Origin of the sequence: Cellulomonas sp. Root485, from assembly GCF_001426705.1 — a bacterium.
Lineage (GTDB): Bacteria > Actinomycetota > Actinomycetes > Actinomycetales > Cellulomonadaceae > Cellulomonas.
On sequence record NZ_LMFC01000002.1, the window covers coordinates 980,418 to 1,148,283 of the forward strand.

General features: G+C 72.4%; 135 protein-coding genes, 1 tRNA gene and 1 pseudogene (1 of these 137 running past the window's edge). 82 read left to right on the forward strand and 55 right to left on the reverse strand.

Annotation, left to right across the window (positions count from 1 at the left end):
• A protein-coding gene (locus ASD16_RS13090; protein WP_082570825.1) for an adenosine deaminase crosses the window boundary here: on the forward strand, positions 1-887 show its 3' portion. Its footprint begins 280 nt before the window's first position; only the last 887 of its 1,167 coding nucleotides appear in the window; its start codon lies beyond the left edge, outside the window; its stop codon occupies positions 885-887.
• Between the two features lie 88 nt (positions 888-975).
• Here the strand turns inward: ASD16_RS13090 and ASD16_RS13095 are convergent, their stop codons facing one another.
• Genes ASD16_RS13095 through ASD16_RS13110 form a run of 4 tightly spaced genes read right to left on the reverse strand, consistent with a single transcriptional unit; the run spans position 976 to position 5,313 of the window.
• A complete protein-coding gene (locus ASD16_RS13095; RefSeq protein ID WP_055917835.1) occupies positions 976-1,836 on the reverse strand; it encodes an aldehyde dehydrogenase family protein in 861 nt (286 codons plus the stop codon).
• The gene (locus ASD16_RS13100) at positions 1,833-3,332 is read right to left on the reverse strand and encodes an aldehyde dehydrogenase family protein (protein ID WP_055917838.1); all 1,500 of its coding nucleotides are present in this window, start codon (positions 3,330-3,332) and stop codon (positions 1,833-1,835) included. Before ASD16_RS13100 ends, ASD16_RS13095 begins: the two co-directional genes overlap by 4 nt.
• An 11-nt stretch (positions 3,333-3,343) precedes the next feature.
• Positions 3,344-4,348: a deoxyribose-phosphate aldolase gene (gene deoC, locus ASD16_RS13105; RefSeq protein WP_055917841.1), complete on the reverse strand. Its 1,005-nt coding sequence runs from the start codon at positions 4,346-4,348 to the stop codon at positions 3,344-3,346.
• The gene (locus tag ASD16_RS13110; protein ID WP_055917844.1) at positions 4,345-5,313 is read right to left on the reverse strand and encodes a sugar-binding transcriptional regulator; all 969 of its coding nucleotides are present in this window, start codon (positions 5,311-5,313) and stop codon (positions 4,345-4,347) included. The genes deoC and ASD16_RS13110 overlap by 4 nt, the downstream gene beginning before the upstream one ends.
• A gap of 224 nt (positions 5,314-5,537) precedes the next feature.
• On the opposite strand from ASD16_RS13110, the gene ASD16_RS13115 reads away from it, so the two are divergent.
• Complete coding sequence (locus ASD16_RS13115) at positions 5,538-7,853, forward strand: DUF6055 domain-containing protein (RefSeq protein ID WP_055917847.1); 2,316 nt, start codon at positions 5,538-5,540, stop codon at positions 7,851-7,853.
• Here ASD16_RS13115 and ASD16_RS13120 read toward each other — a convergent pair.
• The 5 genes from ASD16_RS13120 to ASD16_RS13140 all read right to left on the reverse strand — a co-directional run bounded on the left by ASD16_RS13120 (position 7,850) and on the right by ASD16_RS13140 (position 16,055).
• A complete protein-coding gene (locus ASD16_RS13120; protein ID WP_055917850.1) occupies positions 7,850-9,691 on the reverse strand; it encodes a phospho-sugar mutase in 1,842 nt (613 codons plus the stop codon). The genes ASD16_RS13115 and ASD16_RS13120 overlap by 4 nt on opposite strands.
• A 13-nt stretch (positions 9,692-9,704) precedes the next feature.
• Positions 9,705-10,058 (reverse strand): Rieske 2Fe-2S domain-containing protein, encoded by a 354-nt coding sequence (locus tag ASD16_RS13125; protein WP_055917852.1) that lies wholly within the window; start codon positions 10,056-10,058, stop codon positions 9,705-9,707.
• On the reverse strand, positions 10,055-12,559 hold the full coding sequence (gene nirB / locus ASD16_RS13130; RefSeq protein WP_082570826.1) for a nitrite reductase large subunit NirB: 2,505 nt from the start codon (positions 12,557-12,559) through the stop codon (positions 10,055-10,057). The genes ASD16_RS13125 and nirB overlap by 4 nt, the downstream gene beginning before the upstream one ends.
• Before the next feature lies 1 nt (position 12,560).
• Positions 12,561-15,149 (reverse strand): molybdopterin oxidoreductase family protein, encoded by a 2,589-nt coding sequence (locus ASD16_RS13135; protein ID WP_055917855.1) that lies wholly within the window; start codon positions 15,147-15,149, stop codon positions 12,561-12,563.
• Positions 15,150-15,215: 66 nt separating this feature from the next.
• On the reverse strand, positions 15,216-16,055 hold the full coding sequence (locus ASD16_RS13140) for a purine-nucleoside phosphorylase (protein ID WP_055917858.1): 840 nt from the start codon (positions 16,053-16,055) through the stop codon (positions 15,216-15,218).
• Between the two features lie 64 nt (positions 16,056-16,119).
• Between ASD16_RS13140 and ASD16_RS13145 the strand changes: the two genes are divergently transcribed.
• The gene (locus tag ASD16_RS13145; RefSeq protein WP_055917861.1) at positions 16,120-17,571 is read left to right on the forward strand and encodes an NAD(P)H-quinone dehydrogenase; all 1,452 of its coding nucleotides are present in this window, start codon (positions 16,120-16,122) and stop codon (positions 17,569-17,571) included.
• Positions 17,572-17,683: 112 nt separating this feature from the next.
• On the opposite strand, the gene ASD16_RS13150 is transcribed toward ASD16_RS13145, so the two are convergent.
• From ASD16_RS13150 to ASD16_RS13190, 9 genes are all read right to left on the reverse strand, one after another.
• Positions 17,684-20,020 carry a glycoside hydrolase family 31 protein gene (locus ASD16_RS13150; protein ID WP_055917863.1) on the reverse strand — a complete coding sequence of 779 codons (2,337 nt, stop codon included), beginning with the start codon at positions 20,018-20,020 and terminating at the stop codon, positions 17,684-17,686.
• A 41-nt stretch (positions 20,021-20,061) separates the two neighbouring features.
• The gene (locus ASD16_RS13155; protein ID WP_157453927.1) at positions 20,062-22,020 is read right to left on the reverse strand and encodes an endonuclease/exonuclease/phosphatase family protein; all 1,959 of its coding nucleotides are present in this window, start codon (positions 22,018-22,020) and stop codon (positions 20,062-20,064) included.
• A gap of 23 nt (positions 22,021-22,043) precedes the next feature.
• A complete protein-coding gene (gene efeB, locus ASD16_RS13160; RefSeq protein WP_055917870.1) occupies positions 22,044-23,381 on the reverse strand; it encodes an iron uptake transporter deferrochelatase/peroxidase subunit in 1,338 nt (445 codons plus the stop codon).
• A gap of 14 nt (positions 23,382-23,395) precedes the next feature.
• Positions 23,396-24,598 carry an iron uptake system protein EfeO gene (gene efeO, locus ASD16_RS13165; protein WP_055917871.1) on the reverse strand — a complete coding sequence of 401 codons (1,203 nt, stop codon included), beginning with the start codon at positions 24,596-24,598 and terminating at the stop codon, positions 23,396-23,398.
• 31 nt (positions 24,599-24,629) lie between these two features.
• Positions 24,630-25,511: an iron uptake transporter permease EfeU gene (gene efeU / locus ASD16_RS13170; RefSeq protein WP_055917874.1), complete on the reverse strand. Its 882-nt coding sequence runs from the start codon at positions 25,509-25,511 to the stop codon at positions 24,630-24,632.
• 113 nt (positions 25,512-25,624) lie between these two features.
• Positions 25,625-26,131 (reverse strand): NUDIX domain-containing protein, encoded by a 507-nt coding sequence (locus ASD16_RS13175; RefSeq protein ID WP_055917876.1) that lies wholly within the window; start codon positions 26,129-26,131, stop codon positions 25,625-25,627.
• A 7-nt stretch (positions 26,132-26,138) separates the two neighbouring features.
• Positions 26,139-27,938 carry a biotin carboxylase N-terminal domain-containing protein gene (locus tag ASD16_RS13180; RefSeq protein WP_200942943.1) on the reverse strand — a complete coding sequence of 600 codons (1,800 nt, stop codon included), beginning with the start codon at positions 27,936-27,938 and terminating at the stop codon, positions 26,139-26,141.
• A 209-nt stretch (positions 27,939-28,147) separates the two neighbouring features.
• On the reverse strand, positions 28,148-28,627 hold the full coding sequence (locus ASD16_RS13185) for a hypothetical protein (RefSeq protein ID WP_055917878.1): 480 nt from the start codon (positions 28,625-28,627) through the stop codon (positions 28,148-28,150).
• Between the two features lie 116 nt (positions 28,628-28,743).
• On the reverse strand, positions 28,744-29,385 hold the full coding sequence (locus ASD16_RS13190; protein ID WP_055917882.1) for a nucleoside triphosphate pyrophosphatase: 642 nt from the start codon (positions 29,383-29,385) through the stop codon (positions 28,744-28,746).
• Positions 29,386-29,581: 196 nt separating this feature from the next.
• Here ASD16_RS13190 and ASD16_RS13195 point away from each other — a divergent pair, with 196 nt between their 5' ends.
• Complete coding sequence (locus tag ASD16_RS13195; protein WP_235523274.1) at positions 29,582-30,286, forward strand: vitamin K epoxide reductase family protein; 705 nt, start codon at positions 29,582-29,584, stop codon at positions 30,284-30,286.
• 57 nt (positions 30,287-30,343) lie between these two features.
• Here ASD16_RS13195 and ASD16_RS13200 read toward each other — a convergent pair whose 3' ends face one another.
• The 4 genes from ASD16_RS13200 to ASD16_RS13215 all read right to left on the reverse strand — a co-directional run bounded on the left by ASD16_RS13200 (position 30,344) and on the right by ASD16_RS13215 (position 34,566).
• A complete protein-coding gene (locus ASD16_RS13200; protein WP_055918436.1) occupies positions 30,344-31,996 on the reverse strand; it encodes a DUF885 domain-containing protein in 1,653 nt (550 codons plus the stop codon).
• Between the two features lie 130 nt (positions 31,997-32,126).
• Positions 32,127-32,357: an acyl-CoA carboxylase subunit epsilon gene (locus ASD16_RS13205; protein WP_055917885.1), complete on the reverse strand. Its 231-nt coding sequence runs from the start codon at positions 32,355-32,357 to the stop codon at positions 32,127-32,129.
• Entirely contained in the window at positions 32,354-32,947 is a 594-nt protein-coding gene (locus tag ASD16_RS13210; RefSeq protein ID WP_055917888.1) for a hypothetical protein, read from the reverse strand. Before ASD16_RS13210 ends, ASD16_RS13205 begins: the two co-directional genes overlap by 4 nt.
• Positions 32,944-34,566, reverse strand: a complete 1,623-nt coding sequence (locus ASD16_RS13215; RefSeq protein ID WP_369817977.1) for an acyl-CoA carboxylase subunit beta — start codon at positions 34,564-34,566, stop codon at positions 32,944-32,946. Before ASD16_RS13215 ends, ASD16_RS13210 begins: the two co-directional genes overlap by 4 nt.
• 105 nt (positions 34,567-34,671) lie before the next feature.
• On the opposite strand from ASD16_RS13215, the gene ASD16_RS13220 reads away from it, so the two are divergent.
• Together ASD16_RS13220 and ASD16_RS13225 are read left to right on the forward strand one after the other, a co-directional pair.
• Entirely contained in the window at positions 34,672-35,523 is an 852-nt protein-coding gene (locus tag ASD16_RS13220) for a biotin--[acetyl-CoA-carboxylase] ligase (RefSeq protein WP_235523275.1), read from the forward strand.
• 14 nt (positions 35,524-35,537) lie between these two features.
• The gene (locus ASD16_RS13225; protein WP_235523276.1) at positions 35,538-36,614 is read left to right on the forward strand and encodes an adenylate/guanylate cyclase domain-containing protein; all 1,077 of its coding nucleotides are present in this window, start codon (positions 35,538-35,540) and stop codon (positions 36,612-36,614) included.
• A gap of 84 nt (positions 36,615-36,698) precedes the next feature.
• Here the strand turns inward: ASD16_RS13225 and ASD16_RS13230 are convergent, their stop codons facing one another.
• Positions 36,699-37,448, reverse strand: coding sequence for an SOS response-associated peptidase (locus ASD16_RS13230; protein ID WP_055917897.1), 750 nt, complete (start codon positions 37,446-37,448; stop codon positions 36,699-36,701).
• Positions 37,449-37,529: 81 nt separating this feature from the next.
• On the opposite strand from ASD16_RS13230, the gene ASD16_RS13235 reads away from it, so the two are divergent.
• A complete protein-coding gene (locus tag ASD16_RS13235; protein WP_055917899.1) occupies positions 37,530-38,837 on the forward strand; it encodes a multidrug effflux MFS transporter in 1,308 nt (435 codons plus the stop codon).
• Positions 38,838-39,031: 194 nt separating this feature from the next.
• Positions 39,032-41,533: an Ig-like domain-containing protein gene (locus ASD16_RS13240; protein ID WP_055917902.1), complete on the forward strand. Its 2,502-nt coding sequence runs from the start codon at positions 39,032-39,034 to the stop codon at positions 41,531-41,533.
• 7 nt (positions 41,534-41,540) lie between these two features.
• On the opposite strand, the gene ASD16_RS13245 is transcribed toward ASD16_RS13240, so the two are convergent.
• The 6 genes from ASD16_RS13245 to ASD16_RS13270 all read right to left on the reverse strand — a co-directional run bounded on the left by ASD16_RS13245 (position 41,541) and on the right by ASD16_RS13270 (position 51,021).
• Positions 41,541-42,764 (reverse strand): pyridoxal phosphate-dependent aminotransferase, encoded by a 1,224-nt coding sequence (locus tag ASD16_RS13245; RefSeq protein WP_055917906.1) that lies wholly within the window; start codon positions 42,762-42,764, stop codon positions 41,541-41,543.
• Positions 42,765-42,826: 62 nt separating this feature from the next.
• Positions 42,827-42,955 carry a hypothetical protein gene (locus tag ASD16_RS13250; RefSeq protein ID WP_055917908.1) on the reverse strand — a complete coding sequence of 43 codons (129 nt, stop codon included), beginning with the start codon at positions 42,953-42,955 and terminating at the stop codon, positions 42,827-42,829.
• Positions 42,956-43,087: 132 nt separating this feature from the next.
• Complete coding sequence (locus ASD16_RS13255; RefSeq protein ID WP_235523277.1) at positions 43,088-43,615, reverse strand: hypothetical protein; 528 nt, start codon at positions 43,613-43,615, stop codon at positions 43,088-43,090.
• Between the two features lie 184 nt (positions 43,616-43,799).
• Positions 43,800-46,466: a bifunctional acetaldehyde-CoA/alcohol dehydrogenase gene (adhE, locus tag ASD16_RS13260; RefSeq protein WP_055918445.1), complete on the reverse strand. Its 2,667-nt coding sequence runs from the start codon at positions 46,464-46,466 to the stop codon at positions 43,800-43,802.
• A 208-nt stretch (positions 46,467-46,674) separates the two neighbouring features.
• A complete protein-coding gene (locus ASD16_RS13265) occupies positions 46,675-49,089 on the reverse strand; it encodes a non-reducing end alpha-L-arabinofuranosidase family hydrolase (RefSeq protein WP_055917911.1) in 2,415 nt (804 codons plus the stop codon).
• Positions 49,090-49,302: 213 nt separating this feature from the next.
• Positions 49,303-51,021: a sodium:proton antiporter gene (locus ASD16_RS13270; RefSeq protein ID WP_055917914.1), complete on the reverse strand. Its 1,719-nt coding sequence runs from the start codon at positions 51,019-51,021 to the stop codon at positions 49,303-49,305.
• Positions 51,022-51,108: 87 nt separating this feature from the next.
• On the opposite strand from ASD16_RS13270, the gene ASD16_RS13275 reads away from it, so the two are divergent.
• On the forward strand, positions 51,109-51,423 hold the full coding sequence (locus ASD16_RS13275; protein WP_235523278.1) for a DUF4242 domain-containing protein: 315 nt from the start codon (positions 51,109-51,111) through the stop codon (positions 51,421-51,423).
• A gap of 1 nt (position 51,424) precedes the next feature.
• On the opposite strand, the gene ASD16_RS22380 is transcribed toward ASD16_RS13275, so the two are convergent.
• Positions 51,425-54,346, reverse strand: a complete 2,922-nt coding sequence (locus ASD16_RS22380; protein WP_055917917.1) for an AAA family ATPase — start codon at positions 54,344-54,346, stop codon at positions 51,425-51,427.
• Positions 54,347-54,492: 146 nt separating this feature from the next.
• On the opposite strand from ASD16_RS22380, the gene ASD16_RS13285 reads away from it, so the two are divergent.
• Complete coding sequence (locus ASD16_RS13285) at positions 54,493-55,893, forward strand: vanadium-dependent haloperoxidase (protein WP_055917919.1); 1,401 nt, start codon at positions 54,493-54,495, stop codon at positions 55,891-55,893.
• Positions 55,894-55,949: 56 nt separating this feature from the next.
• On the opposite strand, the gene ASD16_RS13290 is transcribed toward ASD16_RS13285, so the two are convergent.
• The 3 genes from ASD16_RS13290 to ASD16_RS13300 form a co-directional block, all read right to left on the reverse strand.
• Entirely contained in the window at positions 55,950-58,958 is a 3,009-nt protein-coding gene (locus ASD16_RS13290) for a hypothetical protein (RefSeq protein WP_082570829.1), read from the reverse strand.
• Between the two features lie 86 nt (positions 58,959-59,044).
• Positions 59,045-59,617 (reverse strand): GNAT family N-acetyltransferase, encoded by a 573-nt coding sequence (locus tag ASD16_RS13295; RefSeq protein ID WP_055917922.1) that lies wholly within the window; start codon positions 59,615-59,617, stop codon positions 59,045-59,047.
• A gap of 90 nt (positions 59,618-59,707) precedes the next feature.
• Entirely contained in the window at positions 59,708-60,634 is a 927-nt protein-coding gene (locus ASD16_RS13300; protein WP_055917925.1) for a Ppx/GppA phosphatase family protein, read from the reverse strand.
• A 110-nt stretch (positions 60,635-60,744) separates the two neighbouring features.
• On the opposite strand from ASD16_RS13300, the gene ASD16_RS13305 reads away from it, so the two are divergent.
• The gene (locus ASD16_RS13305) at positions 60,745-62,982 is read left to right on the forward strand and encodes an esterase-like activity of phytase family protein (RefSeq protein ID WP_055917928.1); all 2,238 of its coding nucleotides are present in this window, start codon (positions 60,745-60,747) and stop codon (positions 62,980-62,982) included.
• A 52-nt stretch (positions 62,983-63,034) separates the two neighbouring features.
• On the opposite strand, the gene ASD16_RS13310 is transcribed toward ASD16_RS13305, so the two are convergent.
• Both ASD16_RS13310 and ASD16_RS13315 read right to left on the reverse strand, forming a co-directional pair.
• Positions 63,035-63,406: a hypothetical protein gene (locus ASD16_RS13310; RefSeq protein ID WP_055917931.1), complete on the reverse strand. Its 372-nt coding sequence runs from the start codon at positions 63,404-63,406 to the stop codon at positions 63,035-63,037.
• A 102-nt stretch (positions 63,407-63,508) separates the two neighbouring features.
• Complete coding sequence (locus ASD16_RS13315; protein ID WP_055917934.1) at positions 63,509-65,593, reverse strand: PhoX family phosphatase; 2,085 nt, start codon at positions 65,591-65,593, stop codon at positions 63,509-63,511.
• Between the two features lie 186 nt (positions 65,594-65,779).
• Between ASD16_RS13315 and ASD16_RS13320 the strand changes: the two genes are divergently transcribed.
• From ASD16_RS13320 to ASD16_RS13330, 3 genes are all read left to right on the forward strand, one after another.
• Complete coding sequence (locus tag ASD16_RS13320) at positions 65,780-66,049, forward strand: hypothetical protein (protein ID WP_157453928.1); 270 nt, start codon at positions 65,780-65,782, stop codon at positions 66,047-66,049.
• Between the two features lie 98 nt (positions 66,050-66,147).
• On the forward strand, positions 66,148-69,033 hold the full coding sequence (locus tag ASD16_RS13325; RefSeq protein ID WP_055917940.1) for a hypothetical protein: 2,886 nt from the start codon (positions 66,148-66,150) through the stop codon (positions 69,031-69,033).
• Between the two features lie 79 nt (positions 69,034-69,112).
• Complete coding sequence (locus ASD16_RS13330) at positions 69,113-69,574, forward strand: hypothetical protein (protein WP_055917943.1); 462 nt, start codon at positions 69,113-69,115, stop codon at positions 69,572-69,574.
• An 87-nt stretch (positions 69,575-69,661) separates the two neighbouring features.
• On the opposite strand, the gene ASD16_RS21460 is transcribed toward ASD16_RS13330, so the two are convergent.
• On the reverse strand, positions 69,662-70,954 hold the full coding sequence (locus ASD16_RS21460) for an RICIN domain-containing protein (RefSeq protein WP_082570830.1): 1,293 nt from the start codon (positions 70,952-70,954) through the stop codon (positions 69,662-69,664).
• Between the two features lie 143 nt (positions 70,955-71,097).
• On the opposite strand from ASD16_RS21460, the gene ASD16_RS13340 reads away from it, so the two are divergent.
• Entirely contained in the window at positions 71,098-72,690 is a 1,593-nt protein-coding gene (locus tag ASD16_RS13340) for an MFS transporter (RefSeq protein WP_055917946.1), read from the forward strand.
• Here ASD16_RS13340 and ASD16_RS13345 read toward each other — a convergent pair.
• Positions 72,687-74,105, reverse strand: a complete 1,419-nt coding sequence (locus tag ASD16_RS13345) for a PLP-dependent aminotransferase family protein (RefSeq protein ID WP_055917949.1) — start codon at positions 74,103-74,105, stop codon at positions 72,687-72,689. The two genes, ASD16_RS13340 and ASD16_RS13345, sit on opposite strands and share 4 nt — an antisense overlap.
• A 74-nt stretch (positions 74,106-74,179) precedes the next feature.
• Here ASD16_RS13345 and ASD16_RS13350 point away from each other — a divergent pair, with 74 nt between their 5' ends.
• Complete coding sequence (locus ASD16_RS13350; RefSeq protein ID WP_055917952.1) at positions 74,180-75,166, forward strand: aldo/keto reductase; 987 nt, start codon at positions 74,180-74,182, stop codon at positions 75,164-75,166.
• A 12-nt stretch (positions 75,167-75,178) separates the two neighbouring features.
• Here ASD16_RS13350 and ASD16_RS13355 read toward each other — a convergent pair whose 3' ends face one another.
• Both ASD16_RS13355 and ASD16_RS13360 read right to left on the reverse strand, forming a co-directional pair.
• Positions 75,179-75,688 (reverse strand): GNAT family N-acetyltransferase, encoded by a 510-nt coding sequence (locus ASD16_RS13355; protein WP_055917955.1) that lies wholly within the window; start codon positions 75,686-75,688, stop codon positions 75,179-75,181.
• Positions 75,685-76,050 (reverse strand): metalloregulator ArsR/SmtB family transcription factor, encoded by a 366-nt coding sequence (locus tag ASD16_RS13360; protein ID WP_055917958.1) that lies wholly within the window; start codon positions 76,048-76,050, stop codon positions 75,685-75,687. Before ASD16_RS13360 ends, ASD16_RS13355 begins: the two co-directional genes overlap by 4 nt.
• A gap of 110 nt (positions 76,051-76,160) precedes the next feature.
• On the opposite strand from ASD16_RS13360, the gene arsM reads away from it, so the two are divergent.
• From arsM to ASD16_RS13400, 8 genes are all read left to right on the forward strand, one after another.
• Positions 76,161-76,901 (forward strand): arsenite methyltransferase, encoded by a 741-nt coding sequence (arsM, locus tag ASD16_RS13365; protein WP_055917960.1) that lies wholly within the window; start codon positions 76,161-76,163, stop codon positions 76,899-76,901.
• Positions 76,901-77,101, forward strand: a complete 201-nt coding sequence (locus ASD16_RS13370; RefSeq protein WP_055917963.1) for a hypothetical protein — start codon at positions 76,901-76,903, stop codon at positions 77,099-77,101. Before arsM ends, ASD16_RS13370 begins: the two co-directional genes overlap by 1 nt.
• Positions 77,102-77,126: 25 nt before the next feature.
• On the forward strand, positions 77,127-78,527 hold the full coding sequence (locus tag ASD16_RS13375) for an FAD-dependent oxidoreductase (RefSeq protein ID WP_055917966.1): 1,401 nt from the start codon (positions 77,127-77,129) through the stop codon (positions 78,525-78,527).
• Complete coding sequence (locus ASD16_RS13380; protein ID WP_055917975.1) at positions 78,524-78,937, forward strand: low molecular weight phosphatase family protein; 414 nt, start codon at positions 78,524-78,526, stop codon at positions 78,935-78,937. Before ASD16_RS13375 ends, ASD16_RS13380 begins: the two co-directional genes overlap by 4 nt.
• A 154-nt stretch (positions 78,938-79,091) precedes the next feature.
• The gene (locus ASD16_RS13385; RefSeq protein ID WP_055917978.1) at positions 79,092-80,015 is read left to right on the forward strand and encodes a PfkB family carbohydrate kinase; all 924 of its coding nucleotides are present in this window, start codon (positions 79,092-79,094) and stop codon (positions 80,013-80,015) included.
• Between the two features lie 69 nt (positions 80,016-80,084).
• The gene (locus ASD16_RS13390; RefSeq protein ID WP_055918453.1) at positions 80,085-80,657 is read left to right on the forward strand and encodes a TetR/AcrR family transcriptional regulator; all 573 of its coding nucleotides are present in this window, start codon (positions 80,085-80,087) and stop codon (positions 80,655-80,657) included.
• Positions 80,654-81,373, forward strand: coding sequence for an ABC transporter ATP-binding protein (locus ASD16_RS13395; RefSeq protein ID WP_055917981.1), 720 nt, complete (start codon positions 80,654-80,656; stop codon positions 81,371-81,373). The genes ASD16_RS13390 and ASD16_RS13395 overlap by 4 nt, the downstream gene beginning before the upstream one ends.
• Positions 81,370-82,146: an ABC transporter permease gene (locus tag ASD16_RS13400; RefSeq protein WP_055917984.1), complete on the forward strand. Its 777-nt coding sequence runs from the start codon at positions 81,370-81,372 to the stop codon at positions 82,144-82,146. Before ASD16_RS13395 ends, ASD16_RS13400 begins: the two co-directional genes overlap by 4 nt.
• Positions 82,147-82,220: 74 nt before the next feature.
• On the opposite strand, the gene ASD16_RS13405 is transcribed toward ASD16_RS13400, so the two are convergent.
• From ASD16_RS13405 to ASD16_RS13415, 3 genes are read right to left on the reverse strand one after another with little or no spacing between them, the layout of a single operon-like run.
• Positions 82,221-83,870 (reverse strand): ABC transporter permease, encoded by a 1,650-nt coding sequence (locus tag ASD16_RS13405; RefSeq protein ID WP_055917988.1) that lies wholly within the window; start codon positions 83,868-83,870, stop codon positions 82,221-82,223.
• Positions 83,867-84,790 carry an ABC transporter ATP-binding protein gene (locus ASD16_RS13410; protein WP_055917991.1) on the reverse strand — a complete coding sequence of 308 codons (924 nt, stop codon included), beginning with the start codon at positions 84,788-84,790 and terminating at the stop codon, positions 83,867-83,869. Before ASD16_RS13410 ends, ASD16_RS13405 begins: the two co-directional genes overlap by 4 nt.
• A 58-nt stretch (positions 84,791-84,848) precedes the next feature.
• Positions 84,849-85,499 (reverse strand): TetR/AcrR family transcriptional regulator, encoded by a 651-nt coding sequence (locus tag ASD16_RS13415; RefSeq protein ID WP_055917994.1) that lies wholly within the window; start codon positions 85,497-85,499, stop codon positions 84,849-84,851.
• Between the two features lie 299 nt (positions 85,500-85,798).
• On the opposite strand from ASD16_RS13415, the gene ASD16_RS22455 reads away from it, so the two are divergent.
• The 7 genes from ASD16_RS22455 to ASD16_RS13445 all read left to right on the forward strand — a co-directional run bounded on the left by ASD16_RS22455 (position 85,799) and on the right by ASD16_RS13445 (position 94,627).
• On the forward strand, positions 85,799-85,891 hold the full coding sequence (locus tag ASD16_RS22455; protein WP_157453929.1) for a potassium-transporting ATPase subunit F: 93 nt from the start codon (positions 85,799-85,801) through the stop codon (positions 85,889-85,891).
• Positions 85,888-87,552: a potassium-transporting ATPase subunit KdpA gene (kdpA, locus tag ASD16_RS13420; RefSeq protein WP_055917997.1), complete on the forward strand. Its 1,665-nt coding sequence runs from the start codon at positions 85,888-85,890 to the stop codon at positions 87,550-87,552. The genes ASD16_RS22455 and kdpA overlap by 4 nt, the downstream gene beginning before the upstream one ends.
• Positions 87,549-89,642 (forward strand): potassium-transporting ATPase subunit KdpB, encoded by a 2,094-nt coding sequence (kdpB, locus tag ASD16_RS13425; protein WP_055917999.1) that lies wholly within the window; start codon positions 87,549-87,551, stop codon positions 89,640-89,642. The genes kdpA and kdpB overlap by 4 nt, the downstream gene beginning before the upstream one ends.
• Positions 89,642-90,283 (forward strand): potassium-transporting ATPase subunit KdpC, encoded by a 642-nt coding sequence (kdpC, locus tag ASD16_RS13430; RefSeq protein WP_055918002.1) that lies wholly within the window; start codon positions 89,642-89,644, stop codon positions 90,281-90,283. The genes kdpB and kdpC overlap by 1 nt, the downstream gene beginning before the upstream one ends.
• Positions 90,280-92,793 carry a DUF4118 domain-containing protein gene (locus ASD16_RS13435; RefSeq protein WP_055918005.1) on the forward strand — a complete coding sequence of 838 codons (2,514 nt, stop codon included), beginning with the start codon at positions 90,280-90,282 and terminating at the stop codon, positions 92,791-92,793. The genes kdpC and ASD16_RS13435 overlap by 4 nt, the downstream gene beginning before the upstream one ends.
• Positions 92,793-93,479, forward strand: coding sequence for a response regulator (locus ASD16_RS13440; RefSeq protein WP_055918456.1), 687 nt, complete (start codon positions 92,793-92,795; stop codon positions 93,477-93,479). The genes ASD16_RS13435 and ASD16_RS13440 overlap by 1 nt, the downstream gene beginning before the upstream one ends.
• Before the next feature lie 83 nt (positions 93,480-93,562).
• Positions 93,563-94,627, forward strand: a complete 1,065-nt coding sequence (locus ASD16_RS13445; protein ID WP_082570832.1) for an alpha/beta fold hydrolase — start codon at positions 93,563-93,565, stop codon at positions 94,625-94,627.
• A gap of 15 nt (positions 94,628-94,642) precedes the next feature.
• Here the strand turns inward: ASD16_RS13445 and ASD16_RS13450 are convergent, their stop codons facing one another.
• Entirely contained in the window at positions 94,643-95,857 is a 1,215-nt protein-coding gene (locus ASD16_RS13450) for an MFS transporter (protein ID WP_082570833.1), read from the reverse strand.
• A gap of 24 nt (positions 95,858-95,881) precedes the next feature.
• A complete protein-coding gene (locus ASD16_RS13455) occupies positions 95,882-97,102 on the reverse strand; it encodes an MFS transporter (RefSeq protein WP_235523279.1) in 1,221 nt (406 codons plus the stop codon).
• Between ASD16_RS13455 and ASD16_RS13460 the strand changes: the two genes are divergently transcribed.
• The 8 genes from ASD16_RS13460 (at position 97,101) to ASD16_RS13495 (ending at position 106,818) form a co-directional block, all read left to right on the forward strand.
• Positions 97,101-97,550 (forward strand): MerR family transcriptional regulator, encoded by a 450-nt coding sequence (locus ASD16_RS13460; RefSeq protein ID WP_369817980.1) that lies wholly within the window; start codon positions 97,101-97,103, stop codon positions 97,548-97,550. The genes ASD16_RS13455 and ASD16_RS13460 overlap by 2 nt on opposite strands.
• 53 nt (positions 97,551-97,603) lie before the next feature.
• The gene (locus ASD16_RS13465; RefSeq protein WP_055918011.1) at positions 97,604-98,185 is read left to right on the forward strand and encodes a dihydrofolate reductase family protein; all 582 of its coding nucleotides are present in this window, start codon (positions 97,604-97,606) and stop codon (positions 98,183-98,185) included.
• A gap of 220 nt (positions 98,186-98,405) precedes the next feature.
• Positions 98,406-99,500, forward strand: a complete 1,095-nt coding sequence (locus tag ASD16_RS13470; RefSeq protein ID WP_055918014.1) for a site-specific integrase — start codon at positions 98,406-98,408, stop codon at positions 99,498-99,500.
• A 499-nt stretch (positions 99,501-99,999) separates the two neighbouring features.
• Positions 100,000-101,421 carry an ATP-binding protein gene (locus ASD16_RS13475; protein WP_055918468.1) on the forward strand — a complete coding sequence of 474 codons (1,422 nt, stop codon included), beginning with the start codon at positions 100,000-100,002 and terminating at the stop codon, positions 101,419-101,421.
• 493 nt (positions 101,422-101,914) lie between these two features.
• A complete protein-coding gene (locus tag ASD16_RS13480; RefSeq protein ID WP_162250307.1) occupies positions 101,915-102,595 on the forward strand; it encodes a hypothetical protein in 681 nt (226 codons plus the stop codon).
• A 196-nt stretch (positions 102,596-102,791) separates the two neighbouring features.
• On the forward strand, positions 102,792-103,352 hold the full coding sequence (locus ASD16_RS21760; RefSeq protein WP_055918023.1) for a hypothetical protein: 561 nt from the start codon (positions 102,792-102,794) through the stop codon (positions 103,350-103,352).
• Positions 103,353-103,673: 321 nt separating this feature from the next.
• Positions 103,674-106,550, forward strand: a complete 2,877-nt coding sequence (gene mobF, locus ASD16_RS13490; protein WP_235523308.1) for a MobF family relaxase — start codon at positions 103,674-103,676, stop codon at positions 106,548-106,550.
• 52 nt (positions 106,551-106,602) lie between these two features.
• Positions 106,603-106,818 carry an excisionase family DNA-binding protein gene (locus ASD16_RS13495; protein WP_055918029.1) on the forward strand — a complete coding sequence of 72 codons (216 nt, stop codon included), beginning with the start codon at positions 106,603-106,605 and terminating at the stop codon, positions 106,816-106,818.
• Positions 106,819-106,893: 75 nt separating this feature from the next.
• On the opposite strand, the gene ASD16_RS13500 is transcribed toward ASD16_RS13495, so the two are convergent.
• The 3 genes from ASD16_RS13500 to ASD16_RS13510 all read right to left on the reverse strand — a co-directional run bounded on the left by ASD16_RS13500 (position 106,894) and on the right by ASD16_RS13510 (position 110,160).
• A tRNA-Arg gene (locus ASD16_RS13500) sits at positions 106,894-106,966 on the reverse strand.
• Between the two features lie 82 nt (positions 106,967-107,048).
• Entirely contained in the window at positions 107,049-109,064 is a 2,016-nt protein-coding gene (locus tag ASD16_RS13505) for a GH32 C-terminal domain-containing protein (RefSeq protein WP_055918031.1), read from the reverse strand.
• A gap of 208 nt (positions 109,065-109,272) precedes the next feature.
• Positions 109,273-110,160: a choice-of-anchor L domain-containing protein gene (locus tag ASD16_RS13510; protein WP_157453930.1), complete on the reverse strand. Its 888-nt coding sequence runs from the start codon at positions 110,158-110,160 to the stop codon at positions 109,273-109,275.
• Between the two features lie 583 nt (positions 110,161-110,743).
• Between ASD16_RS13510 and ASD16_RS13515 the strand changes: the two genes are divergently transcribed.
• Positions 110,744-112,522, forward strand: coding sequence for a glycoside hydrolase family 68 protein (locus tag ASD16_RS13515; RefSeq protein WP_055918036.1), 1,779 nt, complete (start codon positions 110,744-110,746; stop codon positions 112,520-112,522).
• A 20-nt stretch (positions 112,523-112,542) separates the two neighbouring features.
• On the forward strand, positions 112,543-114,096 hold the full coding sequence (locus ASD16_RS13520) for a glycoside hydrolase family 32 protein (protein ID WP_235523281.1): 1,554 nt from the start codon (positions 112,543-112,545) through the stop codon (positions 114,094-114,096).
• 24 nt (positions 114,097-114,120) lie between these two features.
• Here the strand turns inward: ASD16_RS13520 and ASD16_RS13525 are convergent, their stop codons facing one another.
• Positions 114,121-114,771, reverse strand: coding sequence for a FadR/GntR family transcriptional regulator (locus tag ASD16_RS13525; protein ID WP_082570835.1), 651 nt, complete (start codon positions 114,769-114,771; stop codon positions 114,121-114,123).
• Positions 114,772-114,888: 117 nt separating this feature from the next.
• On the opposite strand from ASD16_RS13525, the gene ASD16_RS13530 reads away from it, so the two are divergent.
• The 7 genes from ASD16_RS13530 to rho all read left to right on the forward strand — a co-directional run bounded on the left by ASD16_RS13530 (position 114,889) and on the right by rho (position 124,957).
• Positions 114,889-116,145, forward strand: coding sequence for an MFS transporter (locus ASD16_RS13530; protein ID WP_235523283.1), 1,257 nt, complete (start codon positions 114,889-114,891; stop codon positions 116,143-116,145).
• 30 nt (positions 116,146-116,175) lie between these two features.
• Positions 116,176-117,855, forward strand: a complete 1,680-nt coding sequence (argS, locus tag ASD16_RS13535) for an arginine--tRNA ligase (RefSeq protein ID WP_055918039.1) — start codon at positions 116,176-116,178, stop codon at positions 117,853-117,855.
• Positions 117,852-119,213, forward strand: a complete 1,362-nt coding sequence (lysA, locus tag ASD16_RS13540) for a diaminopimelate decarboxylase (RefSeq protein ID WP_055918042.1) — start codon at positions 117,852-117,854, stop codon at positions 119,211-119,213. Before argS ends, lysA begins: the two co-directional genes overlap by 4 nt.
• A 90-nt stretch (positions 119,214-119,303) precedes the next feature.
• On the forward strand, positions 119,304-120,626 hold the full coding sequence (locus ASD16_RS13545; protein ID WP_235523284.1) for a homoserine dehydrogenase: 1,323 nt from the start codon (positions 119,304-119,306) through the stop codon (positions 120,624-120,626).
• Positions 120,626-121,717, forward strand: a complete 1,092-nt coding sequence (gene thrC, locus ASD16_RS13550; protein ID WP_055918048.1) for a threonine synthase — start codon at positions 120,626-120,628, stop codon at positions 121,715-121,717. The genes ASD16_RS13545 and thrC overlap by 1 nt, the downstream gene beginning before the upstream one ends.
• 8 nt (positions 121,718-121,725) lie before the next feature.
• Entirely contained in the window at positions 121,726-122,658 is a 933-nt protein-coding gene (gene thrB / locus ASD16_RS13555; protein ID WP_055918051.1) for a homoserine kinase, read from the forward strand.
• Positions 122,659-122,938: 280 nt separating this feature from the next.
• Positions 122,939-124,957 (forward strand): transcription termination factor Rho, encoded by a 2,019-nt coding sequence (gene rho, locus ASD16_RS13560; protein ID WP_055918054.1) that lies wholly within the window; start codon positions 122,939-122,941, stop codon positions 124,955-124,957.
• A gap of 57 nt (positions 124,958-125,014) precedes the next feature.
• Here the strand turns inward: rho and ASD16_RS13565 are convergent, their stop codons facing one another.
• Entirely contained in the window at positions 125,015-125,506 is a 492-nt protein-coding gene (locus tag ASD16_RS13565; RefSeq protein WP_055918057.1) for a DUF6326 family protein, read from the reverse strand.
• Between the two features lie 276 nt (positions 125,507-125,782).
• Between ASD16_RS13565 and ASD16_RS13570 the strand changes: the two genes are divergently transcribed.
• The 7 genes from ASD16_RS13570 (at position 125,783) to ASD16_RS13600 (ending at position 131,264) form a co-directional block, all read left to right on the forward strand.
• Positions 125,783-126,637: a polyphosphate kinase 2 family protein gene (locus ASD16_RS13570; RefSeq protein ID WP_055918060.1), complete on the forward strand. Its 855-nt coding sequence runs from the start codon at positions 125,783-125,785 to the stop codon at positions 126,635-126,637.
• Positions 126,638-126,760: 123 nt separating this feature from the next.
• Positions 126,761-126,976, forward strand: a complete 216-nt coding sequence (rpmE, locus tag ASD16_RS13575) for a 50S ribosomal protein L31 (protein WP_055918063.1) — start codon at positions 126,761-126,763, stop codon at positions 126,974-126,976.
• A 116-nt stretch (positions 126,977-127,092) separates the two neighbouring features.
• Positions 127,093-128,181, forward strand: coding sequence for a peptide chain release factor 1 (prfA, locus tag ASD16_RS13580; protein ID WP_055918066.1), 1,089 nt, complete (start codon positions 127,093-127,095; stop codon positions 128,179-128,181).
• Positions 128,178-129,065 carry a peptide chain release factor N(5)-glutamine methyltransferase gene (gene prmC / locus ASD16_RS13585; protein WP_055918069.1) on the forward strand — a complete coding sequence of 296 codons (888 nt, stop codon included), beginning with the start codon at positions 128,178-128,180 and terminating at the stop codon, positions 129,063-129,065. The genes prfA and prmC overlap by 4 nt, the downstream gene beginning before the upstream one ends.
• A complete protein-coding gene (locus tag ASD16_RS13590) occupies positions 129,062-129,712 on the forward strand; it encodes an L-threonylcarbamoyladenylate synthase (protein ID WP_055918072.1) in 651 nt (216 codons plus the stop codon). Before prmC ends, ASD16_RS13590 begins: the two co-directional genes overlap by 4 nt.
• On the forward strand, positions 129,709-130,833 hold the full coding sequence (locus ASD16_RS13595) for a glycosyltransferase family 4 protein (RefSeq protein WP_055918084.1): 1,125 nt from the start codon (positions 129,709-129,711) through the stop codon (positions 130,831-130,833). The genes ASD16_RS13590 and ASD16_RS13595 overlap by 4 nt, the downstream gene beginning before the upstream one ends.
• The gene (locus ASD16_RS13600; protein ID WP_055918087.1) at positions 130,830-131,264 is read left to right on the forward strand and encodes a hypothetical protein; all 435 of its coding nucleotides are present in this window, start codon (positions 130,830-130,832) and stop codon (positions 131,262-131,264) included. The genes ASD16_RS13595 and ASD16_RS13600 overlap by 4 nt, the downstream gene beginning before the upstream one ends.
• A 59-nt stretch (positions 131,265-131,323) precedes the next feature.
• Here ASD16_RS13600 and ASD16_RS22250 read toward each other — a convergent pair whose 3' ends face one another.
• Entirely contained in the window at positions 131,324-131,593 is a 270-nt protein-coding gene (locus tag ASD16_RS22250; RefSeq protein ID WP_157453931.1) for a hypothetical protein, read from the reverse strand.
• Between ASD16_RS22250 and atpB the strand changes: the two genes are divergently transcribed.
• The 14 genes from atpB to ASD16_RS13670 all read left to right on the forward strand — a co-directional run bounded on the left by atpB (position 131,568) and on the right by ASD16_RS13670 (position 143,314).
• Complete coding sequence (gene atpB / locus ASD16_RS13605) at positions 131,568-132,230, forward strand: F0F1 ATP synthase subunit A (protein ID WP_369817982.1); 663 nt, start codon at positions 131,568-131,570, stop codon at positions 132,228-132,230. The genes ASD16_RS22250 and atpB overlap by 26 nt on opposite strands.
• 88 nt (positions 132,231-132,318) lie before the next feature.
• Positions 132,319-132,525 carry an ATP synthase F0 subunit C gene (gene atpE / locus ASD16_RS13610; RefSeq protein WP_055918092.1) on the forward strand — a complete coding sequence of 69 codons (207 nt, stop codon included), beginning with the start codon at positions 132,319-132,321 and terminating at the stop codon, positions 132,523-132,525.
• 38 nt (positions 132,526-132,563) lie between these two features.
• Complete coding sequence (locus ASD16_RS13615) at positions 132,564-133,115, forward strand: F0F1 ATP synthase subunit B (RefSeq protein ID WP_235523286.1); 552 nt, start codon at positions 132,564-132,566, stop codon at positions 133,113-133,115.
• Positions 133,115-133,927 (forward strand): F0F1 ATP synthase subunit delta, encoded by an 813-nt coding sequence (locus tag ASD16_RS13620; protein WP_055918097.1) that lies wholly within the window; start codon positions 133,115-133,117, stop codon positions 133,925-133,927. Before ASD16_RS13615 ends, ASD16_RS13620 begins: the two co-directional genes overlap by 1 nt.
• Positions 133,928-134,008: 81 nt before the next feature.
• The gene (gene atpA, locus ASD16_RS13625; protein ID WP_055918099.1) at positions 134,009-135,637 is read left to right on the forward strand and encodes a F0F1 ATP synthase subunit alpha; all 1,629 of its coding nucleotides are present in this window, start codon (positions 134,009-134,011) and stop codon (positions 135,635-135,637) included.
• 1 nt (position 135,638) lies between these two features.
• On the forward strand, positions 135,639-136,532 hold the full coding sequence (locus tag ASD16_RS13630; protein WP_055918102.1) for a F0F1 ATP synthase subunit gamma: 894 nt from the start codon (positions 135,639-135,641) through the stop codon (positions 136,530-136,532).
• A gap of 35 nt (positions 136,533-136,567) precedes the next feature.
• Positions 136,568-138,055, forward strand: coding sequence for a F0F1 ATP synthase subunit beta (gene atpD, locus ASD16_RS13635; protein WP_055918105.1), 1,488 nt, complete (start codon positions 136,568-136,570; stop codon positions 138,053-138,055).
• Between the two features lie 80 nt (positions 138,056-138,135).
• Positions 138,136-138,429 (forward strand): F0F1 ATP synthase subunit epsilon, encoded by a 294-nt coding sequence (locus ASD16_RS13640; RefSeq protein ID WP_055918108.1) that lies wholly within the window; start codon positions 138,136-138,138, stop codon positions 138,427-138,429.
• A 13-nt stretch (positions 138,430-138,442) separates the two neighbouring features.
• On the forward strand, positions 138,443-138,850 hold the full coding sequence (locus ASD16_RS13645; protein WP_055918111.1) for a DUF2550 family protein: 408 nt from the start codon (positions 138,443-138,445) through the stop codon (positions 138,848-138,850).
• A gap of 19 nt (positions 138,851-138,869) precedes the next feature.
• On the forward strand, positions 138,870-139,565 hold the full coding sequence (gene nucS / locus ASD16_RS13650; RefSeq protein ID WP_055918114.1) for an endonuclease NucS: 696 nt from the start codon (positions 138,870-138,872) through the stop codon (positions 139,563-139,565).
• A gap of 60 nt (positions 139,566-139,625) precedes the next feature.
• A complete protein-coding gene (locus tag ASD16_RS13655) occupies positions 139,626-140,273 on the forward strand; it encodes a TetR/AcrR family transcriptional regulator (RefSeq protein WP_055918117.1) in 648 nt (215 codons plus the stop codon).
• Positions 140,274-140,316: 43 nt separating this feature from the next.
• Positions 140,317-141,651 (forward strand): YndJ family transporter, encoded by a 1,335-nt coding sequence (locus ASD16_RS22050; protein WP_200942945.1) that lies wholly within the window; start codon positions 140,317-140,319, stop codon positions 141,649-141,651.
• Positions 141,648-142,133 (forward strand): hypothetical protein, encoded by a 486-nt coding sequence (locus ASD16_RS13665; protein ID WP_157453933.1) that lies wholly within the window; start codon positions 141,648-141,650, stop codon positions 142,131-142,133. Before ASD16_RS22050 ends, ASD16_RS13665 begins: the two co-directional genes overlap by 4 nt.
• Positions 142,130-143,314 (forward strand): N-acetylglucosamine-6-phosphate deacetylase, encoded by a 1,185-nt coding sequence (locus tag ASD16_RS13670; protein WP_235523288.1) that lies wholly within the window; start codon positions 142,130-142,132, stop codon positions 143,312-143,314. The genes ASD16_RS13665 and ASD16_RS13670 overlap by 4 nt, the downstream gene beginning before the upstream one ends.
• Here ASD16_RS13670 and ASD16_RS13675 read toward each other — a convergent pair.
• Both ASD16_RS13675 and ASD16_RS13680 read right to left on the reverse strand, forming a co-directional pair.
• The gene (locus ASD16_RS13675; RefSeq protein ID WP_055918124.1) at positions 143,311-143,766 is read right to left on the reverse strand and encodes a nitroreductase/quinone reductase family protein; all 456 of its coding nucleotides are present in this window, start codon (positions 143,764-143,766) and stop codon (positions 143,311-143,313) included. The genes ASD16_RS13670 and ASD16_RS13675 overlap by 4 nt on opposite strands.
• Positions 143,767-143,785: 19 nt before the next feature.
• A complete protein-coding gene (locus ASD16_RS13680; protein ID WP_055918127.1) occupies positions 143,786-146,578 on the reverse strand; it encodes a glycoside hydrolase family 3 C-terminal domain-containing protein in 2,793 nt (930 codons plus the stop codon).
• Positions 146,579-146,826: 248 nt separating this feature from the next.
• Here ASD16_RS13680 and ASD16_RS13685 point away from each other — a divergent pair, with 248 nt between their 5' ends.
• The 4 genes and pseudogenes from ASD16_RS13685 to ASD16_RS13700 all read left to right on the forward strand — a co-directional run.
• Positions 146,827-148,485, forward strand: a complete 1,659-nt coding sequence (locus ASD16_RS13685; protein WP_055918130.1) for a hypothetical protein — start codon at positions 146,827-146,829, stop codon at positions 148,483-148,485.
• Entirely contained in the window at positions 148,485-149,483 is a 999-nt protein-coding gene (locus tag ASD16_RS13690; RefSeq protein WP_055918133.1) for a sugar ABC transporter permease, read from the forward strand. Before ASD16_RS13685 ends, ASD16_RS13690 begins: the two co-directional genes overlap by 1 nt.
• Positions 149,480-150,430, forward strand: coding sequence for a carbohydrate ABC transporter permease (locus tag ASD16_RS13695; protein ID WP_055918136.1), 951 nt, complete (start codon positions 149,480-149,482; stop codon positions 150,428-150,430). Before ASD16_RS13690 ends, ASD16_RS13695 begins: the two co-directional genes overlap by 4 nt.
• Positions 150,427-152,376: pseudogene (locus tag ASD16_RS13700) on the forward strand (beta-galactosidase); the annotation flags it as partial. The gene ASD16_RS13695 and the pseudogene ASD16_RS13700, both read left to right, overlap by 4 nt.
• Before the next feature lie 9 nt (positions 152,377-152,385).
• Here the strand turns inward: ASD16_RS13700 and ASD16_RS21475 are convergent.
• The gene (locus ASD16_RS21475; RefSeq protein WP_082570878.1) at positions 152,386-153,390 is read right to left on the reverse strand and encodes a LacI family DNA-binding transcriptional regulator; all 1,005 of its coding nucleotides are present in this window, start codon (positions 153,388-153,390) and stop codon (positions 152,386-152,388) included.
• A 179-nt stretch (positions 153,391-153,569) separates the two neighbouring features.
• Between ASD16_RS21475 and yicI the strand changes: the two genes are divergently transcribed.
• The 6 genes from yicI to ASD16_RS13730 all read left to right on the forward strand — a co-directional run bounded on the left by yicI (position 153,570) and on the right by ASD16_RS13730 (position 160,399).
• Positions 153,570-155,837: an alpha-xylosidase gene (gene yicI / locus ASD16_RS13705; RefSeq protein WP_055918138.1), complete on the forward strand. Its 2,268-nt coding sequence runs from the start codon at positions 153,570-153,572 to the stop codon at positions 155,835-155,837.
• A gap of 178 nt (positions 155,838-156,015) precedes the next feature.
• A complete protein-coding gene (locus ASD16_RS13710) occupies positions 156,016-157,458 on the forward strand; it encodes a GH1 family beta-glucosidase (RefSeq protein ID WP_055918142.1) in 1,443 nt (480 codons plus the stop codon).
• A 250-nt stretch (positions 157,459-157,708) separates the two neighbouring features.
• Positions 157,709-158,008 (forward strand): hypothetical protein, encoded by a 300-nt coding sequence (locus ASD16_RS13715; RefSeq protein WP_055918147.1) that lies wholly within the window; start codon positions 157,709-157,711, stop codon positions 158,006-158,008.
• Complete coding sequence (locus tag ASD16_RS13720; RefSeq protein ID WP_055918482.1) at positions 158,005-158,853, forward strand: HAD family hydrolase; 849 nt, start codon at positions 158,005-158,007, stop codon at positions 158,851-158,853. Before ASD16_RS13715 ends, ASD16_RS13720 begins: the two co-directional genes overlap by 4 nt.
• Positions 158,850-159,623, forward strand: a complete 774-nt coding sequence (locus tag ASD16_RS13725; protein WP_055918150.1) for an alpha/beta hydrolase — start codon at positions 158,850-158,852, stop codon at positions 159,621-159,623. The genes ASD16_RS13720 and ASD16_RS13725 overlap by 4 nt, the downstream gene beginning before the upstream one ends.
• Positions 159,620-160,399 (forward strand): alpha/beta fold hydrolase, encoded by a 780-nt coding sequence (locus ASD16_RS13730; RefSeq protein ID WP_055918153.1) that lies wholly within the window; start codon positions 159,620-159,622, stop codon positions 160,397-160,399. Before ASD16_RS13725 ends, ASD16_RS13730 begins: the two co-directional genes overlap by 4 nt.
• Positions 160,400-160,508: 109 nt before the next feature.
• On the opposite strand, the gene ASD16_RS13735 is transcribed toward ASD16_RS13730, so the two are convergent.
• Positions 160,509-160,928 (reverse strand): hypothetical protein, encoded by a 420-nt coding sequence (locus tag ASD16_RS13735; protein WP_055918156.1) that lies wholly within the window; start codon positions 160,926-160,928, stop codon positions 160,509-160,511.
• Between the two features lie 31 nt (positions 160,929-160,959).
• The gene (locus ASD16_RS13740) at positions 160,960-163,218 is read right to left on the reverse strand and encodes a hypothetical protein (RefSeq protein WP_235523290.1); all 2,259 of its coding nucleotides are present in this window, start codon (positions 163,216-163,218) and stop codon (positions 160,960-160,962) included.
• A gap of 218 nt (positions 163,219-163,436) precedes the next feature.
• On the opposite strand from ASD16_RS13740, the gene ASD16_RS13745 reads away from it, so the two are divergent.
• Genes ASD16_RS13745 through ASD16_RS13755 form a run of 3 tightly spaced genes read left to right on the forward strand, consistent with a single transcriptional unit; the run spans position 163,437 to position 167,218 of the window.
• Entirely contained in the window at positions 163,437-165,221 is a 1,785-nt protein-coding gene (locus ASD16_RS13745; RefSeq protein ID WP_055918159.1) for a hypothetical protein, read from the forward strand.
• Positions 165,218-166,225, forward strand: coding sequence for a hypothetical protein (locus tag ASD16_RS13750; protein WP_055918162.1), 1,008 nt, complete (start codon positions 165,218-165,220; stop codon positions 166,223-166,225). The genes ASD16_RS13745 and ASD16_RS13750 overlap by 4 nt, the downstream gene beginning before the upstream one ends.
• Positions 166,226-166,279: 54 nt before the next feature.
• Positions 166,280-167,218 (forward strand): tetratricopeptide repeat protein, encoded by a 939-nt coding sequence (locus ASD16_RS13755; RefSeq protein WP_055918165.1) that lies wholly within the window; start codon positions 166,280-166,282, stop codon positions 167,216-167,218.
• Positions 167,219-167,866 lie beyond the last annotated feature (648 nt).

Sequence of the window (167,866 nt, forward strand, 5' to 3'; positions counted from 1 at the left end):
ACCACACGGTCGCCGTGATGCAGACCGAGGACGGGCTGCGCCGGGTCGCCCGCGAGTCGGCGATCGACCTGGCCGCCGACGGCGTCGTGTACGCCGAGCAGCGGTACGCGCCCGAGCAGCACCTGGCCCAGGGGCTGACGCTCCAGCAGGTGGTCGACGCCGTGCAGGCCGGGTTCGCCGAGGGGATCGCCGAGGCCGCGGCGGCGGGTCACTCGATCCGGATCGGCACCCTCATCACCGCGATGCGCCACGCCGACCGTGGCGACGAGATCGCCGCGCTCGCCCTGGAGAACCGGGACAACGGCGTGGTCGGCTTCGACATCGCCGGCGCCGAGGACGGGTTCCCGCCGTCGCGGCACGCCTCGGCGTTCACCACGCTCGCGGAGGCCGACTTCCCGGCCACCGTGCACGCGGGCGAGGCGGCCGGCGTCGAGTCGATCGCGGAGGCCGTGCACGTGGCGCACGCCTGCCGGATCGGGCACGGCGTGCGGCTCATCGAGGACGTCACCACCGACGAGCTCGGCGACCGGCTGGGCACGCTCGCCCACTGGGTCCGCGACCGTCGCATCCCGCTCGAGCTGTGCCCGTCGTCCAACGTGCAGACGGGCGCCGCCGAGTCGGTGGCCACCCACCCCGTCACGCGGCTGCGCAACCTCGGCTTCGCCGTCACTGTGAACACCGACAACCGGCTGCAGTCCGGGACGTCCATGACCCGCGAGCTGACGCTGCTGGTCGAGGAGGCCGGTTGGGACCTCGTCGACCTGCGCGACGTGGCGGTCACGGCGGCGGCGCACTCGTTCCTGCACCACGACGAGCGGTCCGCCCTGATCGACCAGGTCATCCGCCCGGCGTACGCGTCGGCCCGGGGCGGCCGCCACCGCGCCTGACCCGAGGCGACCCGCGGACGTGCCGCGGCGAGAACGCCATGGGACGCGCCACCGCACCGGATGACGCGCCCCATGGCGTTCTCGTCGGCTAGATCAGGCCCTTCGTGTGCCAGACGGTCTTCGTCTCCACGAACGCCGTGATGCGGTCGAGCGACGGGGCCGCCGCGTCCGGACCGTTCTCGGGCGGCAGGACGCGCTTGAGCGTGTCGGCCGCCGCGATCTGCAGGTCGATCCACTCCAGGTCGCCGGCGCCCACGAGGTCGAGGGCGTTGACGTCCTGGTGGCTGGCCAGCCACGGCGCGATCTCCGCGGGGGAGCCCGTGAGCACGTTGACCACGCCCTTGGGCACGTCGCTCGTCGCGAGGACCTCCGCCAGGCTGATCGCGGACAGCGGCAGCCTCTCGCTGGCCACCACGACGACCGTGTTGCCGGCGACCAGCGCGGGAGCGACCGCGGACACCAGCCCGAGCAGCGACGAGTCCTGCGGCGCGATGATCGCGACGACACCCGTCGGCTCCGGCACGGAGATGTTGAAGTACGGCCCGGACACCGGGTTGGCGTTGCCGGCCACCTGCGCGTACTTGTCGGTCCAGCCCGCGTACCAGACCCAGCGGTCGATCGCGGTGTCCACCTGCGCGGACGCGACGGCCGTGGTCACGCCCTCGGCGTCGACGATCTCGGCGACGAACTGCGCCCGCCGGCCCTCGAGGAGCTCGGCGATCCGGTAGAGCACCTGGCCGCGGTTGTACGCGGTCGCCCCCGACCAGCCGCCGACGGCAGCGCGGGCGGCGACCACCGCGTCGCGGGCGTCCTTGCGCGACGCCTTGGCAGCGTTGGCGAGGAACGCGCCCTTCGCGCTGACGATCTCGTAGGTGCGGCCCGACTCGCTGCGCGGGAACGCCCCGCCGATGTACAGCTTGTAGGTCTTCGGGACGGCGAGGCGGGTCACTTGGTGGCTCCCTTGCTGACGGTCTTGCGCGCGGTCGCGGAGGGCAGGGCGACGGTGGGTGCCGAGGTCTTCAGGTACGCGGCGATGCCGTGGCGGCCACCCTCGCGGCCGTAGCCGGACTCCTTGTAGCCGCCGAACGGGCTCGACGGGTCGAACCGGTTGAACGTGTTGGCCCAGACGACGCCCGCGCGGAGCTTGTCGGCGACGGCCAGGATGCGGCTGCCCTTGTCGGTCCAGATGCCCGCGGACAGGCCGTACGGGGTGTTGTTGGCCTTGGCGACGGCCTCCGCGGGGGTGCGGAACGTGAGCACGCTGAGCACCGGCCCGAAGATCTCCTCGCGGGCGATCCGGTGGCTGGTGGACACGTTGGTGAAGATCGTCGGTGCGAACCAGAACCCGTTCTCCGGGATGGTGCACGCGGCGGTCCACCGCTCGGCACCCTCGGCCTCGCCGACGTCGCTCAGCTCCCGGATCCGCTCCAGCTGCTCGGCGCTGTTGATGGCGCCGATGTCGGTGTTCTTGTCGAGCGGGTCGCCCAGGCGCAAGGTCGACAGGCGCGTCTTGAGGCGGTCGATGACCTCGTCGTGGATCGACTCCTGGACCAGCAGGCGGCTGCCAGCGCAGCAGACGTGGCCCTGGTTGAAGAAGATGCCGTTGACGATGCCCTCGATGGCCTGGTCGATGGGGGCGTCGTCGAACACGATGTTCGCTGCCTTGCCACCCAGCTCCAGGGTCAGCTTCTTGTTCGTCCCCGCGACGGACCGCGCGATCGCGCGACCGACCGACGTCGACCCGGTGAACGCGACCTTGTCGACGTCGCCGTGGCCGACGAGCGCTGCCCCGGTCTCGCCCGCACCGGTGATGATGTTGACGACGCCGGGCGGCAGGTCGGCCTGCTGCACGATCTCCGCGAACAGCAGCGCCGTCAGCGACGTGGTCTCGGCGGGCTTCAGCACGACCGTGTTCCCGGCGGCGAGGGCGGGCGCGATCTTCCACGCCAGCATGAGCAGCGGGAAGTTCCACGGGATCACCTGCGCGGCGACCCCGAGCGGTGCGGGGGCGGCGCCGAGGCCGACGTGGTCCAGCTTGTCGGCCCAGCCGGCGTAGTAGAAGAACCAGGCGGCCACGAGCGGGACGTCGACGTCGCGGCTCTCCTTGATGGGCTTGCCGTTGTCGAGGCTCTCCGCCACGGCGAGCTCGCGGCTGCGCTCCTGGACGAGGCGAGCGATCCGGAACAGGTACTTGCCGCGGTCCGCACCCGACATGCGCGACCAGGTGCGGTCGTAGGCGCGACGGGCGGCGGCCACGGCGGCGTCGACGTCGGACGCGTCGGCGTGCGCGATGGTCGCGAGGTGCTTCTCGGTGGCCGGCGAGATGGAGGCGAACGGCGTGCCGTGGCCCTCCCGGAACTCGCCGTCGATGAACAGGCCGTAGGAGTCGCGCAGGTTCAGGATCGCCTGCGACTCGGGCGCAGGGGCGTACTCGAGGAATGACATCTGTGGGCCCTTCAGTCGATCGTCACGTAGTCGGGGCCGGAGTAGTGCCCGGTCGTCATCTTCTGGCGCTGCAGCAGCACGTCGTTGAGCAGGCTCGACGCGCCGAACCGGAACAGGTGCGGGGTCAGCCACTCCTCCCCGACCGTCTCCGCGACCGTCACCAGGTACTTGATCGCGTCCTTCGAGGCGCGGATGCCACCGGCGGGCTTGACGCCGACCTTCTCGCCGCTGAGCCGGTGCCAGTCGCGCACGACCTCCAGCATGAGCAGCGTGACCGGCAGCGTCGCGGCGGGCGCGACCTTGCCGGTGGACGTCTTGATGAAGTCGCCGCCCGCCAGGATGCCCAGCCACGAGGCGCGGCGGACGTTGTCGTAGGTGTTCAGCTCACCGGTCTCGAGGATCACCTTGAGGTGCGCGTAGGTGCCGTCCGCGCGGCGGCAGGCCTCCTTGACGGCCACGATCTCGTCGTAGACCTGGCCGTACCGGCCCGACAGGAACGCCCCGCGGTCGATGACCATGTCGATCTCGTCGGCACCCGCGGCGACCGCGTCGGCGGTGTCCTCGAGCTTGATCGACCGCGAGGAGCGGCCGCTCGGGAACGCGGTGGCCACGGCGGCGACGGCGATCTTGCCCTGGTCCGGGTCGCCGTGCGCGGTGCCCAGCGCCTGGACCGCGTGCGGGACCATGTCGCCGTACACGCAGACCGCGGCGACCCGCGGGCACGTCGGGTCGGACGCGTCGGGCGTGACCGCCTTGGCGACGAGCGAGCGCACCTTGCCGGGGGTGTCCGCGCCCTCGAGCGTGGTCAGGTCGATGAGCCCGATGATGCGGTCCAGCGCCCAGGCTTTCGACGTGGTCTTGATCGAGCGCGTCCCGAGGCCGGCCGCCCGCTGCTCCAGCCCGACGGCGTCGACGCCGGGGATGCCGTGCAGGTAGCGACGCAGGTTGGCGTCGTTCGCCTCGCCGCCGAGGAGCGCGATGGCGCGTTCCCCGGGGACGATCTGGGTGCCTGTCATGAAGGGTCCTCGCTGTTCGTGTGCTTCTCGATGAGGTGCGTGGCGGTCTCCTCGTCGGTGACCAGCACCGTGCAGAGGCCGCTGGAGACGACTGCGTCGGCGACCGCGTGCTTCGCTGCGCCGGCGATGACCGCGATGCTGAGCCCCGCCGCGCGCAGGCTCTCCAGCGGGAGGCCGATGGTCCGCTCGTCGAGCCGTTCGTCCACGATCGCACCGGCGGCGTCGACGTACCGACCGACGACGTCACCGACCGCGCCCCGCCGGACGAGCCCTGCGACGTCGTCGGGGGTCAGGTAGCCGCTGTCGACGAGCACGGAGCTCGCGTCGGCGGCCCCGGCGCTGAACAGGTAGGCGTCTGCGCTCGACGCCAGGTCGAGCACGGCGGCGACGGCGCGGTCGGACTCGATGGCGCGCTTGGTCTCCAGCCGTTCGAGGATCGCGGGGCTCGGCAGCAGGGTGGCGTGGCCGCCGGCCTTCTGGGCGATGGCGACGGCGGTGGAGGCTGCGGTTCCGGCCCGGCGGTTCAGGCTGACGCCGCCGTTGATCTGCACCACGTCGACGCCGGTCGCCCAGCCGTCCTCGAGGTGCCGGGAGATGTCGTCCAGCGTGCGCCCCCAGCTGATCCCGAGGGTGCGCGGGACGGGACGCAGCGTGGCGAGGTAGTCGGCGGCGGCCTGCGCGGTGCGCGACTGGAGCTCGTCCTGGTCCTCGACGCCCGAGGTGGACACGACGATCGCGTCGGCGAGGCCGCAGGTCTCGCGCAGCCGGCGCTCGACGGGCAGCCGGCGCGCGCGCGGGTGGACGATCTCGATCCGGATGAAGCCGGAGGCCTTCGCCTGCGCCAGCAGGCGCCCGACCTTCCAGCGGGTGAGCGCCAGGATCGACCCGATCTCGTCCTGGGTCTTGTCCTCCTCGTAGTACAGCTCGGCGGCGCGGATGGACAGCAGCTCGTCCGACTCGATCATGCGGTTCCTCTCACGTCGTTCCACAGTAGGCACCGCTCGCGCGCATCGCAACACTCGTAGCGATCTTTGCTCATATGAGCACGGTCATCCTCCGGGGGACGAATCACCCGATCGGTGGTTGCGCCCGCGATTGACTCACCCGGACCGGTCAGCGACAGTGGGGCAGCCTTCCGGCCGGTGCCGGAGCGGGCACCATGCGAGGGGCAGGCGAGGGGACAGCACGGATGGGACGGTGGGGACGCGGCGGGGTCGCCGCAGTCGTCGTCCTCGGGTTCCTCGCCGCCGGGCTCGGCGTGGGCGCGGCCGTGCGGAACCTCCAGGCCGGCAAGACCGTGGTGGTGCCCGCCGAGTGGCAGTCGGCCTGGAAGGAAGCCCACGTGCGCGAGGGGCAGGACGTGATCCTGGCCTGGGGCGACCTCGCCGGCGCCGACCCGACGCGGGCGGCCGCCGAGGTGCGGTTCGACGCGGCACGGGCGGTCGCCCAGCTCGACGCCCTGTACGCGCTCGACGTGCACGACCTCGACGTGGTCGCCGAGGACGGCGCGATCGCCCAGCACAAGATCGTCGTCGTCGTCGACGGCACCTGGTCAACCGGTCCCGGAGCGCCCGCGAGCTCCGTGGTCGTGCCGGAGAGCGGCGGGCTGGCGCAGACCGAGCGCGGCGCCACCGGCTCCGTCATCGACGGGGTCGGGCTGCTGCGCGTGGACGTCCCGTCGCTGACCGCCCGCGGCCACGAGTCCGCGACCGCCCCGGTGACGGGGGAGCCCACGGTCGTCGGCGGCTCCGAGTTCGACCCGTCCTGGGAGCTGGCCCGCGGGTTCGCGGAGGTCGTGCAGGGCTTCGCCGTCCTCGACACCCCCGGGGGCTTCGCCTCGAACGACGCCGCGACGTTCTGGGCCGCCAGCTCGGCCTACCTGGCCACCGTGGCCGCGCCCGGGGGCATCGGCAACCCCGCGGACCTGATCCGCAGCCCGCAGCTGCACTGGGCGAGCCCCCGGCTCGGCGACGGCAGCTGGCTCCTGCTGCAGTACCTGGCCGAGCGCGACGGCGAGCAGCTGCTCGGGACGATGTGGCGCGAGGCGGAGGCCGGCGAGGACCCGCTCACCACCTACAAGCGTCTGACCGGGCTCAGCCAGGCCGACCTGAACCGCCGCGTCGCGGAGTACGCCATGCGCACCGTGACCTGGGACTTCCTGGACCGCAGCGCGATCGCCGCCGGGGTGGACCGGCTCGACCCGGTCCTGCTCGCCGACCGGACCACCCCCGTCGAGGCCGTCGAGGGCGACCCCGGCCACTACCGGGTGCTCGACGCGTTCGCCCCGTCCGACTACGGCTTCACGATCGTGCGGCTGAAGCCCGACGCCGGGGTGCGGGACATCCGGGTGCGGGTCCGGGGCCACGACGACGCCGCCGACGCGGGTCTGAGCTTCGGTTTCGTCGCGATGCGCGCAGGAGTGCCCCGGTACAGCCCCGTGACCGAGAGCCTCGACGAGCAGATCCAGCTCCGGCTCCGCACGGGCGAGCACGAGGCGTACCTGGTGGTCGTCGGCACCCCGACGGTGAACCACGGGCACAGCGGGGGCGACGCGTACGGCGAGGTCGCCCGCTACGCGTACGAGTTCCGGGTGTCGGGTGCGACGGTGGCCGACGACCTCCCCGACCCGGCCACCCTCGGTGGTCACCGGCACGTCAACGGCGGTGGCTTCGTGGACGACACCGCGACGGTCGACCCGACCGCCTACGTCGGTCCCGACGCCGTGGTCCGCGGAGACGCGCAGGTCCTCGGCGGTGCGCGCATCGAGGGCCGGGCGTGGGTCGAGGAGGGCGCGGTCGTCGAGGGTGCGGCGGTCGTGCGGGACGTGGCCATCGTCCGGTCCGGCGCGCACCTGAGCGGGACGACGGTCGTGGCCGGGGACGCCGTCGTCGACTTCACGTGCGCGTCGGGGGGCTACGCGACGTTCGACCCGGCGCGCTGGTGCGACGGGCGCGAGGCGTCGCCCGACCTGCTCGGCGCCCCCACCCCGTTCGCGGCGACCGACCTGCTGCTCACCGACGTGCCGGCGCCCACCGTGACGCCGACGCCGGAGCCGTCGGCCCCGACCGAGTCCCCGACGCCGACCCCGGCACCGACCCCCACGGCCCCGCCCAAGCCGCAGCCGACCACGCCCGTCCAGACGCCCACGGCAGGCGGTGTGGAGCCCCCCGAGCCTGTCCCGGCGAGCGCGTGCTCCGCGACGTACACGGTGGTCAACCACTGGACCTCGGACGGCCAGAACTGGTTCCAGGCGGAGGTGGTCGTCACCGGCAGCGGCGCCGGGGTCGACGGGTGGGCCGTCTCCTGGCCGCTCCCGCAAGGGGTCCAGATCGCGGCCGTCTGGAACGCGCGGCTCGGCACCAGCGGCTCGACCGCGACGGCCGAGAACATGAGCTACAACGGCACCCTGCGCGACGGATCCACGACGACGTTCGGCTTCCAGGGGACCGGGCCCGGTGATGCCGGCCTGCAGGTCCCGCAGGTCAGCTGCACCAAGACGCGCTAGATCCCCAGCGCTGACCGCACGTCCCCGGCGACCGCGTCGAGGCGGGTGCGTGCGGCGTGCCGCGCCCGGCCGACGGCCGAGTGGTCCGCGTCCGGGTCGATCGGGACGACGACCTCCAGGTAGCACTTCACCTTGGGCTCGGTCCCGCTGGGTCGCACGATGACCCGGGTGCCGTCCGTGGTGAGCAGGCGCAGGCCCTCGGTGGGCGGCAGCCCGTCGCGGTCGTCCTCGGAGCCCGCGGCCAGGTCGACGACCTCGGTCACGCGGGACCCGGCCAGCGAGGTCGGCGGCCGGCTCCGGATCCGGTGGACGGTCTCGCCGATCTGCGCGAGGTCGGCGAACCGTGCGGAGACCTGGTCGGTCAGGTGCAGGCCGTGCTCGCGGGCGAGGTCGTCGAGCGCGTCGATGACGGTCCGTCCCTCCGCCTTGAGGCGCGCCGCCAGGCCGGCGACGAGCAGCGCCGCGGAGATGCCGTCCTTGTCGCGCACGTGCGCGGGGTCGACGCAGTAGCCGAGCGCCTCCTCGTACCCGAACACGAGACCGTCGACGCGCGAGATCCACTTGAACCCCGTGAGGGTCTGCGCGTGGCGGTAGCCCGCGGCGGTGGCGATCTTGCCGAGCAGGCGCGACGAGACGATCGAGCTGGCGAACGCGGCCCCGTTCTGCGGCGTCGTGCCCGTCAGGCTCTTGCCGAGCAGCGAGCCGGTCTCGTCCCCGTGCAGGATGCGCCAGCCCTCCGCCTCGGCGGTGTCGGGTCCCCGGAAGGAACGGTGGCGCAGGTCCTGGATCCCGACCCCGCAGCGGTCCGCGTCGGGGTCGAGCGCGATCACCAGGTCGGCGCCCTCGTCGCTGGCCAGCCCGATCGCCAGGTCGATCGCGCCGGGCTCCTCGGGGTTGGGGAACGCGACGCTCGGGAAGTCGCCGTCCGGCTCCGCCTGCTCCGGCACCACCACCACGTCGGTGAACCCGGCCTCGGCGAGCACCCGCTGGGCGACCTTGCCGCCGACGCCGTGCAGGGGGGTCAGGACGATGCGCAGGCGCTTGGCGGCGGCCCGGGTGGCGTCGTCGCTGGGGGCCAGCGCGACGACCGACGCCACGTACGCATCGAGCACCTCGGGTCCGAGCACCGTCCAGCCGCTCGCGGCGCGCGGCACGGACGCGACGGACGGGACGTGCGCAATCTCGGCGGCGATCGCCGCGTCGGCCGGCGGCACGATCTGGGCGCCCTGGCCGGAGTCGGTGACCACCCGACCGCCCAGGTAGACCTTGTAGCCGTTGTCCTGCGGGGGGTTGTGCGACGCGGTGACCATGATCCCGGCGTCGGCGTGCAGGTGGCGGACCGCGAAGGCGAGCACGGGGGTGGGCAGCGCCGACGGCAGGACCAGCACCTCGATGCCCACCGCTGTCAGGACGGCCGCCGAGTCGCGCGCGAAGTCGACGGACTTGTGCCGGGCGTCGTACCCGATGACCACGCGCGGGCGGGGGCTGACCCCGTCGAGCTCGCCCAGCAGGTAGTCCGCCAGCCCCGACGCGGCACGGATGACGACCGCACGGTTCATCCGGTGCGGACCGCCGCCCAGCCGGCCGCGCAGGCCCGCGGTGCCGAACTGCAGGAGACCCGAGAACCGGTCGGCCAGCTCCTCGCGCGCGACGGTGCGGGCGTCGATGGCCTGGCGCTGCGTCGGGTCGGGCTCGCGCCCGGGCGCGACCGTCGGCGGCGCGGCGCGGGCCACGTCGAGCAGGCCGCGGAGCTCGTCCGCCGTCTGCGGGTCGGGGTCGTCCTCGATCCACGACTGCACCCGCGCCTCGAGGCCTGCCCATGCGTCGTCGCCGGTCATGGGGCCAACGTACTCAGCCGGTCCGGTCGGCGCTCCCCGACGTGCCCGGCAGGACCACGACCACCTGGCCGTCCTCGACGCTCACCGCATAGGAAGCCACGTCGCTCTGCCCGGAGCGGCACGCGCCGGTGCTCAGGTCGAAGACGTGGGCGTGCAGCGGGCAGACGACGACGTCGGCGTCCGTCTGCCCGTCGGCGAGGGGACCGCCACGGTGCGGGCACACGGCGTCGAGCGCCCGGACGGAGCCGTCGCGGAGCCGGAAGACGGCCACCTGGCGGCCCGCGACCGCGTACGCGCGGCCCTCACCCACCGGGATCTCCGACAGCGCCCCCAGCACGTGGGCCACGCCCAGCTCGACCGCGCTCATCGGACCGGCACCTGCGGCAGCACGGTCAGGGGCAGCGCGGTGCGGAACTGGCCGGGCTCGGCCGGGTCGTCGCGCTCCTTCCACGGGTCCCGGTACGCGTCGACGGAGGCCTGCACGGCGGCGTCGAGCGTCGCGGCGATGCCCTCGGCGTCGTCGACGACGACCGCCCGGACGTGGTCGATCCCGAGCCGGGGCACCCACGCGTAGGTCCGCTCGAGCCAGTTCGCCGTCTCGCGGTAGTACTGGATGAACCGGCCCGTCAGCGTGACGACCTCCTCGGGGGAGTCGACGGTGGTGAGCAGGTCGCCCTTGCGGATGTGCGCCCCGGCGGCGCCGCCGACGTAGATCTCCCAGCGGCCGCCGTCGACCGCGACGACCCCGAGGTCCTTGACGTAGGCCTCGGCGCAGTTGCGGGGGCAGCCCGTCACCGCGAGCTTGAGCTTCGCCGGGCTCTCCAGGCCCTGGTACCGGGTCTCGAGGGCGATGCCCAGCGCGGTGGAGTCGCCCAGGCCGAACCGGCAGAAGTCGGTGCCGACGCACGTCTTGACCGTCCGGAAGGACTTGCCGTACGCGTACCCGGACGGCATGTCGAGGTCCGCCCACACGGTCGGCAGGTCCTCCTTGCGCACGCCGAGCAGGTCGATGCGCTGCCCGCCCGTGAGCTTGATCATCGGGATGCGGTGCTTGTCCGCGACGTCGGCGATGCGGCGCAGCTGGTCCGCCGACGTGACGCCGCCCTTCATCTGCGGCACCACGGAGAACGTCCCGTCGCGCTGGATGTTGGCGTGCACGCGGTCGTTGATGAAGCGTCCGTCGCGCTCGTCGACCACGTCGGCGCCCCAGATCGTGCGCAGCAGCGAGGTCAGCCCCATCTTCGAGCGGGCGTCCTCGACCCCACCGGGCGCGAGGGCGGCGAACACCGCCGACACCGAGCGCAGGTCCTGCTCGCGGACGAGCGCCACGAGCTCGGCCTTGGCGTACGGGACACCGGGCACGTACCAGGACGCCGACTCGTCGACCTCCAGGTCACCGTCGGCGGCCCACTCGACCACCTGCGCGACGAGCGTCTTGCACGAGCCGCAGCCCTTGCCGGCGCGCGTCGCATCCATGACGCCCGCCACGGAGGCGACGCCGCCGCGCACGCACGCCGCGATCGTCCCCTTGCTGACGCCGTTGCAGTTGCAGACGGTCGTCTCGTCGGGCAGCTCCGCCACGCCCACCGCGGCGGGTGCGGTCCCGAGGTCGAACAGCAGCGCGATGCGGTCCTCGGGCAGCGGCGAGCCGCGGTCGAACGCCTGGATGAGGGGCGCGACCTTCTCGAGGTCGCCCACGAGCGTCGCCCCGATGAGCCGGTCGTCGCGGACCACCACGCTCTTGTACAGCCCGCGCCGCGGCTCGGAGACGATGATGTGGTCGTCGTCGGGACGCTCGGGGGCCGTGACGCCCATCGACGCCACGTCGATGCCCGCGACCTTGAGCTTCGTCGCGGTGCGCGAGCCGTGGTACTGCGCCGACGGGTCGGTGCCCGTGAGCACGTCGGCGAGCACCCTGGCCTGCTCCCACAGCGGCGCGACCAGCCCGTAGACCTGGTCGCGGTGCTGTACGCACTCGCCGACGGCGAACACCGCCGGGTCCGGCGTGCCCTGGTCGTCGAGCGCGTGCATCTGGTCGTCGACGACGATGCCCCGCTCGACGAGGAACCCGCTCGTGGCCGCCACCGACGAGTTCGCCCGGATGCCCGCGGCCACGACGACCATGTCGCACGGCAGCACGCGCCCGTCGGCGAGCTGCACGCCCGTGATCTCCGCGTCGCCGAGCACGCCGACGGTGCGCGCGGACGTCACGACCGCGATGCCGAGCGTCTCGACGCCGCGCCGCAGCACGTACCCGCCCGCGGCGTCGAGCTGCTGGTTCATGAGGTGCCCCGGACCGTGCACGACGGTGACGTCGACGCCGTGGGTCTGCAGACCGCGCGCCGCCTCCAGCCCCAGCAGGCCGCCGCCGATGACCACGGCCCGCTTGTGGGTGCGGGCGTACCGGATCATCGCGCGCGTGTCGTCGAGGGTGCGGAACCGGAACACGCCCTGGTGGAAGCCGCGCCCGACCGTGCGCATCCCCGGGATGTCGGGGACGAACGCGCTGCTGCCGGTCGCGATCACCAGCGCGTCGTACGGCGTGCGGCTGCCGTCGGTGGCGCGCACGGTCCGCGCGTGCCGGTCGATGCGGCCCACCCGCACCCCCGCGTGCAGCGTGATCGCGTTCTCCCGGTACCAGGCCATCGAGTTGAGGAAGATGGCCTCCTCGCTCTCCAGCCCGGCCAGGACGTTGGACAGCATGATCCGGTTGTAGTTGCCGTAGGGCTCCTCGCCGAACATCGTGATCCGGAAGCGTTCGGCGCCCCCACGCTCCAGGATCTCCTCGACCGTGCGCGCACCCGCCATGCCGTTGCCGACGACGACGAGGTCGCGGCGCCCGTCGTCGTCGCGTGCGCGCCGGGCCACGTCACACCTCCACGAGACCGAGGTCGATCACCAGGACGCCCGAGACGCCCGCCGCACCGGCCGCGTGCACCTCGAGGGTGGTGCCCGGCTCCAGGTCCTCGACGACGCGCAGCGGCACGTGCACGTCACCCTTCGCGCCGATGGGGAAGTACCGCATCGGCACCCCGTCGCGGACCAGCACCACGACGACGAGCTCGTCGGTGCTGTTGCCGCCACGGAAGTACACCGTCTGCGCCACCGAGCCGTCGGGCACCGTGTAGCTCAGGCCCGGGTCGAGCAGCTCGGGGGCGGCCAGGCCCTTGCCGGTCAGCGCGTAGACGCCCTGCAGGAAGGTCGGGTGACTGTCCAAGGCAAGTCCCTTCGGTCGGGCCGGCGGCCACGGCGCACGGGTGCGCTCCGTGGTGGTGCCGGCCGGTGGCGTGCTGGGTGTGCGGATCGGGTCGACGGCCACGGCGCACGCCTTGAACGCGGGCATGCGGGAGACCGGGTCGAGGGCGTCGTGCGTGAGGGTGTTCGCGCGGGACTCGCCCGACCAGTGGAACGGGACGAACACCGTGTCGGTCCGGATTCCGGTGGTCAGCCGCGCCCGGAACACCGCGACGCCCCGGCGGGTGCGCAGCTGCACGGGCTCGCCGTCGACGACGCCGCAGCGGCGGGCCAGGTCGGGGTGCAGCTCGGCGTGCGGCAGGACCGTCCCGTCGGGCCCCACCTCGTCGCCCGCGAGCGCCGCCACCCGCCGGGTCTGCGTGCCGCTCTGGTACTGCCGCATCAGCCGTCCGGTGGTCAGGACGTACGGGAACTCCTGGTCGGTGCGCTCCGCCGGCTCCCGGTACTCGGCCCGGGTGAACCGTGCGAGCCCGTCGGGGTGGGCGAACCGGTCGGCGAACAGTCGCGGCGTGCCCGGGTCGGTGGCGTCGGTGCACGGCCAGAACACCCCCTGCTCGTCCTCGATGCGGTCGTAGGTGATGCCGCCGTAGTCGGCCACGCCGCCCGCGCTGGCCCGGCCGAGCTCGTCGAACGCGGCCCCCGCGTCGGTCGTCATGAGGTGTCCCTGCCCGAGCCGCTCGGCGACTCCGGCCAGGACGTCGAGGTCGGTCCGCACGCCCACGGGTGGGTCGAGCGCGCGGCGACGGCGCAGCACCCGTCCCTCCAGGTTCGTCATCGTGCCCTCCTCCTCGGCCCACATCGCCACCGGGAGCACGACGTCCGCGCGGGCGGCCGACTCGGACAGGAACAGGTCGGCGACCATGAGGAAGTCGAGGGCGTCGACCCGCTCGGTCACGGTGCTCGCGTCCGGCGCGGAGACGGTGACGTTCGACGCGAGCAGCAGCAGCGTCCGCACGCCGCCGGGGGTGCCCAGCGCGCGCAGCATCTCCGTGGCGGACACGCCCGGGCCGGGCAGCCTCGTCGGGTCCACGCCCCACACGCCCGCGACGTGCGCGCGGTCCCCGAGGTCGGTGATCTTGCGGTAGCCGGGCAGCTGGTCGGCCTTCTGCCCGTGCTCCCGGCCCCCCTGACCGTTGCCCTGGCCCGTGAGCGTCCCGTAGCCCGAACCCGGCCGGCCGGGCAGCCCGAGCGCGAGCGCCAGGTTGATGAACGCCTGCGCCGTGGCCGTGCCCGACGCGTGCTGCTCGGCGCCCCGGGCCGTGATGACCATCGCCGTCGACGCCGTGCCCAGCAGCTCCGCGACGGCCTCCAGGTCCGCGGCGGGCACCCCGGTGATCCGCTCCACGCGGTCCGGCCAGTAGCCCGTCACCGACTCCCGGACCGCCTCGAACTCCACCGTCCGGGTCGCGACATACTCCTCGTCCACCCACCCGCGGCGCACCACCAGGTGCAGCAGGCCGTTCGCGAGCGCCGCGTCGGTCCCCGGCCGCGGCTGCAGGTGCACGTGCGCCGTGCGGGCGGTCGCCGTGGCGCGCGGGTCGACGACGACGTGGTGCGCGCCGCGCTCGCGGCCGGCCTCCAGGTGCTGCATGAGCGGGGGCATCGTCTCGGCCGGGTTGGCGCCGACCAGCAGCAGCACGTCCGCGAGCGCCAGGTCCGCGACGGGGAACGGCAGCCCGCGGTCGATCCCGAACGAGCGCGTCGACGCGGCGGCCGCCGACGACATGCACCAGCGGCCGTTGTAGTCGATCGACCGCGTGCGCAGGACCGTCCGGGCGAACTTCCCCAGCAGGTACGCCTTCTCGTTGGTCAGACCGCCCCCGCCGAAGCAGCCCACCGCGTCCCGCCCGTACCGGCGCTGCGTCGCACGGACGGCCTCGGCCACCGCGTCGAGCGCCTCGTCCCACGTCGCGGGCCGCAGCGGCGACGACCGGTCACCGGGGACCGTCCGCACCAGCGGGGAGGTGAGCCGGTCGGGGTGGCTGAGCAGGTCGGCCGCCGACCAGCCCTTCGCGCACAGCCCGCCCCGGTTCGTCGGGAAGTCCGTCGGGGCCAGGCGCACGTCGGGCCGCTCCTGCCCCGGACGCGGAGTGACGGACAGCTCCATGCCGCACTGCAGCGCGCAGTACGGGCAGTGCGTCGCGACGGTCCGGGCAGCGTCGGGAGCCCGTCCGGCGGTCGGCGACGCGAGCTCCTGCCTCATCGCTCGATCGTGCGGTGCGCCCGTTACGCGCAGCCTGCCGCCCGGTTACCGCAGGGTTTCCCCTCGCTACAGCCGGCGCACGATCTGCGCGAGCAGCGCGCTGATCCGCGGTCCCGCCGCGCGACCCGCCTCGAGGACCTCCTCGTGCGACAGCGGCTCCGGGCTGATGCCCGCGGCGAGGTTGGTGACCAGCGAGATGCCGAGCACCTCGAGCTTCGCCTGCCGCGCCGCGATCGCCTCCAGCGTGGTGGACATGCCGACGAGGTCGCCGCCCAGCGTGCCCGCCATCCGGACCTCGGCGGGCGTCTCGTAGTGCGGGCCGCGGAACTGCACGTAGACGCCCTCGTCGAGCGTCGGGTCGACCTCGCGCGCGACCGCGCGCAGGCGGCTGGAGTACAGGTCGGTCAGGTCGACGAACGTCGCGCCCTCCAGCGGGGAGGTCGCCGTGAGGTTGAGGTGGTCGTTGATCAGCACCGGCGTGCCCGGACCCCACGCCGGGTTGAGGCCGCCGCAGCCGTTGGTCAGGACGATGGTCGACGCACCCGTCGCAGCCGCCGTCCGGACGCCGTGCACCACGCGGCGCACCCCGCGGCCCTCGTACAGGTGGGTGCGCGAGCCGAGGACGAGCGCGTGCCGGTCGGTCCCCTCGATCCGGATGGACCGGATGGTGCCGACGTGCCCGACGACGGCCGGTGCGGCGAACCCCGGGACGTCGTGGCTGGGCAGCTCCGCGACCGTCTCGCCCAGCAGCTCCGCGGCTCCGCCCCAGCCCGAGCCGAGCACCAGGGCCACGTGGTGGCGCTCCACACCCGTGGCCCGCGCGATGTACGCGGCAGCCGCTCGGGCGACGTCGAACGGGTCGGTCGCGGGGTCGTCGAGGTCAGGGGCCGGTGTGACGTCGCTCATGGACCGAGGCTAACGCGCCCCGTCCGTCTGGCCGTGCGCCCGCAGACCGGCAGAATGGGTTGTCGTGAGCACCCCCGCGCAGGACACCCACGCCGCCCGCGTCGTCATCGTCGGCGGCGGACCCGGAGGCTACGAGGCGGCCCTCGTCGGCCGTCGGCTCGGCGCGGACGTCACCGTGGTCGAGGGCGCCGGGCTGGGCGGCGCCGCGGTGCTGACCGACGTGGTGCCCTCCAAGACGCTCATCGCCACCGCCGAGTGGATGACGATCGCGGACCGCGCCCCCGAGCTCGGCATCCGGCTCGACGGGACGCCGCTGTCCGCCGCCGTCGGCGGCACGCTCGAGCAGCTGCGGCACCGCATCGACCTCGCGGCCGTGAACACGCGCGTCAAGGCGCTCGCGGCCGCGCAGTCCGCGGACATCCGCGCACGCCTGGAGCGTGAGGGCGTGAAGATCGTGATCGGGCGCGGGCGGCTCGACGGCCCGTCGCGCGTGGTCGTGACCCGGCAGGACGGCGTCGAGGACCTCACGCTCGAGGCGGACGCGGTCCTGATCTCTACGGGCGCGACCCCTCGGACGCTCGACACGGCACGTCCGGACGGCGAGCGGATCCTCACCTGGACCCAGCTCTACGACCTCGACGAGCTCCCGAAGCGGCTGATCGTCGTCGGCTCCGGCGTGACCGGTGCCGAGTTCGCCGGTGCGTACACCTCGCTCGGCGCCGACGTCGTCCTCGTCTCCAGCCGTGACCGCGTGCTGCCGGGGGAGGACGCCGACGCCGCCCAGCTGCTGGAGGACGTGTTCAAGACCCGCGGCATGACGGTCATGTCCCAGTCGCGTGCCGCCGGCGCCCGGCGGACCGCCGACGGCGTCGAGGTCACCCTCGCCGACGGGCGCGTCATCGAGGGGTCCCACGTCCTGTTCGCGGTCGGCTCGATCCCGACCACCGCGGGCCTCGGCCTGGAGGAGGCCGGCGTCCGGCTCACCCCGTCGGGCCACATCGAGGTCGACAAGGTGTCCCGCACCAACGTCCGCGGGATCTACGCCGCCGGTGACGTGACCGGGGTGCTGCCCCTGGCGTCCGTCGCGGCCATGCAGGGCCGGCTCGCGATGGCCCACGCGCTGGGCGACGCCGTGAAGCCGCTGTCGCTGCGCGGCGTGTCCGCGAACATCTTCACGTCGCCCGAGATCGCGACGGTCGGCTCGTCCGAGGCGCGCCTGGTCGAGCAGGGCGTGAAGTACTCCGTGAGCATGCTCCCGCTGGCCCGCAACCCCCGCGCCAAGATGCTCGGCGTGCGCGACGGGTTCATCAAGATCTTCGCCCACGCCGGCACCGGGACCGTGCTCGGTGCCGTGGTCGTCGGCCCGCGCGCGAGCGAGTCGATCTACCCGCTGACGCTCGCCATCACGCACCGCCTCACCACCGACCAGCTCGCCGAGACGGCGACGGTCTACCCGTCGATGTCGGGCACGATCGCCGAGGTGGCCCGCATCCTCCACCACCGCATCGACGACTGACCCGCCGAACCCGACCCTGGGTGCTGGACGGCACTCAGGTCGGGTTCGGCGGTCGACCAAGCCATGGGTGGCGCATCCGGGTGCGGTGACGGCATCCAGGGCTTGGTCGGCGTCAGGTGCGGGCGAGGAGGAGCTCGCCTACCGCTGTGGCCAGCGGAGGGTCCAGAGCGAGGGACTGCAGGTGGGACGCGCGGACCGACAAGGGGGCGTCCGACGTGGCGATCTGGTGGATGCGGGTCTTCAGGTCGTAGCTGATCTGGGCGCGGTCGAGCAGGGTGAACAGGCGGCCGGCCACGTCGTTCGCGGTGAGCTGCGGGTCCGGGCCCAGCTCGACCGTGAGCGTGGCGTGAACCGGGACGTCGTCGACGGTCACCGAGACGCGGCCGTCGTGACGCTCGGTGCGGCTGGCGAACCCGGGGACGACCGGCGTGCCGTCGAACGCGAGGAACGTGACCGTCCACGTGCGGGTGGCGGGCAGGCAGTCCACCGAGCCGGTCGGGGGCGCGACCGTCAGAGTCCCCTGGGAGTAGGTGAGCGTCGTGCGGGCGATCCCGTCGGCGCCGTCGTCCTCGACCAGCGTGAACGACCCGTCGGCGCCCACCACGACCAGGACCTCCAACGCCGAAGGGTTCACCGGGTCGTTGGCGGGGACGGGCGCACCGTCGAGGGGGACGATCGCGCCCGCTGCCGCCAGCACGGGGATGCTCGTCAGGTCGCGGTGCAGCAGCAGCTCGCGACCCCCGTCGTAGACCACGCCGGTGAACAGGTCGACCCACGTGCCCGCGGGCAGCCAGGCCCGCACGGAGGCGAGGCGCGTGCGCGGGTCGGCGGGCGTCGTCAGTGGTGCGACGACGAGCTCGCTGCCGAACAGGAACTGGTTGGGCTGGTCGTACGCCTCGTCCGCCGACGGCCACCGGTGATAGAGCGGCTCGACCAGGGGACGCCCCTCGGACGCGGCGCGGTGGTTCATGGTGTGCAGGTAGGGGAGCAGCCGGTGGCGCAGGCGCAGGTGCTCCGTCATCACCGAACGAGCCGCGGGCTCGAACGTCCACGGCTCCTTCGCGGTGAACGGGTTGGCGCCCGAGTGCAGGCGCAGGATCGGCGAGAACACCCCGAGCTGCACCCAGCGGGTGGCGAGCTCGTCGTCCTTGCCGCCGAACATGTGGCCGCCGATGTCGTGGCTCCACCAGCCGTACCCGATGTTGGACGCGGTCGCGGTGAAGTAGGGCTGGAACGCCAGGGACGCCCACGAGATGACGGTGTCGCCGCTGAACCCGACGGGGTAGCGGTGGCTGCCCGGCCCGGCGTAGCGGGAGAACGTCAGGGGCCGACGGCCGTCGCGCGCGCTGTCGAGGAAGTGGAAGTGGTTGAGCATCCACAGGGGGTCGATGCCGGCGACGCGCGAGTGCGGTCCGGACTGCCAGTCGAGCCACCAGAAGTCGACACCGTCGTCCTCCAGGCCGCGGTGCAGCACGTCGAAGTAGGCGTCGAGGAACGCGCGGTCGGTGACGTCGAACGGGATCGCGTCGTCGGTGCTGCGGCCGAGCGCCGCGGCCATCGCCGGGAAGGCGTCCTCGTGCGGGCGGACCCCGTCGGCGGGGTGCACGTTGAGCGTCACGCGCAGGCCGCGGTCGTGCACGGACGCCAGGAACGCCGCGGGGTCGGGGAACAGCGACCGGTTCCACGTGTAGCCGGTCCAGCCGCTGCCGAGGGTCGGGTCCACGTCGGTGACGTGCCAGTCCATGTCGATCACGGCGACGGAGAAGGGCAGGCCCTCGGCGTCGAACCGGTCCAGGAGCGCCGCGTAGGAGTCCGCCGTGTAGCGGTGGAACCGGCTCCACCAGTTGCCGAGCGCGAACCGGGGGAGCAGGGGCGTCGGGCCGGAGACCGCGTAGAACGCCTGGATCGCGGCGGGGTAGTCGTGGCCGTAGGCGAAGACGTACAGGTCGGTGCGGGACCCGTCGCGGGGAGACACCCAGCCCTCGTCGTCGAAGACCATCGAGCGGGAGTCGTCGAGGACCGCGAAGCCCTGCCGGGACACGACGCCGGGCTCCAGCGGGATCGCGCCGTCGGCCAGGTCGAGGGTGCGCGCGGTCCCGCCCAGCCCGGACGGCTCCTCGCCGTACCGCCACACCGAGTGGTACGAGCTGATGCCGCCCAGCACCGACAGGCTCAGGCCGCTCGTGCTGAACGGGCGACGGTCGTAGACGAGGTGGAACCGGTCCGTGACCACCTCGACGTGCGTCTCGGACTCGATGACCCGGAAGTCGGGCACCGGCAGGTCGCGGTTCAGCGCGAACGTCGACGCGCGGTCCTCGAAGTCGCCGTCGGCGGAGTGCTCGAGCCGGACCAGCCCGTCGGTCAGGACCGTGAGGCGGTAGGTGGGTCCCTGGACGACCGCGCGGGGGTCGGCGACCGGACGTGAGGGCAGCGGCGCACGGGACGTCATGAGTCGAGTGTGCCCCGGGGTGGGGCTCGCGTCGTCCGGGGTCAGTCGTCCACGGAGAACTCGGCGACGAGCGCCAGGTGGTCGGACAAGGCGGTGAACGAGCGGCTGACCTGGTGGAAGGTCACACCCTGCCCGAACACCCAGTCGATCTTGTAGGCGGGGTCGATGGCCGGCGACGTGAGCATCTCGTCGTCCGCGGGGACCCAGCCCGTGGCCTCCAGCAGCTCGATCTCCGGCCAGCCCGGCTCGGCGTTCACGTCGCCGGCGAGGATCGCGGGGGGTTCGACGGGCTCTGCCGCGGCCAGGGCCCCCAGCTGCTCCAGCCTGGTGGGCGTGTTCGACTCGCGGTGCTGCGTGTGGATCGACGTCACGCGCAGCGGCGTACCGTCGGCCGTCGTCAGGGTGGTCGACAGGGCCGACCGGCTCTGCGGACCGGCGCCGTAGGGGAGCGGATGGACGACGACGTCCGTCAGCTCCGAGCGCGCCAGGACCGCGTTCCCGAACTGGTGGTCCGCCGCGGGTGCGAAGTGGATGGTCATGTCCAGCCGGTGCGCGAGCCAGGTCGCCATGTCGGAGCCGCCGCCGAACACCCAGCCGCGCTGGACCTCCTGCAGCGTGACGACGTCGGGGTCCTCCGCCTCGATGGTCGCCGCGATGCCCTCCAGGTCCACCGCGGTCAGCGGCGAGACCCCGTAGTGGAGGTTCCAGTCCATCAGCGTCAGGGGCTCGTCGGCCGCGCGCGGGGGGACGTCGGACCCGGTCGTGCTCGTGGTCGACGGCACCAGCCCGAGCACCGCCAGGACGACCGCGGGCAGGATCAGCAGCCGCACGGAGCTGGTCCGGGCGGGCAGCCGGTCGGGGCTGGTGAGCGCCGGGACTGCTCCGGGGGTGCGTCGGCGCAGGCCGGACAGCGCGAGGCCCAGGGCCGCCAGGACGATCACCCAGACGTTGTCGACGGGCAGCGGCACGTCGTAGTCGAGCATGTACAGCAGCAGCGGACCGATGGCGCCGAGCCCGACCACCAGCGTCGCGGCCCCCGTGCGCGCGATCCCGCGCGGGGCCGGCCGGTGGGCGCTGAACGCCGCGGACAGCACGATGCCGAGCGTCAGCTGGAGCACCACCACGGCCACCAGGGCGGCGATCCCGGTGAGCCACAGCGCGCACGCGACGCCCGCGACGAGCAGCACTGCGGCACCCACGCGCACGCCGCCGGGCCACGGGTCGGGCCGCAGCAGCGTCCAGGCGCCGAGCGCGTTCGCGACGACGACCACGAGTCCCGCCCACCCGAGCGCGACCCCGGACTGCGACGCCACGAACGCGGGGTTCGCGACGATCATCGCGGCGAGCGCCAGGAACAGCCCGAGCACCCACAGGCGTCGCGGGCGGCCGGTCGCCTCCGACGCCGACGCGGCGGTGAACGCGACGAGCCCCCGGGCGGTCACGACGACGCCGACCGCGAGGACCACGGCGACCACCCAGCCGGTCCACCCGTCGCGCCACACCGCGTCCCACGTCCCCAGCACGAGCTGGAGCCCGACGGACAGCCCGCACCCGATCATCAGCCCGATCGCCGCCTGACGGCCCCCGGCGGGGCGGCCCGCGACGAACGCGACCGCCAGGGTGAGCACCCCGACGGCGACCGCGACGGTGACCAGGCCGACGACGAACAGCGCGCCGCCGTCGAGGGCCTGGATGACGACGCGCAGGACGCCGAGGACGCTCGCGCCGACCAGCAGGGTCCGGGCGTCCGGGGTCCCCGACGTCCGACGCACCGCCAGCAGCAGGAGCGCCGCGACCAGGCCCGCGCTCGCGTAGGTGCCCAGTGCGGTCAGCGCGGCCTGCACCACACCGGCGGCGAACGCCCGGTCCAGCAGCGGACCGCTCAGGCGGATCATCTCGACGCACAGCACGGTCAGCAGGGCGACCAGCCAGACCCGGGTCGGGGTGCCGGCGTCGGGGGGCGTCCGGACGGAGGGGTCGGCGGGCGGCGTGGACGTCACGCGCGCGAGATTACCCCGCGGGGTCAGGCGAACAGCTGCTGCCCCACGAACGGGCTGTCGTCGGTGGTCACGGGGGTGCCGTCGGGCCCGGTGACCAGCGACCCGTCCGGCACGCCGGGAGGCACCGCGAACAGTCCCGAGCCGGTGTGCGTGAGGTACTCCATGAGGACGTCGTCGCGTGACAGCATCGCCTGCACGGGGATGTAGTGGGTGCGCGGGTCGCGCACGAACGCGAGGAAGAACAGCCCGGCGTCGAGCCGGCCGAGGGAGTCGTTGCCGTCGGTGAAGTTGTAGCCGCGGCGCAGCATCCGGGCGCCGTCGTGGGTCGACGGGTGTGCGAGGCGCACGTGCGAGTCGACCGCGATGAGCGGAGCACCGTCGCGGCCCTCCTTCGCGAAGTCCGGCTCGGTGAACTCGGTGCCGCCGGACAGCGGCGCGCCCTCGCCCTTGGTGCGGCCGACGAGGTTCTCCTGCTCGCGCAGGGACGTGCGGTCCCAGGTCTCGATCCGCATCCGGATCCGGCGGGCGACCATGTAGGAGCCGCCGGCGAGCCAGCCCTCGGAGGTGGGCACCCACACGTGCTCCTCGAGCGCGTCCGTCTCCTCGGCCTTGACGTTGGCCGTGCCGTCCTTGAACCCGAACAGGTTGCGCGGTGTCTTCTGCGCCGTGCTCGTGGACGACGTGCGACCGTAGCCGAGCTGCGTCCACCGGATCGTCGCCGAGCCGAAGGCGGCCCGGGACAGGTTGCGGATCGCGTGCACCGCGACCTGCGGGTCGTCCGCGCACGCCTGGACCACGAGGTCGCCGTCGCTGCGGGCGGGATCGAGGTCGTCGGCCGCGAAGTGCGGCAGTGCCACGAGCCCGTCGGGCAGCCGGTCCGCGAGCCCGAACCGGTCCTCGCCCGGGGTCCCGTCGGGACCGGGGGTGCCGACGAACATCGACCGACCGAAGCCGAACGTGATCGTGAGGCCCGCCGGGGGCAGGTCCGCGGCCTCGCCGGTGTCGTCCGGGGGTGCGTCGTACGGTCCCGAGGCCGGACCGAACGGCCCGGCGGAGAGCCCCTGGGTGAGCCGCGCCGCGATCGTGGTCCACCGCCGGAGCAGCTCGACCAGCTCGTCGCGGGACGTCGTCGTCAGGTCGAACGCCGCGAGGTAGAGGCGGTCCTGCGCGGGCGTGACGATGCCCGCCTGGTGCGCGCCGGTGAACGGGTACGTCCCGGCGGCCGTGCTCGCGACGGCGGGCTCGGGTGCGGTCGCGCGACCGACGCCGAAGCCGGCGACGACCCCGGCGGCCGCGAGGCCGCCACCGAGGCCGAGGACGGCGCGCCGCGAGAGTCGCGGCCCGTCGGTCTCGTCGTGCACGTGCGCTCCTTCGATCAGGCGCCCGTCACCGTCGTGGTGAGGCGGGACAGGGGCTCGGACAGGGCGTCGACCGCGGCGGCGAGGTCCTTGACCTGCGCCTCGGTGAGCTCGTCGTAGTAGGTGAAGCCGGTCTCGAGCGACCCCTGCTCCGCGAGCAGCGCGTCGATCTCCTCGAACCGGGTGGCCAGTGTGGCAGCCAGCTCGGGGTCCGCGGCCTCGACCACGTCCGCGAGCACCTCGTAGCCGACGCGCGCGCCGTCGACGTTGGCCTGGAAGTCCCACAGGTCGGTGTGCGACCAGATCTCCTCCTCGCCGGTGACCTTGCCGGTGGCGACCTCGTCGAGCAGCTCCTTGGCGCCGTTGGCGATCTGGAAGGCCTCGAACGTGAAGTCGGGGGAGTTGACCTCGTCGACCAGCTGCTGGGTGTACGTCACCAGGTCGGCCGCGGCGGACTCGCGCTGCTCCGGCGTCAGCGGCACGTAGGCGATCCCGCCGTTGGCCTCGGGCGACGGCTGCCACAGGTCCTTCTCGATGAGGTGCCAGCCGCTCCAGGTGGCGCCCTCCTCGACGTCCGCCTCGCGCAGGTCGAGCAGCGGGTCCAGGTCGCCGAACGACTCCGCGACGGGCTCGACCCGCTCCCAGTGCGCACGGGTGTCGGCGTACAGGGACTTCGCGGTCTCGTCGTCACCCGCCGTGTACGCGGCGGCGAACTGCTCCGTTCCGGCGATGAGCGAACCCACCTGGTCCTTGACGTACGCCACGTACGACGCCTCGGCGGCCGCGAGCTGGTCCGCGGTGTCTCCGGTGGGTCCGACCTCGACTCCGCTGTCGTTCACGATGAACTCCGCGCGGATCCCGTCGCCGACCATGCCGGGCTTGCACGCCGTGTAGTACGTGCCGGGCTTGACCTGCACGACGAGCTCCCGCGTGATGCCGGGACCGACGTTCTCGACCTCGGAGACCACGCGCAGACCGTCGTCGCCGAGCAGGTAGAACTCGGTGACGTCGTCGCCCTCGTTGGTCACCGCGAACCGCACCGTGCCGGAGTCGGCCTCGGCCGCGGACACGTCGCACGCGTCGGCCGTGGACGTCACGGTCAGCACCCCCGCGCCGCCGGACGCGCCGGCCTGTGCGGGGTCGTTGGGGACGCAGGCGGCGGCGAGCGGCAGGACCAGCGTCGCCAGGGCAGCGGCGACGACGGTGGAGCGGCGGGACATGGTTCTCCTCGGAGAAGGCGCTGAAAGGGGGTCAGGCGGCGGAGGCGCGGACGGCGGGCTGGACGGCGGGGGCCGTCGGGCGAGCGGGTGCGGAGCCCCACGTGGTGCGGATGAAGAAGTACATCGTCGGCACGAGGTAGGCCGTCCAGGCGAACAGCTGGAGCCAGGTCGTGGCCGGTGAGAAGTTGAAGACGCCCTTGAGCACGGTGCCGTACCAGCTGCTCGGGGGGATGGTCGCGGAGACGTCGAACGCGAGGGTGTTCAGGCCGGGCAGGATGCCGGCCTCCTGGAGGTCGTGGACCCCGTACGCCAGCACGCCCGCGGCGATGACCACGAGGAACAGGCCGGTCCAGGCGAAGAACACGCGCATGTTGAGACGCAGCGCACCCCGGTAGATGAGCCAGCCGAACAGCACCGCGGTGCCGAGGCCGAGGGCTGCTCCGATCAGCGGGGCGAGGTTCGGGCTCGCGTCCACGGCCGTGCCGCTGGTGGCCTGCGCGCTCGCCCACAGGAACAGCGCGGTCTCCAGGCCCTCGCGACCGACGGCGAGCATCGCGACGACGACGACGGCCTTCTTGCCGGCACTGAGCGCGTCGTCCAGCTTGTGGTGCAGGTCGGACTTCATGTGCCGCGCCGTGCGGGCCATCCAGAAGATCATCCAGGTGACCAGCCCGACCGCGACGATCGACAACGTCCCGCCGATGGCCTCCTGCGCCTCGAACGACAGCCCCGACGGGCCGAAGGTGAGCAGCGCGCCGAACCCGAGCGAGACCGCGATCGCGATGCCGATGCCCGCCCACAGCGCGGGCAGGTGGTCGCGACGGTCGGTCTTGACCAGGTAGGCGACGAGGATGCTGACGACCAGCGCGGCCTCGAGGCCTTCGCGCAGGCCGATCAGGTAGTTGGCGAGCATGGAGCGGCTTTCGGCTGGGGAGTGATGAGGCGAGCCTTACCTCACCTGCCGGAGACTACCCCCCGGAACAAGTCGGGCGCGACGTCATCCCAGGGGTGAGCCTGTGACGCGGGTCACCGGCCCCCGAGAGCCACGAGACGGTCGAGCAGGTGCGGCCACGCCGCGGCGAACGCGGGCAGGAGCGGGAGGTCGGCCACCTCGTCGACCGGCACCCAGCGCAGCTCGACGCTCTCGGCGTCGGTGACGGTCGGGTGGACCGGGCTGACCTCGTCGGCGATCACGGTCGTGTAGGACCAGTCCTCGTGCTGCAGCACCCGCGACTCGCGCAGCCGGACGGCGACGCGGTCTATCCCGGCCTCCTCCTCGGCCTCGCGCAGCGCCGCGTCCTCGGGGGACTCGCCCGGCATCCGCGCGCCGCCGGGCACACCCCACGTCCCGCCCTGGTCGCTCCACAGCGCGCGGTGCTGCAGGACGACGGCGACCGGCCCTCCGTCGGCGGCCCTGCGGACCAGGAGCAGCCCAGCGGCGCCGTACAGGCCCCAGTGCCGACGTCCGCACGCGCACTCGACCCAGCCGTCGCCGGGCTGGCGCTGGCGGTGGGTGGGTGGCGCGTCGCTCACGCCCGGGTCAGCCGACGATCTCGCAGATGGCCGTGCCCGCGCTCACGCTGGAGCCGACGCCCGCGGACAGCGCGGTGACCGTCCCGGCGCGGTGCGCCACGAGCGGCTGCTCCATCTTCATGGCCTCGAGCACCACGACGAGGTCGCCCTCGGCCACGGTGGCGCCCTCGGCCACGGCGACCTTGACGATCGTGCCCTGCATCGGCGAGCTCAGCGTCGTGCCGTTGCCGCTGCTCGCCGCACGCGCCACGCGGCGCACAGGTCGGCGTGCGGACGGGCCGGACGAGCCGCGACCGGCGCTGGCAGGTCCGCGGCCCAGGGCCAGCGCGGCCGGCAGGACGACCTCGAGCCGCTTGCCGCCGACCTCGACGACCACGCGCTCGAGCGCGGCCGGCTCGTCGTCCTCGTCCTGCGCGGACTCGGGCGCGGCGCTGAGCGCGGCGACGGTCTCGGCGAACTCCGTCTCGATCCAGCGCGTGTGCACCGAGAACGGCTGCGCGGGGTCGGCCGGGGCGTACGCCTCGGCGTCGAGCACCGCGCGGTGGAACGGGACGACCGTCGGGATGCCGACGACCTCGAGCTCGGCCAGCGCGCGACGGGCCCGCGCGAGCGCCTGCGGGCGGTCCGCGCCGGTGACGATGACCTTGGCGATCATCGAGTCGAAGAGGCCGGAGACGCTGTCGCCCTCGACCACGCCGGAGTCGACACGCACCCCGGGGCCCGACGGGAACCGCAGCTTGCTGATCCGGCCGGGGGCCGGCAGGAAGCCCTTGCCCGGGTCCTCGCCGTTGATGCGGAACTCGATCGAGTGCCCGCGGGACTCCACGTGGTCGTAGCCGAGGGGTTCGCCCGACGCGATGCGCAGCTGCTCACGGACCAGGTCGACGCCGCTGATCTCCTCGGTGACCGGGTGCTCGACCTGCAGACGCGTGTTGACCTCGAGGAACGAGATGACGCCGTCGGCGGAGACCAGGAACTCGCACGTCCCGGCGCCGACGTAGCCGGCCTCGCGCAGGATCGCCTTCGACGACTCCACCAGCTGGGTGTTCTGCGCGTCGGTGAGGAACGGTGCGGGCGCCTCCTCGACCAGCTTCTGGTGGCGACGCTGCAACGAGCAGTCGCGGGTGGAGACGACGACGACCGTGCCGTGCTGGTCCGCCAGGCACTGCGTCTCGACGTGCCGCGGACGGTCGAGGTACCGCTCGACGAAGCACTCGCCGCGCCCGAACGCCGCCACGGCCTCGCGCGTGGCCGACTCGAACATCTCGTCGATCTCGCTCGACTCACGGGCCACCTTCAGGCCGCGGCCGCCACCGCCGAACGCCGCCTTGATGGCGACGGGCAGGCCGTGCTCCGCGACGAACGCGTGGATCTCGGCGACGCTCTGCACCGGGTCCGGCGTGCCGGCGACCAGGGGGGCACCGGCCCTCTGCGCGATGTGGCGTGCGCTGACCTTGTCCCCGAGGGCGTCGATGGCCGCGGGCGGGGGACCGATCCAGATCAGGCCGGCGTCGAGGACGGCCTGGGCGAAGCCGGCGTTCTCGGCGAGGAAGCCGTAGCCGGGGTGCACGGCGTCGGCCCCGGAGCGCCGCGCGACGTCGAGCAGCTTGGGGATGTCGAGGTACGTCTCGGCCGCGCGGGCACCGTTGAGTGCGAACGCCTCGTCGGCGACGCGCACGTGCAGCGCCTCCCGGTCGGTGTCGGCGTAGACGGCGACGGAGGCGATCCGGGCGTCGCGACAGGCACGGGCGATGCGGACGGCGATCTCACCGCGGTTGGCGATGAGGACCTTGGAGATAGCGGGCACGGCTCACCGTAACGCCCTCGACGATCCGCACCGACGCGCGCGCGGCGTGCCCGGTCAAGACTGTCGATCCGGCCAAGGTCACCGGGGGCTCCTTGTAGGGATCCTCAGGCGCCGGGCTCGTGACGACGTCTGTGCGGTGACCCGGTTGTCCGGTCACCACAAGAACAGCGAGCCCGGCCCCGTGCGGGGCCGGGCTCGCCGAGCCTGCGTCAGACGCTGGCGAGACGGTTCTCGTCGACCGCCTCGGGGGCGGTCGTCGCCGTCGGCGCGAGGCGCCGCAGGGCGAAGCCGATGAGCCCGAAGACCACGCCGACGCCCACGACCAGGGCGGCGACACCGAACGCGACCACCGACGTGAACAGCGACGCCCGCAGGAAGGAGCCGTTCATCGCCACGGCGCGCAGCGGGTCCTCCTTGCCGAGCTCCGCGTACGTCTTGCCACCGGTCGCCTCGAGGGCGTGGTGGTTGATGATCTCGGCCTGTGCGTACGCCTCCCACGGCGTGTCGACGGTCTGGCCCGCGAAGGCGGCGGCGTCGTCGGCGACCGTGATGTTCTCGGCGGCGAGGTGGGTCGAGACAGCGCCCCACGTGACGCCTCCCGCGATGATGAACACGGCGCCGGCGATGATCGCCAGGAGGCCGGAGATGCGGACGAAGCGGTTGGTCGGTGCTACAGGGTTGGTCGACATGAGGTGTCCTTGGGCGCCCGTCGCGGACCCGGCCTACCCGGGCTCCGATGGGCCTCTCGGGCTGGCCCACGAGACGATCGTTCCGTGCCGGTGGCCTGCCCCGTTAGGGACCTAGGTCATGCCTTGCGCCACAGGTCCGGGATGCTGACGCCGACCTCGCCGAGCAGCTCGCGCAGCAGGGGCAGGCTCAGGCCGACGACGCCGTGGTGGTCGCCCTCGATCCGCTCCACGAACGGGCCGCCGAGGCCGTCGATCGTGAACGCGCCGGCCACCGCCAGCGGCTCACCCGTGGCGACGTAGGCGTCGACCTCCTCGTCGGACAGGTCCGCGAACCGCACCGTGGTCGACGACGTGGCCCCGAGCATCGCCGGCACGTCGCGCTCGTCCATCAGCCAGTGCCCCGTGTGCAGCACGCCCGAGCGGCCGCGCATCGTGCGCCACCGGGCCGTCGCGTCGGCAGCATCCAGAGGCTTTCCGAAGATCTGGCCGTCCAGCTCCAGCATCGAGTCGCAGCCCAGCAGGAGCAGGTCGTCCGCGTCGTCGAGCTCCTCGGGCAGGTTCCGGGCGACGTCCTCCACCTTCGCCTGCGCCAGCAGGAGCACCGCGTCCGCCGGGTCCAGCGCCCCGAACCGGTCGTGGGCGGCGGCCAGGACCGCGTCCTCGTCGACGCCCGACACGGCGACGAGCGGCTCGATCCCGGCGGCGAGCAGGGTGGCGCGGCGGGCGGGCGAGGCGGAGGCGAGCAGCAGACGGGTCACGGTGGGCGAGCCTAGTTCGTGGGCTCCCTGCGTGAGATCGGCGGCTTCCGACGAGGACGTGGGTCGCGACTTGCCGACGTCGGGACCTCGGACCCGTGCGCCCGGCACAGCGCATCAGGGCACAATGGGCGCGCTGTGGTCGGGTGCGACGGGCGGAACCGCCGGTCCGAGGTCACGAGGGACGCGAGGAGACGCCGTGGGTGACGCGACGAGGTCGTCGGCAACGGGTGCGGACGAGGACGTCGACGACTTCGACGAGCTCGACGAGGTCGACGAGGTCGATCCCGACCCGGACCTGCTGGAGCCGCCGTCGCACGCGTGGCGGACCCGGACCGCGCTCGAGATGGTCGTCTCCGGCATCGTCGGCCTCCTCGCGTCGTTCGTGCTCTCGATCGAGGCCCTCACGCTCGCGCTGGACCCGACGGCGTCGCTGGGCTGCGACCTCAACTCGGTGATCAGCTGCAGCATCGTCGCGCAGAGCTGGCAGGCGTCGCTGTTCGGGTTCCCCAACGCCTACCTCGGCATCGCCGCCGAGGCCGTGGTCATCACGGTGGCCGTGGCCATCCTCGGACGCGTGGTGTTCCCGCGCTGGTTCATGCTCGGCGCGCAGACGATCTACACGCTCGGCTTCCTGTTCGCCTGGTGGCTCTTCTACGAGGCGTACGTCGTCATCGGGGCGCTGTGCCCGTGGTGCCTGCTCATCACCGTCACGACGACGCTCGTGTGGGCGGGGCTGACCCGGCTGAACGTCCGCGAGGGCGTCATCAGGTTCCCCGGGCGCTGGGGTCCGGCCGCCCGGCGGTTCGTCGACCACGGCAACGACTGGTTCGTCACCATCGCGCTCATCGTGCTGCTGGCGGTCGCGATCCTGCTGAAGTACGGCTCGATCATCCTCGCCTGACCGCGGACGCACGAAGGGCCGGTGGCATGTACCACCGGCCCGTCGTCCATGCCGTGCTCAGCCCGCGAACGCCGTCTTCAGGACGTCCAGCGGCAGGGCGCCCATGCTCAGTGCGCGGGCGTGGAAGGCGCGACGGTCGAACTCCTCGCCCTGCGCCTCCGCCTCCGCGGCAGCCGCGTCGCGCGTCTGCTCCCAGAGCCGCTGGCCGATCTTGTAGGACGGTGCCTGGCCCGGCCAGCCCAGGTACCGGTTCCACTCGAACCGGATGAACGCCTCGGGCATGTTCACGTTGGCCTTGAGGAACTCCCAGCCCTTGTCGGCGTCCCACGTCCCGCCGCCCCACTCCTCCGGCGCCTCGAGCCCGAGGTGGACGCCCAGGTCGAACACGACGCGGGCGGCGCGCATCCGCTGTCCGTCGAGCATGCCCAGCCGGTCACCCGGGTCGTCGAGGAAGCCGAGGTCGGCCATGAGGCGCTCGGCGTACAGGGCCCAGCCCTCGCCGTAGCCCGACGTCCAGCACGCCAGCCGGCGCCACGTGTTCAGCGTCGCTCGCTGGAACACCGCCTGACCGATCTGCAGGTGATGGCCCGGGACGCCCTCGTGGTAGACGGTCGTCTTCTCCCGCCAGGTGTTGAACGTGGTGACCTCGGGCGGCACCGACCACCACATGCGGCCCGGGCGGCTGAAGTCGTCGCTGGGGCCCGTGTAGTAGATGCCGCCGTTCTGCGTCGGCGCGATGCGGCACTCGAGCGTGAGCACGGGGACCGGGATGGCGAAGTGCGTGCCGTCCAGGGCCGCGATCGCGGCGTCCGACGTCTCCTGCATCCACGCCTGGAGCGCGGCCGTGCCGTGCAGGGTGCGGGCGGGGTCCTCGTCGAGCTTGGCGACGGCGTCCGCGACCGTGGCACCCGGTCCGGCGATCTGCTCGGCGACGGCCTCCTGCTCGGCGACGACCCGGGCGAGCTCCTCGAGCCCCCACTGGTACGTCTCCTCCAGGTCGACGGTCGCGCCGAGGAACGCGCGCGACCACAGGGCGTAACGCTCGCGGCCGGCCGCGTCCTCCTGCGGGGCCTGCGGCGACAGCTCGTCGCGCAGGAACGCCGCGAGGGTCGCGTACGCGCCACGCGCCGCGGTGGCGCCGTGCTCGAGCTCGGAGCGGACCAGGGAGCACGCCGCGGACTCGTCCAGGACCGCGTCCACGTCGGCGCCGGTGATGAAGGTCGTGAAGAACGACGTCTCCGGGTCGGCCAGCTCCTCGGCCTGGCGGGCGGCCTCGTCGACCTGGCGGACCGCGGCCACCGCACCGGTGCTCGCGGCCAGCCGCAGCGACTCGATGTAGCCGTCGACCGCGAACGGCAGGGCGTTCAGCCGGGCCGCGATGTTCGACCACGCCTCGACGTCGTCGGTGGGCATGATGTCGAACACGTCGCGCAGGTTCTGCACCGGGGACGCGATGTTGTTCAGGTACCGCAGGAACTCGCCCGACTCGTGCAGCTCGAGCTCGAGGCCGAGCCGCTCGCGCATCGCGGCGAGCGTGATCTGGTCGATCTCGTCCGTCGGGGAGGCACCGTCCAGGGCCTGCAGGGTGCTCCTGGTGAGCTCCGCACGGGCCTCGAGCCCGGCCGGGGAGTGGTCGGTCATCTCGTGGTCGTGCCCTGCGATCCCCATGCTGGTCGCCGCCAGGGGGTCGAGGGTCGCGTACTGGGTCATGTACGCCTCCGCGATCGTGTCGATCGGGGAGGGTGCGCGCTCGGTGAGCGCGTCCAGGCGGGAAGGCGGGGGGGTGGGCGTCGTCGTCACCCGCTCGACCCTACTCGCGGGTTCCGACGATCCCGAGCCCTCAGGCGCGCAGGCTCCAGCGCCATGCGTCCGGGCCGGGACGGAGCCCGACGCGGCTGCCGCGCATCGTCCGGCGCCGGTCGGCCCACGGCGCGGCGACCGCGTGGTCCCGCTCCTCGGCCAGCCGGGCACGCTCGGACGCCGCGGCCATCAGGCCCGCCACCAGGGCGGCCAGCTCCAGGTCGTCCGGGGTGCCCCGGACCACCTGCACGTCGGCGTCGCGCGCGCTCATGCGGTCCCCGTCACGTCGTCGTCGTCCTCGTCCGTGTCGTCGTCGTCCTCCTCGAACGCGACCGCAGCCCCGCGCGACGCACCCCACTCGCCGACCTCGAAGCCGGCGTCGACCAGCCGCTGCGCGAGGTCCGCCCCGCCCTGCTCGACGACGTCCAGCACGGACTCCAGCGACAGGTCCGAGGTCCCGTGCGGCGGTCCGACGACGAACCCGAGGTGAAACGTGTCGATCTCGGCGTCGCTGCGTGGCGCGTCCGCGTCGCCGTGCTCGTCGTCGCCCCACGACATGCCCGTAAGGTCGGCGTGCAGGCCCAGGCGCTCGTGCAGCAGGTCGTACAGCTGCGCGTTGAGACCGCCGATCTCCGACTCCAGCACCAGGATGCGTGGGTCCTCGTCGGCCTCCCGCGACCCGAACTCGGCGCGGACACCGACCGCCGCGTCGACGTACCCGTGCAGCGCGGCGGCCAGGGCGGCGACGGCCGCGTGCAGGTCCGTCGCGTCGACGCCGACCAGCGGCTCCGGGCCGTGGGCGGGGTCGTCGTGACCGCCGTGCTCGTCGTGCTCGTCGTGCTCGTGCTCGTGCTCGCTCACAGCGGGATGTTCCCGTGCTTCTTGGGGGGCAGGCTCGCGCGCTTGGTGCGTAGCAGGCGCAGGGCCTTGGTGATCTCCGTGCGGGTCTGCGACGGGGGGATCACCGCGTCCACGTACCCACGGTCGGCTGCGTCCCACGGGTTCACGATCGCCTCCTCGTACTCGGCCGTCAGGCGCCGGCGTTCGGCCTCGGCGTCGCCGCCCGCGTCCGCGACGGACTTCAGGGCGCCGCGCTGCAGGATGTTCACCGCGCCGCCGGCACCCATGACGGCGATCTGCGCGGTGGGCCAGGCCAGGTTCACGTCGGCACCGAGCTGCTTGGAGCCCATGACGATGTACGCGCCACCGTACGCCTTGCGGGTGATGACGGTGACGAGCGGGACGGTCGCCTCGGCGTACGCGTAGATGAGCTTGGCGCCGCGCCGGATGATGCCGTTCCACTCCTGGTCGGTGCCCGGCAGGAAGCCCGGGACGTCGACGAACGTCAGCACCGGGATGTTGAACGCGTCGCACGTCCGCACGAACCGCGCGGCCTTCTCGGCGGCGTTGATGTCGAGCGTGCCGGCCATCGCCAGGGGCTGGTTGGCCACGATGCCGACCGGGTGGCCCTCGACGTGCCCGAAGCCGATCAGCACGTTCTTGGCGTACAGCGGCTGGACCTCCAGCAGGACCCCGTCGTCCAACACGTGCTCCAGGACGGTGCGCATGTCGTACGGCTGGTTGTCCGAGTCGGGCAGGAGCGTGTCGAGCTCCTCGTCGGTCTCGCTGACCTCCAGGTCGGCCTCGTGGTCGAACGTCAGCGGGTCCGTGAGGTTGTTCTGCGGCAGGTAGATGAGCAGCGAGCGCACGTAGTCGAGCGCGTCGTCCTCGTCGGAGGCCATGTAGTGCGCGACGCCGGAGCGCGTGTTGTGGGTGGTCGCGCCGCCCAGCTCCTCGAAGCCGACGTCCTCGCCCGTGACCGCGCGGATGACGTCGGGACCGGTGATGAACATGTTGGACGTGCCGTCGGCCATGACGATGAAGTCCGTCAGCGCGGGGGAGTACACCGCACCGCCCGCCGACGGGCCCAGAATGAGGCTGATCTGCGGGATCACCCCGGAGGCGGCGACGTTGCGACGGAAGATCTCCGCGAACTGCGTCAGGCCCGCGACGCCCTCCTGGATCCGCGCGCCGCCGCCGTCGCTGATCCCGATCAGCGGGACACCCGTGCGCAGCGCCAGGTCCATCACCTTCGTGATCTTCTGGCCGTGCACCTCGCCCAGGCTGCCGCCGAAGACCGTGAAGTCCTGCGAGTAGATGCACACCGGGCGGCCGTCGACCGTGCCGTGCCCGACGACGACGCCGTCCCCGGGGATGCGCTTCTTGTCGAGGCCGAAGTTGGTCGAGCGGTGCCGGACGAACGCGTCGAGCTCGGTGAACGAGCCCGGGTCCAGGAGCTGTTCGATGCGCTCGCGGGCGGACCGCTTGCCGCGCGCGTGCTGCTTGTCGACCGCCGTCTGCTCGGCGGCCTCGGCGGCCTCGTAGCGGTCGGCGAGGTCGGCCAGCTTGGCGGCCGTGGTGCGCGGGGCCGTCTCGACGGGCTGCTGGGGGCGAATGCCGTGATGGTCCGTGTCAGTCACCCGACCGAGGCTAGTTGTCGGAGCCCGACATGCACGTGCAGGCGGATCACGGTGTTGGTCGCGTCGGGGTGTCGGGTTCCCACAACGCGCGACATCATGTTCGTCGTGTCCCTCCTACGCATCGCCGAGCTCCGCGACCTCCTGCTCGCCCCCGCCGGCCCGCTGACCCGGGTCGAGGTGGTGGACGTCACCGGCTCCACCAACACCGACCTCGCCGACGCCCTGCGCGCCGACCCGGACTCCTGGCCGGACGCCAGCGTGCTCGTCGCGGAGCACCAGACGGGCGGCCGCGGCCGCGCCGGACGCACCTGGGAGACGCCGCCCGGGACCGCGTTGACCTGCAGCTTCGTGGTCCATCCGCCCGTCCCCGCCGCATCCTTCGGCTGGATCTCGCTGCTCGCCGGGCTCGGCGCCGTCAACGCGCTGCGGGCCACCGCGGGCGTCGCCGCCACGCTGAAGTGGCCCAACGACCTGCTCGTGCCCGCCGGCAGCGAGGTCGAGGGCTGGGGTGCCGCGCGCAAGGTCGGCGGGATCCTCACGGAGGTCGTGGCTCTCCCGGCGGGGCAGCCGCCCGCGGTCGTCATCGGGATCGGCATCAACGTCCTGCAGGGGGCCGACGAGCTGCCCGTCGACAGTGCGACGTCCCTCGCGCTCGCGGGCGCGCAGCACGTGGACCGCGAGGGGATGCTGGTCGCGCTGGTCGCCGCACAGCTCGAGGTCGCCGAGCGGTGGCGCGAGTCCGGGGGCGACGCCGTCGCGTCCGGCCTGGCCGACGAGGTCGCGGCCGTGTGCAGCACGCTCGGGACACGGGTGCGCGTGGAGCTGCCGGGGGGCGGGTCCGTGAGCGGCCTCGCGGCACGGCTCGACGACGACGGAGCCCTGGTGGTCGTCGACGACGAGGGCGTGACCCACCGCGTGCTCGCGGGTGACGTACGCCACGTCCGCTCGGCCCGGTGAACTACCCTCGTCCCGTGCCGGACGATCGATCGCAGGACCTCGACTTCCTCGAGTCGACGGTCGGGGAGCTCGACGCCGAGCTGCTCGGCGGCCCCCGCACCCTCAGCGCGCACGACCTCGCCGCGCGCGCCGGCATCGACATCGACGTCGTGCGCGGCTTCTGGACCACGATGGGCCTGCCCCACGCCGACCCGGACGAGCCGGTCTACACCGAGCGCGACGCCGAGGCGATCGACCGCGCGGCCGCCCTGGTCCGCGACCACGGGCTGGACCTGCGCACGGTGATCACCGTGACCCGCGCGCTCGGGCACACCTCCGACCGGCTCGCCCTGTGGCAGGTCGAGGCCCTCGTGGAGGACATGGCCGGCCGGTACGAGCTCGACGACACCTCCGCGCGGCTGCTCGTCCTCGACCGGCTCGCGTCCCTCGCGCCCGTCCTCGAGGCCCAGCTGGTCCACTCCTACCGCCGTCAGCTCGCCGCGATCGCCGGCCGCTACGCCGGGGAGTTCGGCCAGCTCCGCGCCCCTGGACCCGACCGGACCGCGCTCCCCCTGGCGCGCGCCGTCGGGTTCGCCGACATGGTCTCCTTCACCCGCCGCACCGCAGGGCTCGGCTCCACCGACCTCTCCCAGTTCGTCCAGCGCTTCGAGGCCGCAGCGCGCGACATCGTCTCCGCCAACGGCGGCCGCGTCGTGAAGACGATCGGTGACGCGATCCTCTTCGTCGCCGACAGCGCCGCGACCGGCGCCCTCATCGCGCTCGACCTCGCGGACACCCTGGGCAAGGAGCTCGACGTCGACCGCGAGACGACGACCGGCGGGCTCTTCGAGGGCGCCCGTGGCGTCACCCCCGTGCGGGTCGGGCTCGTGTGGGGGCGGGTGCTGTCGCGGTTCGGCGACGTCTTCGGGCCCGACGTGAACCTGGCCGCGCGGCTCACCGACATCGCGGACCCCAGCACCGTGCTGGTGGATGCCGGCACCGCCGAGGTCCTGTCCGCCGATGCGCGGTTCGTGCTCGAGCCCCGGCCGGCGCGACGGCTCGCGGGGATCGGCTCGGTCTCGCCGGTCCGGCTGCGGGCGGCCGGCGCCTGAGCACTGCCGAGATCGTGGGTCCGGCGCGAGCGCGTGGGTTCGCACCGACGCTCTCAGGTCGGACCCACGATCTCGCGCGCCGGCCTACACCGGTCCTGCCTCGGGGTCGACCTCGTCGACCAGGGACGGGCCGTTGTTGGCGACCGTGTTGACGGCGGTGGAGACCGGGGTGGCGACGATGTCCGGCCCCGGGGTCTCCAGGAGCTCGCGGGCTCCGGCGGCGCCGACGGCGGGGTCCAGCCAGGCCGACCAGGCGTCCGACCGCAGCATCAGGGGCTGGCGGTCGTGGATGTGCGCGAGCTCGTCGGAAGCCGGTCGGGTGATGACGGTGGCGCTGACCACCCAGCGTGCGGGGTCGTCGTCGGCCTTGGTGGGGTCCTTCCAGAACTCGTACAGGCCCGCGAGCGCGACGACGTCGCCGTCGGCGGGGTGCAGGTAGAAGGGCTGCTTGCGCTTGCCTGCGGGCCCGGGCCCGCCGGGTGCAGCCTTCTTCCACTCGTAGTAGCCGTCGGCGGGCAGCAGTGCGCGGCGGACGGCGAACGGGCGCGCGAACGCCGACTTCTCCTCGAGCGACTCCACCCGGGCGTTGATCATGCGGCTGCCGACGGAGATGTCCTTCGCCCACGACGGCACCAGGCCCCAGCGGGCCACCCGCAGCTGCCGGGTGATCTCCCCGGTCTCCTTGTCCGCGCGCTCCACGACCATGCGGACGCCGTCGGTGGGGGCGACGTTCCAGGACGGGCCCAGCAGGCGGACGTCGTCGGCGACGGTCGCGATGGCGAACTCGTCGGCCAGCGCCTGGTCCTCGCGGAAGGAGGCATATCGACCACACATGGGGACCAGCCTGCCAGGTGCCGCCGACATCACATCCCGCTCGGATCGAATCGATTCGTCTTCTGTGGGAGAATCGGTTCAATGAGCTTGCGCACCACCACCTCTCCTTCCGCTGCGACCGGCCACGAGCCCGTCGCGGCTGTCGTGCCCTCCGGGGTCGGTCCGGCCGTCGACCCCGCGGCCACCGCGCAGTTCCGTCCCAACGCCAAGTACGTGCTGATGCTGGGGCTGATGTGCGCCCTGCCGGCCGTGTCCACCGACATGTACCTGCCGTCGCTGCCGGACGTGGCGCGTGACCTGAACACGTCGGCCACCGCGGCGCAGCTCACGATGACGGCGATGCTCATCGGCGGCGCCGTCGGGCAGCTGGTCATCGGGCCGCTGTCGGACCGGTTCGGTCGGCGCAAGCCGGTGCTGATCGGTGTCGTCCTGCACGTCATCACGTCGCTGCTGTGCGCGATCGCGCCTGCCATCGTGCCGCTGATCGGGCTGCGCACCGTCCAGGGCTTCTTCAACGCGTCGGCGACCGTCGTGGCGATGGCGATCATCCGCGACCGGTTCGTGGGTGCCGACGCCTCGCGGCTGATGTCCCGGCTCATGCTCGTCATCGGGGTCGCACCGCTGTTCGCCCCGTCGCTCGGAGGCGTCATCGCCGGGCAGTGGGGCTGGCGGTCGGTGTTCGTCGCGCTCGCCGGGTTCGGCGTCGTGCTGTGGGTCGTCGTCTGGCGTCGGCTCCCGGAGACGCTGCCGCCCGAGCGGCGCCGGCAGGGGGGCCTGCGCACCGCGGTGTCCGGCTACCGCTCGCTGCTCCGGGACCGGCACTTCGTCGCGCTGGCGATCCTGCCCGGGCTCGGCATGGCCGTGCTGATGAGCTACGTGGTCGCGTCGCCGTTCGTGCTCCGCGAGGGCTACGGGCTGTCGGCGACCGAGTTCTCGCTGCTCTTCGCGGTCAACGGCATCGGTCTGGTGCTGGGCGCCCAGGTGAACGCTTCCCTGGTGCGGCGGGTCGCCCCGATCCGGATCGTGCGCGTGGTGCTGCCGGTCTCGCTCGGGCTCACCGGCGTCCTGCTCGCGCTCGCGCTCACCGGCTGGGGAGGCCTGATCGCGCTGCTCGTGGTGCTGTGGCTGATCCTGGCGCTCGTCAACTTCGTCCCGCCGAACGCGTCGGCGCTGGCCCTCACCCGGCACGGGGAGATCGCGGGGACCGCCGCCGCGGTCATCGGGTCCATGCAGGCCGGTGTCGCAGGGCTCGTGAGCCCGCTGTCGGGCCTGCTGGGCGGCGACGCGGTCGCGATGGCGTCCGTGATGGTCGGTGCGTCGGTGGCGGCTCTGCTGGTGCTCGCGCTGGCCACCCCGGCGTACCGCCGCGACGGCGCCTGGGCCGTCTGAGGGACCCGCGCGCGCACGGCCCGCGCCGCACCGACCCGTACGGGTGACGCTCTGACCAGGCTTTTCGCCCGCGGTCGGACAAAGCGCGCGGTGGACACGTCCGGCCCTGCCGCGCCAGTCCCGTCGGCCTTAACGTGCCCGTCGCGCGTCTCGGGCCCCGGGGTTGCGCACGGCCCTGGAAGGACCGACCCGCGATGCTGCGCCGCCTCCTGCTCTGCCTCCTCGTCGGCGCGCTCGCGCTCGGCGGCGCAGCGGTGCCCGCCGTCGCGTCGGGGAGCTCCGACCTGTTCCCGCAGGTGGCGGGAGTGGACGGCCCGTGCGACGCCACCCACCCGTGCCGTGCGGCGCTGGAGTGGCGGACCAACGCGTACGGGCCGGCGGGGGACACCCAGATCCAGCGGCGGACGCTGTTCACCGTTTACGCGGACGCGGGCGACCAGATCCTCACGGGGTCGTCGTCGATGGGGACCGGCAGCGCGGACATCGCCGTCTGGAACCCCGGCGTGGTGACGGACACGGAGGCGGCGACGCTTCCGACCGTCGTGGACGGCGTCAACGGGTTCAGCTGTGCGGCACACCGACCCGTCTCGACGAGCCTGGTGGGGCAGCTCACGACGCGCACCCAGGAGCTCGCCGGCCCGCGGTCCGTCGACGGTACGCAGAACCTGTCGGGCTACGTGCCCTGCGTCTACACAGCACCTTCCAACGGCCTGTACCGCGTGGCGTTCTACGGCGCCGCGGGGACCGGCAACGCCGCCGACGGCAGCCCGGACCGGGACCTCGACCCGGGCACGTTCCGCGCCGCGGCGGGATCGTCGATCAACGCCTGGGACATCACCGTCCGCGACGGCGACGACCGGGCGTCGGTCGTCGACCTGCCCGGGCGGGCGTTCACGTACGTGCTGGCGGGCTTCACGGGCGGCAACCCGCGGCCGGTCACGATGCGGCTCTTCCTGAACACCCTCGACGGCTACCGCTACTCCGTCGACACCCACGGCTTCGACCCCAACGGCTTCGTCTTCTACGGCAACCGCGCGGGCTTCCTCGACGCCGACGGGACGACGCCGCTCAACCACGACGTCGTCGGGACGGGCACCAACCCGCAGACGCTCCCGTCGCTGGCCGGCGGGGTGCACCTGGCGCCGCCGGAGTACCCGTTGTCGTTCGAGCCGCTCGCGCCTCAGACCCTGGCGGCGCTGGGCATCCCCGCGACGCCGGTGCCGCCGACGCTGAGCGCCGTCGACTTCACCGGTCGCGCCACGGCCCACGGCAGCTTCGTCGGCCAGGGTGGGACGTTCACGCTCGACGCCGGGTCGGGCGGCACCTACGAGGTCGTCATCTCGCGCGACGGCGTCGACTTCGACCCGGGGCTGCCGGGCAACCGCGCGCTGCGCGGGCTGGTGCCCGCGGGCACGTTCACCGTGACGTGGGACGGCAACGACAACACCGGCACGGCGCTCCCCGTGAAGGACGGGTACGCAGTGCGTGCGGTGCTGCGTGCCGGCGAGTACCACGCACCGATGCTCGACGTGGAGAGCTCGACGCAGGGCGGCCCGAGCATCACGCTGCTCAACCCGCCGAACGGCGTCTGCCCGTTCACGGGCGCGACGAGCACCGGCAGCAACTGCACCCGCGTGTTCTTCGACGACCGCACCTACGTCTCGAGCACCGGGACGCGGGTCGGCGACCTCACGTCGGGCACCCTGTGCCCCGCGTTCGCGGGGGCGATGCCCGGCCGGCTGTTCGCCGACCCCGCGGCCGGCGCCGACAGCACGGGCGCCGCCCGCGCGTTCGGCGACGGTGGAGGCCTCAACGCGAACCAGCACTGCCCCGCGACGGGCGGCACGCTCGGGGACGCCAAGGGCCTCGACCTGTGGACCTACTTCCCGTCCCAGCAGACCTCGACGTCGCTCGACGTGCTCCCGGACGTGGTCGCGACGGACGACGTCCACACCACCCCGGTCGGCACCCCGCTCGTGGTGGCCGCGCCCGGTGTCCTGGCCAACGACGTGGGCACCGGCTTGTCCGTGGTGAGCTCCACCGCCCCGGCGCACGGCACGGTGACGACGAACCCGGACGGTTCCTTCACGTACACGCCGACGGCCGGCTACACGGGCCCGGACCAGTTCGACTACACGATCACCGACGACCAGGGCCGGACCGACGTCGCCACGGTGCACCTCACCGTGACCCCGCTCGCCGTCGACGACACGTGGACCACCCCGGCCGGCACACCGCTCACGGTCCCGGCCCCGGGCGTCCTGGGCAACGACCTGGGTACCGGCCTGACCGCGGGCGCGCCGTCGGACCCGCCGCACGGCTCGGTGACGCTGGACCCGTCCGGCGCGCTGGTCTACACACCCGACCCCGGCTTCTCGGGCACGGACACGTTCACCTACACGGTGACCGACTCGGCGGGTCAGACGGCCGGCGCCACCGTGACCATCCACGTGACGCCGCCGGTGCAGCCGTCGGTGGCGACCCCGCCGAGCCTGCAGGTGGTCGTCCCGCCGCCGGCTGCGCCCCCTGCCGTGCGGGCACCCAGCCTGACGGTGACCGTCACCGTCCGTACCGGTGGGTCAGCGGGCCTCGCGACCACCGGCGCCGACCCCGTGTCGGCCCTCCTTCTCGCGTTCTCGCTGGTGGGCGCGGGTGTGGCGCTGTCCGTCGGGCGCCGCCGGCTCCGTCGGGACTGAACCGCAGTCAGCCCCGGTGGAGCCGGCGCAGGCCGGCCACGGCCTGTGTCAGCACCTCGTCGCGCTTGACGAACGTGAACCGCACCCACGACCGCAGCGCGCGGTCGACGTCGGACCCGGCGTGCGTGAAGGCGGTGACGGGGACGCCGACCACGCCGGCCAGCCCGGGCAGGTCCCGGCACAGGGCGCCGCCGTCGGCGTACCCGAGGGGCGCGGCGTCGGCGAGCACGAAGTAGGTGCCCTGGGGCCGGACGACCGTGAAGCCCGCGTCCTCGAGGCCCGCGCAGAGCAGGTCCCGGCGCCGGGACAGCGAGTGCGCCAGCTCGACCACCCACGCGGCCACGTCGGGGTCGCGCAGGGCGAACGCGACGGCCGGCTGGAACGGGGCACCGTTGACGTAGGTGAGGAACTGCTTGACGGTGCGGACGGCGGTGACCAGCGGCTCCGGCCCGGTGACCCAGCCGATCTTCCAGCCGGTGAACGAGAACGTCTTGCCGGCCGAGGAGATCGTCAGGGTCCGGTCGGCCATGCCGGGCAGGGTGGCGATCGGCGTGTGCACCGCCCCCGACCCGTCGAGCACCAGGTGCTCGTACACCTCGTCGGTGACGACGAGGGCGTCGTGCTCGACCGCGAGCCGGGCGATCGCGGCGAGCTCGGCGCGGGTCAGGACCGTCCCCGTGGGGTTGTGCGGGGTGTTCACCAGGACCAGCCGGGTCCGGGCCGTGAACGCGGCCGCGAGGGCGTCGAGGTCGAGGCGGAAGCCGTCGGCGGTCGCGACCAGCGGCGCGGTCGTGTGCGTGGCACCCGCGAGCGCGATGACGGCGGCGTAGGAGTCGTAGAACGGTTCGAGCGTGAGCACCTCGTCGCCCGGTCCGGCGAGCGCGAGCACTGTGGCCGCCAGGGCCTCCGTCGCACCGGCGGTGACCAGGACCTCGCGGTCGGGGTCCCAGCGCAGGCCGTAGTGCGACGCCTGGTGCTCGGCGACCGCCGACCGCAGCTCGGGGATCCCCGGTCCGGGCGGGTACTGGTTGGCACCGGCTGCGATCGCGTCCGCGGCGGCCTGCGCGACCGAGGCGGGGCCGTCGACGTCGGGGAAGCCCTGCCCCAGGTTCACCGCACCGGTGCGCGCGGCGAGGGCCGACATCTCGGCGAACACCGTGGCTCGGGGGACACCGTCGTCGCCCATCAGCCCGGTCGCGCGGGCGACGTCCTGCCAGCGGGGTGGGGTCATGCGAGGAGGTTACGGGGTGCCGAGGGCGACCCGTCGGCGACGGGTCGGGAGCGCTGGTGCGCTCAGACCACCAGTCCGGCCGCGGCGGTCAGGCCCGCGACCACGACGAGTGCCAGGGACGCCCAGGCTCCGACGATCCACCACTCCACGTGGTGTCGCCGCAGAACCCGCTGCGCCTGTCGTTCGGCCATACCGTCAAGATCGGCACGGGACCGCTCTGGTACAACATCCCGCGCCGATGAGCGTGGAATTCACCCGAACACCACGCAACGGATCGCCGTCCGGGCACAGACGGACGGCGATCCCGGTCATGCGGGTGGGGGTCAGCTGTTCGCAGCCGTCTCGAGCTTGTCGCCCAGCGTGGTCAGCTGCTGGGCGAGCTGGTCGAGGGAGTCGGCGGCCTCGCCGGCGGCGTTCGCCTTCGCGGCGTCGAGCTCGGCCTTGGCGTCGGCAACCTGGGCCTCGGCGTCGGCCAGCGCCTGCTTCGAGGCGGCGTCGCCCTTGGCCTCGGCCTCGTCCAGGGCGGCCTGCGCATCGGCCACGGCGGTCTGCGCGTCGGCGACGGCCTGGTCGGCCTGCGCCTTGGCGGCGTCGTCGAGCGAGCCGAGCTGAGCCTTGACGTCCTCGATCTTCTGCTGGGCGGCGTCGGCCTCGGCCTTGGCGTCGTCGACCTGCGCCTTGAGGTCGTCGATCGCGCTACGTGCCTCGCTCGCGGCGTCCTTCGCCTGCTGCGCGGCGTCGTCGATGTCCGCGTCGGAGCACGCGGCGAGTCCGACGGCGAGCAGCGCGGCGACGACGGGAGCGCCGAGACGGGCGAGTCGCGGGCGGTTCGGGCTCATCGGGGCGGGCATGAAGTCCTCCGGTGGGTCGTCGGGGTGCGGGGTGGTCCCACAGTCTGCCCGCGCAGCGGCCGACGCGCCCAGCGGAGACTCCCCGACATCCCGCCGGAGGTGCTGTGCGGGACATCGGGGGCCCGGTGGAGAACGGCCGACGCCCCGCCGGCTGGTGCACGGCGGGGCGTCGGGGGGCGAGCGGCTAGGACGCGGGGGAGGGGACCCGGTCGGTCGCGAGCTGCTCGCTGCGGCGGCTACGGACGTCAGTCAGCGACGTGCCGTAGTAGGCCGCGGTCATCAGGTCCTTCATGTCCTCGATCATCGGCATCCGCGGGTTCGCGGGGGCGCACTGGTCCTCATACGCACCCATCGCGACCTCGTCGAGCCGGGCGAGGAACTCGTGCTCGTCGACGCCCTGCGCGTGGAACGACGCGGGGATGCCCACCTTGGCCCGCAGCGACTCGACGGCCAGCGCGTACGACTCGACGCCCTCCGCGGGGGTGGACGCCGGGAGCCCGAGCATCGCGGCGAGCTGCTGGAACCGCTCGGGAGCGACGTAGTGCTCGTACTTCGGCCAGCTGGTGAGCTTGGTCGGGACCGTTCCGTTGTAGCGGATCACGTGCGGCAGGAGGGTCGCGTTCGTGCGGCCGTGCACCAGGTGGTACGTGGAGCCGACGACGTGGGCCATCGCGTGCACGATGCCGAGGAACGAGTTGCCGAACGCCATCCCGGCGATGGTGCCGGCGTTGTGCATGGTCTCGCGGGCGTCCTGGGTGGCCGGGTCGGCCGGGTCGCCGTTCACCGACGTCGCCAGGTTCTCGAAGATCAGGCGCACGGCCTGCATCGCCATGCCGTCGGTGAAGTCGTTGGCGTAGACGCTGACGTACGCCTCGGTGGCGTGCGTGAGGGCGTCGAACCCGGAGTCGGCGGCCAGCGACGGCGGCATCTTCGACGTGAGGACAGGGTCGATGATGGCGACCGACGGGGTCAGCGCGTAGTCGGCCAGCGGGTACTTCTTCCCCGTGGACGGGTCGCTGATCACCGCGAACGGCGTCACCTCCGCGCCGGTGCCCGAGGTGGTCGGGATGCACACCAGCTGCGCCAGCTCGCCCAGGACGGGGAACTTGAACGCGCGCTTGCGGACGTCGAAGAACTTCTGCTTGAGGTCGGAGAAGTGGATCTCCGGGTGCTCGTACAGGAGCCACATGACCTTGGCGGCGTCCATCGGCGAGCCGCCGCCGAGCGCGATGATCGTGTCGGGCCGGAAGTGGCGCATCTGCGCTGCCCCGGCCTGCACGGTCTGCACCGACGGTTCGGGCTCGACCTGGTCGATGATCTGCAGCGCGACCTTGGTCGACCGGCGGTTCAGGACGTCGATGATCTTGTCGACGAACCCGAGGGTCGTCATGGTCGCGTCGGTCACGATGGTGACGCGCTCGACGTCGGGCATGTCCGCGAGGTACCGGATGGCGTTCGGCTCGAAGTAGGTCTTGGCCGGCACCTTGAACCACTGCAGGTTGTTGTTCCGGCGGCCGATCCGCTTGATGTTCACCAGGTTCACCGCCGAGACGTTGTTGGACACGGAGTTGTGGCCGTAGGAGCCGCAGCCGAGCGTCAGGGACGGGATGAACGCGTTGTAGATGTCGCCGATGCCGCCGAGCGACGAGGGTGCGTTGGCGATGACCCGCACGGCCTTGACGCGGCTGCCGAACTCCTCGGTCAGGGCGTCGTCCTGCGTGTGGATGGCGGCGGAGTGACCCAGGCCGTCGAACTCGACCATCTTCTCGGCCAGCTGGATGCCGTGCTCGGTGGACTCGGCACGCAGGACCGCGAGGACCGGAGCGAGCTTCTCGCGCGTCAGCGGCTCCTGGGGGCCGACGCCGCTGACCTCGACCAGGATGATCGACGTGTCCTCGGGCACCGTGAAGCCCGCCTGCTGCGCGATCCACTGCGGGGTCTGGCCGACGACCGACGCGTTCAGCTTGGCCTCGCCGCAGTTCTTGCCGTTGGCCTTGACCCCGAAGATGAAGGTCTCGAGCAGCGCCTTCTCCTTGGCGTTCGCCCGGTAGGCGTGCAGGATCGCGAACTCCGCGAGCGCGGCGTCGTAGATGACGTCGTCGAGGATGACGGCCTGCTCGGAGGCGCAGACCATGCCGTTGTCGAACGCCTTCGAGAGGACGACGTCGTTGACGGCACGCTTCAGCTTGGCGGACTTCTCGATGTAGGCGGGCACGTTGCCCGCGCCGACGCCGAGCGCCGGCTTCCCGCACGAGTACGCGGCCCGGACCATCGCGTTGCCGCCGGTGGCCAGGATCAGTGCGACGCCCGGGTGGTGCATGAGCGCGGTGGTCGCGCCGATCGACGGCGTCTCGACCCACTGGATGCAGTGCTCGGGGGCACCGGCGGCCACGGCGGCGTCGCGCACGACGCGGGCGGCGGCGACGGAGGACTCCTGCGCGCTCGGGTGGAAGGCGAACACGATCGGGTTGCGGGTCTTGAGCGCGATGAGCGACTTGAAGATCGTCGTCGAGGTCGGGTTGGTCACCGGGGTGACGCCGCAGATCACGCCCACGGGCTCGGCGATCTCGGTGATGCCGGTCAGGTCGTCCCGGGAGATGATCCCGACCGACTTGAGGTTCGCCATCGAGTTGGTCACGTGCTCGCACGCGAAGATGTTCTTCACGGCCTTGTCCTCGAACACGCCCCGGCCGGTCTCGTTCACGGCGAGCAGTGCGAGCTCGCCGTGCTTGTCCAGGGCGGCGACGGACGCCTTCTTGACCAGGTGGTCGACGTCGGCCTGCGTGAATCGTGCGTACTCGTCCAACGCCTTCGCGGCCTGGGCCACGAGCTGGTCGATCGCTGTGTCGATCTCGCTGCCGGTTGTGCTGACGGTCGTGCTGACGGTCCTGCTGGAGGTCACCGTTCATCTCCCTGTCGAGGCTGTCGGGCCCCCCTTCGACCCGCTGATCTCGACGTTACGGAACGCGGGTGGCGCCCGTGATGGGCCGAAGGTCCTCGGGACGCACGACGGGCCGGTCCCCGGGTGGGGGCCGGCCCGTCGTACGCGAGCGTGCTGGTTACCGCTGGAGGGTCAGCAGACCCGGCCGGTAGGGCAGGTTGTTGTAGTCGGGGTTCACGTTGGGGTCACGACCCTGGTAGAGCAGCTGCAGGTTGCAGGGGTCGATCGTCTTGGTCTGGTCGGGGTTGGACCGGACCAGGTCACCGTGGCTGATGTCGTTGGTCCACGTCGCGCCGCTGTTGGCCTTGCCCGCGAACGGGTTGCTCTCGGTGGCGGCCTGCGGCGTCCACGTGCCGTCGAGGCTCGAGGACGTGAACGAGCGGAAGTACCGCCCGCGCGAGCCCATCGCCTCGACGATCATCAGGTACTGGTTCTGACCGGCGACCTTGTAGACCTCCACGCCCTCGAACAGGTTGGCCTGGGTGTCGCTCATGATCGTCGTGTAGCTCGAGCCGAAGCTGCTCGGGAAGTTCCCGATCGGCATGCTCGCCCGGTAGATCTTCCCGTTGTCGCCGGCGAAGAACAGGTACATGTTCTGCCCGTCACCGATCAGCGTCTGGTCGATCGGACCGGTCCCGGACCCGGTGATGCTGCCCGTGAACAGCGGCTGCGGCGACGACCACGAGTTCACGTTCGTCGGGTCGGTCGAGGTCCGGTAGATGAACGGCCACTGACCCCACTGGTAGGCCAGCACCCAGATGTTCTTGGGCGCGAAGTAGAACAGCGTGGGAGCGACCGTGCCCGACGGGAGCGCGTTCTGGCTCGCGCTGGCCATGTCCGACCAGTTCGTGAACGGGGTGAACGACATCGAGCCGTAGTTGCCGTTCACGACGTTCGACGCGTACACGATGTGCTTGCCGTTGTAGACGACGTTCGTGAAGTCCTTCAGCGACGTCCAGCCCGACTTCGGCTGGGCCAGGACGCCGGAGGAGGTCCACCGGTAGCTCGACGGCAGGGAGCACGTCGGGTTGCTGGTGGGCGTCGGGGTGGGGTTCGGGGTGACGGTCGGGGTCGGCGTCGGGTTGGTGGTCGGAGTCGGGGTCGGGGTGGGTGTGACGCCCCCGTTGCACACAGTGCCGTTCAGGCTGAAGCTCGTCGGCGACGGGTTGCTGCCGCTGTACGCGCCGTTGAACCCGAACTCGATGGTCCCGCCCGCGGGGATCTGCGGGTTGTAGCCGACGTTCTTCGCCGTGACCTGGTTGCCGCTCTGCGTGGCGGTCGTGCTCCACGCCTGCGTGATGGTCTGGTTGCCGGGGAAGGCCCAGGTGAGCGTCCACCCGTTGATCGCCGACCCCAGGTTGGTGATCTTGACGCTGGCGGTGAAGCCGGTGCTCCACGAGGTCGCGGTGTAGCTGACCGAGCAGCCCGTGCCGGGTCCCGAGGTCGGGGTCGGGGTGGGGGTGGTCGGCGTCGGGTCGGGCGTGGTGGGCGTCGGGTTCGGTGTCGTCGGGTTCTGGGTCGGCGTCGCCGCGTTCAGCGCGTTGAGGACCGAGGTGTACGCGGCCTTCTTGTTGCCGGACGAGTCGAACAGCAGCGGGTTGGCCCCGGTGCGCCACGAGTCGTTGTCCCGGACGCCCCACACGGTGATGCCGGTGCAGCGGGCCACGGCCAGGCACGCGCGGGTGACGGTCTGGTAGATGTTCGCCTGGTTGCCACCCTGCTCGACGTCGAGCTCGGTGATCTGCACGTCGACGCCGAGGTCCGCGAACCGCTGGATGTTCGCCTGGTAGTCGCTCGCGATCGTGGTGCCCAGGTGGCTCTGCAGACCGACGCAGTCGATCGGGACGCCGCGGGACTTGAAGTCCTTGACCATGTTGTAGATGCCGGTGGACTTCGCGTTGATGCCGTCGGTGTTGTAGTCGTTGTAGCAGAGCTTGGCGCCCGGGTCGGCGGCGCGGGCGGCGCGGAACGCGGCCTCGATCCAGTCGTTGCCGGTGCGCTGCAGGCTGGAGTCACGACGGCCGCCCGAGCCTCCGTCGGCGAACGCCTCGTTGACGACGTCCCAGGCGTAGACCTTGCCCTTGTAGTACGTCGCGACCTTGGTGACGTGGTTGATCGCGGCGTTGCGCAGGGCGGTGCCGGACAGGCCCTGGGCCCAGGTGGGCATCTGGTTGTGCCAGAGCAGGGCGTGGCCGCGGACCTGCTTGCCGTTGCTGCGGGCCCAGTTGACGATCTGGTCGCCGCGGCTGTAGCTGAACGAGTTCTGCGAGGGCTCGGTCGCGTCCCACTTCATCTCGTTCTCGGCCGTGATCATGTTGAACTCACGGTTGGCGACGCTCGAGTAGGTCGAGTCGCTGAGCTTGCCCGCGGAGATCGCCGTGCCGTAGTACCGGCCGGACTGGGCGGCGGCCGCGCCGAGCGTGCTGGCGGCTGCCTGCGCGGGCATGGCCACGGCCAGGCCGGTGACGGCCACCGCCAGGCTGAGGGATGCGGCGACGAGGGCTCGTCGTCCGCGTCGTGGTGTTGTCGTCATGGAACACCTCTCTGGGAACACCGCCCGGGACCGGCGGTGCGTGCTGTCGGCCGGGGAGCCCGTGGACGGACGGCGTCGACCGTCCACCGAGCTGCGGGTCGCACGGCTCGATACCGTGGCGTGTGAACGCTCACATTTGCACGGCGGTGGGTGCAGAACCAGGGCCGGAAACGTTTCGCGTTTTAACGATCAACGACCTGCCCGAGCGGGCCGCTAGCGCCGCTGGACGCGGGTGACCCACGACGACGACAGGCTCTCGTCCTCCAGGTCGAGCTCCCGCATCATCCGGCGCATCACGGCCTCGTCGAGCTCGCCGGAGTCCCGGCGGTCCATGAGCACCTCGCGCTGCGCGGCGACGATCTCGCGGCGCAGCCGTTGCGTGCGCAGGCCCTCTTCTGCGGTCGGCACCTTCGACGGGCTGACCTGCCGCATCACCCCGGTCAGCCCGGACGCCTCCGCGAGCGGGTCGGGCTCGTCGGGCAGCAGCTCGTCGGCCGAGTCGGGGTCGAGCATGACCGCGGCCGCGGTCGCGCGGGCACGCCACACCCCGGACAGGCGCTCGATGAGCTCGTCGGCGCGCTCCGGTCCGAGGTGCGCGCTCCAGTCCTCGCGCTGCCGCTCCAGCACCTCCTGGACCGCGTCCGCCGTCGCCACCCGGACGGCCGCCTCCTGCGCGGCGTCCTGCACGGACTCGTCGGCCGACCCGACGCCGAGCCGCCGGATGACCCACGGCAGCGTCAGCCCCTGGATGAGCAGCGTGCCGATGGCCACCGTGTACGCCGCGAGCTGGATGGTCGCGCGCTCGGGGAACGGCTCACCCGCGCTCGTGATCGGGATGGCGGCCGCGGCCGCGAGGGTGACCACCCCACGCATCCCCGCCCACGACACCACCGCGGACTCGCGTGGGCTCAACGAGTCGCCAGGTGGTCGGTGGGAGCCGCGCAGGCGCAGGTGGTCGAACCGTGCGGTGACGACGATGTAGACCGGCCGCACCAGGATGGCGACGACCAGGACGAGGAGCGAGACCGCGATCCCGTGCCGGAGCCCCTGGTCGGAGGCGATGACGTCGCGCACCACCCACGGCAGCTGCATGCCGATGAGCGCGAACGTGAACGCCTCGAGCAGCAGGTCGACGGTGGACCAGATCGGCTCCTCGTAGAGCCGCGTCGCGTAGCCCGCCCGCGGGGAGGTGTGACCGAGGTACAGGCCCGCCGCGACGACGGCCAGCACGCCCGAACCCGCCAGCGCCTCCGCGGACCAGTAGGCCGCGAACGGGGTCAGCAGACCGATCGCGGAGGCGACCACCGGATCGTCGAGCCGCAGCCGGACCATGTGCACGACGAACGCGATGACGAGCCCGACCGTCACCCCGGCGCCGACCGCGAGCGCGAAGATCGTCAGCCCGTCGGCGAGCGCCCAGGCACCGGTCGCGACGCCGGCGAGGGCGACCTTGTAGAGCGTGAGGGAGGTGGCGTCGTTGATGAGGCTCTCGCCGGACAGGAGCGTCATGACGCGGCGGGGCAGGCCGAGGCGCTTGCCGACGGCTGCTGCGGCGACCGCGTCCGGCGGTGCGACGACCGCGCCCAGCACGAGCGCGGCCAGGAACGGGACCCCGGGCTCCATCCACCAGAACACCAGCGCGACGACCACCGCACTGACCAGCACGAGACCGACGCCGAGCCGGGTGATCGAGTTCAGCGACGTCCGGAAGTCGCGGTAGGAGCTCGACAGCGCGGCGGAGTACAGCAGCGGCGGGAGCACGAAGTCGAGCAGGATCTCCGGCTCGATCTCGAAGCGCGGGATCGCCGGCACGAACGAGACGACGATCGCGGCGGCGACCAGGACCAGGGGACCCGGCCACCCGCGCCGCCGGCACACCGCGGTGACGGCGACCGCGCCCGCGACCAGCAGGAAGACCTCGACACTGTGCACGGCGCACCCCTCCCGCCACGACGGCTGCCGGTCCTCAGCGACCCTACAAGCGACGATCTCTTCCGGCCGCGGGGCACGGGTGCCACGATGAGGACGACGGCACGTCAGGTGCAGGAGAGCGGGGGGGTCGAGATGCCGTACTTCCTGATCGAGCGGAACTTCGCCGAGGATGTCGAACCACACTTCGGCGCGTTCGACGAGATCAACCGGATCAACGACGCCGAGGGCGTCCGGTGGCTCTACTCGTTCCTCTCGCTCGACCGACGCAAGACGTTCTGTCTCTACGAGGCCCCGTCGGCCGACGTGGTCCGCCGGGCCGCAGTCGCGGCGGGTCTCCCGGCCGACGTGGTCGTCGAGGTGACCGGGACCGTCACGCCGGACGGGGCCATGGCCAGCCTCTGACTCACGCGAGCAGCCCGTGGGCGACGGCGTACATCGCGGCCCGCGTCCGGTTCTCGCAGCCGGTCTTGATGCGGATGTTGCGCACGTGGTTGGCGGCGGTGTTCTCGCTGATCACCAGCGCCCCGGCGATCTGCCGGTTGCTGAGACCCTCGGCGAGCAGGCACAGGACCTCGACCTCGCGGTCGGTGAGTCCGTCCGGGTGCGAGGGGCGCGTCGAGGTGTCGCCGACTGCATCGAGCCGACGAAGGACGCGCGTCAGGCCGAGAGTCGTGGCCGTGGACCGGGCGCTCCGCTCCAGGGCACGGACGTCGCAGCCGTCCGCACCGTGCCGGCGGTGGTGTGCGACGTGCGCCGCGAGCGTCTCGGCCCGGTGCACAGGCGCACCCATGTCGACGTCCATCTGCTCCGCCCGGGCGAACGAGCGCTCGGGGTCCCCGCGGCCCAGCAGCGAGTCCAGCTGCCCGAGGTAGCGGTCCGCGCTGCCCATCACCGCGACGAACCCTCCGACCGCGAGGTTCATCCCGGTGAACGGTGCTACCGCGGGCCGGAGCCGCGCGGCGACGTCGACGTCCTCCAGGTCGACGGCAGCGTCGCACAGCAGGGCGAGAACACCCGACCCGGCGATCGTGCTCGCCCACTCGTCCGGCACGAGCCAGGTCAGCACCCGCCGCGCGTCGTCGGACATGCCGAGCTCGGTGTACAGGGCGAGCAGCCCGGGCGCCCAGGTCGCGTGCACGTCCTCGCGGCCCGTGAGGATGCCACGGACGGACTCGAGACCGCCCGTCTCGCGGCGCAGCATGAACTGCTGGAAGCTCCACGGTCCGGACGTCCCCTCCGCCTCGAACGTGGAGCCGAGCTCGACGAGGGCTGCGGAGGTGCGCGTGGCGTCGGCGAAGCGACCGGTGACGAACTGGCGGGAGTAGTCCACGCTGCCGGCCCAGTAGGCGAAGTAGGGCTGGCGGGTGGCGACGGCGGTCTGGGCGAGGTCGGAGCGCGCGTCGGCGAGCCCGCGGTCGTCTCCCGTGATGTACGAGATGAGCGAGCGCTGGAACGCGGCGTGGCCCAGGTGCCACAGGTCACCCTTCTGCCGGGACAGTCCTGACACCTCCTCGGCGCGCGCCAGGGCGGTGGGGAGGTCGGCAGGCGTGTGCCCGTGCATGAAGCTCGCCTCCAGCACGTGGACGAGGAGGTCCTCGTCATCGAGCTGGCGCGCCTGTGCGATGGTCTCCGTCGCCAGCTCGCACGCCTCCTGGTGCCGGTGCTCGTACACGAGGGCGCGTCCGAGGCTCGCGCGTGCCCGGACCCGCAGCGCGTCTCCCCGGACCACGGGTGCGGCGGCGAGCGCGGTCAACAGCAGCTCGACCGCACGGGTGCTGGGCCTGGAGGAGCGCCAGGTGCTCTCCTCATACATCACGGCGCCCCGCAGCCGGTGCGGAGACGTGCCGTCGGCCGCCACTGTCTCCGCCAGCTCCCGGGCAGCGGGCAGGTCCCCGGCCAGGACCCAGCACGCGGCTGCGCGGAGGCGGGTGTCGTCCGCTGTCGCGGGGTCGGGCTCGAGCGCCGCGGCGCGGGCGAAGAGCTTCGCCGCCTCGTCGTGAGCGAGCGCCTCCTCGGCCAGACGGCCAGCCTCGAGCAGATAGCGGACGGCCTCGGCGGTGTACCCCAGGACGTGGGCGCGGTCGTAGTGGTCCGCGAGCTGCTGCACCCGTGTCGCGGCTCGAGGGCCGGGTTGCTCCAGTGCCTGGGCGACCCGCAGGTGCAGGTGGGTCCGCCGGGCAAGGGGGACCAGGTCGAGCACGACCTGGCGGGCGAGGGTGTGGGGGAACTGGAGCAGACCGTCGGCGCCGGGGCGCTGCTCGAGCAGGTGCCGGTCCACTGCCGACCCGACGTGCTCGAGCGCCTCGCCGGCCTCGCAGCGTGACGCCCGCAGCAGCAGGTCGAGGTCGACGACGTCGCCGATGATCGCGGCGACCTCGAGCGTCTCGCGTGCCTCGGGCCGCAGGGTGCGGAGCCTGCTCTCGATCGTGTCCTGGACCGACTGCGGCGCCGGACTGTCGGGACGCAGCTCGTCGACGTCACCCGCCCCGAGGTCCCGCACGAGCTCACGGAGGAAGAACGGGTTCCCGCCGGTCCGATCACGCAGACGGGCTGCCAACCCTGCTCCTCGACCCTCCCTGGCCTGGCCCTCACGCACCAGGTACTCCTCGATCTCGCCGGTGTCCAGCGGGCGCAGATCGATGCGCCGGACGCCGTCGAGCCGGTACAGGCGGGCCAGGCGGTCGACGAGCCCGGCCGAGCGGTCGGGGGCGGTCGTGCGCAGGGTCGCCAGCAGGAGGAGCTCGGTGGACGGGGTGCTCTCGACGACGTAGGACAGCAGGTCCAACGCGCTCTCGCTCGCCCAGTGGACGTCCTCGAGGAGGAGCACCAGGGGGCGGTCCGCAGCGGCCGCCAGCAGCGTCTCGACGACGGCGTCCACGACGTCCTGACGGTAGCCGAGGTCGACGGGCGGTCCGCCGACGTCGACCTGTGATCCCGTCACCGCGTCGAGCATGGCCAGGACGCGGTCGCGGGACAGTCGGGACGATGTCCGCAGCTCGAGGGTGCCGTCAGCGACCGCCGGGCGGAGCGAGGCCATCGCCTCCCCGAACGGCTGGTAAGGCGTACCGAGGTCGGCGGCGCAGCTCCCGGCGACCACGACGGCGCCGGAGCGCTCGAGCCGGCTCGCCGTCTCGGCCAGGAGGCGCGACTTGCCTACCCCCGGCTCGCCACCGACGAACCAGACCTGGCGGTGGCCACGGGTCGCGGCCGACCAGGCCTCGTCCAGCTGGGCTCGCTCGGTGCGCCGGCCGACGAAGCTGCTCGGTGAGGCCTCGGTCCAGCGGAGCGAGCTGTGCGGTGCCGTCCAGGCGGACACGGTCGTCACGCTAGTCCGGTCCTTGCGGGCGGGTCGATGGTCACTTCTGACCATCGGCGATCCCGCCCGAGGACAGGTAGTTCCGGTCATGTCAGGGCGTCGACCGCTTCCTAGCGTCGATCAGGTCCGAACCGCCGATGCCGAAAGGTCCTGCCATGAACGCCATCACCTGGCCGCGAGTCCTGCGCCTCGTCGCGCCCGCACTGCTCCTCGCCCTGATCGCCCCTCCGGCAGGTGCGGCGCCACCGCGCGAACAGGTCGCGGCCACGCGCGGCGGTCCCGGAGTCGTCGCGGCGTGGAACGAGATCGCCGGAGAGGTCGCCCTCGCGGCGTGCCTTGCTCCGGCCGCCGACCCTCCGCACGAGGCGCGCATGTACGCCATGATGCACCTCGCCGTCCATGACGCCCTGAACGCGATCGACCGGCGCTACGAGCGCTACGTGCCAGGACGCGGGACCGTGCGGGACGCCTCACCCGAGGCCGCGGTGGCCGCGGCTGCCCGCGGAGTTCTCGTCCCGGTCGCCGGCCAGGTGCTCGACCCGCTCGGCGCCGAGTGTGCGGCAGCGGGCGTGGACGTGGCGGAGCAGGCGTACGCGGAGAGGATCGGTGCGGTCCGCGACGGACGCGCGAAGGCGGCGGGCATCGCGGTCGGTGAGGCGGCAGCGGCGAAGATCCTGGAGCTGCGTGCCGACGACGGCGCGCCCACGACCCTGCTCGACCCGTCGTACCCCCAGGGCACCGAGCCCGGGGAGTGGCGCTTCACGCCCGGCTTCGATGTCGCCGCCCTGCCCACGTGGGGACAGGTGCATCCGTTCCTCGTGACGCGAGAGCTGTCCTACCCACGTGCGTACCGGCCGTACCCGCTGACCAGCCGCCGGTACGCGGCGGACGTCGCCGAGGTCCAGCGGCTCGGTGGCGACGGGACGACGACACCCAGCGACCGCACGCCCGAGCAGACCGAGGTGGCCCTCTTCTGGCTGGAGAGCTCCCCCCTGCAGTGGAACCGGGTCGCGCGGACGCTGGCGCAGGGGTCGGGGATGGACCTGTGGGAGAGCGCGCGGATGTTCGCGCTGCTCGACGTCGCGCTGTCCGACGCCTACGTCGACGCGTTCCGGGTCAAGTTCGAGCTGAAGTTCTGGCGGCCGGTCACGGCCATCCGTGAGGCCGCCTCCGACGGCAACCCGGCGACGACCGCGGACCCCACCTGGACGCCGCTCGTGGCGACGCCGCCGATCCCGGACCAGTACTCGGGGCATGCCGCCGAGGGTGCAGCCGCCACCGAGGTGCTCCGGCGGGTGATCGGCACCGACCGCGTCTCGTTCACCACGTGCAGCCTGACGCTGCCCGAGGGCCAGCAGTGCGACGACCCGAACCCGGTTCTGCGCTCGTACGAGCGCCTCTCGCAGGCGTCCGCGGAGAACGGGGAGTCGCGGATCCTTGTGGGCTTCCACTTCCGGCACGCGGTCGACGACGGCTTCGTCGCCGGCGCGGTGATCGGGAGGGACACCGTGCAGGGAGCGCTTCGACCGCTCCACCGCGCGCAGGGACCTCGATGAGGTGACACGCGAGCGCCGCTCCGCCGGACGGTGGAGCGGCGCTCGCTGCGCGTGCGTCAGGCGACCACCGAGCGGCGCCGACCGAGGAGCGCGAGCCCTGCGCCCACGGCGGCGAGCACGAGCCCCACGACCGCGAGGACTCCCGCTGACGACGGCGGGATGCCCAGGTGCACCGTGATCCCGAGGATTCGCGACAGCCCCCACGGCAGCAGCGCCATCTGGTCGTTCCAGAGGGTGAGCGCCCTCTCGAGACCGATGGCCGCGACACCGCCGGCGATGACCGCGAGGGCCGTCCCGCCGGCCAGGAGCGTCGCGCCGAGGGACCGGGTGGTGCCCAGCCCGTAGGCGCGCCGGAGCACCAGGGCGACCACGACGAACAGCCAGCAGAAGGCCGCGAACGCCACGGTGATGTACGCGGTGCGCGACGCGGGGTCCGTCCAGAAGCCGAACCAGTAGCGCCCAGGACCGCGGACGACGAGCGCGACGAGGAGGATCACCGTGCGCAGCAGCACCACGCCGCCCAGGGCCGCCCACAGGTGGAACGGGTCCCGGCCGCGCACCACCCGGCGCAGCACGGCGGCGAGCACCAGCCAGGCGCCGAGGGTGGCGACGAGGTGCGCGGGCGCCGCGAACCACGTGTACACGCAGCGGCTGAGCACCAGGACGACCGCGGGCAGCGCCCAGACGAGGACCCGGTCGGTGCGGGTCGTCGGGGCGGGCACCTCGCCGAGCCGCCACGGACGCGTCGCCGCGACGACCAGCGCACGCAGCGCCGCCGCACCCGGGAAGCGCGCGGACGCGAACCCGAGCACCAGCACGACGACGACCGCGAGGAGCAGACCGCGCGCCGCCCAGGCCATCGCCGGGTCCCGGTCGGCACGGTCGCTTCCCAGGTCGGCCGCGGTGAAGCTGTACGCGGGCAGGTCGAGGTCGCCCGCGTACCGCTCGACGTGCGCGGACCGGGCCGCGCGGTACTCCCGCTCGGCGGTCAGCCACTGGTCGTGCGCCGTCGCGCTGCCCGTGTCGAGCCACTGGGCGTGCCGCAGGATCGTCGCCCGGTACGCGGCGAGCGTGGCGAGCAGGTCCGTCTCGTAGTCGAGGGCGTCGACGAACGACCGGTAGAGCTCGGGGGAGTGCCACGCGCCAGGAGACGTCGCCGCGACCTGGTCACGCATCCCCGCGGACACCTCCGCCGCGCCCGCACCGTCGGCGATCGCGGAGCTCAGGTCGTGGCGGCTGACCTCGTAGATACTGTCGAGCGCCGCGGAGTCGCCCGTGACGATGTCCCACTCGAAGATCCACATCATCGGCGGCGGCTCGAGGCCGAGCGCCTTGACGCTCTGCTCCGCGAACGGCTGGATGTACAGGCCGCGGGTGATCGCCTCGCGAGAGCGTGAGAGCGCCTCGGTGACAGCGCTCGCGGTCGCCGGGTCCGACGACAGCGTCTGCCGCACCCAGTCGCCGGTCACCTGCGACGGCTCGGTGTCGGGGTCCCACGCGAGCCGCGCCGTGCCGTACGTGTTCAGGTCGTACATCTGCCAGAACCCGGTCCGCAGGTACAGCGTCATCGGCCCGGCACGCAGCGGTCCGCCGTCCTGCGTCCAGTTCCAGACGCCCTCCACGTGCGGGTTCGCCGCGAGGAACTGCCGCAGCGCCTGCGCCTCGTCGGCCACCAGGTCGTTGGGCAGCGCGCCGAACCCCTCGAACTCCCGACGGGCCTGGAACTCGACGATGCGGCGGTGCGACCCGGTCTCGAGCGTCGGGTTGAGCGGGAGGTGGCTGTAGAAGTCACCCATCGTGTACTTGGTGGACACGATCAGGTGCGGGTCGTCGATCCCGCCCAGGACGGCCTCGTAGGACTCCGGGTTGGTGTGCAGGTCGCCGACCGCCCCCACGCCCACGGTCCACGTGCGGAAGATGATCTCGCGGTCGTGCGCGCTCGCGGTCTCCAGCAGCGCGGTCAGCATCGCCTGGACGGAGGACTGGGACGTGACCGCCAGCCGCGACGAGAAGTCCCACCCGGCCTGGTAGACCGCGCCGCCCTCACCGACGCGGACCATGAGCCCGTCGACGAACGGCATGCTCTCGAACAGCTCGGACAATCCTGCCTGGTACACCGACCACAGCGCGGGGTCGTCGACGTCGAGCCCGCCCACCGTCCGCTCCAGGTACGCCTCGAGCGGCGGGGAGACGGCGAGCATGTCGGTCAGCAGGTAGACCTGCATCCCCATCTCCTGCGCGTACGCGAAGACCGGGCCGAACGCCGCGACCATCGCCTCCGCCCGCGCCACGTGCGGGTCGCCCTGCGGGTAGACCTCGTGCCCGTCGCCGACGCCGCTGAACGTCACGTACTCGAGGAACCCGGGCACGACGACGCCGTTGTACCCCTGCCGCAGCGCGTGCTGGACCAGCTGGCGGAACTGCGCGTCGATCTCGTCGACCACGTCCTGGTCGACCCACGGCGCCTCCGGCAGCACCGCGCCGGCGACCACGTCGGTGTTGAGGGAGTAGTCGGTGCCGGTCGCGAACCCGTCCGGGTCGGCCTCGCGGCCCACCGATCCGGAGTCCACGAGCCGCAGGCCGAGGCGGGGTTCGACGGTCGCGCCGTCCGCGGGCAGGGCGGCGCCGGAGCGGATCCGGTCGGCCAGCGCGTAGAGGCCCGCGGCTGCGCCGGCCGGCTCGGAGGCCTCCAGGACGATCCGGCCGTCCGTCGTCACGCGGTAGGCCTCGGCCGAGTCGGCGAACGGCGGCACGAGGCTGACCGTCAGGTCGGCGCCGCCCGTCGCGACACCGACCGTCGGCGCAGGCAGCCCCCGTGCGGTCAGCGCGTCGGAGACGGCCGAGGCCGCCAGCCCCACCTGCTCGCCCGCGGGGACGTCGATGGTGGCGATCGCGGGCGCGGGCACCAGCGGGTCGAGGTCGACGGCCGACACCGCGGCGGGCGGCGTGTCGGCTGGCTCGTAGCTCAGCCCGAGGGCCTGCCCGACGCCCATGGCGACGAGGGCGCCGAGCGCAAGGACGACGAGGGCCGCGACGAGGGACGGCCAGGCACGGGAGCGGGACACCGGCGCAGTGTAGGAACGCTTCCTGAGTCCCTGTGGCGGTGGTCACAGCCGCCCCAGGATCAATCGGACGGAGCGCCCGTCCAGCATCACCCGATCGGCCTACCGCGCCACTCGTCGGCGAGCAGGGCGTACGTCAGGCCGTCGATCCACCCCCGCGACCGGTGCAGCGCGTCGCGGACGCTGTGCTCCTCGCGCCGCATGCCGAGCCGCTCCATGAGGCGCCACGACGGCTCGTTGTCGGCGAAGCAGACGGCCCGCACCCGTCGCAGGCCGAGGTCCTCGAAGCTGATCCGCAGCAGCTCGGCGACCGCCTCGGTGGCGTACCCCTGACCGCCGTGCTCCGGGTCGAGCACCCAGCCCAGCACCGCCTGCCGGGGGCGCTCGGGGTCGTCCTGCGCCCAGGAGTCCTCGATCTGGAGCATGAGGTCGCCGATGACCCGACCGTCGAGCTCGACGACCAGCGTGAGGGCGAGCCGGTCCGGGGCGCGCACGCGGGCGACGTAGGCGTCGCGCTCGCCGACGGTGTGGCTCAGCCACTCGTCCACGCCGGGCTTCCGCCGGAGCTGCCAGATGGCGTCGGCGTCGTCGGCGGTCGCTGGGCGCAGGGAGAGGCGGGCGGTGCGGACGGGCCAGGGGACGGCACTCAGGTCCTGGGGCATGCCGGCATTCTGACCGAGGCCACCGACAGGGGCATGACATCAGCGGCGCCGCATCCGTCCCACGACGGACGAGATTCCCGCAGGTCGGCGTCAGGCGAGCCCGTCGAGGTACCGCAGGATCAGTCCTTCGCGCAGCGCCCAGGGGGAGACCTCGAGCTCGGCGAGCCCGAACGCCCGCATCGTCTCCGCCAGCACGATGCCCCCCGCGACGATCTGGAACGTGCGGTCCGCGGTGATGCCGGGCAGGGCGGGCCGCGCGTCGGCGGGGATGCGCGCGAGCCGCGGCACCCAGTCCTCCAGCTCGGTGCGCCGCAGCAGCCGCCGGTCCTGCGGGCCGACGCCGTCCGCGCGCGATCCCGCCAGCCGGGCGAGCGAGCGGATCGTCTTGGACGACCCGACCACGTGCGCGGGGTCCGGTCGGTCGGCGAAGCGCGACCGGGCCTCCCGCAGCCGCTCGCGCGCGTGCTGCCGGAGCGCGGCGACCTGCTCGCCGGTGGGCGGGTCGTCGTGCAGGAAGCTCACCGTCGAGCGCCCGGCGCCCAGGGGGAGCGAGACGGCCACGTCGGGGAACTCGCTGCCGCCCGCCGCGAGCTCGAGCGAGCCGCCGCCGATGTCCACGAGCAGGATCTCGCCGGCCGACCAGCCGAACCACCGCCGGACCGCGAGGAACGTCAGGCGCGCCTCGTCGTCACCGGTCAGGACCTGGAGGCGGACGCCGGTCGTCTCCTCGACGAGGGCGAGCACGTCGGGGCCGTTCGCGGCCTCGCGCACGGCGGACGTGGCGAACGGGAGCAGCTCCTCGATCTCGGCGGCCGCACCGGCGGCGACGGCGTCGGCCACCGCGGTGACGATGGCGTCCACACCCTCGTCGCTGATCGCGCCCTCGGGGGTGAGGTAGCGCATGAGGCGCAGCACGGACCGGTGCGACGACTGCGCGACGGGTGGGCCGCCGCGGTGGGCGTCGACGACGAGCAGGTGGACGGTGTTCGATCCGACGTCCAGCACCCCGAGTCGCATGCCTCGCACGCTACGGCCTCCCGCCGCGTCACAGGAGGTTCACAGGCTGGTCATCCGGACGTGTCCGAGATGTCCGGCCACCGTCGCCGGGGCACAGTTCCCTGGCGTGCATGAGACGCACCGCAGCACTCTCTGTCCTTGCGGCGACCGTGACCGTCGCCCTGCTCGCTCCGACCCCGGCGACGGCGGGTGACCGTGGCGGCGCCGGCCATGGCGGTGGCCCGCAGCACGTCGTCCAGCCCACCCTCGTCGCCCGCGCGACGCTGTCCGCGGACTTCCTCGCCCCCGGGCCGCCGTCGGGTGCCCTGGCCACGGCTGCCAACGGCCGCCAAGGTCCGTTCGCCGGCCAGGTGATCCCGGGCTTCTCCGGCGTGGTCGACGCCGGGGACGGAACCTTCTGGGCATTGCCCGACAACGGCTTCGGCACCAAGGCGAACTCCGCCGACTTCCTCCTGCGGCTGTACCACGTGACGCCGGACTGGCAGACGGCCCGCGGCGGAGCCGGTCAGATCGGCGTCGGGGAGTTCCTCTCCCTGAGCGACCCGGACCACCGGATCGACTTCCCGATCGTCAACGAGACCACCCCGGACCGCCTGCTCACGGGTGCGGACTTCGACGTCGAGTCGGTGGTCCGCGCCAAGGACGGGAGCTTCTGGATCGGCGAGGAGTTCGGTCCGTTCCTGCTGCACGTCGACGCCGCAGGAAGGCTGCTCGCGGCGCCCGTGCCGTTCGTCGGCGGCAAGTCGCCGCAGAACCCGTACCTGCAGCCGGGCGAGACCCCGAACGTGCGGGCGAGCCGCGGGTTCGAGGCGATGGCCGGCTCGCACGACGGCCGGTTCCTCTACCCGATCTCCGAGGGCGCGTTCGTCGACGACGCCGACCAGCGTCGCCGCACGATCTACGAGTTCGACACCACCACCGGCGCCTACACGGGCCGCACCTGGGCGTACCAGACGCACCAGGACGCCAACGTCATCGGCGACGCGTTCCTCACCGGCAAGCGCGAGCTGCTCGTCATCGAGCGGGACGACTTCCAGGGTGCGACGTCGGTGGTCAAGCGTGTGTACCGGGTCGAGCTCGACAAGACCGACGCCGAGGGCTACGTGCGCAAGACGCTGGTGCTCGACGCCCTGAAGATCGCCAACCCGGACCGCCTCGGTTCCGGCGACGGCTACGGCACGGACGACCCCTTCTCCCTGCCGGTGCAGTCGTTCGAGACGGTCGTGCAGCTGCGCGACGGCCGTCTGCTCCTCGCGAACGACAACAACTACCCGGGCAACGCCGCGCGGGTCGCGGGCACGCCGGACGACACGGAGATGGTCGTCGTCGACCTGCGGCGCGTCCGGGCAGCCACGCCGGGGGAGGTGACCGTCGTCGGGCACCGCGGCGCCAGCGGCTACCGGCCCGAGCACACGCTCGCGTCCTACGAGACGGCGATCCTGCAGTGCGCCGACTACATCGAGCCCGACCTCGTCTCGACGAAGGACGGCGTGCTCGTGGCCCGGCACGAGAACGAGATCAGCGGGACGACGAACGTCGCCGACCGCGCGGAGTTCGCGGCCCGCAAGACGACCAAGACCATCGACGGGCGATCCGTGACCGGCTGGTTCACGGAGGACTTCACGCTCGCCGAGCTCAAGACGCTGCGCGCCAAGGAGCGGCTGCCTGCCGTCCGGCCGGCGAACACGGCGTTCGACGGGCCGTACGAGATCCCGACGTTCGACGAGGTGCTGGACCTCGCCCGCCACTCCGTGAGCTGCGACGGCCGGCCCGTCGGGGTCTACCCGGAGACCAAGCACCCGACGTACTTCGACTCGATCGGCCTCTCGCTCGAGGAGCCGCTGGTGGCCCAGCTCACGGCGAACGGTCTCAACGACCGCCGTGCACCGGTGATCATCCAGAGCTTCGAGACGGGCAACCTGCGCCAGCTCGACCGCGTGACGAACGTCGAGCTCGCCCAGCTGGTCGACTGCTCCGGAGCGCCGTACGACCTGGTGGCCGCCGCTGACCCGCGCACGTACCGGGACCTCGTGACCCGTGACGGGTTGAGGCAGGTCGCCCGCTACGCCGACGGTGTGGGCCTGTGCAAGGACGTGATGATCCCGCGGGACGCCGACGGCACGCTCGGCACGCCCACCCCGGTCATCCGGGACGCCCACAAGGCAGGGCTCGAGGTCCACGGGTGGACGTTCCGCCGCGAGAACCAGTTCCTGCCGGCGGAGTTCCGCAGCAGTGCGGACCCGATCGCCGTCGGTGACCTGACCGGGGAGATCCGTGTGTTCGTCGGAGCGGGCATGGACGGGCTGTTCAGCGACAACCCCGACCTCGCGGTGGCGACGGTCGGCTGACGCGGGGGAAGGTGCCGGCCGCTCGGGACGCGCTCCCGGGCGGCCGGCACCGTCATCCGGTGACCTGCAGGCCGACGGCCGATGCCATCGCCTCCAGGTCCTGCCGTACGTGGCGGTGCGCCGCCGACGCGTGTGCGGTCGAGCGCACGCCGTGCGGTTCCTCGGCGGCCTCGGCGGTGAACAGCACGAGGGTCTGGTCCGCTCCCCGGGGGACGAGGTGCACGGCGACGCGGAAGTCCAGCCCTTCCCAGCGCGCGTCGCCGCCGGCGGCCTCACCGGCGGTCACGGAGTCGAGGACGACGTCGGCGTGCTCGAAGTGCAGGACCCCCTCTGCAGTGAGGCTCGCGGCACCCGCCAACGCCCGCCAGGCGTCGTCCCTGCCGACGGGGAGCTCGATGCTCGCGGACGTCTCTCTCGGAATCATCGAACAGCCTCCGCGCCTCGGTACCCGTCCGGCCATCATCGGCCCGTGCCGGGCGCGTGAGAAGGCCCCGACCGCAGCAGCGGCCGGGGCCTTCTCTCGACGTCAGGGCTTCCAGACCTGGATCACGCTCGGTCGCGGTCCGCCCCACCGTCCCCCGGCGAGCGTGCCCGGCGCCACGTAGTCCGGGAAGTACGAGTGCTGCTGCGCCCACGTGCCGTTCTCGCCGGGGTGCTGCACGGCCACGTAGACCATCCCGTCGGCGTCGCGGACCACGGGCCCGCACGTCTCGGACTCGGCGGGGACCGAGAGGAACTGCTGGACGCGACCGCGCTCGGGGCCCTCGAGCGGCACCTTGAACAGGCCGTCGCAGTAGCCGATGACGCTCGGGGCGCCGTCGGTCGCGAGCCACATGTTGCCCGTCGAGTCGAACGTGACGTTGTCCGGGCAGGAGATGGGGGAGACCTGGGCGGCGGGGAACCCCGCGAAGTAGGTCGAGGTGTTCGTCGCCGGGTCGCCGCAGACCAGCAGGATGCTCCAGCCGAACGTGGTCGCCGCGGCGTCGTCGCCCGCCTCGGTGATCTCGATGACGTGACCGTCCCGGTTGTTGCTGCGCGGGTTCGGCTCGGTCGCGCCCTCCTTGCCGACCTTGCCGCGGTCGGTGTTGTTGGTGCACACGACGTAGATGCGACCCGTCGTCGGGTGCGGCTCGACGTCCTCGCAGCGGTCCATCTTGGTGGCGCCGACGGCGTCCGCGGCGAGCCGCGTGTTGACCAGGACCTCGTCGGCGGCGAACCCCGGCACCTGGCTGACACCGTCGATCACGAGCGGGATCCACTCGCCGGTGCCGTCGAAGGCCCCGTCGGACGGGAGCGCCCCGGTCCCGGTGATCTCCTCGACCGGCGAGTCCCCGGAGAACCGTGCGACGTAGAGGCTGCCGGCGGTGAGCAGCGTCTTGTTGTGCCGGCGGGCACGCAGGCTCGCGCCCGGGCGGTAGGTGTCCGTCGAGACGAACTTGTACAGGTAGTCGAACCGCTCGTCGTCGCCCATGTACGCCACCGCACGGCCCGTGCGGCCGATGACGACGTTGGCGCCCTCGTGCTTGAAGCGGCCGAGCGCGGTGTGCTTGACGGGCGCGCCGTGCGGGTCGAGCGGGTCGACCTCGACGATCCACCCGAACCGGTTCGGCTCGTTCTCGTACCCGGGCGTCCGAGCGTCGAACCGGGGGTCGACCGACTCCCAGCCGCGGACGGTCGCCTTGTCCGCGAGGCCGTAGCGCAGGTCGGCTCTGCTGGTGCCGGCCGTCCGGAAGTAGCCGTTGAAGTTCTCCTCGCCGGACAGGACCGTCCCCCACGGGGTGGTCCCGCCCGCGCAGTTGCCGAGGGTGCCCCGCGCGGTCGTGCCCGTCGGGTCCTCGACGGTCGCCAGCAGCGCCGAGCCGGCCGCCGGCCCGCTGAACGTGAACGGGGTGTTCCCCGTGATCCGCCGGTTCAGGGGAGCGCCCACGGCATACGTCCACGGCTTGCCCTTGCGCGTGCGGTACAGCTGCACGACGGCCATGCCGTGCGCGGCGATCGCGATCCGACGCTGCTCGTCGAGCTCCTCCGGCGTCGCGGCCGGCGGGAACATGATGTTCTCGTTCGTGTACTCCTGGTTGGCGACGAGGACCGCGCCGAGGCCGGTCGGCCCCTCGATGATGTCCAGGTAGTCGTTGTTGTAGCCGAACTGGCGCTCCTGCAGCTGCGCGGTCTGCGCGTTCGGGTCGAACACGTCGCGCTTCGAGAACAGCGGGTCGCCCCAGCGGATGATCGGCGACCACGTGTAGCCGTCCGGCACGACGAACGCGTCGACGGAGGCGGCCACCGGCGCGATCGGCGTGAAGCGGAGCTTCCCCTTGCCCGGTCGTCCCGACGCGGCGGCGGGCTGCGCGTCACCGACGGCCGCGCCGATGACGATCGCACCACCGGCCGCGACCGCGCCCCACAGCACCGACCTGCGCGTCAGGCTCGCGCTCGCGATGTCCCGGAAGTACGCGTTGTCGCTGGTGTTCGGCACGGGGTGGAAGCACGCGTCGGCGCACTTCAGGTGGCAGGTGACCGGGGACCGCTTGCCGGCGGTGTGGCCGGCCATGGGCAGCAGGAGCCGCCGGGACTCGCCGCGCACGGCGTCCCGGTCGTCGGTGGTCGTCATGGGGAAAGCCTCCGTCGCGAGTGGGTGCTCCCACGGTGCCAATCGCCCCCGTGCGACAGAACGGACACAGGGTGACGACCGCGTGAACGATCTCGACAGGTTGCCGACGGGCAGCCGCCCGGGAGTCACGGGCCGTTCATCCGCGCCCACCACGATGGGCGCACCACCGTCGTGAAGGAGCCTGCCGTGCGAGTCGAACGTGGTCGGACGCCCTGGTCGTCGACCGTCGTGACCGAACCCGTCTACGTCGTCGAGTTCTGGACGAGCGGCGGCGAGAGCGAGTTCTGGCGGGTGCTCGACGCCGAGGACGTCGACGACGTCATGGACTGGGCGCGCAGCCGGCAGGTCGGTCGCGTCCTGTCGGTCAGCATCGAGCACCACGACGAGTACGGGACGTCCGTGCTTCGGCTGCTCGGGGAGCCGCGCGCGCCCCGCCGGGTGATGCGCTCGGCGTGACCGCTCGTCCAACCAGGACATAGCGGACATCGCCCGACCCGCGATACGTTCCGGGTGCCGGCGCTGGTTGGCGCCGACGCCCGACGGGGGGCGACATCATGGCGACGGAGACGAACGACCGCATCGGCGTCGAGCACGCGGGCGGGCCGCCGGCCTCCGTCCTCGAGATCCGTGTGCACGGCGTGTCGAACACTCCGCCGGCGTCGATGCTCGCCGTGGACAAGGCGGACGTGCGCCGGAGCGGCGGCGACGACCTCGGGAGCTTCTGGACCCTGACCGAGGCCGCGGAAGGCAAGTACCTGGAGCCCGAGGGGACGGCCGTCGCGCGGACGTACTCCGCGGTGCCGGCGGGCATCCACCGTGAGGCGTACTCGTGGGGTGGGCTGGCGCGCCTCGCGAAGGTCCCCGGCATCCGTGAGGTGCCGGGGGTCGTGCGCGGCGTCATCCGCGCGTTCTGGGTGTTCATCATCCCGTTCGGGATGGTCAACGTCGCCCACTGGGCCCGCGACCTCCACGAGCCCGAGTCGGCCGGGCGGCGCGTCCTGCGGACGGGGAGCGGTGGCCTCGTGCGGCTCGCGGGTCTGGTCCTGACCCTGTTGTGGGTCGCGACCGCCGCGACGGTGACGCTGGGGCTGGTCGCCGCCCAGTGCTACGTGCCGGACAGCAGCGGCACGTCGACCGTCATCGCGTGCTCGGTCCTGCCGGACGCGCTCGACGGCCTGGCCGGCTGGTCGTCGGGACAGCGCGCGGCCCTCTTCGCCCTCCTTGCGGCCCTCGCGCTCCTCGTGCTCGGCGCCGTGGCATCGACCGGGATCGTGCGGTACGAGCGTGTCGTCTCACCGAAGCGTCAGCAGGAGAACGCGGACGACGATCGACCGCGGGTCATGCCCGCCGCGAAGGATGCGGCGACGAGCTGGCCCTGGCTCGCGCGGACCGGGTTCTGGGACCACGTCCGGGCGTCGACCTCGATGTGGCTGGATCACCTGGCCGCCGGGCTCTCCCTGCTCACGATCCTGGTGAGCTGGCAGCAGCTGCACCGCGCGGGGGACCAGTGCCCGAGCGTGGGGAACTACCTGCTCGCCGAGTGCCGGGACCTGTCCGGGACACCGGACGCGGGCAAGTCCTGGTTCACGCTGCTCGTCCTGGGCTGGGCCCTGCTCGCCGTCGTCGCCGTCCGGATCGGCTTCCTCCAGGTCGAGCCTGGGAGCACGTCGGGGAACGTGCGGTCGGTGATCGATGCGGGTCTGCTCGCCGCCACGGTCGCCCTCTTCGTCTGGGTCGAGGTCGAGACCGCGACGAGCGTGGAACGGCCGCTCGCGGTCGGTGACCCCGCACGGTTCGCCGGCCTCGAGGTCGTCCCGGCGGTCCTCATCGCCACGCTGGTGCTCCTCTGCGTCGCCGCCGTCGGCCTGCGAGGGCACCTGCCCGCGATCGTGTGGGCGCCGCTCGTCCTGGCCGGGATCGGCGGCGCGGTCATGACCCTCGTCGAGCGCGATGCCCAGGACGCGGACGGCGTCCGCCTGTGGGCGACGGTGACGGCGGGGGTGCTCGTCGTCCTGGGCGTCGCGGCCGTCACCGCGAACCTCCGTGCGGCCGGTCGCGCGCACCAGGGGTGGGGTGGTCGTGGTCCCGCGGTCTTCCTCGCGCTGGCGTCCGGGTTCGGCATGGTGCTGACCGGCGCCACGGTCGCGGGGGTGGTCTGGTGGCTCGAGCAGTCGCAGGTCCCGTCAGGGGTGAGCCGCTCGACGGCCGAGAGCGTGGACGCGGCCGACGCCTGGCCGCAGCCGGTGGTGACCTCGGCCGACGGGGCGCTGGACCTGTGGACGCCTGAGGGCTACCGCGAGTTCGCCGCGATGAGCCTGCTGGTGATCCTGGCCCTGGTGCTCGCCGTCGTCGTCCTCGTCGGCCGGACCTTCCTGTTCAGGACGGCGATCTCCGACGTGCCGTTCGACCCCACCCCGCCGGCCGCCGTCGGTGACGCCCGGCGTGCGGCCAAGATCGCCGCGACCCGGCGGCTCGCCACCCTGGCGCACCGGGCCGAACGGATCGTCGGGTGGCTCGCCGCCATGTTCTGGCTCGCGCTCGTCGCCACGCTCCTGGCGCGACCGGCTGGCGCGCCCGAGTCCTCCGGCGCGGTGCCGAGCGTCGTCCCGCTCTGGACCTGGCTGGACGACTGGGGTACCGGTGCGATCCTGGTCGCGGTCGGGCTGCTCGTGGCCAGCGTCGTGGTCGCGGGGTCCAGGAAGTCGCTCGTCCGCCCCTGGGGTCTGCTCTGGGACCTGATGTGCTTCCTCCCGCGCGTGGCGCACCCGTTCGGCCCGCCGTGCTACGCCGAGCGCGCCGTCCCCGAGCTGCGGGGTCGGATCGACGAGTGGCTCGGCGACGTCGAGCCGCCGGGCGACCCCGGTCGGCGGGTGGTGATGTCGGCGCACAGCCTGGGCGCGGTCGTCGTGGTCGCGGCACTGCTCGCCCGGTGGGACACCGAGACCGCGAGCACCGCGAGCGGGAACATCGCGTTCCTGTCGTTCGGGACGCAGCTGCGGTCCTACTTCGGGCGGTTCTTCCCCGAGCTGCTCGGCCCCGCCGTCCTGGGTACCAGCCCGACGCCCGGGGCCCGGGTCTGGGCCGGCGACCCGTGGAAGCGGGAGACGGACGGCGCCGTCGTCCCCGAGTTCGGCGCGTGGACGCTGGCCGGCTCCCTCACGCCCGCGGTCGACCTCACCGCGGGCCGTCGGAACCGGACACGGTGGCGCAGCCTCTGGCGCCGGACGGACTACCTCGGTTTCCCGGTGAACGGGTACTTCGTCGGAGCGGACGAGGTGCCCGACGGCGTGGCGATCGACCGGATGGACGCGGAGTGGGACGAGTCCGTCGATCCGGCCAAGGTCGCGACGCACGGCGGCGACCACCGGACGCCGCAGTACCGCACACAGCTCGACGCCCTCGTCGGGCTCCTGACGCCGTCGGGCGACGCGCAGGAGTAGGCGACACCCGCACTTCTCAGCCCGGGACGACGGTGGGCGTGCCAGAGTGGCGTCGTCAGCTCACGCGAGGGGGTCAGTGATGGAACAACGGCTGAGGGTCCGGCACGTCGGCGCGCTCCTGGTGGCACTGGGGGCGCTGTCGCTGTCCGGCTGCGCGTCCCCGACCTCCATCGAGGACTTCTCCGGCCTCCCGACGATCCCTGTCGCGGCCGAGGGGGAGGGCGCCGAGCCGGAGCTCGAGCAGGTGGACGTCCCCGAGGGGGAGACCAGCGTGGTCTACCTCGACTACGGCGACCGGCTGGCCCTGGTGACGTGGGGGAGCTCGACGTGCCCGATCGTCGGGACGGACATCGAGGTCGTGGAGGACGCGAGCAGCGGGAACTCCGTGCGGATCGAGACGAACGAGATCCCCGCCGACGCCGTCTGCACCTCCGACTTCGTCCCGCACACGACGATCTTCGGCACGCCCGAGAACACGACGACGACGAAGCCGCTGAGCGTCGACGTCAACGGCGAGGAGATCGTCGTCCCCGTCAAGTAGCCGCGGGCCGCTCACCGGTCGCCGCTCCTCGGACCCTCGTCCTGGGTGATCCCCGTGAACACCCGGAGTGCAGCCTGCTGACGGAGGTCACACCACGGTGCGGGACCACAGCTGGTTGTTGCCGCCGGTGCAGTCCCAGAGGTTCAGGACGGTGCCGTTGGCGGTCGACCAGCCGGGCACGTCCAGGCACCTGCCAGAGCGTCGCTCGACGATCCGCACGTACCCGCTGCCGGCGCTCTGCAGCGTGAACTGCTGGTTGGTCCCGCCGTTGCAGTCCCACTGCTGCACGTAGGCGCCGTTGGCGGTGCCGGACCCGTCCAGGCACCTGCCGGAGTGGGCCGACCGGATACGCACGTAGCCGCTGCCGACGTCCTCGACGGTCCACCGCTGCCACGCCCCGCCGTTCCACGCGTACTGACCCACCCGCGCGCCGTTCGACGTGTTCGGGTTCTGCACGTCGAGCACCAGCCCGCTGTGCCGGTTGGTGATCCGCTCGGTGCCGCTGCCGGCGTAGCCGGTGTCGAGGATGACCGTGCCGTGCCGGCAGCCCGAGCACCCGACCTGGGACAGCCCGCTCCACGACGTGAGGTTGGTGCTGGTCGACGTCCACATGCCGCCGCTGGGGTAGCGGTCGATGTAGGCGCGGTAGGTGCCGTCCGACTGGAGCACGACCGACGGGCCCTCGTGGTACTGCTGCCAGAGGGTGCCCTGGTTGGTCCAGCTGGTGAGGTTGGTCGAGGTCCAGCGCTCGATCCACTTGGTCGACTCGTTCTTGACGAACGCGTGGTACGTCGAGCCGCTCTTCACGATGTACGTGTCGATGTGGTTCGCCGGGATGCCCAGGGCGGTCGGGCCGCTCCACGACGACAGCCCGCTGTTCTGCGCGGTGTAGACGTACGGCGTGAACTGGTAGCCGGACGTGCCGAGGCTGACGACGACGCGCACGGTGCTGCCGTCGACGAAGAACTCCGGCGCCCAGGTGTAGGCCGTGCCGCTGATCCCGGCGGCGACGGTGGTGACGTGCGTCCAGTCCCGCAGGTTGGTGCTGCGGGCGATGTTGAAGGTCGTCGACTGCGTCGTCCAGGACTGGACGGTGTACGCGATGTAGTAGGTGCCGTCGCGCTTGATGATGCTCGGGTCCCGGAGCGCACCGGACGGACCCCGGTAGTTGGTGTCGGCGAGCGCCGAGAAGGTCGTCGCGTCCGACGACGTGTAGACCCACAGCTCCTGGTCGGCGGCGGCGTCGCCCTTGAACGTCGTGTAGATGTACGCCGTGGCGGCCTGCGCCGGGGGCGCGGTCGCGACGGCCACCGCCGCGACCAGGGCGAGCGCGAGCGCCGCGAGGACGGCCCAGAGGCGCCGGGAGAGTGGCTGCGTCATGCGGGACTCCTTTGTCCGCCGTGCCGGTGCGGACATGTTAGCGCTCACATGTCCCAAGTCAACGGCCCAGTGACTCGGAGCGCCCGCACATCGGATCGGGGCATTTCCCCCACACCGGGCCGGACTGCTCCTACGCTGCGAAGATGACGACACCACCCGCGGGGTCCGCACCGACGCTGGACCGGCGCCTCGCCATCCTGCTCGCGATGGCGATGTTCGTCCTGGTGGTCGACACCTCCTTCATGAACGTCTCCATCTCGGCCGTGGTCGCCGACCTCGACACGACGGTCAGCGGTGTCCAGTCGGCGATCGCGCTCGAGGCCCTCGTGTCGGCGGCGTTCATCCTCATCGGCAGCAAGGTCGGAGACCTCGCGGGCCGCAAGCGGGCGTACGTGCTGGGGCTGCTCGCGTACGCGACGGGCGCGGTCGCGATGATGCTCGCGCAGAGCCTCACCGCGGTGATCATCTTCTGGGCGATCATCGGCGGCCTGGGCGCGTCGCTCCTGCTGCCCTCCATGCAGTCGCTGATCCACGGCAACTTCACCGGCGGCAACCAGGTGAAGGTCTACGCGCTCGTCGGTGCGTCCGCCTCGATCGCCGCGGCCGTCGGCCCCCTGCTCGGCGGGTTCATCACCACCTACCTCTCGTGGCGGGTGGCCTTCGGGCTCGAGGCGCTGATCATCGTGGTCGTGCTCAGCGGCATCAAGCTGGTCAAGGACGTGCAGTACACGGGCGACCGCTCGATCGACCTCGTCGGCGCGGGACTGTCCGCGCTCGCGATGGGCGGCATCGTCCTCGGGATCCTCGTGTGGCAGGAGGGCGGCGAGGCCGTCGGCGCGCTGATCGCCCTCGGCGGCATCGCGCTCGCGGCCCTCGTCTGGTGGCTGCTGCGCCGCAAGCGTCAGGGCAAGCCCGTGCTGCTCGACCCCGACCTGTTCCGGCTCCCGCTGTTCCGCGTCGGGGTGTCCCAGCAGACGCTCCAGCAGATCACGCTCGGCGCCGCCATGATCACGCTGCCGATCTTCCTGCAGATGGTGCTCGAGTACGACGCGATGGCGGCGGGCCTCTCGCTGGCACCCCTGTCGCTGAGCATGTTCGCGATGGCCCTGCTCGCCGGGAAGCGCGCGGGGCGGCGCCGGCCCGCCACGATCGTCCTGGTGGGCTTCACGCTGGTCGTGATCGGCATCCTCGTGCTCATCCCGATCGTCCCGCGCGCGACGTCCGGCTGGTACCTCGTGCTGCCGCTGCTCGTCGTCGGCTCCGGCCTCGGCCTGCTCGTCTCCCAGCTGAACAACTACACGCTGTCCCCGATCACCGAGGAGCGCGTCAGCGAGGCCGCCGGCGTCAACTCGGCCGCCGGCTCGTTCGGGCTGTCGTTCGGGCTCGCGTTCGCCGGTGGCGTCATGCTCGCCGCGCTGTCCCTCGGGTTCACCGCCCAGGCCGACGCCAGCACGGTCCTCTCGCCCGCGGAGCAGACCCAGGTGGCCACCGCGCTCGAGGAGGACGCCGAGCTGATGAGCAACACCGCGCTGGAGGAGACCCTCGTCGGCCAGCCGGAGGACGTGCAGGCCGAGATCCTGCGCATCAACACCGAGGTCCGGCCGCGCGCCCTGCAGATCGCACTCCTCGTCCCGCTGCTCGCCGGCCTCGTCGGGGTGGTCAACGGCGTCCGGATGCGGCGGCTGCCCGACCCGCAGCCGAACGCTGCCGTCGAGGGTGCGTCGCTCGGCGGCTAGGTCGCCTCGGCGACGGCAGCGGCCAGCCGCGCGACCGCCTCGTCCAGCCGTGCGTCGACCAGGTTCCCGTACCCGACGACGAGCGCCGGGGCGGACGCCACCGGGGCGATGCGGTACCGGGCCGCCGGCATGGCCCGCACGTCGCGCCGAGCGGCGAGCCGCGCGACGCGGTTCTCGTCCACGCCGGCCGGAAGCCCCAGCACCACGTGCAGCCCCGCAGACAGTCCCGTCACGGGCAGGCCCGGCAGGTGCCGTTCGAGGGCGACGAGCAGGGCCGCCCGCCGGCGCCGGTACCGGGCACGTGCCGAGCGCAGGTGACGGTCGTAGGCGCCGTCGGCGAGCAGTGCGGCGCACGCGAGCTGGTGCAGCGACGGCGGGGCGCTCGTCCGGACGTCGAGCCCGGCGCGCGCGGCGGGGACGTCGTCGGGCGGGACCAGCCACCCGACGCCGAATCCCGCGGCGAGCGTCTTGCTCAGGGAGCCCAGCAGTGCGACACGGTCGGGCGCGAGCGCGCGCAGGGCCGCCACCGGGCGACGGTCGTAGCGGAACTCGGCGTCGTAGTCGTCCTCGACGACCACCCCGTCGACGGAGCGGGCCCACCGCACGAGCGCCTCGCGCCGGGCGGGCGCGAGTGCGGCGCCGACGGGGAACTGGTGGGACGGGGTCACCAGGGCGACCCTCGCGCCCGTGCGCCCGGCCGCGGCGACGAGTGCGTCGGTGTCCACCCCGTCGGCGTCGACGGGCACCGGGACGGGCCGTAGTCCGGCCGCCGCGGCGACGTCGCGCAGTCGCGGCCAGCTCGGGTCCTCGACGAGCACGGAGTCGTGGCCCGCGGCGCGCAGCGCGCTCGCCAGGCGCGTCATGCCGTCCGCCGCGCCATGCGTCACGACGACCGCGTCCGCGTCGACGAGGACCGCCCGCGTCACGGCCAGCCGGTCGGCCAGCGCCTGCCGCAGGGCGGGGACGCCGCGAGGGTCCGGCGCGACGAGGTCGCCCGGTGTCGCGGACGCGACCGCCGTGCGGACCGCCGCGACCCACGCCGCGCGTGGCAGGTGGCGCAGGTCCGGCACCCCCGGCCCGAGGTCGAACGCCGGCCGCGGCTGGACCGGCGGCGCGACGGCCCGGGTCGCGGTGAGGGTCGGCCAGGACGTGGCGGCGACGCGGGTGCCGGCGCCGGTGCGCGCGTCCAGCGCGCCCTCGGCCACGAGGGCTCCGTAGGCCTGGGTGACCACCCAGCGGGAGACGCCCAGGTCCCGGGCCAGCGCCCTGCTCGGCGGGAGCGGGTCGCCCGGGCGGAGGCGGCCCTCGCGGACGGCGGCGCGCAGCGACCGTTCGAGCGCGACGTGGACCGGCTCGCCGCCCTCGATCGTGACGAGCGCGTCGCCGACCCAGCGATTGGTCTGGTCGTCTGCCACAGGAATGGACCGTACTCCCGGTCCGCTGCGCGCCTAGCGTCGGACCTGTCACCAGATCGCACGAGGAGAACACCATGCAGCAGCGCACCATCGGCTCCGGCTCCACCTCCACCGACGTCAGCGTCCTGTGCCTGGGCACGATGCGCTTCGGCACGCACACGCCGCGCGAGACGGCCTTCGAGGTCCTCGACCGCTTCGTCGACGCCGGCGGCACGTTCCTCGACACCGCGAACAACTACAACGCGTGGGACGCGGGCGGCCACGGGCACGAGAGCGAGGACGTCATCGGCGCCTGGCTGGCGTCGCGCGGGCTGCGGGACCGCGTCCGCATCGCGACCAAGTGCGGCGCCGCCAAGAAGGACCCGAACCTGCCCCTGTCGAACACGCCGCCGACGAACTTCCAGGGGCTGGCCGCCGAGACCCTCCACCGCGAGGCTGCCACCAGCCTGCGCCACCTGGGCGTCGACCGCCTCGACGTCCTCTACGGGCACGTGGACGACCGCGACACCGCGCTGGAGGAGACCGTCGGCGCGTTCGGCAAGCTCGTCGCCGACGGCGTCGTGGGCGTGCCGGGGATCTCCAACGTCACGACGTGGCGGGTCGTCGAGGCCCGCGAGACCGCGGCCCGGCTCGGCGTCGAGCCGTACGGCCTCGTCCAGCAGCAGGGCAGCTACGTGTACCCGAGCCCGACGCCGTACCGGTCCAACTGGGTGTCCGGCGACCTGCTCGACTACGCCGCGTCCACCGGCGTCGACGGCCGCCCGCCGCTCGCCGTGACCGTGTACTCGCCGCTGCACCAGGGCGCGTACACGCGCGCCGACAAGTCGCTGTTCGGCGGCGCCGACCACCCGAGCAGCCGCCGACGGGTCGAGGTGCTGCACGAGGTCGCGCGCGAGGCGGGCGCCACGGCGAACCAGGTCGCGCTCGCGTGGCTGCTGGGCGGCCCGACACCGGTCATCCCGATCGTCGGGGCGCACACGGTCGCGCAGCTCGACGAGTCGCTGGGCGCGCTCGACCTCGTGCTCGACCAGGAGCTGCGCACGCGGCTCGACGAGGCCTGACTGTCGCGGGTCTCAGTCGGTGGCGAGGCGTCGTTCCATGAGGACGACGTCTCGCCACTGTCCCTCCAGCGGCCCGTAGGTCATGCGGCCGAGCCGTTCCCGGGTGCCGACGACGCGGAACCCGGCCGCGGTGTGCAGGGCGATGCTCGCGGAGTTCTCCGGGAAGATGCCGGACTGCACGGTCCAGACGCCACCGGCGGCCGCCGAGTCGAGCAGCGCGTCGAGGAGCGCCCGGCCGACGCCGCGTCCGCGCGCTGCCGGGTCGACGTACACGGAGTGCTCGATCACGCCGGCGTACACGCACCGGTCGGACACCGCCGACGCGGCGGCCCAGCCGAGGACCCGGCCGTCGTCGTCGACGGCGACGAACCGGTGGTCGCGGACCTTGCCGGCGTCGAAGGCGTCCCACGTCGGCGGCGCGGCCTCGAAGGTGGCGTGCCCGGTCGCGATGCCGTCGGCGTAGATGCGCTCGACCTGCGCCCAGTGCTCGGCGGCCAGGGGCTCGATGCGCACCGCGGTCACGCGGCGCTCCTGGTCAGGTGGGTACCGAGGTGGCGGGTCACCTGCTCGAGCGCACCGGGCACGAGCGCGAAGTAGGCCCACACGCCGCGCTTGTCGCGGGTGATCAGGCCGGCGTCGGTGAGCACCTTGAGATGGTGCGACACGGTCGGCTGGCTCAGGCCGACGGGCTCGATGAGGTCGCAGACGCAGGCCTCCGCACCGTCGTGCGCCGCGATGAGGGACAGCAGCCGCAGTCGCGCCGGGTCCGCGAGCGCCTTGAGCGTGCGGGCGAGCTGGACGGCATCCTGATCGCTGATCGCCGCGCTCGTGGCGGGGGTGCAGCACGCGGCGGGGGTCGAGACGGGCAGCAGGTCCAGAGGCATGTGGCAAGTATGCCGCGGAGATTGACGGCTGTCGATATTGACACCCATGGATGTCTGGTGCAGAGTCGGCATCGAACACATCGACACGCATCGATATCTGAGGAGACATCATGGACGACGTCCGCGAGCAGGTCCGCCAGCGCTACGCCCTCGCCGCAGTGCAGACCACCGACGACGGGTGTTGCGGCGGGTCGTGCGGGCCCACGGACGAGAGCTTCGGGCAGGCGCTCTACGACGCGACGGAGGTCGCCGGCATCCCCGTCGAGGCGGTCGCCGCGTCGCTCGGCTGCGGCAACCCCCTCACGGTCGCGGAGCTCGCGGCGGGCGAGCGGGTCCTCGACCTGGGCTCGGGCGGCGGCATCGACGTGCTGCTCTCTGCCCGCCGGGTCGGACCCACCGGGTTCGCGTACGGGGTCGACATGACCGACGAGATGCTCGCGCTGGCACGGGCGAACGCGGCGAAGGCCGGCGCGACCAACGTGGAGTTCCGCAAGGGCACCATCGAGGAGCTGCCGTTCGCGGACGCCTCGGTCGACGTCGTCATCTCGAACTGCGTCGTCAACCTCTCGCCGGACAAGCCCGCCGTCCTGGGCGAGGTGTTCCGGGTGCTCACGGACGGCGGCCGGGTCGGCATCTCCGACGTCGTCGCCGAGGACCACCTGACCCCCGAGCAGCGCGCCGAGCGCGGTTCGTACGTCGGCTGCATCGCCGGCGCGCTGTCCCGCTCGGAGTACCTCAGCGGCCTGGCCGACGCCGGGTTCGTCGACGCGGACGTCACCTTCACCCACCAGGTCGCCGACGGCATGCACGGGGCCGTCGTCCGCGCCCGCAAGCCCGCCAGGGAGGACTGATGCACCCGGACCTGTACTTCGTCGTCCACCAACAGCGCGAGCGCGAGCTCGACGAGAGGCTGCGTCGGCGGCTCGTCGCCGAGGAGCGCGCGACCCCGAGGACCGCGGGCGCACGGCGTCCCCGGCTCACGCGGCTCGTCTCCTGGGTGCAGTCCGCGCGGCCCGCACCCCGTCCGGCGCCCGTGTGCTGCCCCGCCTGAGTCCCACCACGACCGAAGGATCCGCATGACCATCCAGCACCCCGACCTGCCCGTCGTCGTCATCGGCGCCGGGCCGGTCGGCCTCGCCGCCGCCGCGCACCTGCGCGAGCGGGGTCTCGAGCCGCTCGTCCTCGAACAGGGCGACACCGTCGGCGCCGCCGTCGCGTCGTGGGGTCACATCCGTCTGTTCTCCCCGTGGCGGTACGCGATCGACGCCGCCGCGCGCCGGCTGCTCGACGCGACCGGCTGGGTCGCACCCGACCCCGACGAGCTCCCCACGGGCGCCGATCTCGTCGAGCGCTACCTGTCCCCGTTGGCCACGACGACACCGATCGCCGCGCACGTCCGCACCGGCACGCAGGTCCTCGGCGTCTCCCGGGACGGAGCCGACCGGACGCAGTCCCTCGGCCGCGAGCGCCGCCCGTACCGCGTCCGGACGCTCACGGCGGACGGCGAGGTCCGGGACGTCATCGCGGCAGCCGTCCTGGACGCCTCCGGGACGTACGGGCACCGCAACCCCGTGGGTTCCGGGGGTCTGCCCGCCGTCGGTGAGGTCGACGCGCAGGATTACCTCGCCGGACCGCTGCCCGACGTCCGCGGCGTCGATCGTGCGCGGTTCGCCGGCCGGCACACCCTCGTGCTCGGCATGGGCCACTCCGCCGCGAACAGCCTGCTCGCCCTCGTCGACCTCGCGCGCGACGAGCCCGGGACGACCATCAGCTGGGCCATCCGCGGAGGGTCGGCACGGCGGCTGTTCGGAGGGGGTGCGGACGACGAGCTGCCCGCCCGGGGTCTGCTCGGCAGCCGCCTGCGCGCCGCGGTCGACGCCGGCGCGCTCACGCTCCTGACCCGGGTGTCGATCGACCGCCTCACCCCCGACGGCGACACGGTGCACGTGTCGGGGACGGCGCGCGACGAGCAGATCGCGCTCGACGTGCACGCGATCGTGGACGCCACGGGCTTCCGGCCCGACCTCGACCTGCTGCGCGAGATCCGCCTGGACCTCGACCCGGTCGTCGAGGCACCCCGGGAGCTCGCACCGCTCATCGACCCGAACCTCCACTCGTGCGGGACCGTCCCGCCGCACGGCGAGAGCGTGCTGGCGCATCCCGACGCGGGGTTCTACCTGGTCGGGATGAAGAGCTACGGCCGCGCGCCGACGTTCCTGCTCGCCACCGGCTACGAGCAGGTCCGCTCGATCGCGGCGGCGCTCGCCGGGGACCGCGCGTCGGCCGACGAGGTCCAGCTCCAGCTGCCCGCGACGGGGGTCTGCTCGACGGACACCGCCGCCGACGGCGCGGACGCGGCGGCATGCTGTGGCACAGCGGCCGGTCCGGTCGCCGTCTCGTTGACAGCACCGGTGCTCGGCTTCCGGTCCGGTGTGCTGCACGGACGCAGTGGCGATCTCCCCGGGGGCCTCGCGTGACCACGATCCTGTTCGTGTGCGTCCACAACGCCGGACGCTCGCAGCTCGCGGCCGGCCTCGCGGCCGCACGGGCCGGCGTCGACGTCGTCATCGCGTCGGCGGGCACCGACCCGGACGACGCCGTCAGCGCCACCGTCCTCGCGTCGCTGGCCGAGCTCGGCATCGACCGCAGTGCCGAGGTCCCGCGCCGGCTGACCCCTGAGCTCGCTGCCGAGGCGGACGTCCTCGTCGCCCTCAAGCCGGGGCTCGACCTTCCTGCCCACCCCCGGGTCGAGACGTGGCCGCTGCCCGACCCGGCGGCGTGGGACGTGGACGGCGTCCGACCGCTCCGCGACCACATCGACGGACTGGTGGCGGACCTGCTGCGACGGCAGTCCGTCGCACCGGTCGGCAGTGTCCGGCGCGACTGACGGGAACGTCGCGCCGTCGTTGATTGTTCAACTGGGGGAAATCATTCGGAAACGGTTGGCGTGACACCCTCGACGGAGCATCCCGACGCCCCGGTGTGCGCGCGCCGCTCCCGGGTCCTGAGGACGCCGGCGCCACCCCCGGATCGAGGAACACATGACACTGCATGACGTGCTGGTGGTCGGCGAAGCCCTGATCGACCTCCTCGACGACGGCATGACCATCCGCGAGCGCGTCGGCGGGAGCGCCGGCAACGTGGCCGTCGGACTGGCGAGGCTCGGGCGGGACGTCGTGCTGCACACGGACCTCGGGCACGACGAGCGCGGCGAGGAGATCGCGGCGTACCTGTCCGACGAGGGCGTCCAGCTGTCCGGGTCGTCGTTCGGCGCGGCCGCCTCGTCCGTCCAGCGGGCGGTCGTCCGGTTCGACGGCTCGGCGTCGCACGACTTCCGGGTCCACTGGGCGCCCTCGCCCGACCCGGGGACCTTCGACGCCCGGTGCGTCCACGCGGGGTCGCTCGCGGCCTACGTGGAGCCGGGCGCGGGCACGGTCCTCGACCTCGTGGAGCAGGCGCACGGCCGGTCCCTGGTGACCTTCGACGCGAAGGTCGAGCCCGCTCTCGTCACGTCGCGGGAGGCGGCCGTCCGTCGGACCGACGACTTCGTGCAGCTCGCCGGGATCGTCAAGACGAGCGAGGCCGACCTGGCCTTCCTCCACCCGGACGTCCCCGCGGTCGACGTGCTGCGCGACTGGGTGGCCCGCGGTCCGGACCTCGTGGTCCTGACCCGTGGGGCGCGCGGCGCGACGGCGGTCACCGCGCGGGGCATCGTCGACGTGCCCGCCGTCCCCGTCCTGTACGCGGACGAGGTGGGCGGGGCCGGCGACGCCTTCATGTCGAGCCTCATCGACACCGCGCTGAGCTGGGACGCGGACGTGAGCATGCGCTGGCTGCGCTCGGGCGCCCCGGTGGTGGAGCAGGTGCTGATCCGCTCGGTGCGTGCCGCGGCGCTGACCATCGCTCGGCTGGGAGCGGTGCCACCGACCGCGGCGGAGCTCGCGGTCGCCCCGACCAGCGCCTGAGGTCTCGTCAGCAGTCGACGAGCGCCCTGGACCGGCGGAAAGTTAGTGACTAACATTTCCGGGGTGAGCATGAGCCCGCCGGTGGTCGGCGTCGGCACGAAGTCGGGACGTACCCGCGCCCGTCTGCTCGCCAGCGCCTTCGAGCTGTTCGGCGAGCAGGGGTACGACCAGACCACCGTTGCTCAGGTCGCGCAGCGCGCGGGCGTGACGGAGATGACCTTCTACCGGCACTTCCGCAGCAAGGCCCAGCTCGTGGTCGACGATCCTTACGACCCGCTGATCGCTGCGGCGATCAGCTCCCAGCCCCGGGAGCTCCCCCCGATCGTCCGGGCGGCACGGGGCGTCCGGGCTGCATGGGAGGGGCAGCCGCTGGATGACGACGACACCCTCAAAGCACGCATCGCGCTGGCCGGCGCGACGCCGAGCCTGCTTCCGGCGATCCGCGCGGGTACCGCCGCGACCGAGGAGGCCATCGCCGAACAGCTGGTGGCCGGCGGCACGTCGCCGCACGACGCCGCCGTCTGCGCCGCCGCTGTCATGGGTGCCCTCATGACCGCGCTGCTCGACTGGCCACGGCGGGAAGGCGTCACCCTCGGCGGCGCCATCCTGCGGGCCCTCGACCTTGTGGAGCACGGACGATGACAGACACGCTCTTGCAGCTGGCGGGCGTCGCCTACACCTACCGAGGCGGTGCCGGTGTCCATGACGTCGACCTCGAGGTCCGTGCGGGCGAGGTGCACGCGCTCGTGGGTCTCAACGGCGCAGGGAAGTCGACCCTGATGAAGCTCGTGCTCGGCATGCTCCGGCCCCAGCGAGGCACGGTCGAGGTCCTCGGCGAGGAGGTCGGCGACGCGGGCCGCGAGGTGTGGGGAGCCGTCGGCGCGCTCGTCGAGCACCCGCTGGCGTACGGCGAGCTCGACGCGGCGACGAACCTCGCCCTGGCGGCCCGCCTGCACGGAGTGGCAGCGCGTGACGTCGCAGGGACGGTCGACGCGGTGCTGGACGAGCTCGACCTCGCGACGTACGCGGGAGTCCTGGTGCGCCGGTTGTCGGCGGGCAACGCACAGCGGGTCGGACTGGCCGCCGCGCTCGCCCATCGCCCCCGGCTGCTGGTGCTCGACGAACCCACGACCGCGCTCGACCCGGCCGGGATCATCACGCTGCGTGAGGCGCTGCTCCGCCGTGCCGCTGCGGGAGCAGGCGTCCTCGTCTCCAGCCACCATCTGGACGAGGTCGCTCGCATCGCCGACCGGATCTCGGTCATCGCCGAGGGTCGGATGATCGGCTCGCTGGACCCGGGTGGCGTCGACATCGAGCGTGCATTCTTCGCCAAGGTGCACGAGGCGGTGACCCGGTGAACGGCTTCCGGACGGCCATGGTCGTCGAGGCGCGCAAGGCGACGGCATCGTCGACGTTGCGCGCGACCGGGGTGCTTCTCGCGCTCGGGGTGCCGGCGATCGTCGCGGCGATCCTGGCGGCGGCGCACGGTGGCGGTACACCGCAGGCGCGTGCGCAGATGCTCGCCAAGCTGGGCCCGGAGATCGCCAAGGCCGACTGGCATGCCCTGGTCCTCGCGTCCACCCAGGTCACGGCCGCTGCGTCGGTGTTCGCGTTCGGGCTCGGAGCAGCGTGGCTCGTCGGCCGCGAGTTCGCCGACGGCACAGCCCCGGCCCTCTTCGGGCTCCCCGTGAGCCGCCCGGCGATCGCCGCGGCCAAGCTCGTCGTGCACCTGTGCTGGGCCGTCATCGTCTCGTCGGTCCTGGCCGTGACCCTCGCTCTGGTGGGGCTGGCCTTCGGGCTCGGTGTGCCCGGAGCGGAGGTGGTCGCCGGTCTCGTCCGGATCGTCGTGCTCGGCACGCTCTCCGCTCTCATCGCGCTCGCGGCCACGGTCGCGGCGACGCTCGGCCGTGGCATCCTGCCCGGCGTCGCCGTCGCGGCCGTGACCATCGTCGTCGCACAGATCACGGTGTTCACGGGCGCGACGGCGTGGGTCCCGCTCGCTGCTCCTGCCCTGTGGGCCATGGATCCCGGTGCGGTGTCCGCCGGCCCCTTGACCCTCGTGGTGGCCTTCGGTGCGGCGTGCGCCGCCCTGACCATCGCCCTGTGGGACCGGCTGCAGCTCGTGCGATGACAGGCTGCGGTCACGGTCGCGTCACCCCCGTCGTCGGCCCAGGCGGAGGCGGAGACCCGCGGAGGGGACAGGTGTCACCCCGGCTGCACGTCGCGACGGCTGAAGCGGTCGATCCCCGTCCAGACGAGCGCGCAGGCGAGGAAGGTCAGTACCGCCACCGGGGTCCACGACATCGGCTCGAGCGGCAGGTAGGGCACGGCCGAGAACGGCAACCCGTCGAGCAGCCACTGCGGCAGGCCGAACACGTCGCCGAGCATCGCGGCGAACCACATGGCCGCGAGGAGCCCCCAGGTCAGGGGAACAGCGAGGCGCGGCAGCCAGCCGAAGAGCGCCACCGCGACGCCGACCAGCACCATGACCGCCGGCCAGTACACGAGCGCGGCTCCGGCCATCGTCGCCGCCTGCGACGAGTCGCCGACCACCGAGCCGTAGACCGCGCCGAGCAGGCCACCGCCGACGAGCAGCAGCACGGCCGAGCCGACGACGGGGATCGCGAGCCGCTGCAGCGTCCAGCTGGTTCGGGACACCGCCCCGGCGAGCTGTGGCTCGATGATCCCGCTCGCCTCCTCGGTGCGCAGGGAGACGGCCTGCTGCGTCGCGAAGATCGCGGTGACCAGCGCGATCATCCCGGCCAGAAGCGCGAGCAGCGCCTGGACGCCCGAGCCGCGCAGCAGGTCGTCCGCACCGCCGCCGGCGTCGTCGAGCAGGGTGGTCATCGCGTCGATGATCGAGCCGAACAGCAGGCCCGCGAGCACGACGGCGATGGACCAGCCGAGGATCGGACCGCGCTGCAGGCGCAGACCGAGCCCGAGCGGCGACGCGAGTCGTTGCGGCGCGCCGGCCGGTCCGGGGCGTTCCGCGCGCAGCCCGGCACCGTGGTCGCGCGTCGACTCGATCCGGGTGGCCACGGCCAGGAGGACACCGGCGAGCACGAGGAGCAGCACGAACGGCCACCACCGGTTGCCGGCGTACGGCTGCATGTACTCGCCCCAGCCGATCGGCGACGCCCACGTCAGCGCCCCGCTACCGAGGTCGCCGATCATCCGCACGACGTAGAAGCCGATGATCACCGCCGACGCGAGCGCGTTGGCGCCCCGTGACGTGGACGCCACCTGGCCGGCGACCGCACCGACGCCGAGCCCGAACAGGCCGACTCCGGCCACGGAGGCGCCGAGGACGAACGACCCCGCGACGCCGGTCCCCGCCGGATCGAGCCCGTTCGCCGCGGAGAGCGCGGCGATGCCGAGCCCGACGGCTACGCAGAGCAGTCCCTGGACCAGCCACGACGCGGCGGAGTACGCGTGCACGCCCAGCATCCGCGAGCGCAGCAGCTCGGTGCGGCCCACCTCCTCGTCGGCCCGGCCGTTCCTGGTGACGAGGAAGGCGACCCCGATCGCCAGGCTCAGGGCGATGGTCATCCAGCCCTTCGTCCAGACCGCCCCGCCGAGCGTGTCCGCCGCAGCCGACAGCCCGGTCAGCGCCCGGATGCCGGGGGTGTCGGACAGTGCGGCGAAGTCGTCGAGCGACTGCTGGGTGGGGAACAGCTCCTTGTAGTACGTCGCGATGTAGGCGAACATCCCGACGAGCACGACGAACCACACGGCCAGTCGCACGCGGTTGCGACGCACGACGAACCGCACCATCGGTCCCGTCCCGGCGAGCGTGGACGCGACGTGCTGGGGTGTGGCGGGTGCCGCCTCGGAGGCTCGGACGGTGGCAGTCATCTCTGGCTCCCGCCGGAGAGCGCCGCGAGCTCGTCGCCGTAGTGGCGCAGGAACAGGGCCTCGAGCGACGGCGGGTTGGCCTCGAGGATGCGAGGGTGGAGCGCGGCGACGGCGGAGAGCACGTGCGGCAGCTCGGCGTCGTCGACGGCGAACGTCACCCGACCGTCGACCACCGTCAGGTCGTGCACGCCCGCCAGGGTCGCGAGCCCGTCGGTCCCGCCGTCGAGCACGGTGGTCACCTGCGTGCGCGTGAGGTGGCGGAGCTCGGCGATCGTGCCGGACTCGACGGTCACGCCGTCGCGGATGATCGTCACCCGGTCCGCCAGCCTCTCGACCTCGGAGAAGATGTGGCTGGACAGCAGGACGGAGCGCCCGTCGGCCTTCACCTCGCGGATCGACTCGGTGAACGCCGCTTCCATGAGCGGGTCCAGCCCGCTGGTCGGCTCGTCGAGCAGCAGCAGCTCCGCGTCGGAGGCCAGTGCCGCGACGAGGGCGACCTTCTGCCGGTTGCCCTTCGAGTAGGTCCGGGCCTTCTTGGTGGGGTCGAGCTCGAACCGGTCCAGCATCGCCTTCTTGCGCGCCGGGTCGAGCGGACCCGACAGCCGGCACAGGATGTCGATGGCCTGCCCGCCGGTGAGGTTCGGCCAGAGGGTGACGTCCCCGGGGACGTAGGCGATCCGCCGGTGCAGGGCGACCGCATCGGTCCACGGGTCGCCGCCGAGCAGGGTCGCGCGCCCACCGTCGGACCGGAGCAGGCCGAGCAGGATCCGGATCGTGGTGGTCTTGCCGGACCCGTTCGGCCCGAGGAACCCGGTCACCTGGCCGGTGGGGACCGCCAGGTCGAGCCCTCGCAGCGCGTGCACGGTCCCGAAGCTCTTCTCGAGGCCCTCGACCTGCAGGGCCATGGCGTTGCTGGACATGCCTGTTCCTTCGATTCATTGCCGGGGAGGGGTTGGTGGAGGGCTGGGACACCTGCTGCTACCGCGGCGGGTCCCCGACGTAGAGGAGGTAGTCGTCGAGCATCCGCCGGGTGGTGAGGATGCCCTCCGTGAACAGCTCGAGCGTCGGCAGGATCTGGTCCCGTTGCCCGTCCCGGACCGACATGACGAACTCCTCCGGTGTCGCTCCGGGCGACGTGAGGAACTGGATGAGCAGCGCGCCCATGGTCTGGTAGGTGAGGTACCGCAGGCGTGCCTCCTCGTCGCGCGACGGGCGCACGACACCGGTCTCGACGCCCGCCCGCATGACCTCCCGCACGCCGTCGATGAGGTGCTCGAGGAACTCCTGCGCGGGCTTCCCGCCGGCGTGGATCGCGCGCAGCAGGTACACGACCAGCGGTGCGGCCGTGCTGGGCCCGGTCAGGTTCTGCAGGAGGTAGGCGCTGGGGTCGGCGAGGCTGCTGGTCTTCAGCTCCTGGTAGTGGCGCAGCACCTCGGAGTCGCACTCCGCGCGCAGGGCCGTCTTCGAGCCGAAGTGGTGGGTGATCAACCCCGGGGAGACGCCTGCGCGTCGGGCGATGGTCCGGAACGAGGCGTCGAAGCCCTCGTCGGCGAAGCAGGCGATGGCTGCGTCCCGGATCCTGGCCCGCGCAGTCAGGTCGGACGCCCGGACCGACCGGGCTGTATGCATGACCAAGACGCTATACACGTGACCAGCGGAAAGCAAGGGGGAGCCGACGCGGGGCGACAACGTTGCGCTAAGACCTCGGGCAGGTCCGTCAAGGTTCCGTCAACACGGCCTCCCGCCGCCTGTCGCGAGGCGTAGACCTGCGGTTGCGGCCCTGGTGAGAGGGCCGCCGGCGGCTCCGAGAAGGCGCCCCCGACCGTCGTCGAAAGCACTGTGAGACCCATGGCCGACCTGGCCTTCCTCGCGCTGACCGTGGCCTTCTTCGCCACCGTCGCGCTGCTCGCCCGGCGGGCGGACCGGACATGAGCGGGCTCGACATCGCGGGCCTGGCCGTGGCCGGCGCGCTCCTCGTGTACCTGGTGGTCCAGCTGCTGCGTTCGGACAAGGTCCGATGAGCGCCGAGTGGACGGCGATCGGTCAGATCGGGATCGTCGTCCTGGTCCTCGCCGTCGCGCACCGGCCTCTCGGTGACTACATGTTCCGGGTCCTGACCTCGCCGAAGCATCTCGCGGTGGAGCGGGTCGGGTACCGGGTCATGCGGGTCGACCCGGACGCCGAGCAGCGCTGGAGCACCTACCTGCTGTCCCTGCTCGGCTTCTCGCTGGCATCCGTCCTGGTCCTGTTCGGCCTCGGCCGGCTGCAGGACAGGCTGCCGCTCGACCTCGGCATGGCACCGCTCGACCCGGCCGGTGCGTGGAACACCGCCGTCTCGTTCGTGACCAACACCAACTGGCAGTGGTACTCGGGGGAGGCGGCTGCGGGCCACCTGTTCCAGATGGCCGGCCTCGCGGTGCAGAACTTCGTCTCCGCCGCGGTCGGGATCTCCGTCCTCGCCGCGCTGGCCCGCGGGTTCGCGCGGCACGGGACGGACTCCCGCGTCGGCAACTTCTGGGCGGACCTCGTCCGGGTGACCGTCCGGGTGCTGCTGCCGCTCGCGTTCGCCGCGGCCCTCGTGCTCGTCGCCGGCGGCGTGATCCAGAACCTGAGCGCGCACACCGAGATCACGACGCTGGCCGGCGGCACGCAGTCCGTGCTCGGCGGCCCGGTCGCCTCGCAGGAGGCCATCAAGGAGCTGGGCACCAACGGCGGCGGGTTCTTCAACGCCAACTCCGCGCACCCGTTCGAGAACCCGACCCCGTGGACCAACGCGCTCGAGGTCGTCCTGCTGCTGCTCATCCCGTTCAGCCTGCCCCGCACGTTCGGCCGGATGGTCGGCGACCGTCGCCAGGGCTGGGCGATCCTGGCCGCGATGGCGACCCTGTGGGTCGCCGCCGTCGGCCTGCTCACCTGGGCCGAGCTGGCCGGGCCCGGGCTGGTCCCCGCGGCGGCCGGAGGCGCGATGGAGGGCAAGGAGGTCCGCTTCGGCGAGGCCGCGTCCGCGCTGTTCGCCGCGTCCACGACCATGACCTCGACCGGCGCGGTGAACTCGATGCACGACTCGCTGACCGCGCAGGGCGGCGGGGTCGCGCTCGTCGGGATGCTGCTCGGCGAGGTGTCGCCCGGCGGCGTCGGCAGCGGCCTGTACGGGATGGTCGTGCTGATCGTCGTCGCGGTGTTCCTCGCCGGACTCATGGTCGGGCGGACGCCCGAGTACCTGGGCAAGAAGATCGGCCGGCAGGAGATCACGCTCGTCGCGCTGTACATCCTGACGATGCCTGCGGTCGTGCTGATCGGCGCCGCGATCGCCGTATCCGTGCCCGCGGGCCTGGCCGGTCAGCTGCAGGGCGGGCCGCACGGCCTGTCCGAGATCGTCTACGCGTTCGCCTCGGCGGGGAACAACAACGGCTCGGCCTTCGCCGGGCTGTCCGTCGGCACGCCGTTCTACAACACCCTGCTCGGGCTCGCGATGCTCGTCGGCCGGTTCGTGCCGATCGCGCTCGTGCTGGCGCTGGCCGGCCGGTTCGCCAGCCAGCGGAAGGTGCCTGAGGGCGCGGGCACCCTGCCGACCCACACGCCGCTGTTCGTCGGCCTCCTGGTGACCGTGACCCTCGTGGTCGTCGGCCTCACGTTCGTCCCCGTCCTGTCCCTCGGTCCCGTCGTGGAGTCCCTGTCATGAGCACCACCCTCGTCAAGCAGCCGCCGGTCACCCCCCACAAGGTGCCGGCCGCCACCTCGACGCTGTCCCCCCGCCAGCTCGCCGCGGCACTGCCGGGAGCACTGCGTGGGCTGGACCCGCGTCGGCTGTGGGACTCCCCGGTCATGTTCGTCGTCGAGGTCGGCGCGGCGTTCACCACGGTGCTCGCCATCCTGGAGCCGAGCGCGTTCGCGTGGTCCATCAGCGTGTGGCTGTGGCTCACGGTCGTCTTCGCGACGCTCGCGGAGTCCGTGGCCGAGGGACGCGGCAAGGCGCAGGCGGCGAGCCTGCGGGCCACGCAGCGGGAGACGACGGCACGCAAGGTCGTGGGATCCAGCACCACCGAGGTGCCCTCGTCGTCGCTGCGGGTCGGTGACGTCGTGATCGTCGTCGCCGGCGAGACCATCCCCGGCGACGGGGACGTCATCGAGGGCGTCGCGAGCGTCGACGAGTCCGCGATCACGGGCGAGTCCGCGCCGGTCATCCGCGAGTCCGGCGGCGACCGGTCGGCGGTCACCGGTGGGACGGTCGTGCTGTCGGACCGCATCGTCGTGCGGATCACGGCCCCCGCCGGTCAGACGTTCGTCGACCGGATGATCGCGCTGGTGGAGGGCTCGGAGCGGCAGAAGACGCCGAACGAGGTGGCGCTGAACGTGCTGCTCACCACGCTGACGATCGTCTTCCTGCTGGCGGTGGTGACGCTGCAGCCGTTCGCCGTCTACTCAGGCGCTCCGCAGCAGCTGATCGTCCTTGTCGCGCTGCTGGTGTGCCTCATCCCGACGACCATCGGCGCTCTGCTGTCCGCCATCGGCATCGCGGGCATGGACCGCCTGGTCCGCCGCAACGTGCTCGCGATGTCCGGCCGCGCGGTCGAGGCTGCCGGCGACGTGGACGTGCTGCTGCTCGACAAGACCGGCACGATCACGCTGGGCAACCGGCAGGCGGCGGACCTCCTCCCCGCCCCCGGGATCGACGACGCACTGCTCGCCGACGCCGCCCAGCTGTCCTCGATGGCCGACGAGACCCCCGAGGGCCGCTCGGTCCTCGTGCTGGTCAAGGAGCGGTTCGGCCTGCGCGAGCGCCCCGAGGGGGACCTCGTCGGCGCCGAGCTGGTCCCCTTCCAGGCCCGCACCCGGATGAGCGGCGTCGACCTGCCCGCCGCGTCAGGGCGCCCCTCGCGGCTGGTCCGCAAGGGCGCCGCGGCGGCCGTGACCCACTGGGTCCGGACGACAGGCGGTCACTCGGGCGCGGACGTCGCCGCGACCGTCGACGCGATCTCCGCGTCGGGCGGCACTCCTCTGGTGGTCGCCGAGCAGCTCGGCGACCAGCCTGCCCGCGTCCTCGGGGTGATCCACCTCAAGGACGTCGTGAAGGAGGGCATGCGCGAGCGGTTCGACGCCCTGCGCGCGATGGGCATCCGGACCGTGATGGTGACCGGCGACAACCCGCTGACGGCGAAGGCCATCGGTGCGGAGGCCGGCGTGGACGACGTGCTGGCCGAGGCGACGCCCGAGGACAAGCTGGCCCTCATCCGCCGCGAGCAGGAGGGCGGGCGGCTGGTCGCGATGGCCGGCGACGGCACGAACGACGCCCCGGCGCTCGCCCAGGCCGACGTCGGTGTCGCGATGAACACGGGGACGACCGCCGCGAAGGAGGCGGGCAACATGGTCGACCTCGACTCGAACCCGACGAAGCTGCTCGAGATCGTCGAGATCGGCAAGCAGCTGCTCATCACGCGCGGCGCGCTGACGACCTTCTCGGTGGCCAACGACGTCGCCAAGTACTTCGCGATCCTGCCCGCGATGTTCGTCGTCGCGTTCCCGCAGCTCGGAGTCCTGAACGTCATGCACCTGACCAGCCCGCAGTCGGCCATCCTCTCGGCGGTCGTCTTCAACGCGCTGATCATCGTCGCGCTGCTCCCGCTGGCCCTGCGCGGGGTGCGGTACACCCCGTCGTCGGCCAGCGCGCTGCTGCGCCGCAACCTCCTGGTCTACGGGCTCGGCGGCGTCATCGCCCCGTTCGTCGGGATCAAGCTCATCGACCTGCTCGTCACTGCCCTGGGGATGTCCTGATGACGACCGCACGCCCGCACTACTCGTCCGGATCCGACACCGTCGCCTTCGTCCGCCAGACCTGGGCCGGTCTTCGGGTGCTGCTCGTGCTCACGGTCCTGCTCGGGTTCGCCTACCCGCTGGCGGTCACGGGCGTCGCGAAGGTCGTGTTCCCCTGGCAGTCGAACGGTTCACTCGTCTCGTCGACCGGGGAGCGCGTGACGTCGCGCGACGACGCCGTGGGCTCGCTGCTGATCGGGCAGGCGTTCGACGGGCCGGAGTGGTTCCACCCGCGCCCGTCGGCTGCCGGCGACGGGTACGACACCCTCGCGTCCGCCGGGTCGAACCTCGGCCCGCTGAACGAGGACCTCCTCGCGGCCGTCGAGGAGCGACGTACCGCCGTCGCTGACGCGGAGGGCATCGAGCGCGCCGACGTCCCGGTCGACGCACTCACCGCCTCGGGATCCGGGCTCGACCCCGACATCTCGCCGGCGTACGCCCGGCTCCAGGTCGCCCGCGTCGCACGGGAGCGAGGTCTGTCGCAGGACGAGGTCCGGGCGCTCGTCGACGACGCCACCGTCGGTCGTGACCTCGGCGTCCTCGGCGAGCCTCGGGTGAACGTGCTCCGCCTGAACCTCGCACTGCAGACAATGGGCTCATGACCCCAGCCGACGAGGTACCGAGGCGCGGTCGGCTGACCGTCTACCTCGGCGCCGCGCCGGGCGTCGGGAAGACGTACGCGATGCTCGACGAGGCCCACCGCCGCCTGTCGCGTGGGACGGACGTGGTGGTCGGCTTCGTCGAGGACCACGGCCGGCTCGCGACGGCGGCGCTGCTCGAGGGGCTTGAGGTCCTGCCGCGCCGCAGGCTGGAGCACCGCGGCAGCGAGTTCACCGAGCTGGACGTCGACGCCGTCCTGGCCCGCGCGCCACAGGTGGCGATGATCGACGAGCTCGCGCACACCAACGTCCCCGGCTGCGCGCACGCGAAGCGGTGGCAGGACGTGCACGACCTGCTCGCGGCGGGCATCGACGTGGTCACGACGGTCAACGTGCAGCACCTGGAGTCCCTGAACGACGACGTCGAGGCGATCACCGGCGTGAAGCAGCGCGAGACGGTGCCGGACCACGTCGTGCGCGACGCCGACCAGATCCAGCTCGTCGACCTCGCGCCGGAGGCGCTGCGGCGGCGGCTCGCGCACGGCAACGTGTACCGGGCCGAGCAGATCGACGCCTCGCTCACGCAGTACTTCCGCGTCGGCAACCTCACGGCGCTGCGCGAGCTGGCCCTGCTGTGGCTGGCGGACCGCGTCGACGACGCGCTGACCACCTACCGGCGCGACCACCGGATCGAGTCACCGTGGCCCGCCCGCGAACGCGTCGTCGTGGCGGTCACCGGCGGACCGGAGGGGGACACGCTGCTGCGGCGCGGAGCGCGGATCGCCCAGCGCGCCGCAGGCTCCGAGCTCCTCGCCGTGCACGTGCTCGCCACCGACGGCCTGCCGAGCGCCCCACCCGCGCGCATCGCGGAGCAGCGTGCGCTGGTCGAGTCGCTCGGGGGGACGTTCCACACCGTCGTGGGGGAGGACGTCCCGAGCGCCGTCGTGGACTTCGCGCGCGGGGTGAACGCCACGATGATCGTCGTCGGTGTGTCCCGGCGCAGTCGCTGGCGGGAGGCCGTCCGGGAGAGCAACGGCACCGAGATCGCCCGCCTCGCCGGCATGATCGACGTCCACCTGGTGACCCACGAGAGGGCTCGGGCCGGCAGTCGCCGGACCGGCCGCGGCTCCGCGTTGTCCGGACCGCGCCGGACCGCCGGCTGGGCGGTCGCTCTGCTCGGGCCCGTCGTGCTCACGCTTCTGCTCTCGGCGATGGGTGATCTCGTCAGCCTGCCCACCGACCTCATGCTCTTCCTGGCGCTCACCGTCCTGGTCGCGCTCGTCGGCGGACTGTGGCCGGCCATCGTCAGTGCGATCGTCGGCTTCCTGCTGCTCAACTGGTTCTTCACGCTCCCCACCGGGAAGCTCACCGTCGCCGAACCCGAGAATGCGCTCGCGCTGGGGGTGTTCGTGCTGGTCGCCGCCGGTGTCGCCTCCGTGGTGGACCTCGCAGCGCGTCGGACGACCGAGGCGTTCCGGGCCCGCGCCGAGGCCTCCGCCCTTGCCGCGATCTCCCGGTCGGTCCTCTCGGGCGAGGACACCGCTGCCGCGCTGGTCGCCCGGCTGCGTGAGACCTTCACGCTCGAAGCGGTCTCGCTTCTCGCCAGGAGCGGCGGCGGGTGGGAGGTCCTGGCGACGGACGGCGTCGACCCCGCGCTCGACCCCGAGGCGGCTCAGGTGGTGCTCGTGGTCGACGACGAGCGGGTGCTCGCGCTCACGGGTCGGGTGCTCCCCGCGAGCGACCGACGGGTGCTGGAGGCCTTCGCGTCGCAGGTCGGCATCGTGCTGGAGCAGGAGCGCCTGCGCGCCCAGGCGGAGCAGGCGCGCATCCTCGGCGAGGCCGACGCCACCCGCACCGCTCTGCTGGCGGCCGTCTCGCACGACCTGCGCACGCCGCTGGCGACCATCCGCGCCTCGGTCGACGGCCTGACGTCCACGGACCTCGACCTCGACGACGCCGACCGTGCGGCCCTCGTCGGCACCCTGGAGGAGTCCACCGCCCGGCTGGAACGGCTCATCGACAACCTGCTCGACCTGTCCCGGCTGCAGACGGGTAGCGTCCGACCCGTGCTGCGTGCGACGAGCATCGATGAGATCGTGCCGTTCGCGATCGAGGGTTACCCGCCGGGCGCCGTGGTCCTCGACGTGCCGGACGACCTGCCTCTCGTGCACACCGACCCGGGCCTCCTGGAGCGCGTCGTCGCCAACCTCGTCTCCAACGCGGTGCGGCACGCGAAGACCGGCAGCCCGGTCATCGTGGGGTCGGCGGTCGTCGGCCACGACGTCGTCGTGCGGGTGGTCGACGACGGTCCCGGCGTCCCCGACGACGTCAAGGGGCACATGTTCGCCGCGTTCCAGCGGCTGGGCGACACCAGCGGCACCGGCCTCGGGCTCGGGCTGGCAGTCGCCGACGGGCTCGCGACCGCCGTCGGTGCCGAGGTGAGCGTCGAGGACACCCCTGGCGGTGGACTCACGATGCTCGTGACGGTCCCGCTCGCAGAGTCGGCGCTGTGATGACCGGCAACAGGATCCTGGTCGTCGACGACGAGCCCGGCCTCGCGCACGCACTGTCGATCACGCTGCGTGCCACCGGCTGGGAGGTCACGACCGCCGGCGACGGTGCCTCGGCCATCTCGGCCGCGGCGTCGCACACCCCCGACGTCGTGCTGCTCGACCTCGGGCTCCCGGACATGAGTGGCCTCGACGTCATCACCGCGATCCGCGGGTGGAGCCACGTCCCCATCGTGGTCCTGTCAGCCCGGCAGCACGGGGAGGACAAGGTCGACGCCCTGGACGCCGGGGCCGACGACTACGTGACCAAGCCGTTCGCCATGAACGAGCTGCTCGCCCGCCTGCGCGCGGCGGTCCGGCGCGCGTCCGTCCCGTCCGACCTCGACGACGCGGTCGTCACCGCGGGATCGCTGACCGTCGACCTGGCACGCCGGCGCGTGCTCCGGGACGGCGCGGAGGTCCGGCTGAGCCCGACGGAGTGGTCGATGCTCGAGGTGCTCGTCCGCAACCGTGGCCGGCTCGTCGGCCGCGTCCAGCTGCTCCAGGAGGTCTGGGGCCCGGGGTACTCCGACGAGACCCACTACCTGCGCGTGTACTCGGCCCTGCTGCGCCGCAAGCTGGAAGACGACCCGGCCCACCCGCGGCACATCATCACGCAGCCGGGCATGGGCTACATCTTCGAGCCCTGACCAGCCGCGGTCCAGGATCTCAGGGTGCCTCTCAGGGCTGTTCCCCGTTGCGGCGGAACTCGGACGCCTGCGAGCCTCCAGGCATGATCGAACCGTCTGTCGTCTCCGCGGTCCCCGAACCGACGCAGGACGCACCGAGGCGACGACGGAGCTGGCCGAGGCGCCTCCTGCGCACGGTGGTCGTCGTGCTCGCCGTGGTGCTCGCGCTGATCCTCCTCCTGACCGGCGTCAACCAGGCAGCGAACGCCATCGGCCTGGCGCGGCTCGACGTCCCGGGCGTCCTGGTGGAGGTGGAGGACGGGGCCAGGATGCACGTCTACTCGCGTGCGGAGCACCCGGGCGAGCCCACGCTCGTGTTCCTGGCCGGCATGGGTATGGGCAGCACCTACTACGAGCTCGAGAGCGTCTGGGAGCCACTCGCCGAGGACGTCAACATCGCCACGGTCGACTACCTGGGCTACGGCTTCTCCGACACGACGACGACGGACCGGACGAACGAGAACGTGGCGACGGAGATCCACGCCGCGCTGCAGGGCGCCGGGGTCGAGGGCCCGTACGTGCTCGTCGCCCACTCCCTCGGAGGTCTGTACGGGCTGGAGTTCACCGAGCTCTACCCGGACGAGGTCGCCGGGTTCGTGGGGCTCGACAGCACCTCGCCCGGTCAGCTGGCCCCGGAGGACTACGCGGGTGACCTCTCCGCGGACGGCGGGCTCCACCCCACGATGTCCGTGGCGCGCTTCATCGGCCTGGTGCGGGTGGAACGGTGGATCAACGGCGACGACTCGACCCTCCTGCCCGCCAACCCGCTGCTCGACGAGGCGGAGCAGGACCGGGACTGGCTGCTCGACAACACCAAGCTGGACCTGCGCCTGCTCGACGACGAGGTCAGCTGGTCCCTGCGCAACGACCTCGCCCTGGAAGGTCACCGGTTCGACGCCGCGATCCCCACGCTGATGGTCCTCGCGGACGACTCCGTGGAGCTCACGCACGAGCTGGGCATGCCCGACTGGGTGGAGGTCCACGAGGCTGTCGCCAGCGAGCACCCGCAGAGCCGGATCGTCGTCCTGGACGGTGCGCACCTGATCTACGTCGACGCGCCCGACGACGTGGTGGCCGAGATCCGGAAGTTCCTCGCCGCGACGCAGTGAGCGGGCTGCGACCGGTCAGAACCCGGTGGGCGGGGATGCGCCGTCGGCCGCCGGGGCAGGGCGAAGCGCGGTGCCGCTCACGGCCGCGGTGCCGGCGGTGACCGCCGCCAGGACACCCAGCGCCACGGGCAGGCTCGCCGCGACGGCGACCGCGCCGACCAGCAGCGGACCGCCCGCGTCGCCGATCTCGCGGCCCAGCTCGGCGGTCCCCATCGTGCGGCCCATGCGCTGCGGGGGAGTCGTCGCCGCCAGGTGGGCGAACGCGAGCGGCGTGGCGACGCCGATGCCGAGACCGATCAGCAGGGCGGACGCGTAGAGGGTGACCGGGTGCGGTGCTACCGCCACGAGGAGGACCCCGACGGCCACGGCGACCAGGCCGGCGGGCGCCCCGCGCCGCGTGTCGACCCGCCCGGCGTCACGCAACCGGCCGACCATCGGCTGCACGACCGTCGAGGAGAGCGCGAGGACCGTCACGACCCCCATGCTCGCGGCCGTCCCGAGCCCGAGAGTGGTGCCGAGCAGGGGCAGGAAGCCCACGGCGACCCCCAGCGCCGCGGTGCTCGCCGCGAGCACGGCCGTCGGGACGAGGAACGACGGGTCCGTCAGCTCGCGCACGAGGTCCGCGACCGTCGAGCGCTGCCGCGGCAGGACGGGGAGGTTCGGCACCGCGACCGCGGCCCAGACCGTCGCGCCGGCCGCCAGCACTGCCAGCGCGACGAACAGCGCCTGGAGTCCACCGAGGACCAGGAGCCCTGCGCCGAGCAGCGGTCCGATCGCGTACCCGAGGCTCTTCCACGCGCCGTACCGGCCGAACGACCGCCCCGCGGCGGCAGGTCCGGCCACCCGCGCGACCGCCGCCGACGACGCCGGGGAGAACGCGGACGCCGCGGCACCCTGACCGAGCCGCGCGAGCGCGAGCATCGCCGGTGCGGTGAACACCGCGCCGAGCAGCGAGACGATCGCGAACGCGAGGAGTCCGCCCACGACGACGGGCTTGATGCCGATCCGGTCGCTCAGGGCCCCGAACACGGGTTTGAGGATGACCTCGGCGACGTCGTAGAGCGCGAGGACCGCCCCGAACGTCAGCAGCGTCAGCCCGACATCATCGGTCTGCGTCCCCAGGGCGGCGGCGAGCCCGTGCGCGCCGAACGCGGTGGTGAACCCCGCGAGGTACAGCGGAGCGATCGCCCGGACGGGCAGGGGGCGACGTGCGGGGGACGACTCGCTCACGCCCCGGACGCTACCCACCCGAGGTCAGTTCGGGCACGCCGCCGGCTCGACGACCGCCCGCCGGGCCGGGAGGTCCGTCGGCTCGGCGGCGCGCGACCGGGTGGCGACGACCAGCCCGACCGCTGCCACGGCCACGACGAGCGCGGCGGGCACCGGGAGGGCAGCCGGCGCGGACCGCTCGACGACGAGACTGCCGACCGCGGCACCCACGGCGATGCCGAGGTTGAAGACGACCGGGATGACGCCGCCGGCGGTGCCGCGGTGCTCGGGGCCGGCGGTCCTCATGATGAGCGTCTGCGCGAGCGGCGGGAGCGTGCCGGACGTGAGGCCCCACGCCACGAGCACCACGAGGCCGACCACGGGACGGCCGTCGACGACGACCAGGGCGAGCAGGGACACCGCGACGAGGACGGTCGCGGCGACGAGCACGGGCGCAGTCCAGCCGTCCCGCACCCGGCCGACGACCGCGAGCCCGAGGGTCGACGACGCCCCGAACACCAGGAGCGCCCCGCTGACGCCACCGGGCAGCCCCGCGGCCGCGTCGGCCACGAGCCGCGTGACGAACGTGAACGCCGCGAAGTGCCCGACGAGCACCAGACCGACCAGACCGGCGACCACGAGCACCGGCCGCAGCTGCCCGACGGGTGCGGCGGCGCGCTCGTCGGCTGACCCCAGCGCGACTGCGCGCGTCACCAGCACCCGCACCAGCACCGCCGCCACGCCGCCGAGCACCGCGAGCGACCCGAAGGCCACGCGCCAGTCCCATCCCTCGGCGACGAGGCTCGCGAGCGGAACGCCGATGACCGTGCCGAGGGTCGCCCCGCCGAGCACCACGGCAACGCCGGACGCGAGGTGGCGCGACGGCACGATGTCGGCCACGTGCGCGTTGACGGTCGCCCACAGGAGCCCGCACACGGCGGCGCCCAGGAGCCGGCCGGCGACGGCGGCCTCGTACGTGGGTGCGACCGCGGTGAGCGCGGACGCGACGGCGAAGACGACGAGCGCCGCGGCGACGACCGAGCGCCGGTCCCACCGTCGGGTGAGCCGGACCAGGGGGAACGTCGCGACGACCACGGTCAGCGCCCACAGCGACACCAGCAGACCGGTGCGCGCCTGCGTGACGCCGAGGTCGGCGCTCATCTGCGGCAGGACGGCCGTCGGCAGCATCTCGCCGGTCACCATGACGAACGTTGCACCGCCGAGGACGGTGAGGCTCGGCCACGGGAGCCGGTCGGAGAGGTTCATGCAGACGACGCTAAACTTTGACATCACTGTGAAGGTCAAGGGGGTCGTCGTGAAGATCGGTGAGCTCGCCCGCCGCACCGGGGTCTCCACCCGGCTGCTGCGGTACTACGAGGAGCAGGGCCTCATCACCCCCGCCCGCACCACGAACACGTACCGCACCTACGACGAGCAGGACGTCGCCCGCGTCGAGCAGGTCGTCGGCCTGGTCCGCGCCGGCGTGCCTACCCGGTTGGCCAAGGTGCTGCTGGACCTCGAGGACACCCGGGCCGAGGAGCTCGCCCCGTCGTGCACCCGCCAGGTCGCCGAGATGCTCGCCGACGAGCTCACCGGCCTCGACGAGCGGATCGCGTGCCTGACCAGGAGCCGCCGCACCCTGTGCGACTACCTCCAGCGCACCGAGCACGCGACCGCCGTACTGGAGGGCGCCACCGCGCTGTCGGCCGACTGACGCCGTACGGGTGACTCGCTAGCCTGGACGCACCCCAAGCAGAGGAGAGCCCCGTGGGCACGGTGGTCATGTATGCCTCGGTGTCGGTGGACGGCTTCGTCGCGGACGACGATGACCAGCCCGGACCGCTGTTCGACTGGTTGACCAGCGGTGACGTCCCGTTGGACGAGAGCGGCGTGCTGACGGTGTCGCAGCCGTCCTTCGACTACACCCGGCCGTACTGGGACCAGATCGGGGTCACGGTGGTCGGCCGCCACGTCTTCGACCTGACGGACGGTTGGGACGGGAAGCCCCCGAGCGGGATCGACCACGTCGTCGTCGTGACGCACCGACCCCCGCCCGACGGCTGGGACCCCGAGGCGCCGTTCCACTTCGTCGACGGCGTCGAGGCAGCCCTGGCCACGGCGCACGAGCTCGCGGGCGACCGCATCGTCGAGGTCGCCGCCGGCGACGTCGGCGGGCAGGTGCTTGCCGCTGGCCTGGTCGACGAGGTGCGCATGGACGTCGCGCCCGTCGTGCTGGGATCCGGCAAGCGCTACTTCGGGTCGGTCCACGCACAGCACCTGCTGGAGGATCCCGACGTGGTGATCCAGGGCAACCGGGTTCTTCACGTGCGCTGCAAGGTGCGCCGCTGACCGACGTCGGTCGACACGGCAGGCGTTCCTGCACGTCAGGTGGTGCCCGCGAAAGGACTCGAACCTTCGAAGTGGCCTATGAACTGAGATGAACCGAGTGGACAGAATGGGCCTCTGAACTGCACCTTTGCGTACCTTTCGCGAGTGATAACGTGAACCCCGTTGAACCGGATTTCGCCGACTTCTGGCACGTATCTGGCACGCCGGGGAGGGTCAAGAGGTGTCTCGACGTGACTTCGGGTCGGTCCGGAAGCTGCCAAGCGGCCGCTACCAGGCCCGCTATCAGGTGCCCGGAGCCGAGCAGTCGATCACCGCGCCGGACACGTTCGGGTCGAAGGCTCAAGCGACTGCGTGGCTCGCCAAGCAGCGCGTCCTCATCGGCGAGGGCAAGGTCAACCCGACCGCCGTCGTGACGACGTTCGGCGAGTTCGGCAGGCGTTGGCTCGAGCAACGCGACCTCAAAGAGTCGACCCGAACGCTCTACACCCGGCAGTTCGTCAAAGCGCTTGAGCCCACGTGGGGTGACGTCCGGTTGGTCGACATCACGCCGGCGACCGTGAGCGAGTGGTACGGGACGCTTCTGCCCGATCGGCGCACCGAACGCGCTCACGTCTACGCGCTGTTCCGCACCATGCTGAATACCGCCTGGCGTCAGACGCTGATCGAGTCGAACCCGTGCCGCGTCGAGGGCGCCGGCTCGGTCGGTCGGCGTTCGAAGAACATCCGACCTGCCTCGCTGGCGGAGCTTGAGGCGCTCACCAAGGCGGTCGACGCCCAGTACCAGCCGATGATTCTTCTCGGGGCCTGGTGCGCGCTCCGCTTCGGCGAGGTCACAGAACTGCGGCGCGCCGATCTCGATGTCGATGCCGGGGTGGTCCGTGTCCGCAGGGGAGTGACCTGGCTGACGGGTGTGCCGGTGGTCGACACGCCTAAGACCGAGGCCGGTGCGCGCGACGTGGCCATCCCTCCCCATCTGTTGCCGCTGCTCACGGAGCACCTGCACGGACGCGTCGGAGGGCGACCGGACGCATTGCTGTTCCCGGATGCGCGGAGCGTCAGCCTGCAGCTATCGCCGCATCGCTTCCGCGGACCGTTCGCGAGAGCCAAACTCGACGCCGGGCGTCCGGACCTCTCGTTTCATGCCCTCCGGCACACCGGTGCTGTGCTCGCCGCGGCCTCCGGCGCCACCGTCGCAGAGCTGATGGCCAGGCTCGGGCACACAACGCCAACCATGGCAATGCGCTACCAACACGCGGCGGCAGATCGCGATCGCGTAATCGCAGACGCCTTGTCCCGCCTAGCTCGCGCTGGATGACCCGATGGTGACCGCTCCGCAGCTCCGTCATGCCATGCGAGCGGCAACGCGCGGCCCGCATGTGTGCGGCCGCGCTGGACCGTTTCTAACGTCGTGCCCACGGGCCGGCCGGCCGACGCGTCGAGCGCGCGACCACTCCTTGCACTGGACCACGTTCCCCGGCAGCTCCATCCGGCCCAGCCGCTTCACGACGACGTGCAGGGATCGATCTCCTGTGGATGAGCGATGACGGTCCCCGCTGTCAGTGGCACGATCTGATCCTCACCGCGCAACGGTCTGTGTCTCCTCACCCCGTGCCGAACGCGTCTTGGAAGAGCTAGTCGAGCACCTGTCCGCCGATCTACCGGCACACCTGTACCTCGATCTACTCGCACACCTACTCGAACATCTATTCGCGGAACTATCGGCGCTCTGACCTGCACGATCGCCCGATCGCGACACGGACTTGAACAACTACATGAACGCTGAACGCGTGCACCCGCCCGATACCTTGGACGTCGTGACAACGAACCAGGTCGACCGCGCGCTAGCGGCAGCGCCCGCCGAGCGGGGGACACGTCTGCTTGCGGCAGATGAGGACCAGTGGTTCGACCGCAAGAGTGGCCGCGTCACTCCTGCGAAGCTCGCGCCGATCCTCGTCGCATTCGCAAACGCTGAGGGTGGTGTGATCGCGGTGGGACTGTCCGATGGGCAGGTCGAAGGGCTCGGGCAGGTACCTCTTCGTGACTTCCAGCAGGCGCCGATGGACTTTACGTCGCCGCCCGTGCGTGCGTCGTTCGACCTCGTCGACTGCGCGAAGGCCGACGGCACGGGAACACAGTTGTTGATCATCCGTGTCGCACCGAGCGAGCGAGTCCACGAGACTTCATCGGGCGAGTGCTACCTGCGGGTGGGCGACGAGTCGCGAAAGCTCCGCTTCGAGCAGCGGCAGGAACTCGAGTACGACAAGGGGCAGGCGCAGTACGACGGAGCTCCGAGTGGGGCGACGATCGCCGATCTCGACATGCGGCTCATCGAGCAGTACAAGAGCGCAGCAGGCTTCAGTGCTCCTACCAAGATGATTCTCGACGCTCGGTCGCTCACGACGCCTCGTGGCGACCTCACCAACGCTGCCGTACTCCTGTTTGGCTCCGCCCCAGGTCGTTGGTTCCCGCAGGCTTACGTGCGCATTCTGCGGTTCCTCGGTACAACGAGAGGGACGGGGTCCCGTCTCGCGCTGGACGAGTCGTCCGAGCACCGCGTGGAGGGCTCGATACCAACGGTCATCACGCGAGCCCAGGAGATCATCGAGACACTCATCCCGAAGCGGCGATCGCTTGGCGCTGACGGGCGCTTCGAGACGAACCCAATCGTGCCGCGGGACGCATGGCTCGAGGGGCTCGTCAACGCCGTCGTCCACCGCTCGTACAGTCTCGGCGGCGATCACATCCGGGTGGAGATCTACGACGATCGGGTTGAGATCGAGAGTCCAGGCCGGTTCCCGGGGCTGGCTGATCCGCGGAAGCCGCTCGAGATCAGCAGGTTCGCTCGGAACCCGCGCGTGGCGCGTGTCTGCGCCGAACTCCGGATCGGACAGGAACTCGGCGAGGGCATTCGGCGCATGTTCGACGAGATGCAGCGTCGAGGGTTGACGGACCCCGTGTACGAGGAGAAGGGCGGAAGCGTCAGGCTCGTGCTGGCGAACATCCCGAGGCTGGATCCAACGGTCGCGGCACGAATGCCTGCGGGCGCCGAGCATGTCCTCGATGTCATCCGTGCCGCCGACGTCCAGCTGGGCACCGGCGACATCGCAGAAAAGCTTGGACTCGCTCGTCCAACAGTGAAGCGTCGACTTGACGCCTTGGAGCGGGAGGGGCTGGTGCGGTGGATCGGCAAGTCACCGAAAGACCCGCGCGCGCACTGGATCGTCGTCGACTCCTAACCTGGGACCGCTCCATGCGGATCGGAGATCGCGTTGAGTTATGACTTGGAAGTGTTCCTGAGCTCCGAGCCGGATGTTGTCGCGATTGCTGCGGAGCTCCCAGGGTTGGCTGTTGACGGGACGGGACGGACGTGGATTGGGCGGGCCAGCGCTGGCGCCGAGATATTTACCGCGGACGGGCCACTGAGCGTCGACCGAACCGATCTGCCCGAACCAGTGGGACAGGCCGCCGTGGGCCTCCGGAGCGCAATGCAGCTTTCCTCGCCGGCACGTTCGTAGGCGGCTCATCGCACCCTCATGCTGAGGTTCGCGCGGCGGCTGGCAGAGGCGGGCGAAGGTGTCGTCTACGACCCGCAGGCCGATAAGAACGTCTGGCCGCGTGGCTCGCGGAGACGCCCGACCTTGCCCTCCGGGGAGGAGCGGATTGCTCTCGTCCGGCTCGAGTTCTACATCGTGGGAGTCGGCCGAGGAACTGGTCCGTTCCGCGATAGACGTGCTGCAAAAGTGGTTGCCAGAAGCGACGCCGAGGCGTTTCGGCTCGTTTGAGCCAATGCAGTCGACCCTCGACGGTGACGGCGTCGACGGTTTCCTAGACGAGCTCGCCGCTGGCGGAAACATCTACTGGAGCGCGACCAAGCCCTTCTTCGGCGGTGAACTCTGGCGTGGTGACGCGATCGAGGACCTCTTGAGGGAGATGCCCGGTGGTGTGCCGAGTGCGCCAGAGGGGCCGCGCGTCGACCGGCTCGTCCTTGATCTCGACTCGCGAGTGCTCCGCGACCCACGCTGGCATAGGGACATCGTCGATGGCTTTGCCGCGATTGCCGATGCTCTGTCAGCTTTCTATGGGCGGGCTTGGATCGACCCGGGCTGGGTGGTGGCGGCCAACGGACGCGTGTGGGCTGATGCCCAGACGAGAGGTGGCGGACGGGGCTCGGTCATCCACTGGCGCGAGAGCCATTGGTTGGGACTCCGGCCCGATCCGCTATGGCTGGCCTGGTTCGGGACGCGATTCGGTTCGGCTGGAGTCGGTGAAACTCGCGGCAGTGGGCGGCTCTTCATCGCGTCGGGCGAGCCCTCGGAGTCGGGAGCTCCCGCGCAGGAGCGGCCACCGGTGGCCGGCGAGTGGTTGGCGTCTGGCGCCGCCCGAGCTGCGGTGGTTCCGTCGGGACTCTAGGCATCATCGACTCGATGGGGCTGACGCTTCGGCGCTCGCGGAAGGATCACGCCGCCGTCATCGGCACGCAGTGCAAGAGGAGTCTGGCGCAGTATTCGTTCGCAGCCGCGGGTGACCCTTGCTGTTGGGTTCGGCAACGATGGCGGGGTCGCGGGCGCCTGTCCGCCACGTCCGTCGGCCGCTGCATGATGACGTCATGGACGAGTGGATCACTGATGAACTGCTGGCAGCGGTCGATGCGAGGTGTAACGCGGCGTCTCGGGGCCCGTGGCGGGCGTTGGTCGAAGGGCGTGACTTCTGGGGCGGCGACACCTTCATCCAGATCGCCAACGGCACTGAGCAGGATATGTACGTCGAGAGGACCACCGACCCGCCCGGCGGGCCGCGCCATGCGGCACCCGAGGATCTTGACTTCATCGCCGGAGCGAGGCAGGACATCCCCCTCTTGCTTGCGGAGGTTCGTCGCCTACGCACCGAGCTCTCGGCTCGTCGCACGGATCAGACAGCCGGTGCGACTCCAGAGCACGAACTGGGGGCCGACCCTGCATGTGCACGGTGCGGTCGCTCCGTGGTCCGAAACCGCAGCAACTACACAGCGTTCGAGCACATGCACTGGGCCTGCTTCCACTACGAGTTCGAGCACGCCATCGGGGACGTGACTGACCCCGACGTCGCGTGCGCGGACCCGGCGTGCCCAGCCCGCGCGTTCGATCCGCGACCGGTCCAGACCTGGGCAGCCGATCGAGAACTTCCCTGACGGCCCAGCCCGACCACCCGCCAACTCGGCCCGGAAACCGCCATAGGTAGCCGTCCTTGGCTGGACGGACCTGCCGCGTCTAGAAGTTGGCGTGATTCGGGGCGCGGGGGTCTTGGGGTGGCCGTGGCCGGTGTGGACGTCCAGCGGCCGGTTCCAGGACGGGGCTTTGGCGAAAGTACGAACGTCGGTGAACTGCGACGAGGGTTCGGTTGCGCACATTCACTGAGAAGCAACGTCGCGTCTTACACACTTTCTGGCGCACCTACTCCTAGGAGCACTCGATCGAGCCGCTCCGGGGAGGCGGTGGGTGCGGTGCTCTCGATGCACAAGTTGACGGTGAGCGACGGGTACACGTACCTGACCCGGCACGTGGCCGCGGGCGACGCCGGGCTGTCTGCTGGTGAGTCGCTCACGGCCTACTACGAGCAGACGGGCAACCCCGGAGGTCGGTGGCTCGGGTCCGGCCTTCTTGCGGTAGGCGAAGGACAGCTGCGGCGGGGCGCAGCGGTTACCGAGCGCGCGATGACGGCGGTCTTCCGCGACGGGCGCGATCCGATCACAGGGACACCTCTCGGGACGCCTTACGCACGCCTCCGGCCCGGTGAGGGTCGGCACGCAGTCGCGGGGTACGACCTGACGTTCACGGCACCGAAGTCCGTCTCTGTCGTGTGGGGCCTGGCCGACGAGGCGACTCGGGCGACGATCTACGACGCCCATACGGCTGCGCTCTCGTCGGCGTTGCGGTTCGTCGAGCACTCGGTCATTCGGACCCGAGTCGGCGCGGCAGGCTGCCGGCAGATCAGGACTCGCGGGATGATCGCGGCGGCGTTCGACCACTGGGACTCGCGCGCCGGGGACCCGAACCTGCACACGCACGTCGTCGTCGCAAACAAGGTCCAAGGCGTCGACGGGGTGTGGCGGTCGGTGGATGGGCGCACGCTGCACGCCGCGGTGGTCACGGTCTCCGAGTTGTACGACGCCCTGCTTGCCGACGAGGTCACCCGGCGGGTCGGCGCGACCTGGTCTCTGCGAGACCGCGGCGAGCGACGCAACCCCGCCTTCGAACTCGGGGTCGGTGAGGACCTGCTGACCGAGTTCTCCACCCGCTCCGAACAGATCCACTGCGCCGAAGAACGCTGGGCTCAGGGATTCACCGAGCAGCGCGGGCGGGCGCCGTCGCGCACCGAGACGACTCGCGCGCGCCAGCACCTGACCCGCGAGACGCGCCCAGCCAAGGTCGTGCGGCCGCTGCGGGACCTGCTCCTGGACTGGGCTAACCGCGCCCGGGCTCTCACCGGGCTCGAGCCGGTCGACCTTGCCGCTCGCGCGCTGGCCGGCACGTACAGCCGGCAGTTGGCAGCACGCGATGTCGGCCCCGAGGTCCGGGCGGCGATCGTCGCGCAGGTGCTTGAGGACGTCTCGACCCGACGTTCGGTGTGGTCGACGTGGAACCTGGGCGCGGCCGTACTGCGGTGTTCAAAGCCGCTGCGCATGGCCACACCCGAGGACCGCCTCGAGCTGACCAACGACTTGGTGAATCTGGCGGGCGACGCCTGCTTACGCATCGACGCCGACACCGACGTGAGCCGACGCCGGGTCGGCGAAGAGTGCTTCACGTCGGCGGAACTGCTCGAGGCAGAGCGGACGCTGCTGGACGCCGCCGAGTCGGCCTTGCCGCTCGGTGTTCCGGTGCTGGCCGACCGCATCGCGGACCGAGAACTGAGCGACCTCGCTGAGGACCAACGCGAGGCCGCGAAGGCGGTGTTGCTCTCCGGTGGCGCCCTGGACGTCCTGATCGGACCCGCCGGGTCCGGGAAGACGACAACCTTGGCTGCGCTGGCAGGTACCTGGCGATTGATGCGCGGCGATGTCGTCGGCCTCGCACCGTCAGCGAGTGCCGCAGCCACCCTGTCAGCTGCTCTGGGCTCGCGTTGCGAGACAACCGCGAAGTGGCTCTACGAGTCCAGAGGTGACGGTGCGACCCAGCGCACCGTCCAGTACTGGTTGGAGACGGCCGTCCTCGAGGATCCGGCCGTCGAGGCCTGGGACAAGCGGGCGGCCAACGGGCGGCGCCACGCTCTGGCCGCGGAGCAGGAGCAGTGGCGGTTTCGGCGCGGGCAGCTCGTGATTGTCGACGAGGCGTCGATGGCCGACACGCGTTCGCTGGCCGCCCTCATCGAGCAAGCGGGCCAGGCAGAGGCCAAGGTGCTCCTGGTCGGGGACCACTTGCAACGCGGAGCGGTCGACGCGGGCGGTGCGTTCGGGATGCTCGCCCGTCGCGGTCCCACAGCCGAGCTGCGCAGCCTGTGGCGGTTCAGCCAGCCGTGGGAGGCGCGTGCCACCCTCGAGCTGCGACACGGGGATCCCGCTGCCCTTGACGCCTACATCCGCCACGGCCGGGTCAGCCACGGCGCGTACGACGACATGCTCGAAGACGCTCTCACCGCGGCCGCAGCAGCCGAGGCGCACGGTCAGGTCGTCCTGTTGGCGGCTGCGGACCGGCGCACCGTCAACGAGCTCAACTCCCGGAGTCACGCCGAACGCGTCCGGACCGGCACCGTTCGCACTGCCGGCATCACGTTGAGCGACGGGCTGACCGGCGGCGTCGGAGATCGCGTCGTGACCCGCCGAAACAACCGGCGACTGCCAACCAGCGACGGGTTCGTCCGTAACGGCGACCTCTGGCAGATCACCGCCGTCCTGCCCGACGGCGGCCTCCGTGTCCGGTCGATCGACGACCCCGCCAGCGGGACGCTGCGCCTTCCCGCCACGTATGTCGCCGACGCCGTCGAGCTCGGGTACGCCACCACGACCGCGCGCTGTCAGGGCATGACGGTCGATGAGACCCACACCGTCGCGACTGCAGGTATGGGTCGCGAGGACCTCTACGTGGCCATGAGCCGCGGACGACACGTCAATCGGCTCTACGTCGCGACCAACCGCCCCGACCCCGACTGCCTGCCCGGCGGCGAGCCCGAGTCCGCGCGCGAGGTCCTCGACCGGATCCTCGCGACGACCCACACCGAGACCTCCGCGACGGAGGCCTGGGCTGAGCACCACGCGGAGAGCGCCGAGCCCCCGCTGCGGGCGCCCCGTCCTCAGCCATCCATCCCGCCGCTTCGTCCACAGATGACGCGCCGTCCGCTGCCGCCCCGATCCAGCCCGAGCCGTGACGCGCACGTGCTGGACCGGTGGTGATCTCGACATGGCTAACCAACCGCGCCGACCGGCGCCTGATGAAGGAGGAATCATGTCCGCTCCAGCGAGGATCGACGTGCGGCCGGAGTTCGTCTCCGTCGCCGAGATCGCGGAAGAACTGCAGGTCACCGACCGATTCGTGCGGAAGCTGATCGCGGACGGCGAACTGCAGGCTGTCCGGGTGGGCCGTCGGCTCGTCAGGGTCCGGCGGGGAGACCTCGAGGCGATCCTGCGGCCAGTCGCCGGCCCGCGGCCTGGGTGCCGGTAGCTGCCCCACGCGCCAGTTCTTCTGGCACGTATCTGGCACGAGGCCCTGTCTAACGCTCTGACCTGCAGTTATGTGTGCCCGCGAAAGGACTCGAACCTTCGACCTTCTGCTCCGGAGGCAGACGCTCTATCCACTGAGCTACGCGGGCCGCTCACCGACCCGGGGGTCGATGCGGTGCACGACACTACCAGCCGTCGCTCGGTGACCCCGCAGTGCGGAGCCGGTTCGTCTTAGTCGCTGAGCATGACCTGGTCGACGATGAGGTGTCCCCACGCACTCGTCGCGTCGTCGAGCACCTGAACCTGGGCCTGCTTCCCGGCGAGGTCGGCGAGATCCCACCGGACCGGCCGGAGCGCTCCCGTGTCGTCGCCGGTCGCGGTGCGCACCGGACGGCCGTCGACCAGCAGGTTGACGGAGGTGGCGGGCTCGACGCCGAGCGGGTGGTCGCCGCCGGCGAGGAGCAGGTGCAGGTACCGGCGGTCGATTGTGAACGGCGGCGAGGTGATGGTGCCGGTCGCGGGGTCGCCGCCGCCGGCGAACGTGTCCAGCACCTGCCTGCCGACCTGGCCGGGGATGCTCGACGCGGTCGGGCCGGCGCCGACGAAGCTGCCGGTCGCAGCCCATCCCGTTCCCCAGGACACCCCTTCGAAGTCGGCCAGCACGTGGGCGGGCCGTTGCTCGACGCTCGCGAGCTGGGTGATGGTGACATCCGAGAACGTGGCGGCACCGCCTGACGTGTACAGAGCGATCCCCGTGTCGTCGGGGTCGGCGAACACCTGGCTGGAGTGGACGTACCGACCGTCGTCGACGAAGACCTCGATGGTCGTGCGGTCGACGAGGATGCGCAGGTGGACGCGGTCGGCGGTGGGGTCGAACGGAGCGTGGCTCTCCCACTTCTCGCCCGACGGGTCGGGGTTGCCGGTGCCGCCGCGGTTCAGGTAGCTGACGTCGCCGAAGACGCCGACGTCGGCGTGCCGGGTGCCGTCGGCCGACCTGCGCAGCTGCAGCCCGACGTTGTCGAGGTCGTCCCAGCTGATGTCGGCCTCCAGCTGGTATGCGTCGCCGTGGTAGTCGAGCGGTAGGTGTCCGTCGACCCGGAACGTGCCGAGGTCGGTGACGGAGGTCGCCAGGTCGTTCAGCGCCGCGACCGGTTGCGAGACGAGGCTGTACGCGGCTCCGAAGCGCTTGAGCCGGATCTCGCGCACGATCGAGTCGGTGCCGTTGAACCCGTCGGCCGCCCACGTCGGCGTCGTGTACGGGTAGGACCAGCTGTTCATCCACCCGACCGCCAGCCGGCGGTCCTGCTGGGTGTCCGCCGGATCGGCCCAGGTGACGGCGCCGTACCAGTCGAAGCCGTGGTCGAGCCACTGCGGGTCGGGGGCGTCGGGCACGAAGGTGGTGCCGTCGAACGAGCCCGTCCAGTACGCGTACGTGCTCGGTGCGCCGGTCAGGTACCCGTTGCCGCTGAGCCCCATGACCCAGCGCAGGGTGCCGTCGTCGGCGCGGATCTGGAAGAGGTCGGGACACTCGAGGACGCCGAGACCCGTGTTGACGTACTCGGAGACGCGAGTCCAGTCCCGCAGGTTCGGTGACGCCCAGAATCCGATCCGCTGGCCTTCGGCGATCAGGGCGACCCAGCGCTGCCGCTCGGCGTCCCAGACCACCTTGGGGTCGCGGAAGTCGCGGCGGCCGCCGTTCGGGATGACCGGCGTCTCGCCGTGTGGCCGGAAGGTGCGGCCCCCGTCGGTGGAGTACCAGAGGAACTGCGCCTGCGGTCCGGACGCGTCCAGGATCTGCGCGGGTGTCGGGTGGTCCATCTGCGTGACCAGCATGATCACGGCACCCGCGCCGAACCCGGCGGTGCCCGCGGTGTCCACGACGGCCGAGCCGGACCACAGGTCGTAGTTGGCGTTGGTGGCCTTCGGGGCGGCGACTCCCTGGTCGTGGAACACCACGTTGTCGGTGGTCGTCGCCAGCCGCCAGGCCGTGCCCACGGCATCGTCGTAGTCGGCGTTGTACAGGTAGTAGTAGTGCGTGGTGCCGTCGATCACGACCGGGCGCTGGGGGTCGTTCTTCCAGTGGTCAGGAACCGTGAAGTGGTAGCGCGCGCGGTAGGAGTCAGCCACGTCGGCCGCCTGGGCGGGGGTCGGGTGCGGTGGGCCGACGACGGCGGCGGCCACCAGGGCGGCGGCGAGCAGCAGCACACCGGAACGGCGCAGGGATCGGCCAGCGGGGTCGTGAGTCATCGTCGACTCGCCTCTCGACAACGAGCGTGCCCGTCACCTCACGACGGCCGGCGCTGGACGCGGAGGGGTGGAGCAGCTGCCTTCGGGGGTGCTAAATCGATTGATCAAGCACATGAGACAAAGCCTTCCCCGATGGACGGCAGGCGTCAAGAGCGGGGCGGTCGAACCCCTCCCGTGCAGTGCTGCACGAGAGGGGCTCGACCCGCCGTCAGACCGCTGTCGGTCCGTTCCACGCAGCGCCGTCGGGGCACCACGGGAGCCACGGCAGCAGCCGGCACAGGAGGTCACCGACCGCCGTGGGCACCTGCGTGGACCTGAGCGAGTCCGACTGGAGCAGCGCGGTGCTGTCCAGCTGACCGTCCCGGGTGTCCGCCACCGAGATGCGCACCGTCGTCGGCTGCCGCGGGATGACGGTGGCGGTGCAGGTCAACGGCACCGTGAACGCATTCATCTCCGTGTCCTGGCCGCCCGCGCCGGGGTCGTTCGGCGCGAAGTTCGCCACGTAGTACTGACTGTTGACCGACGCGTTCACGGTCGAGGTCCCGACGAGCGTGTCGGAACCGGGGACGAACGAGCAGGGTGTGCCGTCGACCCAGATCGCGAAGGCGTCGCCGTACCCGGTCTGCGCCCACGTGGCGTACTCCTCCGAGCCGAGCAGGTAGGTGAGCAGGAGCCTGCGGCCCTGGGGGACGACGTCGATCGTCAGGGTGGCCGCGTCGTAGGTCGTGGCGCCGACCAGGTCGGTGAGAGGTGCGTCACCAGCACCACCGAGGTCTCCGGTCGTGGTGAGCGAGCTGTTCGGGCCGAGCAGCGCGGACCGTGTGAAGTCCACGTCGTCATCGGACGTCGGGTCCGCATCGATCAACGAGCCGGACGACAGCGCCACGCCGGTCGTCGGGAAGGCGCCGAAGCCGGCGTCCGCGAAGAGTCCGGCCTGCACGTCCGCACCGGCGAACGTGGCCGACCTGACCGTCATGTTCCGGCCCGTGAGCTCGCTCGCCAGCGAGACGGGGTTCGTCTCGCGCAACGTCGTCACGCTCTGGCCGGGGGAGGCCTGCGCCGCGCTCGTCAGTGAGCCGGCGGTCAGTGCCGTCAAGGCGATCCCTACGATCGCCGCGCGTGCGCCCCTTCGCGCACCGCGTCCTGTCATCGGAGGCTTCATGATGCTCCAGGTCCTCGTCGGGTGCGTCGACCGGGCTCATGCCTGGCCGGCGCGGGCGCGCTGGGCGCGCCGGGTCGCGATGGGGGATGCATCGGTCGTCTACCCGAGGTGGTGCACCGCCTCGGAGCCGAGGTGTGCACCTGGAGCTGCGTCGCCGACGGGTCGGCGACGGTCGTTCGCGATCCCTTCTCCGGATGGTCAGCTGAAGCAGCTGAGGGCGGCCGTGTCTCGACCGCGGGGACCGGGGAGTCGGCCATGCGAGGGAGCCGCTCCGGGGCTACGAGAGTCAGGCGTACACCCGCACCCCGATGCCGTCAACCGGGTAGTGACGGTTGTCACGACGAACTGTGATGCATCCCTTGACAGGTCATCCGACCCGGTGCCTACCCTGACGACGGTGGGGGAGGACGGGGTCGTCGCTCGAGTATCTGCACGTTCACTCGAGGAGCGAACCGACGTGAATTCATCGACCAGCACACCCCGGCGGCGTGCGGCCGGCAGGACGGCGACAGCCGTCGTGACCGCGTCCGTGCTCGTCGCGACCGGCCTGCTGGGCGCACCCGCTGCGCTCGCAGACGACCCGGCGGCCACCAGCTCGCCGACCACCAGCCCGACGGTCACCGACGACCCGACGACAGCCGACCCCACGGTCACCGACGATCCGGCTGCCACGCCCGACCCGACGCTCGGCACCGAGGCACCGCTGTCCGAGGCGCCTGCGCCGCCCGCCGAGGACGACGGCGACGTGTCCGTGCTCCGGCTGCCCGGCTTCCCGGCGCCCTCGATCCACAGCCAGCGGGCCTACGACCCGGAGGAGAACTTCACGGCGAGGTGGACCCGGGCCGACGCGCTCCAGCTGCGAGCGATGTCCGACCCGGACGCTCCGGCGGGCGAGAACTCCATGCCCCCGGAGTACTCCATGCCGGAGATCCCGCAGGACTTCCCGATCCTCACGGAACCCGACGGCACCCAGGTCTGGGTGTGGGACACGTGGACCCTGACCGACGGGGCGTCCGACCAGCTCAGCTTCAAGGGCTGGGAGGTCATCTTCGCGCTGACGGCGGACCCGAACGCGGGCTACACGTTCGATGCCCGGCACACGCACGCGCGCCTCGGGTTCTTCTACCGCAAGGCGGACGTGCCGACCGAGCAGCGACCCGAGAACGGGGGCTGGATCTACGGCGGTCTCGTGTTCCCGGACGGTGCCGCGGGCGCGATCTTCGAGGATCAGACCTTCACCACGGTCACCGAGTGGTCCGGGTCGACGCGCCTGATGGACGGCAACAAGCTGCGGCTCTTCTACACCGCGGTCGCCTTCTACCGGAACGCGAACGACGAGGACATCAAGCCCGCGGACCCGCGGATCGTGCAGACGGAGGGCCGGATCTTCGCCGACGAGAACGGCGTCTGGATGACCGGGTTCCGGGACCAGCACCAGCTCCTGGTGCCGGACGGCACGTACTACCAGACCAAGGAGCAGAACCCGTTCGTCAACTTCCGCGACCCGTTCACCTTCGAGGACCCGGCGCACCCGGGCAAGACCTACATGGTGTTCGAGGGCAACACGGGAGGTCAGCGCGGGTCGGTCACCTGCACGGCGGCCGACCTCGGCTACCGCGACGGCGATGCGTACGCCGAGGACCCGGCGACCGTGACGGCGAACGGCGCCAACTTCCAGATGGCCAACGTCGGGCTGGCGGTCGCCGAGAACAAGGCGCTGACGCAGTGGCGGTTCCTCCCGCCGATCCTGTCCGGGAACTGCGTGAACGACCAGACCGAGCGGCCGCAGATCTATCTGGAGAACGGAAAGTACTACCTGTTCACGATCAGCCACCGCAGCACCTTCGCGCGGGGTCCTGGTGTGGACTCCACCGATCCGCGGTTCTGGTACATGGACGGACCGGACGGCGTCTACGGGTTCGTCGGCAACGGGATCCGGTCGGACTTCCAGCCGCTCAACGAGGGCAGCGGGCTCGCGCTCGGCAACCCGACCAACCTCGCCTACGGGATCGGCACGTCGGCCGCGCCGGCCGAGGGTCAGTCGCCGTACACGTTCCAGGCCTACTCGCACTACGTGATGCCGAACGGGCTCGTCGAGTCGTTCATCGACGCGATCGGCAACCCGGACGTGCGACGAGGCGGGACGCTGGCTCCGACCGTGCACCTGTCGATCGCGGGGGCGTCGGCCGTGGTCGACCGCAGCTACGGCGACGGCGGGCTCGGTGCGTACGGCGACATCCCGGCCAACAAGGTCCAGCCGGTCGACCCGGCACCGGACCCGAGACCGGTGCCCTGACCGGTCTGCGGACTGGGGCGGTGACCCCCGCGGCGGCGGGGGTCACCGCCCGCGCGCGCCGGACCGCGACCAGGCTGGTGGCCACGCTGCTGGTCGGCGCGGCCGGGCTGGGCGGATGCTCGAGCGGCGACGACCGTCCGGTTCCCTCCCCGTCGACGCCGTTCACCGAGCGGTGGCGCCCGCAGTTCCACTACTCCCCACCCGACGGGCGCCTCGCCGACCCGAACGGCCTGGTGTTCGACGCCGGCGAGTGGCACCTGTTCCACCAGCAGGACGGGACATGGGCGCACGCGGTCAGCCCGGACGCAGTGCACTGGACCGCGCTGCCGACCGCGCTCCGGCACGACGAGCTCGGCCAGGCCCTCTCCGGGAGCGCCGTGGTCGACCGTGCGAACACCAGCGGGTTGTTCGACGGCCCGGACGGTGGCCTCGTCGCGATCTACACCAGCACAGCGGGCGGAGAGGCGCAGAGCCTGGCGTACTCGTCCGACGCCGGGCGCACGTGGGACCGGTATGCAGGCAACCCCGTCCTCCCCAACGACGGGCGCAAGGACTTCCGCGACCCGAAGGTGTTCTGGCACGAGCCGACCCGCCGCTGGGTGATGGTGGTGAGCCTGGGCGACGAGATCGGGCTGTTCTCGTCGCCCGACCTGGTCGACTGGGAGGAGCTCAGTCGCTTCGGGGCGGGCCACGGGCTGCACAGCGCCGTGTGGGAGTGTCCCGACCTGTTCCCGCTGCGGGTCGACGGGGACCCGGACCAGGTGCGGTGGGTGCTGACCGTCTCCGTCGGGGCCAGCGATGCCACGGACGGCTCGACGGCGCAGTACTTCGTCGGCGACTTCGACGGGACCACCTTCGTCCGCGACCCCGCGGTCCCACCCGAGACGGTCCAGGAGACCGACGTCGGGCAGGACTTCTACGCCGCGCAGTCGTACGAGCACGCTCCCGACGGGCGACGCGTGTGGATCGGGTGGATGGGCAACTGGCGCTACCCGTACTCGGCGCCGACGCACCCCTGGACCAACGCCATGAGCGTCCCGCGCGACGTGGGCCTGCGTACCGTCGACGATGAAGTACGGCTCGTCCAGGCGCCGGTGCCGGAGCTCGGGTCGCTCCGCGGCGAGCCGACCCACATCGGCCCGCGGGCGATCGGGCCCGACACGGTCCTGCCGTTCACGGGCTCGACGTTCGAGCTGGAGACCGAGATCGAGACTCGCGGCGCGCGACGGGTGAGTGTGCGGCTGCTCGAGAGCCGGGATGCGGACGGGCGCCTCGTGGAGGCCGTCGAGGTCGGCTACGACGACGGGCAGCTCGTCATGGACCGCACTCGCGGCGGGACCGCCGGCTTCGGTGTCCGACGCTCCGTGCCCTACCACCCCCGCGGCGGCGTCATCCGCTTGCACGTCCTGGTCGACGAGTCCTCGGTCGAGGTGTTCGTCGACGACGGGGCGCTGACCGGCACGATGGTGGTGTTCCCGGCGCGGGACGGTCGGGGGATGTCGTTGGCCGCCGAGGGCGGTGATCCTCGCGTGCGCGAGCTGACGTACTGGCCGCTGCGCTCGATCTGGCGCTGAGCCCGGTGCCCGACGAGCCCGCGCTCACTCACCCAGGAGCGCGGACAGGTAGCGGGCGGTCTCGTCGGCGGCCTTGCTGTCGTCGCCCGCGACGATGGCCTCGACCAGGTGGTCGTGCGCGTCGTGGCCGTGTGCGTCGGTGACGAAGTTGAACCGGATGTTCTCGCCGATGGCGTCGAGCAGGTTCTCGTACAGGGTCACCAGCAGGGGGTTCGCGGTGGCGCGGACGATCGCACGGTGCAGGTCGAGGTCGGTGGCGACCATCGCCTCCAGGTCGCCTGCGTGGTAGGCGGCGGCGCGTTCGTCGCGACGCTGGAGCAGGGCGGCGGCGTCGGTGGCGCTGCGGCGCCGGGCGGCCAGCCGGGCGGCCTCGACCTCGAGGGCGCGGCGGACCTCCACGACGTCGCGCTGGCGAGCGTCGGCGATCTGCCGGCCCATGGTGACGGCGAGCTCGGAGCGGGACAGCACGTAGGTGCCGGATCCCTGGCGCCGCTCGAGCAGTCCGGCGTGGACCAGGGACTGCACGGCCTCGCGCACGGTGTTGCGTCCGACGCCGAGGAGGTCGACCAGGGCGGGCTCCGGGGGGATCCGCGTCCCGACGGGCCACTGCTCCGTCTCGATCCGTCCCCGGAGCTCCTCGACCGCGGTGTCGATCAGTCCGGTCCGTCGCACCATCCGGTTAGGCTCCGTTCCGAGGCATGCGGTGCAGTCAACACCGGCGGTCGGGCACACGCCAGACCCCCGGACGGATGATTCCGGCCGCCGCGCCGCCCGGATCAGGAGCTCAGACCCGTGCAGTCCGTCATGCCGCCGCTCGCCCCGTGGCGCGGCCGCATCGTCGTGCTGGCCGGCATCGTCCTCGTCGGCCTCAACCTGCGCATCGCTGTCGCGGCCGTCTCGCCGATCATCGAGGTGGTTCGGCAGGACTTCGCGCTGACCGACACCCAGGTCGGTCTGCTCGGCACGGTCCCCGTCGCGTCGTTCGCGCTGTTCGGCTCGCTGGCCACGCCGGTCGCCCGACGTCTCGGGCTCGAGCCGACGATGATCCTCGCGCTGCTGCTCTCGATGACGGGCGAGCTCCTGCGCGCGCTGGCCGGCAGCGCACCGGCGTTCATCGGGTGGTCGGTGATCGCGCTCGGTGGCCTCGGGATGGGCAACGTGCTGCTCCCGCCGCTGGTCAAGCGCTACTTCCCCGACCGCATCGGGACCGTCACCGCGTCGTACTCGGTGGCGATGTCCGTGAGCGCCGCGGTGCCGCCGCTGGTCGCGCTGCCCGTGGCGCAAGCCGCCGGGTGGCGGTGGTCGGTCGGGATGTGGGCGATCCTCGGGTTCGCGGCCGTGGTGCCGTGGGTGGTCGTGATCGCGCAGTCGGTGTCGGCGCGCGCGCACCTGCGCACCCTGGTGCGACGAGCGCCGCGGCGTGACCGAGAGGCCGTCCTGGTCCGTGCTGGTTCGGCCGAGAGCCGGATCGTGTGGCGCTCGCGGCTGGCCTGGGCGCTGGTCCTCGCGTTCTTCGCCAACACCACCTGCACGTACGTGCTCTTCGCGTGGCTGCCGCAGATCCTGGCCGACGCCGGTCTGGGCCCCGACGTGGGAGGCCGGTGGCTCGCGGTGTTCGCGATCCTCGGGCTGCCGGCGTCGATCGTCTCCCCGGTCCTCACCGCACGGATGCGCAACCCGTTCCCCCTGGTGGTCGGCTTCGCCACGTGCTGGGTGGCGGGCCTGCTCGGGCTCCTGCTCGCGCCCGCGCAGGGGACCGCCGTCTGGATGGTCCTGCTCGGCATCGGGCCGGGGACGTTCCCGGTCATGCTCGCGCTCATCGGCCTGCGGTCGCGCACGCCCGCGATCGCCGTCGCGCTGTCCGGGATGGTGCAGGGCCTCGGCTACGCGCTCGCGGTCGTCGGACCGGTGGGGATCGGGGTGCTGCACGTCGCGACGGGCTCGTGGCACGAGCCGTTGCTCGTGCTGCTCGCTCTGGTGGCGGTGCTGCTCGTGGCGGGCTGGTTCGCCTGCCGGCCGACGATGCTGGGGCCGGAACCCGCTGCATAAGCGCTCCCACCGGCTCGGTACCCTTCTCCGGTGACTCCCGCCCAGCTCTCCGAGGCCCTCCGGGCCGCCCTCGTGCACGCCGTCGACGACGGAACGTTCGCCCTCGACCCCGCCGCGATCCCCGCGACCGTGCACCTCGAGCGACCCCGGCAGCGCGACCACGGGGACTGGGCCACCAACGTGGCGATGCAGCTGGCCAAGAAGGCGGGCACCAACCCGCGCGCCTTCGCCGAGGAGCTCGCCCGGCGCCTGGCGCAGACCGACGGCGTCGCGACGGTCGAGGTCGCCGGTCCCGGCTTCCTCAACATCCGCCTCGACGCGGCCGCCGCCGGTGAGCTGGCGCGTTCGGTCGTCGAGCAGGGCGGTGAGTACGGGCAGAACGAGACGCTCGCCGGCGTCGCGCTCAACCTCGAGTTCGTGTCCGCCAACCCGACCGGTCCGCTGCACATCGGCGGCGTGCGCTGGGCGGCGGTCGGCGACAGCCTGGCGCGGGTGCTGCAGGCGTCCGGCGCGGCCGTGAGCCGGGAGTACTACTTCAACGACCACGGCGCGCAGATCGACCGGTTCTCCCGCTCCCTGCTGGCGCGGGCGCTGGGCCAGCCGGCGCCGGAGGACGGCTACGGCGGCAACTACATCTCCGAGATCGCGGAGCAGGTGGTGGCCGACGCGCTCGCCGCCGGCGAGACCGACCCGCGGACCCTGCCGTTCGACGACGCCAACGAGGCCTTCCGGGCGCGCGGCGTCGACCTGATGTTCGCCGAGATCCGCAAGTCCCTGGAGGACTTCGGTGTCGAGTTCGACGTCTACTTCCACGAGGACTCGCTGCACAAGTCCGGTGCCGTCGACCACGCGGTCGCACGCCTGCGGGAGCTCGGCCACGTCTTCGAGGCCGACGGCGCGACCTGGCTGCGCACCACGACGTTCGGCGACGACCGCGACCGCGTGATCATCCGGTCCAACGGCGAGGCTGCCTACATCGCGGGCGACATCGCCTACTACCTGGACAAGCGCGAGCGCGGCTTCGACCGCGTCGTGATCATGCTCGGTGCCGACCACCACGGGTACATCGGCCGCATGATGGCGATCTGCGCGGCGTTCGGGGACACCCCGGGCGTGAACCTGGAGATCCTCATCGGGCAGCTGGTGAACCTGGTCAAGGACGGTGCGCCGGTCCGCATGAGCAAGCGCGCGGGCACGGTGGTGACCATCGACGACCTCGTGGACGCCGTCGGTGTCGACGCCGCCCGGTACGCGCTGGCCCGCTCGTCGGCGGACTCGATGATCGACCTGGACCTCGACCTGCTGTCCAGCGCGAAGAACGAGAACCCCGTGTTCTACGTGCAGTACGCGCACGCTCGCACGGTGAACGTGGGCCGCAACGCCGCCGAGGCGGGGGTCCGTCGCGAGGACGGTTTCGACGCCTCGCTGCTGGACCACGAGAGCGAGTCCGTGCTGCTCGGGCGCATCGCCGAGTTCCCGCGGGTCGTCGCGCAGGCCGCCGAGCTGCGCGAGCCGCACCGCGTCGCCCGGTACCTGGAGGAGCTCGCCGGCAGCTACCACAAGTGGTACGACCAGCGCCGCGTGGCCCCGTTCGGCGACGAGGTCGTCGGCGACGTGCACCGCACCCGCCTCTGGCTGAACGACGCCACCCGCCAGGTCCTGGCCAACGGTCTGGGGCTGCTGGGCGTCAGCGCCCCGGAGCGGATGTGACCACGACGATCCCCGGCGAGCCCTGGTCCACGGGGGTCGCCCGGACGGTCGACGGTGCGGTGACGGTCGCGGGGGTCGACGTGCGCGAGCTGGCCGTCGAGCACGGCACCCCGGCCTACGTCCTCGACGAGTCGGACCTGCGCACCCGCGCCCGCGGCTACCGTCGCGCGTTCGAGACGGCGTTCGCGGAGATCGGCGCGGGCGTCGACGTGTACTACGCGGGCAAGGCGTTCCTGTCCGTCGCGGTCGCGCGCTGGGTGCACGAGGAGGGCCTGCGCGTCGACACCGCCACGGGCGGCGAGCTCGCGGTCGCGCTGCGCGCCGGCATCCCCGGTGCGGACATCGGGCTGCACGGCAACAACAAGTCGGACGCGGAGATCGGGCGGGCGCTCGACGCGGGCGTCGGCCGGATCATCGTCGACTCGCTCGTGGAGATCGACCGGGTGGCCGATGCGGTCGCCGCGCGCGGGGGAGCACCGGCGCCGGTGATGGTCCGCGTGACCACCGGCGTGCACGCGGGCGGCCACGAGTACATCTCGACGGCTCACGAGGACCAGAAGTTCGGCCTCTCGATCGCGTCGCCCGACGGGGACTCGCCCGCGATGCAGGGGCTGCTCGCCGTGCTGGCGCGCCCCGAGCTGCGGCTGCTCGGCATCCACTCGCACATCGGCTCGCAGATCCTGGACCCGTCCGGGTTCGAGGTCGCCGCCCGCGCGGTGCTGACCCTGCGCGCGCAGCTCGCGGAGCGCACCGGGGTGCTCGTCGAGGAGGTCGACCTCGGCGGCGGCTACGGCATCGCGTACCTGCCGGGGGAGGTCGCCCTCGACCCGGACCGCATCGCGAAGGACGTCGCCGCGTCGGTGCAGGCGACGGCCACCGACCTCGGCACCCCGCTGCCGCGGTTCTCCATCGAGCCCGGCCGCGCGATCGTCGGCCCCGCCGGCCTCACGCTCTACACGGTCGGCACGGTCAAGCCCGTGCGGATCGACGACGGGAGCGTCCGCACCTACGTGTCCGTCGACGGCGGGATGAGCGACAACATCCGCCCCGCCCTCTACGGCGCGAGCTACCACGCGGAGGTCGTCGGCCGGCTCTCGACCGCCGGGACGGTGCTGGCGCGCGTCGTCGGCAAGCACTGCGAGAGCGGCGACATCGTCGTCCACGAGGTGCAGCTGCCCGCCGACGTCCGCGCCGGAGACCTGCTCGCCGTCGCGGCGACGGGGGCGTACGGGCGGTCGATGGCGTCCAACTACAACCACGTGCCGCGTCCGCCGGTGGTCGCGGTGACCGACGGCGGGTCCCGCGTGCTGGTCCGCCGCGAGACGGAGGACGACCTCCTGGCGCTCGACCTCGGCTGACCGGACCACCGCTCGGACCACACGTCCCGACAGGCGGGACGCACCCCTATCCTGAGGGCGCTCCCGACCGATCCGACTGGAGGCCGTCCCGTGCCCTCGCCCGTGCCCGCCCACCCGCCCCTGCGCGTCGCCGTCCTCGGCTGCGGCGTCGTCGGCACGGAGGTGGTGCGGCTGCTCACGACGCAGGCGGCGGACCTGGCGTCGCGCGTGGGTGCCCCGCTGGAGCTCGTCGGCGTCGCCGTCCGGGACGTCGAGACCGAGCGGGACGCCGTGGTCGACCGCGCGCTGCTCACCGCCGACGCGGAGTCGCTGGTCGAGCGCGCCGACGTCGTCGTCGAGGTCATGGGCGGCATCGAGCCCGCGCGGAGCCTGCTGCTGCGGGCGATCGCCTCCGGTGCGTCCGTCGTGACCGCCAACAAGGCCCTCCTCGCGCAGGACGGTCCGACGCTCTACGCCGCCGCCGACGAGGCCGGGGTGGACGTGTACTTCGAGGCCGCCGTCGCAGGTGCCATCCCGATCGTCCGCCCGGTGCGCGAGTCGCTCGCGGGGGACCGCGTGACCCGCGTGCTCGGCATCGTCAACGGCACCACCAACTACGTGCTCGACAAGATGGCGTCCGAGGGCCTCGACCTGGACCAGGCCGTCAAGGAGGCCCAGGCGCTGGGCTACGCGGAGGCGGACCCGACGGCCGACGTCGAGGGGTACGACGCCGCCGCGAAGGCCGCGATCCTCGCCTCGCTCGCGTTCCACACCCGGGTGTCCATCGAGGACGTCTCCCGCGAGGGCATCACGTCCCTGACGGCCGACGACGTGCTGTGGGCGCAGCGCACGGGCTACGTGCTCAAGCTCCTGGCGATCGCCGAGCGCGGGACGGCCGACGGCGTGGAGGGCGTGCAGGTCCGGGTCCACCCCGCCCTGGTACCCGTCAGCCACCCTCTCGCCACCGTTCGTGGCGCCTACAACGCGGTGTTCATCGAGGCCGAGGCCGCGGGCGAGCTCATGTTCTACGGCCGCGGCGCCGGCGGCGAGCCCACCGCGTCCGCCGTGCTCGGTGACGTCGTCTCGGTCGCCCGGCACCGCGTGCTCGGCGGCAAGGGCCCGATCGAGTCCCGCTACGCCGAGCTGCCGGTCCTGCCCGCGGCCGCCGCGCGCACCCGCTACCAGGTGCGGCTCGAGGTCGCGGACCGCCCCGGCGTGCTCGCCCAGGTCTCCTCGGTGCTGGCGTCGCACGACGTCTCGATCGAGGCCGTGCGGCAGACGCCGGTCCAGGACGCGCCCGACGCCGACTACGCGCGCCTGGTGATCACCACGCACGCGGCCCCAGAGCACGCGTTGCGCAGCACCGTCGAGGCCATCGCGGGTCTCGACGTCGTGCGTCGTGTCGTGTCCGTCCTGCGAGTCGAGGGAGCCTGATGGCCCACCAGTGGCGTGGCGTGATCGCCGAGTACGCCGACCGTCTGCCCGCCCACGTCCAGGAGCGCGTCATCACGCTCGGGGAGGGCGGCACCCCGCTGGTCCCGTCGCCGACGCTCTCGCAGCGCACGGGCGCCGAGGTGTTCATCAAGGTCGAGGGCATGAACCCGACCGGGTCGTTCAAGGACCGCGGCATGACGACCGCCATGTCCGCGGCGGCCGGCCGGGGCGCCAAGGCCGTCGTCTGCGCGTCGACGGGCAACACGTCGGCGTCGGCCGCGGCGTACGCCACCCGCGCGGGCATGGTCTGCGCGGTGCTGGTGCCGGACGGCAAGATCGCGATGGGCAAGCTCAGCCAGGCCATCGCGCACGGGGCCACGCTGCTGCAGGTCGACGGCAACTTCGACGACTGCCTGATCGCCGCCCGCAAGCTCGCCGAGTCCTACCCGGTCGAGCTGGTGAACTCGGTCAACCCCGACCGCATCGAGGGCCAGAAGACGGGCGCGTTCGAGATCGTCGACGCCCTCGGCGACGCCCCCGACATCCACGTGCTCCCCGTCGGCAACGCCGGCAACATCACCGCGTACTGGAAGGGTTACCGCGAGTACGCGGGGCTCGACGCCGGTGCCGCGCACACCGCGATCGCCACGCACACCCCGATCATGTGGGGCTTCCAGGCCGCCGGTGCCGCCCCGATCGTCAAGGGCCACCCGATCGACCAGCCCGAGACCATCGCCACGGCGATCCGGATCGGCAACCCCGCGTCCTGGCAGCAGGCCGAGGAGGCCCGCGACGTGTCCGGCGGTCTCATCGAGGCGGTCACCGACGAGCAGATCCTCGCCGCGCACCGCGTCCTGTCCGCGGAGGTCGGGATCTTCGTCGAGCCCGCGTCGGCGTCCGGCGTCGCGGGGCTGCTCCTGCTCAGCGAGCAGGGGCGCGTCCCGGCCGGTGCCCGCATCGTCATCACGGTCACCGGGCACGGGCTCAAGGACCCGCAGTGGGCGCTGCGCACCCCCGACGGCAGCGACGTCGTGCCGGTGCGGATCTCGTCCGACGTGGTGTCCATCGCCACCGCTCTCGGCCTGGACTGAGGCCCGCGATGCGCCTGGGTGCGGACCACGTCCGCGTCCGCGTCCCCGCCACCAGCGCCAACCTCGGTCCGGGGTTCGACGCGTTCGGCATCGCCCTCGGGCTCTACGACGAGCTCGAGGTGCGGGCGCTCGCCTCACCGGGCGTCACCGTCGAGGTCACGGGGGAGGGCGCCGGGCAGGTCCCCGACGACGAGCAGCACCTCGTCGTCAGCTCCTTGCGGGCCGCGCTCGACGAGGTCGGTGCATCGCAGACCGGCCTGCATCTCGTCTGCCACAACCGCATCCCGCACGGCCGCGGGCTCGGGTCGTCCGCCGGGGCGGTCGTGGCCGGGATCGTCGCCGCCCGCGGGCTGATCGCGGAGCCCGAGGCGCTGTCCGACGAGGTCGCGATCGACCTGGCCGGCCGCATCGAGGGTCACCCGGACAACGCGGCGCCGGCGGTGCTGGGCGGGGCGACCCTCGCGTGGAGCGACGACGGCCGGTTCCGTGCCATCGACCTCCAGGTCCACGAGGACGTCGCTCTGCTCGCGGTCGTCCCCCCGAACCACCTGTCCACGAAGGCCGCCAGGGGGGTGCTCCCCGCGAAGGTCCCGCACGCGGACGCCGCGTTCCAGGCGGGCCGCGCGGCCCTGCTGGTCGAGGCGCTGGGCCGTCGCCCCGAGCTCCTGCTCACCGCCACGCAGGACCGGCTCCACCAGGAGTACCGGCGCTCGGTCATGCCGGGCTCGTTGGCGCTCGTCGACGTCCTGCGGGCCGAGGGCGTCGCGGCTGTCGTCTCCGGTGCGGGGCCGACGGTGCTGGTGCTCGCACGGCGGGACGGCGACGACAAGACCGACGCCGACGACGCCGTGCGCGCCGCCTTCGGGGGAGCCATGGGGGGCTGGCAGATCCTGCCGTTGCCGGTCGACCGCACGGGCGCGACCGTCCAACGGGTGACATGACCGGGTGAAGTACACGGGCGTCGTTCACCCTGCCAGGTGACCGAGCCGACAGTGGTAGCATCGACGCGTTCCCCGGATCTCGACCTCTGGTGGCCCGCGTCGTACGTGACCGGCCGCCTCAGAATGAGTAGACGAGCCGGGAGCGATCCAGCCCACCGTGCGCAGACGTCGTCGTACGCAGCGCGTGTGTGGCTCCAGCACCGTCTCGGTCACCTCGACCGGACGTCGGCCGATCCCCGAACCATCGGGTCCCGGCCACCGACGAGGGGAAGGGTCCTTCGTGACAGACATCATCGAACCCGCCGTGAGCAGCTCCGGCGGGTCCGCCCGCAGCGCAGGCATCTCGGCACTCCGCCTGCCCGAGCTGCAGGCGATGGCGTCCGACCTGGGCGTCAAGGGCACCTCCAAGATGCGCAAGGGCGACCTCGTCCAGGCCATCTCGGACGCCCGGGGGGGTTCGCGCTCGCAGGCCCTGGAGCCGCGCCGCGACCAGAGCGTCGCCGTGGCCGACGCGCCGCCCGCGCGCCGCGCCCGTGCTCCCCGGACGCAGGCGCCGCAGCTCGACCTCGGTGGGGTCGTCGCCGCGCCGACGCAGGACGCGCCCTCCCAGGACGCCGGCTCGCGGGCCCCGCGCGGCGACGCGCTGGCCGGCCTCGAGGCCGCGCTGGACGCCAGGCTCGCCCCCGTCGAGCAGCGTGACGACCGCGCCGCGCGCGCAGCCGACGCCGTCGGTGGCGTGACCGGTGAGCGGCGCTCGCGCCGGGCCGGCCGCGGTGCCGGTGCGCCGCAGGGCGACGAGGGCGACCGCGCGCAGAGCAACGGCCAGCCGAGCAACGGCCAGCAGGCCGAGCGTCAGCAGGTCGACCGCCAGCAGGGCGAGCGTCAGCAGGGTCAGCAGCGCGACACCCAGCAGCGTGACAACCAGCAGGGCAACCGCCAGCAGACCGGCACCCAGCAGCCGGGCACCCAGCAGGGCACCCAGCCGCGCCGCGAGGGCGACGAGGACGGGCTCGACGAGCGCGGCGGTCGCCGTCGCCGCTCGCGGGACCGCTACCGCGACCGCGACCGTGACCGCAAGGGTCGCGGCACGCGCGGTCGTCCCGGCCCCGGCGAGCTCGCCGGCCTGGACGACATCGAGGTCAACGACGACGACATCCTGCTCCCCGTCGCGGGCATCCTGGACCTGATGGACAGCTACGCGTTCGTCCGCACCACGGGCTACCTGCCCAGCGCCAACGACGTGTACGTGTCCCTCAACCAGGTCAAGCGGTACGGCCTGCGCCGCGGCGACGCCGTCACCGGTGCCGTCCGCCAGCCGCGCGAGGGCGAGCAGCCGCCCCAGGGCAACCGCCCCAGCAAGTTCAACGCGCTGGTCCGCCTCGACTCGGTCAACGGCCTGGAGCCCGACGGCGCCCGCGTGCGTCCCGAGTTCAACAAGCTGACGCCGCTGTACCCGCAGGAGCGCCTGCGCCTCGAGAGCGAGCAGAACCGGCTCTCGCCGCGGGTCATCGACATCGTCGCGCCCATCGGCAAGGGCCAGCGCGGCCTCATCGTCGCGCCCCCCAAGGCGGGCAAGACGATCATCATGCAGCAGATCGCGAACGCCATCACGACCAACAACCCCGAGGTCCACCTCATGGTCGTGCTCGTCGACGAGCGCCCCGAAGAGGTCACGGACATGGAGCGGACGGTCAAGGGCGAGGTCATCGCCTCGACCTTCGACCGCCCCGCCTCCGACCACACGATCGTCGCCGAGCTGGCCATCGAGCGTGCCAAGCGGCTGGTCGAGCTGGGCCAGGACGTCGTCGTGCTGCTCGACTCGCTCACGCGCCTGTCGCGGGCCTACAACCTGGCCGCCCCGGCGTCCGGGCGCATCCTCTCGGGTGGTGTCGACGCCTCGGCGCTGTACCCGCCCAAGCGGTTCTTCGGTGCGGCGCGCAACATCGAGCACGGCGGCTCGCTGACGATCCTCGCCTCGGCGCTGGTGGAGACCGGCTCCAAGATGGACGAGGTCATCTTCGAGGAGTTCAAGGGCACCGGGAACATGGAGCTCCGGCTCTCCCGCTCGCTCGCGGACAAGCGCATCTTCCCGGCGGTCGACGTCAACGCGTCGGGCACCCGCCGCGAGGAGATCCTCATGCCGCACGACGAGCTGAAGATCATCTACAAGCTCCGCCGGGTCATGGGCGCGCTCGACCAGACGCAGGCCATCGAGCTGCTCATCGGCAAGCTCAAGGACACCAAGTCGAACGTCGAGTTCCTGCTCCAGGTCCAGAAGACGACCCCCGGCAGCGACTGACCGCTGACGCACGGCCGACGGCCCCGTTCCCCGAGAGGGAGCGGGGCCGTCGGCGCGCTAGTGACGCTGAGTCTGCAGGGGCGCCTCGTGCGTGCCGGTGACCGCGGTCGCCGGCGATGCGACGCGGCGGGGCCAGGTCCAGGCCAGCCGGAGGATCACGACGAGCAGGACCACCTCCAGGACGACGGCGAGCCCGTAGTAGTACGTCCAGGACTCGCCCACCACGTTGAACATCGCGTAGGGGATCTGGACCGATGCCACGACGAGGTTCGTGATCCGGCTCGCGCGGGCCGGCAGCGTGGCGGAGAGCACCACCATCAGGATCGGGATGGCCATGAGCACGAGGAAGACGGTCATCAACGTCTGGGTGATGTCGAACTCGAAGACGACACCGACCAGGATGTCGTCGATCTTGCCCGGCACGAAGAAGGCCAGGATGTCCACGTAGGCGTACAGGAACATGACGCTGGTCCACGCTGCCACGAGCTTCGCTCTCACGGGTAGGCGCGAGTCGTCCAGCGCGGTGGTGGTGTCTCGTCGAGTGCTCACTGGGTGCTCCGTCGTCGTGGTGAGGTGTGGCTCCTCGACGATCGCGGACCACCGTGCTGGGCACACCAGCCGCAGAGCCAGACCTGCACCGGCCTTTCGCTCGGTGGCCCTCTGGTGCTTTCGGCCGATACGCCGCTCGGCACTGCGGGATACGTCCTGGTGGGAGGACCGAACCGCGCTGCTCGGCGGTTCGTCCCACCCGGGCCCGACTGCCGACGCCAGGTGCGCGCGCTAGCGTGCGAGTGTCCGCACCGTTGCGCAGCCGGAAGGTCGAAGATGACGAAGTCGTGGAGCACGCCGCCGGGAGAGGCCCTGCGGGTCGGGCCCGGGTTCGACCTCTCGGCCGTCGACGCGTCGTCGACCCCCGGGTGGGAGCACGGGCGCTCGTCGGCGGAGAACAAGCTGGAGGCGGACGGCAACCGGCTGAGCGAGGTGCAGGAGCGCCTCTACGCGCACGGTCGGACCGGCGGCTCGCGGGCTGTGCTGCTGGTGCTGCAGGGCATGGACACCGCCGGGAAGGGCGGGATCGTCCGGCACGTCCTGGGCATGGTCGACCCGCAGGGAGTGCAGCTGCACTCGTTCGGGGTGCCGACCGAGAAGGAGCGGTCGCAGCACTACCTCCAGCGGATCCGCGAGGCGCTGCCGGCCGGCGGACGCATCGGGGTGTTCGACCGCTCGCACTACGAGGACGTGCTGGTGGTCCGCGTGAACGAGCTCGCGCCGCGGGAGGTGTGGGAGCCGCGGTACGACGAGATCAACGCGTTCGAGCAGGAGGTCGTCGACTCCGGAACCGTGGTGGTCAAGGTGATGCTGCACGTCTCGCAGGAGGAGCAGAAGGCCCGGCTGCGGGAGCGGCTGGAGCGCCCGGACAAGTACTGGAAGTTCAACCCGAACGACGTCGACGAGCGCGCGAAGTGGCCCGCGTACCAGGAGGCGTACCAGGCCGTGCTGGACCGCACGAGCACCGAGCACGCGCCCTGGCACGTCGTGCCCGCGGACTCCAAGTGGTACGCGCGGCTGGCCGTCGGCGGCTTGGTGCTCGCGGCGGTCGAGAGCCTCGACCTGGGCTGGCCGCCCGCCGACTTCGACGTGGAGGCGGAGAAGGCCCGGCTCGACGCACAGCCCTTCTGAGTCGCCGGACGGGGATGATTTCGGGCCCCGTCGCTGTTCTGGCACAATGGTTCGCTGGTCTGCGGTTCACCGGCGCCAGTCGCGCGTCCGGACCCGGAGACACCCACCCAAGGAGAAGTTTTCGTGAAGGCTGACATCCACCCCGAGTACGTCCTGACCGAGGTCACCTGCACCTGTGGCAGCACCTTCGTCACGCGCTCGACCGTGACCTCCGGCAAGATCCACGCCGACGTCTGCAGCGCCTGCCACCCGTTCTACACGGGCAAGCAGAAGATTCTCGACACCGGCGGCCGCGTGGCCCGGTTCGAGGCGCGCTACGGCAAGAAGGCCGGCAACTAGCAACCTCGCAGCGCCGGTGCCCGGCGCGGACCACTGCCCTCCATGGCAGTGTCCGCGCGGGCACCGGCGCTGTGTCGTTGTCGGAGCAGTTCCCGCCACCTGAAGGACACACCCGCATGAGCGAGGCATTCGCCGCCGCCGAGCCGCTGCTCGCCGAGCACGCGCAGATCGAGGCCCAGCTGGCCGACCCGGCGGTGCACGCCGACGCCGCGAACGCGCGCAGGCTCGGTCGTCGCTATGCCGAGCTGGGCCGGGTCGCGCAGGCGTACACGGCGTGGAAGGCCGCGTCCGACGACGCCGAGGCCGCCGCCGAGCTGGCGGAGGTCGACGAGAGCTTCGCCGCCGAGCTGCCGAGCCTGCAGCACGCCGCCGACGCCGCGTCCGCCCGGCTGCGCGAGGTCCTCATCCCGCGCGACCCCGACGACTCCCGCGACGTGATCCTCGAGGTCAAGGCGGGGGAGGGCGGTGAGGAGTCGGCGCTGTTCGCCGCCGACCTGCTGCGCATGTACACGCGGTACGCGGAGAAGATGGGCTGGGCGACGCAGCTGCTCGGCGCCACCGAGTCGGACCTCGGCGGGTACAAGGACGCCCAGCTGGCCATCAAGGCGCGCGGGACGGTCGCACCCGAGGACGGTGTGTGGGCGCACCTGAAGTACGAGGGCGGGGTGCACCGCGTGCAGCGGGTGCCCGTGACCGAGTCGCAGGGCCGGATCCACACCTCCGCGGCCGGCGTCCTGGTGTTCCCCGAGGCCGAGGACGAGGCCGAGGTCGCGATCGACGCCAACGACCTGCGCATCGACGTCTACCGGTCCTCCGGCCCGGGCGGGCAGTCGGTCAACACCACCGACTCCGCCGTGCGCATCACGCACCTGCCCACGGGCATCGTCGTGTCCATGCAGAACGAGAAGTCGCAGCTCCAGAACCGTGAGGCGGGCATGCGCGTGCTGCGTGCCCGCATCCTGGCCGCCCGGCAGGAGGAGGCCGCCGCCGCCGCGAGCGAGGCCCGCCGGTCGCAGGTGCGCACGGTCGACCGTTCCGAGCGCATCCGGACGTACAACTTCCCGGAGAACCGCATCGCCGACCACCGCACCGGCTACAAGGCCTACAACCTCGACGCGGTCCTCGGCGGTGAGCTGGCGCCCGTCGTGCAGTCCGCGATCGACGCCGACGAGGCCGCACGGCTCGCATCGGCGGGCGCGTCATGACCGGCCCGGACATGCGAGCCCTGGTGGAGGGGGCGTCGAGCATCCTCGCCGACGCCGGGGTGCAGTCGCCGCGGCACGACGCGACCGCGCTCGCCGCCCACGTGCTCGGGCAGGAGCGCCTCGAGCTGGCCCTCGCGCCGCCCGTGCCGGACGGGTTCGCCGAGGAGTTCGCCGGTCTGGTCGAGCGTCGGCGCAACCGCGAGCCGTTGCAGCACCTCGTCGGGTCGACCGGGTTCCGGTACCTGACGCTCCTGGTCGAGCCCGGTGTGTTCGTCCCGCGGCCCGAGACCGAGGTCGTCGCGCAGGTGGCGATCGAGGAGGCCGCGCGGCTCACCGACCCGCTCGTGGTCGACCTCTGCTGCGGCGCCGGCGGGATCGCCCTGTCGGTCGCCACCGAGGTCCCCGGAGCCCGGGTGGTCGCGGTGGACCTGTCCGTGGAGGCCGTCGACCTGACCCGCCGCAACGCGGTCGCGGTGCAGGCGGACGTCCGCGTCGAGCACGGCGACGTCGCCGACCCGGCACTGCTGCGCGAGCTCGACGGCACGGTCGACGTGCTCGTCGCCAACCCGCCCTACATCCCGCCCGACGCGGAACCCGTGGACCCGGAGGTGCGCGACCACGACCCCGACCTGGCCCTCTACGGCGGCGGGCTCGACGGGCTGGACGTCCCGCGTGCGGTCCTGCGCGCGGCGGCCCGGCTGCTCGCCCCCGGGGGGCTCCTGGTGATGGAGCACGCCGAGGTGCAGGACGCCGCTGCCCGTGAGGCAGCCCGTGCGACGGGTGCGTTCGTCGACGTCGAGTCCCGCCCGGACCTGACCGGTCGGCCCCGGATGCTCGTCGCGCGCCGGTCCGCCCAGCCGCACGTGACAGACTCGGCGCCGTGAACGAGCGGATCACCCCCGCGAGCGACCCCACCACCTGGGGCCCGGCGCTCGACGAGGCGGTCAACGTCCTGTCCCGTGGGGGACTCGTGGTGCTCCCCACGGACACCGTCTACGGCATCGCCGCCGACGCGTTCACCCCACCCGCCGTGCAGGCGCTGCTCGATGCCAAGGGTCGCGACCGGCAGATGCCGCCCCCGGTGCTGATCGCTGACGTGCGCGTGCTCGACGGGCTGGCCACCGACGTGCCCGCGGGCGCGCGCGCCCTCGCCGAGGCGTTCTGGCCCGGCGGGCTCACGCTGATCGTCCGTGCCCAGCCGTCGCTGGCGTGGGACCTGGGGGAGACGCGCGGCACGGTCGCGCTGCGGGTCCCGGACCACGAGACCGCGCGGGCCCTCCTGCGCCGGACAGGGCCGCTCGCCGTCTCCAGCGCGAACCGGACGGGCTCGCCCGCCGCCGTGACCGCGCAGGACGCGTACGACCAGCTCGGCGACTCCGTCGCGGTCTACCTCGACGGCGGCGAGGCCCCGGGCCAGGTCGCCTCCAGCATCGTCGACGCCACCGGCCCGGCCCTGCGCCTCGTGCGTGCCGGGGCGCTCAGCCTCGAGCAGCTCAACGAGGTCACCCCGGTGGAGGGACCCGCCGCGTGAGGGTCTACCTGCTCGCCCTGCTCGTCTCCGCCACCGTGGCGTACCTGATGACGCCCCTGGCCCGGTGGTGCGCGCTGCGCTGGGGTGCCATCACGGCTGTCCGCGACCGCGACGTGCACGCGATCCCGACGCCCCGCCTCGGCGGGATGGCGATGTTCGCGGGCATCCTCGTGGCGATCCTCATGACGAGCAGGCTCCCGTTCCTCGAGAACGTGTACGCCAACCCCCGACCACTCATCGGCATCGTCGGCGGCGCCGCGATCGTGTGCGCGCTGGGGGTGGCCGACGACATCTGGGACCTCGACTGGCTCACCAAGCTCATGGGCCAGGTGCTGGCCGGCGGGTTCCTGGCGTGGCAGGGCGTGCTGCTCTACCAGCTGCCCACCGGCTCCGTGCAGACCATCGGGTCCACCCGGATGGCGACGTTCCTCACGGTGCTGACCGTCGTGATCGCCATGAACGCGGTGAACTTCGTCGACGGGCTCGACGGTCTCGCGGCCGGGGTCCTCGCCATCGGCGGCACGGCGTTCTTCCTGTACGCCTACCTGCTGACGGCGGGCGCCAACCCGGGCGCGTACGCCAACGCCAACCTCGCCGCCCTGGTGCTCGCCGCGCTGGTCGGCGCGTGCGTGGGTTTCCTGCCCCACAACGTCTACCCGGCGCGCATCTTCATGGGGGACTCGGGTGCCATGGTGCTCGGCTTCGTGTTCAGCGCCGCGGCCATCGTCGTGACGGGACAGATCGACCCCGACCAGGCGCTGGTCCGGCAGCAGTTCCCCGCGTTCCTGCCGATGCTCCTGCCGTTCGCGGTGCTGCTCCTCCCGCTGCTCGACATGGGGCTCGCGATCATCCGCCGCGTCGGCGCCGGCAAGTCCCCGTTCCACCCGGACCGCATGCACCTGCACCACCGCATGCTGCAGCTGGGCCACTCCCACCGGCGCGCGGTCGCGATCATGTACGTCTGGACCGCGGTGTTCGCCTTCGGGGTGGCCGCCCTGGTCCGGTGGGAGACCACCGTCGTCCTCATCACGTTCGGCGTCGCCGTGCTCGTCGCCACCCTGCTGACGCTCGGACCGCTCCGCGGCCGGTCCGCCACCCCGCCCCTGGAGGCCGTCCGATGACCACCCCCGCACCCGCCCCGGCCCCGACCCCGTCGGCCAACGAGGCCGTCTTCCGCAAGTCGCTGCGGGACATGCTCGTGCTGCTCGGTGTGCTGACGGTGCTCGGCGTCGGCATCGGCTACCTGGTCGACGGCATGGCGGGCGTGTGGGGTGCGCTGCTGGGGGTGGGCATCGCCCTGATCTTCTCGGGGACCACCGTGATCTCGGTCCTGCGCACGGCCCGCTCGGCCCCGACCACGATGATGGCGGTGATCATGGGCGCCTGGCTGGGCAAGCTCGTGGTCGTCATCGTGCTGCTCGTGATCCTCAAGCAGTTCGACTTCTACAACCCGCAGGTCCTGTTCCTCGTGTCGATCGCCGGGGTCATCGGGTCGGCCGTCCTGGACGCCCGTGCGGTGCAGCGCGGACGGGTCGGTTACTTCGAGGCGTAGGCCGTGTTCGGACGCCCCCGGGGGCTCTGCTGCGGGTCCTGACCAAGCCCGTCCATAGGTTAGGCTTTCGCCATCCAAGACGGCCCGGCGTCGTACTCGTGCCCGCACTGATGCGGCACTCGGCGCACACGACCACAGGAGACCGCCCTGTTCAGCCTTGCGACGATCCTGCCGCTCGCCGCGGAAGAAGACGGCGGCGGCACGTTCCATCCGCCCTCGCTCGCCGACTTCTTCCCGCCGGCCATCTGGTTCGAGGGCACGCCGTTCGAGATCAACCGGATCATCCTGGTCCGGTTCATCGCGGTGATCGCGCTGATGCTGATCTTCATCATCGGTGCCCGCCGGGCCAAGCTCGTCCCCGGCCGGTTCCAGAGCGTCCTCGAGATGGGCCTCGACTTCTGCCGGAACTCGATCGCCTACGAGATCCTCGGCGAGAAGGACGGCAAGAAGTACGTCCCGATCATCACGACGATCTTCTTCGCGGTCTTCTTCTTCAACATCACGGGCGTGATCCCGTTCCTGAACATCGCCGGGACGTCCGTGATCGGCCTGCCGATCATCTTCGCCCTGTGGGTGTACTTCCTGTACCTCTGGCAGGGCGTCAAGAAGTTCGGCGTCGGCGGGTACCTCAAGCACAGCCTGTTCCCGCCCGGCGTGCCGTGGCCGATCTACATCCTGCTGACGCCGGTCGAGTTCCTGCAGGTCTTCCTGCTGCGGCCCGCCACGCTCGTCATCCGGCTCCTGGCCAACATGATGGCCGGCCACCTGCTGCTCGCCCTGTGCTTCGCGGCCACCTCGTTCCTGTTCTTCGAGGCGTCCGGCGCGGTCAAGGCGTTCGGCGCCGTGACGTTCGTCGCCGGCTTCGCCTTCTTCCTGCTCGAGGTCTTCGTGGCCGCCCTGCAGGCGTACGTGTTCTCCATCCTGACCGCCGTCTACCTGCAGATGTCGATCTCCGAAGAGCACTGATCGACAGCCCTATCGCGACGGGCTGATCCCCGGACCGTCGCCCCTGACCGGACGCGCCGCGCGGCGCGCAGATGAAAGGAACCACCCCGTGGAAATCACCGGACTCGCTCTCGTCGGATACGGTCTCGCGGCCATCGGCCCCGGCATCGGTCTCGGCATCCTGTTCGGCAAGACGATCGAGGGCATGGCGCGCCAGCCCGAGATGGCCGGCCAGCTGCGCTCGACCATGTTCGTCGGCCTGGCCTTCATCGAGATCCTCGCCCTCCTGGCCATCGCCACCCCGTTCTTCCTGTGATCACCGCGCCGCTCGTCGCTGCCGCGCACAGCGCGGTGGTGGCTGCTGAGGAAGTCGAGGAGGTCAACCCCCTCCTCCCGCACACCTACGACATCGTCTGGTCGTTGGTGATCGTGGTGATCATCGCCGTCGTGTTCATCAAGTACGCCCTGCCGAAGTTCCAGGCCGTCCTCGACGAGCGCGCGGAGAAGATCGAAGGTGGGCTGCAGCACGCCGAGGCCGCCCAGGCCGAGGCAGCCGAGCTGCGCGCCGAGTACGAGCAGCAGCTCGCCGACGCGCGCACGGAGGCAGCCCGCATCAAGGAGGCCGCCCGCGCCGAGGGCGGTGCCATCGTCACCGAGCTCAAGGCGAAGGCGGCAGCCGAGGCTGCGCGCACGGTCGAGACGGCCCAGCGCCAGATCGAGGCCGAGCGTCAGCAGGCGGCGGTCTCGCTGCGCAACGACGTGGGTGCGCTCGCCACCGAGCTCGCCTCGAAGATCGTCGGCGAGTCCCTCGAGGACACCGCCCGCCAGTCGCGCGTCGTCGACCGCTTCCTCGCGGAGCTCGAGGCGAACGCGTCTGCTACGACGAGCGCCGGCAAGGAGAACTGATGCGCGGCACGAGTCTCGCGTCGCTCGGCGCGGCACAGCTCCGGTTCGAGCCGGTGCTGGCCGCGGCGGGTGCGCAGGGGATCACGCTCGGTGAGCAGCTGTTCGCCGTCGTCGACGCCCTGGACTCCTCGGGCTCGCTGCGGCGGACCCTGTCGGACCCGGCCATCGACCCCGACGCCAAGGCCGGGCTCGTCGCGAGCGTGCTCGGCCGGCTCGACGCCCGTGTCGTGGACGCGGTGTCGGACCTCGTGAAGGCACGCTGGTCGTCCGCCGACGACCTCATCGAGGCCGTCGAGCGGCTCGGCTTCGACGCCGTGCTCGCGTCCGCGCAGGCCGGCAAGGAGCTCGAGCGCGTCGAGGACGAGCTGTTCCGCATCACGCGGTCGCTGGTCGGTCAGCGCGAGGTCCGGCAGGCACTGTTCGACCCGCGGGTCCCGGGCGACAAGCGCGCGGATCTCGCGGAGAACCTGCTGCGTGGCAAGGTCGCGGACGCCACCCTCGCGGTGGCACGGCGGGCGGCTGCCGCCCCGCGCGGCCGTCGGTTCGTCGCGACCCTCGGCCTCGTGGGCGAGCTCGCCGCGGCGCGGCGCGAGCGCCTCGTGGCGTCCGTGACGTCCGGCAGCGAGCTCTCGCAGGCGCAGCTGGACCGCCTCGGCGCCATCCTGCAGCAGGAGTACGGGCAGGACCTGCAGCTCAACGTGACGGTGGACCCCGAGATCCTCGGGGGACTGCGCATCCAGGTGGGCGCGGACGTGGTCGACTCGACCGTGCTCGCCAGGCTCGCCGACGCACGACGACGACTTGCCAGCTGAGAATCGGCCCCAGGCCGGTCCCTTGAACGACGTGCACGAACGTACGACCGCCCGACCGGCGGTCACGACAGGAGAAGAGCAATGGCTGAGCTGACGATCCGGCCGGACGAGATCCGGGCCGCGCTGGACAGCTTCGTGAAGTCCTACGAGCCGACGGGCGTGGTCTCCGAAGAGGTCGGCCGCGTGACCCTGACGGCCGACGGCATCGCGCAGGTCGAGGGCCTCCCGGGCGCGATGGCGAACGAGCTGCTGCGGTTCGAGGACGGCACGCTCGGCCTCGCGCTCAACCTCGACGTGCGCGAGATCGGCGTCGTCGTCCTGGGTGAGTTCACCGGCATCGAGGAGGGCCAGGAGGTCCGCCGCACGGGCGAGGTGCTCTCCGTCCCGATCGGTGACGGCTACCTCGGCCGCGTCGTCGACCCGCTGGGCCAGCCCATCGACGGCCTGGGCGAGCTGAAGACCGAGGGTCGCCGCGCCCTCGAGCTGCAGGCACCGGGCGTGATGGCGCGCAAGAGCGTGCACGAGCCGCTGCAGACCGGCCTCAAGGCCATCGACGCGATGATCCCGATCGGCCGCGGCCAGCGCCAGCTGATCATCGGTGACCGCCAGACGGGCAAGACGGCGATCGCGATCGACACGATCATCAACCAGAAGGCCAACTGGGAGACCGGCGACACGGACAAGCAGGTCCGCTGCATCTACGTCGCCATCGGTCAGAAGGGCTCCACCATCGCCGCCATCCGCGGCGCCCTGGAGGAGGCCGGCGCGCTCGAGTACACGACCATCGTCGCGGCCCCCGCGTCCGACCCGGCCGGCTTCAAGTACCTCGCGCCCTACACCGGCTCGGCCATCGGCCAGCACTGGATGTACCAGGGCAAGCACGTCCTGATCGTCTTCGACGACCTGTCCAAGCAGGCCGAGGCGTACCGTGCCGTGTCGCTGCTGCTGCGTCGCCCGCCGGGCCGCGAGGCGTACCCCGGTGACGTCTTCTACCTGCACTCCCGCCTGCTGGAGCGTTGCGCCAAGCTCTCCGACGAGCTGGGCGGCGGCTCGATGACGGGTCTGCCGGTCATCGAGACCAAGGCCAACGACGTCTCGGCGTACATCCCGACCAACGTCATCTCCATCACGGACGGGCAGATCTTCCTGCAGTCCGACCTGTTCAACGCGGACCAGCGCCCGGCCGTCGACGTCGGCATCTCGGTGTCCCGCGTCGGTGGTGCCGCGCAGGTCAAGGCCATGAAGTCGGTCTCCGGCACGCTGAAGCTGGACCTCGCGCAGTTCCGGTCGCTCGAGGCGTTCGCGATGTTCGCGTCCGACCTCGACGCCGCCTCCCGCGCCCAGCTGACCCGCGGCGCCCGCCTCATGGAGCTGCTCAAGCAGGCGCAGTACTCGCCGTACCCGGTCGAGGACCAGGTGGCGTCCATCTGGGCCGGTACCAAGGGCAAGCTGGACGACGTCCCGATCGCCGACGTGCGCCGGTTCGAGACCGAGCTGCTCGACCACCTGCGCCGCAACACCGAGGTGCTCTCGACGATCGCCTCGACCGGCAAGCTCGACGACGAGACCGAGAAGGCTCTCGGCGCTGCGGTCGACGAGTTCCGCAACGGCTTCCTGGTGGGCGACGGCACGACGCTGGTCGGCTCGTCCGACGACGGCGCCGAGGTCGACATCGAGCAGGAGCAGATCGTCCGGCAGAAGAAGGGCTGACGTGGCAGGTCAGCAGCGCGTCTACCGGCAGCGGATCCGGTCGACAGAGTCGCTGAAGAAGATCTTCCGTGCGATGGAGCTCATTGCTGCCTCGCGCATCGGCAAGGCGCGCGACCGGGTGACGGCGGCGACGCCGTACTCCCGCGCGCTGACCCGCGCGGTGTCGGCAGTGGCCACCCACTCGAACGTGACCCACCCGCTCGTCACCGAGCGCACGGACACGAAGCGGGTCGCGGTCCTGGTCGTCACGTCGGACCGCGGCATGGCCGGTGCCTACTCGGCGAGCGCGATCCGGGAGGCCGAGCGCCTCATCGGTCGCCTCACCGAGCAGGGCTTCGAGCCGATCGTCTACGCCGTGGGCCGCCGTGCCATCTCCTACTACACGTTCCGTGGTCGGGAGCTCGCGCAGCAGTGGTCGGGCAACTCCGACGCTCCGTCGGTCGAGACGGCCGCCGACATCGCCGAGACGCTGCTCGCGGCGTTCGAGGCGCCGGCCGACCAGGGTGGCGTCGCGGAGCTGCACGTCGTGTTCACGCACTTCCGGAACATGGTGTCGCAGAGCCCCCGGGTCATCCGGCTGCTGCCGCTCGAGATCGTCGAGGGCGTCGAGGCGCGCGACGAGAACGAGATCCCGCCGCTGTACGAGTTCGAGCCGTCCCCGGAGGCCGTGCTCGACGCGCTGCTCCCGATGTACGTGCGCAGCCGCATCTACACCTGCCTCCTGCAGGCGGCGGCCTCCGAGCTCGCTGCCCGGCAGCGCGCGATGCACACCGCCACCGAGAACGCCGAGGACCTGGTGCGCATGTACACCCGGCTCGCCAACCAGGCCCGCCAGGCCGAGATCACCCAGGAGATCAGCGAGATCGTGTCGGGCGCCGACGCACTCGCCTCCTGACGACTACGTCCCCACAGACGAACCGGAGAAACACCATGACTGCTACCACTACCGAGACCGCCGTCGAGCACGCGTCCGGTCCTGGCGTGGGTCGGGTCGCGCGGGTCATCGGCCCCGTCGTCGACATCGAGTTCCCGTCCGACCAGATCCCCGAGATCTACAACGCCCTCCAGGTCGACATCGACCTGTCGACGCAGGGTGAGGGCGAGGCCGAGGGCGCCACGACGATGACGCTCGAGGTCGCCCAGCACCTCGGCGACTCGCTCATCCGCGCCATCGCGCTGAAGCCGACCGACGGCCTGGTCCGCGGCGCGCTCGTGCGCGACACCGGCGAGGCGATCAGCGTTCCCGTCGGCGACATCACCAAGGGCCACGTCTTCAACGTCATCGGCGAGGTGCTCAACCTCAAGGAGGGCGAGAAGCTCGAGATCACCGAGCGCTGGCCCATCCACCGCAAGCCCCCGGCCTTCGACCAGCTCGAGAGCAAGACCGAGATGTTCGAGACCGGCATCAAGGTCATCGACCTGCTGACGCCGTACGTGCTCGGCGGGAAGATCGGCCTCTTCGGCGGTGCGGGCGTCGGCAAGACGGTCCTCATCCAGGAGATGATCCAGCGCGTCGCGCTCAACCACGGTGGTGTGTCGGTGTTCGCCGGTGTCGGCGAGCGCACCCGTGAGGGCAACGACCTCATCGTCGAGATGGAGGAGGCCGGCGTCTTCGACAAGACGGCGCTCGTCTTCGGCCAGATGGACGAGCCGCCGGGCACGCGTCTGCGGGTCGCCCTCTCGGCGCTGACGATGGCGGAGTACTTCCGCGACGTGCAGAAGCAGGACGTGCTGCTCTTCATCGACAACATCTTCCGGTTCACGCAGGCCGGATCCGAGGTGTCGACGCTGCTCGGTCGCATGCCGTCCGCGGTCGGCTACCAGCCGAACCTCGCCGACGAGATGGGCCTCCTGCAGGAGCGCATCACCTCGACGCGCGGCCACTCGATCACCTCGCTGCAGGCGATCTACGTGCCCGCCGACGACTACACCGACCCGGCCCCGGCCACCACGTTCGCGCACCTCGACGCGACGACGGCGCTGTCGCGCGAGATCGCCTCGCGCGGTCTGTACCCGGCCGTGGACCCGCTGACGTCGACGAGCCGCATCCTCGACCCGCGCTACGTGGGCCAGGCGCACTACGACGCCGCGACGCGTGTGAAGTCGATCCTGCAGCGCAACAAGGAGCTCCAGGACATCATCGCGATCCTCGGTGTCGACGAGCTGTCGGAGGAGGACAAGACGGTCGTCGCACGCGCCCGCCGCATCCAGCAGTTCCTCTCGCAGAACACGTACATGGCCGAGAAGTTCACCGGTGTCGTCGGCTCGACGGTCCCGCTCACGGAGACGGTCGAGGCCTTCGGCAAGATCGCCGACGGCGAGTTCGACCACATCTCCGAGCAGGCGTTCTTCAACATCGGTGGCCTCGAGGACCTCGAGCGCAACTGGGCCCGCATCCAGAAGGACTACGGCGTCTGAGAACAGTTGGGGCGGGGCGATGATCACGCCCCGCCCCACTGTGCTCGTCAAAGTCCCGCACATCATCGAAGGAGGGTCTCGTGGCTGACATCGAGGTCGAGCTCGTCGCCACCGCCGGCAAGCTCTGGTCCGGCACCGCCCGCATGGTCTCGGCCAAGGCCGGGGAGGGTGAGATCGGCATCCTGGCCGGTCACGAGCCCGTTCTGTCCGTGCTCCAGCCCGGCGAGGTCCGCGTGTTCCCGGTCGGGGGCGGCGAGCCGAAGCGCTGGCAGGTCGAGGGCGGGTTCCTGTCCTTCGACTCGAACCACCTGACCATCGTCGCCGACAACGTCGTCGAGGGCGCTCGCCCCGCGACGTCGCCCGCCACGCACTGAGGGCGCCGAGACGGTGAGCGGACACGTCGTCGCACTCCTGAGTGTGATCGTCGTGGTGCTGCTCGCCGTCGTCGCCGTCTGGTTCTCCCGGGTGCACACGCTCAACCGTCGGGTCGGGTCGTTCCACTGCGCCCTGGGCCGGAGCACGTCGGGACCCTGGTCCTCGGGTGTCGCGCAGTACGGCACCGACCGGCTCTATTGGTGGCGCTACCGGTCGCTGGCAGCCCGTCCGCACGCCCGGTGGCAGCGCGTGGGGCTCTCGGTGCTCGCGCGCACCGACTGGCACGCGGGCCAGGTGGTCGTGACGTGCCGTCCGGGGGGCGAGGTCGAACCCGTCCACCTGCTGATGAGTGCCGAGGCGTATGCCGGCCTCACGTCGTGGATCGAGGCGACGCCGTCGCGCGTCGGCTCGGTCATCTGACTCCTTCGGAAGAGAACACATGCGCCTCGTCGTGGCGTCCTGCTCGGCCCGCTACAGCGGCCGGCTCAACGCGCACCTGCCTCTGGCCACCCGCCTCGTGGTGGTGAAGGCCGACGGCAGCGTGCTGCTGCACTCCGACGGTGGGTCGTACAAGCCGCTGAACTGGATGAGCCCGCCGTGCACGCTCGCGGTGTCGGAGCCGTCCGAGGAGGCCCTGGCGGCCGGCGTGACGGCGGTCTGGACCGTGCAGCACCAGAAGTCCGACGACCGCCTCGAGATCGACCTGTACGAGGTGCTGCACGACTCGGCGCACGAGCTGGGGGTGGACCCCGGGCTGGTCAAGGACGGCGTCGAGGCGCACCTGCAGGAGCTCCTGGCGGCGCAGATCCTGCTGCTGGGCACGGGGCACACGCTGGTGCGCCGGGAGTACCCGACGGCCATCGGCCCGGTGGACATCCTGGCGAAGGACCCGGCGGGAGGCACGGTCGCCGTGGAGATCAAGCGACGCGGCGACATCGACGGCGTCGAGCAGCTGACGCGCTACCTGGAGCTGCTCAACCGGGACCCGCACCTGGCGCCGGTGCGCGGGGTCTTCGCTGCGCAGGAGATCAAGCCGCAGGCCCGCGTGCTGGCCACGGACCGGGGGATCGGCTGCCTCGTGCTCGACTACGACACGATGCGCGGCGTCGACGACAGCAGCACCCGGCTCTTCTAAGACCCATCTCACACTCCCGGGCTCTTGAACGTGTTCAGTTGAACGTGTTCAACTAGTCGCATGAGCGACGACACCAAGGCACTCGTCCGGTCCACGGCCCTCCGGCTCTTCCGCGAGCGCGGCTACGCAGCGACGACGATGCGGGCGATCGCGCAGGAGGCGGGGGTCGCCACGGGCAACGCGTACTACCACTTCGCGTCGAAGGACCACCTGGTCCAGGAGCTCTACCTCGACGTCACCCGCGAGCACGCGACCGCGGCGCGGGCCGTCCTGGCGCAGGGCGGGGATCTGACCGCTCGCCTGCGCGGGGTGATGCTGGCCGGCGTCGACGCGTTCGCGGAGTACCACGCGTTCGGCGCCGAGTTCGTGACGGTCGCCATCCGGCCGGGGTCGGCCGCGAGCCCGTTCTCCGCCGAGTCGGGCGAGTCGCGCGAGCTGAGCCAGGAGATGTTCCGCGAGCTGGTCGAGGGTGCGTCGCCCGCCGTCCCGACCGGCCTGCGCGACGAGCTTCCCGAGCTCCTCTGGCTGGCCCAGCTCGGGGTCACGCTCTTCTGGGTCTACGACGGCTCACCCGGCCAGCGGCGGACGCGGACCCTGGTCGAGGGGGTCGCGCCCCTGATCGGCCGCCTGGTCAAGCTGTCCCGGCTGCCCGTGCTGCGCGGGGCGTCCGAGGACGTGCTGGCGCTGGTCCGGGCGGTGCGGGCATGAACGGGCACGGCGCGGCCGACGACGTGCGCGTGCAGGTGCGGGCGTGAGCGCCCTGTCGCCGGTCGCGGCCGATGTCGTGCGGGTGGTCGTGGGGCTCGGCACCGCCGTCGTCCTCCCGCTCGGGCTGCGTCTGCTCGGCGACCGGGCGGTGCCGCGGTCGCGCTCGGCGGCGTGGCCGTCGGTCGGGCTGCTCGCGGCCGTCAGCGTGTGGCTCCCGGTGGGGGCGTCGGCGGCGCTGCTCGCGGTGCCGTTCGCGCTGGCCGGCGTCGTGCTGGCCGCGTGCGCGCTGCGAGTCCGACGGCTCTCCACGGCCGTCGCGCTGGCGACACCGCTGGTGGGCGCCCTCGCACTCGTCGCGGAGCGGGCAGGCTGGGGGCTGCTCGGGTTCGACGCTGACTACCTGGCGCTCACGGTGCCGCACATGCTCTTCGCAGGGTTCGGGGCGTGCCTGGTGGTCGGCCTGGTGGCGAAGGCGGACGTCTCGCGCGCCTCGCAGACGGCGGCCGTGGCGGCGCCGACCGGCGTCCTGCTGGTGCTGGCCGGCTACTTCGTGTCCGACGCCGCCGAGCTGGTGGGGGCGATGGTCCTGACGATCGGGCTGTGGTGCGCGGCGGCGGCCACGACCACCCTCGTCGGATCGCGTGCCGCGGGGCTGCTCCTGCGGGTCGGTGCGGTGACAGTCGTCGTCTCGATGCTGCTGGCGCTCTGGTGGGCGGTCGGCGAGGCGACGGACCTGGTGCACCCGAGCCTGTCCTGGATGGCCGTGACGCACGGCGTCGCCAACGCGCTCGGCTTCGTCCTGTGCACGCTGCTCGGGCTGCGGCTGCTCCCGGCGCCCCCCGAGCAGTCCGGTCTGACCTACGCCGAGGTCGGGGCGACGCAGTCGGGGCCGCTGCCTGGCGGGTACCGGCACCTGCGGGTGCGGCACCTGCTGATGCCGGGCGCGACGGCTCTCGACCTCGTGGCGGTCGGTGACGCGCTGCTGACCTGGCGGGTGCACGAGGCCGCGCTCGTCGAGGTGTTCCCCGACGGTCCCGAGGCAGTCCCCGGTCTGCGGGTCGTGAGTCGTCCGGGAGCCGGTCCGGTGTACCTGTCGGTGCCGTGCGAGGTGGTCTGGGTCGAGCGCAGCGCGCACCGGGTCGGCTTCGGGTACGGCACGCTGCCCGGTCACCTGTTCCGTGGGGAGGAGGCGTTCACCGTCGAGCGCGACGACGCCGGGGACCTGTGGTTCGTCGTGACGGCGTTCTCGGTGCCCGACCGGTGGTGGGTCCGGCTGGCAGGCCCGCTCACCGTGGTCGGTCAGCGGCTGTACCTGCGGGTGCTCGCGCGGGGCGCGCGCCGGACGGCCCAGGTGCGGTACATCGGGGGTGTGTCGTGAGTGCGCCGGACGTCCGCGGCCCGGGCGTGATCGCGGCCTTGTGCCTGCGGTGCCTCGTGGTGCTCGCGGGCGTCAACGTGGTGGGGCTCGGGGTCGGGGCTGTTGCCGTGGGGCAGGAGAGGACCGGCTCGGGACTGATGGTCGCCCTCGTGTACCTCCCGTTCGCGCTGCTGGTGGCCATCGTCCCGGTGGGGGTGGCCGGGTTCCCCGCGGGGGTGCTCACGGCGCACCTGCTGGCCGGCGTTCGCCGCGAGTGGGTCCACGTCCTGGTGTTCGCGCTGGTCGGCGCGGTCCTGTCGGTCGCGCTCTGCGCGTGGTGGGGCCTGTTCCAGGTCGCCGGCTGGTCCTGGCTCGTCGCCGCAGCCGAGGGGGCCGTCGGAGCCGGTGGCGCGCGCTGGTGGACGGGGCGAGCACGCGCTCGGCGGGTCCGCTGGTCGGACGCGCAGGGAGCAGCGTTGCCATGGGGAAGGATTGGGGCGTGAGCACCGACACCCCTCTCGTCCTGCGCGGCCGGCTCGTCACCCCTCGCGGCATCGTCGACGACGGTGTGGTGGTCGTCGACGGCGCCACGATCGTCTGGGTCGGCCCGGCCGACGGCCTGCCGGGCGGGTGGACCGCGCCCGAGCCGAGCGGCACGACGATCCTCCCCGGCCTGGTCGACCTGCACTGCCACGGGGGTGGCGGCGCGAGCTTCCCGGACGCGATCGACGCCGCCGACGCGCAGCGTGCCGTCGACGAGCACCGCCGGCACGGCACCACGAGCCTGGTCGCGTCGCTCGTCACGGCCTCACCGGAGATCCTCCTGCGACGGACCGCCGTGCTCGCCGACCTCGCGGACGCGGGGGAGATCGTCGGCATCCACCTCGAGGGGCCGTTCCTGTCGGCGCACCGGTGCGGCGCCCAGAACCCCGCTGACATGCTCGACGGAGACCCGGAGCTGGTCCGCAGCATCGCCGAGGCGGCCCGCGGCCACCTGGTCACCATGACGGTGGCGCCCGAGGTCCCCGGGGCCGACGAGGTCGTCGCGGCACTGGTCGACGTCGGCGCGGTGCCGTCCATCGGGCACACGGACGCGACCGCCGACCAGGTCGACGAGGCCGTGGACCGCGGGTTCGACCTGCTGGCGTCCCGGTCCAACGGCCGGCTCACCGCGACTCACCTGTTCAACGGCATGCGGCCGCTGCACCACCGCGACCCGGGCCCGATCGCCGCGTGCCTCGCGGCCGCGGCGCGCGGCGAGCTGGTGGTCGAGCTGATCGCCGACGGCACCCACCTGGCCGACGGGACGGTCCGGTCGGTGTTCGACCTCGTCGGCGCGGGTTCGGTCGCGCTGGTCACGGACGCGATGGCGGCGGCGGGGATGCCCGACGGCGAGTACCGCCTGGGTCCGATGGCCGTGCGGGTGGCCGACGGGGTCGCGCGGATCGCCGACGAGTCCGGCGCGATCGCCGGGGGAGTGGCGCACCTGCTCGACGTGGTGCGGAACGTGGTCGCCGCCGGGATCCCGCTCGAGGACGCGGTGCTCGCCGCGGCCACGGTGCCGGCCGACGTCCTCGGCCGTCGCGACCTCGGCGCTCTCGCGGCCGGTCGCCGCGCGGACCTCGTGGTCACCGACGCCGACCTCGCGCCGCTGCGCGTCCTGCGTGCGGGCGCCTGGGTCTAGCGGGGTTCGAGCACGACCACCGGCGTCACGGTCGGGCGCGTCGCGGCGTAGGCGTCGAGCTTGGGGTTGACCGCGGTCCACACCGCCCACAGCCGGTCGCGCTCCGCACCCTCGGCGGCGCGCGCGCGGACCGGCCGGGGCTCCTCGCCGTCGAGACGGACGATCGCCTCGGGCTGCGCCTCGAGGTTGAGCCACCACGCGGGGTGGCCCTCGATCCAGCCGTTCATCGCGAGCGTGACCAGGTTCGGACCGTCCTCGAGGTAGCCGAGGATGACGCTGCGCTCCTGCCCGGAGGTCCGCCCGGTCGTCGTCAGCCGCAGAGCGCCGTAGCCGCGCTTGTTCGACGGCTCCCACAGGAACCGGCCCCCGCTGATGCGGTAGAGGCCGCGGTGCACGCGCCACGCCACCCGGATGAACCACTTCGGGGGCAGTGCCGGCGCGGGCGTCGTCATCGGCCCACCGTAGTGGTCGCTAGCTCCCCCCTCGCAGGGATCCGAGCCTGACCTCGCCGACGAGGACCAGGCGAAGATCGGCGACGCCGTCCGCCTGGATGGCGAGCCCCACAGGAGCCCAGTCGTACCGGCCGCCGACCGCGGCGTCCGCGGTCCCCAGCGACCGCCACCCGCGCCCGTCACGCACCTCGACCCGCACGGACCCTCCCCTCGCGACCGTCAGCTCCAGGTGCCCGACGTCCGCGAGGTCGACGTCCCGGAACAGCACCCAGCCGGTGCGCCGGCCCCGCGTGACCTCGAGGGCGTCACCGGTCTCGCGGGTCCGCTCCGCGAACGTCACGTCCTGGCGCTCGTCGTGGTCGATCGCCCGGACCCACTCGTCGAGCCGGCGCGCGGGCACGGGCTCGCCCTCGACATCGACCTCGACCAGGAGGGGCAGGTCGGCCGACGAGCGCCCCGCGTGCAGCTCGTACCGCCCGGGCTCGACGACGAACCGTCCCGTCGTGACGTCCCAGACGGCGAACGCGTCGGCGGCGACGTCGAGGTCGACGACCGCGGTCTGCGCGGGCTCCAGGCGGACTCGGCGGTGTGCGACGAGCCGGCGGTGCGGCATCGGCAGCCGGTGGTCCGGGGCTGCTGCGTAGACCTGCACCAGCTCGTCGACGGGCCGGTCGCCGGTGTTGCGGACGGTCACCCGGACCGACCCGGCGGACTGCTCGATCGCGTCGTAGGCCACCGTCGTGTAGCTCAGGCCGTGCCCGAACGCCCACCGGGCGGGCCGGGTCGCGTACCAGTGCGTGAGCCTGCCGCCGATGACGTCGTAGTCGAGCAGGTCGCCCGCGTCCTGCTCGGTCTCGGGCCAGGCCTGCGCGAGGCGTCCGTACGGCTCGGCGTCGCCACGGAGCACGTCCGCGACCCCGTGGCCGAGCTCCTGGCCGCCGTGCGCGGTCCACACCACGGCGGCGGCGTCGTCGCCGAGCGCCCCGAGCACGTACGGGTACGACGAGACGACGACGAGGACCGTCGCCGGGTTGGCCTCCAGCACCGCGCGGGCGAGCTCCGCCTGCGCCTCGGGCAGCCGCAGGTGCGGACGGTCCTCGGTCTCCCGGCCGAGCAGGTGGGGGTCGTTCCCGACCGCCAGCACGACGACGTCGGCGTCGCGTGCCGCGTCGACCGCGCGCGCGGCCCCGGACCGGACCGTGCGCAGCGTGAACCGCTCGGCGGTAGCCGCGGAGGCGGCGTCGGCCACGAGCACGCCGCCGTCGTGCTGCACCACCACCCACCGGCCGGAGCCCAGGTGCTGCAACGAGACGGAGCCGTCGTCGTGCCGGTGCGCCCGGAAGCTCTCCTGCGCGACCCACCCGTGCACGTTCGGCGCGTCCGCGCGCAGGATCCAGCCGGCGCCGGTCCAGAGCAGACCGGACCCGGCGGCGCGGAGCGTCAGGACGCCGTCGCCCCAGTCGGTGAGGTCGTGGTGTGCCGCGGTGGGGGCCGTGGCGGTGAGGGTCCCGTCCGCGCCGACGTCGACGTACCCGCCGGTGGTGCGGGACCGCAGCGCGACGGTGTCGGCGCCGGTCACCACGTCCGCGGGGTCGAGCGCCGCGGCGATCGAAACCGTGTAGGGCGGCGTGCCCGAGTACCAGTCGGTGAGGACCTGGTCGGCGAGGGGTCCCACGACGGCCACGCGGGCGCCGGGTCGCAGGGGCAGGACCCCGTCGTTCTCCAGGACGACGACCGCGCGCGTCGCCACCTCGCGGGCGAGCGCGCGGCTGGCGGGCAGGTCTAGGTCGGCCGCGGTCACCGACGCCCACGGGTCGAGCTCAGGGTCCAGCTCGCCGGTCGTCAGGCGGAGCTCGAGCTGGCGGAGCGCGGCGCGGTCGACGTCCGCCTGGTCGAGCAGCCCACGTTCCAGGGCGGCGGTCAGGTGCGCGATCGTGCGGGTCGGGTCGGCGTCGTGATCGGTGAACGAGTCCACCCCGGCGCGGACCGCGGCGGCGGCGGCCTCGACGTGGTCGTCGTAGTAGCGCTCGCCGACCACCAGGTTGGTGGGTGCGCCGGCGTCCGAGACGACGAACAGGGACGCCTGCGTCCACCCCCGGACCTCGTCGAGGAGCTCACGGGCGACGTGGTTCGGGCGGCCGTTGACCAGGTTGTACGACGGCATCACGGCGCCGACCACCCCGGCCTCGATGGGGCCGCGGAAGGCCGCCAGCTCGTACTCGTGCAGCACCCGGGGGGACAGCTGCGCGCTGGTGACGCTTCGGTCGGTCTCGTTCCCGTACGCGACAAGGTGCTTGAGCGTGGGGACCGTGCGCCAGTAGGTCGGGTGGTCGCCGCGCAGACCCCGGGCGTACGCGGTGGCGAGGTGCGCGGTGAGGTGCGGATCCTCCGAGAACCCCTCCTCGTTGCGGCCCCACCGCGGGTGGCGCAGCGGGTTGACCACCGGTGCCCACACGTTGAGCGAGACCGTGGGGTCGGCCGCGCGCTTGGCCCGGACCTCGGTGCCGACGACGGAGCCGACGCGCTCCAGCAGGTCCGCGTCCCACGTCGCGGCGAGCCCGACGGGCTGCGGGAACGTGGTCGCCGTGCCGAGCCACGCCACCCCGTGCAGCCCTTCGGTGCCGGTGCGGAACGGGCCGAGCCCCACGCGCGGGACGGGGGCGGCGTGCTGGTGCAGCAGGGCGAGTCGCTCGGTGGGCGTGAGCTGGTCGAGCAGCTCCCGGGCGCGTGCCGCGAACGGCCGCCGGGGCGACGTCGCGACGGCGTCGGGGGCCGTCGGGGAGGGCCGGTCGGGGAGGGAGTGGTCGGCCACGGGGTCCTCGTCGTCGAGTGGTGCGAGACAGAGCGTGAATCGTTTAAGGGCGGAAACGTCGAACCGATTCGATGATGGTTCGACTGCGCGCCACCAGGCAGTGTGCGGCATTCATGGTGCTTGACGGCCCTGTTTGTCGCAAGTGCCGATCCAAGCCGCGGAGGTCTTGCCTCCCGCGAGGCAGGGCCATAGAGTCTCGCCGTCGAACCGCTTCGACGCGATCTCCACGAGGAAGTGAAGGGACGCAGATGAACGCCACGCCTACTTTCGGCCGGCTGGGCGACCACGCGGTCGACCGCCGCCGGTTCCTGGGCCTGATCGCGACGGGCGCGGCCGTCGTCGGGATCCCCGGTCTCCTGACGGCCTGCTCGACCACCCCGCCGCCGGCCGCGAGCAACTCCGCCGCCGCCGCGGGCGACGTGATCCCGAAGTACATCCCGGTCACGTACATCGACCCGGACTACCCGAGCGTCAACGGCTCGGTGCCGGGCTACGAGGCGATCCCGGACGAGCTCGTCCAGTCCGTGAAGGACGCCCCGGGCACCGGCGTCGTCTACACCGCGATGACCCCCCTGTGGGGCACCATCCCGCCGACCAAGGGCAACAAGTACTACGAGGCCGTGAACGACCTGCTCGGCTCGGAGATCCAGTTCCAGATCACCGACGGCAACGTCTACGGCGACAAGCTGGCCACGGTGCTGGCATCCGCCAAGGACGTCCCCGACTGGGTGTGCGTCCCCACGTGGAACCTGCCGCCGCGGTTCGGCTCCGAGATCGTCGAGAACGTGTTCCAGGACCTCACGCCGTACCTCGCGGGCGACAAGGTCACGCCGTACCCGAACCTGGCGAACATCTCCTCGGACGCGTGGAAGTTCTGCGTCTTCAACGGCAAGCTCTTCGGTCTGCCCTTCCCGGGCGAGGTCATCACCGACGCGATCTTCTACCGCCGCGACGTCCTCGACGGCCTCGGCATCACCCCCGACATCAAGAACGGCCAGGACCTCCTGGACCTCGCCCTCGAGCTGACGGGCGGCAGCGTGTGGGGCGCCGAGGACCTCTGGAACTCGGCCGCGATCATCCACGCGGTCCCGCCGAAGTGGAAGCTCGACGGCGACAAGCTCGTCCACCGCGTCGAGACGGACGAGTACCGTGCCGCGCTCGAGTGGAACGCCGCGCTGTTCGCCAGCGGCGCCGTGCACCCCGACGCCGTCGCCGACCAGTCCGGTGAGGCCAAGGCGCGGTTCCAGTCCGGCAAGTCGCTCATCGCCAACGACGGCGTCGGTGGCTGGCACGAGGCCATGCGCGACAACCTCGCCAGCAACCCCGCGTACTGGCAGCAGCCGTTCGACCCGTTCCACGCCGACGGCGGCACGCCGGTCCTCTGGAAGGGCAACCCGGCCAACATCTTCTCGTTCCTCAAGAAGACGGACGACGAGGCGAAGATCAAGGAGCTCCTCGCGATCGCGAACGTGCTCGCGGCGCCGTACGGCACCACCGAGTACGACACCATCAACAACGGCGTCGAGGGCGTGCACTACACGCGCGGCGACGACGGGCTCCCGGTGCCGACGGAGCTGGCGGCCACCGAGCTCCAGCCGACGTACATCTTCCTCGTCGACCCGCCGATCTCGGAGACCCACGTGCAGTACCCCGGGTACGTCAAGGCGGCCTCGGAGTGGAAGGCGAACGCGGCCCAGTACGCGACCGACCCGCTGTTCTACGCGCAGCAGATCGTCGAGCCGCAGCAGTACGCGTCGATCGGGCAGCCGTTCGTCGACCTGGAGAAGGACATCTCCCGCGGCCGCAAGGACATGAGAGACCTCGACGCGGCCGTCGAGACGTGGAAGGCGTCGGGCGGCGACGAGCTGCGGGCGTTCTACCAGGACATCCTGGACCAGCAGAGCTGATGTCCTTGTCCGAGCTGGTCCGGCGCCGCCCCCCTGTGGTGACTCCCGGGGAGGCGGCGCCCCCGGCGCCCCTGCCGACACGCAAGATCGGCTGGCGCGTCCGCCTGAAGCGCGACCGGTCGCTGCTGCTCATGGTCACCCCGGCGATCCTGCTCCTCGGCGTGTTCGCCTACGTCCCGATGCTCGGCAACGTCATCGCGTGGCAGAACTACTCGCCGTACACGGGGTTCCTGCACAGCCAGTTCGTCGGGTGGGCCAACTTCGAGCGGGTGTTCAGCAACCCGCTGTTCGTCGACGCGGTCGTGAACACGCTGATCATCACGGCGTTCCAGCTGGTGTTCTTCTTCCCGATCCCGATCTTCCTGGCGCTGCTGCTCAACAGCGTGATCACGCCACGGACGCGCACCACGATCCAGTCGATCGTCTACCTGCCCCACTTCTTCTCGTGGGTGCTCGTGGTGACGGTGTTCCAGCAGATCTTCGGCGGCGCCGGGCTGATCAACCAGACCCTGCGCGACCACGGGCTGGGCTCCGGGTTCGACATGATGACCAACCCCGACACGTTCCTCGTCCTGATCACCATGCAGTCGGTGTGGAAGGACGCGGGCTGGGGGATCATCATCTTCCTCGCCGCACTGAGCACGGTGCCGCCCGAGCAGTACGAGGCGGCAGCCGTCGACGGGGCCGGCCGGTGGCGGCGCATGTGGCACGTGTCGTTGCCGGCGCTGCGGCCGGTGATCATCCTGCTGCTCATCCTGCGGCTCGGCGACGCGCTGACCGTCGGGTTCGAGCAGCTCATCCTGCAGCGCGGCGCGGTGGGGGCCGACGTCGCCGAGGTCATCGACACCTACGTGTACTACCAGGGCGTCGTCTACGGGGACTGGAGCTTCGCCGCCGCGGCGGGGCTGGTCAAGGGCGTGGTCAGCCTCGCGCTGGTGCTGGGCGCCAACAAGCTGGCGCACGTGTTCGGTGAGTCGGGGGTGTACAAGCGCGCATGAGTACCCAGACAACGGTGAGACCCACACCTGCTGCACGGCGGCCGCGCCGCTCGAAGCACCGCCCTGCGTGGGAGGGGCGCCCGTCGATCGGCGGGCAGGCGCTCAAGACGATCGTGCTCACGTGCGTCGTCCTGGCGGTCCTCTTCCCGCTGTACACGGTCATCCTCACCAGCCTGTCGACGCAGGCCGAGACCATCCGCGTCGGCGGCCTGGTGACCGTCCCCGGCGAGCTGACGATCAACGCCTACACGCAGATCCTGAACGGCGGCATCGTCACGCGCGCGGCGCTGGTGAGCACCTTCGTCACGATCGTCGGCACGGTGGTGTCCACCACCGTGTCGGTGATGGGCGCCTACGGGCTGTCGCGGCCCGGCTCCTTCGCCCACCGCCCGATCCTGTTCGTCTTCCTGATCACGATGTTCTTCGGCGCCGGACTGATCCCCACGTACCTGCTGGTCAGCTCGCTGGGACTGATCAACAGCTACTGGGCGCTGATCCTGCCGGGAGCCGTCTCGGCGTTCAACGTGCTCATCCTGCGCAACTTCTTCATGGGCATCGACATCGGCATCCTCGACGCCGCCCGCATCGACGGCGCGGGGGACTGGCGGATCCTGGGCCGGATCGTGCTGCCCATGTCGCGCGCCGTGATCGCGGTCGTCGCGCTGTTCTACGGCGTCGGCTACTGGAACGCGTTCTTCAACGCGATCCTCTACATCAACGACAACGCCAAGTGGCCCCTGCAGCTGGTGCTGCGCTCGTACGTGCTCCAGGGCGTCACGCTGCCGGGCAGCGGGGTCGGCCAGGTGGACGTCGCGACGGGCGCGGTGACCGGTCTGCCCATCAAGATGGCGGTGATGGTCCTCGCGATCGTGCCGATCCTCATCGTGTACCCGTTCGTGCAGCGACACTTCACCAAGGGCGTGATCTTCGGCGCGATCAAGGGATGACGTTGGACTTCGAGGCGCTGACCCAGGCGCGGGGGATCCTGTACGGGGGCGACTACAACCCGGAGCAGTGGCCCCCGCATGTGTGGCGCGAGGACGTGGCGCTCATGCGCGAGGCGGGCGTGAACCTGGTGACCGTCGGGGTGTTCTCGTGGGCGATGCTCGAGCCGCGCCCGGACGAGCTGCGCTGGGACTGGCTCGACGAGGTGCTGGACCTGCTGCACGAGGGCGGGATCGCGGTCGACCTGGCGACGCCGTCCGCGTCGCCGCCGCCGTGGCTGGCGCGGCTGGACCCGACGACCTGCGCGGTGGACGCCTCGGGCGTCCGGATGAGCGTCGGGTCCCGCAACCAGTTCTGCCCGGGGTCGGCGGTGTACCGCGAGCGCGTGGCGCTGTTCGTCCGCGCGCTCGTCGACCGCTACGCCGGGCACCCCGCCGTCGCGATGTGGCACGTCGGCAACGAGTTCGGGCAGGCGTGCTTCTGCGACCTGTGTGCCGACCGGTTCCGCACCTGGCTCCAGGACCGCTACGGCGACCTCGACTCCCTCAACCGCGCATGGGGCACCGCGTTCTGGAGCCAGCGCTACGGCGACTGGCAGGAGATCGTGCCGCCGCGGACCGCTCCCTACGTGCACAACCCGACGCAGCTGCTCGACTTCCGACGGTTCACCTCCGACCAGCTGCGGGACGTCTACCGGCTCCAGGCGCGGATCATCCGCAGCTCCTCGACGGCCCCCGTCACGACGAACGCGATGGGCTTCTTCCCGCTGGTCGACCAGTTCTCCTGGGCGGACGACCTCGACGTCGTCGCGGACGACCACTACGCCGACCCGGCCGACCCGTCGTCCCCCGCTCGTGCGGCTCTCACCCACGACCTGACCCGCGGGGTCGGCGGCGGCCGCCCGTGGGCCCTGCTCGAGCAGGCCGCCGGCGCGGTCAGCTGGCGCCCGCACAACCTGCCCAAGCCCGCCGGTGCGATGCTGCGGGACTCGTTGCGCGCGGTCGCGCACGGGGCGGACGCGGTCTGCTACTTCCAGTGGCGGGCCTCGGCGCAGGGCTCCGAGCGGTTCCACTCGGCGATGCTCCCGCACGCCGGCCCGGACACCGACCTGCATCGCGCCGTCCGCGAGCAGGGCCGGTTGCTGGGCCGGCTGCGGGCGGTGGTCGGCACCGGTGTGGAGGCCCGCGTCGCGCTCGTCGTCGACTGGCCGTCGCTGTGGGCCGGCGAGGCGGACTCGGTGCCGAGCACGCTCCTGCGCGTGCCGGACCAGCTCGCGGCGTACCACGAGCCGTTCTGGCGGGCGGGCATCGCGACCGACGTCGTCCCTCCGGGGGCCGACCTCGACCGCTACGACCTGGTCGTCGTGCCGCTCCTGCACCTCGTCTCCGACGCCGACGCCGCGAACCTCGCCCGGGTGGCCGAGCGTGGCGGGACGCTGCTGGTCGGTCCGTTCAGCGGGATCGCCGACGAGGACCAGCGCATCCGGCAGGGCCGGTTCCCGGTGCCGTGGGCCGACGTGCTCGGGGTGTCCGGCGAGGAGCACCGGCCGCTGCCGGAGGCGGGCGTGCCGGTGCACTCCGAGCGCTACGGCACCTTCACCGCGTCCCTCTGGTCGGAGCACCTGACGGCCGACGGCGCCGAGGTACTCGCCACCTACGCGGGTGCAGGCCTCGACGGCCGCCCCGCCGTGCTCCGGCACGGCAGCGCCTGGTACGTCTCGACGGTGCCGCCCGCATCCGTGCTCGCCGCGATCGTCGCGGACTGCCTCGCAGCGGCGGGCGTGGCGCCACCCGTCCCGGTCGTTCCGCACGGCGTCGAGGTGGCGCTGCGCGGGCGCCTGCTGTTCGTGCTGAACCACGGGGAGGTCGACGCGGAGCTCCCCTGGACGGGCCACGACCTGCTGACGGCCACCGACGTGGACGGTCTGCTGCGGCTGCCGGCGGGTGGTGCAGCAGTGCTAGCGGAGCGGGGGAGCGGTGCTGCTCCGGGTGGTCAGGACCGGCGCGAGGAGGCGGGTCTCCGCGGGCTGGTCACCGGTGAGCCGACCGATCGCCATGTCGACCGCGACCGCGCCGATGGTGTGCGCGGGCAGGTCGACGGCGGTCAGGGCGTCGGTCTGCCCGAGGGCCACGTCCTCCGGGCAGACGGCGACGACGGAGATGTCGCGGGGCACGTCCTTGCCGCGGGACCGCAGCGTCTCGAGCACGGCGGGCAGGGCGACCTCGTTGTGCACGATGACGGCGGTGACGTCCGGCAGCGCCGCGAGCACCTGGTCGACGGCCTCGATGGCGCCGCTGTGGGAGGACTCGCAGGTCTCGAAGACGGCGTCGAGACCGAGGCGCGCGGACTCCTGGGTGAAACCGCGCACCAGGCGCGCGGCGTAGGTGGTCCGCCGGCTGAGCACCGCCCGGGGAGAGCCGATGAGGGCGATCTGGCGGTGCCCGAGCTCGGCGAGGTGGGTCACCGCGGCCCGGCCGGCGGCCTCGAAGTCGAGGTCGACGCACGAGAACCCGGTGGCGTCGCGGGGCAGCCCGATGAGCACGGCAGGCTGGCGCTGCTTGCGCAGGATGGGCAGCCGGGGGTCCTCGGCCTCGACGTCCATCATGATCACGGCGTCGACCATGGAGCCGGCAGCGACGCGCTCGATCCCGTCGTGGTCGTCCTGGGTGAGCAGCAGGACGTCATGCTTGAACGACTGCGCGCGCGTGACGACGCCGGTGACGAACTGCATGATCACGCCGACGTTGACGTCGACGCGCAGCGGCGCCATGAGCGCGAGGACCTGCGTGCGCTGCGACGCGAGCGCACGGGCTCCCGCGTGCGGCCGGTAGTCGAGCTCGCGGACGGCGCGCTCGACGCGAGCCCGGGTCTCGGCGGAGATCGGTCGCTTGCCGGAGAACGTGTAGGAGACGGTCGACACGGAGACTCCCGCCACGCGCGCCACGTCGTCGATCGTCGCCATCTCGTCATCCCCTCGTCGACACCCGCCGGGGCCACCCTAGCGAGTCGAAGCACCGTCGAAACGGCGGTGGCCATCCCACCATCCTGGACAGCGTTCACGCTGCCCTTTAACGTAATACCAGCATCGAAACGCTTCGATGAAGGAACCGGTCCTCTGACCCACGACGCGAAGGCGCCACGATGAAGTTCACGGACGGCTACTGGCAGCACCTCCCGGGCGTCACGGTCCTGCGACCGCGCGAGATCGCGGACGTGGTGGTCGGCGAGGAGTCCCTGACCGTGTACGCCTCGACGGTGCCGCTCACGTCCCGCGGGGACACGCTCAACAAGGCGCTGGTCACGGTGTCGTTCCACAGCCCGATGGACGACGTGATCGGCGTGCGCATCGAGCACCACCGCGGTGGCGTCGACCGTGGGCCGTCCTTTGCCCTCAACCGGACCCCCGCCGACGTCAAGGTGGTCGAGGCCGAGGACGCCGAGGACGGCGTCGCCTCCTTCCGGTCCGGCGCCCTGACCGCGCGCGTCTCCACGCGCGGCGCCTGGAACGTCGAGTTCGAGGCCGACGGCAAGGTGCTGACGTCGTCGACCGCCCGCTCCGTCGGGGTGGTGACCGACGCCCGCGGCGACGCCTACGTGCACGAGCAGCTGGGCCTCGGCGTCCGCGAGCACGTCTACGGCCTGGGGGAGCGGTTCGGCGCGTTCGTGAAGAACGGGCAGTCCGTCGACATCTGGAACGAGGACGGTGGCACCGCCAGCGAGCAGGCGTACAAGAACGTGCCGTTCTACCTCTCGGACGCGGGCTACGGCGTGTTCGTCGACCACCCGGGTCGCGTCTCCTTCGAGGTCGGCTCCGAGGCCGTCTCCCGCAACCAGTTCTCGGTCGCCGGCGAGTCCCTCCAGTACTACGTCATCCACGGCCCGACGCCCAAGGACGTGCTGCGGCGCTACACCGCGTTGACCGGCCGGCCGGCGCAGGTGCCGGCCTGGTCGTACGGGCTGTGGCTGTCCACGTCGTTCACCACGCAGTACGACGAGGCGACCGTGATGTCGTTCGTCGACGGCATGGCCGAGCGCGGGCTGCCGCTGAGCGTCTTCCACTTCGACTGCTTCTGGATGCGCGCGTACCACTGGACCGACTTCACGTGGGACCCGGCCACGTTCCCGGACCCCGAGGGTCTCCTCGCGCGGCTGCACGCCAAGGGCTTGAAGGTCTGCGTGTGGATCAACCCCTACATCGCGCAGCGCTCCGCCCTGTTCGACGAGGGTCGCGCGGCGGGCTACCTGGTGACCCGGGCCGACGGCACGGTGTGGCAGACCGACCAGTGGCAGTCCGGCATGGGGCTCGTCGACTTCACGAACCCCGACGCGGTCGCGTGGTACCAGCAGTACCTGCGGCACCTGATGGTCCAGGGCGTCGACGCGTTCAAGACGGACTTCGGCGAGCGGATCCCCACCGACGTCGTCTGGCACGACGGCTCCGACCCGGAGCGGATGCACAACCACTACACGCACCTCTACAACCGGGCGGTCTTCGACGTGCTCGAGGCCGAGCGCGGCGAGGGCGAGGCCGTGCTGTTCGCCCGGTCGGCCACGGCCGGTGGCCAGCAGTTCCCGGTGCACTGGGGTGGCGACAGCGAGTCGACGTTCGTCTCGATGGCGGAGACCCTGCGCGGCGGGCTGTCGCTCGCGTCCTCTGGCTTCGGGTTCTGGAGCCACGACATCGGCGGCTTCGAGGGCGAGCCCGACGCGGCCGTGTTCAAGCGCTGGCTGGCGTTCGGTCTGCTCTCGTCGCACAGCCGTCTGCACGGCTCGGACTCCTACCGGGTGCCGTGGGCGTTCGACGAGGAGGCCGTCGACGTCGCGCGGCTGTTCACGCGCCTCAAGCTCTCGCTCATGCCGTACCTCGCCCGGCTGGGCCAGGACGCCCACACCTCCGGCGTTCCGGTGATGCGGCCGATGGTGCTGGAGTTTCCCGACGACCCGGGCGCGGCGACCGTCGACACGCAGTACATGCTCGGCGAGAACCTGCTCGTCGCTCCGGTGTTCACGGCCGAGGGCGACGTGGACGTGTACGTCCCCGAGGGCACGTGGACGTCGCTGCTCACGGGTGACCAGGTGACCGGTCCGCGCTGGGTCCGCGAGCGGCACGGCTACCTGTCGCTGCCCCTGTACGTCCGCCCGGACAGCGTGCTGCCCGTCGGCGCTCGCTCCGACCGGCCGGACTACGCGTGGGCCGACGGGGTCACGCTCCGCCTGGTGGAGCTCGCCGACGGGCACCGTTCGGTGACCCGCGTGGGGGACGCGAGCTTCGTCGTGACCCGGGACGGCTCGACCGTCCGGGTCGAGGCGCGGGGCACCGACGCGCCGTGGTCGGTCGCCGTCGACGGCGGTCCGACGGGCACGGCAGACGGCGGCCAGGAGGTCGTGACCCTGACGCTCGGGAGCTGATCCCCGGGCGCCCGCGGGTCCCGCGGCCGACAGGAGGGCCGGGAGGGTTGGGCTGTCGTGCCGGATCGGGAGCGTGTATCGTATCGATTCGATCTTCGTGACCCCGACCGTCAGGGCAGCCTGCGGTTGCGCTCCCACGGTCACCGTCGACCTCCGCCCGACCGAAGGAAACCTCTCCATGACGACCTCGCGCCCCTCCGGACGCCAGTTCCCCTCCGACTTCCTCTGGGGCTCGGCCACCGCCTCGTACCAGATCGAGGGGGCGTTCGACGAGGACGGTCGCGGACCGTCCATCTGGGACACGTTCTCCCGCACGCCAGGCAAGGTGCTCGACGGCGACACGGGCGACGTCGCCGCCGACCACTACCACCGCGTGCCGCAGGACGTCGCGATCATGAAGGACCTCGGCCTGCAGGCCTACCGGTTCTCGATCGCGTGGCCCCGCGTCCAGCCGACCGGCTCGGGCGAGTTCAACCAGGCCGGTCTCGACTTCTACGTCGACCTCGCCGACCGCCTCCTCGCCGCCGGCATCAAGCCCGTCGTGACGCTCTACCACTGGGACCTCCCGCAGCCGCTGGAGGACCAGGGCGGCTGGGCCAACCGGCAGACCGCCGTGCAGTTCGGCGAGTACGCCCGCAAGCTGGCCGAGGTCCTGGGCGACCGGATCCACGTCTGGACCACGCTCAACGAGCCGTGGTGCTCCGCGTTCCTCGGCTACGCGTCGGGTGTGCACGCCCCCGGCGTGACTGACGACGCCACGGCGCTCGCCGCGGTCCACCACCTCAACCTCGCGCACGGCCTCGCCGGCCGGGCGATCAAGGACGTGCTCGGCGAGGACACCCCGATCTCGGTGACCCTCAACCTCCACGTCACCCGCGCCGCGTCCGACTCGCCGCAGGACATCGAGGCCAAGCGCCGCATCGACACCATCGCCAACGAGGTGTTCCTCGGCCCGATGCTGGACGGCGAGTACCCCAAGGCTGTCTTCGCCGACACCGAGCACATCACCGACTGGTCCTTCGTGCAGGAGGGCGACCTCGAGGTCATCAAGGTCCCGCTCGCGCTGCTCGGCGTGAACTACTACTCCACCGGCCGGGTGCAGCACGGCACGCCCGCCGGCGGCGACGGCACCCCGGGTCCCGACGGTCACCGGTCCTCGGAGAACAGCCCGTGGGTCGGCGCGACCACCGTCGAGTGGCTCCCGCAGCCCGGCCCGCACACCGCGATGGGCTGGAACATCGAGCCGCAGGGCCTGGTGGACCTGCTCCTCGAGATCCGCGACCGCTACCCGAGCCTGCCCATGGCCATCACCGAGAACGGTGCCGCGTTCTACGACGAGGTCAGCGCCGACGGCCGCGTGCACGACGCCGACCGCGTCGCGTACCTGCACGACCACATCGACGCCGTCGGCGAGGCCATCGAGCGCGGCGCCGACGTGCGCGGCTACTTCGTCTGGTCGCTCATGGACAACTTCGAGTGGTCCTACGGCTACGACCGTCGCTTCGGCGTGGTCCGCGTCGACTACGACACCCTGGAGCGCACGGTGAAGGACTCGGGCCTCTGGTACCGCGAGCTCCTGCGCATCAGGACGATCCCGACCCCGGAGTCCGCAGCCCTCTGACCCTCCACGCGACGGCCGAGCCCCCTCCCCGGGAGCTCGGCCGTCGCGCGGTCCCCACCCCCACCGCCCACCCTCAACGTCCGCACATCCGGTCGCCGGGACGCGCGATCCTGCGGACGTCCGCACTCCCGCAGGTTCCAGCACCCACCAGTGCGGACGTCCGACACCTCTCATCGCTGACGTCCGCCCTCCGGCGGGTTCCAGCGCACACAAGTGCGGACGTCCGGGGTCGGTGGGGGAGGATGGGCGGGTGGGACGACGATCGACCAAGCGGCCGTACGGCGCCGAGCACGTCGAGCTCGACGTCGACCGGGCGACCGGCGGCCGGCGCTCGGAGTCCGGGGCCGACGGCGAGTGGACGGTCCAGCAGGTCCGCGGCTCCGACCGCGAGTACCGCTGCCCCGGGTGCGACCAGCTGGTGAGCGCCGGGACCGCCCACGTCGTCGCGTGGCGCACCGACGGGCTGTTCGGCGAGGCGCTGGACGACCGCCGCCACTGGCACACGGCGTGCTGGCAGGCCCGCGGCCGCCGCGGACCGACGCGCCGATGATCGCCGACCCGCGCCGCGCCCCTCGTCTCGTCGCCACCGACCTGGACGGCACACTGCTGCGCCCCGACGGCACCGTCTCGCCGCGCACCGCTGCTGCGCTCCTGCGGGCCGCCGACGCCGGCATCGAGGTCGTGTTCGTCACTGCCCGGCCGCCGCGCTGGCTGTCCGGGCTCGCGAGCCACGTCGCGGGACACGGGATCGCGATCTGCGCGAACGGTGCTGCCGTGCTCGAGGTGGGCACGGGTCGGGTGCTCGCCGGGCGCGGGATGTCCCGGGACGCGGTGTGCGGCATCGTGGCGAGAGTCCGCGACGTTTGGGGCGGCCCGCAGGAGGTGCACCTGGCCGTGGAGAGCATCGACGGGATCGCCCACGAGACACTGTTCCGCTCCGACCACCCCGTGCCGCACGGCAGCCCGGTCGCCGACCGCATCGAGGACGTCCTCGGACCGTCGACGTTCAAGCTGCTGGTCCGGACCACCCGGCCGCAGACAGCCAGCTACGCGGACGAGCTGGCGGCGGTCGTCGGCGACCTGGCGATCGTCTCCGACTCGGGGGCGCCCGGACTGGGCGAGGTCACGGGTCCGGGGGTCACCAAGGCCGCGACCCTCGCCGACTGGGYGGCGGCCCGCGGCATCGACCCGGGGGACGTCTGGGCGGTCGGCGACGCCCCGAACGACCTCTCGATGCTCGGCTGGGCAGGAACGTCGTTCGCGATGGCGAACGCGCACCCGTCGGTCCTGGCGGCCGCGTCCCGACGCTGCGCCTCGAACGCCGACGACGGCGTCGCCGACCTCCTGGACCTCGCGGGTGCCCTGGCCGAGGGCGTCCTAGGCTCGTCCCGATGACCACGCCCGCCACGCACACACCCGACCCCACCCCCATCCGGTCGCTCTCCGTGCTGCCTGCGGTGCGCCAGGACGTCGAGCTGCACACCGCGGACGGGCTCACGCTCGTCGGCGAGCTGGCCCGTCCCGCCGACGTCCCACCCGCGGCGACGCTCGTGACGCTGCACCCCCTGCCGACGCACGGCGGCTACATGGACTCCCACGTCTACCGGAAGGCCGCGTGGCGGCTGCCGGCCCTCGCGGACCTGGCCGTCCTCCGGTTCAACACGCGCGGCACCGCGAGCCCGCGGGGGACCAGCGGGGGAGCGTTCGACGGCGGGGTCGCCGAGCAGTTCGACGTTCACGCCGCGATCGAGTTCGCCGAGTTCCACGACCTGCCGAACCGCTGGCTCGTCGGCTGGTCGTTCGGGACCGAGCTGGTGCTCATGCACGGCCGCGACCCGTCGATCGAGGGCGCCATCCTGCTGTCCCCGCCGTTGCACCGCGCCACGGACGCGGACCTCGACGCGTGGGCGCAGTTCGGCAAGCCCCTCGTGGTGCTCGTCCCCGAGCTCGACGACTACCTGCGCCCGGACGAGGCCCGTCGCCGGTTCGCCCGGGTCCCGCAGGCGGAGGTCATCGGCGTCGACGGCGCGAAGCATCTGTGGGTCGGGGAGTCCGCCGTCCGGCGCGTGCTGGACGAGATCGTCGCCCACGTGCTGCCCGACCATCCGGTCCCGCTGCCCACCACTTGGACCGGCCCGAGCACGACGGCGGAGGACGACGCATGAGCCTGCACACGTACCGCGAGGACGGCGACGGTCTGCCGCTGGTCCTCCTGCACGGATTCCCGCTGGACCACCGCATGTGGGACGAGGTCGCACACCTGCTGCCGGCCGGCCGCCCGGTGCACGCCGTGGACCTGCCAGGGACGCCCGGGCACGCGACCGACCTGCCGGAGCCCGCGCTGGAGACGTCGGCGGACCTGGTCGCCGAGGTCCTGCGCAGCGCCGGGGTGGAGCGTGCCGTGGTCGCCGGCCTCTCGATGGGGGGCTACGTCGCGCTCGCGCTCGTCGAGCGGCACCCGGAGCTGGTCGCCGGGCTCGCGCTCGTGGACACCAAGTCGACGGCCGACGCGCCGGACGCCCGCGCCAACCGGCTGCGGATCGCGGACGAGGCGGAGACGACGGGTTCGGTCGATCCGGTGCGGCCGATGGCGGCGTCGTTGCTGGGCGAGACGACGAAGGCAGCGCGGCCCGAGGTCGCCGACGAGATCGCCGCGTGGATCGACCAGCAGGAGCCCGCCGGGATCGCCTGGTCGCAGCGAGCCATGGCCGCACGGCCGGACCGGTCGGACGTGCTCCGGGGCTTCCGCGGTCCGGTCGCCGCCGTCGTCGGCGACGAGGACACCGTCACGCCGGTCGAGGCCGCCGAGCACCTCGTCGCGACCGCCGTCAGCGCCCGTCTGGTCGTCGTGCCGCAGTCGGGCCACCTCTCGGCCGTCGAGCAGCCGGCCGAGGTCGCCGCCGCGCTGGCCGACCTCGCCGCCGCGACCGACCCCGCCTGAGCCCGCGGCGACCTCGCCGCGCAACCGACCTCGCCCGAGCACCTGCGGCGCCCTGGCCGCCGCGACCCATCCCGCCTGAGCGGGCGCGCCGCCATCGACGGCCCGGCGGTCAGCGATTCAGCACGCGCGCGAGCGCCTCGGACATGTCGAGGGACTCGCCGTCCTTGCCACCCGCACCGATGACGAGCGGGGGTGGCGACGGCTCGGGGGTCACGCCGCGGAACCGGGCCGACAGGCTCGACGGCGTCGTCAGCACGTAGAACTTGCCGTCCGTGTCGATCGCCACCGTCTCGTCGCGGCGCAGGTACCACCCGACCAGCGGCGTCTTGTACTGCGACCGCCCGTCGTAGCTGCGCGCCATCAGAGGCCCGGGGGTGGGCCCGAGCTTCAGCGCACGGCGCAGGAACGCATCGATCTGCTCCTGCGCCTGGGCGGACTCGGCGCGCTGCCGGTTGGCCAGCAGCTCGCCGTGCGCCTGCGCGGCAGCCCGGCGTTCCTCGCGCCAGCGCGCAGCCTTCTCGTCCGTCACGTGCGCCTCTGTGTCTGAGCCGGGGAGCCCGTCAGCGGGTCGACGCGGCCGCGTCGTCCTTGGCGGGCTGTTCCCCCTCGACATCGGCAGCCGGCGCGGAGTCCTTGACCTGCTCCTCCGCGGGGGCGGCGTCCGTCGGAGCCTGCTCGTCCGTCGACTCGTCCGTGGCCTTGTCGTCGGTCTTGTCGTCGGCCGGAGCCTCCGCGACGACCGGGATGGCGGCGGAGACCGGCGCCGGTCGTGCCTTCGTGGGCCGTGAGGCCGGTCGGGCCGGCTTGCCCGCGGGGGCGACGGGAGCCTGCTGGCCCTCGGCCGCGGCCTCCTGAGGCTCTGCGGGTGCGGCCTGCGGCGGCGCGTCCTCGGGGGCCGACGACTTCGGAGCGGCAGCCTTCGGCGACTTCGCGGCCGGGGCCGACTTCTGCTCCTGCTCGAATGCGGCCTCGGCACGGCTGGCCCGCTCCAGGGTGGCCCGGTCGGGGTTGTGCCCGAGCAGGTTGCGCAGCTCGTCGAGGTACGACGTGATGGACTCCCGCTGGCGGTTGAGGTCCTCCACCTGACGGGTCGCGGTGGTGCGCTCGCGCTCCGACTCGATCATGGAGTCGGAGATCTGCTTCTCGGCGTGCTCACGGGCCTCGGCGACGACGCGGTCGGCGTTCCTGCGCGCGTTGGAGAGGAGCTCCTTGGCGTGCTGCTCGGCGTCCGTCCGCACCTTGTCGGCCTGGGCCAGCGCCTTGGCCACCCGCTGCTCGGCCTCGGCCGCGTGCGCCTCGGCGTCGCGCACGAGGCGCTCCGTCTCCGCTCGCGCGGTCTCGTGCCGGTCCGCGTCCTCACGCTCGGCGGCCTCGCGGCGCGAGGCGATGCTCAGCTCGGCGTCGGCCAGCTGCTGCTCCGCGTCGCGGATCAGCTCGTCGGCGCGGGCCTTGGCGGAGGAGGTCACCTCGGCCGCCGACCGACGGGCCTCGGTGATCGCTCGCTCGACCTCGAGCCGCGCACGCTCCCGCAGCTCGGCGGTCTCCCGCTCGGCCGCGGCGCGCAGCTCGGTGGTCTCCCGCTCGGTGACCTCCTGCAGCTCGGCCGCCTCGCGCGTCGTGACGTCGCGCAGGTGGGACGTCTCCTGCCCGGCACGCTCGCGCAGCTCGGTGGTCTCGCGCTCGGCCTGGGTGCGCAGGTCGGCGGCGTAGCGCTCCGCGTCGCCGCGCAGGGCGAGGACGGTCTGCTCGGCGTCGGCCCGCTGGGCGGCGAGCTCGTCGGACGTCGTCGCGCGCAGCTCGCCGGTCTCGCGGTCGGCCTGCGCCCGGACGAACGCCGCGTACTGCTCGGCCTCGACCCGGAGCGCGGCGACCTCGGAGGCGACCCGCTGCTGGAGCGCGGCAGCGTCCCGCTCGGCGGCGGCGCGCAGGCCGTCCGCGTACTCCTGGGTCTGCATGCGGAGCGAGGTGACGTCGTCGGCGGCCTGCTGGCGGGCGGCGGCGACCTCGGCGGCCACGTCGCTGCGCTGCTGCGCCACGTACCGGTCGACCTCGACGCGCGCGGCGGCGAGCGCGCCCTCGACCCGCTGGCGCAGCTCGGTGGTGTCGGCGTCCGCGCTCTGGCGCAGGTCCTGCGCGTACCGCTCGGCCTCCTCGCGCTGGGCGGTCGTCTCGGTCTCGGAGCGTGACCGGAGCTCGCTCGCGGTCCGCTCCGTCGCGATGCGCAGCTGCGTCGCCTCGTGCTCGACGCTCGCGCGCAGCGTGCCCAGCTCGCGCTCGAGGGAGCTGCGACGCTCGCTCTCCTCGGTCGTGATCGCGCTCTGGATGCGTGCGGCCTCGCGCTCCGCGGAGCCCACGAGCTCCTCGGCGCGGCGCTGCGCGGCCAGGAGCGTGCTCTCGGCCTCCGCCGCGGCCGTGGTCTTGACCTCGTCCGCCTCCCGACGCGCGGTGGCGACGACCTCGGCGACCTCGTTCTCCGCGCGGGCGCGCAGCTGCCCGGAGGCCAGCTTGGCGCGCGCCAGGGCGTCAGCCGCCTGGGCGTTCGCCTGGGACACGACGTCCGAGGACTGCTCCTCGGCGGACCGCAGGAGCTGCTCGATGCGTGAGCCCAGACCGGAGTAGGTGGGCCGCTCGGCCTCGCGCAGCTGACGGTGCGCCTCGGACAGCTCGCCGGCCACCTGCATGGCGCGTCCGTCGAGGGACTCGACCTGGGCACGGGCGTCGGCGAGAGCCTTCTCCAGCCCGGCGATACGAGCGTCGACGGCTTCGCGTTCGTAACCGCGGAAGCTGACGACGGGGAAGGGGGTCCGGGCGTCGGGCACGAGCAGTCCTCCTGGGCACTGTGGCTCCGCGGAGCGGCCTCGGACGAGGCGCTCGTCGAGTTCCGGAGCCCGCCGGTCAGGATACGCGTGTTCACGGTGCCGCGGACGTGCGCACCCCCAGGCATGCACGCTCGGGCCGATCCGTCCACTCGATCCCGGTTCGGCCGGGACGAGCCCCTCTGCCTATCCTGGGTTCCCCCGTCCCTGGAGGATCCTGCGTGCTCAAGCGACTGACCACCGCCGCCATCGGCGTCGTCGGACTGGTCGTCATCGGTCTCGGCATCGCGTCCGCGACGGTGTGGCGAGCCGACGACGTGCTCGTCGCGACGACGTCCGGCGGTGCGCACACCCTGGTGACCGACCCCGGCGTCCTGGAGCTCGGCGGCGACCCCGTGACCGTCAAGGTGAGTGTGCCCGACGGTGGCAACGTCGTCCTCGCGGTCGGTCGGGACACGGACGTGGCCGGCTGGGTGGGCAGCGACGCGCACGGGCAGGTCACCGGCCTGTCGGGCTGGCACACGCTGGAGGTCGACGACGTCGCCGCTCCTGCACCCACCGCAGCGCCCACGGACGCCGCGGCGACGGATGCGGCCGCGGAGCCCGCCCCGGACGCCGCGACCCCGGCTCCGACCGAGGGGGCTGCCGTCGCGGCGCCGCCGGCGGCCGACCCGACCGGGTCGGACCTGTGGGTCGCGGAGGAGACGGGGACCGGGTCCGCCGAGCTGGTCTGGCCGGCGCAGGAGGGCCGATGGAGCCTGATCGCCGTCAGCACCGGCGAGTCCGCCCCCACCCTGGCCCTGGCGTGGCCGCGCGTGGTGACGACGCCCTGGCTGTGGCCGTGCGTCGTGGTCGGGACGTTGCTGGTGCTCCTGGCGGTCTGGCTGCTGGTGCGCGACGTCCGTCGTCGACGTGCGGGGCTCGACGCGCCGCAGTGGCACGCGGTGAACACCGGCGCGACCCCCGTCGTGGTCGTCAGCGACGACATCGACGCGATCCCCGTGCTCACCCGGCGGCAGATGCGCGAGGCCGCCCAGGCGCACGCGACGAAGCCGCGATCGGGCGCCGTGCCCCAGGTCCCCGCGCCCGGCGCCGCACCAGCGCCCGCACCCTCGGAGCAGCCGCGGGTCCCGGTGCCGACCGCAGCCTCCGCGACCGCCCCGTCGGCCCTGGCGACCAGTCGGCGGGCCCTGCGCCCGTCCACCGGCGCGATCCCGGTGACGCCGGCGAGCCCCGCGCCGGAGCACCGGCACTCCGCGGGTGCCTGGGCGCCCACGGCCGCACCGGCCCCGGCGCGCACCTCGGGCCCGGGCTCCCCGCCGCCCGCACCGGGCCGGCCGAGCGGACCTCCCGCCGGCTCGAGCGGGTCCTCCGCTGGACCGAGCGGTGCTCCCGTCGGCGCGAGCGGAGCCTCCGGTGGACGGAGTGGCGCACCCGCCGGCGCGAGCGGAGCCTCCTCCGGATGGAGCGGTTCCTCCGCGGGCTCGACCGGTGCTCCCGCCGGATGGAGCGGTTCCTCCGCGGGCTCGACCGGTGCTCCCGGCGGACGGAGCGGCGCGTCGACGGGCTCGACCGGCGCGCCCACGGGCTCGACCGGTGCTCCCGCCGGGCCGGCCCGCCCGTCGGACCACTCGACCGTGCCGCACGGCCGACCCTCCTGGGTCCGGGGCACGGCGGGACCGCCGGCCTCGCCGGCCGCGACCTCGGGCGCCGGAACGACGCCCGTCGCGGAACCCGAGCGCAGCGGACCCACCGGCTGGTCGGCGGTCCCCCCGCCGCCCGGTGCCCGGGTGCGTCCCGGCTCACCGTCGGGACCCGATTCGTCGGTGCACGCCGGTCGGCCCACCTGGGCTCGGCCTGCCGCCGACGAGGCGCCCTCGACGGACGATCCGGCGACCGCCGGCTCCCGGGCGGACGCCTGGCGCCGCGCGTGGGGGCTGCCTCCGACCGAGGGAGCCCCGGACGGTACACAGAGCGACACGGACACGAGAGGGGAGCAGCGATGACGCGCACGTCACGGACCCGCCGGCTCCTCGTCGCCGTCGCGAGCACGCTCGTACTCGGGCTGTCCGCGTGCGCCGCTCCGCTCCCGCAGGCCGAGCCCGAGCCGGTGCCGGCCGTCGCACCGGCTGCGACGACGGTGGTCCAGTCCCAGGACGTGCTGACCGACGTCGGCGCGGTCCTCACCGCGGCCGACGCGGCGCTGGACGCGGCCCAGCTGCCGCCGCGGGTGGAAGGACCTGCGCTCGCCGTGCGGACGGCGGAGTACGCCCGGGCCGCGGCGACGGCGGGTGCGAAGCCGCCGACCGCGCTCCCCACGGACGAGCAGGCGCTGATCGTGCCGCAGACCGACGTCTGGCCGCGGACCCAGCTGGTCGTCACCAAGCAGCCCGACGACCTCCAGGCACCCCGCATCCTCGTGATGCAGCAGACCGCGCCGCGTGAGCCGTACCGGTTGTGGGGCTGGGGCCGGATGGGTGCGGGCGTGCAGATGCCGGCCACCGCAGCACCGGAGACGGGCAGCCCCGTGCTGGCGCCGGACGCGACCGGACTCCTGGTGACGCCGGCTGAGGCGCTGCAGCAGTACGCCGACGTCCTGGCGAACGGCGCAGCGTCCGCCTACAACGCGACGTTCCAGCCGGACACGTTCCGCACGAGCATCGAGGCCGCGCGCGCGGCGACGGTGGCGGGGGTCCAGGCGGCGGGATCGGCCACCGAGACCTACACGCCCGAGGCGGCGCCGGTGGTCACGCTGCAGACGGTCGACGGCGGCGCGATCGTCGTCGGCCAGCTCACCACCGTCTCCACGGTGACCCTCACGGTGGCGGGCGGCACGATCCCGATCTCCGACCCGTTCTACGCCGCGCTCACCGGAAAGCAGAGCGCCGCCAGCAACTTCGTCCGCACGTTCACCGACGTGCTCGTCATGTACGTGCCCCCCGCCGGCAGCGCGGCTCTCGTGCAGCTGATCGCGGCGGAGCACGCCGTCACGTCGGCCACCGCCGAGTGACCGCCCCGCAGACCCGCCGACCCTAGACACCCGGCCACGAAGGAAGAACGACGCATGTCGCAGCCCACCGGACCCCGTCCCCGCCTCGACGTGCGAGGAGCGGTCGACCTGTCCACGCTGAACCGTCCCGCGACGCCGCCTCCCGGGAGCCCGGGTGGGTTGCCGTCGCCGGGCGCGTACGTGGTGGACGTCGACCAGGCGACGTTCCCCGACCTGGTGCAGAGCTCGACGCAGCATCCGGTGGTCGTCGTCCTGTGGTCGCCCCGGAGCGAGGCCAGCGCCACGGTCGCCGCCGACCTCGCGTCGCTCGCCGACGAGGACGCGGGCCGGTGGCTGCTGGCACGCATCGACGCCGAGGCGAACCCCCAGATCGCGCAGGCGTTCCAGGCGCAGAGCGTGCCGACGGTGGTCGCGGTGCTCGCGGGCCAGCCGCTGCCGCTGTTCCAGGGGGCGTACCCCCGGGACCAGGTGCGCGCCGTCCTCGACCAGGTGCTGGCAGCCGCCGAGGCCAACGGGATCACCGGCCGGGCCGCACCGAACGACGGCGACGCCTCCGCCGAGCCGGAGCCCGAGCCGGAGCTGCCGCCGCTGCACCAGGCGGCCTACGACGCGATCGAGCGCGACGACCTGGCGGCCGCGACCGCCGCGTACGAGCAGGCGCTCAAGGAGAACCCGCGCGACGCTCTGGCGCGCGCCGGACTGGCGCAGGTCGGACTGCTCGACCGCACGCGCGACCTGGACCTGCAGGCTGCCCGCGCGGCGGCCGCAGCCGACCCGGCGGACGTCGACGCGCAGCTCGCGGTCGCGGACCTCGACATCCTCGGCGGCAAGGTGGAGGACGCGTTCAGCCGGCTCGTCGACGTCCTGCGCACGACGTTCGGACCGGACCGCGAGCGGGTGCGCGTGCGCCTCGTCGACCTGTTCGAGGTCATCGGCGGCGAGGATCCCCGCGTGATCGCGGCCCGCCGCGCGATGGCGAGCGCCCTGTACTGACCAGTAGCCGACTGGTGCGGCGCGACCGCGCATCGGCGCAGGTCGCAGCCCTGATTGGGACGTGACCCGCGTCACCGGGCACGGATTTGCCCTTCCGGCCCGGGCCTGCGTAATCTTCTCGACGTCGCCCGGCAGGGAGGAACGGACACCGCGGATCGAACCGCAGTGGCTGGTCCCCCGGAGCGACATCCTCGGACTCTTCGACCGGCGGCCAGATCGTCGGTCACCTGGAGTGTCCGGACGCGGAACTCAGGTTCCTGCCCAGCTGAATCTCCTCTGACCAGGAGGTTTGACGGGGAAGGGCCGCTCCGCTAAGTTAGAACGGTTGCCTCCGGACAGGTTGAAAGGCCTGGAGGGATGCGCGTCTGTTCCTTGAGAACTCAACAGTGTGCCAAATAGTCGATGCCATATGGCTCGCTATCTGATGATGCTTCGGCCCGTTCGGGTGGGGGTGTCGGTGGGTGGTGGGTCTTGGTTGAGATAGGTGTCGTGTCTTTCACCTCCGTGGGGGTGCGGCATCAAAATTCAGCCGAATCTGAACGGTCCTTATCGGGACCATTTCGTGTGTCGGTTGCTTCACTGCTTCGGTGGTGGGGTGCCATGTAGACATTACGGAGAGTTTGATTCTGGCTCAGGACGAACGCTGGC

Coding starts and splice junctions, on each gene's coding strand:
- kdpC (WP_055918002.1), top strand. CDS start 89,642: ATGACGACCGCACGCCCGCACTACTCGTCCGGATCCGACACCGTCGCC.
- ASD16_RS13120 (WP_055917850.1), bottom strand. CDS start 9,691: ATGACCGGCGACGACGCATGGGCAGGCCTCGAGGCGCGGGTGCAGTCG.
- ASD16_RS13275 (WP_235523278.1), top strand. CDS start 51,109: ATGAGGACGACGGCACGTCAGGTGCAGGAGAGCGGGGGGGTCGAGATG.
- ASD16_RS13300 (WP_055917925.1), bottom strand. CDS start 60,634: ATGCGACTCGGGGTGCTGGACGTCGGATCGAACACCGTCCACCTGCTC.
- ASD16_RS13200 (WP_055918436.1), bottom strand. CDS start 31,996: ATGACCCAGTACGCGACCCTCGACCCCCTGGCGGCGACCAGCATGGGG.
- ASD16_RS13750 (WP_055918162.1), top strand. CDS start 165,218: ATGACGCGCACGTCACGGACCCGCCGGCTCCTCGTCGCCGTCGCGAGC.
- ASD16_RS13570 (WP_055918060.1), top strand. CDS start 125,783: ATGACGAAGTCGTGGAGCACGCCGCCGGGAGAGGCCCTGCGGGTCGGG.
- ASD16_RS13245 (WP_055917906.1), bottom strand. CDS start 42,764: ATGACCCCACCCCGCTGGCAGGACGTCGCCCGCGCGACCGGGCTGATG.
- ASD16_RS21760 (WP_055918023.1), top strand. CDS start 102,792: ATGGACGAGTGGATCACTGATGAACTGCTGGCAGCGGTCGATGCGAGG.
- ASD16_RS13730 (WP_055918153.1), top strand. CDS start 159,620: ATGAGCCTGCACACGTACCGCGAGGACGGCGACGGTCTGCCGCTGGTC.
- ASD16_RS13115 (WP_055917847.1), top strand. CDS start 5,538: ATGGGACGGTGGGGACGCGGCGGGGTCGCCGCAGTCGTCGTCCTCGGG.
- thrB (WP_055918051.1), top strand. CDS start 121,726: ATGCGCCTGGGTGCGGACCACGTCCGCGTCCGCGTCCCCGCCACCAGC.
- ASD16_RS13185 (WP_055917878.1), bottom strand. CDS start 28,627: ATGTCGACCAACCCTGTAGCACCGACCAACCGCTTCGTCCGCATCTCC.
- ASD16_RS13710 (WP_055918142.1), top strand. CDS start 156,016: ATGACGACCTCGCGCCCCTCCGGACGCCAGTTCCCCTCCGACTTCCTC.
- ASD16_RS13440 (WP_055918456.1), top strand. CDS start 92,793: ATGACCGGCAACAGGATCCTGGTCGTCGACGACGAGCCCGGCCTCGCG.
- ASD16_RS13310 (WP_055917931.1), bottom strand. CDS start 63,406: ATGATTCCGAGAGAGACGTCCGCGAGCATCGAGCTCCCCGTCGGCAGG.
- ASD16_RS21460 (WP_082570830.1), bottom strand. CDS start 70,954: ATGACGCAGCCACTCTCCCGGCGCCTCTGGGCCGTCCTCGCGGCGCTC.
- ASD16_RS21475 (WP_082570878.1), bottom strand. CDS start 153,390: ATGGCGACGATCGACGACGTGGCGCGCGTGGCGGGAGTCTCCGTGTCG.
- ASD16_RS13460 (WP_369817980.1), top strand. CDS start 97,101: ATGCAGACGACGCTAAACTTTGACATCACTGTGAAGGTCAAGGGGGTC.
- deoC (WP_055917841.1), bottom strand. CDS start 4,348: ATGACAGGCACCCAGATCGTCCCCGGGGAACGCGCCATCGCGCTCCTC.
- prfA (WP_055918066.1), top strand. CDS start 127,093: ATGAGCGAGGCATTCGCCGCCGCCGAGCCGCTGCTCGCCGAGCACGCG.
- ASD16_RS13340 (WP_055917946.1), top strand. CDS start 71,098: ATGACGACACCACCCGCGGGGTCCGCACCGACGCTGGACCGGCGCCTC.
- ASD16_RS13385 (WP_055917978.1), top strand. CDS start 79,092: ATGACACTGCATGACGTGCTGGTGGTCGGCGAAGCCCTGATCGACCTC.
- ASD16_RS13125 (WP_055917852.1), bottom strand. CDS start 10,058: ATGAGCGCGGTCGAGCTGGGCGTGGCCCACGTGCTGGGGGCGCTGTCG.
- thrC (WP_055918048.1), top strand. CDS start 120,626: ATGGCCCACCAGTGGCGTGGCGTGATCGCCGAGTACGCCGACCGTCTG.
- efeO (WP_055917871.1), bottom strand. CDS start 24,598: ATGTCCCGCCGCTCCACCGTCGTCGCCGCTGCCCTGGCGACGCTGGTC.
- ASD16_RS13285 (WP_055917919.1), top strand. CDS start 54,493: ATGAACGCCATCACCTGGCCGCGAGTCCTGCGCCTCGTCGCGCCCGCA.
- ASD16_RS22250 (WP_157453931.1), bottom strand. CDS start 131,593: ATGAAGATCAGCATCAGCGCGATCACCGCGATGAACCGGACCAGGATG.
- kdpA (WP_055917997.1), top strand. CDS start 85,888: ATGAGCGCCGAGTGGACGGCGATCGGTCAGATCGGGATCGTCGTCCTG.
- ASD16_RS13240 (WP_055917902.1), top strand. CDS start 39,032: ATGCTGCGCCGCCTCCTGCTCTGCCTCCTCGTCGGCGCGCTCGCGCTC.
- kdpB (WP_055917999.1), top strand. CDS start 87,549: ATGAGCACCACCCTCGTCAAGCAGCCGCCGGTCACCCCCCACAAGGTG.
- ASD16_RS13315 (WP_055917934.1), bottom strand. CDS start 65,593: ATGACGACCACCGACGACCGGGACGCCGTGCGCGGCGAGTCCCGGCGG.
- mobF (WP_235523308.1), top strand. CDS start 103,674: ATGCACAAGTTGACGGTGAGCGACGGGTACACGTACCTGACCCGGCAC.
- prmC (WP_055918069.1), top strand. CDS start 128,178: ATGACCGGCCCGGACATGCGAGCCCTGGTGGAGGGGGCGTCGAGCATC.
- ASD16_RS13135 (WP_055917855.1), bottom strand. CDS start 15,149: ATGAGGCAGGAGCTCGCGTCGCCGACCGCCGGACGGGCTCCCGACGCT.
- yicI (WP_055918138.1), top strand. CDS start 153,570: ATGAAGTTCACGGACGGCTACTGGCAGCACCTCCCGGGCGTCACGGTC.
- ASD16_RS13415 (WP_055917994.1), bottom strand. CDS start 85,499: ATGCATACAGCCCGGTCGGTCCGGGCGTCCGACCTGACTGCGCGGGCC.
- ASD16_RS13235 (WP_055917899.1), top strand. CDS start 37,530: ATGAGCTTGCGCACCACCACCTCTCCTTCCGCTGCGACCGGCCACGAG.
- ASD16_RS13395 (WP_055917981.1), top strand. CDS start 80,654: ATGACAGACACGCTCTTGCAGCTGGCGGGCGTCGCCTACACCTACCGA.
- ASD16_RS13325 (WP_055917940.1), top strand. CDS start 66,148: ATGGCGACGGAGACGAACGACCGCATCGGCGTCGAGCACGCGGGCGGG.
- ASD16_RS13525 (WP_082570835.1), bottom strand. CDS start 114,771: ATGGTGCGACGGACCGGACTGATCGACACCGCGGTCGAGGAGCTCCGG.
- ASD16_RS13350 (WP_055917952.1), top strand. CDS start 74,180: ATGCAGCAGCGCACCATCGGCTCCGGCTCCACCTCCACCGACGTCAGC.
- atpD (WP_055918105.1), top strand. CDS start 136,568: ATGACTGCTACCACTACCGAGACCGCCGTCGAGCACGCGTCCGGTCCT.
- ASD16_RS13405 (WP_055917988.1), bottom strand. CDS start 83,870: ATGACTGCCACCGTCCGAGCCTCCGAGGCGGCACCCGCCACACCCCAG.
- ASD16_RS13655 (WP_055918117.1), top strand. CDS start 139,626: ATGAGCGACGACACCAAGGCACTCGTCCGGTCCACGGCCCTCCGGCTC.
- ASD16_RS13695 (WP_055918136.1), top strand. CDS start 149,480: ATGAGTACCCAGACAACGGTGAGACCCACACCTGCTGCACGGCGGCCG.
- ASD16_RS13205 (WP_055917885.1), bottom strand. CDS start 32,357: ATGAGCGCGCGCGACGCCGACGTGCAGGTGGTCCGGGGCACCCCGGAC.
- ASD16_RS13675 (WP_055918124.1), bottom strand. CDS start 143,766: ATGACGACGCCCGCGCCGGCACTGCCCCCGAAGTGGTTCATCCGGGTG.
- ASD16_RS13455 (WP_235523279.1), bottom strand. CDS start 97,102: ATGAACCTCTCCGACCGGCTCCCGTGGCCGAGCCTCACCGTCCTCGGC.
- ASD16_RS13330 (WP_055917943.1), top strand. CDS start 69,113: ATGGAACAACGGCTGAGGGTCCGGCACGTCGGCGCGCTCCTGGTGGCA.
- ASD16_RS13255 (WP_235523277.1), bottom strand. CDS start 43,615: ATGCCCGCCCCGATGAGCCCGAACCGCCCGCGACTCGCCCGTCTCGGC.
- ASD16_RS13110 (WP_055917844.1), bottom strand. CDS start 5,313: ATGATCGAGTCGGACGAGCTGCTGTCCATCCGCGCCGCCGAGCTGTAC.
- ASD16_RS13445 (WP_082570832.1), top strand. CDS start 93,563: ATGATCGAACCGTCTGTCGTCTCCGCGGTCCCCGAACCGACGCAGGAC.
- ASD16_RS13505 (WP_055918031.1), bottom strand. CDS start 109,064: ATGACTCACGACCCCGCTGGCCGATCCCTGCGCCGTTCCGGTGTGCTG.
- ASD16_RS13100 (WP_055917838.1), bottom strand. CDS start 3,332: ATGTCATTCCTCGAGTACGCCCCTGCGCCCGAGTCGCAGGCGATCCTG.
- ASD16_RS13305 (WP_055917928.1), top strand. CDS start 60,745: ATGAGACGCACCGCAGCACTCTCTGTCCTTGCGGCGACCGTGACCGTC.
- ASD16_RS13600 (WP_055918087.1), top strand. CDS start 130,830: ATGACCACCCCCGCACCCGCCCCGGCCCCGACCCCGTCGGCCAACGAG.
- ASD16_RS13435 (WP_055918005.1), top strand. CDS start 90,280: ATGACCCCAGCCGACGAGGTACCGAGGCGCGGTCGGCTGACCGTCTAC.
- atpA (WP_055918099.1), top strand. CDS start 134,009: ATGGCTGAGCTGACGATCCGGCCGGACGAGATCCGGGCCGCGCTGGAC.
- ASD16_RS13685 (WP_055918130.1), top strand. CDS start 146,827: ATGAACGCCACGCCTACTTTCGGCCGGCTGGGCGACCACGCGGTCGAC.
- ASD16_RS13230 (WP_055917897.1), bottom strand. CDS start 37,448: ATGTGTGGTCGATATGCCTCCTTCCGCGAGGACCAGGCGCTGGCCGAC.
- efeU (WP_055917874.1), bottom strand. CDS start 25,511: ATGCTCGCCAACTACCTGATCGGCCTGCGCGAAGGCCTCGAGGCCGCG.
- ASD16_RS13390 (WP_055918453.1), top strand. CDS start 80,085: ATGAGCCCGCCGGTGGTCGGCGTCGGCACGAAGTCGGGACGTACCCGC.
- ASD16_RS13150 (WP_055917863.1), bottom strand. CDS start 20,020: ATGACGTCCCGTGCGCCGCTGCCCTCACGTCCGGTCGCCGACCCCCGC.
- ASD16_RS13620 (WP_055918097.1), top strand. CDS start 133,115: ATGCGCGGCACGAGTCTCGCGTCGCTCGGCGCGGCACAGCTCCGGTTC.
- ASD16_RS13375 (WP_055917966.1), top strand. CDS start 77,127: ATGACCATCCAGCACCCCGACCTGCCCGTCGTCGTCATCGGCGCCGGG.
- ASD16_RS13140 (WP_055917858.1), bottom strand. CDS start 16,055: ATGAGCGACGTCACACCGGCCCCTGACCTCGACGACCCCGCGACCGAC.
- arsM (WP_055917960.1), top strand. CDS start 76,161: ATGGACGACGTCCGCGAGCAGGTCCGCCAGCGCTACGCCCTCGCCGCA.
- ASD16_RS13360 (WP_055917958.1), bottom strand. CDS start 76,050: ATGCCTCTGGACCTGCTGCCCGTCTCGACCCCCGCCGCGTGCTGCACC.
- ASD16_RS13410 (WP_055917991.1), bottom strand. CDS start 84,790: ATGTCCAGCAACGCCATGGCCCTGCAGGTCGAGGGCCTCGAGAAGAGC.
- ASD16_RS13250 (WP_055917908.1), bottom strand. CDS start 42,955: ATGGCCGAACGACAGGCGCAGCGGGTTCTGCGGCGACACCACGTGGAG.
- ASD16_RS13755 (WP_055918165.1), top strand. CDS start 166,280: ATGTCGCAGCCCACCGGACCCCGTCCCCGCCTCGACGTGCGAGGAGCG.
- ASD16_RS13495 (WP_055918029.1), top strand. CDS start 106,603: ATGTCCGCTCCAGCGAGGATCGACGTGCGGCCGGAGTTCGTCTCCGTC.
- ASD16_RS13295 (WP_055917922.1), bottom strand. CDS start 59,617: ATGCCCCAGGACCTGAGTGCCGTCCCCTGGCCCGTCCGCACCGCCCGC.
- ASD16_RS22455 (WP_157453929.1), top strand. CDS start 85,799: ATGAGCGGGCTCGACATCGCGGGCCTGGCCGTGGCCGGCGCGCTCCTC.
- nucS (WP_055918114.1), top strand. CDS start 138,870: ATGCGCCTCGTCGTGGCGTCCTGCTCGGCCCGCTACAGCGGCCGGCTC.
- ASD16_RS13265 (WP_055917911.1), bottom strand. CDS start 49,089: ATGACGACAACACCACGACGCGGACGACGAGCCCTCGTCGCCGCATCC.
- ASD16_RS13725 (WP_055918150.1), top strand. CDS start 158,850: ATGACCACGCCCGCCACGCACACACCCGACCCCACCCCCATCCGGTCG.
- ASD16_RS13370 (WP_055917963.1), top strand. CDS start 76,901: ATGCACCCGGACCTGTACTTCGTCGTCCACCAACAGCGCGAGCGCGAG.
- ASD16_RS13690 (WP_055918133.1), top strand. CDS start 148,485: ATGTCCTTGTCCGAGCTGGTCCGGCGCCGCCCCCCTGTGGTGACTCCC.